The sequence below is a fragment of the Sphingomonas quercus genome (assembly GCF_018863195.1).
Lineage (GTDB): Bacteria > Pseudomonadota > Alphaproteobacteria > Sphingomonadales > Sphingomonadaceae > Solisphingomonas > Solisphingomonas quercus.
In genome coordinates this window covers 115,344-312,414 of record NZ_JAHKRT010000005.1, presented here as the reverse complement: position 1 = coordinate 312,414, position 197,071 = coordinate 115,344, and the positions used below count along the sequence as shown (strand labels likewise).

General features: G+C 68.7%; 218 protein-coding genes and 1 other RNA gene (1 of these 219 running past the window's edge). 145 read left to right on the top strand and 74 right to left on the bottom strand.

Going from position 1 to position 197,071, the window contains the following annotated elements; translation table 11 throughout:
- Window positions 1-235: 235 nt before the first annotated feature.
- The 6 genes from KOF26_RS11670 to KOF26_RS11645 form a co-directional block, all read right to left on the bottom strand.
- The gene (locus tag KOF26_RS11670; protein WP_363182235.1) at window positions 236-730 is read right to left on the bottom strand and encodes an Lrp/AsnC family transcriptional regulator; all 495 of its coding nucleotides are present in this window, start codon (window positions 728-730) and stop codon (window positions 236-238) included.
- A gap of 150 nt (window positions 731-880) precedes the next feature.
- Window positions 881-2,335, bottom strand: coding sequence for an efflux transporter outer membrane subunit (locus KOF26_RS11665; RefSeq protein WP_216324877.1), 1,455 nt, complete (start codon window positions 2,333-2,335; stop codon window positions 881-883).
- Window positions 2,336-2,349: 14 nt separating this feature from the next.
- Window positions 2,350-5,523: an efflux RND transporter permease subunit gene (locus KOF26_RS11660; RefSeq protein WP_216324876.1), complete on the bottom strand. Its 3,174-nt coding sequence runs from the start codon at window positions 5,521-5,523 to the stop codon at window positions 2,350-2,352.
- Window positions 5,524-5,550: 27 nt separating this feature from the next.
- Complete coding sequence (locus KOF26_RS11655) at window positions 5,551-6,834, bottom strand: efflux RND transporter periplasmic adaptor subunit (protein WP_216324874.1); 1,284 nt, start codon at window positions 6,832-6,834, stop codon at window positions 5,551-5,553.
- Entirely contained in the window at window positions 6,831-7,241 is a 411-nt protein-coding gene (locus KOF26_RS11650; RefSeq protein ID WP_253201357.1) for a hypothetical protein, read from the bottom strand. Before KOF26_RS11650 ends, KOF26_RS11655 begins: the two co-directional genes overlap by 4 nt.
- Window positions 7,242-7,567: 326 nt before the next feature.
- Window positions 7,568-8,179, bottom strand: a complete 612-nt coding sequence (locus KOF26_RS11645) for a TetR/AcrR family transcriptional regulator (RefSeq protein ID WP_216324872.1) — start codon at window positions 8,177-8,179, stop codon at window positions 7,568-7,570.
- Between the two features lie 142 nt (window positions 8,180-8,321).
- Here KOF26_RS11645 and KOF26_RS11640 point away from each other — a divergent pair, with 142 nt between their 5' ends.
- From KOF26_RS11640 to KOF26_RS11600, 9 genes are all read left to right on the top strand, one after another.
- Window positions 8,322-8,846 (top strand): DUF1993 domain-containing protein, encoded by a 525-nt coding sequence (locus KOF26_RS11640; RefSeq protein WP_216324870.1) that lies wholly within the window; start codon window positions 8,322-8,324, stop codon window positions 8,844-8,846.
- 185 nt (window positions 8,847-9,031) lie between these two features.
- Entirely contained in the window at window positions 9,032-10,225 is a 1,194-nt protein-coding gene (locus KOF26_RS11635; protein WP_253201356.1) for an efflux RND transporter periplasmic adaptor subunit, read from the top strand.
- A 4-nt stretch (window positions 10,226-10,229) separates the two neighbouring features.
- Entirely contained in the window at window positions 10,230-13,352 is a 3,123-nt protein-coding gene (locus KOF26_RS11630) for an efflux RND transporter permease subunit (protein ID WP_216324867.1), read from the top strand.
- Window positions 13,353-13,434: 82 nt separating this feature from the next.
- Window positions 13,435-14,925, top strand: coding sequence for an efflux transporter outer membrane subunit (locus KOF26_RS11625; protein WP_216324864.1), 1,491 nt, complete (start codon window positions 13,435-13,437; stop codon window positions 14,923-14,925).
- Window positions 14,922-16,349: an efflux RND transporter periplasmic adaptor subunit gene (locus KOF26_RS11620; protein ID WP_216324862.1), complete on the top strand. Its 1,428-nt coding sequence runs from the start codon at window positions 14,922-14,924 to the stop codon at window positions 16,347-16,349. The genes KOF26_RS11625 and KOF26_RS11620 overlap by 4 nt, the downstream gene beginning before the upstream one ends.
- Window positions 16,346-17,065 carry an ABC transporter ATP-binding protein gene (locus KOF26_RS11615; protein ID WP_216324860.1) on the top strand — a complete coding sequence of 240 codons (720 nt, stop codon included), beginning with the start codon at window positions 16,346-16,348 and terminating at the stop codon, window positions 17,063-17,065. The genes KOF26_RS11620 and KOF26_RS11615 overlap by 4 nt, the downstream gene beginning before the upstream one ends.
- Window positions 17,065-18,273 carry an ABC transporter permease gene (locus KOF26_RS11610; protein ID WP_216324858.1) on the top strand — a complete coding sequence of 403 codons (1,209 nt, stop codon included), beginning with the start codon at window positions 17,065-17,067 and terminating at the stop codon, window positions 18,271-18,273. Before KOF26_RS11615 ends, KOF26_RS11610 begins: the two co-directional genes overlap by 1 nt.
- Window positions 18,270-18,971 (top strand): response regulator, encoded by a 702-nt coding sequence (locus KOF26_RS11605; protein ID WP_216324856.1) that lies wholly within the window; start codon window positions 18,270-18,272, stop codon window positions 18,969-18,971. Before KOF26_RS11610 ends, KOF26_RS11605 begins: the two co-directional genes overlap by 4 nt.
- The gene (locus tag KOF26_RS11600; RefSeq protein ID WP_253201355.1) at window positions 18,971-20,326 is read left to right on the top strand and encodes a sensor histidine kinase; all 1,356 of its coding nucleotides are present in this window, start codon (window positions 18,971-18,973) and stop codon (window positions 20,324-20,326) included. Before KOF26_RS11605 ends, KOF26_RS11600 begins: the two co-directional genes overlap by 1 nt.
- Here the strand turns inward: KOF26_RS11600 and KOF26_RS11595 are convergent.
- On the bottom strand, window positions 20,321-21,229 hold the full coding sequence (locus KOF26_RS11595) for a LysR family transcriptional regulator (RefSeq protein ID WP_216324853.1): 909 nt from the start codon (window positions 21,227-21,229) through the stop codon (window positions 20,321-20,323). The genes KOF26_RS11600 and KOF26_RS11595 overlap by 6 nt on opposite strands.
- 83 nt (window positions 21,230-21,312) lie before the next feature.
- Here KOF26_RS11595 and KOF26_RS11590 point away from each other — a divergent pair, with 83 nt between their 5' ends.
- The 6 genes from KOF26_RS11590 (at window position 21,313) to KOF26_RS11565 (ending at window position 27,372) form a co-directional block, all read left to right on the top strand.
- The gene (locus tag KOF26_RS11590; protein ID WP_253201377.1) at window positions 21,313-22,812 is read left to right on the top strand and encodes a CoA-acylating methylmalonate-semialdehyde dehydrogenase; all 1,500 of its coding nucleotides are present in this window, start codon (window positions 21,313-21,315) and stop codon (window positions 22,810-22,812) included.
- Window positions 22,813-22,819: 7 nt separating this feature from the next.
- Window positions 22,820-23,965, top strand: a complete 1,146-nt coding sequence (locus tag KOF26_RS11585) for an acyl-CoA dehydrogenase family protein (RefSeq protein ID WP_216324848.1) — start codon at window positions 22,820-22,822, stop codon at window positions 23,963-23,965.
- Window positions 23,962-25,005, top strand: coding sequence for an enoyl-CoA hydratase/isomerase family protein (locus tag KOF26_RS11580; protein ID WP_216324845.1), 1,044 nt, complete (start codon window positions 23,962-23,964; stop codon window positions 25,003-25,005). The genes KOF26_RS11585 and KOF26_RS11580 overlap by 4 nt, the downstream gene beginning before the upstream one ends.
- A gap of 20 nt (window positions 25,006-25,025) precedes the next feature.
- The gene (locus tag KOF26_RS11575) at window positions 25,026-25,802 is read left to right on the top strand and encodes an enoyl-CoA hydratase (RefSeq protein ID WP_216324842.1); all 777 of its coding nucleotides are present in this window, start codon (window positions 25,026-25,028) and stop codon (window positions 25,800-25,802) included.
- Window positions 25,803-25,864: 62 nt separating this feature from the next.
- The gene (gene mmsB / locus KOF26_RS11570; protein WP_216324935.1) at window positions 25,865-26,758 is read left to right on the top strand and encodes a 3-hydroxyisobutyrate dehydrogenase; all 894 of its coding nucleotides are present in this window, start codon (window positions 25,865-25,867) and stop codon (window positions 26,756-26,758) included.
- A 71-nt stretch (window positions 26,759-26,829) separates the two neighbouring features.
- Complete coding sequence (locus KOF26_RS11565) at window positions 26,830-27,372, top strand: DsrE family protein (protein ID WP_216324838.1); 543 nt, start codon at window positions 26,830-26,832, stop codon at window positions 27,370-27,372.
- A 48-nt stretch (window positions 27,373-27,420) separates the two neighbouring features.
- Here KOF26_RS11565 and KOF26_RS11560 read toward each other — a convergent pair whose 3' ends face one another.
- The 9 genes from KOF26_RS11560 to KOF26_RS11520 all read right to left on the bottom strand — a co-directional run bounded on the left by KOF26_RS11560 (window position 27,421) and on the right by KOF26_RS11520 (window position 34,913).
- The gene (locus tag KOF26_RS11560) at window positions 27,421-27,891 is read right to left on the bottom strand and encodes a GNAT family N-acetyltransferase (RefSeq protein ID WP_216324835.1); all 471 of its coding nucleotides are present in this window, start codon (window positions 27,889-27,891) and stop codon (window positions 27,421-27,423) included.
- A 170-nt stretch (window positions 27,892-28,061) separates the two neighbouring features.
- A complete protein-coding gene (locus KOF26_RS11555) occupies window positions 28,062-28,592 on the bottom strand; it encodes a demethoxyubiquinone hydroxylase family protein (RefSeq protein WP_216324832.1) in 531 nt (176 codons plus the stop codon).
- Window positions 28,589-29,071, bottom strand: a complete 483-nt coding sequence (locus tag KOF26_RS11550; RefSeq protein WP_216324829.1) for a disulfide bond formation protein B — start codon at window positions 29,069-29,071, stop codon at window positions 28,589-28,591. Before KOF26_RS11550 ends, KOF26_RS11555 begins: the two co-directional genes overlap by 4 nt.
- Window positions 29,072-29,088: 17 nt before the next feature.
- Window positions 29,089-30,456, bottom strand: coding sequence for a S41 family peptidase (locus KOF26_RS11545; protein WP_216324825.1), 1,368 nt, complete (start codon window positions 30,454-30,456; stop codon window positions 29,089-29,091).
- 38 nt (window positions 30,457-30,494) lie between these two features.
- A complete protein-coding gene (locus KOF26_RS11540) occupies window positions 30,495-31,637 on the bottom strand; it encodes a murein hydrolase activator EnvC family protein (protein WP_216324823.1) in 1,143 nt (380 codons plus the stop codon).
- Between the two features lie 274 nt (window positions 31,638-31,911).
- Window positions 31,912-32,334 carry a 23S rRNA (pseudouridine(1915)-N(3))-methyltransferase RlmH gene (locus KOF26_RS11535; protein WP_216324820.1) on the bottom strand — a complete coding sequence of 141 codons (423 nt, stop codon included), beginning with the start codon at window positions 32,332-32,334 and terminating at the stop codon, window positions 31,912-31,914.
- A gap of 3 nt (window positions 32,335-32,337) precedes the next feature.
- A complete protein-coding gene (rsfS, locus tag KOF26_RS17490; RefSeq protein ID WP_216324817.1) occupies window positions 32,338-32,844 on the bottom strand; it encodes a ribosome silencing factor in 507 nt (168 codons plus the stop codon).
- A gap of 12 nt (window positions 32,845-32,856) precedes the next feature.
- Window positions 32,857-33,501: a nicotinate-nucleotide adenylyltransferase gene (locus KOF26_RS11525; RefSeq protein ID WP_216324813.1), complete on the bottom strand. Its 645-nt coding sequence runs from the start codon at window positions 33,499-33,501 to the stop codon at window positions 32,857-32,859.
- A gap of 164 nt (window positions 33,502-33,665) precedes the next feature.
- On the bottom strand, window positions 33,666-34,913 hold the full coding sequence (locus KOF26_RS11520) for a glutamate-5-semialdehyde dehydrogenase (RefSeq protein ID WP_216324809.1): 1,248 nt from the start codon (window positions 34,911-34,913) through the stop codon (window positions 33,666-33,668).
- 84 nt (window positions 34,914-34,997) lie between these two features.
- Between KOF26_RS11520 and KOF26_RS11515 the strand changes: the two genes are divergently transcribed.
- Window positions 34,998-36,554, top strand: a complete 1,557-nt coding sequence (locus tag KOF26_RS11515; protein ID WP_216324807.1) for a peptide chain release factor 3 — start codon at window positions 34,998-35,000, stop codon at window positions 36,552-36,554.
- A 1-nt stretch (window position 36,555) separates the two neighbouring features.
- Entirely contained in the window at window positions 36,556-37,359 is an 804-nt protein-coding gene (locus KOF26_RS11510) for an aspartyl/asparaginyl beta-hydroxylase domain-containing protein (protein WP_216324804.1), read from the top strand.
- Between the two features lie 1,505 nt (window positions 37,360-38,864).
- On the opposite strand, the gene KOF26_RS11505 is transcribed toward KOF26_RS11510, so the two are convergent.
- The 5 genes from KOF26_RS11505 to KOF26_RS11485 all read right to left on the bottom strand — a co-directional run bounded on the left by KOF26_RS11505 (window position 38,865) and on the right by KOF26_RS11485 (window position 42,235).
- The gene (locus tag KOF26_RS11505; RefSeq protein ID WP_216324801.1) at window positions 38,865-39,485 is read right to left on the bottom strand and encodes a glycoside hydrolase family 19 protein; all 621 of its coding nucleotides are present in this window, start codon (window positions 39,483-39,485) and stop codon (window positions 38,865-38,867) included.
- A 216-nt stretch (window positions 39,486-39,701) separates the two neighbouring features.
- Window positions 39,702-40,274: a 30S ribosomal protein S9 gene (gene rpsI / locus KOF26_RS11500; protein WP_253201354.1), complete on the bottom strand. Its 573-nt coding sequence runs from the start codon at window positions 40,272-40,274 to the stop codon at window positions 39,702-39,704.
- A 1-nt stretch (window position 40,275) separates the two neighbouring features.
- Window positions 40,276-40,755 (bottom strand): 50S ribosomal protein L13, encoded by a 480-nt coding sequence (gene rplM / locus KOF26_RS11495; protein WP_216324798.1) that lies wholly within the window; start codon window positions 40,753-40,755, stop codon window positions 40,276-40,278.
- A 128-nt stretch (window positions 40,756-40,883) separates the two neighbouring features.
- Entirely contained in the window at window positions 40,884-41,213 is a 330-nt protein-coding gene (gene cutA / locus KOF26_RS11490; protein ID WP_216324795.1) for a divalent-cation tolerance protein CutA, read from the bottom strand.
- The gene (locus KOF26_RS11485; RefSeq protein WP_216324793.1) at window positions 41,210-42,235 is read right to left on the bottom strand and encodes a COX15/CtaA family protein; all 1,026 of its coding nucleotides are present in this window, start codon (window positions 42,233-42,235) and stop codon (window positions 41,210-41,212) included. The genes cutA and KOF26_RS11485 overlap by 4 nt, the downstream gene beginning before the upstream one ends.
- Before the next feature lie 100 nt (window positions 42,236-42,335).
- On the opposite strand from KOF26_RS11485, the gene KOF26_RS11480 reads away from it, so the two are divergent.
- Together KOF26_RS11480 and KOF26_RS11475 are read left to right on the top strand one after the other, a co-directional pair.
- On the top strand, window positions 42,336-42,749 hold the full coding sequence (locus KOF26_RS11480) for a MerC domain-containing protein (protein WP_216324790.1): 414 nt from the start codon (window positions 42,336-42,338) through the stop codon (window positions 42,747-42,749).
- A 42-nt stretch (window positions 42,750-42,791) separates the two neighbouring features.
- The gene (locus KOF26_RS11475; RefSeq protein WP_216324787.1) at window positions 42,792-43,295 is read left to right on the top strand and encodes a Fur family transcriptional regulator; all 504 of its coding nucleotides are present in this window, start codon (window positions 42,792-42,794) and stop codon (window positions 43,293-43,295) included.
- Between the two features lie 35 nt (window positions 43,296-43,330).
- Here the strand turns inward: KOF26_RS11475 and KOF26_RS11470 are convergent, their stop codons facing one another.
- On the bottom strand, window positions 43,331-43,894 hold the full coding sequence (locus tag KOF26_RS11470; protein ID WP_216324784.1) for a helix-turn-helix domain-containing protein: 564 nt from the start codon (window positions 43,892-43,894) through the stop codon (window positions 43,331-43,333).
- A 97-nt stretch (window positions 43,895-43,991) separates the two neighbouring features.
- Here KOF26_RS11470 and KOF26_RS11465 point away from each other — a divergent pair, with 97 nt between their 5' ends.
- Window positions 43,992-44,507 carry a DUF6456 domain-containing protein gene (locus KOF26_RS11465; protein ID WP_253201353.1) on the top strand — a complete coding sequence of 172 codons (516 nt, stop codon included), beginning with the start codon at window positions 43,992-43,994 and terminating at the stop codon, window positions 44,505-44,507.
- 205 nt (window positions 44,508-44,712) lie between these two features.
- Window positions 44,713-46,170, top strand: coding sequence for an AMP nucleosidase (locus tag KOF26_RS11460; RefSeq protein WP_216324930.1), 1,458 nt, complete (start codon window positions 44,713-44,715; stop codon window positions 46,168-46,170).
- Window positions 46,171-46,213: 43 nt separating this feature from the next.
- On the opposite strand, the gene KOF26_RS11455 is transcribed toward KOF26_RS11460, so the two are convergent.
- Both KOF26_RS11455 and KOF26_RS11450 read right to left on the bottom strand, forming a co-directional pair.
- Window positions 46,214-46,729 carry an FxDxF family PEP-CTERM protein gene (locus KOF26_RS11455; protein ID WP_216324781.1) on the bottom strand — a complete coding sequence of 172 codons (516 nt, stop codon included), beginning with the start codon at window positions 46,727-46,729 and terminating at the stop codon, window positions 46,214-46,216.
- A 159-nt stretch (window positions 46,730-46,888) separates the two neighbouring features.
- Window positions 46,889-47,143 (bottom strand): hypothetical protein, encoded by a 255-nt coding sequence (locus tag KOF26_RS11450; protein WP_216324777.1) that lies wholly within the window; start codon window positions 47,141-47,143, stop codon window positions 46,889-46,891.
- Between the two features lie 56 nt (window positions 47,144-47,199).
- Between KOF26_RS11450 and KOF26_RS11445 the strand changes: the two genes are divergently transcribed.
- Both KOF26_RS11445 and KOF26_RS11440 read left to right on the top strand, forming a co-directional pair.
- On the top strand, window positions 47,200-49,065 hold the full coding sequence (locus KOF26_RS11445) for an ABC-F family ATP-binding cassette domain-containing protein (RefSeq protein ID WP_216324775.1): 1,866 nt from the start codon (window positions 47,200-47,202) through the stop codon (window positions 49,063-49,065).
- Window positions 49,065-49,589 carry a GNAT family N-acetyltransferase gene (locus KOF26_RS11440; RefSeq protein WP_216324772.1) on the top strand — a complete coding sequence of 175 codons (525 nt, stop codon included), beginning with the start codon at window positions 49,065-49,067 and terminating at the stop codon, window positions 49,587-49,589. The genes KOF26_RS11445 and KOF26_RS11440 overlap by 1 nt, the downstream gene beginning before the upstream one ends.
- On the opposite strand, the gene KOF26_RS11435 is transcribed toward KOF26_RS11440, so the two are convergent.
- Complete coding sequence (locus KOF26_RS11435; RefSeq protein ID WP_216324769.1) at window positions 49,586-50,206, bottom strand: DJ-1/PfpI family protein; 621 nt, start codon at window positions 50,204-50,206, stop codon at window positions 49,586-49,588. The genes KOF26_RS11440 and KOF26_RS11435 overlap by 4 nt on opposite strands.
- 218 nt (window positions 50,207-50,424) lie before the next feature.
- Here KOF26_RS11435 and KOF26_RS11430 point away from each other — a divergent pair, with 218 nt between their 5' ends.
- From KOF26_RS11430 to tatC, 34 genes are all read left to right on the top strand, one after another.
- A complete protein-coding gene (locus tag KOF26_RS11430; RefSeq protein ID WP_216324766.1) occupies window positions 50,425-50,877 on the top strand; it encodes a hypothetical protein in 453 nt (150 codons plus the stop codon).
- Window positions 50,878-50,909: 32 nt separating this feature from the next.
- Complete coding sequence (locus KOF26_RS11425; protein WP_435876853.1) at window positions 50,910-52,187, top strand: DNA-packaging protein; 1,278 nt, start codon at window positions 50,910-50,912, stop codon at window positions 52,185-52,187.
- Between the two features lie 122 nt (window positions 52,188-52,309).
- Window positions 52,310-52,645, top strand: a complete 336-nt coding sequence (locus KOF26_RS11420; RefSeq protein ID WP_216324760.1) for a hypothetical protein — start codon at window positions 52,310-52,312, stop codon at window positions 52,643-52,645.
- 1 nt (window position 52,646) lies between these two features.
- Window positions 52,647-52,850, top strand: a complete 204-nt coding sequence (locus KOF26_RS11415) for a hypothetical protein (protein ID WP_216324757.1) — start codon at window positions 52,647-52,649, stop codon at window positions 52,848-52,850.
- Window positions 52,851-52,862: 12 nt separating this feature from the next.
- Window positions 52,863-53,096, top strand: a complete 234-nt coding sequence (locus tag KOF26_RS17480; RefSeq protein ID WP_435876851.1) for a hypothetical protein — start codon at window positions 52,863-52,865, stop codon at window positions 53,094-53,096.
- Window positions 53,027-53,983, top strand: a complete 957-nt coding sequence (locus KOF26_RS11410) for a phage portal protein (RefSeq protein WP_435876850.1) — start codon at window positions 53,027-53,029, stop codon at window positions 53,981-53,983. Before KOF26_RS17480 ends, KOF26_RS11410 begins: the two co-directional genes overlap by 70 nt.
- The gene (locus KOF26_RS11405) at window positions 53,973-54,287 is read left to right on the top strand and encodes a DUF6127 family protein (protein ID WP_216324754.1); all 315 of its coding nucleotides are present in this window, start codon (window positions 53,973-53,975) and stop codon (window positions 54,285-54,287) included. The genes KOF26_RS11410 and KOF26_RS11405 overlap by 11 nt, the downstream gene beginning before the upstream one ends.
- Window positions 54,284-54,700 carry an HK97 family phage prohead protease gene (locus KOF26_RS11400; RefSeq protein ID WP_216324751.1) on the top strand — a complete coding sequence of 139 codons (417 nt, stop codon included), beginning with the start codon at window positions 54,284-54,286 and terminating at the stop codon, window positions 54,698-54,700. Before KOF26_RS11405 ends, KOF26_RS11400 begins: the two co-directional genes overlap by 4 nt.
- The gene (locus KOF26_RS11395) at window positions 54,701-55,837 is read left to right on the top strand and encodes a phage major capsid protein (protein WP_435876849.1); all 1,137 of its coding nucleotides are present in this window, start codon (window positions 54,701-54,703) and stop codon (window positions 55,835-55,837) included.
- Between the two features lie 75 nt (window positions 55,838-55,912).
- Window positions 55,913-56,179: a spike base protein, RCAP_Rcc01079 family gene (locus tag KOF26_RS11390; RefSeq protein ID WP_216324748.1), complete on the top strand. Its 267-nt coding sequence runs from the start codon at window positions 55,913-55,915 to the stop codon at window positions 56,177-56,179.
- Between the two features lie 15 nt (window positions 56,180-56,194).
- Entirely contained in the window at window positions 56,195-57,988 is a 1,794-nt protein-coding gene (locus KOF26_RS11385; protein ID WP_216324745.1) for a sialate O-acetylesterase, read from the top strand.
- 96 nt (window positions 57,989-58,084) lie between these two features.
- On the top strand, window positions 58,085-58,600 hold the full coding sequence (locus tag KOF26_RS11380) for a head-tail connector protein (protein ID WP_216324742.1): 516 nt from the start codon (window positions 58,085-58,087) through the stop codon (window positions 58,598-58,600).
- Window positions 58,597-58,923, top strand: a complete 327-nt coding sequence (locus tag KOF26_RS11375) for a phage head completion protein (RefSeq protein ID WP_216324739.1) — start codon at window positions 58,597-58,599, stop codon at window positions 58,921-58,923. Before KOF26_RS11380 ends, KOF26_RS11375 begins: the two co-directional genes overlap by 4 nt.
- Window positions 58,923-59,144, top strand: coding sequence for a hypothetical protein (locus KOF26_RS11370; RefSeq protein WP_216324736.1), 222 nt, complete (start codon window positions 58,923-58,925; stop codon window positions 59,142-59,144). Before KOF26_RS11375 ends, KOF26_RS11370 begins: the two co-directional genes overlap by 1 nt.
- Entirely contained in the window at window positions 59,141-59,557 is a 417-nt protein-coding gene (locus tag KOF26_RS11365) for a DUF3168 domain-containing protein (protein WP_216324733.1), read from the top strand. The genes KOF26_RS11370 and KOF26_RS11365 overlap by 4 nt, the downstream gene beginning before the upstream one ends.
- 130 nt (window positions 59,558-59,687) lie before the next feature.
- Window positions 59,688-60,095: a phage tail tube protein gene (locus KOF26_RS11360; RefSeq protein WP_216324730.1), complete on the top strand. Its 408-nt coding sequence runs from the start codon at window positions 59,688-59,690 to the stop codon at window positions 60,093-60,095.
- Window positions 60,092-60,394 carry a gene transfer agent family protein gene (locus KOF26_RS11355; protein WP_216324727.1) on the top strand — a complete coding sequence of 101 codons (303 nt, stop codon included), beginning with the start codon at window positions 60,092-60,094 and terminating at the stop codon, window positions 60,392-60,394. Before KOF26_RS11360 ends, KOF26_RS11355 begins: the two co-directional genes overlap by 4 nt.
- The gene (locus tag KOF26_RS11350) at window positions 60,391-60,591 is read left to right on the top strand and encodes a phage tail assembly chaperone (RefSeq protein WP_216324723.1); all 201 of its coding nucleotides are present in this window, start codon (window positions 60,391-60,393) and stop codon (window positions 60,589-60,591) included. Before KOF26_RS11355 ends, KOF26_RS11350 begins: the two co-directional genes overlap by 4 nt.
- Window positions 60,584-61,147, top strand: coding sequence for a tail tape measure protein (locus KOF26_RS11345; RefSeq protein WP_216324721.1), 564 nt, complete (start codon window positions 60,584-60,586; stop codon window positions 61,145-61,147). The genes KOF26_RS11350 and KOF26_RS11345 overlap by 8 nt, the downstream gene beginning before the upstream one ends.
- A gap of 1 nt (window position 61,148) precedes the next feature.
- Entirely contained in the window at window positions 61,149-63,455 is a 2,307-nt protein-coding gene (locus KOF26_RS11340) for a DUF2460 domain-containing protein (RefSeq protein WP_216324719.1), read from the top strand.
- On the top strand, window positions 63,452-64,267 hold the full coding sequence (locus KOF26_RS11335; RefSeq protein WP_216324717.1) for a phage/gene transfer agent baseplate hub protein: 816 nt from the start codon (window positions 63,452-63,454) through the stop codon (window positions 64,265-64,267). The genes KOF26_RS11340 and KOF26_RS11335 overlap by 4 nt, the downstream gene beginning before the upstream one ends.
- A 47-nt stretch (window positions 64,268-64,314) precedes the next feature.
- Window positions 64,315-64,710, top strand: a complete 396-nt coding sequence (locus KOF26_RS11330) for a peptidoglycan endopeptidase (RefSeq protein WP_216324716.1) — start codon at window positions 64,315-64,317, stop codon at window positions 64,708-64,710.
- Window positions 64,710-66,878, top strand: a complete 2,169-nt coding sequence (locus KOF26_RS11325; protein ID WP_216324714.1) for a phage tail protein — start codon at window positions 64,710-64,712, stop codon at window positions 66,876-66,878. The genes KOF26_RS11330 and KOF26_RS11325 overlap by 1 nt, the downstream gene beginning before the upstream one ends.
- 10 nt (window positions 66,879-66,888) lie before the next feature.
- Entirely contained in the window at window positions 66,889-67,389 is a 501-nt protein-coding gene (locus KOF26_RS11320; RefSeq protein WP_216324712.1) for a DUF2793 domain-containing protein, read from the top strand.
- A gap of 198 nt (window positions 67,390-67,587) precedes the next feature.
- Window positions 67,588-68,700, top strand: a complete 1,113-nt coding sequence (locus KOF26_RS11315) for an OmpA family protein (RefSeq protein WP_216324710.1) — start codon at window positions 67,588-67,590, stop codon at window positions 68,698-68,700.
- Window positions 68,701-68,858: 158 nt separating this feature from the next.
- Entirely contained in the window at window positions 68,859-69,386 is a 528-nt protein-coding gene (locus KOF26_RS11310) for a superoxide dismutase family protein (protein ID WP_216324707.1), read from the top strand.
- Between the two features lie 119 nt (window positions 69,387-69,505).
- Window positions 69,506-71,233: an arginine--tRNA ligase gene (argS, locus tag KOF26_RS11305; protein WP_216324705.1), complete on the top strand. Its 1,728-nt coding sequence runs from the start codon at window positions 69,506-69,508 to the stop codon at window positions 71,231-71,233.
- Complete coding sequence (locus KOF26_RS11300; protein WP_216324702.1) at window positions 71,233-71,910, top strand: SPOR domain-containing protein; 678 nt, start codon at window positions 71,233-71,235, stop codon at window positions 71,908-71,910. The genes argS and KOF26_RS11300 overlap by 1 nt, the downstream gene beginning before the upstream one ends.
- Window positions 71,907-72,914 carry a beta-N-acetylhexosaminidase gene (nagZ, locus tag KOF26_RS11295; protein ID WP_216324698.1) on the top strand — a complete coding sequence of 336 codons (1,008 nt, stop codon included), beginning with the start codon at window positions 71,907-71,909 and terminating at the stop codon, window positions 72,912-72,914. Before KOF26_RS11300 ends, nagZ begins: the two co-directional genes overlap by 4 nt.
- Window positions 72,915-72,920: 6 nt before the next feature.
- Window positions 72,921-73,646: a segregation and condensation protein A gene (locus tag KOF26_RS11290; protein WP_216324695.1), complete on the top strand. Its 726-nt coding sequence runs from the start codon at window positions 72,921-72,923 to the stop codon at window positions 73,644-73,646.
- A complete protein-coding gene (gene scpB, locus KOF26_RS11285) occupies window positions 73,643-74,224 on the top strand; it encodes an SMC-Scp complex subunit ScpB (protein ID WP_216324692.1) in 582 nt (193 codons plus the stop codon). Before KOF26_RS11290 ends, scpB begins: the two co-directional genes overlap by 4 nt.
- A gap of 68 nt (window positions 74,225-74,292) precedes the next feature.
- Window positions 74,293-74,526: a twin-arginine translocase TatA/TatE family subunit gene (locus KOF26_RS11280; protein ID WP_216324690.1), complete on the top strand. Its 234-nt coding sequence runs from the start codon at window positions 74,293-74,295 to the stop codon at window positions 74,524-74,526.
- Window positions 74,527-74,553: 27 nt separating this feature from the next.
- Complete coding sequence (gene tatB / locus KOF26_RS11275; protein ID WP_216324686.1) at window positions 74,554-74,955, top strand: Sec-independent protein translocase protein TatB; 402 nt, start codon at window positions 74,554-74,556, stop codon at window positions 74,953-74,955.
- Window positions 74,952-75,725, top strand: coding sequence for a twin-arginine translocase subunit TatC (tatC, locus tag KOF26_RS11270; RefSeq protein WP_216324683.1), 774 nt, complete (start codon window positions 74,952-74,954; stop codon window positions 75,723-75,725). Before tatB ends, tatC begins: the two co-directional genes overlap by 4 nt.
- Window positions 75,726-75,750: 25 nt before the next feature.
- Here tatC and KOF26_RS11265 read toward each other — a convergent pair whose 3' ends face one another.
- Window positions 75,751-75,903, bottom strand: a complete 153-nt coding sequence (locus KOF26_RS11265; protein WP_435876848.1) for an entericidin A/B family lipoprotein — start codon at window positions 75,901-75,903, stop codon at window positions 75,751-75,753.
- A 473-nt stretch (window positions 75,904-76,376) separates the two neighbouring features.
- Here KOF26_RS11265 and KOF26_RS11260 point away from each other — a divergent pair, with 473 nt between their 5' ends.
- Window positions 76,377-78,455: a protein-disulfide reductase DsbD family protein gene (locus KOF26_RS11260; protein WP_216324680.1), complete on the top strand. Its 2,079-nt coding sequence runs from the start codon at window positions 76,377-76,379 to the stop codon at window positions 78,453-78,455.
- A 94-nt stretch (window positions 78,456-78,549) separates the two neighbouring features.
- Here the strand turns inward: KOF26_RS11260 and KOF26_RS11255 are convergent, their stop codons facing one another.
- From KOF26_RS11255 to KOF26_RS11245, 3 genes are read right to left on the bottom strand one after another with little or no spacing between them, the layout of a single operon-like run.
- The gene (locus KOF26_RS11255) at window positions 78,550-80,208 is read right to left on the bottom strand and encodes an amidohydrolase (protein ID WP_216324676.1); all 1,659 of its coding nucleotides are present in this window, start codon (window positions 80,206-80,208) and stop codon (window positions 78,550-78,552) included.
- Entirely contained in the window at window positions 80,205-81,074 is an 870-nt protein-coding gene (locus KOF26_RS11250; RefSeq protein WP_216324673.1) for an NAD(P)-dependent oxidoreductase, read from the bottom strand. The genes KOF26_RS11255 and KOF26_RS11250 overlap by 4 nt, the downstream gene beginning before the upstream one ends.
- A gap of 48 nt (window positions 81,075-81,122) precedes the next feature.
- On the bottom strand, window positions 81,123-82,100 hold the full coding sequence (locus tag KOF26_RS11245; protein WP_216324670.1) for a L,D-transpeptidase: 978 nt from the start codon (window positions 82,098-82,100) through the stop codon (window positions 81,123-81,125).
- A gap of 121 nt (window positions 82,101-82,221) precedes the next feature.
- Between KOF26_RS11245 and KOF26_RS11240 the strand changes: the two genes are divergently transcribed.
- Window positions 82,222-83,463, top strand: a complete 1,242-nt coding sequence (locus KOF26_RS11240; protein WP_216324667.1) for a threonine ammonia-lyase — start codon at window positions 82,222-82,224, stop codon at window positions 83,461-83,463.
- Between the two features lie 111 nt (window positions 83,464-83,574).
- Window positions 83,575-84,330 (top strand): arginyltransferase, encoded by a 756-nt coding sequence (locus tag KOF26_RS11235; protein ID WP_216324664.1) that lies wholly within the window; start codon window positions 83,575-83,577, stop codon window positions 84,328-84,330.
- A gap of 52 nt (window positions 84,331-84,382) precedes the next feature.
- Here the strand turns inward: KOF26_RS11235 and KOF26_RS11230 are convergent, their stop codons facing one another.
- From KOF26_RS11230 to ctrA, 5 genes are all read right to left on the bottom strand, one after another.
- Window positions 84,383-85,144 carry a proteasome-type protease gene (locus KOF26_RS11230; RefSeq protein WP_216324661.1) on the bottom strand — a complete coding sequence of 254 codons (762 nt, stop codon included), beginning with the start codon at window positions 85,142-85,144 and terminating at the stop codon, window positions 84,383-84,385.
- Window positions 85,141-85,962: a transglutaminase family protein gene (locus tag KOF26_RS11225; RefSeq protein ID WP_216324658.1), complete on the bottom strand. Its 822-nt coding sequence runs from the start codon at window positions 85,960-85,962 to the stop codon at window positions 85,141-85,143. The genes KOF26_RS11230 and KOF26_RS11225 overlap by 4 nt, the downstream gene beginning before the upstream one ends.
- Window positions 85,962-86,897 carry an alpha-E domain-containing protein gene (locus KOF26_RS11220; RefSeq protein ID WP_216324655.1) on the bottom strand — a complete coding sequence of 312 codons (936 nt, stop codon included), beginning with the start codon at window positions 86,895-86,897 and terminating at the stop codon, window positions 85,962-85,964. The genes KOF26_RS11225 and KOF26_RS11220 overlap by 1 nt, the downstream gene beginning before the upstream one ends.
- Window positions 86,897-88,375, bottom strand: a complete 1,479-nt coding sequence (locus KOF26_RS11215; protein WP_216324653.1) for a circularly permuted type 2 ATP-grasp protein — start codon at window positions 88,373-88,375, stop codon at window positions 86,897-86,899. Before KOF26_RS11215 ends, KOF26_RS11220 begins: the two co-directional genes overlap by 1 nt.
- Before the next feature lie 107 nt (window positions 88,376-88,482).
- Window positions 88,483-89,178, bottom strand: coding sequence for a response regulator transcription factor CtrA (ctrA, locus tag KOF26_RS11210; protein ID WP_216324651.1), 696 nt, complete (start codon window positions 89,176-89,178; stop codon window positions 88,483-88,485).
- 129 nt (window positions 89,179-89,307) lie between these two features.
- Here ctrA and KOF26_RS11205 point away from each other — a divergent pair, with 129 nt between their 5' ends.
- Genes KOF26_RS11205 through KOF26_RS11195 form a run of 3 tightly spaced genes read left to right on the top strand, consistent with a single transcriptional unit; the run spans window position 89,308 to window position 90,843 of the window.
- Window positions 89,308-89,961, top strand: coding sequence for an RluA family pseudouridine synthase (locus KOF26_RS11205; protein ID WP_216324649.1), 654 nt, complete (start codon window positions 89,308-89,310; stop codon window positions 89,959-89,961).
- Window positions 89,948-90,361 carry an alternative ribosome rescue aminoacyl-tRNA hydrolase ArfB gene (arfB, locus tag KOF26_RS11200; RefSeq protein WP_216324648.1) on the top strand — a complete coding sequence of 138 codons (414 nt, stop codon included), beginning with the start codon at window positions 89,948-89,950 and terminating at the stop codon, window positions 90,359-90,361. Before KOF26_RS11205 ends, arfB begins: the two co-directional genes overlap by 14 nt.
- Window positions 90,362-90,363: 2 nt before the next feature.
- Window positions 90,364-90,843 carry a GAF domain-containing protein gene (locus KOF26_RS11195; protein ID WP_216324646.1) on the top strand — a complete coding sequence of 160 codons (480 nt, stop codon included), beginning with the start codon at window positions 90,364-90,366 and terminating at the stop codon, window positions 90,841-90,843.
- A gap of 129 nt (window positions 90,844-90,972) precedes the next feature.
- On the opposite strand, the gene KOF26_RS11190 is transcribed toward KOF26_RS11195, so the two are convergent.
- Window positions 90,973-91,425, bottom strand: a complete 453-nt coding sequence (locus tag KOF26_RS11190) for a universal stress protein (protein WP_216324644.1) — start codon at window positions 91,423-91,425, stop codon at window positions 90,973-90,975.
- Between the two features lie 133 nt (window positions 91,426-91,558).
- Here KOF26_RS11190 and KOF26_RS11185 point away from each other — a divergent pair, with 133 nt between their 5' ends.
- The 34 genes from KOF26_RS11185 to KOF26_RS11020 all read left to right on the top strand — a co-directional run bounded on the left by KOF26_RS11185 (window position 91,559) and on the right by KOF26_RS11020 (window position 115,125).
- A complete protein-coding gene (locus KOF26_RS11185; protein WP_216324642.1) occupies window positions 91,559-92,848 on the top strand; it encodes a pyruvate dehydrogenase complex dihydrolipoamide acetyltransferase in 1,290 nt (429 codons plus the stop codon).
- 1 nt (window position 92,849) lies between these two features.
- Complete coding sequence (locus tag KOF26_RS11180) at window positions 92,850-93,254, top strand: acyl-CoA thioesterase (RefSeq protein ID WP_216324639.1); 405 nt, start codon at window positions 92,850-92,852, stop codon at window positions 93,252-93,254.
- A 30-nt stretch (window positions 93,255-93,284) separates the two neighbouring features.
- The gene (gene lpdA / locus KOF26_RS11175; RefSeq protein ID WP_216324636.1) at window positions 93,285-94,682 is read left to right on the top strand and encodes a dihydrolipoyl dehydrogenase; all 1,398 of its coding nucleotides are present in this window, start codon (window positions 93,285-93,287) and stop codon (window positions 94,680-94,682) included.
- 149 nt (window positions 94,683-94,831) lie between these two features.
- Entirely contained in the window at window positions 94,832-95,482 is a 651-nt protein-coding gene (locus KOF26_RS11170) for a phosphatase PAP2 family protein (RefSeq protein ID WP_216324633.1), read from the top strand.
- Window positions 95,482-96,462, top strand: coding sequence for a cation diffusion facilitator family transporter (locus tag KOF26_RS11165; protein ID WP_216324630.1), 981 nt, complete (start codon window positions 95,482-95,484; stop codon window positions 96,460-96,462). The genes KOF26_RS11170 and KOF26_RS11165 overlap by 1 nt, the downstream gene beginning before the upstream one ends.
- 218 nt (window positions 96,463-96,680) lie before the next feature.
- On the top strand, window positions 96,681-97,052 hold the full coding sequence (gene rpsL, locus KOF26_RS11160) for a 30S ribosomal protein S12 (RefSeq protein ID WP_216324627.1): 372 nt from the start codon (window positions 96,681-96,683) through the stop codon (window positions 97,050-97,052).
- Between the two features lie 47 nt (window positions 97,053-97,099).
- Window positions 97,100-97,570, top strand: coding sequence for a 30S ribosomal protein S7 (gene rpsG, locus KOF26_RS11155; protein ID WP_216324623.1), 471 nt, complete (start codon window positions 97,100-97,102; stop codon window positions 97,568-97,570).
- Window positions 97,571-97,662: 92 nt separating this feature from the next.
- Complete coding sequence (gene fusA / locus KOF26_RS11150; protein ID WP_216324620.1) at window positions 97,663-99,756, top strand: elongation factor G; 2,094 nt, start codon at window positions 97,663-97,665, stop codon at window positions 99,754-99,756.
- Window positions 99,757-99,835: 79 nt separating this feature from the next.
- On the top strand, window positions 99,836-101,026 hold the full coding sequence (gene tuf, locus KOF26_RS11145) for an elongation factor Tu (RefSeq protein ID WP_216324617.1): 1,191 nt from the start codon (window positions 99,836-99,838) through the stop codon (window positions 101,024-101,026).
- 96 nt (window positions 101,027-101,122) lie between these two features.
- Complete coding sequence (gene rpsJ / locus KOF26_RS11140) at window positions 101,123-101,431, top strand: 30S ribosomal protein S10 (protein ID WP_216324614.1); 309 nt, start codon at window positions 101,123-101,125, stop codon at window positions 101,429-101,431.
- Between the two features lie 266 nt (window positions 101,432-101,697).
- The gene (rplC, locus tag KOF26_RS11135; RefSeq protein WP_216324611.1) at window positions 101,698-102,441 is read left to right on the top strand and encodes a 50S ribosomal protein L3; all 744 of its coding nucleotides are present in this window, start codon (window positions 101,698-101,700) and stop codon (window positions 102,439-102,441) included.
- Window positions 102,442-102,443: 2 nt separating this feature from the next.
- Window positions 102,444-103,070, top strand: a complete 627-nt coding sequence (gene rplD, locus KOF26_RS11130; RefSeq protein WP_216324608.1) for a 50S ribosomal protein L4 — start codon at window positions 102,444-102,446, stop codon at window positions 103,068-103,070.
- Window positions 103,063-103,377 carry a 50S ribosomal protein L23 gene (locus KOF26_RS11125; RefSeq protein ID WP_216324605.1) on the top strand — a complete coding sequence of 105 codons (315 nt, stop codon included), beginning with the start codon at window positions 103,063-103,065 and terminating at the stop codon, window positions 103,375-103,377. Before rplD ends, KOF26_RS11125 begins: the two co-directional genes overlap by 8 nt.
- A 4-nt stretch (window positions 103,378-103,381) precedes the next feature.
- On the top strand, window positions 103,382-104,218 hold the full coding sequence (gene rplB / locus KOF26_RS11120) for a 50S ribosomal protein L2 (RefSeq protein WP_216324602.1): 837 nt from the start codon (window positions 103,382-103,384) through the stop codon (window positions 104,216-104,218).
- Window positions 104,219-104,221: 3 nt separating this feature from the next.
- Window positions 104,222-104,497 carry a 30S ribosomal protein S19 gene (gene rpsS / locus KOF26_RS11115; protein WP_216324599.1) on the top strand — a complete coding sequence of 92 codons (276 nt, stop codon included), beginning with the start codon at window positions 104,222-104,224 and terminating at the stop codon, window positions 104,495-104,497.
- Window positions 104,497-104,877 (top strand): 50S ribosomal protein L22, encoded by a 381-nt coding sequence (gene rplV / locus KOF26_RS11110; RefSeq protein WP_216324596.1) that lies wholly within the window; start codon window positions 104,497-104,499, stop codon window positions 104,875-104,877. Before rpsS ends, rplV begins: the two co-directional genes overlap by 1 nt.
- A 2-nt stretch (window positions 104,878-104,879) precedes the next feature.
- Window positions 104,880-105,575 carry a 30S ribosomal protein S3 gene (rpsC, locus tag KOF26_RS11105; protein WP_216324593.1) on the top strand — a complete coding sequence of 232 codons (696 nt, stop codon included), beginning with the start codon at window positions 104,880-104,882 and terminating at the stop codon, window positions 105,573-105,575.
- Window positions 105,576-105,591: 16 nt separating this feature from the next.
- Window positions 105,592-106,026, top strand: a complete 435-nt coding sequence (rplP, locus tag KOF26_RS11100) for a 50S ribosomal protein L16 (RefSeq protein WP_216324590.1) — start codon at window positions 105,592-105,594, stop codon at window positions 106,024-106,026.
- Between the two features lie 5 nt (window positions 106,027-106,031).
- Window positions 106,032-106,238 carry a 50S ribosomal protein L29 gene (rpmC, locus tag KOF26_RS11095; protein ID WP_216324587.1) on the top strand — a complete coding sequence of 69 codons (207 nt, stop codon included), beginning with the start codon at window positions 106,032-106,034 and terminating at the stop codon, window positions 106,236-106,238.
- A 12-nt stretch (window positions 106,239-106,250) separates the two neighbouring features.
- Window positions 106,251-106,520, top strand: coding sequence for a 30S ribosomal protein S17 (rpsQ, locus tag KOF26_RS11090; RefSeq protein ID WP_216324583.1), 270 nt, complete (start codon window positions 106,251-106,253; stop codon window positions 106,518-106,520).
- A gap of 16 nt (window positions 106,521-106,536) precedes the next feature.
- Entirely contained in the window at window positions 106,537-106,905 is a 369-nt protein-coding gene (gene rplN / locus KOF26_RS11085) for a 50S ribosomal protein L14 (protein ID WP_216324581.1), read from the top strand.
- Window positions 106,905-107,222 carry a 50S ribosomal protein L24 gene (gene rplX / locus KOF26_RS11080; RefSeq protein WP_216324579.1) on the top strand — a complete coding sequence of 106 codons (318 nt, stop codon included), beginning with the start codon at window positions 106,905-106,907 and terminating at the stop codon, window positions 107,220-107,222. Before rplN ends, rplX begins: the two co-directional genes overlap by 1 nt.
- Window positions 107,215-107,793, top strand: coding sequence for a 50S ribosomal protein L5 (rplE, locus tag KOF26_RS11075; RefSeq protein ID WP_216324577.1), 579 nt, complete (start codon window positions 107,215-107,217; stop codon window positions 107,791-107,793). The genes rplX and rplE overlap by 8 nt, the downstream gene beginning before the upstream one ends.
- Window positions 107,794-107,817: 24 nt before the next feature.
- Window positions 107,818-108,123 carry a 30S ribosomal protein S14 gene (gene rpsN / locus KOF26_RS11070; RefSeq protein WP_216324575.1) on the top strand — a complete coding sequence of 102 codons (306 nt, stop codon included), beginning with the start codon at window positions 107,818-107,820 and terminating at the stop codon, window positions 108,121-108,123.
- A gap of 10 nt (window positions 108,124-108,133) precedes the next feature.
- The gene (gene rpsH, locus KOF26_RS11065) at window positions 108,134-108,526 is read left to right on the top strand and encodes a 30S ribosomal protein S8 (RefSeq protein WP_216324573.1); all 393 of its coding nucleotides are present in this window, start codon (window positions 108,134-108,136) and stop codon (window positions 108,524-108,526) included.
- Entirely contained in the window at window positions 108,526-109,059 is a 534-nt protein-coding gene (rplF, locus tag KOF26_RS11060; protein WP_216324571.1) for a 50S ribosomal protein L6, read from the top strand. Before rpsH ends, rplF begins: the two co-directional genes overlap by 1 nt.
- 1 nt (window position 109,060) lies before the next feature.
- Window positions 109,061-109,417 carry a 50S ribosomal protein L18 gene (gene rplR, locus KOF26_RS11055; RefSeq protein ID WP_216324569.1) on the top strand — a complete coding sequence of 119 codons (357 nt, stop codon included), beginning with the start codon at window positions 109,061-109,063 and terminating at the stop codon, window positions 109,415-109,417.
- 3 nt (window positions 109,418-109,420) lie between these two features.
- On the top strand, window positions 109,421-110,143 hold the full coding sequence (rpsE, locus tag KOF26_RS11050) for a 30S ribosomal protein S5 (RefSeq protein ID WP_253201351.1): 723 nt from the start codon (window positions 109,421-109,423) through the stop codon (window positions 110,141-110,143).
- A 6-nt stretch (window positions 110,144-110,149) separates the two neighbouring features.
- Window positions 110,150-110,326: a 50S ribosomal protein L30 gene (rpmD, locus tag KOF26_RS11045; protein WP_216324566.1), complete on the top strand. Its 177-nt coding sequence runs from the start codon at window positions 110,150-110,152 to the stop codon at window positions 110,324-110,326.
- A gap of 175 nt (window positions 110,327-110,501) precedes the next feature.
- Complete coding sequence (gene rplO, locus KOF26_RS11040; protein ID WP_216324563.1) at window positions 110,502-111,026, top strand: 50S ribosomal protein L15; 525 nt, start codon at window positions 110,502-110,504, stop codon at window positions 111,024-111,026.
- A 119-nt stretch (window positions 111,027-111,145) separates the two neighbouring features.
- Complete coding sequence (secY, locus tag KOF26_RS11035; protein ID WP_216324560.1) at window positions 111,146-112,516, top strand: preprotein translocase subunit SecY; 1,371 nt, start codon at window positions 111,146-111,148, stop codon at window positions 112,514-112,516.
- A 45-nt stretch (window positions 112,517-112,561) separates the two neighbouring features.
- Window positions 112,562-113,206 (top strand): adenylate kinase, encoded by a 645-nt coding sequence (locus tag KOF26_RS11030; protein WP_216324557.1) that lies wholly within the window; start codon window positions 112,562-112,564, stop codon window positions 113,204-113,206.
- Between the two features lie 56 nt (window positions 113,207-113,262).
- Window positions 113,263-113,871: an acyltransferase gene (locus KOF26_RS17315; RefSeq protein ID WP_216324554.1), complete on the top strand. Its 609-nt coding sequence runs from the start codon at window positions 113,263-113,265 to the stop codon at window positions 113,869-113,871.
- Window positions 113,872-113,910: 39 nt separating this feature from the next.
- Window positions 113,911-115,125 carry a glycosyltransferase family 4 protein gene (locus tag KOF26_RS11020; protein WP_216324551.1) on the top strand — a complete coding sequence of 405 codons (1,215 nt, stop codon included), beginning with the start codon at window positions 113,911-113,913 and terminating at the stop codon, window positions 115,123-115,125.
- Here KOF26_RS11020 and KOF26_RS11015 read toward each other — a convergent pair.
- From KOF26_RS11015 to KOF26_RS11005, 3 genes are all read right to left on the bottom strand, one after another.
- Window positions 115,098-115,304, bottom strand: a complete 207-nt coding sequence (locus tag KOF26_RS11015; RefSeq protein WP_216324549.1) for a hypothetical protein — start codon at window positions 115,302-115,304, stop codon at window positions 115,098-115,100. The two genes, KOF26_RS11020 and KOF26_RS11015, sit on opposite strands and share 28 nt — an antisense overlap.
- Window positions 115,305-115,556: 252 nt before the next feature.
- Window positions 115,557-116,462, bottom strand: coding sequence for an RNA polymerase sigma factor RpoH (gene rpoH, locus KOF26_RS11010; RefSeq protein WP_216324546.1), 906 nt, complete (start codon window positions 116,460-116,462; stop codon window positions 115,557-115,559).
- 114 nt (window positions 116,463-116,576) lie between these two features.
- Complete coding sequence (locus tag KOF26_RS11005; protein ID WP_216324543.1) at window positions 116,577-117,533, bottom strand: RluA family pseudouridine synthase; 957 nt, start codon at window positions 117,531-117,533, stop codon at window positions 116,577-116,579.
- A gap of 18 nt (window positions 117,534-117,551) precedes the next feature.
- Here KOF26_RS11005 and KOF26_RS11000 point away from each other — a divergent pair, with 18 nt between their 5' ends.
- The 12 genes from KOF26_RS11000 (at window position 117,552) to KOF26_RS10945 (ending at window position 126,881) form a co-directional block, all read left to right on the top strand.
- Window positions 117,552-117,971 carry a M67 family metallopeptidase gene (locus KOF26_RS11000; RefSeq protein ID WP_216324540.1) on the top strand — a complete coding sequence of 140 codons (420 nt, stop codon included), beginning with the start codon at window positions 117,552-117,554 and terminating at the stop codon, window positions 117,969-117,971.
- Between the two features lie 63 nt (window positions 117,972-118,034).
- Window positions 118,035-118,670, top strand: coding sequence for a histidine phosphotransferase family protein (locus KOF26_RS10995; protein WP_216324537.1), 636 nt, complete (start codon window positions 118,035-118,037; stop codon window positions 118,668-118,670).
- 100 nt (window positions 118,671-118,770) lie between these two features.
- Window positions 118,771-121,122, top strand: a complete 2,352-nt coding sequence (locus tag KOF26_RS10990; RefSeq protein ID WP_216324535.1) for a chemotaxis protein CheA — start codon at window positions 118,771-118,773, stop codon at window positions 121,120-121,122.
- Window positions 121,119-121,571, top strand: a complete 453-nt coding sequence (locus KOF26_RS10985; RefSeq protein WP_253201350.1) for a chemotaxis protein CheW — start codon at window positions 121,119-121,121, stop codon at window positions 121,569-121,571. Before KOF26_RS10990 ends, KOF26_RS10985 begins: the two co-directional genes overlap by 4 nt.
- A 65-nt stretch (window positions 121,572-121,636) precedes the next feature.
- Window positions 121,637-122,002, top strand: a complete 366-nt coding sequence (locus KOF26_RS10980; RefSeq protein WP_216324533.1) for a response regulator — start codon at window positions 121,637-121,639, stop codon at window positions 122,000-122,002.
- A gap of 17 nt (window positions 122,003-122,019) precedes the next feature.
- Window positions 122,020-123,168, top strand: coding sequence for a chemotaxis protein CheB (locus tag KOF26_RS10975; protein WP_253201349.1), 1,149 nt, complete (start codon window positions 122,020-122,022; stop codon window positions 123,166-123,168).
- The gene (locus KOF26_RS10970; RefSeq protein WP_216324949.1) at window positions 123,165-124,001 is read left to right on the top strand and encodes a CheR family methyltransferase; all 837 of its coding nucleotides are present in this window, start codon (window positions 123,165-123,167) and stop codon (window positions 123,999-124,001) included. The genes KOF26_RS10975 and KOF26_RS10970 overlap by 4 nt, the downstream gene beginning before the upstream one ends.
- A gap of 164 nt (window positions 124,002-124,165) precedes the next feature.
- Window positions 124,166-124,801, top strand: coding sequence for an N-acetylmuramoyl-L-alanine amidase (locus KOF26_RS10965; protein WP_216324917.1), 636 nt, complete (start codon window positions 124,166-124,168; stop codon window positions 124,799-124,801).
- Between the two features lie 11 nt (window positions 124,802-124,812).
- An RNA gene (gene rnpB / locus KOF26_RS10960) (RNase P RNA component class A) lies at window positions 124,813-125,178 on the top strand.
- A 238-nt stretch (window positions 125,179-125,416) separates the two neighbouring features.
- Complete coding sequence (locus KOF26_RS10955; protein ID WP_216324531.1) at window positions 125,417-126,037, top strand: YoaK family protein; 621 nt, start codon at window positions 125,417-125,419, stop codon at window positions 126,035-126,037.
- A gap of 17 nt (window positions 126,038-126,054) precedes the next feature.
- Entirely contained in the window at window positions 126,055-126,567 is a 513-nt protein-coding gene (locus KOF26_RS10950; protein WP_253201347.1) for a J domain-containing protein, read from the top strand.
- Complete coding sequence (locus KOF26_RS10945; protein WP_216324526.1) at window positions 126,564-126,881, top strand: hypothetical protein; 318 nt, start codon at window positions 126,564-126,566, stop codon at window positions 126,879-126,881. The genes KOF26_RS10950 and KOF26_RS10945 overlap by 4 nt, the downstream gene beginning before the upstream one ends.
- Here KOF26_RS10945 and KOF26_RS10940 read toward each other — a convergent pair.
- The 8 genes from KOF26_RS10940 to KOF26_RS10905 all read right to left on the bottom strand — a co-directional run bounded on the left by KOF26_RS10940 (window position 126,878) and on the right by KOF26_RS10905 (window position 130,555).
- The gene (locus KOF26_RS10940; protein WP_216324523.1) at window positions 126,878-127,294 is read right to left on the bottom strand and encodes a SufE family protein; all 417 of its coding nucleotides are present in this window, start codon (window positions 127,292-127,294) and stop codon (window positions 126,878-126,880) included. The genes KOF26_RS10945 and KOF26_RS10940 overlap by 4 nt on opposite strands.
- 31 nt (window positions 127,295-127,325) lie before the next feature.
- Complete coding sequence (locus KOF26_RS10935; RefSeq protein ID WP_216324520.1) at window positions 127,326-127,568, bottom strand: hypothetical protein; 243 nt, start codon at window positions 127,566-127,568, stop codon at window positions 127,326-127,328.
- A gap of 27 nt (window positions 127,569-127,595) precedes the next feature.
- The gene (locus KOF26_RS10930; protein ID WP_216324915.1) at window positions 127,596-127,847 is read right to left on the bottom strand and encodes a hypothetical protein; all 252 of its coding nucleotides are present in this window, start codon (window positions 127,845-127,847) and stop codon (window positions 127,596-127,598) included.
- 42 nt (window positions 127,848-127,889) lie between these two features.
- Window positions 127,890-128,186: a hypothetical protein gene (locus KOF26_RS10925; RefSeq protein WP_216324514.1), complete on the bottom strand. Its 297-nt coding sequence runs from the start codon at window positions 128,184-128,186 to the stop codon at window positions 127,890-127,892.
- A 31-nt stretch (window positions 128,187-128,217) separates the two neighbouring features.
- Entirely contained in the window at window positions 128,218-128,598 is a 381-nt protein-coding gene (gene pspC, locus KOF26_RS10920; RefSeq protein ID WP_216324511.1) for an envelope stress response membrane protein PspC, read from the bottom strand.
- 25 nt (window positions 128,599-128,623) lie between these two features.
- Window positions 128,624-128,974 carry an envelope stress response membrane protein PspB gene (pspB, locus tag KOF26_RS10915; RefSeq protein WP_216324508.1) on the bottom strand — a complete coding sequence of 117 codons (351 nt, stop codon included), beginning with the start codon at window positions 128,972-128,974 and terminating at the stop codon, window positions 128,624-128,626.
- A 3-nt stretch (window positions 128,975-128,977) separates the two neighbouring features.
- The gene (gene pspA / locus KOF26_RS10910) at window positions 128,978-129,664 is read right to left on the bottom strand and encodes a phage shock protein PspA (RefSeq protein ID WP_216324505.1); all 687 of its coding nucleotides are present in this window, start codon (window positions 129,662-129,664) and stop codon (window positions 128,978-128,980) included.
- 381 nt (window positions 129,665-130,045) lie between these two features.
- A complete protein-coding gene (locus KOF26_RS10905; RefSeq protein ID WP_216324502.1) occupies window positions 130,046-130,555 on the bottom strand; it encodes an energy transducer TonB family protein in 510 nt (169 codons plus the stop codon).
- A gap of 177 nt (window positions 130,556-130,732) precedes the next feature.
- On the opposite strand from KOF26_RS10905, the gene pspF reads away from it, so the two are divergent.
- Both pspF and KOF26_RS10895 read left to right on the top strand, forming a co-directional pair.
- Window positions 130,733-131,782, top strand: a complete 1,050-nt coding sequence (gene pspF, locus KOF26_RS10900) for a phage shock protein operon transcriptional activator (RefSeq protein WP_216324499.1) — start codon at window positions 130,733-130,735, stop codon at window positions 131,780-131,782.
- Window positions 131,783-131,872: 90 nt separating this feature from the next.
- Complete coding sequence (locus KOF26_RS10895) at window positions 131,873-132,499, top strand: superoxide dismutase (protein ID WP_216324496.1); 627 nt, start codon at window positions 131,873-131,875, stop codon at window positions 132,497-132,499.
- Between the two features lie 118 nt (window positions 132,500-132,617).
- On the opposite strand, the gene KOF26_RS10890 is transcribed toward KOF26_RS10895, so the two are convergent.
- The 4 genes from KOF26_RS10890 to dapF all read right to left on the bottom strand — a co-directional run bounded on the left by KOF26_RS10890 (window position 132,618) and on the right by dapF (window position 136,386).
- Window positions 132,618-133,238: a septation protein A gene (locus tag KOF26_RS10890; RefSeq protein ID WP_216324494.1), complete on the bottom strand. Its 621-nt coding sequence runs from the start codon at window positions 133,236-133,238 to the stop codon at window positions 132,618-132,620.
- Complete coding sequence (gene ftsY / locus KOF26_RS10885; protein ID WP_216324492.1) at window positions 133,235-134,170, bottom strand: signal recognition particle-docking protein FtsY; 936 nt, start codon at window positions 134,168-134,170, stop codon at window positions 133,235-133,237. Before ftsY ends, KOF26_RS10890 begins: the two co-directional genes overlap by 4 nt.
- Before the next feature lie 171 nt (window positions 134,171-134,341).
- Window positions 134,342-135,580, bottom strand: a complete 1,239-nt coding sequence (gene mtaB, locus KOF26_RS10880) for a tRNA (N(6)-L-threonylcarbamoyladenosine(37)-C(2))-methylthiotransferase MtaB (protein ID WP_216324490.1) — start codon at window positions 135,578-135,580, stop codon at window positions 134,342-134,344.
- Entirely contained in the window at window positions 135,577-136,386 is an 810-nt protein-coding gene (gene dapF / locus KOF26_RS10875; protein WP_216324488.1) for a diaminopimelate epimerase, read from the bottom strand. The genes mtaB and dapF overlap by 4 nt, the downstream gene beginning before the upstream one ends.
- On the opposite strand from dapF, the gene KOF26_RS10870 reads away from it, so the two are divergent.
- Window positions 136,385-136,948, top strand: a complete 564-nt coding sequence (locus tag KOF26_RS10870; RefSeq protein ID WP_216324486.1) for a DUF924 family protein — start codon at window positions 136,385-136,387, stop codon at window positions 136,946-136,948. The two genes, dapF and KOF26_RS10870, sit on opposite strands and share 2 nt — an antisense overlap.
- A 27-nt stretch (window positions 136,949-136,975) precedes the next feature.
- Here KOF26_RS10870 and KOF26_RS10865 read toward each other — a convergent pair whose 3' ends face one another.
- The 7 genes from KOF26_RS10865 to KOF26_RS10840 form a co-directional block, all read right to left on the bottom strand.
- Complete coding sequence (locus KOF26_RS10865) at window positions 136,976-137,377, bottom strand: hypothetical protein (RefSeq protein ID WP_216324484.1); 402 nt, start codon at window positions 137,375-137,377, stop codon at window positions 136,976-136,978.
- Between the two features lie 49 nt (window positions 137,378-137,426).
- Window positions 137,427-137,828, bottom strand: a complete 402-nt coding sequence (locus KOF26_RS10860) for a hypothetical protein (RefSeq protein WP_216324481.1) — start codon at window positions 137,826-137,828, stop codon at window positions 137,427-137,429.
- Window positions 137,829-137,893: 65 nt separating this feature from the next.
- Entirely contained in the window at window positions 137,894-138,295 is a 402-nt protein-coding gene (locus KOF26_RS10855) for a hypothetical protein (RefSeq protein ID WP_216324478.1), read from the bottom strand.
- A 65-nt stretch (window positions 138,296-138,360) separates the two neighbouring features.
- A complete protein-coding gene (locus KOF26_RS10850; RefSeq protein WP_216324475.1) occupies window positions 138,361-138,762 on the bottom strand; it encodes a hypothetical protein in 402 nt (133 codons plus the stop codon).
- The gene (locus tag KOF26_RS17155) at window positions 138,759-138,995 is read right to left on the bottom strand and encodes a hypothetical protein (RefSeq protein ID WP_253201346.1); all 237 of its coding nucleotides are present in this window, start codon (window positions 138,993-138,995) and stop codon (window positions 138,759-138,761) included. The genes KOF26_RS10850 and KOF26_RS17155 overlap by 4 nt, the downstream gene beginning before the upstream one ends.
- The gene (locus KOF26_RS17150) at window positions 138,983-139,342 is read right to left on the bottom strand and encodes a hypothetical protein (protein WP_253201345.1); all 360 of its coding nucleotides are present in this window, start codon (window positions 139,340-139,342) and stop codon (window positions 138,983-138,985) included. Before KOF26_RS17150 ends, KOF26_RS17155 begins: the two co-directional genes overlap by 13 nt.
- Window positions 139,343-139,362: 20 nt before the next feature.
- Window positions 139,363-139,533 (bottom strand): hypothetical protein, encoded by a 171-nt coding sequence (locus KOF26_RS10840; RefSeq protein ID WP_216324472.1) that lies wholly within the window; start codon window positions 139,531-139,533, stop codon window positions 139,363-139,365.
- Between the two features lie 247 nt (window positions 139,534-139,780).
- Between KOF26_RS10840 and ffh the strand changes: the two genes are divergently transcribed.
- The 7 genes from ffh to KOF26_RS10805 all read left to right on the top strand — a co-directional run bounded on the left by ffh (window position 139,781) and on the right by KOF26_RS10805 (window position 145,041).
- The gene (gene ffh, locus KOF26_RS10835) at window positions 139,781-141,265 is read left to right on the top strand and encodes a signal recognition particle protein (RefSeq protein ID WP_216324469.1); all 1,485 of its coding nucleotides are present in this window, start codon (window positions 139,781-139,783) and stop codon (window positions 141,263-141,265) included.
- Between the two features lie 34 nt (window positions 141,266-141,299).
- Window positions 141,300-141,734 carry a 30S ribosomal protein S16 gene (gene rpsP / locus KOF26_RS10830; RefSeq protein ID WP_216324466.1) on the top strand — a complete coding sequence of 145 codons (435 nt, stop codon included), beginning with the start codon at window positions 141,300-141,302 and terminating at the stop codon, window positions 141,732-141,734.
- 289 nt (window positions 141,735-142,023) lie between these two features.
- Entirely contained in the window at window positions 142,024-142,224 is a 201-nt protein-coding gene (locus KOF26_RS10825) for a DUF2809 domain-containing protein (RefSeq protein ID WP_216324463.1), read from the top strand.
- Window positions 142,221-142,709, top strand: a complete 489-nt coding sequence (gene rimM, locus KOF26_RS10820) for a ribosome maturation factor RimM (RefSeq protein ID WP_216324460.1) — start codon at window positions 142,221-142,223, stop codon at window positions 142,707-142,709. The genes KOF26_RS10825 and rimM overlap by 4 nt, the downstream gene beginning before the upstream one ends.
- A gap of 91 nt (window positions 142,710-142,800) precedes the next feature.
- Entirely contained in the window at window positions 142,801-143,532 is a 732-nt protein-coding gene (gene trmD, locus KOF26_RS10815; protein ID WP_216324457.1) for a tRNA (guanosine(37)-N1)-methyltransferase TrmD, read from the top strand.
- Window positions 143,533-143,538: 6 nt separating this feature from the next.
- Entirely contained in the window at window positions 143,539-143,916 is a 378-nt protein-coding gene (gene rplS, locus KOF26_RS10810) for a 50S ribosomal protein L19 (protein ID WP_216324454.1), read from the top strand.
- A 96-nt stretch (window positions 143,917-144,012) separates the two neighbouring features.
- Complete coding sequence (locus tag KOF26_RS10805) at window positions 144,013-145,041, top strand: aspartate-semialdehyde dehydrogenase (RefSeq protein ID WP_216324450.1); 1,029 nt, start codon at window positions 144,013-144,015, stop codon at window positions 145,039-145,041.
- A 114-nt stretch (window positions 145,042-145,155) separates the two neighbouring features.
- Here KOF26_RS10805 and KOF26_RS10800 read toward each other — a convergent pair whose 3' ends face one another.
- Window positions 145,156-145,779, bottom strand: a complete 624-nt coding sequence (locus KOF26_RS10800) for a DUF4142 domain-containing protein (protein WP_216324448.1) — start codon at window positions 145,777-145,779, stop codon at window positions 145,156-145,158.
- An 86-nt stretch (window positions 145,780-145,865) separates the two neighbouring features.
- Between KOF26_RS10800 and KOF26_RS10795 the strand changes: the two genes are divergently transcribed.
- From KOF26_RS10795 to KOF26_RS10780, 4 genes are all read left to right on the top strand, one after another.
- Complete coding sequence (locus KOF26_RS10795) at window positions 145,866-146,315, top strand: GFA family protein (protein ID WP_216324445.1); 450 nt, start codon at window positions 145,866-145,868, stop codon at window positions 146,313-146,315.
- The gene (locus KOF26_RS10790; protein WP_216324442.1) at window positions 146,296-147,072 is read left to right on the top strand and encodes an alpha/beta fold hydrolase; all 777 of its coding nucleotides are present in this window, start codon (window positions 146,296-146,298) and stop codon (window positions 147,070-147,072) included. The genes KOF26_RS10795 and KOF26_RS10790 overlap by 20 nt, the downstream gene beginning before the upstream one ends.
- A gap of 66 nt (window positions 147,073-147,138) precedes the next feature.
- Window positions 147,139-148,965: a M2 family metallopeptidase gene (locus KOF26_RS10785; protein ID WP_435876852.1), complete on the top strand. Its 1,827-nt coding sequence runs from the start codon at window positions 147,139-147,141 to the stop codon at window positions 148,963-148,965.
- Between the two features lie 159 nt (window positions 148,966-149,124).
- A complete protein-coding gene (locus tag KOF26_RS10780; protein ID WP_216324436.1) occupies window positions 149,125-150,348 on the top strand; it encodes a GGDEF domain-containing protein in 1,224 nt (407 codons plus the stop codon).
- 156 nt (window positions 150,349-150,504) lie between these two features.
- Here the strand turns inward: KOF26_RS10780 and KOF26_RS10775 are convergent, their stop codons facing one another.
- Window positions 150,505-150,984, bottom strand: coding sequence for a peroxiredoxin (locus tag KOF26_RS10775; protein WP_216324432.1), 480 nt, complete (start codon window positions 150,982-150,984; stop codon window positions 150,505-150,507).
- 109 nt (window positions 150,985-151,093) lie between these two features.
- On the opposite strand from KOF26_RS10775, the gene KOF26_RS10770 reads away from it, so the two are divergent.
- From KOF26_RS10770 to KOF26_RS10740, 7 genes are all read left to right on the top strand, one after another.
- Window positions 151,094-151,654: a YqgE/AlgH family protein gene (locus KOF26_RS10770; RefSeq protein ID WP_216324429.1), complete on the top strand. Its 561-nt coding sequence runs from the start codon at window positions 151,094-151,096 to the stop codon at window positions 151,652-151,654.
- 111 nt (window positions 151,655-151,765) lie between these two features.
- Window positions 151,766-153,178, top strand: a complete 1,413-nt coding sequence (gene ahcY / locus KOF26_RS10765) for an adenosylhomocysteinase (protein ID WP_216324425.1) — start codon at window positions 151,766-151,768, stop codon at window positions 153,176-153,178.
- 304 nt (window positions 153,179-153,482) lie between these two features.
- On the top strand, window positions 153,483-155,831 hold the full coding sequence (locus tag KOF26_RS10760) for a PAS domain-containing sensor histidine kinase (RefSeq protein WP_216324422.1): 2,349 nt from the start codon (window positions 153,483-153,485) through the stop codon (window positions 155,829-155,831).
- Window positions 155,831-156,292 (top strand): tRNA (adenosine(37)-N6)-threonylcarbamoyltransferase complex ATPase subunit type 1 TsaE, encoded by a 462-nt coding sequence (gene tsaE / locus KOF26_RS10755; RefSeq protein WP_216324909.1) that lies wholly within the window; start codon window positions 155,831-155,833, stop codon window positions 156,290-156,292. Before KOF26_RS10760 ends, tsaE begins: the two co-directional genes overlap by 1 nt.
- Window positions 156,289-157,239 carry an aminoglycoside phosphotransferase family protein gene (locus tag KOF26_RS10750; RefSeq protein WP_216324912.1) on the top strand — a complete coding sequence of 317 codons (951 nt, stop codon included), beginning with the start codon at window positions 156,289-156,291 and terminating at the stop codon, window positions 157,237-157,239. The genes tsaE and KOF26_RS10750 overlap by 4 nt, the downstream gene beginning before the upstream one ends.
- On the top strand, window positions 157,236-157,994 hold the full coding sequence (locus tag KOF26_RS10745; protein WP_253201344.1) for a nucleotidyltransferase family protein: 759 nt from the start codon (window positions 157,236-157,238) through the stop codon (window positions 157,992-157,994). The genes KOF26_RS10750 and KOF26_RS10745 overlap by 4 nt, the downstream gene beginning before the upstream one ends.
- Window positions 157,987-160,911, top strand: a complete 2,925-nt coding sequence (locus tag KOF26_RS10740) for a PD-(D/E)XK nuclease family protein (RefSeq protein ID WP_216324419.1) — start codon at window positions 157,987-157,989, stop codon at window positions 160,909-160,911. Before KOF26_RS10745 ends, KOF26_RS10740 begins: the two co-directional genes overlap by 8 nt.
- Window positions 160,912-161,403: 492 nt before the next feature.
- Here the strand turns inward: KOF26_RS10740 and KOF26_RS10735 are convergent, their stop codons facing one another.
- Complete coding sequence (locus tag KOF26_RS10735; protein ID WP_253201343.1) at window positions 161,404-162,156, bottom strand: SDR family oxidoreductase; 753 nt, start codon at window positions 162,154-162,156, stop codon at window positions 161,404-161,406.
- Window positions 162,135-164,876 (bottom strand): preprotein translocase subunit SecA, encoded by a 2,742-nt coding sequence (secA, locus tag KOF26_RS10730; protein ID WP_216324412.1) that lies wholly within the window; start codon window positions 164,874-164,876, stop codon window positions 162,135-162,137. The genes KOF26_RS10735 and secA overlap by 22 nt, the downstream gene beginning before the upstream one ends.
- Window positions 164,877-165,104: 228 nt before the next feature.
- Between secA and argJ the strand changes: the two genes are divergently transcribed.
- Both argJ and KOF26_RS10720 read left to right on the top strand, forming a co-directional pair.
- On the top strand, window positions 165,105-166,319 hold the full coding sequence (argJ, locus tag KOF26_RS10725) for a bifunctional glutamate N-acetyltransferase/amino-acid acetyltransferase ArgJ (protein ID WP_253201342.1): 1,215 nt from the start codon (window positions 165,105-165,107) through the stop codon (window positions 166,317-166,319).
- Between the two features lie 4 nt (window positions 166,320-166,323).
- Window positions 166,324-167,118, top strand: coding sequence for an inositol monophosphatase family protein (locus KOF26_RS10720; protein WP_216324408.1), 795 nt, complete (start codon window positions 166,324-166,326; stop codon window positions 167,116-167,118).
- 7 nt (window positions 167,119-167,125) lie between these two features.
- Here the strand turns inward: KOF26_RS10720 and KOF26_RS10715 are convergent, their stop codons facing one another.
- Window positions 167,126-167,392, bottom strand: a complete 267-nt coding sequence (locus KOF26_RS10715) for a PepSY domain-containing protein (protein WP_216324406.1) — start codon at window positions 167,390-167,392, stop codon at window positions 167,126-167,128.
- A gap of 2 nt (window positions 167,393-167,394) precedes the next feature.
- On the opposite strand from KOF26_RS10715, the gene KOF26_RS10710 reads away from it, so the two are divergent.
- A complete protein-coding gene (locus tag KOF26_RS10710) occupies window positions 167,395-167,673 on the top strand; it encodes a hypothetical protein (protein ID WP_216324404.1) in 279 nt (92 codons plus the stop codon).
- Window positions 167,674-167,832: 159 nt separating this feature from the next.
- On the opposite strand, the gene trxA is transcribed toward KOF26_RS10710, so the two are convergent.
- Window positions 167,833-168,153 carry a thioredoxin TrxA gene (gene trxA, locus KOF26_RS10705; protein WP_216324402.1) on the bottom strand — a complete coding sequence of 107 codons (321 nt, stop codon included), beginning with the start codon at window positions 168,151-168,153 and terminating at the stop codon, window positions 167,833-167,835.
- Between the two features lie 54 nt (window positions 168,154-168,207).
- On the bottom strand, window positions 168,208-171,624 hold the full coding sequence (gene addA, locus KOF26_RS10700; RefSeq protein WP_216324400.1) for a double-strand break repair helicase AddA: 3,417 nt from the start codon (window positions 171,622-171,624) through the stop codon (window positions 168,208-168,210).
- 90 nt (window positions 171,625-171,714) lie between these two features.
- Here addA and KOF26_RS10695 point away from each other — a divergent pair, with 90 nt between their 5' ends.
- The 5 genes from KOF26_RS10695 (at window position 171,715) to KOF26_RS10675 (ending at window position 178,509) form a co-directional block, all read left to right on the top strand.
- The gene (locus KOF26_RS10695) at window positions 171,715-172,389 is read left to right on the top strand and encodes a hemerythrin domain-containing protein (RefSeq protein WP_216324397.1); all 675 of its coding nucleotides are present in this window, start codon (window positions 171,715-171,717) and stop codon (window positions 172,387-172,389) included.
- A 236-nt stretch (window positions 172,390-172,625) separates the two neighbouring features.
- Window positions 172,626-173,960: a methyl-accepting chemotaxis protein gene (locus tag KOF26_RS10690; protein ID WP_216324394.1), complete on the top strand. Its 1,335-nt coding sequence runs from the start codon at window positions 172,626-172,628 to the stop codon at window positions 173,958-173,960.
- A 365-nt stretch (window positions 173,961-174,325) separates the two neighbouring features.
- The gene (locus KOF26_RS10685; protein WP_216324903.1) at window positions 174,326-175,339 is read left to right on the top strand and encodes an adenosine deaminase; all 1,014 of its coding nucleotides are present in this window, start codon (window positions 174,326-174,328) and stop codon (window positions 175,337-175,339) included.
- Window positions 175,336-175,866: a phosphoribosyltransferase gene (locus tag KOF26_RS10680; RefSeq protein ID WP_363182231.1), complete on the top strand. Its 531-nt coding sequence runs from the start codon at window positions 175,336-175,338 to the stop codon at window positions 175,864-175,866. Before KOF26_RS10685 ends, KOF26_RS10680 begins: the two co-directional genes overlap by 4 nt.
- 156 nt (window positions 175,867-176,022) lie before the next feature.
- Window positions 176,023-178,509 carry a sensor domain-containing protein gene (locus KOF26_RS10675; RefSeq protein ID WP_216324391.1) on the top strand — a complete coding sequence of 829 codons (2,487 nt, stop codon included), beginning with the start codon at window positions 176,023-176,025 and terminating at the stop codon, window positions 178,507-178,509.
- A gap of 31 nt (window positions 178,510-178,540) precedes the next feature.
- Here the strand turns inward: KOF26_RS10675 and eda are convergent, their stop codons facing one another.
- Genes eda through edd form a run of 3 tightly spaced genes read right to left on the bottom strand, consistent with a single transcriptional unit; the run spans window position 178,541 to window position 181,953 of the window.
- The gene (gene eda, locus KOF26_RS10670; RefSeq protein WP_216324389.1) at window positions 178,541-179,155 is read right to left on the bottom strand and encodes a bifunctional 4-hydroxy-2-oxoglutarate aldolase/2-dehydro-3-deoxy-phosphogluconate aldolase; all 615 of its coding nucleotides are present in this window, start codon (window positions 179,153-179,155) and stop codon (window positions 178,541-178,543) included.
- The gene (glk, locus tag KOF26_RS10665) at window positions 179,152-180,123 is read right to left on the bottom strand and encodes a glucokinase (protein WP_216324387.1); all 972 of its coding nucleotides are present in this window, start codon (window positions 180,121-180,123) and stop codon (window positions 179,152-179,154) included. The genes eda and glk overlap by 4 nt, the downstream gene beginning before the upstream one ends.
- Window positions 180,124-180,126: 3 nt before the next feature.
- Window positions 180,127-181,953 carry a phosphogluconate dehydratase gene (gene edd / locus KOF26_RS10660; protein WP_216324383.1) on the bottom strand — a complete coding sequence of 609 codons (1,827 nt, stop codon included), beginning with the start codon at window positions 181,951-181,953 and terminating at the stop codon, window positions 180,127-180,129.
- A gap of 109 nt (window positions 181,954-182,062) precedes the next feature.
- Here edd and KOF26_RS10655 point away from each other — a divergent pair, with 109 nt between their 5' ends.
- Both KOF26_RS10655 and KOF26_RS10650 read left to right on the top strand, forming a co-directional pair.
- Window positions 182,063-183,064, top strand: a complete 1,002-nt coding sequence (locus KOF26_RS10655) for a threonine aldolase family protein (protein ID WP_216324380.1) — start codon at window positions 182,063-182,065, stop codon at window positions 183,062-183,064.
- A 148-nt stretch (window positions 183,065-183,212) separates the two neighbouring features.
- Window positions 183,213-184,124: a DMT family transporter gene (locus KOF26_RS10650; RefSeq protein WP_216324377.1), complete on the top strand. Its 912-nt coding sequence runs from the start codon at window positions 183,213-183,215 to the stop codon at window positions 184,122-184,124.
- Here the strand turns inward: KOF26_RS10650 and KOF26_RS10645 are convergent.
- The gene (locus tag KOF26_RS10645; protein ID WP_216324374.1) at window positions 184,096-184,881 is read right to left on the bottom strand and encodes a Rossmann-fold NAD(P)-binding domain-containing protein; all 786 of its coding nucleotides are present in this window, start codon (window positions 184,879-184,881) and stop codon (window positions 184,096-184,098) included. The two genes, KOF26_RS10650 and KOF26_RS10645, sit on opposite strands and share 29 nt — an antisense overlap.
- A gap of 231 nt (window positions 184,882-185,112) precedes the next feature.
- Between KOF26_RS10645 and pepN the strand changes: the two genes are divergently transcribed.
- A complete protein-coding gene (gene pepN, locus KOF26_RS10640; protein ID WP_216324371.1) occupies window positions 185,113-187,704 on the top strand; it encodes an aminopeptidase N in 2,592 nt (863 codons plus the stop codon).
- Between the two features lie 60 nt (window positions 187,705-187,764).
- Here the strand turns inward: pepN and KOF26_RS10635 are convergent, their stop codons facing one another.
- The 5 genes from KOF26_RS10635 to KOF26_RS10615 form a co-directional block, all read right to left on the bottom strand.
- On the bottom strand, window positions 187,765-188,340 hold the full coding sequence (locus KOF26_RS10635) for a PEPxxWA-CTERM sorting domain-containing protein (protein ID WP_216324368.1): 576 nt from the start codon (window positions 188,338-188,340) through the stop codon (window positions 187,765-187,767).
- 86 nt (window positions 188,341-188,426) lie between these two features.
- The gene (locus tag KOF26_RS10630) at window positions 188,427-189,014 is read right to left on the bottom strand and encodes an ABC-type transport auxiliary lipoprotein family protein (RefSeq protein ID WP_253201340.1); all 588 of its coding nucleotides are present in this window, start codon (window positions 189,012-189,014) and stop codon (window positions 188,427-188,429) included.
- Between the two features lie 8 nt (window positions 189,015-189,022).
- Window positions 189,023-189,970, bottom strand: a complete 948-nt coding sequence (locus KOF26_RS10625) for an MlaD family protein (RefSeq protein WP_216324363.1) — start codon at window positions 189,968-189,970, stop codon at window positions 189,023-189,025.
- 7 nt (window positions 189,971-189,977) lie between these two features.
- On the bottom strand, window positions 189,978-190,781 hold the full coding sequence (locus tag KOF26_RS10620; protein WP_216324361.1) for an ABC transporter ATP-binding protein: 804 nt from the start codon (window positions 190,779-190,781) through the stop codon (window positions 189,978-189,980).
- The gene (locus KOF26_RS10615) at window positions 190,781-191,878 is read right to left on the bottom strand and encodes an ABC transporter permease (RefSeq protein WP_216324359.1); all 1,098 of its coding nucleotides are present in this window, start codon (window positions 191,876-191,878) and stop codon (window positions 190,781-190,783) included. Before KOF26_RS10615 ends, KOF26_RS10620 begins: the two co-directional genes overlap by 1 nt.
- Before the next feature lie 82 nt (window positions 191,879-191,960).
- On the opposite strand from KOF26_RS10615, the gene KOF26_RS10610 reads away from it, so the two are divergent.
- From KOF26_RS10610 to KOF26_RS10600, 3 genes are read left to right on the top strand one after another with little or no spacing between them, the layout of a single operon-like run.
- A complete protein-coding gene (locus tag KOF26_RS10610) occupies window positions 191,961-193,058 on the top strand; it encodes a CDP-alcohol phosphatidyltransferase family protein (RefSeq protein WP_216324356.1) in 1,098 nt (365 codons plus the stop codon).
- Window positions 193,058-193,804, top strand: coding sequence for a nucleotidyltransferase family protein (locus KOF26_RS10605; protein ID WP_216324353.1), 747 nt, complete (start codon window positions 193,058-193,060; stop codon window positions 193,802-193,804). The genes KOF26_RS10610 and KOF26_RS10605 overlap by 1 nt, the downstream gene beginning before the upstream one ends.
- Window positions 193,801-194,475 (top strand): HAD family hydrolase, encoded by a 675-nt coding sequence (locus KOF26_RS10600; RefSeq protein WP_216324351.1) that lies wholly within the window; start codon window positions 193,801-193,803, stop codon window positions 194,473-194,475. The genes KOF26_RS10605 and KOF26_RS10600 overlap by 4 nt, the downstream gene beginning before the upstream one ends.
- A gap of 138 nt (window positions 194,476-194,613) precedes the next feature.
- On the opposite strand, the gene KOF26_RS10595 is transcribed toward KOF26_RS10600, so the two are convergent.
- Window positions 194,614-196,788 carry a primosomal protein N' gene (locus KOF26_RS10595; RefSeq protein WP_216324349.1) on the bottom strand — a complete coding sequence of 725 codons (2,175 nt, stop codon included), beginning with the start codon at window positions 196,786-196,788 and terminating at the stop codon, window positions 194,614-194,616.
- Between the two features lie 131 nt (window positions 196,789-196,919).
- Between KOF26_RS10595 and KOF26_RS10590 the strand changes: the two genes are divergently transcribed.
- Window positions 196,920-197,071, top strand: the start of a protein-coding gene (locus KOF26_RS10590; protein WP_216324347.1) for a DUF4197 domain-containing protein. The gene runs 517 nt beyond the window's last position; only the first 152 of its 669 coding nucleotides appear in the window; it begins with the start codon at window positions 196,920-196,922; the stop codon falls past the right edge of the window.

Sequence of the window (197,071 nt, the reverse complement as noted above, 5' to 3'; positions counted from 1 at the left end):
CATGCGCATCGACATTGGCCATCGCCTCCGTCTTCAGCGGCGACAGCCTCCCCGGCCCCGCCGCCGCCCCCGCCATACCCGGCATCAGCATCGCGCCTGTCATCAGCGCCGTCATCAACGTGCGGGCAGCGTTCATCTCGTCCCCCCTGGTTGCGCGCCGCCGTGACCGTCGGCCGCGTCGCGTGAACCTGCCCGGCGGCACCGCGATTATCAACAGGCCGCCGCCGCCCCGCGATCAGCCCTTGGTCTGGAAAAGGATCGGCGGCACCGTGCGATGGGTGACCTCGCGCATCACGAAGCTGCTGCGGATCTTGGCGACATGGGGGAGCGTCGACAGCTCGCTGCGATAGACCCGGTCATAATCCTCGAACGAGCGGACATGGACGATCATGATGAAGTCCGTGTCGCCCGATACGAAGGCGCAATAGGACATTGACGGGCATTTGACCGCCGCCGCCTCGAATTCGAGCAGCGCCTGCTCGGCCTGGGTCATCAGCTCGATCGCGACCATCACCGTGATCCCGAAGCCGAGTCGGCCCATGTCGAGATTGGCGGTATAGCCGGTGACGGCGCCGCGCTCCTCCAGGATCTTGCGGCGGCGCGCGGCCGCGGTGCTGGACAGATGGACGCGCTCGCCAAGCGCGACATCGGACGCGCGCCCATCGCGGGTGAGTTCGCGAAGGATGCGATAGTCGGTGGAATCAATAATGGTCAGGCCGGAATCGTCCACGAACGGAACCTCGCTTGATTGAAAGCAACAGACGGAATGCGAAACCTGTCGAGAAATGACACGCAAGGCAATGCCGTAGATGCTTTTCGTTACAAGCAGGCAATGATCGGGAGCGGCGCCGCCATCGAGGCCGGCGCCGCTCCCGCAGACTCAGCCGAGAGGATGGGTGGGATTCGACCTCTCGGCGGTCTGACCGGATTGCGCCTGCCAGCCGCCGCCCAGCGCCCGGAACAGGTCGATCTGCGCGGAGGTGATGCGGGCATCGGCGGCGGCGAGATCGGCTTGCGTGTCGGCGAAGGTGCGCTCGGCATCCAGCACGTCGAGGAAGTCGACGGTGCCTTCGCGCTGACGGGCGCGGACGATGCGGACGGAGGTCGCCGCTTCGTCGCGAGCCGAGGTCAGCGCCGCCTGCCGGTCGATCGCGCGGGCGTAGGCGGAGAGCGCCGTCTCCGTCTCCTGCAAGGCGCGCAGCACGGTGCCGTCGAAACTGGCGAGCGCGCCGCGGGTATCGGCCTCCGCCGCGGCGATGCGGGCGCGGGCGACTTCCTGATTGGGGAAATTCCAGCTGATCAGCGGGCCGAGCAGCCAGCGCAACGGGCCGCCGCCCAGGAAATCGCCGAAACCGGCGCCGGTCGAGCCGATCGATCCGCCCAGAGAGATGCGCGGATAGAGGGCGGCGGTGGCGACGCCAATGCGCGCCGTGTTCGCGGCCAGCCGCCGCTCGGCGGCGCGCACGTCCGGCCGGCGGGCGAGGAGCGCGGCGCCGTCGCCGACCGGGATCGGCTGGGCGACGAGGGGGATGGTCGTGCGGGCGGAGGCGGTGGCCGGCAGATCCTGCGGGGCGCGGCCGGTCAGCGTGGCGAGGCGGAACAGCGCCGCCTGGCGATCGGCCTGAAGCGGCGGGATCGCGGCGCGACGCTGGTCGCGCAGCGCCGCGATGCGGGTGACGTCGAGTCGGGTGGCGCGGCCGGCCTCGAAGCGTTTGCCGGTGAGCGTGACGGACTGATCGAGCAGATCGACGACATTTTGCGCCACCTCCAGCCGCTCGGCGGCGGACGCCGCGTCGGCATAGGCCCGCGTCGTCTCGGCGACGACCGCGACGCGCACCGCATCGGTATCGGCCTGGGTGGCGGCGAGATCGCCGCGCGCCGCCTCGATATTGCGGCGGACGCGGCCGAACAGATCGACCTCATAGGCCACGCTGAGGCCGGCATCGACCTGCCAGTCCTCGACATCGGCGCCGGGCTGGCGCTGCTGCTGGGGCAGGCGGCCATAATTGGTGCTGGCGCCGACACTGGTGCTCGGCAGCCGATCCGAGCGCACCTCGCGCAATGCGGCGCGGGCGCGGTCCAGCCGGGCGATGGCCACGCGCAGGTCGGTATTGGCGGCGAGCGCGTCCTGAACGAGCCCGTCCAGCACCGGGTCATTGTAGAGCCGCCACCATTGCTCGGCGGCGGGCGAGGCGGCATCGGCGACGGCGGGCTCGGCCGAGACGAAGGGCGCGGCCGCCCGCGCGCTCGGCGTGGAGGCGACATAGTCGGGACCGGCGGCGCACGCGGCAAGCGCCAGCGCCGACACGGTGGGGAAGAGCAGGGCGAGCTTCATGGCCGGCCTCTCCTTTATTCTGCGGGTTGCAGGGCGGCCGGGGCGGCGCGGCCTCTGCGGCGGGAAAGCCGCAGGGCGAGCGCCCGGCAGACGACGTAGAAGGTCGGGGTGAAGATCAGGCCGAAGCCGGTCACCCCGATCATGCCGAAGAACACCGCCGTGCCCAGCGCCTGACGAAGCTCGGCGCCCGCGCCCTGCGCGATCACCAGCGGCACCGCGCCGAGGATGAAGGCGAAGCTGGTCATCAGGATCGGGCGCAGGCGGGTGCGTGCGGCCTGCACCGCGGCCTCCACCGGGCTCAGCCCCTCCTGCTCCTCGGCCTGCTTGGCGAACTCGACCACCAGAATGGCGTTCTTGGCGGCGAGCGCGATCAGCACGACGAGGCCGATCTGGGTCAGCACGTTGTTGTCCATCCCGCGCAGATTGACCCCGGCCATGGCGGCCAGCAGGCACATCGGCACGATCAGGATGATCGCGAGCGGCAAGGTCAGGCTCTCATACTGGGCGGCCAGCACGAGGAACACGAACACCACGGCCATCACGAAAACGAGGGCGGCGGTGCTGCCGGCGGCCTTCTGCTGGAAGGCGATGCCGGTCCATTCATGGCCATAGCCGCGCGGCAGCTCGTCGGCGAGCTTCTCCATCGCGACCAGCGACTGGCCGGAGGAATAGCCCGGCGCGGTGTCGCCATCGACCTCCACGGCGGGGAACAGGTTGTAACGCACCACGCGATACGGACCCGTCTTGTCCTGGAAGGTGGAGACCGACCCGATCGGCACCATCGCCCCCGAATTGGAGCGGGTCTTGAGGTTGGCGATGTCGGCGGTGGTGTTGCGGAACGGCGCGTCGGCCTGCGCTGTCACCCGGTAGGTTCGGCCGAGCAGGTTGAAATCATTGACGAAGACCGAGCCGAGATAGACCTGCAGCGCCTCGAACACGCGCTCCGGCGGCACGCCGAGCAGATTGGCTTTCTTGCGATCGACGTCGGCGAAGATGCGCGGCGTGGCGGTGTCGAAGAAGGTATAGACCTGAGCGAGGCCCTTGGTCTGGTTGGCCTTGCCGATCAGGCCGTAGCTCTCCTTGCCGAGCGCGTTATAGCCATTGCCGCTCTGGTCCTGGACCATCAGGCGATAGCCGCCGGCCGAACCGATGCCCTGGATGAGCGGCGGCGGCACGATCATCAGCCGCGCCTCGTTGATGTCGGCGGTGGCCTTGCGCGCCTCGTCCATGATTTGGGCGAAGCTGACGCCGAGCTTCTCGCGCTCCTCGAAGGATTTGAGCGGGAAATAGGCGGCGGCGGCGTTGGGTGCGAGCGTCTGGGACGGGCCGTCGAAGCCGGCCAGCATCACCGAGCCCTTGATGCCGGCGATCGGCAGGATGCGCTGGGCGACCTTGCGCATCACCGCGTCGGTGCGCTCCACCGAGGAGCCCGGCGGCAGCTGGATGACGGTGAGGAAATAGCCCTGGTCCTGCGCCGGGATGAAGCCGGTCGGCGTCACCCAGAACACCGCGCCGGTGAGCGCGATGAGGCCGGCATAGACCGCCATCATCCGCCGCGGCATCGTTACCAGCCGGCGGGTGAGACGGGCATAGGCGTTGCCCATCCGGTCGAACCCGCGATTGAAGCGGTCGCCGGCAGCACGCACCGCGCGGGTGAGCCGCGAGGCATTGCTGACGTCCTCGTGGCGACGCAGCAGCATCGCCGCCAGCGCCGGAGAGAGGGTGAGCGACAGGATCAGAGAGATGATCGTCGCGGTCGAGATCGTCACCGCAAACTGCTTGTAGAAGGCGCCCGACATGCCGGTCAGGAACAGGGTCGGCACGAACACCGCGCAGAGCACCAGCACGATCGCCACCAGCGCCGCCGACACTTCGTCCATCGACGTCCGGGCGGCTTCGAGCGGCGACAGGCCATGCTCGAGATTGCGTTCGACATTCTCGACGACGACGATCGCGTCGTCGACGACGATGCCGATCGCCAGCACCATGCCGAACAGCGACAGGTTGTTGAGCGAATAGCCCAGCGCCGCCAGCATCGTGAAGGTGCCGATCAGCGACACCGGGATCGCCACCACCGGGATGATCGCCGCCCGCCACTTCTGCAGGAAGACAATGATCACCAGCACCACCAGGATCACCGCCTCGAAAAGGGTGTGCTTCACCGCATCGATGGACTGGCTGATGAACTCGGTGGGGTTGTAGATGACCTTGTATTCCAGCCCCTTGGGGAACTTGGCGGACATCGCCTTCATCTCGGTCTGGACGCCCTCGGCGGCGGCGAGCGCGTTGGAGCCGGGCCGCTGGAAGACGGCTACGATCACCGTCGGCTTGCCGCTGAGATAGGTGTTGGAGCCGTAATCCTGGGCGCCCAGTTCGACGCGCGCCACGTCCGATACCTTGACCTGGCGGCCGTCGGGGTCGGAGCGGATCACCACGTCGGCGAACTGCTTGGGATCGACGAGGCGCCCCTGCGTCTCGACGTTGAGCTGGAAGGCGTTGCCCTGCGCATAGGGGGGCTGGCCGAGCGTGCCGGCGGCGACCTGCACATTCTGGGCACGCAGCGCCGCGACGACGTCGCCCGCGGTCAGGTTGAGCGCGGCGGCGCGGCCCGGATCGATCCACACCCGCATCGAATAATCGCGCGAGCCGAACAGCTGGACATCGCCGACGCCGTCGATGCGCGACAGCCGGTCACGCACCTGGGTCAGCGCGTAGTTGGAGATGTAACCGCGATCGAGCGAGTTGTCGGGCGAGACGAGATTGACGACCAACAGGAAGTCCGGCGACGTCTTGCGCGTCACCACGCCGAAACGCTGCACTTCCTGCGGCAGGCGGGGCAGCGCCACGGCGACGCGGTTCTGCACCAGCACCTGCGCGGCATCGAGATCGGTGCCGATCTTGAAGGTGACGGTGATCGTCAGCTTGCCGTCGCCGGTCGACTGGGACGACTGGTAGAGCATGTTATCGACGCCGTTGATCTCCTGTTCGATCGGGGCGGCGACCGTTTCGGCCACCGTCTCCGCCGAAGCGCCGGGATATTGGGCGGACACCGTGACCGTCGGCGGCACGATGTCGGGATATTGCGAGACGGGCAGGCCGAGATAGGCCAACGCGCCGACGATCGTGATGACGACCGCGATCACCCCGGCGAAGATCGGCCGGGTGATGAAGAAACGGGACAGGCGCATGGAGAACGTCCTGCTGGAGAAATGGGATCAGCGCTGGGCGAGCGTCGCCTCGCTGGAGATCGGCACGGAGAGATCGCCGCCGGACGCCGCCGTCGACGCCGGGGCGTCAGGCGTGATGCGGCCGGGCTGGGGGGTGACGGGGCTGCCGGGCATCGCCATCTGCGTGCCGGTGATGACCACGCGGTCCTGCGGCGAAATGCCGGAGCGGATGACGCGCAGGCCGTCGACGACCGGGCCGAGCTCGACGGGCTTGGCCGAGACCACGCCCTTGCCGTCGACGACGAGCAGGGTCTTGCGCGCCTGGTCGGTCTGGATCGCGGCATCCGGCACGAGCAGCGCCTTCACCGTGCCGGCATTGCCCAGCCGCATGTTACCGAACATGCCCGGCGTCAGGAAATAATCGGCGTTGCGCAGGATCGCCCGGCCGCGGATCGTGCCGGAGCGCGGATCGAGGCCGTTGTCGGTGAAGTCGAGCTTGCCCTTCCAGCGATGGCTGGTCTCGTCCTGAAGCTGGATCTCGACCGGGGTCTCGGCGCCGCCATCGGCGCGACGGTTGCGCTGCGCCTTGAGGAACAGCGCCTCCGAGCCGTCGAAGGTGAAATAGATCGGATCGAGCGCGTTGATCGTGGTGAGCAGCGAGCCGCTGGTGCCCTCGCCCCCGGCCACCTGATTGCCGGGATCGACGCGGCGATCGGAGATGCGACCGGCGATCGGCGCGCGCACCTGGGTGAATTCGACATCCAGTGCCCGCGAGCGAACCCGCGCCTCGGCTGCCGCCAGCGCTGCCTCGGCAGCCTGGACGCGGGCTCGCAGCGCGTCGACCTCCCCGGCGGACACCGCCTCGTCGTCGATCAGGCGGGTGGCGCGGCCGAGATCGGCGCGCGCCAGCGCCAGCGCCGAGCGGGCGGAGGCGGCATTCGCCTTGGCCTCGGCCAGCGCGGCGTTGAACGGGCGCTGGTCGATGGTGAAGAGGAGCTGGCCCTGCTTGACGATCTCGCCGTCGCGGAAATGCACCGCCGTCACCTCGCCGGACACGCGCGGCCGGATCTCGACCGTGCGGCTGGGGGCGAAGCGGCCGATATAATCGTCCCATTCATTGACTTCGCGGACCAGCGGGTTGGCGACGGTGACGCTCGGCGGCGGCGGAGCGGCCACCGCCGCCTGCGGCCGATCGGCGAAGTGGACGGCGACGCCGGCGATCACCGCCAGCGGTACGATGGCCAGGCCACCGCGCTGCCAGCGGGGAAGCGCGGAGACCTGTTGGCCGAGCGAGCGCTTGTCGCCGGTTTCGATCGGGCTGATCATGTTCATGCGAGGCGCTCCCGGCGGGGGGCGGTGCGGGTGGCGCGCGCGGTGCCCACGCTCGCCAGCAGCGTCTCCGCCTGTGCGATGGTGAAGCCCTCGGCCTTGAAGGCCTCAAGCTCGGAAACCGGCAGGGCATAGCCCTTGTGCCAGGCGTGGACGGCGAGGCGGCGCACCGCCTCCAGCTTCGGATCGGCGAGGCGCGAGCTGGTGCCGAGGCCGAACACGCTGCCCAACGCGCGGGAGAGCGGCCCCGGCTCGGCGAGGCTGCTCAGCCGATCGCGATGGGCGAGCGCGATCACCTTCCATTCGAGCGGCGAGAAGCCGGTGCGCTCCAGCACCTCCTCCGCCTGCGGCGCCGGGGCGACCAGCGCGGGTGCGGCATAGGCCGCGTTGAAATCCATATAGGCCATCATGTCGTCCCCTTCTCTTTGTCGCGGACGCGGGGAGCCCGTCGCGGGCGTCGGCTCGCGTCCGCACCCGCCTGGCAGGCGGGTGCAAAACCCCATGGCCGAGGAGCGCATCGGCGCTCGCCGCCAGGGCGTCGAATGTGGTTGAGGCAGCCGAGCGAGGTCGGCCGCACGGCTTCAGATCAGCTGGTCGCCATCTTCATGGAGGCGGTCTCCTCGACGCGGGGCCCCGTGGAGCCCACCGCCCCTTTGGGTCCAATCAATACCGAGCGGTATATAACTCGATGCCGCAGCGCGTCAACAGCTTTCTATACCGGCAGGTATCTTTTTGTCTAGCGCCCCGGCCAGAGGCTGATCGTGGTATCGACAAGCTTGCCGAGATCGGCGCAGCACACGCCGGCGCCGGCCTGGACCGACAACCCCTGCAGGATTGCGGTGAGATAGCGGGCAAGGGCGGCCGGATCGGTCGACCCGGGGAGGTCGCCCTCCGCCTTGGCCCGTTCGAAGCGCGCGATCAGCGCCGCTTCGGACGACGCGCGCCGGGCAATGACGTCGGCCTTGATCGACTCGGCCTCCGGCCCGCACGCGACCGAGCTGATCACGCCGAGACACCCCTTGGGATCGCAGCTGCTCGTCTGCATCGCCAGCGCGCCGCGCAACAGCCGCTCGGCGACGCCGCGCGAGGTCGGCGCATCGAGCGCCGTCTTCATGTAGCTGAGCTTCTCGCGCTCATAGAGGTCGAGCGCCTTGCGGAACAGCGCCTCCTTGTTGCCGAAGGCGGCGTAAAGGCTGGGCTTGGTGATGCCCATGGCCCCGGTCAGTTCGGTGAGCGAGGCGCCCTCATAGCCATGGCGCCAGAAGACACGGAGCGCGGCGGTCAACGCCTCGTCAATGTCGAATTCGCGCGGACGGCCTTTCTGGGCAGAACAGGCAAGAGTTTCCATAACGAGCGGTATATAAGGTAATGGGCGACGGCCGTCCACCCGTGCCAAGTTTCTTTTTTCACGGCGCTTTCGTGCTCGCGCGACCCGCTTATGTGGCGCCGGTCACAGTCGCCCGACGGGCCAGTCAGAGGAGTCGATCCGCATGTCCCTGTCCCTCTATGAAGTCAGCGTCCCGGTGTTCATCCGCGCGCTGGAGAATCTCTCCGCCCAGCTCGAAAAGGGCCGCGCTTTCGCCGACGAGCGGGGCATCGCCCATGGCGAGCTGCTCGACGCCCGGCTCTACGAGGACATGGCGCCGCTCACCGCCCAGATCCAGCGCGCCAGCGACACCTCCAAGGGCATGGCGGTCCGCATCGGGCAGCTCGACAATGTGGCGATGGCGGACGACGAGGACAGCTTCGACGCCCTTCAGCAGCGCATCGCCAGGACCATCGCGTTCCTGCGCGCGGTGCCGGCAGAGGCGCTGAACGGCCGCGAGGATGCCGAGGTGCCGCTCACCGTGCGCGGCACCATGCTCAACTTCACCGGGCGCAGCTACGTGCTGAGTTTTGCGCTGCCGAACTTCTTCTTCCATGTCACCACGGCCTATGCGCTGCTGCGCCACAAGGGCGTGCCGATCGGCAAGCTGGATTTCCTCGGCGGCTACGCCAGCGCGCCGGCGGAGTGATCGCCGGCGCCGCTTCGCGCCCTTTCCGTCACTGCCGTTACCGAATTGTCATCGAAGGGAGGCCGGGTCGCCGCGCATCCGGCGCGTAATGGCGGCGGCAATGTTTCAGGATCGACACGCGGCGCGCCGTCCTGCATGTTACGCCAAGCATTGAGGCACGACCGTCAAAATGACGGCAAGATCTCATGGGGGGGGCAAGTGATCGCGACGTGGATATCCGCCGCCATGGCTTTGGGCGGGCGCTGACCATGCACTGGGGTGTTCCTGATCGGCGCCGGTCTCGCCGGCTGACCTTGCTGGGCGCAGGGCTCTGCATCGCGCTGTCGCTCGCCGCGTGCAGCAAGAAGGAGGGCGGCGGGCCGAAGCGCGAGCCGCCCCTGGTCGATGTCGCAACGCCCAAGGCGCATCTGTTCGTCGACCGTATCGAGGCGGTGGGCACGGCCCGCGCCAATGAGCAGGTAACCCTCGCGTCGCCGGTGACGGAACGGATCGAGCGGCTCAATTTCGACGATGGCGATTTCGTCCAGCGGGGGCGGGTGCTGGCGGTGCTGGCGCAGGGGCAGGAGCAGGCCGCGCTGAACGGCGCGCGCGCCGCCGAGGATCAGGCCAACGCCCAGCTCCGTCGCATCCAGGAGCTGGCCCAGCGCGGCTTCGCCACCAATACCCTGCTCGACCAGCAGGTCGCCGCCGCCCAGCGCGCCCGCGCCGAGGCCGAGGATGCCCGCGCCCAGATCGGCGACCGGGTGATCCGCGCGCCTTTCTCGGGCCATGTCTCGCTTCGCACCATTTCGGAAGGCGCCGTGGTCAATGCCGGCGCGGTGATCGCGACGGTCAGCGACCTGTCGCGCATCAAGCTCGATTTCACCGTGCCCGAGACGATGCTGAGCGCGCTGCGCCCCGGCCAGCCGATCGTGGCGCGGGCGGCGGCCTATCCGGACACGCCGTTTCGCGGCACCATCGCCTCGATCGACCCGGTGATCGATCCGGCGACGCGCGCGGTGATGGTGCGCGCGGTGCTGCCCAACCCGGGCAACCGGCTGAAGCCGGGCATGCTGCTCAGCGTCGGCATCGAATCGGCGTCGCGCAGCGGCATGGCCGTGCCGGAGCTTGCGGTGATCGGGGAGGGGGCCAACCGCTATGTCTATCTCGTCGGCGCCGACAACAAGGCGGTGCGCACGAAGGTGACGACCGGCCTGCGCGACGGCGGCCTGATCGAGGTGAGCGGCCTCCGGCCCGACGCGCGCGTGATCAGCGAGGGCGTGGTCAAGGTCGCCGAGGGCACGCGGGTGCGCCTGCGCGGCAGTGACGGCACGCGCACCGCCCAGCGCGACGCCGCCGGCCCGCCACCCAAGGCCCAGGCCGGCGCGAAGAAGGACTAGGCCGATGATGATCTCCGATCTCTCGGTGAGGCGGCCGGTGGTGGCGGCGGTGGGCGCGATCATGCTGACGATCATCGGCATCGTCGGCTTTCTCAGCCTGTCGGTGCGCGAATATCCGGACACCGACCCGCCGGTCGTCTCGGTGCAGACGACCTATACCGGCGCCGCCGCCAGCGTCGTCGAGAACCGCATCACCCAGCCGCTCGAGGAAAGGCTGGCCGGCGTCGAGGGCATCGAGACGATCATCTCGCGCTCGTCGGACGGCCGCTCCGACATCACCATCGAGTTCCGCGCCGGCCGCGACATCGACGGCGCCGCCAACGACGTGCGTGACCGCGTGTCGGGCGCCGCCGACGACTTGCCCGAGGAGGCGCTGGCACCGGAGGTGCGCAAGATCGACGCCGATGCCGCCGCCGTGATGTACCTCAACGTCCGCGCCGAGGGCTGGTCCAAGCTGAAGCTGACCGACTATATCAATCGCGTCCTCGCCGACCGTTTCTCGACCATCGACGGCGTCGCGCAGGTGCAGCTCGTCGGCGCCGCCCAGCCGTCGATGCGGGTCTGGCTGAACACCGCGCGTCTCGCCGCCTTTCGCCTGACGCCGCGCGACGTCGAGACGGCGCTGCGCACCCAGAATGTCGAGCTGCCGGCCGGTCGTGTCGAAACGACCAGCCAGAATGTGTCGCTGCGCGTCAATCGCGGCTTCACCACGCCGGAGGAGTTCCGCACCCTCGTCGTCGGGCGCGGCGCGGACGGCTATCTGGTGCGGCTGGGCGATGTTGCCCGCGTCGAGCCAGGCCCCGAGAATCCCTACAGCACCTATCATTTCAACGGCCAGACCGGCGTCGGCATGGGCATCATCCGCCAGTCGGGCGCGAACACGCTGGCGGTGGTGCAGGCGGCCAAGGACCTCGCCGCCGAACTGGCGCCCGATCTGCCCGCCGGCATGACGCTGACCGTCGGCGCCGACACCTCGCTGTTCATCGATCGCGCCATCAAGGGCGTGTGGCATACGCTGGGCGAGGCGGCGGTGCTGGTCGTGCTCGTCATCTTCCTGTTCCTCGGCAGCTGGCGCGCGACGCTGATCCCCGCCGTCACCGTGCCGATCTGCCTGCTGTCCAGTTTCGCGGTGCTGTGGATCTTCGGCTATTCGATCAACCTGCTCACCCTGCTGGCCCTGGTGCTGGCGATCGGCCTCGTCGTCGACGACGCGATCGTCGTCCTCGAGAATATCTATCATCGCATCGAACAGGGCGAGCCGCCGCTCGTCGCCGCCTATCTCGGCACGCGGCAGGTCGGCTTCGCGGTGGTCTCGACGACGCTGGTGGTGTGCGCGGTGTTCGTGCCGGTGATGTTCATTTCCGGCCAGACCGGGCTGTTGTTCCGCGAGCTGGCGGTGGCGATGATCGGCGCCATCGCCTTTTCCGGCTTCCTCGCGCTCAGCCTCGCGCCGATGCTCTGCTCCAAGCTGCTGCGCCACGAGAATCGCGGCTGGCTGGCCCGGCATATCGACGCCGGGCTCGGCGGTCTGGAACGCGCCTTCGGTCGCGCGCTCAACCACACGCTGCGCCGGCCGCTGCTGCCGATCCTCGTCACCCTCGCTCTGCTCGCTTCGGCGGGCTGGCTGTTCACGACGCTCGACAGCGAGCTGGCGCCGCAGGAGGATACCGGCCAGGTCCAGATCCGTCTCAACGCGCCCGAAGGCACCGGCTTCGACGCGCTCAGCCGCTATGGCCAGGAAGCCGAGGCGAAGCTGCTGCCGATGATCGGGCCGGACAATCTGCGCGGCGTCATCACCCGCGTGCCCGGGCAGTTCGGCAGCGACGATTTCAACAATGTCGGCTTCACCGTCTATCTCGTCGACTGGGAGAGGCGCACGCGCACGACCAGCGACGCGCTGCGTGACATCAACCGCTCGCTCGGGACGCTGACGGCGATGCGCGGCAATGCCTCGGCGCCGTCCTCACTCGGGCGCGGCCGCGGCCAGCCGATCAATTTCGTCATTGCCGGACTCAATTACGAGGATCTGGCCCGCGCCCGCGATCGTATCCTCGCGGCCGCCAAGGAAAATCCGGGCATCGTCAATCTCGACGCCGATTATGTCGAATCCAAGCCGCAGATGCTGATCGACGTCGACACCCAGCGCGCCGGCGACCTCGGCGTGTCGGTGGACGATGTCAGCCAGGCGTTGCAGACCCTGATGGGGTCGCGCCGGGTGTCGACCTATGTCGAGAATGGCGAGGAATATCGCGTCATGGTGCAGGCCGAGGCCGAAGGGCGCGACAATACGACGCGGCTCGGCAGCGTCTATGTCCGCTCGCGGACCGGCGCGCTGGTGCCGCTCGCCAATCTCGTCAGGACGCGCGAGGCAGCCTCCGCGCGCGAGCTCGGCCGCTTCAACAAGATGCGCGCGATCACGCTCCAGGGTGGCCTCGCGCCCGGCTATCCGCTGGGCCGCGCGCTGGCCTTCCTCGAGGATCAGGCACGCCAGTCGCCGGAGGTGGTCGCGGTCGGCTATCGCGGCGAAAGCCAGGCGCTGCGCCAGACCGGCAGCTCGATCTGGCTGGTGTTCGGGCTGACGATCATCGTCGTCTACCTGCTGCTCGCCGCCCAGTTCGAAAGCTTCATCCATCCCGCCGTGATCATCACCACCGTGCCGTTGGCGGTGGCCGGCGGGGTCATCGGGCTTGCCGTGACGGGCACGACGCTCAACCTGTTCAGCCAGATCGGCATCGTCATGCTGGTCGGCCTCGCCGCCAAGAACGGCATCCTCATCGTCGAGTTCGCCAACCAGCTGCGCGACGAGGGGCAGGGCGTGCGCGAGGCGATCGTCCAGGCCGCGCAGCGCCGCCTGCGGCCGATCCTGATGACCTCGATCGCCACCGTGATGGGCGCGGTGCCGCTGGCGCTGAGCACGGGCGCCGGGGCCGGATCGCGCTCGGCGATCGGCGTGGTGATCGTGTTCGGCGTGTCGATCGCCACCGTCATCACCCTGTTCCTGATCCCGCTGCTCTACAGCCGATTCGCCGCGCGCACCGGTTCGCCGCAGGCAGTGACGCGGCGGCTGGAGGCGGCTCTGGCGCGGCTGTCGCGAGGCCGCGGAAGCGATCCGGCTGCGGCCGAATGAGCCCTTGTCGCGTCCTCACGGGCTAGCCGCGGATGTTGCACCCGTGACATATGCCGGCAAGATGAGAGTCGGAACGGGGGCCATGACCAAGATTCTGCCGGTGCGTCTGGCCGCCTTAGCGCTGCTGGCGCCGCTGGCCGCCTGCGCCGTCGGGCCGGACTATCGATCGCCGTCCGCCGCCACGCTGAAGGTGCCGGAGGCCTTTCCCTCGCAGCCGGCCGATGCGCCGGCTGCCGCGGACCTTTCCACCTGGTGGCGCAATTTCGACGATCCGGTGCTGTCCGGGCTGGTCGGGCGGGCGCTCGCCAATAATCTCGACGTCGCCACGGCGGGCGCGCGGCTCGCGCAGGCGCGCGCCAATCTTCGCGCCGCCCAGGGTGCGCAATTGCCGACCGCCGCGGTTTCCGGCTCGATCTCGCGCAGCGTCGGGCGTGACAGCAACAGCTTCGTCGATCCCTCCAACGGCGTCGTCATCAGCTCCGGCGGCGACACCACCGTGTTCCAGGGCACCGCCAACGTCGCGTGGGAGGCGGATGTGTTCGGCCGCCTGCGCCGCGGCGTCGAGGCGGCGCGCGCCACGCTGGAGCAGGCCGGCGAGAACCTTCATTTCGCGCAGCTTTCGGTCGCCGCGGAGGTCGGCTCCTCCTATCTCGACGCGCGGCAGGCGCAGCAGCGGCTGATCATCGCCCGCAACAACCTCGCCAGCCAGGACGAGACGGTGCAGATCGTCGGCTGGCGCGTCCAGGCGGGTCTCGTCTCCTCGCTCGACCTCGAACAGGCGCGCCAGCTTCGCGCCCAGACGGCGGCCGGCGTCGGCACTCAGGAATCCGCCTATACCAATGCGATCAACCGGCTTGCCGTGCTGATCGGCGAGGCGCCCGGCGCGGTGAACACGCTGATGGCCGACAATGCGCCTATCCCGGTGCCCGGCGATGCCGCGCCCGCCGCCATTCCCGCCGACACCATCGAGCGGCGGCCGGACGTCCGCGCCGCCGAGCGCGGGCTTGCCGCCGAAGTGGCGCGCATCGGCGTGGCGACGGCCGATCTTTACCCGGCGCTCCGGCTCACCGGCTCCTTCACCGGATCGGGCACGACGCTCAGCGACGCCGCTTCGCAGGCATTCGGCAATCTCGTCGGCGCGATCAGCGCGCCGATCTTTCAAGGCGGGCAGATCCGCGCCCGGATCAACGCCCAGCGCGCCGTCGCCGACACCGCCTTCGCCACCTATCGCTCGACGGTGCTGACCGCCATCGAGGAGGTGGACGACGCCTATGCCGCGCTCGCCGCCTCGGAGAAGCGCGAGACGGCGCTCGCCCAGGCCGACGAGGCGGCCCGCAACGCCACGCTTTACGCGCGCAGCCAGTATCGCGCCGGCCTGATCGACTTCCAGAGCCTGCTCGAATCGGAGCGGAGCCTGCTCAGCAGCCAGGATGGCCGCGCCACCGCCCGGGCGGATCGGGCGCGCGCCTATGTACAGCTTTATCGCGCCCTTGGCGGCGGTTGGCAGTCCGCGCCCGCGCCCGCGCCGGCCGGCCCCTATATCGTCACGCCCCTAATCGAGACGGCCCAATGAACGACATGGCAACCACCCAGACCGACGTCGGGCTCGACGAGTTCCTTGGCCGCTCGCCGCCTTCGCCGGTGGCGCGCCTGCTGAAATGGGGCAGTATCGCGGTCGGCGTGGTGATCCTGCTGCTGCTGCTGTCGCGCTGCGTGTTCGGTGGCGAAGGCCCGGTGCGTTATGCCACCGAGGCGGTGGAGCGGGGCGACCTGCGCGTTACCGTGTCGGCGACCGGCAATCTCCAGCCGACCAATCAGGTGGATGTCGGCTCCGAACAATCGGGCCTGATCGAGCAGGTGTTCGTCCAGAACAACGATCGGGTGAACCAGGGCGCGATCCTCGCCCGGCTCGACACCTCGCGGCTCACCGATACCCTGGTGCAGAGCCAGGCGCAGCTCGCTTCCGCCGAGGCGCAGGTGGCGCAGGCCCAGGCGACGGCGCAGCAGAGCCGCGCCACGCTCAACCGGCAGGAGGAGGTCTACAAGCTTTCCGGCGGCAAGGTGCCTTCCGAGACGGAGCTGGATACGGCGCGCGCCGATTATGCCCGCGCCCAGGCCAATGTCCGCGCCGCCCAGGCCTCGGTTGAGCAGGCCAAGGCGCTGGTCTCCTCCAACCAGACCAATCTTTCCAAGGCGTCGATCAAGTCGCCGGTGACCGGCGTCGTGTTGTCGCGGCAGGTCGAGCCGGGCCAGACGGTTGCCGCCTCGTTCAATACGCCGGTGCTGTTTACCATCGCCGAGGACCTCTCCAAGATGGAGCTGCAGGTTAAGGTCGACGAGGCGGATGTCGGCCAGGTCAAGGAGGGCCAGCGCGCCACCTTCGCCGTCGATGCCTATCCCGGCCGCAGCTTCCCGGCGCGCATCATCCGCGTCGACGTCGGCGCCAACGCCACCAAGGCCGCGACCTCGACCAGCTCCAGCGGGAGCAGCGGCACCTCGGCGGCGGCGACGAGCACCGTCATCGCCTATACCGCGGTGCTGTCGGTCGACAATCCGGAGCTGACCTTGCGCCCCGGCATGACCGCGACCGCCGACATCATCACTGCCGAAAAGAAGAATGTGCTGCTCGTCCCCAACGCGGCGCTGCGCTTCGCCCCGGCGCAGCAGGGCGCGTCCGGCGGCGTGACGAGCGTGCTCATCCCGCGCGGCCCCCGCCGTGGCGGCGCCGGTGCCGGCAAGGAGGCGACCATCGGGCGCGGCAGCGTGCGCGCCATCTATGTCGTCGGTGCCGACGGCAAGCCGCAGCGCATGGAGGTGACGGTCGGCGACACCGACGGCGCCCAGACCGAGGTGAGCGGCGCCGAGCTGCGCCCCGGCATGCAGGTGATCACCGGCCAGCTCGCCGCCGGCGCCGAGCAGGGCGCGCGCCGCCAGCGCAATCCCGGCAGCGGCCAACAGGGCGGCAATGGCGGCGGCGGCGAGGGGAGGCGCCCATGACGGCCGACGCGCCGATCATCCAGCTCCGCAACGTCACCAAGACCTTCGGCTCCGGCCCTGCCGCCTTTCAGGCGTTGAAGGGCGTCGACCTCGACATCGCCGCCGGAGACTTCGTGGCGGTGATGGGCCCGTCGGGCTCGGGCAAGTCGACGACGATGAACATCCTCGGCTGCCTGGACGTGCCGACGAGCGGCGCCTTCCTGTTCAAAGGGGTGCATGTCGAACGACTGGACCGGGATCAACGCGCGCTCCTGCGCCGCAAATATTTCGGCTTCGTCTTCCAGGGCTTCAACCTGCTGCCGCGCACCTCGGCACTGGAGAATGTCGAGCTGCCCCTGCTCTATCGCGGCGAGGAGAAGCACAAGCGCCGCGAGGTCGCGATGCAGGCGCTCGACAAGGTCGGGCTCAAGGACTGGTGGGATCATACCCCCGGCGAGCTTTCCGGCGGTCAGCAGCAGCGCGTCGCCATCGCGCGCGCCATCGTCACCCAGCCGGACGTGCTGCTCGCCGATGAGCCGACCGGCAATCTCGATACCGCCCGCTCGCTGGAGATCATGGAACTGCTGAGCGAGTTCAACGCCACCGGCATCACCGTGCTGATGGTCACGCACGAGCCGGACATGGCGGCCTATGCCCGCACCGTCGTCCATTTCCGCGACGGGCTGGTCGAGCGCGTCGACCAGCATCATCATCAGGGCCAGGCGGTCGGCAGCTGATGTTCGGCACGACCATCATCCTCGCCTTTCGCGCCATCCGCCGGCACATGCTGCGGTCTTTCCTGACTATCCTCGGTATCGTCATCGGCGTCGCGGCGGTGGTGACGATGGTGACCCTCGGCAATGGCGCGACGGCCGCGGTGCAGGAGCAGATTTCCTCACTCGGTTCGAACATCCTGCAGGTTCGGCCGGGCCAGGGCTTCGGGCGCGGCGGCGGCGGCCCGCAGCCGCCCGATTTCAAGCCCGAGGACGTCGACGCGATCCGCAATCAGGTGGCGGGCGTCACCGCCGTCGCGCCGATGGCGCAATCGACCGGCACCGCCGTGCGCGAAGGCGCCAACTGGTCGACCACGATCAATGGCACCACCTCCGATTATTTCATTGCCCAGCAATGGCCGATGGCGGCCGGGCGGACCTTTTCCAGCGCGGAGGAGCAGGCCGGCAAGGCGGTATGCATCCTCGGCAATACAGTGCGCACCAACCTCTTCCGGCAGGAAGACCCGATCGGCCAGCGCTTCCGCATCAAGGACATCACCTGCACCGTGATCGGCGTGCTCCAGACGCGCGGGCAGGGCGGGTTCGGCAACGATCAGGACGATGTCGTGCTGATGCCGATCAAGACGGTGCAGCGCCGCTTCGCCGGCACCCGCGACATCCGCGTGATCATGGTCGCGGTCGATCCCGCCTATGAGACGGGCTCGGTGCAGGAATCGCTGTCCGCCCTGCTGCGCGAGCGGCGCGGCATCATCGGCGGCAAGGAAGATGATTTCAACATCTTCGACACCAAGCAGATCGCCGACACGCTGTCCGGCACCACCCAGATATTGACGGCTTTGCTCGGCGCGGTGGCGGCGGTGTCGCTGCTCGTCGGTGGCATCGGCATCATGAACATCATGCTCGTCTCGGTGACCGAGCGCACTCGCGAGATCGGCATCCGCCTCGCCATCGGCGCGGTCGCGCGCGAGGTGATGATGCAGTTCCTTGTCGAGGCGGTGGCGCTGGCCTGCCTCGGCGGGGTCATCGGCATCGTCATCGCGCTGGCCGCCAGCCTGGCGCTGGCGCCGGTGCTGCGCGTACCCTTCTCCTTCGACGTGCAGATCAACCTGCTGGCCTTCGTCTTTTCGGCCGCGATCGGGGTGATCTTCGGCTATTTCCCCGCCCGCCGTGCCGCCTCGCTCAACCCCATCGACGCGCTGAGGCACGAATGACCGACCAGCCACGCCTGCTTGTCGTCGACGACGACGCCGACCTGCGCGACCTGATCGCCGGCTTCCTCATCGATCAGGGCTTGCAGGTGGAGACCGCCGCCGACGCCGCGGAGATGGACGCGGCCCTCGCCCGCCAGCCGGTCGACCTGATCGTGCTTGACCTGATGATGCCGGGCGAGGACGGGCTGTCGATCGTCCGCCGGCTGCGCGGGCCGCGCCGGCCGGGCGTGATCATGCTGTCGGCGATGGGCGAGGACCTCGACCGGATTATCGGGCTCGAGGTCGGCGCCGACGATTATCTGCCAAAGCCCTGCAACCCGCGGGAACTGCTCGCCCGCATCCGCGCCGTGCTCCGCCGCCGCAGCGAGAGCGAGACGCAGGTGACGGGCGGCCCGCGCCGCCGCTTCGGCAACTGGACGCTCGACCTGATCAGCCGCACGCTGACCCGCCCCGGCCAGCCGGACGCGCAGCTCACCGATGCCGAATTCCGCGTGCTGACCGTGTTCCTCGATCGTCCGCAGCGCGTGCTGTCGCGTGACCAGCTGCTCGACGCCGCCAAGGGACAGGATGCCGACATATTCGATCGCGCCATCGACGTGACGGTGAGCCGCCTGCGCCGCAAGCTCGGCCCGGGCGACCCGATCCGCACCATCCGCAACGAGGGCTATATGTTCGCCGAGCGGGCCGAGGACGCATGATGAGCGGCTGGCTGCGCAGGCTCCCGATCTTCTGGCAGACGCTGCTGCTGGTGCTCGCCTGCCTCCTGGTCGCGCAGGCGATGAGCATCGCCATGTTCGTGTCGGTGCGGCCGCCGCGTCCGCAAGTCTATCCGATGGGGGACATTGCCGAGGCGCTCGGCGCGCCGCGCCATGGCCGCGACGACGACGACACGCCCCGCCTCGCCACCCAGCTCACCCGCTCGGCGCCGACCGCCGACACCGAGGGGATGGTAACCGACAGTTCCATGGTCAGCCGGCTGGCGGAGCGGCTCGGCGTACCCGTCTCGTGCGTGCGGCTGTTCTACGAGGCGGACCAGTCGGCGACCTATCCGTTCCGCTTCAAGAAGGTCGATAGCGGGGTGCCGATCCGCCACGGCGAACCGATGTTCTTCAACACCGTGCTGGCCGGCGTGCAGAAGGACGGCGTGTGGCGCGTCGTGCGCACGCCCGACAAGCCGTGGATCAGCCCGTGGCAGCAGCGTACCGTGCTGTGGTTCGTGTTGTCGGCGCTGATGGTGCTGCCGCTGGCCTTCCTGTTCGCGCGCCAGCTGGCGTCGCCGATCCGCCGCTTCGCTGCCGCTGCCGACCGTGTTGGTCATGATCCGCGCGCGCCGGCAGTGCCGGTGGGCGGGCCGGCCGAGGTGCGCCTCGCCGCCCAGGCGCTGACGGCGATGCAGCTGCGGTTGAGCGAGACGCTCGCCGAGCGTACCGCGATGATCGCCGCCATCGCGCATGACCTGCGCACGCCGCTCGCCCGCATCGCCTTCCGCATCGAGACCGCGCCCGACGCGCTGCGCAAGCCCGTCCAGTCCGACGTCGAGCAGATGCGGGCGATGATCGCGGCGACGATCGGCTTCGTGCGCGGCGTGCATGTCGGCGAGAAGAAAGGGCTCGATCTGCTCGCGCTCGTGCAGCGCATCGCCAGCCATTGCCATGAGATGGGCAGCAAGGTGTCGGTGGCGGGCAGCCCGGCCTGGGTGGAAGGCGATTCGGTCGCGCTGGAGCGATTGTTCCAGAACATCATCGACAATGCGCTGGCCTATGCCGGATCGGCGGAGATCACCGTCATCGCCGACGAAGGGCGCGCATGCGTGAAGGTCGCGGATCGCGGGCCCGGCCTGCCCGAGCCGATGCTCGACGACGCCTTCCGCCCGTTCAATCGCGGCGATCCGTCGCGCAGCCGCCAGACCGGCGGCATCGGTCTCGGTCTGGCCATCGCGCGCTCGATCGCCGCGGAGCATGGCGGCACCGTCACCGCTGCCAATCGCGACGGCGGCGGCCTCGTCGTCACCACCGAATTCCCGGCCGCGCCGCACCTCGCACCGGCATCATAACGGCTCGCCGGTAAGCAGCGCGCGCGCCGCAGCCGTTTCCGCCACCATCCAGTCGGCGAAGGCGCGCACCCGCGGCGCGTCGCGCATGTCGCTGTGGGTGACGAGCCAGAAGGTGCGCATGATCGTCCGCCCGGGCAGCACCCGCACCAGATCGGCATTGGTCTCGGCCATGAACCGCGGCAGCACGGCGATGCCGGCGCCGGCCGCGGTCAGTTGCGCCTGGGCGACGATGCTCGACGAGCGCAGCGCCGGTTCCAGCCCCGGAATGATCTCGTCCAGATAACGTAGTTCCGGCGAATAGATCAGGTCCGGGATATAGCCGATCAGCATGTGACGCCCCAGCGCCGCGGCATCGCCCGGCCGGCCATGGCGGGCGAGATAATCGCGCGTCGCGTACAGGCCGAGCGCATAATCGGTGAGCTTGCGGGTGATCAGCGGCCCACGTCGCGGCCGGCTGATCAGGATCGCGACGTCGGTCTCGCGCCGCGACGGATTGAGAAAGCCCGAACTGGCCGCGAGATCGACGGCGAGCCGCGGGTAGGCGCTGGCGAAGCCGGCCAGGCGCGGCGCCACGAAGGCGTTGCCGAAGCCTTCCGACACGCTGACCCGCAGGCGGCCGGCGACCTGACCACCCGCGCTCGCCTCGTGCACCGAGCCGGCGATACGCTCCATCTCCTCGGCCTTGGCGAGCAGCGCCTCGCCGGCCCCGGTCAGGCTCTGTCCGTCGCGGCCCTGTTCGAGCAGGCGCGCGCCCATCTCCGTCTCCAGCCGGCGCACCCGCCGGGCGACGGTGGTGGCGTCGACGCGCAGCAATCTGGCCGCCCGGCCATGCTGGCCGGTGCGCGCGATGGCGAGGAAATATTGCAGGTCATCCCAGTGCATCGCCTGCAAATATGCAGGCATGACCTGCAAAGTCCATGGTTGCGGGGCGGTTGGCGGCGGGTGCAGGCTCCGCATGACAAACGGAGGATGCCATGACCGAAGGGCTGCGCGCGATTCACCACTTCATCGACGGCGCCAGCCATGCCGGCGACGATGGCCGGCAGGGCGATGTGTTCGATCCCAATATCGGCGCGGTGCAGGCCCGCGTCGGCCTCGGCGCGCAGGCCCAGCTGGATCGCGCGGTGGCCGGCGCGCTTGCCGCCCAGCCGGCCTGGGCGGCGACCAATCCCCAGCGCCGCGCCCGCGTGATGTTCGCGTTCAAGGCGTTGGTCGAGAAGAATATGGAGGAGCTGGCCCGGCTGCTTTCCTCCGAGCATGGCAAGGTCATCGCCGATTCGAAGGGCGACATCCAGCGCGGCCTCGAGGTGATCGAGTTCGCCTGCGGCATCCCGCACATGCTGAAGGGCGAATATACGCAAGGCGCCGGGCCCGGCATCGACGTCTATTCGCTGCGCCAGCCGTTGGGCGTGGTGGCGGGCATCACCCCGTTCAACTTCCCGGCGATGATCCCGATGTGGATGTTCGGCCCGGCCATCGCCTGCGGCAACGCCTTCATCCTCAAGCCCTCCGAGCGCGACCCCTCGGTGCCGGTGCGCCTCGCCGAACTGGCCAAGGAGGCGGGGCTGCCCGATGGCATCTTGCAGGTCGTGCATGGCGACAAGGCGATGGTGGACGCGATCCTCGATCATCCGGAGATCAGGGCGGTGAGCTTCGTGGGCTCCTCCGACATCGCCCATTATGTCTACCAGCGCGGCGCGGTCGCCGGAAAGCGCGTACAGGCGATGGGCGGGGCCAAGAATCACGGCATCATCATGCCGGACGCCGACCTCGACCAGGCGGTGAGCGACATCATGGGCGCGGCCTATGGCTCGGCGGGCGAGCGCTGCATGGCGCTGCCCGTGGTGGTGCCGGTCGGCGAGAAGACGGCGGGCGCGTTGCGTGAGCGGCTGCTGACGGCGATTGCCGGCCTCAAGATCGGCGTGTCGACCGATGCGGACGCGCATTACGGCCCGGTCGTCACCGCCCAGCACAAGGCGAAGATCGAGAACTACATCCAGATGGGCGTGGACGAGGGCGCGGAGCTGGTCGTCGACGGGCGCGGCTTCAGCCTGCAGGGGCATGAGGACGGCTATTTCGTCGGCCCGACGCTGTTCGACCGGGTGACGCCCGAGATGCGCACCTACAAGGAAGAGATTTTCGGCCCCGTCCTCCAGATGGTCCGCGCGCAGAGCTTCGAGGAGGCGTTGGCGCTGCCGTCGAAGCACAGCTACGGCAACGGCGTTGCCCTCTTCACCCGCGACGGCCACGCCGCCCGCGAGTTCGTCGGGCGGGTCAATGTGGGCATGGTCGGCATCAACGTGCCGATCCCGGTGCCGGTGGCCTATCACAGCTTCGGTGGCTGGAAGCGCTCCGGCTTCGGCGACATCAACCAGTACGGCATGGAAGGCGTGCGCTTCTACACCAAGACCAAGGTGGTGACGCAGCGCTGGCCGGAGGGCGCCGCCTCCGGCGATTCCGCCTTCATCATCCCAACCATGGGCTGAGGCAGCCATGACCAGCCAGTTCGACCTCACCGACGACCAGCGCGCCATCCAGGAGATGGCGCAGCGCTTCACCGCCGACGCGATCACTCCGTTCGCGGGCGAATGGGACGAGCAGCATCATTTTCCGCGCGACGTGATCAAGGCCGCGGCCGAACTCGGCTTCGGGTCGATCTACGTGTCCGAGGCGTCTGGCGGCATCGGGCTCGGCCGGCTGGAGGCGGCGCTGATCATGGAGGCGATGGCCTATGGCTGCCCCTCCACCTCGGCGTTCATCTCGATCCACAACATGGCGTCGTGGATGATCGACACCTTTGGGTCGGACGAGCTGAAGGGCCGTTATCTGCCCGACCTGATCGGCTGCGACCGCATCGCCAGCTATTGCCTGACCGAGCCTTCCTCCGGTTCGGATGCCGCGGCGCTACGCACGCGGGCGGTGCGCGACGGCGACGATTATGTCGTGTCCGGCTCCAAGGCGTTCATCTCCGGCGCCGGGGCGAACGATGTCTATGTGGTGATGGCCCGCACCGGCGACGAAGGGCCCAAGGGGATTTCGGCGCTGGTCATCGACAGGGACATGCCCGGCGTCTCCTTCGGCGCCAATGAGCGAAAGCTCGGCTGGCGATCCCAGCCGACCGCCCAGGTCAATTTCGACAATGTCCGCGTGCCGGTGGCCAACCGCATCGGCAAGGAAGGCGAGGGATTCCGCTTCGCCATGGCCGGGCTCGACGGCGGGCGGCTCAACATCGGCGCCTGCTCGCTCGGCGGCGCGCAGCGCTGCCTCGACGAGGCGCTGCGCTACACGGCCGAGCGCAAGCAGTTCGGCCAGCGCATCCTCGATTTCCAGAACACCCAGTTCCAGCTCGCGGATATGGAGACGGAGTTGCAGGCGGCCCGCATGCTGCTCTACGCCGCCGCCGCCCGGGTGACCGATGGCGCGCCGGACAAGACCAAGTTCGCCGCAATGGCCAAGCGCCTCGCCACCGACACCGGCATGACCGTGGTCGATCGCGCGCTGCAGCTGCATGGCGGCTATGGCTATTTGCAGGATTACCCGATCGAGCGCTTCTTCCGGGACCTGCGCGTCCACCGCATCCTCGAGGGCACGAACGAGATCATGCGGGTGATCATCGCCCGCGAGATGACCCGGCAATGAGCGAGCTGCCCGTCCACGCGGATGTGATCTGCGAGGCCGACGGCGCCGTCGCCCGCATTCGCCTCAACCGGCCCAAGGCGCTGCACGCGCTGACCACGGCCATGTGCCGGACGATGCTCGACGCGCTGGTCGGCTGGCAGGCGGATGAGGCGATCCGCCTGATCCTGCTCGATCACGCGCAGGGCCGCGGCTTCTGCGCGGGTGGGGACGTGCGCGCGATCGCTGCCGACCCGTCGCTCGGCCCGGATTTCTTCGGCACCGAATATCGGCTCAACCATCGGCTGTTCACCAGCATGACGCCGATCGTCTCCTTCCTCGACGGGGTGACGATGGGCGGCGGCGTCGGCATCGGCCTGCCCTGCCGCTGGCGGGTGGCGACGGAGCGGACCGTGCTCGCCATGCCGGAGACGACGATCGGCCTGTTCCCGGATGTCGGCGGCGGCTGGTATCTGTCGCGGCTGCCGGGGCGGATCGGGCAATATCTGGCGCTGACCGGCACGCGGCTGGATGGCGCGGAATGTTTCGCGCTCGGGCTCGCCACCCATTATGTGCCGTCCGATAATCTCGACGACCTGAAGCTTCGTCTCGCCGCCCAACCCGATCGTGCCGAGGCGATATTGGAGGAGTTCTCCGCGCCCGCGCCCGACGCCGCCATCCTCGGCCAGCGAGAGGCGATCGACCGGCTGTTCGCGTCCGACAATTATGAGGAGATTCTCGCCGCGCTGGATGCGGACGGGTCGGACTGGGCCAAGGCGCAGCTGGCGACGCTCGCCCCCAAGAGCCCGCAAAGCTGCAAAGTGTCGCTGGAGCTGCTCCGCCGTAGCGCCGGCCTGGGCGATTTCGCCGACGAAATGGCAATGGAATATGGCCTCGCCGTCCATGTCTGCGCGCGGCCGGATTTCGCCGAGGGCGTGCGCGCGCTGCTCGTCGACAAGGATAACAGCCCGCGCTGGGACCCGCCGACGCCGGCGGGGGTCACCCCGGCCCTGCTTGACGCGCTGTTCGCGCCGCCCGAGGGCGGACAATGGGCCCCCGCCTGAACCTCTCAAGGAAACCGGACATGGCCGATTACGAAACCATCCTCGTCGAGCGCCGCGACGCCGTCACGCTCGTCCGCCTCAACCGGCCCCAGGCCCTGAACGCGCTGAACAGCCAGGTGCTGGGCGAGCTGATCCGCGCGTTCGCCGCCTATGATGCCGATCCCGCCCAGCGCTGCCTGGTGCTGACCGGCAGCGAGAAGGCGTTCGCCGCCGGCGCCGACATCAAGGAGATGGAGGCCAAGGTGTTCGCCGACATGTATGGCGAGAATTACTTCAAGGGCTGGGAGCAGGTGACGGCAACGCGCAAGCCCTGGATCGCGGCGGTGGCCGGCTATGCGCTCGGCGGCGGCTGCGAAGTGGCGATGATGGCTGATTTCATCCTCGCCGCCGACACCGCCAGGTTCGGCCAGCCGGAGATCAAGCTCGGCGTCATGCCGGGCATGGGCGGCTCGCAGCGCCTCGCCGCCGCCGTCGGCAAGGCCAAGGCGATGGAGATGTGCCTCACCGGGCGGATGATCGGCGCCGAGGAGGCGGAGCGGGCCGGGCTGGTCGCGCGTGTCGTGCCGGCGGCGGCGCTCGTCGACGAGGCATTGAAGACGGCCGCCGCCATCGCCGCCATGCCGCCGCTCGCGGCGATCGCCAACAAGGAGGCGGTCAACGCCGCCTTCGAGCTGCCGCTTGCCCCCGGCATCAATTTCGAGCGCCGCCTGTTCCACGGCCTGTTCGGCACCGAGGACCAGAAGGAAGGCATGGCCGCCTTCGTTGAGAAGCGCGCGGGGAATTTCACGGGGCGGTGAGCGACGACCCTCTCGAAGCGATCGGTGCAGGGGCCTCGGGCTAAATGAATGAGGAGAGCGCAATGGCGGTGATCGGCTTTATCGGCGTCGGCAATATGGGCGGCGGCATGGCCGCCAACCTCGCCGCCAGGGGCCATGAGGTGCGTGCCTTCGATCTCTCTGCCGACGCGCTGGCGCGGGTGGCGGACAAGGGCTGCATCGCGGCCGGCTCGGCGGGCGAGGCGGTGGCGGGCGCCGACGCGGTGGTGACGATGCTTCCCGCCGGCCGGCATGTCGCCAGCCTGTATCGCGAAACGATCCTCGGCACGGCGCGCCCCGACACGCTGCTCATCGATTGCTCGACGATCGACGTCGACACCGCCCGCGCAGTGGCGGCGGATGCCGCCGGGGCGGGCTTCACGATGCTCGACGCGCCGGTCTCGGGCGGCACCGCGGCGGCTGATGCCGGCACGCTCACCTTCATGGTCGGCGGCAGCGAAGCGGGTTTCGCGCGAGCCGAGCCGATCCTGTCGGCGATGGGCAAGGCGGTGATCCATGCCGGCGAGGCGGGCTCGGGGCAGGCGGCGAAGATCTGCAACAACATGATCCTCGGCGCGACGATGATTGCCACCTGCGAGGCGTTCGTGCTGGCCGAAAAGCTTGGCCTCGACCCGGAGAAGTTCTTCGCCATCTCGTCCAGGGCTTCGGGCCAGAGCTGGTCGATGACAAGCTATTGCCCCGTTCCCGGGCCGGTGCCGGCGGCGCCCTCCAATCGTGATTTCGAGGGCGGCTTCCAGGCGGCGCTGATGCTGAAGGACCTCAAGCTCGCGCTCGACGCTGCCAAATCGGCCAATGCCAGCGTACCGATGGGCGCGCAGGCCGAGGCGCTCTACCAGATGTTCGCCGGGCTCGGCGGCGGCGGCAAGGATTTCTCGGCGATCATCCGCCTGCTCAGCGGGGAATGGCGGCCCGCCTAGGGGCTTGCCATCGACGCCCATAACGGCGACCTTCCGGCCGACAACGACAAGCGTCAGCCAGGGGGATAGAGATGCGCTTTGCAATCGGCACGACGATGATTCTGGTTGCCGCGACGCCGGCGATGGCGGCGAACTGGCCGGCGCCGACGCCCGGGCCGATCACCGGCACGTCCGGCTACGTCCAGATTCCGGACGTCGCGGTGCCGCGCGATCCGCGCCATGTCTACAAGGCGCTCTTCGACGTCACCAAGGGCCCGGCCGACAAGGCCAAGCCGCTCGGCCGGCTGGTCGGCATCGCCGGCCAGTATAACGGCCTCGCGCTCGGCAAGGTGCCGGTGGCCAACATGCAGTTCGCGGCGATCTTCCACGGTCCGTCGGTGGACGCGATCCTCACCGACGAGGCCTATCGCGCCAAGCATGGCGTCGCCAATCCCAACCTGCCGCTGATCGCGCAGCTGGTGAAGATGGGGCTGAAAATCTACGTCTGCGGCCAGTTCATGGCGGCGACCGACCTGCCGCGCTCGGCCCTGATCAAGGACGCGCAGGTTGCCGAAGGCGCCACGCTCGTCATGATCCGCATGGTCAATGACGGCTACGCGCTGATTGGGGACTGAAGCCGTATCGCCGGAGCGGGCATCGGCCCGCTCCGGCGACCATGCGACTCAGCCCGTCGGGCGGCGCCAGCAGATCAACGGGCCGTCCTCCTCGTCGAGCCGATTGCCGACCGCGACGAAGCCGTTGCGGGTCAGCACCGCCTGCGAAGCGAAGTTGGCGGTGCTGGTTTCCGCGGTGATCGCCGCGACCCGCCGATCATCCGTCGCCCAGGCCGCGATCGCACCGACGGCACGCGAGGCGATGCCGCGCCCCCTGTGGCTCGGCGCGATGCCATAGCCAATGTCGATCACGCCGTCCTGCGGCGGGCGGGTGACGGAACAGAGGCCGACCAGCATGTGATCCTCGACGATCAGCCAGGCTGCGGGCGAGAATTGCTCCGAAACCCGGGCGGCGAGGTCCGCGAGCATGGCCAGCACCTCGGGCGGGGCGATGGTAGTGGCGGTAAGCGTCAGCTCTCTCGGCGCGCGGCCGAGCAGCAGTGAGGTGAAATCCTCACCAGTCATTTCCAGGATCATCATATCTCTCGATTGAAGGGCGGCGCCACGCGTGGCGCCAGCATCGCTTCAGGCGGCGAGCGCGGCGCACGCCGACGCTCGGCCGCGGAAGCGGTCGGGAGCGTTCGGCGTGAGCAAAGGCGATCTCCTGTCGAGTGTGGCCGACCATGCCGCCGGCAAGCGACGCTGTAAACCTAGATCCGCTTGGACAGGCCGATGGCGACGCGGCAGCCCAGGCGGATCGCGGCGGAGAGCAGCGGATAGGCAGGCGCCCGTTCCGCCCCGGCGGCGAGCGCGGTGTCGCGATGCTCGACCTCTTCGGCCTGGAACTCAGCGATGGCCTCGGAAAGCTCCGGATCGCTGTCGCCAAGCTCGGCGAGCTGCTGGCCGTAATGGCGATCAATTTCCGTCTCGATCGCGGCGGTGCAGGCCATCGCCGCCTCCGGCCCGATCAGCGCCGTTACCGCGCCGAGCGCGTGGCCGGCGCGATCCCACAACGGCTGGAGCAGCGTCGGCCGCACGCCCCGCCGCGCCATCATCGCGTCGAAATGCGCGCGGTGGCGCTCCTCCTGATCGGCCATGCGCGCGATCATCCGCGTCATCGGCGAGCGATCGCCCATTACCGACAGCTGGCCGGCATAGATGCGGGTGGCGCCATATTCGCCGGCCTGATCGACGCGCAGCATGGCGGCGCGGGCGCGGGCGTCGGCAGCGGGCTTGCTCATCGGCCGACCTTTCGCAGCAGGGTGAAAATGCCGAGCGCGGCGGCGATCGAGATGATCGCGTTGAAGCCGGCGAGCGAGACGCCGAACAAGGTCCACTGCGCCGCATCGCAGCGGATCAGCGGCGTCGACATGATGTCCTTGAGGATATCCGCGCTGGAGCCACCGACAGCGCTGACGCTGCACTGGGTGAAGCCTTGCCACCAATGATATTCGACACCGGCGTGGAACACGCCGATCAGGCCCGAGGCGAGGATCAGCAGCGCCGCCAGCGCCACCGGTCCACGCGAATGACGCAGTGGCGCCAGGAAGCCGAAGCCGGCGACGACCAGCGCGGCATAATGCGGCCACCGCTGCCAGTGGCACATTTCGCAAGGATAGAGGCCGCCGATCAGCTGCGAACCCCACGCGCCGGCAAGCAATGCCGCCGGCACGAGAAAGGCGAGCAGGCGCGCGGCGGCGAGGGTGCGTGAACGGGCCATGGCGGCGGGCGAGCCGCTCAGCGCGAGCGCGGGCGCGGCGCTGCGCTGGCCGTCGCCACCGGCGCGGCTGCCGGGCCGGCGAGGCGGGCAATCGTCTGGCGGGCGTACCAGAGCTGATAGTCCTCGACGCCCTTCTTCTTCAGATCGTCGGCGGTGGCGGCAAAGCGGGGGTCCGTCTTGCCGTCATCCTCCAGCACGCTGTCGTCGACCTTCGCCTCGTTGATCAGGTGACGGCGCAGATCGGCTTCGCGGAAGCGAGGCTTGTCCTTGTAGTCCGCGTCGGTGAGCTGCGGCACGGCGATGTCGGGCGTGATGCCGCCCTCCTGCACGGAGCGCCCCGACGGCGTATAGTAGCGCGCAGTGGTGAGGCGCAGCGCGGTGTCGTCGGTGAGCGGCAGCAGCGTCTGCACCGATCCCTTGCCGAAGCTGCGCTCGCCCATCACGATGGCGCGATGCTGGTCCTGCAGCGCGCCGGCGACGATTTCGGCGGCCGACGCCGAGCCCGAATCGACAAGCACGATGATCGGCAAGCCGTGGGACATGTCGCCCGCGCGGGCATAATAACGCTCGATATCGCCCTTCTCGCGGCCGCGCTGGGAGACGATCTCGCCACGCTCGAGGAAGGCGTCCGACACCTCGATCGCCTGATCGAGCAGTCCGCCCGGGTTGGAGCGCAGATCGATGACATAGCCGAGCGGCTGCTGCCCGCCCAACGCCTTGTCGATGCCGACCAGCGCCGCGCGGGTATCGGCACCGGTGTTTTTGGAAAAGGCGTTGATGTTGATGATGCCGACGCGGTCCTTCACCTCCCACTTCACGGGGCGCAGCGAGATCACCTCGCGCTTCAGGGAGACGTCGAACGGCTTGTCGCGGCCGGGGCGGACGATCGTCAGCTTGACGGCGGTGCCGGGACGGCCACGCATCTGATCCACCGCCTCGTCAAGCTTGCCGCCATAGATCAGCTTGCCGTCGAGATGGGTGATATAGTCGCCGGACTTGATGCCGGCGCGGAAGGCGGGCGTATCCTCGCTGGCGGTGACGACCTTCACCGCGCCATCCTCCATCTGCACGGTAAGGCCGAGGCCGCCATAAGCGCCGTCGGTCGTCGTCTTCATGTTCTGGAAGTCGCGCGCGTCGAGATAGGAGCTGTGCGGATCGAGGCTGGCGAGCATGCCGTCGATGGCGCCTTTGATCAGCGTCTTGTCGTCGACCTTGTCGACATAATCGGCGCGCACCTTCTCGAACACGTTCATGAACTGATCGAGTTCGTTGTAGGTGCTGGCGTCCACCGCCGCCGTCACCTGCGAGGCGATCGGGATCAGGGCGGTGGGCACCGCCGCGCCGGCAAGAAGGAGGCCGAGGGTGCGGTAGATAGGCTTGGCCATGGGACTCGACAGGCTCCGGGTACGATATCGGACCCTGCTTACAGCATTGGCCGGAAAGGCGGAAGCGGCGTGCGCCAGCCGCCTTGGGCGGCCAGCGCGGCGACATCCACCGGCACGCCGCCGCTGCGCACCTCGATCATGATCCGCGCCCCGGCGGTGCCCAGCCGCGCGCCGGCGGCGGCGGACCCGCCCTGCGCGACGTCGATATCGGCGAGGCCGGCGATGAGCGTCGTCCAGCCGCCCGGGTGATTGAGGATGACGACGCGGCCATAATCCCTGAAGGCGCCGGCGAAGGCGACGCTGCCCACCGCCGGCGCGCGCACCACCGCGCCGCGCGTGGCCGCTAGAACGATGCCGCGGCTGCGCGCGCCGCCGTCGAGGGCGCCGAAGCCGGTGACCAGCCGGCCGGCGACCGGCAAGGCCCAGCCGCTGCCACGCGGCGCCGTTGCCTCGTCGAGCGGAGCGGGGGCGGGGAGCATGGCGAGGGCGCGGGCTTCGGCATTGGCCATTGCCGCCTGCGCGCGATCCTCCCGGGCCTGACCGGCATCGGCACTGAGCGCCAGCGCGCGATCGGATTCGCGCAGCGCCGCGTCGACGAGCCCGGCGGCCTCGGTGCGCTGGGCCTCGGCGAAGCGGAGCAGGGCCGTCCGATCCCGGGAGAGTTGGGCGACGGCGTCGTCCCGCGCGGCGACGGCCCGTGTCGCGGCCCCGCGCAGCCGCTCACCCGCGGCGATCTCGGCGCGTAGAGCGGCGGTCCGCGCAGCGATTGCCGGGCGGGCGGCGTCGAGCGCTAATTTGGTGTGGACGATATCGGCGGCCGAGCCGGGGCTGACGAACAAGAGCGGCTCTGGCCGCCGCGCCATCACCTCCAGCGCCGCGCCGAGGCGCGCGATCGGCGCCTGACGCGCGGCGAGACGGGCGCGCTGGGCGGCGCGCAGCCGGTCCAGCCGCTCGACCTCGGCACGCGCGGCATCGGCATGGGCCTGTGCCGTGGAGACCTGGGCGGCGAGGCGGCCGGCCTCGTCAAGGGCGCGGTCGGCCTCGGCATGGACGCGCGCGGCGTCTGCCTCGATCCTCCCGGCCTGCGCCTCGGCGGCGGCCGCCTGCCGGTTCAGCGTGGCGGGATCGTCCTGCGCGAGCGCGGCGGTCGAGAGGAGGAGAAGGGGGAGGAGTGCGCGCATCGGGTCGCCTCCAGCTTAGATCGCGCGATTCACGCCGTCATGCTGAACTTGATGAGTGATCATGCCGCCACAGCCGCCTGAGATCGCGGCCGCGTGGACCCCGGAACAGGTCCGGGGTGACGAGGGGGATGGGGCGGGCGTGTGCCCGACCTACCCGTCATGCTGAACTCGGTTCAGCATCCATCTCTCCACGGACGCGGGAGGCGCGGCTGGCGCCTGAGCTCCTCGATCCTTCGACCGGGGTAACGGCGCCGTCGGTTCGGAAAGCTCCGCCTCATCCCTCGCGGTGATAGGGGTGTCCGGCCAATATGCTCGTCGCCCGCCAGAGCTGCTCGGCGAGCATGGCGCGCGCCAGCAGGTGCGGCCAGGTGGCGGCACCATAGGCGAGGAGCAGGTCGGCCTCGGCGCGCAAGGCCGCGCCATGGCCGTCGGCGGCGCCGATCAGGAAGCGGCACTCCCGCACGCCGTCGTCCCGCCACCGGCCGAGTCGCTCGGCGAACCCGAGCGAGGCGAGCTGGGCGCCCTTTTCATCGAGCGCGACGAGGATCGTGCCGGGCGCGCGCGGCGGCATGCGACCGCCGGTGTCGGGCAGCTCCGTCACGCGCGTCGGCCAGGTGATGCGCTTCAGATAGCGATCGACCAGCTCCGCCTCAGGCCCTCGCCCGATCCGGCCGCGCGCGACGATGTGGAGCAGCAAGCGTCAGCCAGCCGCGTCTTCATCCGGGTCCGGCGCGTCCGGATCATAGGCGGGATCGGCAACCGCCTCGGGATCGTCGCCGAGGTCCGGACCGCCGGGCGCCTCGGGCGAGGGGGCTTCGGCGACGGGGGCGTTGCCCTCGTCGAACGCCCACATCCGCTCGAGATTATAGAAGCTGCGCACTTCCGGGCGGAACAGGTGGACGATGACGTCGCCGGCATCGAGCAGCACCCAGTCGGCCGTCGGCAACCCCTCGACCCGCGGAGAGCGGCCCGTCTCGGCCTTGATCTTCTCGGCGAGCTTGCTGGCCATCGAGGCCACCTGCCGCGTCGAGCGACCGCTGGCGATCACCATGTGATCCGCGATGCTGGATTTGCCCGCCAGCGGGATGGAGACGGTTTCCACCGCCTGATCATCATCGAGCGACTGCAGCACCGTGCGGTGGAGCGCCTCGACGGCGTCTGAGGGAGAGCGGGCCCGGTTGGGGGCAGCGGCGAGGGGAGCGGGCAAGGAACCTCCGGTTCAGAGTGGCGGGGGGATGACGCGTCTTCGCGTGACGACGTCGTGGAAGATGGGGGTGGGGGCGTGGAGATGCCAGTCAGGATCGGTGGCGCGCAGCTGCGTCGCGGAACTCCGATCAAGGGGCAAGCGCAACAGCACGAGCGCCGGCAAACTCCACTGCGTCCAGTTCTTCGCACGGTCCGGCGGGCGGACGAAACGCCTGAACCAGCCCGTCGCAGGCGCGAAGCGGGCCGCCCCTTCATACCCCGGACGGGCGATCACGGCAATCGGCATCGTCCGGGCAATGCGCCGCCAGTGCTGCCAGCGGTGGAACTGGGCAAGATTGTCCGCCCCCATCAGCCAGATGAACGCCTCGCGCGGGAAAAGACGGCGGAGTGCTGTGAGCGTGTCGGCGGTGTAGCGCGTGCCCAGGCGGGACTCGATGGCCGTCACCCGGATCGGGGCTCTCGCCGCCACCCGCCGGGCCGAGGCGAGTCGGGCGGAAAGCGGCGCCATCCCCTTGTCCGGCTTCAGCGGATTGCCGGGCGACACCAGCCACCACACTTCGTCCAGGCCGAGCGCGTCGAGGGCGAGCAGGCTGATATGGCGGTGGCCACGATGGGCAGGATTGAACGAGCCGCCGAGCAGGCCGATGCGGCGGGGCATCAGAAGAGGACCCTCGCACGCTTATCCGCTCGCCCCGGGCAGAGGCCGGGCCTGTCGGAGCTTCGTCTCGAAGGGCCGGTCCGGCCGGACCCTTCGCTGCGGCATTTCGACAAGCTCAACGCCTGCTCGGGGCGAACGGGGGTTTCACGGTCGGCCCTCGCCGGTCAGGGTCGGGTCTGGCCGGTGCCGACGACCTGCCACTTATAGGTGGTGAGCCCTTCCAGCGCGACCGGGCCGCGCGCGTGCAGGCGGCCGGTGGAGATACCAATCTCCGCGCCGAGCCCGAATTCTCCGCCATCGGCGAACTGGGTCGACGCGTTCCACATCACGATCGCCGAATCGACCTCGGCGAGGAAGCGCCGCGCGGTCGGCTCGTCGGCGGTGATGATGGCATCGGTGTGATGCGAGCCGTGGGCGGCGATATGGGCCATCGCGCCCTCGACGCCGTCGACCACGGCTACGGCGCAGATCGCGTCGAGATATTCGGTGTCCCAGTCGAGATCGCTGGCGGCGACGATGCGCGGATCGAGCGCGCGGGCGGCGGCGTCGCCGCGCAGCTCGCAGCCCGCCGCGATCAGCGCATCGGCGACGCGCGCGCCCTCGCCGAAGCGCCGGTCGATCAGCAGCGTCTCGGTGGCGCCGCAGACGCCGGTGCGGCGCATCTTGGCGTTGACCGCCAGCGTCGCCGCCATCGCCGGATCGGCGGCGGCGTCAACGTAGAGGTGGTTGATGCCGTCGAGATGAGCGAGCACCGGCACGCGTGCCTCGTCCTGCACGCGCGCCACCAGCGACTTGCCGCCGCGCGGCACGACGAGGTCGATAAGGCCATGGGCGGCGAGCAGCGCGCCGACCGCTGCGCGGTCGGTCGTCGGCACCAGCTGCACGGCATCGGCAGGCAGGCCGGCGCCCTCCAGCCCCTCGACCAGGGCGGCATGGATCGCAGCGTTGCTGGACCGCGCCTCCGAGCCGCCGCGCAGGATGACGGCGTTGCCGGACATCATCGCCAGCGCGCCGGCATCGGCCGTCACATTGGGGCGGCTCTCGTAGATGATCGCGATCACGCCGATCGGCACGCGTACCCGCGACAGCCGCAGGCCGTTCGGCCGCTCGGCGCTGTCGATCACCACGCCCACCGGATCGGGCAGGCGGGCGACGTCCTCCAGAGCGGCGGCGACGCCCTCCAGGCGCCTCTCGTCCAGTTTGAGGCGGTCGCGCATCGCCGGGGAAAGATGGGCGGCGCGGGCCATATCCTCGGCATTGGCGGCGAGCACGCCGGCCGCATCCCGGCGGAGCGCGGCGGCGGCGATGCGCAGCGCCTCCGCCTTGCTCGCCGTCGGCGCGTTGGCGAGGACATGGCCCGCCTGTCGTGCGCGCGTGGCCATGTCGGCGATAAGAGCGGTTGCATCGGTCATAATGGGCGGCCGGTAGCATGGCGGCGCGTCACGGCACAATCGCGCGGCCTTTCGCGCGAGCAAAACACCCTCTATCTGCGCCCCATGACCGATCCCGTTTCCGATCGCCGCACCTTCGCGATCATCTCCCACCCCGACGCCGGCAAGACGACGCTCACCGAGAAGCTGCTGCTCTCCGGCGGCGCGATCCATCTCGCCGGCGAGGTGAAGGCGCGCGGCGCCAATCGCCGGGCGCGTTCGGACTGGATGAAGATTGAGCAGCAGCGCGGCATCTCCGTCACCTCCTCGGTGATGACCTTCGAGCGCAAGGGGTTGACGTTCAATCTGCTCGACACGCCCGGCCACGAGGATTTCAGCGAGGACACCTATCGCACGCTCACCGCCGTCGATTCCGCGGTGATGGTGATCGACGCGGCGCGCGGCATCGAGGCGCAGACCCGCAAGCTGTTCGAGGTCTGCCGCCTGCGCGACGTGCCGATCATCACTTTCGTCAACAAGGTCGACCGCGAAGGCCGCGACCCCTTCGCCACCCTCGACGAGATCGCCGACACGCTGGCGCTCGACGTGGTGCCGATGAACTGGCCGGTCGGCCTGGGCGGCCAGCATGAAGGACTGTGGGATTTCCGCGAGCAAAGCCTGACCAGGCCCGACGGCAGCCTGCATCGTCTTGCCGGGCTGGATGATCCCGCTCTGGAGGGATTATTGTCTGCCGAACGGCTCGAGGCGCTGCGGGAGGAGACGGAGCTGGCCGCGATCGGCTACCCGGAATTCGACGTCGCCGAATATCGCGCGGGCAGCCAGACGCCGGTGTTCTTCGGCTCGGCGCTGCGCGAATATGGCGTCGAGGCGCTGATCGAGGCGCTGGCGAGTTTCGCGCCGCCGCCGCGCCCGCAGCCGGCCACCCCGCGCGCGGTGGCGCCGGAGGAGCCCAATGTCGCCGGCTTCGTGTTCAAGGTGCAGGCCAACATGAACCCGCAGCACCGCGACCGCATCGCCTTCATGCGCATCTGCTCGGGCACGTTCCGCCGCGGCATGAAGCTGAAACAGGTGCAGACCGGCAAGGCGATCGCGATCAACTCGCCGATCTTCTTCTTCGCCCAGGATCGCGAGATCGCCGACACCGCATTTCCGGGCGACATCATCGGCATTCCCAATCATGGCGTGCTGCGCGTCGGCGATACGCTGACCGAGGGGGAGGCGATCACCTTCACCGGCATTCCGAATTTCGCGCCGGAAATCCTGCGCCGCGTGCGCCTGCTCGATCCGACCAAGACCAAGCAGCTGCGTACCGCGCTCAACGACATGGCCGAAGAGGGCGTGACCCAGTTGTTCAAGCCGATGATCGGCTCGCAATGGATCGTCGGCGTCGTCGGGCAGTTGCAGCTGGAGGTGCTGATCTCGCGCCTTCAGGCGGAATATAATGTCGCCGCAGAGTTCGAGCCGGCGCCGTATGAGACGGCGCGCTGGATTTCCGCCGACGATCCGGCCACGCTGAAGGCGTTCATGGAGGGAAAGAAAGCGGCCATGGCGGAAGATCGGGACGGCTCCCCCGTCTATCTGGCGCGCGACGCCTGGGAATTGAACTACACCGCGGAGCGGACACCCGCGGTCCGCTTCACGGCGACGCGCGAGCGATCCTGACATGGCCGAGGCCGAGCATTTCGCCGCCGGCGTCGACCGGCTGCGCCAGGACGAGGCGGCGCCGAAGCCTGCCAAGACGATGATCCCGAAGCTGTCGCTGTTCATGCGCTTCGGCAAATGGGCGCAGCCGCGCGTCAACGATGCGGTGGCGCGGTCTTCGCGCGTCGGCAATCCGGCCTTTTTCGACAAGGCGCTGTTCCCATGGGTGGCCGAGCTGGAGGCCAACTGGGAGTCGATCCGCGACGAGGCGGCGGTGGTGCTGCAGGATCTCGACAAGGTGCCGCCGCTCGCCGCCATCTCGCCCGATCACCGGCGGATCGCGCCGGCGGGGCGGTGGCGCTCCTTCTTCCTGCACGGCTATGGCTATGAGCTGCCGGAGAATCTGACGCGCTGCCCGAAGACGGCGGCGCTGCTGCGCAAGGTGCCGGGCCTGAACACCGCGCTCTTTTCGGTGCTGGTGCCGGGTACGCACATTCCGGCCCATACCGGCGTCACCAAGGCGATCCTCGTCTGCCATCTCGGCCTGCAGGTGCCCAAGGCGGCGGAGCGCTGCCAGATCCGCGTCGGCGACCAGTATCGCGGCTGGGAGGAAGGCAAGGCCTTCGTGTTCGACGACATGTACAATCACGAAGTTCTGAACGACACGGACGAGACCCGCATCGTGCTGCTCATCCAGTTCAGGCGGCCGGTGGGGCCGATCGGCTGGCTGCTCGGCCGGGCGTTCCTGTCGGGCGTGCGGCATTCCCGCTTCGTGCAGGATGCCCGACGCGGCGTACGCCAATGGGCCGACGGCAAAGGCGTCTGAGCGACGCCCCGGGCAGGGCCAGCAGCACGAAGAGAGCGAGAGCGGCAAGGCTGATCGCCGCGCCCCAGCGTTCCTGCCACAACGCGACGCGCACGACGCGGTAGACGCCCGGCGTGGCGTCGAAGCGGATCAGCGGGCCGGTCGACGGCACCGCCGTGCCCTCGCGCATCACCTGCCAGATCGGGAAGGCGGCGCGACCGATCGTCACCGGGCCGGTCCGGGTGACGCGGATCGTGTCGCCGCGCGGCAGGCTACGCCACGCATCGGCATCGAGGCGGCGATGGACGAGCGCGTCCCGTCGGACGCGCTTGGTGTCGAAGCCCGCCGGCAGATATTCGACGGCATCGGGGCCGATGCGATCAATCGTCGCATAGTCGATCGGCGCGCGCATATAGGCGGCGGCGGTGAAGGCAGTGGCGAGATAGGGGAAAATCAGCAGGGTCCGCCCCGGCGCCGTCAGCAGCGGGCGCGCGCGGTGGCGGACCATCGCGGTGACGGCGGCGAACTCCGCGATGCAGAACAGCCGCCACGGGAACTGCACCTTGTCGAGGATCGCGATCTCCCACAGCAGCGGGATCAGCCCGAGCGCGGCGATCGCCGTCACCGCGACGATGCCGCCCCACAGCGAGCGCACCGGCCGGGCCAGCAGGATGAGAGCGACGCTGAGGCTCGGGAAGAGAGCGGGGTGGACGCTCCAGATCGACCAGGTCGAGGCCTGGTCCGTGGTCCACAGCATCGCGATCGAGACATGGTCCTGGAGGGTGAGGACCGGGAGCAGGTAGAAGGCGGCGGCCGCCGCCGACAGCAGCCCCGCCCCGGCGGCCGGCAGCAGGATCGCGGCGTCGCGGCGGCAGCGGGCGACGAGCAGCGGCGCGACCAGGAACAGGCCCGTCAGCATCGCCATCGGCAAATGGGTGATCAACAGGCCGGCAAAGCTCGCCGCCAGCAGCAGCGTGCCGCGCCGCGTCGGCAGCCGGTCGATGGCCAGCGCGATCAGCGGCAGCCAGATGAAGGCGGCGAATTCCGCGAGCGCGCCTCGCACGTAGAAGTCATAAAGATGATAGGGCGCGACCATGTAGCAGATGGCGCCGCCCAGCGCAGATGCCGGCGGGGCACGCTCGGCCAGCCACCTGTGCATGGCCAGCCCCGAGGCGACCAGCAGCGCCAGCGCGCCGAGGTTGATGGCCTGCGGGACCGGCACGCCGAGCGCGACGATGGCGCCGGTGACCCAATAAGCGAGCGGCGGATAGAAATAGAAGCTCGGGCTGCCCAGCCCCTCGAAACTGTGCGGCAGCCAGCGTTCGTAAACGTGTCCCGCCGCCATCTGCTCGCCGAAATGCTGCGTCCACAGATAGGCGTATTGATAGTCATGGGTCTTGCCCGGCCCCCACAGGAAACTCGGCAGCAGCGCCGCGAAGCCGACAAGGGCGAGGGTCAACAAGGTGCGCCGGGTCATCCGCCCGTCGCATAATCAAACAGGGTTAACCGCCCGTAACGACCTGCCTTCAGCCGAGCACCCGCTCGACCTTGGCCAGCCAGTTGCGACGGTCCTCGAGGCCGATCACCCCGCCGTTGATGCGGCGGGTGACGGCGGCGAAGTCGCCCTTGTCGCTCAGCGCGTTGAGGCCATGGCCCTGCCAGAAGGCGCAGGCGACGGCGAGCGCGCCGTCCGGCGCGGCGGCGCGATCAGGATCGGCGATGAGGTCGATGCCCGTGGGCGCGCAGAGCGCCTGATAATTGGCGCGGCCGGTGATCTGCAGATAGCCGCGGCCGCGATAACGCCAGCCGTCGCCGCTTTCGACCGGGCCATTGCCCATGCGGCCTGCATAGACCAGGGCAGCGAGCTTCTCCGGTTGGCCGGCGCAAGCCCGGGCGGCGGCGAGCGTCGGGAAGCGCCCCGGCCACACCGCCATCAGCCGCTCGGCCGAATAGCTGAGCCTTTCCTCGGTGCAGGTGAGGCCGGCGGATTCATGGGCGATCTGGGCGAGGAAATAGGGAATGCGGTGCGCACCGCCGGTCAGGCCGAAGCGCGGGAAGAGGTCCGGCGCCTGCGCGGCGAAGGCGGTAAGACCGGCCTGCGGCGCGCGCGGAAAGAGCGTCTGAAGCTGCTTCAATGTGACGAACATATGCCCCTCCGATCATGACGAGGGGAAGCCAGGGATAGTAGGCTATCCTACAAGTCAAGAAAAGGGGGGTGCCCCCTTTCCGACTTTCTTCGTCATAGTGGAAACGGATTGGCATGACCGGGGGTGAGGCCAGTCGCCTGATAGCTGCCCAAATAAAGAAAGGGCGGCCCCGGCATGCCGGGACCGCCCTTTCTGCAAGCCTGTTCGGCGAGGCGCTTAGCGCTTCGAGAACTGGAAGCTGCGACGCGCCTTGGCGCGGCCATACTTCTTGCGCTCCACCGCGCGGCTGTCGCGGGTGAGGAAGCCGGCGCGCTTCACCGGCGTGCGCAGGATCGGCTCGTAGCGGGTCAGCGCCTGGGCGATGCCGTGCTTCACGGCACCGGCCTGACCGGAGAGGCCGCCGCCCTTCACGGTGCAGACCACGTCATACTGGCCCTCACGCTCGGCGACGCCGAACGGCTGGTTGATGACGAGACGCAGCGTCGGACGCGCGAAATAGACTTCCTGGTCACGACCGTTGATCGTGATCTTGCCGGTGCCCGGCTTCAGCCAGACGCGGGCGACGGCGTCCTTGCGGCGGCCGGTGGCATAGGAGCGGCCCAGCGCATCGACGATACGCTCGCGCAGCGGGGCGGGCGGCGCCTCGGGTGCGATCGGCGCGGCAGGCGCTTCGTCCGACGCCGGAGCGGTGACGGGCGACTGCACGGCCTGCGGAGCGGCGGGAGCGGCCTGGCCGGTCAGCGCCGCGAGGTCCGCCAGCGACTGGCGGTTGTCAGAAGTGTCGGTCATATCAGGCGCCAACCTTGTTCTTGCGGTTCATCGACGCGACGTCGAGGACGGTCGGGTTCTGGGCGGCGTGGTCATGCTCCGGACCCTTGAAGACGCGCAGGTTGCGCATCTGCTGGCGGCCCAGCGGACCGCGCGGGATCATCCGCTCGACGGCCTTTTCCAGCACGCGCTCGGGGAAGCGGCCCTCCAGCACCTTGTCGGCGCGGGTTTCCTTGATGCCGCCGGCATAGCCGGTGTGGCGATAATAGATCTTCTGCGACGCCTTCTTGCCGGTGAAGCGCACCTTCTCCGCATTGATGACGATGACATTGTCACCGCAATCAATGTGGGGCGTGAAGCTCGGCTTATGCTTGCCGCGCAGGATGTTGGCGATGATCGAGGCCACGCGGCCGACCACCAGGCCTTCGGCATCGATGAGATGCCACTTCTTCTCGACGGTCGACGGGGTCGCCGACTTCGTCGTCTTCATGAGCGCCTTCATGGGGCCACTACCTCTTCAAACGATAAGCGCCGCCCCTTGCCGGAGCGGCGTCTGCGAGCGGGCTCATGCAAGAATGGGCCGATTCGGTCAAGCAAATCCGGGGTTTTGACGAGAGGTATCTGGATACCTCAGGCTTTTCGGCCGGTTTCGGCGGCGATCCACGCGGCATAGGCAGGGTCGGCGTCGGCGATGTCCCAGCGAACGACCGCCGGCACCTCATAGCTGTGCAGGGCGGCGATGGCGGCGATCAGCGGCGCGGCGAGATCAGCGCAGGTCTTGAACAGGGCCGGGATTTCCTCGGCCGCCTCCACCGCGCCCTGCCAGCGATAGATGGAGCGGCAGGGGGCGAGGATGTTGGCGCAGGCGGCGAGCCGCGCCTCCACCATCTGCCGGGCGATGCGCTCGGCCTCGGCGCGGTCGGCGAAAACGGCGTAGACGGTGACCGCGGCGTCGGTCACCGCGCCCCGCGGCCGATGCGGTGGGCGGCATAGACCATCGTCGCCAGCAACAGGGCCGCCACCGCCTGGTGGGCAACGGCGATGACGATGTCGACGCCGGTGAGCAGGGTGGCGATGCCGAGGGCGATCTGAACGGCGACGATCGTCGCCAGCGCATGGGCCGCGCCCTTCGCCCGGCGGCGGCTGGCGCGCACCGCCATCGTCACCACCGCGGCGGCGGCGATCCAGGCAAACCAGCGATGGATGAACTGCACGACCACCGGATTATCGACGGCATTGGCGAGCAGCGACCAGCCCTGATGCCAGCCGCCCTCGGGGAACCAGCTATCGCCCATCTTCGGCCAGCTGGCATAAGCGTAGCCCGCATCGAGCCCGGCGGTGAACGCGCCGAGCATGATCTGCACGGCGAGGACCAGGATCAGCGCCAGCGATCGGAGGCCGAGCCGGGCGGGGCGGCCGCTGCCGCGAAGGTCGAGCGCCGTCCAGATCGTGCAGGCGAAGATGAACAGCGCCATCAGCAAATGGGTGGCGAGACGGAGATGGCTGACGTCCGGCCTGTCGATCAGCCCGGAGGCGACCATCCACCAGCCGATCACCCCTTGCAGTCCGCCGAGCGCGAGCAGGCCGACGAGCCGCCCGCCATAGCCGGACGGAATGTTCCGCCGCCACCAGAACCACAGCAAGGGCAGGGCGAACACGATCCCGATCGTCCGCGCGATCAGCCGATGCAGATATTCCCAGAAGAAGATGCGCTTGAACCCGGCCAGATCCATGCCACGGTTGATCTTCTGATATTCGGGCGTCGCCTGATAGGAGGCGAACTCGGCCGCCCAGGCCTTGTCGGTGAGCGGCGGAATGGTGCCGGACACCGGCTCCCACCGCGTCATCGACAAACCCGATTCGGTGAGACGGGTGATCCCGCCCACCACCACCATCAGGAAAACCATCGCCGCCACGATCAGCAGCCAGCGGGCAATCGCGCGGGGCGCGGGCGAGGAGGCGTGCGGACGCTTGAGCAGCATGGACGCGCGCTATGCGCCGCCCTCGGCGCCTGTGCAACAGCCGCACAAAATCCATCAATGATATGTTGTAACGTCCGCTGGTTCGTGGCACAGGGGCGACATGGCTGGACATGATCACCACCACCATTCGGGCGAGGGCTTCTGGCATTCGGGCAAGGGCTTCTGGCTGGACCGGGCGGCGATCCTGCTGTCCGGCCTGTGCCTGGTGCATTGCGCGGGAAGCGCCGCGCTGGTCGCGTTGCTCGCCAGCACCGGCGGGGCGATGTTCGGCCATGGCGTGCATGAAGTGGGCCTCGCCCTCGCCCTCGCGATCGGCGCGGTGGCGCTGGGAACCGGCCTGTGCCGGCACGGCGCGCTGCTGCCGGCGCTGGTCGGCGCGGTCGGGCTGGTGCTGATGGGGGTGGCGCTGATGCTGCCCCACGGCACGCCGGAGATGATCGCGACGATGATCGGCGTGTCCGTCCTCGCCTTCGGCCACCACCTCAATCGCAAGGCGTCGCTGGCCCTGTCCTGAGCCGCGCTTGCGGAGCGGCCCCCCAGGAATTAGCTATTGGGCATGGCCCGCAACGCCCATGACCATGTGCATGAGATGCACCGCGGCGCCTCGCTGGAGCATGCCGCGCGCGAGTCGCTGGAGAAAGCCGGCGAGCAGTGGACCGAGATGCGCGCCGCGGTGTTCACGGCGCTGGCCGGCTTCTCGCGGCCGGCGTCCGCCTACGACATCGCCGAAGCGGTCGGCGCGGCGCGCGGGCGGCGGGTGGCGGCGAACAGCATCTACCGCATTCTCGACCTGTTCGTGGCCAGCAACCTCGCGCTCCGGGTGGAGAGCGCCAACGCCTATGTCGCGAACACGCATCCGGGCTGCCGGCACGACTGCATCTTCCTGGTCTGCGACAGTTGCGGGCAGGTCACCCATATCGACGACGAGCATTTGTCGAACGGCGTGCGCGCCGCGGCCGAGAAGGCCCGTTTCGCGCCGGTACGGCCGGTGATCGAGGTGCGCGGCCGCTGCGCGAACTGCGTGGCAAAGGGCGAACAGTCGCCCCCGCCTCAGGCCTGATCCGGCGTCACCTCGAACCTGATCGGGTCAGCAGGCTAGAATTCGCGCACCAGCGTCCGCACCACGCCGAGCCAGGTCGGGCCGGTGACGACCTGCTGGCGGCTGCCGGCGCCGGGCGGCAGCAGGTGGAGCTTGTCGGCGTCGCGCTGGAGCAGGCGGCCGAAGGCGAAGCGGCCGCCCGGGCGGGGCACCAGCACATCGCAATTCAGCGCCGCGCCAAACGCCTCGGGCGCCATCCGTTCCAGCCAGAGCGTGTCGCCGGCGCGATAATCGCCGATGCTCGCCTCGACCTTCATCGCCACGAAGCCGGCGGCGGGGCGCGGCGCGACGGCGACCTGCGCGCGGCCGGGCGCAACGGCGCCGGTCGGGCCGAGCGTGGCGGCGACGGGCACGTCCTCGCGATCCGGCAGGGTGACGAGATCCGCCGCGGCGACGCCCAGGGCGGTGGCGATGCGGTTCAGCCAGCCGACCGAGACGGTGCGCGTGCCAGTCTCCAGCCGCCCGATGGTCTGCGCCGTGGTGGGCGGGGCGCAGCGGTCCGCAACCTCCTGGAGCGTCAGCCCCTTGGCGCGACGCACCTCGCGTATGGCGGTGATCATCGAGCGCCCTCCATTGAACCGTATAGGTAAAAACACTTTCCTACAAATAGGCGATCGTGGCAAGGGCCGCGCCGGGCCGGAACAAAAGGAGATCTTGATGACGATCGACGTTCGCGGCCCGACCTCTGCCGACCTGCCCAATCGCCTCCTTGCGGAGCGTGCCCTCGACGAGCGCCGGGCGCCCGGCCGGGCGGGGCGGCCGGCGCGCAGCGTGACCGTAAACCTCGCCGAATCGCCGCTCGGCTGGCTGAAATCACGCGGGCTCGTCAGCCCGCGCCAGTTCGAGGCGGGCGAGCGGCTGCGTGCGGACTGGACGATCGCCGGCCTCGGGCCGCGGGTGACGATGCGCTGGGACGCGGCGCCGCGCGGCTCCGTGCCACGCGGCCCGGACGCGCCGCTCGACCCGACGCTGGCGCAAATCGCGGCGAAGCGCCGCTGCGACGCGGCGATGGCGGCGGTGGGGCCGGGCCTGGCCGACGTGCTGTGGCGCGTGGTGTGCGACGGGCAGGGGATGGAGACGGCGGAAAAGGCGCTGGGCTGGCCGGCGCGGGCGGGCCGCGTGGTGCTGACGCTGGCGCTGGATCGGCTGGCCGATTTCTACGGGCTCGGTTGAGCTGCCTGCATTGTGTCACCAAATGCTGTTATGAGGGCGCGTCATCGCCGGGGCGATCCCGACCCGTCACGCTGAACCTGCTCAGCATCCACGCATCCATGAGCCCGGGAGCCGGCGGCGGGGTGGATGGTGAAACAGGCTCGGCCTGACGAAGACGGAAGAAGATCGCGGCGAGGACGGGCATAAGAGAATAAGGAGACCAACCCTGCCCACCACCGTCAATGAGATCCCCGCGATCCTCGACGCCTTGTGCGACGCCTATGACCGTGCGGTCGGCAATCTGCGCGCGGCGCTGGCGCGCTACATGGCCGGCGGCGCGCCGCCGAGCGCCGAGGAGCGCGCGGCGGGCGCCTTCGCCTATCCGCAGCTGCGCGTCGTCTATGAGCTGGAATATCCGCGCTCGCCGTCGATGCGCGCCTTTGCGCGGCTGAACCGATCCGGCATCTATGCGACCAGCGTGACGCGGCCGCGCATGTTCCGGGATTATCTGGCCGAGCAGCTGCGGCTGATGGCGACCGATTACGCCGTGGAGATTTCGGTCGCCCTCTCCGATCAGGAAATCCCCTATCCCTATGTGCTGGACGGCGCCGATGGGCTCGACCTCGACAGCGTCCAGCCGGGCGATCTCGCCCGCTGGTTCCCCTCCGCCCGCCTCGCCCATATCGGCGACGAGATCGCGGACGGGGTTTGGCGGCCGGGGGGCGACCACACGCTGCCGCTGGCGCTGTTCGAAGGGCCGCGGGTGGATTTCAGCCTCGCGCGCCTCCGCCACTATACCGGCACGCCCGCCGAGCATGTGCAGCCCTATATCCTGTTCACCAACTATATCCGCTATGTCGACGAGTTCGTCGGCTGGGCGCTGGCCGAGCTGCGGCGGGCGGATAGCCCTTATGAGGCGCTGTCGGTGGCGGGGCAGGTCGTCGTCACCCGCGACACGCAGGACGCAGAGCGGCTGGTGCAGGAGGCCGGATGGCGCAAGGTGCAGATGCCGGCCTATCATCTCATCGCCAGGGACGGCAGAGGCGTGACCCTCGTCAATATCGGCGTCGGCCCATCCAACGCCAAGACGATCTGCGACCATCTGGCGGTGCTGAGGCCCGAGGCGTGGCTGATGATCGGCCATTGCGGAGGGCTGCGGCCCAGCCAGTCGATCGGCGACTATGTGCTGGCCCATGCCTATCTGCGCGACGATCACGTCATGGACGACGTGCTTCCGGTGGAGGTGCCGATCCCGGCAATCGCCGAGGTACAGGTGGCGCTGTTCGAGGCGGCGGAGGCGGTGACCGGGGAGGAGCGCGACACGCTCAAGCGGCGGCTGCGCACCGGCACGGTGGTGACGACGGACGATCGCAACTGGGAATTGCGCTACACGCTGTCGGCGCGGCGCTTCAACCAGTCCCGCGCGGTGGCGATCGACATGGAAAGCGCGACGATCGCGGCACAGGGCTATCGCTTCCGCGTGCCCTACGGGACCTTGCTGTGCGTGTCGGACAAGCCGCTGCACGGCGAGATCAAGCTGCCCGGTCAGGCGAACCGCTTTTACGAGCGCGCGATCAGCCAGCATCTGCGCATCGGGCTGGAGACCGTGGACCTGCTGCGCCGCGAAGGGCCGAAGCTGCACAGCCGTAAGCTGCGCAGCTTTGATGAGCCGCCCTTCCGGTAAGCGGCCCGGCCGCCGGCCTTGCCGCCGACGGCCGATCAGCCTCTCACGCAGTGACCTGCGCGGCGTTGCGCCGGCGGCCGCGCGCGCCGGCGCCGACCAGGCCGAAGCCGAGCAGCATCATCGCCCAGGTGGCCGGTTCCGGCACGGCGTTCTCGATCTGGATATCGCCGCCATAGCTGCTGGCGCCGCCGAACGACGTGCCCTTGATGACCAGCGTCTGCTCGCCCGACTGGAAGAAGACGTTGTCGAACGTCGCGCGGGAGGTGCCGCCCGGGAGATTTTCGATGAGGCCGGATACGCCGTTCAGCATGATGCTGATGAAATCGATGTTCCGGCCGCCGATGATGTTGTTGGTGAAGGAGCCGCTCGCCCAGCCGTTGAAATCATAGAAGAAGGTGAAGGTGTCGGTGAATTCGCCCTCGGTCACGGTGTTGCTGACGCCGGTGGTGGCGCCGCTGCCGGTGGAGACCAGCGTCAGGTTGAAATCAGTGGCGGAGGCGGGGGCTGCCATCGCGGCGGTGGCAGCAAGCGCGGACGCAACATACAGGAAAGTCTTCATGCCAAGCTCTCATGTCCAACCCCCCGGCTTGGCGCATGAATGACATTGCAAACTCCGTGCCAGACGCGAAGAATGGGCGGAATCGCGGTTAACGAGGTAGGGGATTGTAAAGGATAGCGACAGGTCAGAGTTCGCTATCCTAATGAATATCCTTAAAAATTATTGATGTTCGCATTCCCGGACGGCGGCGAGGATCATGCGTTCCCACATCGCGACGTCGCCGACCGCGGCCATCGCGGCATCGGGCTCGCGAAGCGTGCGCAGAACGGCGGCGGCGTCCGCGAGATGATCGCGCCAGTGGGCATCCACCGCCGCCGCCGCCGAGGCCATGGAGCCACCGGCATTGGCCGAGATGCGCTGGCCCGCCAACACCCGGGCGATGCGTTCGCAAACATTCACGGTCGATACGTCCATGGTGGCACTCTCCCTGGTTTTCCCGACACGCTAACGCATGGTAGGGGCCGCACGCCATGCTGAATCTTCGTGAAATCACTGTCCGCCTCGGCGGCCGCGTCATCCTCGACCGGGCGAGCGCCAGCCTGCCGCCGAGAGGCCGTATCGGCCTGATCGGCCGCAACGGCGCCGGCAAGTCCACGCTGATGCGGGTCATCGCCGGCCAGATGGAGCCGGACGAGGGCGCCGCCGAGATGCCGAAGGACGCGCGGCTCGGCTATGTCGCGCAGGAGGCACCGGCGGGCAAGGCGACGCCTTTCGAGACCGTGCTGGCCGCCGACACGGAGCGGGCGGCGCTGCTGATCGAAGCGGAGACGTGTGAGGACATCCATCGCATCGGCGAGATCCAGGAGCGGCTGAACGCCATCGACGCCCATGCCGCGCCCGCACGGGCGGCGAAGATCCTGATCGGCCTCGGCTTCGACGAGGCGATGCAGCACCGGCCGCTCGACAGCTTCTCCGGCGGCTGGCGGATGCGCGTGGCGCTGGCGGCGCTGCTGTTCTCCGGGCCGGACCTGCTGTTGCTCGATGAGCCTTCCAACCATCTCGATCTCGAAGCGACCTTGTGGCTGGAGAATTTCCTGCGCTCCTATCGGGCGACGATCCTGATCGTCAGTCACGAGCGCGATCTGCTCAACAATGTCGTCGATCATATCCTGCACCTCGAGCGCGGCGGGTTGACGCTCTACCCGGGCGGCTATGACGCCTTCGAGCGGCAGCGCGCCGAGCGGCAGGCCCAGCTTTCCGCCGCGCGCGACAAGCAGGTCGCGGAGCGCCAGAAATTGCAGGCGTTCGTCGATCGCTGGCGCGCCAAGGCGAGCAAGGCCAAGCAGGCGCAGAGCCGGGTCAAGGCGCTTCAGAAAATGGCGCCGATCGCCGAGCTGGTCGACGATCCCAGCCTGTCCTTCCATTTCCCGAGCCCGGACGAATTGCGCCCGCCGCTGATCGTGCTGGATCAGGCGGCGGTCGGCTATGACGGCAAGCCGATCCTGCAACGGCTCAACTTCCGGCTCGATCCGGATGACCGCGTGGCCCTGCTCGGCCGCAACGGCAATGGCAAGACCACGCTGGCCCGCCTGCTCGCCGGCCAGCTCAAGCCGATGGACGGGGAGATGACCGCGTCGGGCAAGATGAAGGTCGGCTATTTCACCCAATATCAGGTGGAGGAGCTGGACACGGACGATACGCCGGTCGAGCATATGGCGCGGCTGATGAAGGGGGCGACGCCGGCGGCGGTGCGCGCGCAGCTCGGGCGGTTCGGCTTTTCGGGCGACAAGGCGACGACCAAGGTCGGGCGGCTGTCCGGCGGTGAGCGGGCGCGGCTCGCGCTGGCGCTGATCACCCGCGAGGCCCCGCACATGCTGATCCTCGACGAGCCGACCAACCATCTCGACGTCGATGCGCGCGAGGCGCTGGTGCAGGCGCTGGCCGAATATGCCGGCGCGGTGGTGGTGGTAAGCCATGACCGGCACATGCTGGAGCTGACCGCCGACCGGCTGGTGCTGGTCGATGGCGGGACGGCGAAGGAGTTTGACGGGACGCTGGACGATTACACCAACTTCGTCCTGTCCGGCGGCAACGAGGCGGCGCGGGGCGAGGCGCCCAAGGCCAACCGCAAGGACGAGCGGCGGGCGGCGGCCGAGGCGCGGGAGAAGAATCAGGCGCTGCGCAAGCAGGCGAAGGACGCCGAGGCGGCGATAGCCCGGTGGGAAGCCCGTCGCAGCGAGATCGACCGGGCGATGTTCGACCCGGCCAACGCCGCGCCGCAGGACAAGACCAAGACGATGACGGTGTTGATGAAGGAGCGCGCCGAAGTCGAGGAGAAGCTGGAGGCGGCCGAGGTGGCGTGGATCGCGGCGAGCGAGGCGCTGGAAGCAGCGTGATGATCAGGATCGCGACGCCCGAGGACCTGCCGGCGCTGCGCGCGCTGATGGACAGGGCGATTGCGGAGCTGCAGCGCGATTTCCTTTCGGACGCGGAGATCGTCGCCAGCCGCACGGTGATGGGGCTGGACACCCAGCTCATCGCCGACGGAACCTATGTCGTCGCCGAGCTGGATGGCGGCATCGCCGGCTGCGGCGGGTGGAGCCGGCGGGCGACGCTCTATGGCGGCGATCATAGCGTCGCGCTGCGCGATGCGGCTTTGCTCGATCCCGGGCGGGACGCCGCGCGCATCCGGGCGATGTACACCGACCCCGCCTACACGCGGCGTGGCGTGGGCCGGGCGATCCTCGCCCATTGCGAGGCGGCGGCGCGGGCCGAGGGCTTCACCCGCGCCGAGATGATGGCGACGCTGGCCGGCGTGCCACTTTACGCGGCGTGCGGCTATGCGGTGATCGAGCGGACGGCGTCGGCGCCGGCGGGCGGCGTGGCGGTGCCCCTGGTGAGGATGGGCAAGCCGCTCTAGGCGGCTTGTGCGACGGCGCCGTCGAGGAACGGGGCGAGCACGGCCATGGCACGCTCGACATAAGCCTGCTTCTCGCCAACCGGAGCGACATAGTGGAGTGCGGCCTCCGCGTCCGCGATGGAGGCGCCGCGGGCGATGATCCACGCGGCGAGATAATGCGCCGCGAGGCAGCCGCCGGCGGTGGCGACGTTGCCATGCGCGACGAAAGGCGCGTCGATCACCTCGACGCCCGCCTCGATCACCCAGGGCCGGCTGGTGAGATCGGTGCAGGCGGGGAGCGCGCCGATCAGGCCGAGCCTGGCCAGCAACAGCGTGCCGGAGCATTGCGCGGCGATCAGCTGGCGGGAGGGATCGAGGGGCAGGCGGGCCAGGAAGGCAGGGTCTGCGGCATAATCGCGGGTGCGCATGCCGCTGCCGAGAATGACGGCATCGGCCTCGGCGACGAAGTCGAGCGGCCGCTGGCGGCGCACGGTGACGCCGTTCATCGAGGTGACTTCCTCTGTCGGGGAGGTGATGTGCGCCGCCCAGCCAGCCCCGCGCAGCCGATTGAGGATGCCGGCGGCGATGAACGAGTCGAGCTCGTTGAAACCTTCGAGGGTGAGGACGGCGATCTGCATGGTTGGCGGGTACCGCAAGAGGGAAGGTCTGTCACTTGCGAAGGCGGGAATGCTGAAACAGGTTCGGCGCGACGAAAGAGGCGAGAGAACCAGATAGGTGATTTTCTGCTTGACAGCGTGACGCTGATATGGCACATAGCGTGAACGCTGAGAAATTGCGTCGAGGGCCGGAGCGGTGATCAACCGCTGACCGGCCCTTCGCTTTTCCGGGAGATCACATGGTCCAGAAACGTGCGAAGGCCCGGCGCCCCGTATTCGGCGCCAGGAAGCAGAAGGACTTTCTGGCGGCGCTGGCGATGACCTCCAATGTCGCGGCCTCGGCGCGGGCGGTGAAGGTCCAGGAATCGACGATCTACAAATTGCGCCAGCGCAATCCGGCATTCCGCCGGGCGTGGGCGACGGCGCTCGCCGAAGGCTATGCGCGGCTGGAACTTTCCATGCTGGAACGCGCGATCAACGGCCTCGCCGGCGTGGAAGAGCCCGCGGCGGGCCGCGTCTCCGACCGGATGGCGATGGCGTTGCTCACGCTGCATGCCAAATCGGTCGCGGACGAGCGGGCGCGGGCAGCGGCGGAGGCCAAGGCGGGCGACGAGGTCGCCGTCGGTGATGATCCGGTGGCGGCGCTGCTCGGCAAGCTCGACGAGATGGCCGAGCGGATGCGCGAGGCATGAGCGCCGCTCTGTCGGCGGCGGAATTGCTGGCGATGAGCCCGAAGGAGGAACGGGATGCGCTGATCCGGCGGCTGGGCGAGCAGGCGGCGCGGGCCTATCTCGCCGACTGGCGGAAATGGCGGCGGCCGGGGCAGACGACCCCCGAAGGCGAGTGGCGAACCTGGCTGGTGATGGCAGGTCGCGGCTTCGGCAAGACGCGGATGGGGGCGGAGTGGGTCCGCGCCCTTGCCGAGCGGCGCGGACGGCTGCGCATCGCGCTGGTCGGCGCGACGCTGGCCGAGGCGCGGGCGGTGATGGTGGAGGGCGAAAGCGGGCTGCTCGCCATTGCGCCGGCGGGACAGCGGCCGGATTGGGAGCCATCGCTGCGGCGGCTGCGCTGGCCGGGCGGGGCCACCGCCTATCTTTATTCGGCGGCCGAGCCCGACACGCTGCGCGGGCCGCAGCATCATTTCGCCTGGGGCGACGAGATCGCCAAATGGCCGCAGGGACAGGCCGCGTGGGACAATCTGACGATGGGGCTGAGGCTGGGCAGCCAGCCGCGGGCGATGGCGACGACGACGCCGCGCCCGGTGCCGCTGCTGCGCGCGTTGATGGCGCGCGGCGACACGGTGATCACCCGGGGGCGGACAGCGGACAACCGCGCCCATCTCGCGGCGGATTTCGTGCGCAGCATGACGCAGACCCATGGCGGCACCCGGCTCGGCCGGCAGGAGCTGGATGGCGAACTGATCGAGGATGTCGAAGGCGCGCTGTGGTCGCGCGGGCTGATCGAGCGCTGCCGGGTGCGGGCGATGGCGGAGCGGCGGCGGCTGGTGATCGGCGTCGATCCGCCGGCGGGCATCGGCGCCGATGCGTGCGGCATCGTGGTCGCGGCGCTGGGCGCGGACGGGCGGGCCTATGTGATCGAGGATGCGAGCGTCGCGGGGCTCGGGCCGGAGGGCTGGGCGCGCGCCGTGGCCTCGGCAGCGCGGCGGCACGAGGCGGACCGGGTCATCGCCGAGGCGAATAATGGCGGGGCGATGGTGGAAAGCGTGTTGCGCGCGGCGGAGGCGGCGCTGCCGGTGACCCTGGTGCATGCTTCGCAGGGCAAAGCGGCGCGGGCCGAGCCGGTGGCGGCGCTCTACGAAACGGGGCGGGTGGCGCATGTCGGCGCCTTTCCGGCGCTGGAGGATGAGATGTGCGGGCTGGCGATCGGCGGCGATTATCGCGGGCCGGGACGCTCGCCGGATCGGGCCGATGCGCTGGTGTGGGCGCTGACCGCGCTGATGCTCGGGCGCAGGGGCGAACCGGCAATGCGGCTGGTCGGGTGAGTGCCGCGAAAGATCAGATGTTCGCTCCGGGACGATGAGTGGATGCTGAATAGATTTCAGCATGACGATCACCTTTGACGAGGAGATTATTTATGAGACTTGGTCTTGTACTTGCCGCGTGCGTGGGCTTGATCGCGTGCACCACGCCGGAGACACCGGCGCAGGGGATGTACGAGGCGTTCGGCGCCTATTCGGCGGCGGTGGCGGCGGCGGCCGATTATGCCGAAGGGCCGACCGCCGATCCGGTGATCGTGCGGTCGCTGAACGCGGTCAATCAGGCGGATGCGGTGGTGGCGGCGCGGACCTTCGGGCGGGCCTATGTGCTGTGCGGGGGCAGCAACAGCGCGACGGTGGCGGGCATTGATTGCGCGGCCTTTGCCTTCACCCCGACATCGGTGAGCGCGCAGGCCGGCGCCCTGCGCTCGGCAACGCTGCAGCTCGTGCAGGGGAGGCGCTGAGATGGGCGCTGCCGAGATCGTGCTGAAGCTGCTCGACCTGCTCGTGGCGGGATCGATCGCGTGGGAGCGGATGGCCGCGATCCGCGACCGGGTGGCGGCGATGAAGGCGGAAGGGCGCGATCCCACGCCAGAGGAATGGACCGCTCTGCTCGACGAGATCGGGACGGATAGCGCCCGGCTCGATCGTGCTGCGCGGAGCCTGTGACGGGAGAAAGCGATGTGGCTGTTCGGGAAGAAAGCGCGGGCCGGGGTACGGCCTGCGCTGGGGCGGGCGGCGCTGCCGTTGATCGGGAGCTGGCCCGGTCATTACGACCAGCAGCTGCGCGAGGCGATGGCCACCAATCCGGTGGCGCAGCGGGCGGTGCGGCTGGTCGTCGAGGGATGCGCGCGGCCCCGCTCTATGGCGAGGGCGCCGAGGCCGAGGCGATCGTGGCGCTGGCGCGGCCGGTGATCGAGGCGGCCGCAGCGCACCTGCTGCTGCACGGCAATAGTTTTATCCAGATCGGCACGGACGCCGACGGGTCGCCGGCGGCGCTGTGGGCGCTGAGGCCGGAGCGGGTGACGGTGGAGCCCGGCGCCAATGGCTGGCCGGTGGCCTATCGCTATCGGGCGGGGGAGACGCTGACGCGGATCGCCGCCGAGGACGGCACAGGGCGGCCCGGGATCATCCATGTGCGCGCACTGGGACCCGGCGACGATCATTATGGGCTGGGCTGTCTCGGGCCGGCGATGGGGGCCGTGGCGATCCACAATGCGGCGACGCGCTGGAACAAGGCGCTGCTCGACAATGCGGCGCGGCCCTCCGGCGCGCTGGTCTATGATCCGGGGGAGCCGGGTGCAGCCTTGTCGCCCGAACAGTTCGACAGGCTGAAGAGCGAGATGGAGGCGAGCTTCGGCGGCGCAGCCAATGCCGGACGGCCGATGCTGCTCGAAGGCGGGTTGAAATGGCAGGCGCTGAGCCTGTCGCCGGCGGACATGGATTTCATCGCGCTCAAGGCGGCGGCGGCGCGGGATATCGCGCTGGCCTTCGGGGTGCCGCCGATGATGCTTGGCCTGCCGGGGGACAATACTTACGCCAATTACGCCGAGGCCAACCGGGCGCTGTGGCGGCAGGCGATCCTGCCGATGGCCGGCAAGCTGATCGATGCGATCAGCGAGGGCTTGCGCGCCTGGTGGCCGGACACGCGGCTGATGATCGACCTCGACGGGGTGACGGCGCTCCACGCCGATCGCGAGGCGCTGTGGCGGCAGGTGGGCGCGGCCGATTTCCTGACGGTGGACGAGAAGCGCGAGATGCTGGGGTTCGGACCGATGGAGGCAGGACAGGATGCGGGATGATGTGGAGACGCTGACGCGGCTGATCGCGCAGGCGGACGGCAAGGGATGCGACCTGCTGATGCTGCGCGCCATCGCCGAGGAGGCGAGCGAGCTGGGCGCGGCGCGCGCGATGGAGCGGCTCGGCCTCGCCGACCCCGACGCGCACGGCGATATCGGGGAATTGCGCGAGCTGCTCGGCGCGTGGCGGGCGGCGAAGCGATCTGCGCGCGGGGCGGCGATTGCCTGGGTCGTGCGCTCGCTGCTGGCGATGCTGCTTGTCGCGATCGCGGTGAAGCTCGGCTTTTCCGGGCGGTTCTTCCGATGAAGGGGCTGCGCTTCGCGGGCTATGCAGCGATCTTCGACGCAGTGGACCGCGGCGGCGATGTGGTGCGCGCCGGCGCCTTCGCCGATGCGGTCGCGAAGGGCGCCGAGGCGGTGCCTCTGCTGTGGCAGCACGAGCCGGGCAAGCCGATCGGCAGGATCGAGACGATCGCCGAGGACCAGCGCGGGCTGCGCGTGGTCGGCCGGCTGTCGACCCGCTCGGCGGCGGGGCGGGAAGCGGCGACGCTGCTGCGCGACGGCGCCGTCGGCGGCCTCTCCTTCGGCTACCGCGTAAGGGGGGAGAGGCGGGGAACAAATCGTGAACTCACCGACCTGGACCTCGTCGAGGTCTCGCTGGTGACCTTCCCGATGCAGCCGGCGGCGCGGGTCATCGCGATCGCCGAGGAGGAGGATTGAATGAGCGAGGAGACGGGCATGTACGAGACCAAGACCGACAAGCTGGAGCAGGCGTTCGACGCCGAGGCGGTGGCGGCGCTGAAGACCGAGATGGCGGCGCTGAAGGCGCGCATGGACGCGGCGGCAGTGGCCGCCGGCCGCCCGGCGCTGGATGGAGCCAAGGCCGCCGATCCGGCGAGCGGCGCATTCATGCGCTATCTGCGCTACGGCATCGAGGCGGGCGTGGAGCTGAAGAGCGTCGAGGGGACGAGCGGGGCGGCGGGCGGCTTCGCCGTGCCGCGCGAGATTGATGCGGTGATCGACACGACGCTGAAGTCGATCAGCCCGATCCGCCAGATCGCCAACGTCGTGAAGGTCGGGTCGGCGGGCTACCGCAAGCTGGTGACCACCGGCGGAACGCCGTCGGGCTGGGCGGGGGAGACCGAGGCGCGGCCGGAAACGGCGACACCGACCTTCCGCGAGATCGTGCCGGCGATGGGCGAGCTTTACGCCAATCCCGCCGCCTCCCAGGCGATGATCGACGATGCCGGCTTCGAGTTCGAGGCGTGGCTGGCCGGCGAGATCGCCACCGAGTTCGCGAAGGCGGAGGGCGCGGCCTTCGTCAATGGCAACGGCACCAATCGTCCCAAGGGGTTTCTCACCTATACGGCGACGAGTGAGGGGGACAACACGCGCGCCTTCGGTTCGCTGCAATATGTCGCCTCGGGCGCGGCGGGCGGCTTCGCGGCGGCCAACCCGCAGGACCGGCTGGTCGACCTCGTCCAGGCGCTGCGCGCGCCGTATCGGCAGGGCGCGGTGTTCGTGATGAATGCCTCGACGCTGGCGGCGGTGCGCAAGTTCAAGACCGCCGACGGGGCCTTCCTCTGGCAGCCGGGCCTGGTCGAGGGCCAGCCGGACCGGCTGCTCGGCTATCCGGTGATCGAGAGCGAGGACATGCCGGACATCGCCGCCAACAGCCTGTCGATCGCGTTCGGCAATTTCGCCGCCGGCTATCTCATCGCCGAGCGCAGCGAGACCGCGATCCTGCGCGACCCCTACAGCCACAAGCCGTTCGTGCATTTCTACTCGACCAAGCGCGTCGGCGGCAGCGTGAGCAATTCCGAGGCGATCAAACTCATGAAGTTTGCTGCAAGCTGACGCGCCTCGAGCCGGCCGGCGTGACCGAGCGCGCCGGCCGGCAAGATTTCTCCACCTTTCTGACGGAGCCCTGACATGGCCGACACTTTCACGTCCTTCGTGGATACGCCCGCCGCGCCCGCGACACGGGCGGCGGCGGTGACCCCGCACGACACCAATGCCCTGGCCGACCTGCCCAAGGGGCTTTACATCGGCGGCGCCGGCAACATCACCATGCGCGGCGTCAACGACGCCGCCGACCGGGTGTGGGCGGGCGTGCCGGCGGGCACGGTGCTGCCGTTCCGCGCCCAATATGTGCGCGCCACCGGCACCAGCGCCACCTTCATCCTGGCGCTGTACTGAGCGATGGCGAGCGCGATGGCATTTGGCTGGCGGCGCGTGCCGTCCGCCGGCGGCGCGGTGCCGCCTCCCCCCGTGGTGAACCCCGGCTATGACGTGATCGTGCTCGCCGGCGAGAGCAACATCGTCGGCTATTTCGGCCCGATCGATCCGGTGCTCGACGCGCCCGATACGCGGATCGTGCAGTGGAGCTCCGCCGCGCAGGCGGTGGTGCCGGCGGTCGACCCGCTGGATCACCCGGACCAGGCGGAGCATCCTGAGCACATAAGCACGGTCGGCCCGGGGCTGAGCCTCGCGAAAGCCTATATCGCTGCCGGACGGCTCGATGCCGGGCGGCAGATCCTGCTCGTCCCGCTCGGCATGGGCAGCACCGGGTTCGGCGGCGCCGGTTATTGGGCGGCAGGCGGCGCGGGCGACCTCCACGCCATCGCCAACGTCAACCGCGCGATGGCGGCGGGTGGCGGGGCCAACCGGCTGGCGTGCATCGCCTATAGCGGCGGCGGCCTGGACCGGGCGATGACGGCGAGCCTGTTCGCCAGCCATCTCGACGCGCTCGTCGCCCGGTGGCGGGGGAGCATGGCGGGAGCGGCGGCAAACACGCCGTTCCTCGCCGCGGGGCGTCTCGCCGGCGGCGCCAACACCTCGCAGCCGATCATCGACGCGCTGGAGACCTTGCCCAACCGGGTAGCATATACCGCCCATGTCTCCGCCGCGGGGCTGGTGAGCGGGGGCGACAATATTCATTTGAACGCCGCATCCCAGCGCACGATGGGCAGCCGCTTCATCGACGACGGGCTGCCCGCGGCGATCGGCAATGCGCTGGCGCCGGCACTGCCGTCGGCGCCGCGCGGGCTGGCGGCGGTGCCCGCCACCGGGCAGGTCGCGCTGAGCTGGCGCTGGCCGGCCGCGGGAGTGCCGATGCCGGCCGATTACATCGTGCAATATCGGCCGGGCGGCGACAGCAACTGGGTGACGTTCGCGGACGGTGTTTCCGACGACACCGGGGCGTTGGTGACGGGGCTGGCCGGCGGCCTCGCTTACGAATTCCGGGTGGCGGCCAGGAACGACAGCGGTCAGGGCGACTGGTCGTCCGTGGTCAGCGCGACCCCCGGCATCGTCGAGGAGATTGCCGAGGCGGATGCGCTCCGCCATTGGCTGTACGGCGAGGACAATCCGGGCTTCGTCGACCTGATCGGTGGCGAAACGATGACCGCCGCCTCCACCGTACCGACGCTGCATGCCGGCTTCATGACGACGGCCGGCCGGAACGGCGGCATGTGTGCGGAGGTCACCGCCGATGCCTCGGCGATGACGATCATCGTCGTCGGCCGGCCGACGGCGGCGGCCCTGTCCGGTCTCGGCGCAGCCTATGCGGTCAACACGCGGCTGAGCCTGGCCCAGGGCACCGCGCTCGGCATGCGCGGCGCGGCGATCGCGGATCCGAACAAGTTCACCTTCTTGCCAAAGCCCAACGCGGCGCACCGTGTCGCCGTCGACGCAGCGAAGCTGGCGAGCTGGTGCTTCATGGCGCTGTCGATCGCGGCCGAGGTCAGGCGGATCGACTATATCGGCGATGCGGCGGGTGCGATCGTGTCCGACGACGTCAATGATGGGCTGACCAGGGATTATGCGCCTACGGCCAACCGGATCAGCGCCGGTGACGGCTATTGGAACGACAGCTCCGCCTTCACCGACCCGGCCGATATCGCCGAGCTGATCGTGTGGCACCGGGCGCTCGACCGGAGCGAGCTGGATGCGGTCTATGCGCGCTCCGTGGCGCGGCTGGCGGCGCGCGGCATCGCGCTGAGCTGATCGTCGGGGCGGGGCGCCCCAATCACACCCCGGGGCCGTGACGATGGGGCGCCGCCGGCGCGCGGACGCACGCGCCCGCAATCTGGAGAGAGTGTTATGGAGCAAGCGGCGGTGGAGCAGGCCAAGGCCTATCTGCGGATCGCCGACCCCGGCGAGGATGCGGTGATCGAAGGGCTCGTGGCGAGCGCGCTCGGCCTGTGCGAGGCGTTTCTCGGCCAGGTGCCGATTGCGCGCACCGTGACCGAGACGCTGCCGGTGAGAAGCACCTGGCAACCGCTGATGACGACGCCGGTACGCGCGATCGTCACGGTCGAGGGGGTCGGCGCGGGCGGGGGCGCCGCGGCGCTGCCGGTCGATGCCTATGCCATCGATCTCGACGCGCAGGGGCGCGGCTGGCTGCGCGTCGGCGACGCCGGCAGCGCGACCGCCATCCGCGTCACCGCGGAGGTGGGGCTGGCCGGCGATTGGGCGTCGTTGCCGGAGGCGATCCGGCAGGGCGTGGTGCGGCTGGCGGCGCATTTCTTCACGCGCCGCGACGCGGCCGGCGAGGACGCGCCGCCGGCGGTGGTCGCGGCGCTGTGGCGGCCATGGCGGCGGATGCGCCTGTCATGAGCGCCGAACTGGCGGGGACGATGCGCGAGCGGGTGACGATCCTGCGGCGCGCGCCGGGCCGCGACTCGCTCGGCGGCGCCGCGGGAGAGTGGCTCGAGATCGGCGCGGCCTGGGCGGCGATCGCGCCCGGCGAGGGCGGGGCGGTGGTCGCCGGCAACGCCGTGGCGGCGATGCCGCTGTGGCGGGCCACACTACGTCTGCCGACGCCGGCGACGGTCGACGATCGCCTGTTGTGGCGCGGGCGGCGGCTGACCGTCCGGCGGATGACGGCCGACCCGCGATCACCCGACAGGATCGAATTTCTGGCAGAGGAGGAGCGATAATGGACAGGCTGATGGCGCAGGTCGCGCGGATCGCCGCGGATCGCGCGACGCGGATCGCGGACAGGCTGGAAGAGGCCGCGCGCGCCGAACTGCCGGCGGACGTGACCGTGCGCAAGGACGGCGAGGCGCTCATCATCGAGGGCAAGGCGCTGGCGCGACGCGCGCTGACCGTGGCGGCGTTGCGCGGCCTGACCGTGCTCGCGCGGGCGATGCTGAAATGAGCGCGGCCGCGGCTGTGGTGCAGGCGGCGCTGGTCGCGGCGCTCGCCGCCGATAGCCGGATCGCGGCGGCGGTGTCCGGCGTGCATGACGGGCCGCCGGCGCGCGCCGCCTTTCCCTATGTGGCGATCGACGGCGGCACGACCAGCGACTGGAGCGTCAAGGATGCCAGCGGGCGCGAGCATCGCATCGCCATCACCATCTGGGACGACGGCCGCAGCCCGGCGCGGCTGCACGGCCTGATGGCCGCCGCCGAGGAGGCGATCGAGGCGATGGACGAGGATCTGGACGGGCATCGCATCGCCAGCATCCTGTTCGTGCGTGGCCGGGTGGTGCGCGACGCGGCCGGACCCTGGGCGGGGATGATCGAATATCGGGTGCGCACGCTGGCGACGGAACGCGCTGCGTCCACCTGAACCCGGTTCAGGGTCCGCCCCGGCCAATTGCCCCGGAGACGGCGCGCAGGGGGTGCTGAAACAGTTTCGGCATGGCGGGAGGCAGTGGGGGCCGGATGCCCCCAGGCCAATCGTAAATCAGGAGACGAGCATGGCAGTGGAGAAAGGGTCCGCGTTCCTCTTGAAGGTGGGTGATGGAGCGGCGACGCCGGTTTATGCGACGGTGGCCGGGCTGCGGACGACGCAGCTTTCGGTGAGTGGCGAGGCGGTGGTGGTCACCACCAAGGCCTCCGGCGGGTGGCGCGAGCTGCTGTCGGGGGCGGGCGTCCGCGCGGTATCGGTGTCGGCGGCGGGTGTGTTCACCGGATCGGCGGCCGAGACCCGGATCAAGGCCAATGCGCTCAATGGCACGCTCGACGATTACGAGCTGAGCTTCGAGAGCGGCGAGCGGATGCGGGGCAAGTTCCTCGTCACCCGGCTGGATTATGCCGGCGATTTCAACGGCGAGCGTTCCTACACCCTGTCGCTGGAAAGCTCTGGCCAGGTGGTGACGGCGTGAACCCGGCGCGCGGCGAGACGGCGATCGCCGTCGGCGGGCAGGACATCACGCTGCGGCCGAGCTTCGCGGCGCTGGTCGCGGCCGAACAGGAGCTGGGTTCGCTGTTCGCGCTGGTTGAGCGGGCGGCCGAGGGGCGGCTGATGCTGCACGAGATGGTGGCGCTGTTCTGGCATTGCGCCGTGCCGGCCGAGGGCGAGCTGAGCCGCGAGCGGCTGGGTGAGGCGGTGACCGAAGTCGGGCTGGTCGGCGCGGCGCCGGTGCTGAAGGCGCTGATCGGCGAGATATTGAAGGGGCGATGAGCGGCTTCACCAATGCGGCGGCGCGGCTGGCGGGGCTGGCCGGGGCGCTGGCCGGCTGGCGGCCGGACGAGTTCTGGCGGGCGACACCCGCGGAGCTGGCGGCGGTGATCGCTGCGATCGCCGGCGGGGAGGGGGCGGCCCCTCCCGCCAATACCAGCGACCTCGCCCGATTGCAGGAGATGTTTCCGGATGGATGAGGAACTTGAGCGGATGGTGGTGAGGGTCAATGCCGACCTCGCCCCCTTTCAGCGCGACTGTGACGAGATGAAACGCATGCTGGACAGTGGCGTCGGCAAGGCCGGGCAGGCGGCCGGGCGGCTCATCGAGGCGGCGTTGGGTCAGGCGATCCGCACCGGCAAGTTCGGCTTCGAGGATTTGAAGCGGATCGCGCTCGCCGCGATGTCCGATGTCGCCAGGGCCGCGATATCGAACGGGCTGGGCAGCGTGCTGAACGATGGCGGCCTCGTTTCGACGGGCACAAGGCTGATCGGCGCGGCGCTCGGCCTCCCCGGCCGGGCGACGGGCGGGCCAGTGACGCAGGGCCGCGCCTATATGGTCGGGGAGCGGGGGCCTGAGCTGTTCGTGCCGACGAGCAGCGGCCGGGTCGAGGGGGCCGCAGGCGGGGCCACGCGATCGGTGAATGTCGCGATCAGCATCGGCGTGCCGGCGGGCAGCGCACCGGATGCGCTGGCGCGATCGGGGCGGCAGGTGGCGCGCGCGGTGCGGCGCGCGCTCGACGCGGCGGAGCGCTGAGATGGGCTGGTGGCTGGCGAAGAAGGGCGACGGGCAGAGTAGCGGCTGGATCCGGCGGTTCGACCCGCGCTTCTGGACGGTGAACTTTCCGCGGCCGATGAACGCCTCGGTGGTGACGACCGGCGCCGACGGGCTGCGCGCGGATGCCGTCTTCTACCGGGCGGACGATCTTGCCGGGCTGATCTGGGAGGCGGAGGATCATTGGGATCATCCGCTGCTCGGCTATGAGACGGCGCGGGATTTCCGCGGTCTCAGGCTCGGCTTCCGCTGGAGGTCTGGCGGGCTGATGCCGCTCGACGCGATCAACGGGCCGACCCTGACGATCGAGGGGCGGGACAAGTCGGGCAATCCGCGCGCCTGGTATGTCAGGCTGTGGAATTATGCCGATGGCACGCCGGAAGATGCCGCGATCGCGCTCGATTTCGACGCGATGGAGGGCGGCTTCGACCTGCCGGAGGAGGCCGACCCGGTGTGGCCCGGCGATGTCGACCGGCTGTTCATCAGCCTCATCCCGCCCGATTATACCGGGGAAGATACACCGCTGACCGCGCCGGCCGAGGCGTGGGTGGAGTTGAGCGGCATCGTCTGTGACGGCGTGGGCACGATGCTGCCGATCGGCGACGTGCTGGTGCCGCCGCATGGCATGCGCATCGCGACGGGCTATGACGACCTCTACAATGTCACGCCGGCCCGGATGCTGCGCAATATCCTGCACCTCGGCTATCGCGGCGCGATCAACCATTATGTCGGCATGAGCCATTATTACCGGATGGGGGTGGACCTGCGCGCCATCGCCGAGGGAGGGGCGCTGAACGCGCCGTGCCTGTCGTGGCATCGGGATTTCGTGGCGCGCGCCAAGGCGCTCGGCCAGGATATCATCCTGTCGCTGAGCTATGAGTTGCTCGACGAGAATTGCCCGGAGGCCTGGAAGCAGCGCGCCAGCGACGGGACAGCGGCGCTGACCGGGTGGGATCCGCCGTCGACCCTGTTGTCGCCGGCGAATGCGCAGGCGATGGCGTACCTCCAGACGGTGGCGCGGGCGTTTGCCGGCATCGCCGCCGAGGGCGGGATCAAGGTGCGCTTCCAGATCGGCGAGCCGTGGTGGTGGATCATGCCGGATCGGCGCATCTGCCTCTACGACGATGCGTCGCGAAGCGCCCTCAGCGGCAATCCGCCCGTCATCGACGATGTCCGCGCAGCGATGAGCGCGGCGCAGACCGCATTGCTCGATCAGGCCGGCGCGCTGCTCGCGGCGTCGACTGCGGCGCTGAGAGACGCGGTGCTGGCCGATCATCCCGGCGCCGAGACGCTGATCCTGGTCTATCTGCCGACCGTGCTGGATCAGGCATCGCCGGAGGTGAAGCGGGCGAACGTGCCGGCCGGCTGGGCGAGCCCGGCCTTCGATGTGCTGCAGCTCGAGGATTACGACTGGACGACCGCCGATGATGCCGGCGCCACCGCGCGGGGCGCAGCGGCGATGCAGGCGCGGCTCGGCTATCCGGTGGAGCGGCAACATTATTTCGCAGGCTTTGTGCTGCGGGGCGAGCAGCGCGCGCAATGGCGGCAGATCGACGGCGCTGCCGAGGCGGCGCGGCGGCGCGGCGTGGCGGACACGTTCCTGTGGGCGCTGCCCCAGGTGATCCGCGACGGCTTCGTGCATTTCGAGACAGGCGGGGAGGCGGACGTGCAGGCTTTTGACGATATCCTCTTTCCGCTCGCCCTTGGGCTGGAGGCGAGCGTGGCGCCGGCCTTTTCGACGGCGGTGGTGACGACGGCGGCGGGCGTCGAGCAGCGCAACGCCGATTGGGCGGACGCGCGGATGCGCTTCGATGTCGGATCGGGCGTGCGATCCGAGGCGGACATGCAGACGCTGATCGCCTTCTTCCGGGCGCGGCGCGGGGCCGCGCGGGGCTTTCGTTTCCGTGACGCCTATGACGACAGCTCAGCCGGCATGACGGGCGCGCCGACGCCGCTGGACCAGCCTCTCGGGGCTGGCGACGGCGTGGCGACGGGCTTTCCATTGCGCAAGCTCTATGGCGAGCAGGAACGGCGGATCACCCGGCCGGTGACGGGCAGTGTGCGCGTCGCGGTGGACGGCAGCGAGCGGTTGACCGGCTGGATGCTGGAGGCGGGCGGAATGGTCCGCTTCGAGGTGCCGGTGGCGGCGGGCGCGGTGGTGACGGCGGGGTTCCGCTTCGACGTGCCGGTGCGCTTTGCCGAGGATCGGCTCGACGTGCAGGGGGAGACCTTCCGGGCGGGCGGGGCGCCGTCGGTGCCGCTGATCGAAATCCGGGAGGCGCTGGCGTGACGGCGTGGCTCGACGAGACGCTGACCACCCTCGCCTTCTGCTGGCGGCTGGAGCGGCGCGACGGTGTGACGCTCGGCTTCACCAGCCATGACCGTGATCTGGTGATGGACGGGCTCGTTTATCGCGCGGCCCCCGGCATGGCGCCGTCGGCGATCACCCGCAGCGCCGGGCTGGAGGTGTCGACGCTGGACGTCGGCGGGGCGCTCACCGCCGATGCGATCACCGAGGCGGACCTCGCCGCCGGCCGGTGGGACGGGGCGCGGCTGAGGCTGTGGGCGGTGGACTGGACGGCGCCGGACGAGGCGCCGCTGTTGCTGGCGCGCGGGGAGATTGGCGATGTCGGCGTGGCGGGCACCGGCTTCACCGCCGAGCTGCGGGGGCCGGCGGCGCTGCTGGAGCGGCCGGTGGTCGAGGCGACGTCGCCGGAATGCCGGGCGAGCCTCGGTGACCGGCGGTGTCGCGTCGATCTCGGCGCGCGCACGGCGATCGTGGCGGTGGTCGAGGCGGACGGGCTTGCCCTGCGCATCGATCGGGCGGAGCCGGCGCCGAACGGCTATGGATATGGCCGGCTGCGCTGGCTGGACGGGCCGAATGGCGGACTGGCGGCGGACGTCGCCGCCTCGGCGGGCGACGTGCTGACCTTGCGCGAGGCGCCGGCTTTCGCGGTGACGGCGGGCGAGCGGGTGATGCTGGAGGAAGGCTGCGACAGGCGGCTGGAGACCTGCGCGGCGCGCTTTGCCAACGCGGTGAACTTCAGGGGCGAGCCGCATCTGCCGGGCAATGACCTGCTGACCCGCTATCCGGGGGCGTGAAGTTCGAGGATGCGCCTTCCGGCGCCTGGCCAACAAAGGATCAAATGATGCGAATGGGCGAAGCGGCAGCGCGGGCGGCGCTGGCGTGCGTCGGCGCGCGCTTTCGGCCGCAGGGGCGCGATGTCGACTACGGGCTGGATTGCGTCGGCGTAGCGGCCGCCGCCTATGGGGTGGCCGTGCCCGGCGATTATGCGTTGCGCGGCGGTGACCCCGCGGTGGTGGGGATGCGGATCGAGGCGGCGGGACTTCGACGGCTTGATGGCAAGGACGCGCAGGCGGGGGACCTGATGCTGATCCAGGCGGGGCCGGCGCAGCTCCACCTCGGCGTCTGGACGTGGGACGGCTTCGTCCACGCCCATGCCGGGCTGCGGCGGGTCGTGGAGACCCCGGGGTGGCCGGAGGCGCCGGTGCTGGCAATGTTCCGCATGATGGAGGCGCGCTGATGGCGACCCTGGTGCTCACCACCGTCGGGACGATGATCGGCGGGCCGATCGGGGGTGCCGTCGGCGCGGTGTTCGGATCGCTGATCGACACCAAGCTGCTTGCGCCGAAGGGCCGGCAGGGGGCGCGGCTCAGCCAGCTCGCGGTGCAGACCTCCTCCTATGGCTCGGCAATTCCCAGGCTGTTCGGAACGCTGCGGGTCGCGGGGACGGTGATCTGGGCGACCGACCTCAGGGAAGCGCAGCACCGATCCGGCGGTGGCAAGGGCGCGCCGAAGACCACCAGCTACAGCTATTCGGCGTCGTTCGCGGTGGCGCTGTCAGGGCGGCCGATCCGCGGCGTGAAGCGCATCTGGGCGGACGGCAAGCTGCTGCGCGGCGAGGCGGGCGACTGGAAGAGCCAGACCGGCTATCGCCTCCATACCGGCGGCGAGGACCAGCCGGTCGACCCGCTGATCGCGTCCGCCGAGGGGGTGAGCCATACGCCCGCCTATCGCGGCATGGCTTATGCCGTGTTCGAGGACTTCCAGCTCGCCGATTATGGCAACCATATCCCGTCGCTGACATTCGAGGTCGAGGCGGACGCCGGGCCGGTATCGCTCGGCATGATCGCGCACACGCTGAGCGACGGCGATGCCGGCGGCGCGGTGCAGGCGACGCTCGGCGGCTTCGCGGCGGCAGGCGACAGCATCCGTGGCGTCTTGCAGGACCTTGCCGAGGCGGTGCCGCTCGTCATCGCCGATGACGGGGAGCGGCTGATATTGAGCGACGGCGAGGCCGAGGCGCTGGCGATCGGCGGACTGGTCGGCGGCGAGGAGCGCCCGCGCATCGAGCGCCGCGCCGCCGGCACGCTGCCCGACGAGATCGCGCTCGGCTATTTCGAGCCGGCGCGCGATTATCAGGCGGGCCTGCAGCGCGCGCGGCGGGCAGGGCCGGGGCGGCGCGCCGAAGGGATCGACATCGCCGCCGCGCTCGATGCCTCTGCCGCCAAGGCGCTGGCCGAGGCGCGGCTGGCGCGGGACTGGGCGGAACGGACGACCGCTGAGGTGAGCCTGTCCTGGCGGGCGCTGGCGCTCAGGCCGGGCGAGGCGGTGACCCTGCCGGGGCGCGGCGAGCGCTGGCGCATCGTCGAGACGACGCTGGAGGCGATGAGGCTGCGCCTGTCGCTGGTGGCGAGCATGCCGGCCTCCGGCCTGCTGCCGCCGGCGAGCGCCGGCCGGCCGGTGGCCGATGCCGACCTGGTCCATGGGGCGACCCAGCTGGTGCCGTTCGAATTGCCCTCGGTGGAGGATGCGCTGCCGGCCGGACCGAGGTTGTGGATCGCCGCGGCGGGCACCTCCCCCGGCTGGCGGCGGGCCGAGCTGATGGTGAGCCTGGACGGTGGCACGAGCTGGCAGGCGATCGGCGCCACGGCCGCGCCGGCGGTGACCGGTAGCGCGACGAGCGTCCTGACCGCCGGGCAGGCGGCGCTCAGGGACGATGCCAGCCGCCTCGACGTCACCCTTCTCCACGACGGCATGGAACTGGTCGGGCGGCAGGATATCGCGCGGGCGGCGGAGGCCAATCTCGCGCTGGTCGGCGACGAGCTCATCCAGTTCGCGCAGGCGGTGCGGATCCGGCCCGGGCAGTGGCGCCTGCGCGGGTTGCTGCGTGGGCGACGCGGCACCGAATGGGCGATGGCCGGCCACCAGCCGGGCGAGCGCTTCGTGCTGATCGACCGGCCGGCATTGACCAGCTGGGATCCGCCGGCGAGCGCGTTGGGGGCGATGTTGCGCGTGCAGGCCGCGGGCGTCGGCGACGCGGTGCCGGCGATCGCCGAGCTGGGCCTGCGCGGCGCGGCGATCGAGCCGCCCGCGCCGGTGCATCTGCGGGCCCGGCGGCGGGCCGATGGCGGGGTCGGCATCGTGTGGACCCGACGGAGTCGCGCGGGCTGGACGTGGATCGACGGCGACGACGTCGCGCTCGGCGAGACGGCGGAGCGTTATCGGCTGACGGTGTCGGCGCCGGGGGGCCGCGGACGCAGCGTCGAGCTGGCCGCGCCGGCCTTCGACTATGATGCGGCGGCGCAGACGGCGGACGGCATCGCGTCGGGCGCCGTGCTCAGCTTCGTCATACGCCAGCAGGGCAGCCTCGGCGTCCTTTCGGCGCCGGCAACGACCATCGTCAACTGAGGAGAGCGGAATGAGCGATGCGAGTGCGCGCTTCGCCCTGCCCTGGCTTGAGCCGGGACAGGCACAGAAGGAAGCCTTTCACAACGAGGCGCTGGCGATCCTCGACGCCGCGCTGCATCCCACGATCGAGATGGCCGGCGCGGTGAGCCCGCCGGCGGCGCCGTCCCCGGGCCAATGCTGGGCGCTCGGGGCCGAGCCGACCGGGGACTGGGCCGGGCAGGGCCATCGCATCGCTGCCTGGACGGAGGGCGGATGGCGATTTGTCGGACCTGTTGCCGGAATGACGCTATGGTCCATGACGGATGGTGTTTTTGTCCGCTGGACCGGCAATGACTGGGCGATTGGCCGGTTGCCAGTGACAACCATCGAGGTGAATGGAGAGCAGGTCCTGGGTTCGCGCCAGCCTGCCGTCGCTGACCCGGCGGGGGGGTCGATGGTGGACGCACAGGCTCGGCTGGCTGTGTCACAGATCTTGGATGTCCTGCGTGCTCACGGACTGATTTCCGGATAAATTTTTTCGTCGTTACGAAACCGGATCGACGAAGCGGCGTTTACCGGCCGTGGTCAGGAGCTGCAGGTCGTTCGGCTTACGCAACGAGTGTAGTTTTTTGGCAACAGCTAGGGAATAACCCCGCTTGCGCGGATACTCAACTTGGGTTTAGGGATTTTCCCAGTTCCTCCCAGGGAACCTGTTAGAAAGGGGACTGATATGCGGAAGCTCGCCGTATTCGTGGCGCTTGCATCCACCGCGCTGGCCTCGCCAGTGCTCGCCAAGGATGGCGCTTGGTACGTCGGCGTTGAGGGCGGTGGCCTGCTCGTTGAGGATATCAAGACGGACATCGGCGCGGTCAACAATGCCGTGAACACCGACAGCCGCTATGGCTTCGATGTCGACGGCGTCGTCGGCTATGATTTCGGCATGCTGCGTGTCGAAGGCGAAGTCGGTTACAAGACCGCCGAGAACGACAGCTTCACCACCAGCACGCTGATCGGCACCCAGCCGGCCGGCTTTTATGGCAATGCCGGTGGTCACAACAGCGCGCTGTCCTTCATGGTCAACGCCCTGCTCGACTTCGGTGACGAGGACAGCTTCCAGGGTTATGTCGGCGGTGGTGCCGGTGTCGCCCGCGTGAAGTTTGCCGATTACCATATCGGTCCGCAGCCGGTGTTCCTCGATGACAGCGACTCCCGCTTTGCGTGGCAGGCGATCGCCGGCATCCGTTACCCGGTCACGACCAACATCGATCTCGGCCTGAAGTATCGCTACTTCCGCGCCGACAATGTCCGCGGTGTCGCCAACGACGGCCGTGAGTTCGAGGGCAATTTCCGCTCGCACAGCCTGTTGGCGAGCCTCGTGTACAACTTCGGTGAGCCGGCTGCTCCGCCGCCGCCTCCGCCGCCCCCGCCTCCGCCGCCTCCGCCGCCGCCGCCTCCGCCCCCGCCGCCCCCGCCGCCGCCTCCGCCGCCGCCGGTGACTCCGGGTCCGTTCATCGTGTTCTTCGACTGGGATAAGTCGAACATCACGCCGGAAGCGGCTTCGATCCTGGACAACGCCGCTGCGCAGTATGCGCAGACCGGTCAGGCCTCGATCACGCTGGCGGGCTACACCGATACGTCGGGTGCCGCTCAGTATAATATGGGCCTGTCCCAGCGTCGTGCGGATGCCGTGAAGGCCTATCTGGCCGGCAAGGGCATTCCGGACTCGGCTCTGTCGACCGAGGCCTTCGGCGAAACCCGTCTGCTGGTGCAGACCGCGGACGGTGTCCGCGAGCCGCAGAACCGGCGCGTGGAGATCACCTTTGGTCCGGGTTCGGGCCAGTAAGGTCGGTCAACGCCACTTCGGTGACGAAAAGGAGGGGAGCCGGGCAACCGGCTCCCCTTTCCTTTTTGCGTTTCGCTCGCAATATTCGGCCTGCCGCCCCTTGCGGTGAAACGGCTGACGCCGTCGAGGCGTTGGGGATCGGGACCAGGGAGACGGACATGCGCGCACACTTCATCCTCATGGGTACGATCGGCCTCGCGCTGCTAGGCCAGGCAACGGCAATGGCGCAGGGCAAGCCGGGCGCGACCGCCGTGCTCAAGGATGCGTCGGGGGCCAGCAAGGGCACCGCCACCTTCACCGAGACGCCGGCGGGCCTGACCGTGACGGTCGCCGCTGCCGGCCTGCCGGCTGGCGCCAAGGGCTTTCACATCCATATGGTCGGCAAATGCGAGGGGCCGGAATTCACCACCGCCGGCGGGCACTGGAACCCGACCAGCCATCAGCACGGCAAGGATAATCCAGCCGGCGCCCACATGGGCGACATGGCGAACCTTACCGTCGCCGCCAATGGCGCTGGCCGCATGACGGCCACGATCCCCGGCGGCAAGCTCAGCTCGGGCGCGTCGCCGCTGCTCGACGCCGATGGCGCCTCGATCATGATCCACGCCGATCCGGACGATTATAAGACCGACCCCTCGGGCAATAGCGGCAAGCGCATCGCCTGCGGCGTGATCACCGCGTCCTGATTTCACGCCGGTCGACGCGGCCTGCCCCGTTCGGGGGGCGTCGCGTCGTCCGGCTTGGTTTGATCCCTCGCGGTGCGCGCGCTAAGGCCCATTGTCTTGCCTCGCCATTCGGACCGCTGATGACGCTTTACGCCCGCTTTGCCCGCGAAATCGGGCTCATCCTCGACGAACTCGTAACCACCGGCGCGATCCCGGCCGGGCTGGATCGCCGCGCCGTGACGGTCGAGCCGCCGCGCGACAGCAGTCATGGCGATCTCGCCACCAACGCGGCGATGGTGCTCGCCAAGCCGGCCGGCACCAATCCTCGTGCGCTTGCCGCGCTGCTGGCCCCGCGGCTGGAGGCAGTTTCCGGCGTCGAGGCGGTGACGGTCGCCGGCCCTGGCTTCATCAATCTCACCCTGTCGCCTGAGCTGTGGCGCGAGGAGCTGGCGACGATCCTCGGCGAGGGTGCCAATTATGGCCGTTCGGACCTCGGCGCCGAGCGCACCGTCAACGTCGAATATGTCTCGGCCAACCCGACCGGCCCGATGCATATGGGCCACTGCCGCGGCGCGGTGGTCGGCGATGCGCTGGCCAATCTTCTCGCCTTTGCCGGCTTCGGCGTGATCCGCGAATATTATGTCAATGACGCCGGGGCGCAGGTGCAGACGCTCGGCCGCTCGGCGCATTTGCGCTACCGTGAAGCGCTGGGCGAGGCGATCGAGATCCCGGAGGGCTTTTATCCCGGCGACTATCTGAAGCCGGTCGGTGCGATGCTCGCCGCTGAATATGGCGATCTTTATGTCGGCAAGCCCGAGGCCGAGTGGCTCGATCTGTTCCGCGAGCGGGCGGTCGCGGCGATGATGGACATGATCCGTGCCGACCTGGCGCTGCTCGGCATCCATCATGACGTGTTCTCCTCGGAAGCGGCGGTGCAGAAGGCCGGCCGCGTGACGGCGGCGCTGGAGCGGTTGCGTGGGGAGGGGCTGGTCTACGAAGGCACTCTCGACGCGCCCAAGGGGGAAGTGCCGGAGGACTGGACGCCGGAGCGGATGACCCTGTTTCGTGCCACCGCCTTCGGCGACGACAGCGACCGGCCGGTGATGAAGGCCGATGGCGGCCTCACCTATTTCGGCACCGACCTCGCCTATCACGCGCAGAAGGCGGAGACCGCCGACCAGCTGATCGACATCTGGGGCGCCGACCATGCCGGCACGGTGAAGCGCATCCAGGCCGCGGTGCAGGCGCTGACCGGCGGCAAGGTGCCGCTCGACGTCAAGCTGGTGCAGATGGTGCGCCTGCTGCGCGCCGGCGAGCCGGTGAAGATGTCGAAGCGCTCGGGCTCTTTCGTGACGCTGGCCGACGTGGTGCGCGAAGTCGGGCGCGACGTGGTCCGCTTTTCGATGCTGACCCGCAAGGCCGATGCGCAGATGGATTTCGATTTCGCGAAGGTGGTCGAGGCGTCGAAGGATAATCCGGTCTTCTACGTGCAATATGCGCATGCGCGGGGCCGCTCGCTGCATCGCCGGGCCGCCGAGGCGGGGCTGGCGCTGGACGGGGCCGCCGACCTCGCGCTCCTCGACAACGAGGAGTTGGCGCTGGTCAAGCTCGCCGCACAGTTCCCACGCGTGGTGGAAGGCGCGGCGACGACGCATGAGCCGCATCGCGTCGCCTTCTATCTCTACGATCTCGCCGCTGCGTTTCACGCGCTGTGGAATCGCGGGAACGACGATCCCGCCCGCCGCTTCCTGGTCGCCGATGACGCCGCGCTCAGCGCGGCGAGGCTGGCCCTGTCGGATGCGATCGGGCAGATCATCCGCAACGGCCTGTCGATCATGGGAGTGGCCGCGGCCGAGGAGTTGAACTGATGGCGCCGCCCGGGCCTGGCAGAGGATACCCCGACGAGGACCGACTGCCCTGGCTGCAGGAGGCGCCCGACGAGACGCGCACCTACAACCTGCCGCTAGTGCCGATCATCGCCGCGGTTATCGCAATCGCCATTGTGCTCGGCCTCGGCACGGTGGCGTGGCGCTGGTGGCGAGACCAGCCCGCTGCAGACGGCTCGGCTGGTCTGATCAAGGCGCCACCCGGTCCCTACAAGGTGAAGCCGGACGATCCCGGAGGCATGGAGGTGGAGGGGGAGGGCTTCGCGAGCTATCAGGCGAGCGAGGGCGCCGATCCCCGCGCGGTGCTGGACCTGTCCGCCCTCCCGGAGGCGCCGATGGCCAAGCCGCACGCGCAGCCTGAACATGCCGAGACCGAGCCGCCGGCGGCGCCCGCCTCGTCGCCGCCGGCTCCGGCCCAGGTCACGTCGAACGGTAGCATCCAGCTCGGCGCCTTCTCTACCGAGGGCAAGGCCAATGCGGCGTGGAAGGCGCTCTCGGCGCGCTTCCGCTTCCTCGCGGAGTTCACCCCCGTCGTGCTGCCCGCGCGGGCGGGTGCCGGTACCGTCTATCGCCTGCGCGCCAATGTCGGCCCGCAGGCTTCCGATTTCTGCGGACGGCTCAAGGTGGCCGGGGAGACTTGCATGGTGGTGGGCGGATGATCCCGGCCTTTTTCGGGCTGGCCGGCGCGACGCTCGATCCCGCCGAACGCGCCTTCTTCGCTGAGGTGGAGCCGGCCGGCTACATCCTGTTCCGCCGCAACGTCGTCGACCGGGCGCAGCTTCGCGCGCTCACCGATGCCTTGCGCGCGTTGTCGGGGCGGGATGATGTACCGATCCTCATCGATCAGGAAGGCGGGCGGGTGGCGCGGCTGCAGCCGCCCGAATGGCCGCTCTTCCCGCCCGCAGAGCGGTTCGCCCAGCTCTACCAGGCGGCGCCGTCGAGCGCGATGGAGGCGATCCGCCTGAACTCGCTGGCGATCGCGCTGACGTTGCGTGAGGTCGGCATCAACGTCGATTGCCTGCCATTGCTCGACGTGCGCCAGCCCGGCGCGCACGACATTATCGGCGATCGAGCGCTGGGCGGCGAGCCGATGCAGGTCTCGGCGCTTGGTCGAGCAACGTTGCAGGGGCTGCGCGAGGGCGGCGTCGTCGGCGTCGTCAAGCATATTCCAGGCCATGGCCGGGCGATGGCCGACAGCCACCTCGAACTGCCGGTGGTCGACGCCGACGAGGCCGCGCTCAATATCGACATCGCCCCGTTCATGACGCTGGCGGCGGCACCGATGGCGATGACCGCGCACGTCGTTTACACCGCGTGGGATGCCGAGCGCTGTGCGACGCTGTCCCCGGTGGTGATCGCGCGGATCATCCGCGGCGTGATCGGCTTTGACGGGCTGTTGATGTCCGACGATCTCGGCATGAAGGCGCTGGCCGGCGAATTTGGCGTGCGCGCCGCCGGGGCGATCTGCGCGGGGTGCGACATCGCGCTCCACTGCTCCGGTGATCTGGCGGAGATGCAGGCGGTGGTCGCCGGCCTCACCGAGATCGAGCCCGCCGCCCGCGCGCGCCTCGACCGGGCGATGGCGACGATCGCCGGTTCCGCCGCCGCCATCGAGCTGGCCGAGGCGATGGCGGCGCGCGACCGGCTGCTCGCCCTCGTCTGAGCCGCCATGGACGAAGAGCCCGCCCTCACCATCGACATTGACGGGTGGGAAGGGCCGCTCGACCTGCTGCTGGCGCTCGCCCGCACCCAGAAGGTAGACCTGCGCGAGCTTTCGATCCTGGCGCTGGTCGAGCAATATCTTGCCTATGTCGAGCAGGCGCGCAGCCTCCGGCTGGAGCTGGCGGCCGACTATCTGGTGATGGCGGCATGGCTGGCGCTGCTCAAGTCCGCCCTGCTGCTGCCCAAGGATCCGGAGGCGGACCCCGATCCCGAATTGCTCGCCGCGCGTCTTCATCTCCGCCTGCAACGGCTGGATGCGATGCGGGACGCCGGCGCGCGGCTGATGGCGCGCGACCGCATTGGCCGCGACGTCTTCGTGCGCGGTGATCCGGAAGGGCTGGAGGTGGTCCGCCGCGCCGCGTGGCAGGCCGACCTCTATGAGCTGCTCGCCGCCTATGGCCGCGTTCGCGCGCGCACCGCGCCGGTGCTGCACGTGGTGGCGCGCCGGCCGGTAATGACTCTGGAGGAAGCGCTGCGCCGGATGGAGCGGATGCTCGGACGGCTGAGCGGCTGGCAGGCGCTGGACCGTTTCCTGCCGAGCACCCGCGATCCGGACATGGCCGTCTCGGCACGGGCCTCGAGCTTCCTCGCCGCACTGGAACTCGCGAAACGCGGGCAGGTGGAGCTGGCCCAGGACGGAGCCTTTGCCCCGTTGATGATCCGCGCGGCATGAGCGGCGCGCGCGACGAGGCGCTGCGCATCGCCGAGGCGGCGCTATTCGCGGCCGAGGCGCCGATCGGCCTCGCCCAACTTGCCGAGCTGCTCGGGGACTATGGCCCGCCGCGCCCGGTGCTGGAGCGGCTGCGCGCCGATTATGAGGGCCACGGGATTCAGCTCGTCGAGCGGGGCGGGCTCTGGCATTTCGAGACGGCCGCCGATCTCGCCCATATCCTGCGCCGCGAGCGGGAAGAGCCGCGCCGGCTGAGCCGGGCGGCGATCGAGACGCTGGCGATCATCGCCTATCACGAGCCCGCCAGCCGCGCCGAGATCGAGGCGATCCGCGGCGTCCAGATTTCCCGCGGCACCATCGACGTGCTGATGGAAGCCGGGTGGGTTCGCCCGGCCGGGCGGCGCGAGGCGCCGGGACGGCCGCTGCTCTACGCCACCACCCAGGGGTTCCTCGATCATTTCGGACTCGCCTCGCGGCGGGACCTGCCCGGTATCGACGAACTGCGCGCCTCCGGCCTGCTCGATCCGCTGGAAGACATGCCCGCATCCAGCGACGGCCGGGAGGACGGGGAACCGGATTAAGATATCAAAGGTTCAAATCCGTTCGCCAATGGTTTATCTGGACGCAGATTGCGTTTCAGGAGATTCTCATGGGTGGTTTCAGCCTCATTCACTGGCTCGTGCTGGGGCTGGTCGTGCTCCTGCTGTTCGGGCGGGGCCGCTTCTCCGACATGATGGGCGACGTCGCCAAGGGCCTGAAGAGCTTCAAGAAGGGCATGGCCGAGGATGACGAGCCCGCGCCGCGCCTCCAGGCGCAGCCGCCCCTCGAAGCAAATCGCGACCGCGAGTTGCAGCCGATGAAGGACGATCGTCCGGCCGCCTGATCAATTTAATCGGGCCAAGGCCACATAATGCTGGATATTGCACCCACCGAGCTGCTGCTCGTGGCGGTCGTGGCGCTTCTCGTCATCGGCCCGAAGGATCTGCCGCGCGTGATGCGGCACGTCGGCCGCTGGGTGGGCAAGGCCCGCGGCGTCGCCCGCCATTTCCGCTCCGGCTTCGACCAGATGGTCCGCGAGGCGGAGTTGGAGGAGATGGAGAAGAGGTGGAAATCGGAGAATGACCGCATCATGCGCGAGCATCCGATGGACGGGTCCGCGCCTGCGCCAGCCATTCCCGGGCCGACGTCCGAATTCGACTATGGCGCCCCGCCGGAAGCGACTGCCGAAACGGGGCCTGCCGCGCCTGCCGCGCCTGCTGAAAGCGAAGCCCAGCCTGTCACGCCGTCGCGCTCCGGTCCGCCGCTGCCGTGAGGGACATTGACGACACCCGCGCGCCGCTGCTCGAGCATCTCATCGAGCTCCGGCGCAGGCTCCTCTGGGCCGTCGCGGCGCTTGGCCTCGCCTTCGCCATCTGCCTCTATTTCGCCAAGCCGATCTTCGCCTTCTTAGTGCAGCCGCTGCTGCGGGCCGGTCAGGGCAAGCTCATCTACACCAATATCTTCGAAGCGTTCTTCGTCGAAGTGAAGGTGGCGTTCTTCGCCGCGATCATGATCTCTTTCCCGGTGATCGCCAGCCAGATCTGGCAGTTCGTGGCCCCCGGCCTCTATGCCAAGGAGAAACGGGCATTCCTGCCGTTCCTGGTGATGACGCCGGTGCTGTTCCTGATGGGGGCCGCGCTCGCCTATTACGTCGCGATGCCACTCGCGCTGCGCTTCCTGCTCAGCTATCAGGGCAATGTCGGCGGTGTCGACCAGCAGGCGTTGCCGGGCGTCGGCAATTATCTGGATTTCGTGACGAAGTTCCTGTTCGGCTTCGGCGTCGCATTCCTGCTGCCGGTGCTGCTGATGCTGCTCGAACAGGCGGGCATCGTCACCCGCAACCAGCTCAAGGCCGGACGGCGTTACGCGATCGTCGGCGCTTTCGCGGTGGCGGCGGTGCTGACCCCGCCGGACGTGGTATCCCAGCTGATGCTCGCCGTCCCGCTGGTGGCGCTCTACGAGTTCGCGCTGATCGCGATCCTGTTCACGGAGCGGCGGCGTTCACGGGAGCGCGGCACCGACGACAGCGAGACTGCCGCCTGATACCGCGCCCCCGCGCGCGATCGGCTTATTTGGACTTATCGGCCGCCTTCGACACGGCATTGCCGGCCGAGGACACGTCCTTGCCGGCACCCGACACCGTATTGCACGCGGTGATCAGCAGCGCGGCTGCCGTCATCGTCAGCATCGCGAACCCACGCATACCAGCCTTGCGAACCATGTCTTCCTCCAGACTACGACAGCTCAGGCTGCCCTTGCGGAAAAGAATGTTTCGGTGCGCGGCAGGTTCCCGAAGGCGGTGAATCGAACGGCCCCAAACGAGTTGGACCCGGAGTGGCTGCCGGGGGGAGGTCAGCCAGTCCGGGTCCTTATTTCGGACAGCGAGAGCGGGGGGGCAAAAGGTCGCTATCCGAAGTAGAGAACGCCCTTCGACGGGGCGGGTTCCGCGCCTGCCGGCTTTTTTACTTCGCAGCCCGGGACGGGCGTGCGCCGATGCCTGGCGGCCGAACATGGCGGGAGTGTCCGCCAGCGTCTTGCTTTCCGTCACCGCTAGTCTGATCAGTGCGACGTTCCGCTCCGTGCCGAAGTCGTGGCCGCCCGTGCAAAATACTGCGTCATACCCATATGGCGGTCAGATCATGCAGCGGGCCGTGCGCGATGCTATGGCGGCGGCGGGTGTTTGCGGGAGCGGTGATGGATCGTCTTCGTGTCGGACTTGTTGCGGTCCTCTATCTCATTCTCGGCGCGGTGCCGGCCCTTGCCCAATTGGGCGGCGGCCAGCCGCATATCCGCGCCCAGCTCGTCGCCGAGAGCATGGCACCGGCGGCCGGCGCGACGACGACCCTCGCCATTCGCTGGACGCCGCAGCCGGGCTGGCACGGCTATTGGAAGAACCCGGGCAATAGCGGCCTCGAAACCGAGGCGCACTGGACGCTGCCCAAAGGCGTCAGCGCCGGGCCGCTCGCCTATCCGGTGCCGACGACGTTGATGATCGCCGGCCTCATGAACCATGTCTACGAGGCGCCCTACGCCCATCTCGTGCGGCTGACCGTGCCGAAGGGGCTGGCCAGGGGCAGCGCGCTGCCGGTCCGTGTCAAACTCGACTGGCTGGAATGCACCGAGCAGATTTGCGTGCCGGCCACCACCAGCCTCGCCATCGACCTAAAGGTTGGCGACGGCACTCCCGACGCCTCCGCCCGCGCCGCGTTCGACGGCTGGCGCGCGGCGATGCCTCGGCCGCTCGACCAGCAGGTGCGCTATGCCGTGGCGGGCGGCAATTTCCGGATGGCCGTGCCCCTGCCTGCGTCGATGCGCGTCGCCACGCCGCATTTCTTCGCGTTGACCGACGGCGCGGTCGACTATGCCGCGCCGCAGAGGATCACCCGCAACGGCGACATGCTGGTCATCGCCACCAAGGCGGCCGGCGCGGTCAATGGCCCGGTCGAGGGCGTGCTGCGCATCGGCAACGGACAGGGTCTGCAATTCCGCGCGGTCCCCGGGGCGGTGCCTGCCGATGGCACGCCCGTCGCCGCCAACGGCGCATCGGATGAGCAGGGTGGCAGCGGCCCCGGCGGCGGCACCTTTCTCCTCGCGCTCGGCGGCGCACTGCTCGGCGGGCTGCTGCTCAACATCATGCCCTGCGTCTTCCCGATCCTCAGCCTCAAGGCGCTGAGCCTGGCGCGTGCCGGCGATGACAGCCATGCCCCGCGCAGGGAAGCGGTCGCCTATACCGCCGGCGTCGTGCTGGTCTGCCTGGCGCTCGGCGGCGTGCTGCTTGGCCTGCGCGCCGCGGGATCGGCGGCGGGTTGGGCGTTCCAGCTCCAGGATCCGCGCGTCATCCTGTTCCTGCTGGTGCTGGTGACGGCGATCGCGCTCAATCTTGCCGGCCTGTTCGAGCTGGCGGTGATCGCCGGCGGTGACAGCCTCGCCGCGCAGGGCGGGACCAAGGGCGCCTTCTGGACCGGCGCGCTCGCCGCCTTCGTGGCGACGCCGTGCACCGGCCCGTTCATGGCCGGCGCGCTCGGCGCCGCGCTGGTGCTGCCGCCGGCAGCCGCGCTCGCGGTGTTCGGCGGCCTTGGCCTCGGCCTTGCGCTGCCCTTCCTGCTGCTCGGCTTCGTGCCGGCATTCCGGCGGATGCTGCCCCGGCCCGGGGCGTGGATGGATCGTTTCCGCCACATCCTCGCCATCCCGATGTTCCTCACCGCGCTCGGCCTCGCGTGGATCCTCGGGCGGCAGGCCGGTGTCGACGGGATGGTGATCGGGCTGGCCGCCGCACTCGCCATCGGGCTCGGCCTGTGGGCTTATGGCCGGCGGCAGGCGACGGGACGCGGGCGCGGCTGGCTGGCGCTGGCCCCCGCGGCGATCGTCGCGGCGGCCGCGATCGGTTTCGTCCCGCAATCAGTGCTGCCCGCGCAAGCTGCCGCCGCCACGGACGCGCTGGCATCCGAACCGTTCAGCGAGAACCGCCTCGCCGCGTTGCAGGCGGAGGGCCGGCCGGTGTTCGTCTATTTCACCGCCGACTGGTGCCTCACCTGCAAGGTCAACGAGAAGGCCGCGATCGAGCGTGCCGAGACCGCCGAAGCCTTCCACAAGGGCAAGGTGGCGGTGCTGGTTGGCGACTGGACGCGCGGCGATGCGGCGATTGGCCGCTTCATCGAGGCACAGGGCCGCTCCGGCGTGCCGCTCTATTTGTGGTACGCGCCGGGCAAGCCTGCCGAGATCCTGCCACAGGTGCTGACTTCCGGCCTGCTGGCGGCACGCGCGAGTTCCTGACCTTACTCCCGTCCGCGCGCTTCGCACCTGTCGAGACGCAGCCATCGCCGCGGCGGCCGGCTTTCGGCAGGCTCGAGCCGGACGGGGAAGCCGCCTATTTCCGGACCCACGCCCGCCGGCCGCCGATCCAGGTTTCCAGCACCTTGGTCTCGCGCAACTCCTTGGCCGGCACGACCATGACATCGCGGTCGACGAGCAGGAAGTCGGCCATGTGGCCCGGCTCGAGGCTGCCCAGCCGGTCCTCGGCGAAGCCGGCATGGGCGGCCATGGTGGTGAAGCCCGCCAGCGCCTGCGCGATCGTCACCTTCTCCTGCGGGCGCCAGCCGCCGGCAGGCTCACCCTTCTCGTCCTCGCGGGAGATGGCGGCGGCGAGGCCGGGGAACGGGTTGGGGCTTTCCACCGGGAAATCCGACCCGAAGGCGAGGGGTGAACCCAGCTTGAGCATCGTCGCCCAGGCATAGGCGCCCTCCAGCCGGGCCGGGCCCAGCCGCGCCTCGGCCATGCGCCAGTCCGATGTCTCGTGCGTCGGCTGCATCGAGGCGATGACGCCGTTCCTGCCGAAGCGCGGCAGGTCCGCCACGTCGACGATCTGCGCATGCTCGATCCGCCAGCGCCGGTCGCCCTTGTAGGTCTCGGCGAGCTGGTCGATGGCGTCGAGCACCTGCGCATTGGCGGCATCGCCGATCGCGTGCACCGCCACCTGAAAGCCGTCCATCGCCGCCCGGCTCATCAGGTTCTTGAGCTGCGCGTCACTGTTGAAGCCGAGGCCGCGCTCGCCCGGCGCGTCGGCATAAGGGGCCTTGAGGTAGGCCCCCCGCGAACCCAGCGCGCCGTCGGCATAGAGCTTGACGCCGACCATCTTCAGCCGGCCGTCATAAAGCCACGGCGTCGGCCCGGTGCCGGCCACCGCCAGCGCCGTCTCCACGCCCGAGCCATAGGACAGGATGCGCACGTCCAGCCGGCCGGCGTCGCCGGCGCGGCGCATGACCTGCCAGTCGGCGAGGGTGGTGCCCATGTCGGCGACGGCAGTGAGGCCGCTCGACAACAGGATTTCCTGCGCCTTGGCGAAGGCGCGGTCGAGCTCGACGGGTGTCGGCTCGGGCACCGCCTTGTTGAGCAGCGCCTGCGCGGCGTCGACGAACACGCCGGTCGGATTTCCCTTGGCATCGCGGATGATGCGGCCGCCGGGCGGATCCTTGGTCGCGGCGGTGATGCCGGCCGCGGCGATGGCGGCGCTGTTCGCCCACAGAGCATGGCCGTCCACCCGGCCGAGCACCACCGGCCGATCCTTCACCACCTGATCGAGGTCGGCGGCGGTCGGGAATCGGCCCAGCCCCCAGCGCTCCTGGTTCCAGCCGCCGCCCTGCACCCAGATCGGGCGGGGATGCTCGGCGGCATAGGCGGCGAGCCGGCCCTGCGCCTCGGCCAGCGAATTGGTGTCGAACAGCTGGAGGCGGAGGGCGAAGAACCCCAGTTCCATGAAATGGCCATGCGCGTCGATCAGGCCGGGGATGAGGTGCTGCCCCTTGCCGTCGAGCCGGAAATCGAGCTCGTCCGGACGTTTGTCGCCCTTGTCGAGCAGCTTGGCGACGCGGCCCTCGGGGGTGATGACGATGCCGCTGAAACGCCTGACAATGCCATTGCCGTCCAGCGTCACGCCGTCGACATTGTCGATCAGCCCGTCGGCGAAGGCGGGGGGCGCCAAAGTCAGCAGCAGCGCGGCGGCGAGCGTGCCGCCCATCCTCAGTCTCATTTGCGATCGAACCTGCGCAGAAGGGCGGTGTTGTCGTCATGGCCATAGCCCATGGCCTGCACGTCGCCATAGAATTGATCGACCAGCGCGGCGACGGGCAGGGTGGCGCCGGCCACCCGCGCCTCGTCGATCGCCAGCGCCAGCTCCTTGCGCATCAGATCGACGGCCATGCCGAAATCATAGTCGCCGCGTGTCATCGTCTCCCAGCGATTCTCCAGGAACCAGCTCGACGCGGCTCCGCCCGACATCGCCTCGAACACCCGGTCGAGATCGAGGTCGGCGGCGCGCGCGAGCGCGATCGCCTCGGCGAGCCCCTGGATGATGCCGGCGGTGGCGACGCGGTCGATGCGCTTGGCCTGCTGGCCGGCGCCGGGGCGGCCGATATGGACGATGCGCGCGGCATAGGCGCGCATGATCGGCTCGGCCGCGGCGAACGCGGCCTTGGTGCCGCCGCACATCAGGGACAGCTGCCCCTTCACCGCGCCGGCCTGCCCGCCCGACATCGGCGCATCGACCACCCGAACCCCGCGGTCGCGCCCCTCAACCGCAAGCTGTCGGGCGAGGCGGGCGGAAACCGCGCTGTGATCGATGAACAGGGCGTCGCGCACCATGCTGCGGAACGCGCCGGATGCGCCCATCGTCGCGTCCTGCAGGTCGAAATCGTCGCCGACGCAGGTGATGATCACCTCCGCGCCCGCCGCTGCCTCGGCCGGCGAGCCGGCCTGCTGTCCGCCGAACGCCGCCACCCACGCTTCGGCCTTCGCGGCCGTGCGGTTGTGCACGGTCAGCTGATGGCCGGCGCGGGCGAGATGGCCGGCGATCGGCGCGCCCATCACGCCCAGCCCAATGAATGCGATGCGAGCCATGTCCGCGATGGATAGGCAGTGCGCGTGCCCAAGTCGAGCGTGCGCGTCCTATTGCTCGGCGATCACCGTGATCGGCTTGCCGGTGCTGCCCGCGCGCAGCGTGTCGGGGGTGACGACGACGGTGGCGCCCGGCTCGAGGATGGCGAGCAGCTTCAGCCGGAAATCCTCGGGGAGGGCGAGCTTGGCGCGCTCTTCGGGCGTCACCGTGCGCGAGGCCGCCGCCTTGTCCCAGGGCAGGCTCATCGTCAGCCAGTGCGCGCCGTCGGCGTCGACATTCTTCAGCACATAGGCGGCGGGCAGCGCCACCGGCTCGGAGAAACTGACCGGCGTCGAGCCGATCTCAATCCCGTTGCGCAGCACGATCAGGCGATGATCCGCGCCGCTGATGATGATCGAGAGCGGGCCGGTCGGCGCCTTTTCGGGCGTCCAGCGGACCAGTGCCTGGCCTGGCTGAGCGGGGGCGGCCGCGGGCGCGGCGCCGGTCAGCGCCGCCGGCGTCGGCGTCAGCCGCGGGATCGGGGCGTCGTTGGTGATCACCACGGTGAGGCCGAAACTGGTCTCGGCATAAAGCAGTTTCGCGAAGGCCAGCGGCAGGCGGATGCAGCCATGCGAGGCGGGATAGCCGGGAAGGTTGCCGGCATGCATGGCGATGCCGTCCCAGGTCAGCCGCTGCATATAGGGCATCGGCGCATCGTTATAGAGGTTCGACTTGTGATCGACCTTTTTCTGCAGGATGGTGAACACGCCGGTCGGCGTCGCCTTGCCCGCCTTGCCGGACGAGATCGTGCTCACCCCGATGATCACGCCGTTGCGGTAGATATAGGCGCGCTGCTTGGCGAGGCTGACGACGATCATCATCGGCCCGGCCGGCGCCAGCTGCGGCGCCCACAGATATTGCCCCGGTTTCAGCGCATTGATCACCGCCTCGATCGTCACCGGCTGGGCCGGCGTCAGCGTCTGGGGCTGGGCGGCGAGCGGCTGGGCGGCGAGGCCGAGGATGAGCAACAAGGGCAAAGGCAGGCGCATCCGGCTCCCCGCGAAGCGACGTTACACACGCCCCTATATCCGATCGATTGCCCCCTGCGCCACTGACCGGCGGGGCGGGCCGGTTTCCGTGGGAGCCCCGATCCGCTATGGCCGCGCCACTATGGCCACCGCGACTCCGCTCACCCCCCCGCCCCCGATCGTGACCTTCGACGATGTGCGCGCCGCCCACGGCCGCATCGCCGACGCGATCGTGCGCACGCCGACGCTCAAGTCCAAGACCCTGTCGGACATGATCGGTGCCGAGGTCTGGCTGAAGTTCGAGAACCTCCAGTTCACGGCGTCCTACAAGGAGCGCGGCGCGCTCAACCGGCTGTCGCTGCTCGATGCCGGCCAGCGCGCGCGGGGCGTCATCGCCGCTTCGGCCGGCAATCATGCTCAGGGCGTCGCTTATCATGGCGCGCGGCTCGGCATGCCGGTGACGATCGTCATGCCGCTCAGCACGCCGATGGTGAAGGTGCAGCAGACCGAGGGGCATGGCGCGCGCGTCATCCTCAACGGCGAGACGTTCGACGACGCCTATGGCCATGCGCTCACCGTCGCCGAGGCGGAGGGGCTCGTCTTCGTCCATCCGTTCGACGATCCGGCGGTGATCGCCGGGCAGGGCACGGTTGCCGTCGAGATGCTCGCCGACGTGCCGGAGATCGACACGCTGCTGATCCCGGTCGGCGGCGGCGGCCTCATCTCCGGCTGCGCGACCGTCGCCAGGGCCCATGGCGGCATCGAGGTGTTCGGCGTGCAGGCCGAACTCTATCCCTCGATGTACAATCGCGTGCGCGGCACCCACCTCGCCACCCAGGGCGATACGCTGGCCGAGGGCATCGCGGTGAAGGAGCCCGGCGCGCTCACCGCGCGCATCGTCGAGACGCTGGTCGACGACATGCTGCTCGTCTCGGAGCGCGACCTGGAGGAATCCGTCGCACTCCTCCTCCAGATCGAGAAGACGGTAGTGGAAGGCGCCGGCGCCGCCGGCCTCGCCGCGTTGCGCGCTTTCCCGGAGCGTTTCGCCGGCCGCAAGGTCGGCATCGTGCTCACCGGCGGCAATATCGACACGCGGCTGCTGGCCAACGTGCTGCTGCGCGATCTCGCCCGCTCCGGCCGGCTGGCCCGCCTGCGCATCAAGCTGACGGACCGGCCCGGCGCGCTCTACAATGTCGCGCGCATCTTCGATCAGGAGCGCGTCAACATCATCGAGGTCTATCACCAGCGCGTCTTCTCGACGCTGCCGGCCAAGGGCCTAATCACCGACATCGAGTGCGAGACCCGCGATGCCGCCCATCTCGATCGGCTGATGCAGGCGCTGACCGCCGGCGGATATGAGGCGAGCAAGGTCGAGCTCGCCTGATCCGGTCGAGCGCAACGCCGTCTTAACCCTCTTTGCTTGGGCTGACCCTTTCCGTTTCGGAAGCTTTTCCGCTATAAGCCACCAATCCTGTCCAGCGGAGATTGCCTGCCGGTGACTGCGCCGTTCCGTTTCCCGCGCTTCTTCGTGACGACGCCCGCGCCATGCCCCTATCTGCCGGGCAAGACGGAGCGGAAGGTGTTCACGGAGCTGAGCGGCGCCCATGCGACGGACTTGAACGATGCGCTCGGCCGTATCGGTTTCCGGCGCTCGCAGTCGGTTGCCTACCGGCCGAGCTGCCTGGATTGCCAGGCCTGTGTCTCGGTGCGCGTCGTCACCGACGAATTTCGCCCCAACGGAACCCAGCGCCGGCTGATTCGCCGCCACGGCGATCTGGTGGTGACGGCGTGCAAGCCGTGGACCACCGAGGAGCAGTTCGCCCTGCTCCGCCGCTATCTCGCGGCGCGTCACCCCGGCGGCGGCATGGCCGAGATGGACGATGTCGATTTCGCCGACATGGTCGAGCAGACCCCGGTCAAGACCTACATCATCGAATATCGCGAGCCTTCGGATGAGGATGGCCGGCCCGGCCGGCTGGTCGGCGCCTGCCTGACGGATCAGCAGTCTGACGGGCTGTCGATGATCTACAGCTTCTTCGATCCGGACACCGATACGCCGGGCGCCCGGCCCGGCCTCGGCACCTACATCATCATGGATCACATCCTGCGCGCGTCGCGCGCACGGCTGCCCTATGTCTATCTCGGCTATTGGGTCGAGGGCAGCGCCCGCATGGCCTACAAGACCCGCTTCCGCCCGATCGAGCGCCTTAGCCCTGAAGGCTGGCGCCGCTTCGAACCCGCACGGGGCTGAAGGCGGCCTCCGGAGGAGAGCGAACGAGCGCACGGCGCTCCGTTCGCCGCCCTTACTCCCCCGCCAGCCAGCCGGCCATGAATGGCGGATCCGGGATGATGTCGCGCGCTTCCTGCAGCAGCATCGACCAGCGCGCCGAGAGGTCATCGAAATAGGCGTCGTTGGTGGCGATGCGCCGCTGGAGATGACGGCGCGCCGGATCGGCGGGCACCACGATCAGGTCCAGCGGCCGACCGACCGCGAGGTTGGAGCGGATCGTCGAGTCGAACGAGATCAGTCCAACCTTCACCGCCTCTTCCAGCGGCGTGTCATAGGTCAACGCCCGGTCCAGGATCGGCTTGCCATATTTGGTCTCGCCGATCTGCACGAACGGCTGGTCGGGCAGGCATTCCACGAAATTGCCGGCGGAATAGATGTTGAACAACTTGAGCGGCTCCCGCCCGATCCGGCCGCCGAGCAGCAGCGATGCGGTGGACGGCACCTTGTCCGCCTCCAGCCCTTCCTTCATCTGGCCGCGTGTGATGGCCAGCGCCCGGCCGACGAGCTGGGCGACGCGGAACATGCTCGGCATCTCGGACACGCGGCGCGGCGTCGGATCGTCCGGGTCGATCGCCACGCCCTCCGCCAGCAGGCCGAGCGTAGTCTGGGTGATGGAAAGGTTGCCGGCCGTCGCCACCGCGACCAGCCGGTCCTCATCGTCCGCCAGCATGTGCAGCTTGCGATAGGAGGAAATGTTGTCGACGCCGGCATTGGTGCGCGTGTCCGCGATCATCACCAGCCCCTGCGCGAGCAGCATGCCGACGCAATAGGTCATGCCGTCACCTCGGGCGCGGTGACGCTTACCGACACTTCCAGATATTCCGACCCGCCGCCCGTGCGCGCGCCGAGCAGCGGCGCCGCCTCGCCATGATCGAGGCCGGTGGCGACGCGGACATAGTTGGCGTCCGGGCAATGATCATTGACCGCGTCGAATCCGATCCAGCCATAATCCGGCACATGCACTTCGGCCCAGCCATGCCCGGCGCGGCGCGGCCCGTCGTCGTTCGAGCGGAACAGATAGCCCGACACGAAGCGCGTCGGCAGGCCCAGCGATCGCGCCGCCGCGATCATCACATGGGCATGATCGAGATAGCTGCCCTTGTCCGCGGCAAACGCCTCGGCGGCGGTGCGCACCCGGTTCGCCGGTGGCGCCTGATCGAAGGCGATGCGGCGGTGGATCCCGGCCATCAGCGCGTGCATCGCGCCCAGCGGATCGCCGGCATCCGCCAGCGCCGCCGCCGCGAACTCGGCGATGGCCCGATCCGGCGCGGCATAGGGCGAGGGGCGGGTGTAGAGAATCGGCGGCAGCGGCTCCGGCGATCCGCCGACCATGCCGGCCTTGTCGTCGGTCAGCACCTCGCCGGCAACCGCTACCCGGATGCGGCGGATCGGCCCGTTGACGTAGAGCATCGTGGTCTCATTGCCGTGGCCGTCGCGGCCGGCCTTGAGGCGCGCGTCACAATCGACGTCGATCTGCCAGTCGACGACGTTCTGGCCGGCGTAGCTCGACGGTGTGACGCGGAGCAGCTGCACCAGCCGGGATTGCGGCTCGGCGAAGCTGTAGATGGTGGCGTGCTGGATGATGAGGCGCATCAGGCGAACCGGAACTGGGCGGCGATGGCGGTGTCGAGCCGGGCGTTGTCGGCGATGAAGGCGGACAGCCACTCATGCAGCCCGCTCTGGATGATGCCGGTCAGGGTCGCGCGATTGAGCGCAGCCTGACGCAGCCGCGCCAGCCGGTCGGCCTCGCCCTGCAGGCCCGTCCGCTTGCCGATCAGGTTGAGCAGGCTGACCACCTCCTCCGCCGAGGCGGCGAGCGACCGCGGCATCTCCTTGCGGAGCACCAGCATGTCGACCACCAGTCGTGGGCGCAGGCCTTCGCGATACAGCCAGCGATAGGAAGTGACCGCGGATACCGTCTGCAGGATCGTCGTCCACTGGTCGCGGTCGATCGGCCCGCCGACCTTCTCGCCTTCCGGCAGCAGCAGGTGATATTTGACGTCGATCAGCCGTGCAGTGTTGTCCGCCCGCTCCATCGTCGCGCCCAGCCGCACGAAGAAGCTCGCCTCGTTGCGCAGCATGCGGTGCAGCGCCCCCTCGAAGCCGCGGGCCTCGGCCTTGAGCTGATCGAGCAGCGCCAGCGTGCCCGGCCCGCCGGATGTGTTGTGGGTGTTGCGCAGGCCCAGCCACGCGCGGTTGATCGCCTCCCACGCCTCGCGGGAAAGGGCGGTGCGCACCGCGCGGGCGTTGGAGCGCGCGTGATCCAGGCAGGAGCGGATCGAATTGGGGTTGGTGGTGTCCAGCGTCATGTACCGGCTGACCGGGGCCGGACCCTGCTCGGCGCCCGTCGCCGCGAAGCTCCATTCCGCGCCAACCACCGCCAGCGCGCTCTCCCAGGCGCCCTTGCCGGCGGGCGTATGGGCGAGGGAGTCGAGCCGGATCGTCGCCTCGATCAGCCGCGCGGTGAATTCGGCCCGCTCCACATAGCGGCCGATCCAGTAGAGATGGGCGGCGGTGCGGCTCAGCATCAGCCGCGCCCCTGGAACTGGAATTGGGATTGCGCCTGTCGTTCGCGCGGCGGCGCGAGCACCAGGCTGTCCTTGGTGCCACCGCCCTGCGACGAGTTCACCACCAGCGATCCCTCGCGCAGCGCGACGCGGGTGAGGCCGCCCGGCACGATCTTAACGCCGCCGGTGCCGGTAAGGCAGAAGGGGCGGAAATCGACATGGCGCGGCGCCACGCCCTGTTCGACGAGGGTCGGCACCGTCGACAGGGCCAGCGTCGGCTGGGCGATGTAGCGATGCGGCTCGGCGATCAGCGCGGCGCGGAAATCCTCGATCTGCGCCGCGGTCGCGGTCGGCCCGACGAGCATGCCATAACCGCCCGATCCGTCGACCAGCTTGACGACCAGCTTGTCGAGATTGTCGAGCGTGTAGCGCAGCGCCTCCGGCTCACGGCAGCGCCAGGTCTCGACGTTCGGCAGCCTGGCCTCGCCGCCGGAGTAGAATTTCACGATCTCGGGCATGTAGCTGTAGATCGCCTTATCGTCGGCGATGCCGGTGCCGGGCGCGTTGGCCAGTGCGACATTGCCGGCGAGATAGGCCGAGATCAGCCCGGGTATGCCAAGCATGCTGTCCGGCCGGAACCACAGCGGATCGATATAATCGTCGTCGATGCGCCGGTAGATCACGTCGACCTTCACCCGGCCCTCGATCGTGCGCATCCACACGAAATCGTCGTCGACCTCCAGGTCGGCGGCCTCGACCAGCTCGATGCCGAGATTGTCGGCAAGGAAGCTGTGCTCGTAGAAGGCGGAGTTGAAATGGCCGGGCGTGAGCAGCACGCACACCGGCTCATTGCCGCCATGGCCGGGCGCCACCGAACGCAGCGTCTCGAGCAGCGTGTCGGGATAGGTATCGACCGGGCGCACCGCGAACATCTCGAACAGCTCGGGACATAGCCGGATCATCGCCTCGCGATTCTCCAGCATGTAGGAGACGCCGGACGGCGTGCGGGCGTTATCCTCCAGCACGAAGAAATCCTGCGGCCCGGTGCGCACCAGATCGATGCCGCAGATATGGGCGTAGATGCCGTGCGGCGGCCGCGCACCGGCCACCTGCGTGCGGAACTGCGGATTGGCGAGGATCAGCTCCGCGGGCACGACCCCTTCGCTGAGGATACGCCGCTCGCCATAGACGTCGTCGAGAAAGGCGTTGATCGCCAGCACGCGCTGTTCAAGCCCGGCCTGCAACCCGTCCCATTCGCCGGCGGTGAAGACGCGCGGCACGATGTCGAACGGAATGATCCGTTCGGACGCTTCCTCCTCGCCATAGACGGCGAAGGTGATGCCGAGCGTGCGGAACGCCGCCTCGGCGGCGGCCTGCCGGCGTTGCAGTTCGCCGAGCGGCGTCTCCCTGATCCAGCGCGCGAGGGCCGCGAATTCGGGGCGTCCATCCGCCTCGTCGCCCTGGCCCATGATCTCGTCGAATGCGCGCCGCTCGGTCATGCCGCCCCTGTGTTGCCGGCGGGCAGAGTGCAACGCAATTTTGCGCCGCACAAGAGCAGTAGTGTCGGGTTTTCCGCGCTTTTGTCAAAAGCAGGCCGTGCCGGGGGTCAGGCGACCTTCGTCGCTTCCTCGCCATCGCGCAGCACATAGCCGCGGCCCCACACCGTCTCGATGTAATTGTCGCCGCCGCAGGCCAGGCTGAGCTTCTTGCGCAGCTTGCAGATGAACACGTCGATGATCTTCAGCTCGGGCTCGTCCATGCCGCCGTAAAGGTGGTTCAGGAACATTTCCTTGGTCAGCGTCGTGCCCTTGCGGAGCGCGAGCAGCTCCAGCATCGCATATTCCTTGCCGGTCAGATGGACTCGCGCGCCATCGACCTCGACCGTCTTCGCGTCGAGATTCACGGCCAGCTTGCCGATGCGGATCACCGACTGGCTGTGTCCCTTGGAGCGGCGCACGACGGCATGAATGCGCGCGATCAGCTCCTCGCGATGAAACGGCTTGGTGATATAATCGTCGGCGCCAAAGCCGAGCGCGCGGACCTTCGAATCCATCTCGCCGATTCCGGACAGGATCATCACCGGGGTCTGCACCTTGGCCACCCGCAGCTTCTTCAGCACGTCATAGCCGTGCATGTCGGGCAGGTTCAGGTCCAGGCAGATGATGTCGTAATCATACAGCTTGCCGAGATCGAGGCCTTCTTCGCCCAGATCGGTGGTGTAGACGTTGAAGCCCTCGGCCGACAGCATCAGCTCAATGCTCTTGGCAGTGGTCGGCTCATCCTCGATCAGCAGCACGCGCATTGTGAAATCCTATCCCTGTTCACGCCCCATATACCCCTATGAAGCAGAAAGGTTAACGGCTGATAAAGAGGTTAACGATTCGGCCCTTCGGCGGTTGCCTCGCTGAGGGTCGACGGGCATGACGAACCCATGCTCGCCGACCGCATCCTGTTCATCGACGCCGAGGCGATCATCCTCGACAAGCCCGCGGGCTTGCCGGTCACGCCGGTCCGCGACGGTACGCTCAGCCTTGAAAATCACCTGGATTCGCTGCGCTTCGGCTATCGGCGCTGGCCGACCGCGGTGCATCGGCTGGATCGCGACACCTCCGGCTGCCTGCTGCTGGCGCGCAACCCGCGCGCCCACAAGCGCTTCGCCGCCGCCTTTGAGGCCGGCCGTGTCGTTAAGGAATATCTTGCCGTGGTGGATGGCGTGCCGGAGGGCGGGGAGGGGCGAATCGACCTGCCGCTCGCCAAGATATCCAGCCGCGAGGACGGCTGGCGGATCGTGCCGCGGGCCGACGGCAAACCCGCCGTGACGCTGTGGCAGGTGCTGACGGCCAGGGAAGGCCGCGCACTCGTCGCCTTCCGCCCGGAGACCGGCCGCACCCACCAGATCCGCGTCCACGCCGCCGAGGGGCTGGGCGCGGCGATCGTCGGCGACCCCGTTTATGGCCGGTCCGCGGCGGGCGGCATGCTGCTCCACGCCTGGCGACTCGGCGTCCCGCGTGACTCCCATCCGGCAATCGCGGCGGAAGCGCCGGTGCCGGCGCGCTTCGGGGTGTTCGCCGATGCCGGCGGCTGAGGTCTGGCCGATTCCGGAGGAGGCGCTGGAGGAGAAGTTTCTCGCCGCCACCGGCCCGGGCGGGCAGAATGTCAACAAGGTGGCGACCGCCGTGCAGCTGCGCCTCGACGTGTTCGCGCTCGGCCTCGCCCCCGACGTCTATCGCCGGCTCAAGACGCTGGCCGGCACGCGCATGACCGGCGCCGGCGAGATCGTCATCGTCGCGCGCACCCACCGCACCCGCGAGGCGAACCGCGCCGAGGCGCGCGAGAGGCTTGGCGTGCTCCTTGCCAAGGCCCATGTGCGGGAGGCGAAGCGGGTCAAGACCCGGCCGACGCGCGCCTCCCAGGCGCGGCGCGTCGAGGCGAAGGCGGCCCGCGGCGCGATCAAGAAGGGCCGGGGCCGGCCCTCCATGGAGTGAGCATGTATCATTTCGACATCGCCGCCGGCAGCAAGGCCGAGCTTTACCGCGAACTGGCCAGCGCCCTCGACGCGCTCACCGCCGACGAGCCGGACGGCATCGCCAACATGGCCAATGTCGCCGCGCTGATCTGGCAATATCTGCCGGACCTGAACTGGGCCGGCTTCTATCGCGCGATCGGCGGGGAGCTGGTGCTCGGCCCTTTCCAGGGCAAGGCCGCCTGCATCCGCATCCCGATCGGCAAGGGCGTGTGCGGCACCGCTGCGGCCACCGCTGAAACGCAGCTCGTCGCCGATGTCCACGCCTTTCCCGGGCATATCGCCTGCGATGCGGATTCTGCCGCCGAGCTGGTCGTGCCGATCGTTCGCGACGGCAAGGTCATCGCCGTGCTCGACCTCGACAGCCCGGTAACCGGTCGTTTCGACGTTGAGGACGCGGCCGGCTGCGAGGCGCTGATGCGGGTGCTGGCGGCGCGGATCTAGGCCGGGCGGCCTTCACGCAAATCGCCGCCCTGACCTTGTTGTCAGGATCCCGCTGCTGCGACAACTCCTCACTGTGTGGAGGGGGCGGATCCTGAAACGCATTCAGCACGACGGGGCAGACGCAGGGGCCTAGCTCAGCCGGTCCAGCGCCTCATCGGCAAGGGTGCCGGGGATCAGCATCAGCGGGCAGGGCATGGAGCTTACCCGTGTCGAGAAGTGGGTGACGAGCGGCCCCGGCGAGGCGCCCGCGCCCGCGCCGAGCACCAGCGCGGCGATGTCCGGACGCTCTCCGATCACTGCCAGGATGGTCGGTGCCGGCTCGCCCTCGCGCACGATCAGCGTCGGGTGGAGGCCGAGTTCCTCGACCAGCTCGCCCGCCGCCTGCGCCACCAGCGCCTCGGCGCGCAGCCTCGCCTCCTCCTCCATCGCCGCCTGCACGCCGCCCCACTGGACGAACTCCTGGCGCGGCACGACGGCGAGGATGTCGACGCCGCCGCCCGTCTTGGCCGCGCGCCGCGCCGCGAAGCGCAACGCCATGCGCGCCTCCGCCGTCTCGTCGATCACCACCAGATAGGTGCGCATGGCCGCCGACTCTCCTTTTGCCGGGGCGACGGTGGTACATTGTTACAATCACCGCAAGCGTCGGCCTTGACCTTGGCGGGCAGGATCGCGAAGGACAGGAACACATCGTCCTTCCATGCCGAGGCCAAACTCGATGCCCATCGAACTGAAGATGCCAGCTCTGTCGCCGACCATGGAGGAAGGGACCCTCGCCAAATGGCTCGTGAAGGAAGGGGACACGGTCAAGTCGGGCGATCTCCTTGCCGAGATCGAGACGGACAAGGCGACGATGGAGTTCGAAGCCGTCGATGAAGGCACGATCGCCAAGATCGTCGTGCCCGAGGGTACGGACGGCGTGAAGGTTGGCGCGGTGATCGCGCTCATCGCCGGCGAGGGCGAGGATGCCTCCGCGCCGGCCCCCGCCGCGAAACCGGAAGCCCCCAGGGCCGAGACGCCCAGCCCTGCGCCTGCGCCGGCCGCGGCACCCGCGTCCGCGCCGAAGCCGGCCGCGGCGCAGGCAGCCGCCAGCACCAGCGGCGGCGATCGCGTGAAGGCCAGCCCGCTCGCCCGCCGCCTCGCCGGACAGCAGGGCATCGATCTTTCCGGCGTGTCCGGTTCCGGCCCGAATGGCCGCATCGTCAAGGCCGACCTTGAGGGCGGCAAGCCCGGCGCGGCGCCTGCCGCCGCTCCGCAGGCCGCACCGGCCCCAGCGCCGCAGGCGGCCGCGCCGGCACCCCAGCCGACCGACAGCGCGATCCCGCACGAGGTGGTCAAGCTCTCCAACATGCGCAAGACGATCGCGCGCCGGCTCACCGAGTCCAAGCAGACCGTCCCGCACATCTATCTCACGGTGGACATCAACCTCGAGAAGCTGCTCAAGCTGCGCACCGATCTCAACGCCGGGCTGGAGAGCCGCGGCGTCAAGCTGTCGGTCAACGACATGCTGATCAAGGCGCTGGCCGTCGCGCTCGAGGCCGAGCCGAAGTGCAACGTCCAGTTCACCGGCGATCAGCTGCTGATGTTCAAGCGCGCCGACATCTCGGTCGCAGTGTCGATCCCGGGCGGGCTGATCACCCCGATCATCGTCGACGCCGGCGCCAAGAGCCTGTCGAAGATCTCCACCGAGATGAAGGACCTCGCGGCCCGCGCCAAGGAAGGCAAGCTCGACCCCTCCGAATATCAGGGGGGCACCGCCAGCCTGTCCAACATGGGCATGTTCGGCATCAAGCAGTTCGAGGCGGTGATCAACCCGCCGCAGGCGATGATCATGGCGATCGGCGCCGGCGAGAAGCGCCCCTATATCGTCGGCGGGGAGCTCGGCGTGGCGACGGTGATGAGCGCCACGGGCAGCTTCGATCACCGTGCCATCGACGGAGCGGACGGCGCCCAGCTGATGAAGGTGTTCAAGGAGCTGGTCGAAAATCCGCTCGGGATGATCGCCTGACATGGATGATGCGCGGCCGCCAGAGGGCGCGCCGGCCATCCGCGTTACCGCGATGCCGGCGGACACCAACCCATATGGCGACATCTTCGGCGGCTGGCTGATGAGCCAGATGGATCTGGCGGGATCGTCCGTCGCGTCGCGCCATTCGCGCGGGCGCGCCGTGACGATCGCGGTGGATGCGATGACCTTTCACAAGCCGGTGTCGGTCGGCGACGAGGTGTCTGTCTTCGCCGCGCTGGTCGGCGTGGGGCGCACTTCGATGCGCGTCCATGTCGAGGCGTGGCGCCGTGCCCGCAACGACGAACATACCCAGAAAGTGACCGAGGCGACCTACACCTTCGTCGCCATCGGAGAAGACCGCCAGAAGCGCACCGTGCCGCCCATGCCGGGCGACGGCGGGCAGTGACGCCGGCATCATATCATCAGGAGTGGCGCAATGGCTGAATCGTTCGACCTCATCGTCCTCGGCTCCGGGCCCGGCGGCTATGTTGCCGCCATCCGCGCGAGCCAGCTCGGCCTCAAGACCGCGATCGTGGAGCGAGAGCTGCTTGGCGGCATCTGCCTCAACTGGGGCTGCATCCCGACCAAGGCGCTGCTGCGCTCGTCGGAAATCTATCATTACATGCAGCACGCCAAGGACTACGGCCTGATCGCCGACAAGATCAGCGCCGATCTCGGCGCCGTGGTGCAGCGCTCCCGCGGAGTCGCCAAGCAGCTCAATCAGGGCGTCACGCACCTGATGAAGAAGAACAAGATCGCCGTGTTCATGGGCACCGGCAAGCTGACCGGGAAGGGCAAGCTCAGCGTCACCGCCGCCGACGGCAAGACGACCGAGCTTTCCGCCAAGAACATCATCGTCGCCACCGGCGCACGGGCGCGCGAACTCCCCTTCGCCAAATCCGACGGCAAGCGCATCTGGACCTATCGCCACGCACTCACGCCGAGCGAGATGCCGAGCAAGCTGCTGGTCATCGGCTCGGGCGCGATCGGCATCGAATTCGCCAGCTTCTACAAGGACATGGGCGCCGACGTCACGGTCGTCGAGATGCTCGACCGGCTGGTGCCGGTGGAAGACGCGGACGTCTCCGCCTTCCTCGAGAAGCAGCTCAAGAAGCAGGGCATGACGATCATCACCGGCGCCGGCGTCGACAAGCTCGATGTCAAGGCGAACGGCGTCACCGCGGCGATCAAGGGCAAGGACGGCAAGATCATCTCAGCCGAGTTCAGCCACGTCATCGTCGCCATCGGCATCGTCCCCAACACCGAATCGATCGGCCTGGAAGAGCTGGGCGTGAAGACGGAGCGCGGGCATATCGTCACCGACGGTGCCTGCCGCACCAATGTCGAGGGGCTGTGGGCAATCGGCGACGTCACCGCGCCGCCGTGGCTCGCCCACAAGGCCAGCCATGAGGGCGTCATCGCCGTCGAGGCGATCACCGGCGGCCATCCGCACGCGATGGACCCGAAGAACATCCCGGGCTGCACCTATTGCCGGCCGCAGATTGCCAGCGTCGGGCTCACCGAGGCCAAGGCCAGGGAGGCCGGCTACGAGGTGAAGGTCGGTCAATTCCCGTTCATCGGCAACGGCAAGGCGATCGCGCTGGGTGAGGCCGAGGGCTTCATCAAGACCGTGTTCGACGCCAAGACCGGCGAGCTGCTCGGCGCGCACATGATCGGCGCCGAGGTCACCGAGCTGATCCAGGGCTATACGGTCGGCAAGACCGGGGAGCTGACCGAGGCCGAACTGATGGAGACGGTGTTCCCGCACCCGACGCTGTCGGAGATGATGCACGAGAGCGTGCTCGCCGCCTACGGCCGGGCGCTGCACATCTGACGGTGGGAGGTGGCGACGGTGCCCCGCCGCCACCTGCACTGCCCGTCAGCTGACCCCCGGTTCCGGGGCAGTTTCGCGGACAGAGCCCGTCACCCGGGCCTGACCCGGGCTCCATCCATCCGTACGCTCAGGCGGTCGGGGAGACATGAATGCTGAAGCCGGTTCGGCGTGGCGAGCCGGGAGGGGCGGTCGCTCGCGCCATTGGCGGCGGGGTGCTGCTTCTGCTCGGAGCGGTCCTCATCGGCCTCGCCATTGCCGCCGGTTGGACCGACGGGCTCGACCGCGCGGGGCTTTCCGCGCTTTCCAACGGCCCCGCCGGCTTCTGGCTGATCTGGACCCGCCTTGCCGACAGCCATGTTCGCATCCCCGTCGCCATCCTCGCCGTGGCGCTGCTTGTCGCGCGCCGCGACCGGTTCGCTGCGGCGGGGCTGCTCGTCACGGTCGGCGGGGCGCTCGGCCTCAATGCGCTTGCCAAGGACCTCGTCGCCCGACCGCGTCCGACGTTGTTCCCGCACGGCGACCCCGTCGATGGTTTCAGCTTTCCGAGCGGCCATTCCGAGGGGGCGGCGGCCCTCGCCCTCGGCCTCGCGCTCTATCTGGCGCCGCCGCGCTGGCGGGGCTGGGCGGTGGCCGCCGCGCTCCTGTTCATGACCCTCGTCGGCCTCTCGCGCGTCGCGCTCGGCGTCCACTGGCCCAGCGATGTGCTGGCCGGCTGGTGCGAGGGGGCGGGCTTCGCGCTGATCGTCCGGGCAACCCTATCCGTCATCACCCGTTGGGCTCGCCTGAGGAGAGCGGGCTGATGGCGGAGAACGGGAAGGACGGCGGCAATCTTGTTCTCTACGCGGCGCTCGTCGCCAATCTCGGCATCGCCGTCGCCAAGTTCATCGCGGCGGGGATCACCGGCTCCTCCGCGATGCTCACCGAGGGGTTTCACTCGGTCGTCGATTCCACCAACCAGCTGCTCCTCCTCTACGGCAAGAAGCGCTCCCGCCGCCCGCCGGACGAGATCCATCCGCTCGGCTATGGCCGCGAGCTCTATTTCTGGAGCTTCGTCGTCGCCATCATGATCTTCGCGGTCGGCGCCGGTTTTTCCATCTACGAGGGCGTGCTCCACATCATCGAGCCGGAGCCGATGACGGATGCCACCGTCAACTACGTCGTGCTCGGCATCGCCTTCGTCATGGAGGGCACGTCCTGGGTGCTGGCGATCCGCGAATTCGCCCAGACCCGCGGCCAGCAGGGCTGGTGGGAGGCGATCCGTCGCTCCAAGGATCCGCCGACGTTCATCGTGCTGTTCGAGGATTCGGCGGCGCTGGCCGGCCTCGTCATCGCCGCGATCGGCGTGTGGCTCGCGCATTTCACCGGTAACCCGCTGTGGGACGGCGCCGCCTCGATCCTGATCGGACTCATTCTCGGTGTCGTTGCCGTGCTGCTGGCCCGGGAATCCAAGGATCTGCTGATCGGCGAACGGGCGTCGCCGCGGCTGATCAGGGCGATCCACGACGTCGTCGATGCGCACCCCGAGGTGGTCGGCGTGCTGGAGGTGGCGACGATCCATCTCGCGCCCGACTCCGTGTTCGTGGCGATGAGCGTCGACTTCGAGGATGCCGTCTCGGCCGGCCACGTCGAGGCGCTGATCGCGGACGTGGAAAGCCAGCTGCGCCGGGATTGGCCTGAGATCGCGCGCGTCTATATCAAGCCGCAATCGCGTGCCGTGCATGACGCCGGCATCCGAGCGGCCGACGAGGCCGCTGCCAAGGCTCTCCGCGACTCCGGTTGACCGGCGGCCCCCCTCACTCTATAGGCGCCCGCTGCCCCGATGGCTGGAGGCCCGGCATTTCCGATGCCTGGCCGCGATCGGGACACACGCTTGAACATTGCCGTTGCGTGAGGCTCGGGCGGGCCCATCAGGGTCGCCAGGGCTTTCGTGCTTTCCGCTCCCATGGGGCGGGGAACATTCGTGGCGCAACGTCAAAGTAACTTAGGTGAAGGGTTTCAATGCCGACGATCAACCAGCTGGTCCGCAAGGGCCGCGAACCGCAGATCACCAAGTCCAAGGTGCCTGCGATGGAAAAGAACCCGCAGAAGCGGGGTGTGTGCACGCGCGTCTACACCACGACGCCGAAGAAGCCGAACTCGGCGCTTCGCAAGGTTGCCAAGGTCCGCCTGACCAACAGCCGCGAAGTCATCAGCTACATCCCGGGCGAGGGCCACAACCTCCAGGAGCACTCCGTGGTGCTGATCCGCGGCGGTCGCGTTCGCGATCTTCCGGGTGTCCGCTACCACGTGCTGCGCGGCGTGCTCGACACCCAGGGTGTCAAGGACCGCAAGCAGTCCCGCTCCAAGTACGGCGCCAAGCGTCCGAAGTAAGCCGGCCGCGCATGCGGCCAACCGGCTGAAGTCAGAAGGAATCGAATATGTCCCGTCGTCGTCGCCCCGAGAAGCGCGAGATCCTGCCGGACCCGAAGTTCGGCGATGTCGTGCTCTCCAAGTTCATGAATTCCGTGATGCTGGACGGCAAGAAGGCCGTCGCCGAGAACATCGTCTATTCGGCGCTCGACACCGTCGAGACGCGCGCCAAGCGCGACCCGCTGCAGGTGTTCCACGATGCGCTGAACAATGTCCGTCCGGGCATCGAGGTGCGCTCGCGCCGTGTCGGCGGCGCCACCTATCAGGTGCCGGTCGAGGTGCGGGCGGAGCGCAGCCAGGCGCTCGCCATCCGCTGGCTGATCGGCGCCGCCCGGGCGCGCAGCGAGAACACCATGTCGGCCCGCCTGTCCGGCGAGCTGATGGATGCGGCGAACAATCGCGGCAATGCCGTGAAGAAGCGCGAGGACACGCATCGCATGGCCGAAGCGAACCGCGCCTTCAGCCACTACCGCTGGTAACACCCAAGACTCGAAAGAGTCACGGATCATACCCATATCGTCGGGGAAAGGGCGGCCGGCAGGTCGCCCTCCCCGACATCGGAGACTAGATCATGGCCCGCAGCCATCCGCTCGACCGCTATCGCAACATCGGCATCATGGCGCACATCGACGCCGGCAAGACGACGACGACCGAGCGCATCCTCTATTACACCGGCAAGTCCTACAAGATCGGCGAGGTCCATGAGGGCACCGCGACGATGGACTGGATGGAGCAGGAGCAGGAGCGCGGGATCACGATCACCTCGGCTGCGACGACCTGCTTCTGGCGGGCCGAGGACGGCCAGGGCGAAGAGCATCGCATCAACATCATCGACACCCCGGGCCACGTCGACTTCACCATCGAGGTGGAGCGCTCATTGCGCGTGCTCGACGGCGCGGTCGCCTGCTTCGACGGCGTCGCCGGCGTGGAGCCCCAGTCCGAGACGGTGTGGCGCCAGGCCGAGAAGTACAAGGTGCCGCGCATGTGCTTCGTCAACAAGCTGGACCGCACGGGCGCCAGCTTCGAGCGCTGCGTCAGCATGATCAAGGACCGCCTCGGCGCGCGTCCGCTCGTTCTCTATCTCCCGATCGGCATCGAGGGCGGCTTCAAGGGCCTGGTCGATCTCGTCAACAATCGCGCCATCATCTGGCTCGAGGAGACGCTCGGCGCGAAGTTCGAATATCAGGACATCCCCGATGACCTGAAGGACGCCGCCGAGATGGCCCGCGCGGAGCTGATCGAGGCCGCCGTCGAGCAGGACGACGCGGTGATGGAGAAGTTCTTCGAGGGCGAAGAGCCCGACGTCGCGACGCTGAAGCGCCTGATCCGCAAGGGCACGCTGAACTTCTCGTTCGTGCCGGTGCTGTGCGGCTCGGCGTTCAAGAACAAGGGCGTGCAGGCGCTGCTCGACGCGGTCGTCGATTATCTGCCGAGCCCGCTCGACATTCCGCCGGTGCAGGGCCTCAAGCTCGACGGCACGACGCCGGACGAGCGTCCCGCCGAGGACGCCGCGCCGATGTCGGCGCTGGCCTTCAAGATCATGAACGATCCCTTCGTGGGCTCGCTCACCTTCGCGCGCATCTACTCCGGCAAGCTGGAGAAGGGCACGGTCCTGAACTCGGTGAAGGACAAGCGCGAGAAGATCGGCCGCATGCTGCTGATGCACGCCAACAGCCGCGAGGACATCGACGAGGCTTATGCCGGCGACATCGTCGCGCTGGCCGGGCTCAAGGAGACCACCACCGGCGACACGCTCTGCGCGCAGAACGCGCCGATCATCCTGGAGCGCATGGAGTTCCCGGAGCCGGTGATCGAGCTTTCCGTGGAGCCGAAGACCAAGGCCGACCAGGAGAAGATGGGCATCGCCCTCAATCGCCTGGCCGCCGAGGATCCCTCGTTCCGCGTCTCGACCGATCACGAATCGGGCCAGACGATCATCAAGGGGATGGGCGAGCTCCACCTCGAGATCCTCGTCGATCGCATGAAGCGCGAGTTCAAGGTCGAGGCCAATGTCGGCGCCCCGCAGGTGGCCTATCGCGAATATCTCGCGAAGAAGGTCGACGTGGATTACACCCACAAGAAGCAGTCGGGCGGCTCCGGCCAGTTCGGCCGCGTGAAGGTGACGGTGGTCCCCGGCGAGCGCGGTTCGGGTTTCCAGTTCATCGACGAGGTCAAGGGCGGCAACATCCCGCGCGAGTATATCCCGTCGGTGGAGAAGGGCTTCCGCGAGACTGCCGAGACCGGCTCGCTGATCGGCTTCCCGATCATCGACTTCGCGGTGCATCTGACGGACGGCGCCTATCACGACGTCGACTCGTCGGCGCTGGCGTTTGAAATCTGCGCCCGCGGCGCGATGCGTGAAGTGGCCCAGAAGGCCGGCATCAAGCTGCTCGAGCCGATCATGAAGGTCGAGGTCGTCACCCCGGAGGATTATCTGGGCGACGTCATCGGTGACATGAACAGCCGTCGTGGCCAGATCCAGGGCACCGATAGCCGGGGCAACGCCCAGGTCGTCGAGGCGATGGTGCCGCTGGCCAACATGTTCGGCTACGTGAACCAGCTCCGGTCCTTCACCCAGGGCCGCGCGCAGTACACGATGCAGTTCTCGCACTATGACGAAGTGCCGCAGAACGTCGCCGACGAGGTGAAGGCCAAGCTGGCATAAGCCGAAAAAACTGCTATGGGCGCTGCCTCCGACGCGGCCGCAGCCCGTGAAGACAATCGCTAGAGCAAGGTAGGAAGAAATGGCGAAAGCTAAGTTCGAGCGGAACAAGCCGCACTGCAACATCGGCACCATCGGTCACGTCGATCACGGCAAGACGTCGCTGACGGCTGCCATCACCAAGGTGCTGGCCGAGACCGGCGGCGCGACGTTCGTCGACTATGCCAACATCGACAAGGCTCCCGAGGAGCGCGAGCGCGGCATCACCATCTCGACCGCGCACGTCGAGTATGAGACCGCCGACCGCCACTATGCGCACGTCGATTGCCCGGGCCACGCCGATTATGTGAAGAACATGATCACCGGCGCCGCGCAGATGGACGGCGCGATCCTCGTCGTGTCCGCCACCGACGGCCCCATGCCGCAGACCCGCGAGCACATCCTGCTCGCCCGTCAGGTCGGCGTGCCGCAGCTCGTCGTGTTCATGAACAAGGTCGATCTGGTCGACGATCCCGAGATCCTCGAGCTCGTCGAGCTGGAGATCCGCGAGCTGCTGTCCAAGTATGACTTCGACGGCGACAACATTCCGATCGTCAAGGGCTCGGCCGTCGCCGCGCTCGAGGGCAAGGATGGGGTCATCGGTCATGACGCCGTGCTCGAACTGATGCGCGCCGTCGACACCTGGATCCCGCAGCCGGAGCGTCCGCTCGACAAGGCGTTCCTGATGCCGATCGAGGACGTGTTCTCGATCTCGGGCCGTGGCACGGTCGTGACCGGCCGCGTCGAGACCGGCATCGTGAAGGTGGGCGAGGAGCTCGAGATCGTCGGCATCCGCGACACCCGCAAGACGGTGTGCACGGGCGTCGAGATGTTCCGCAAGCTGCTCGACCAGGGCCAGGCCGGCGACAATATCGGCGCGCTGCTCCGCGGCGTCGGCCGTGAAGAGGTGGAGCGTGGCCAGGTTCTGGCCAAGCCCGGCTCGATCACGCCGCACACCGAGTTCAAGGCCGAGGTCTACGTGCTGTCGAAGGACGAGGGTGGCCGTCACACGCCATTCTTCGCCAACTATCGTCCGCAGTTCTACTTCCGCACCACGGACGTGACCGGCACCGTTGAGCTGCCCGAGGGCACCGAGATGGTCATGCCCGGCGACAACGTGTCGATCGGCGTGAAGCTGATCGCCCCGATCGCCATGGACCAGGGCCTGCGCTTCGCCATTCGCGAGGGCGGCCGTACGGTCGGCGCCGGCGTCGTCGGCACGATCACCAAGTAATCTGCTTGTAACGGGCGGCCGGCTCCGGTAAGGGGCCGGCCGCTTGTTTTATTTTGCCCTCGTGATGAGGGCTGGCTCTTTCGCATCGGTAGGGACATGGACACGAACATCCGCATTCGCCTGAAGGCGTTCGATCATCGCGTGCTCGATCAGGCGACCGGCGACATCGCCGACACGGCCCGACGTACCGGCGCGCTCATTCGCGGTCCGATTCCGCTGCCGACGCACATCGACAAGTTCACGGTCAACCGTGGGCCGCACATCGACAAGAAATCGCGCGAGCAGTTCGAGGTCCGCACCTACAAGCGCCTCCTCGATATCGTCCAGCCGACCCCGCAGACCGTCGACGCTCTGATGAAGCTCGATCTCGCCGCGGGTGTTGATGTTGAGATCAAGCTGGCGTAAGAGGCCAGCATACCCGATCGGGCGAATCGCCTGATCGGTTTTTCGTTTCCCCCATCCGGCGCAATTCGGCGGGGTCGAGACGGGAGTGACAGGGATACCGACCAGTTTCGTGCTGGTGCCCGAGTCCCCGCCATTCGCAGCGATGCGGATAACCAAGCCCAGGCGGGGGCTGTCATATTCATTGGGCTGGAGGCTTCGGGAGACCGGGGCCTTTTTCGTTGGCACGCTCCCGCGGTCTGCGGGAGCCTCTGTTAGAGGAGTTGGCGATGCGCACAGGCGTGATCGCGAAGAAGATGGGGATGACCCGGCTGTTTCAGGACGACGGGCGCCATGTGCCCGTAACCGTCCTGCAGCTCGACAATGTTCAGGTTGTGGCGCGCAAGGAAGTGGCGAACGACGGTTACGTCGCCGTCCAGCTCGGCGCGGGCACTGCCAAGGCGAAGAACATCGCCAAGCCGCAGCGCGGCCATTTCGGCAAGGCCGAGGTGGAGCCCAAGGCCTATGTCGCCGAATTCCGCGTCAGCGAGGATAATCTCCTCGATGTCGGCGCCGAGATTTCGGCCGATCATTTCGTGCCGGGCCAGCTCGTCGATATCTCGGGCCATACCCAGGGCAAGGGCTTCGCCGGCGCCATGAAGCGTTGGGGCTTCGGCGGTCTGCGCGCCACCCACGGCGTGTCCGTGTCGCACCGCTCGCATGGTTCGACCGGCAACCGCCAGGATCCGGGCCGCGTCTTCAAGAACAAGAAGATGGCCGGCCACATGGGCGACCGCCAGCGCACCCAGCAGAATCTCGAGATCGTGCGCACCGACGCCGATCGCGGCCTGCTGTTCGTGAAGGGCTCGGTCCCCGGCCACAAGGGCACCTGGCTGCTCGTCAAGGACGCGGTGAAGGTCGCGCTCCATGCCGATGCGCCGAAGCCGGCCGGCCTGCGCGTTGCCGCTTCCACCAACACCGCGGCGACCGAGGCTCCGGCCGAGGCGCCCGCGACCGACGGCCAGGAGGGCTGATCATGAAGGTTCAGGTCAAGAACCTCGACGCCAGCTCCGCCGGCGACATCGAGCTCAACGACGAGGTGTTCGGCATCGAGCCGCGCGCCGACATCCTGCACCGTGTCGTCACGTGGCAGCTCGAGAAGCGCCGCGGCACCGCTCGCGGTACCCGCGAGCGTTCCGATGTCGCGCGCTCGGGCAAGAAGCTCGGCCGCCAGAAGGGCGGCGGCGTGGCCCGTCACGGCGATCGCCGCGCCCCCGTCTTCGTCGGCGGTGGTAAGGCCCACGGCGCCCGCGTCCGCGATTTCAACCCGTCGCTGAACAAGAAGGTTCGCGCGCTGGGTCTGAAGATGGCGCTCTCGGCGAAGGCCAAGGACGGCAGCCTGATCGTGCTTTCCGCGCTCGACGTGGAAGCCGGCAAGACCAAGGCGCTGGCCGAGCGGTTCGCCGGTCTCGGCATTGGCGGCAAGGCACTGGTGATCGACGGCGACGCGCTGAACGTCAGCTTCGCGCTGGCCAGCGGCAACCTGCCGGGGGTCAACCTCATGCCTGCGGTCGGCGCCAATGTGTACGACATCCTGAAGCATGACACGCTGGTGCTGACGCGCGCCGCGATCGAGAAGCTGGAGGCGCGCTTCAATGGCTAAGAAGCAGAGCGGTGCCGCCGACATCCGTCATTACGACGTGGTGCTGGCCCCGCACATCACCGAGAAGTCGACGATGGTGTCCGAGCATAACGCGGTCGTGTTCCGCGTCGCCAAGGATGCTTCGAAGCCGGAGATCAAGGCGGCGGTCGAAGCGCTGTTCAACGTCACGGTGACGGGCGTGAACACCATCGTGCAGAAGGGCAAGACCAAGCGCTGGAAGGGTGCCCCCTATCAGCGTTCGGACTTCAAGAAGGCGGTCGTGACGCTGGCGGACGGCCAGTCCATCGACGTGACGACGGGAATCTGACGCCATGGCGCTCAAGCATTATAACCCGACGAGCCCGGCCCGCCGCGGCCTGATCCTCGTCGACAAGTCGTCGCTCTGGAAGGGCAAGCCGGTCAAGGCGCTGGTCGAAGGCAAGCGCAAGTCCGGTGGCCGCAACAACCAGGGCCACGCCACCGCTCGCGGCATCGCCGGCGGCCACAAGCAGAAGTACCGCTTCGTCGACTTCAAGCGTCGCAAGTGGGACATGCCGGCCACCGTCGAGCGTCTCGAATATGATCCCAATCGCTCCGCCTTCATCGCGCTGGTGAAGTATGAGGATGGCGAGCTGGCCTATATCCTGGCGCCGCAGCGGCTTGCCGCCGGCGACCAGATCGTGGCCGCCAAGCGCACGGACACCAAGCCGGGCAACGCCATGGAGATCGGCCAGGCCCCGGTCGGCACCATCGTCCACAATGTGGAGATGAAGCCGGGCAAGGGCGGCCAGATCGCTCGGGCGGCGGGCACCTATGTGCAGATCGTCGGCCGCGACAAGGGCATGGTGATGGTTCGCCTGAACTCGGGCGAGCAGCGTTACATCCGCTCGGATTGCATGTGCACCGTCGGTGCCGTGTCCAACCCGGACAACGCCAACCAGAACCTGGCGAAGGCCGGCCGCAATCGCTGGCTGGGCCATCGTCCGCTGACCCGCGGCGTCGCCAAGAACCCGGTCGATCACCCGCACGGCGGTGGTGAAGGCCGGACCTCGGGCGGCCGTCATCCGGTCACCCCGTGGGGCAAGCCGACGAAGGGTGCGCGCACCCGTCACAACAAGGCGACGGACAAGATGATCATCCGTTCGCGTCACGCGAAGAAGAAGAGGTAAGCGATGGCCCGGTCCGTCTGGAAAGGTCCGTTCGTGGAGCTGAGCCTGCTCCGCAAGGCGGAGACCGCACAGGATGGCGGAGCGCGTGCTCCGATCAAGACCTGGTCGCGTCGCTCCACGATCCTGCCGCAGTTCGTCGGCCTGACGTTCAACGTCTACAACGGCCGCAAGTTCGTGCCGGTGTCGGTCAACGAGGATATGGTCGGCCACAAGCTGGGTGAATTTGCGCCGACGCGCACCTTCCCCGGCCACGCCGCCGACAAGAAGGGCAAGCGCTGATGTCCAAGCCTGCATCCCCCCGCAAGGTGGGCGACAAGGAAGCCCTTGCGCTCGCCACCTCGGTGCGCGGTTCGCCCTACAAGCTGAACCTCGTCGCCGGCCTCATCCGCAACAAGAAGGCGGGCGAGGCGATGAACATCCTCTCCTTCTCGACGAAGGCGATGGCCGTCGACGTGCGCAAGTGCCTGGCGTCGGCGATCGCGAACGCCGAGAACAACCACAATCTCGATGTGGATGCGCTCGTCGTGAAGGAAGCGTCGGTCGGCAAGGGTCTGGTGATGAAGCGTTTCGCTTCCCGCGCCCGTGGCCGTTCCAGCCGTATCGTGAAGCCGTTCAGCCGCCTGCGCATCGTCGTGCGCGAGGTCGAGGCGGGAGAGTAATCATGGGTCAGAAATCCAATCCCATCGGCATGCGGCTCCAGATCAACCGGACCTGGGACAGCCGCTGGTACGCCGACGGCGCCGATTACGGCCGCCTGCTTCTTGAGGATCTGAAGATCCGCAAGCACATCATGAAGTCGCTGCCGCAGGCGGCGATCTCCAAGGTGGTGATCGAGCGTCCGGCCAAGCTGTGCCGCATCTCCATCTATGCCGCGCGCCCCGGCGTGATCATCGGCAAGAAGGGCGCGGACATCGAGAAGCTGCGCAAGGTCCTCGGCGCGATGACCTCGTCCGACGTGTCGCTGAACATCGTCGAGATCCGCAAGCCGGAGATCGACTCGCGCCTCGTCGCCCAGTCGGTCGCCGATCAGCTCGAGCGCCGCGTGGCCTTCCGCCGCGCGATGAAGCGCGCCGTGCAGTCGGCGCTGCGTCTCGGCGCCGAGGGCATCCGCATCACCTGCGCCGGCCGTCTCGGCGGCGCGGAGATCGCGCGCACCGAATGGTATCGCGAGGGCCGGGTGCCGCTGCACACGCTGCGCGCCAACGTCGATTATGCCGAGGCCGAGGCACACACCGCCTATGGCGTGTGCGGCGTGAAGGTGTGGATCTTCAAGGGTGAGATCCTGGGTCACGACCCGCTCGCCCAGGACCGGCTGATGCTCGAGGCGCAGACCTCGGGCGTTCGCCCGGCGCGCTGAGGGATAGGGTAGGACAATGCTGCAACCGAAGCGCACCAAGTTCCGCAAGGCCTTCAAGGGCCGCATCCATGGCGATGCCAAGGGTGGCACCACGCTCAACCAGGGTTCCTATGGCCTGAAGGCCATGGAGCCGGAGCGGATCACCGCCCGCCAGATCGAGGCGGCCCGCCGCGCGATCACCCGTCACATCAAGCGCCAGGGCCGCCTGCACATCCGCATTTTCCCGGACGTGCCGGTCTCCTCCAAGCCCGCCGAAGTCCGCATGGGCTCGGGCAAGGGCGCGCCGGAGTTCTGGGTGGCCCGCGTGAAGCCCGGCCGCATCATCTTCGAGCTGGAAGGCGTCGCCGGCCCGCTCGCCGCGGAGGCGTTCAGCCGCGCGGCCGAGAAGCTGCCGATCAAGACCAAGGTCGTCGCCCGTCTCGGCGACACCAGCCACCTCGGTGGGGAATAAGTAAGATGGCGAAGATCGCGGACCTGACCGGTCAGACCGACGACCAGCTCCAATCCCAGCTCGGCGAGCTGAAGCGGGAGCAGTTCAACCTGCGCTTCCAGGCGGCCACCAACCAGCTCGAAAAGCCGAGCCGGGTGCGTGAGGTCCGTCGCACCATCGCGCAGATCAAGACGCTCCAGACGCAGCGCGCCCGTGCTGCTTCTGGCCAGTAAGGAGGACCAGCCATGCCGAAGCGCGTGCTGACGGGAACGGTGGTCTCCGACAAGACCGACAAGACCGTAGTGGTCTCCGTGGAGCGGCGGGTGAAGCACCCGCTCTACGGCAAGATCATCAAGCGGTCGAAGAAGTATCACGCCCATGATGAGGCCAATGCCTATCACACGGGCGAGACCGTTCGGATCGAGGAATGCGCCCCGATTTCGAAGCTGAAGACGTGGCGCGTGATCGATCGCGTGGGGGCCGCTCCGGTGGCCGCCGCCGAGAGCATCGCCTGAAGAGGAGGACTGAACCATGATCCAGATGCAGTCCAACCTCGAGGTTGCCGATAACTCGGGCGCCAAGCGCGTCCAGTGCATCAAGGTGCTCGGCGGCTCGAAGCGTCGTTTCGCGACGGTCGGCGACATCATCGTCGTGTCGATCAAGGAAGCGGCGCCGCGCGGCAAGGTGAAGAAGGGTGACGTGCATCGCGCCGTCATCGTCCGCACCGCCAAGGACATCCATCGCGCCGATGGTTCGACCATCCGCTTCGATGGCAACGCCGCCGTCCTCGTCAACAAGAACGAGGAGCCGATCGGCACCCGTATCTTCGGCCCGGTGGTCCGCGAGCTGCGCGGCAAGGGCCATATGAAGATCATCTCGCTCGCCCCTGAGGTGCTGTGATGAGCGCGTTGAAGATCAAGAAGGGTGACCGCGTCGTCGTCCTGTCCGGCAAGGACAAGGGCAAGACGGGCGAAGTCACCCAGGCCCTTCCCAAGGAGGGCAAGGTGGTCGTGGCCGGCGTGAACATCGCCACCCGTCACCGCAAGCCGACCCAGGTCAACCCGCAGGGTGGCCTGGAGCGCCGCGAGGCGCCGATGCATGTCTCCAAGGTCGCCATCGCGACCAAGGACGGCAAGCCGTCGCGCGTCCGCTTCGAGACCCAGGACGGCAAGAAAGTCCGTGTCGCCGTCAAGACCGGGGAGAAGATCGATGGCTGATTACAAGCCTCGTCTCCAGAAGCAGTATGAAGACACGATCATCAAGGCGATGACCGAGAAGTTCGGCTACACGCACGCGCTGCAGGTGCCGAAGATCGACAAGATCGTGCTCAACATGGGTGTCGGCGACGCCACCCAGGACAAGAAGCGCGTCGATCAGGCGGCCGCCGAGATGGAGCTGATCGCCGGTCAGAAGCCAGTGATCACCAAGGCGAAGAAGTCGATCGCGCAGTTCAAGCTGCGCGAGGGCATGCCGATCGGCTGCAAGGTCACGCTGCGCCGCGAGCGGATGTACGAGTTCCTCGACCGTTTCGTGACGATCGCGCTGCCGCGTGTCCGCGACTTCCGTGGCCTCTCCGACAAGTCGTTCGACGGCCGCGGCAATTATGCCACCGGCCTCAAGGAGCAGCTGATCTTCCCGGAGATCAGCTATGACAAGGTCGACCGCATTCGCGGCATGGACGTCATCGTCACCACCACCGCCAACACGGACGAGGAGGCTCGCGAGCTTCTCCGCCTGTTCGGTTTCCCGTTCCCGCAGCCCCAGGCTGACCAGAAGCAGGCCGCGTGAGGCAAGGAAAGAGAGCTTAAGTCCATGGCGAAACTGAGTTCGATCAACAAGAACGAGCGCCGCAAGAAGCTGGTGAAGCAATATGCGGGCAAGTACGCGAAGCTGAAGGCCCAGGCGGCCGATCAGAGCCTCGACGAGACGGAGCGCCTGATCGCCCGCCTCAAGATGGCCGAGCTGCCGCGTAACGCAAACCCGACCCGCATTCGCAATCGCTGCGAAGTGACGGGCCGTCCGCGCGGCTATTACCGCAAGTTCCGTCTCGCCCGCGTGATGCTGCGCGATCTTGCCAACAAGGGCATGATCCCCGGCGTCACCAAGTCGAGCTGGTAAGGGCTGACAGATGATCAACGACCCCATCGGTGACATGCTCACCCGCATCCGCAACGGCCAGCGCGCGCGCAAGGACTCGGTCCTGTCGCCGGCGTCGAAGCTGCGCGTCCGCGTGCTCGACGTGCTCCAGCGCGAGGGCTATATCCGCGGCTATTCCGAAGAGGCGCTGGGTGACCATCCCGGCATCCGCATCGAGCTGAAGTATTTCGAGGGCCAGCCCGCGATCCAGCACGTCGCGCGCGTCTCCAAGCCGGGCCGCCGCGTCTATTCCGCGTCGAAGGACCTGCCGCGCGTGCGCAACGGCCTCGGCATCACCATCGTCTCCACGCCCCGTGGTGTTCTGTCCGACGCGGAAGCGCGCGACCAGAATGTCGGCGGCGAGGTTCTCGCGGAGGTCTTCTGATGAGCCGCATCGGCAAGAAACCGGTCGCCATTCCGGCCGGCGTCACGGCGAACATCGCCGACGGCACGCTGTCGGTGAAGGGGCCCAAGGGCACCCTGTCCATGCCCCTCGCCGACGAGGTGAGCTATTCGGTCGAGGACGGCAGCATCACGGTGCAGCCGGCCAACGAGACCAAGCGCGCACGCTCCTTCTGGGGCATGCAGCGCACGCTGGTGCAGAACCTGATGACCGGCGTGACCGAGGGCTTTTCCAAGACCCTCCAGATCACCGGCGTCGGCTACCGCGCCGCCGTGCAGGGCAAGAACCTGAAGCTGCAGCTCGGCTACAGCCACGACGTCGATTTCACGATCCCCGAGGGGATCACGATCGCGACGCCGGATCAGGTGACGATCCAGATTTCCGGGTCGGATCGCCAGAAGGTCGGCCAGGTCGCCGCCGAGATCCGCCGCTGGCGCAAGCCGGAGCCCTATAAGGGCAAGGGCATCAAGTATGCGGGCGAGTTCATCTTCCGCAAGGAAGGGAAGAAGAAGTAAGATGGCCAAGCATCTCTCCCTCTTCGACAAGCGCCGCCGCCGCGTGCGGACCGCGCTGCGCGCCCGTGCGGGCGGTCGTCCGCGCCTGTCGGTGCATCGCTCCGGCCGGCACATCTACGCCCAGATCATCGACGATGCGGCGGGCCGTACCGTCGCCTCCGCCTCCTCGCTGGAGAAGGATGCGCGTAGCGTGAGCGGCGCCAACCTCGATGCCGCGAGCGGCGTCGGCAAGCGTCTCGCCGAGCGCGCCGTCGCTGCCGGCGTGAGCGCCGTCGTGTTCGATCGCGGTGGCTTCCTGTTCCATGGTCGCGTCAAGGCGCTGGCCGATGCCGCCCGCGAGGGCGGGCTGGAGTTCTAAAGCATGGCTGACGAAATCGAGAACCAGGCGGCCGTCGCCAGCACCGAGAGCGCGCCCGAGGCCCCCCGCGAGGGTGGTCGTGGTCGTGGCGGCCGTGGCCGTGGCGGCCCCGGCGGCGATCGCGGTGGCCGTGATGGTCGCCGTGACGGCCGTGGCCGTCGCGACGATCGCCGCAACGAGGATGCCGGCGAGGAGCTGGTCGAAAAGCTCGTCCACATCAATCGCGTCTCCAAGACGGTGAAGGGCGGCAAGCGCTTCGGCTTCGCGGCGCTGGTCGTCGTGGGCGACGGCAAGGGCCGCGTCGGCTTCGGCCATGGCAAGGCGCGTGAGGTGCCGGAGGCGATCTCCAAGGCCACCGCGTCCGCCAAGAAGGCGATGGTGCGCGTGCCGCTGAAGGAAGGCCGTACGCTGCATCATGACGGCATGGGCCATTTCGGCGCGGGCCGCGTCTATATGCGCTCGGCCCCGGCCGGTACCGGCATCATCGCGGGTGGCCCGATGCGCGCCATCTTCGAGAGCCTGGGCGTGCATGACGTGGTGACCAAGTCGGTCGGCACCAACAACCCCTACAACATGATCCGCGCCACCTTCGCCGCGCTCACCGACCAGACTTCGCCGAAGTCGGTCGCCCAGCGTCGCGGCAAGAAGATCGCGGATCTGCTCGGCAATGCCGGCCACGCCTCCCGCGCGGAAGCGGCGGCCGAAGCCGAAGCGATCACGGAGTAATTCGCCATGGCGAAGATCAAGCTGACCCAGACCGGCTCGCCGATCCGGCGGACCAAGGACCAGCGTGCGACGCTGATCGGTCTCGGCCTCAACAAGATGCACCGCAGCCGTGAGCTCGAGGATAGCCCCGAGGTTCGCGGCATGATCCGCAAGGTGCAGCATATGGTGAAGGTCGAGGGCTGAGCCCTTCCCCCTTCTGTGCCTACTCCGTTCGCCCTGAGTAGGCATCGAGCTTGTCGACAGGAAACTGAGACAGGCCCGGCCTCTCCTTCAGGGCGGACGGAATTGGGCTGGGGCGGCGCGGTCTGTTGATCGCTACACCCCATCCAGCGCGACAAAAGCGAAAGCGAGTGCAGACATGAAGCTCAACGAAATCACCGACAACAAGGGCGCCCGCAAGGATCGCGTCCGCGTCGGCCGCGGCATCGGCTCCGGCCTGGGCAAGACTGCCGGCCGAGGCCAGAAGGGCCAGAAGAGCCGCGAAGGCGTGTCCATCAAGGGCTTCGAGGGCGGTCAGATGCCGCTCCACATGCGGCTGCCGAAGCGTGGCTTCAACAACCCCTTCGCCAAGGATTATGCCGAGGTGAATCTGGGCCAGCTGCAGAAGCTGATCGAGGCCGGCACGCTCGCGACCGATGGCGTCGTCGATCATGCCGCGCTGAAGGCGGCGGGCGTCGCCCGCGGCGGCAAGCATGGCGTGCGCCTGCTCGCCAAGGGCGCGATCTCGTCGAAGCTGTCGCTGCGCGTGGCCGGTGCCAGCGCCGCTGCCAGGGCGGCGATCGAGGCCGCTGGCGGCTCGGTCGAGGTCATCGAGGTGGTTCCTGCCGCCGAGAAGGCCGCTGCCAAGAAGAACAGCAAGCGCGACGCGAAGAAGGCCGGTTGAGGCCTTTCCCGTCGCTTGGCCGCATCACGCCTTAGACAAGCGGGATTGGCAGACTATATGAAGCGGCGGGGGGCCAACGGGCGCTCCGCCGTTTTCGCTTTTCGGGACTGACACGCATCATGGCATCCGCCGCCGACCAGATGGCCGCCAATCTCAGCTTTGCGAAGTTTTCGCAGGCGACCGACCTCAAGAAACGGCTGTGGTTCACGCTCGGCGCGCTGATCGTGTTCCGGCTGCTCAGCTTCGTGCCGCTGCCGGGCATCGACCCGCGCGCCATGGCCACGCTTTTCGCCACCACCCAGGGTGGCGTGCTCGATTTCTTCAACACCTTCTCTGGCGGCAGCCTGGAGCGGATGAGCCTCATCGCGCTCGGCGTGATGCCCTACATCACCGCCTCGATCGTGGTGCAGCTGGCGAGCTCGCTGAGCCCGCAGCTCGCCGCCATCAAGAAGGAAGGTGAGAGCGGCCGCAAGAAGCTGAACCAATACACCCGCTACGGCACGGTGCTGCTGACGGCGATCCAGGGATGGTTCATCGCCGTCGGCCTCGAGAGCTGGGGCGCGGCGCAGGGCATGTCGGCGGTGGTCGAGCCGGGTCTCGTGTTCCGCGTCACCACCGTGATCACGCTGATCGGCGGCACCATGTTCCTGATGTGGCTGGGCGAGCAGATCACCAGCCGCGGCATCGGCAACGGCGTGTCGCTGATCATCATGGCCGGCATCGTCGCCCATCTGCCGGTGGCGCTTGCCAACCTGTTCGAGGGCGGGCGCACCGGGTCGATGTCGCCGGTGGCGATCATCGGCATGGTGGTACTGGTGCTCGGCCTGATCGGCTTCATCTGCTTCATGGAGCGCGCGCAGCGGCGCGTGCTGATCCAATATCCCAAGCGCCAGACGGCGCGGGGTTTGATGCAGGCGGACAAGAGCCATCTGCCGCTGAAGATCAACACCGCCGGCGTGATTCCGCCGATCTTCGCCTCGTCGCTGCTGCTGATGCCGCTTACGCTGGTGCAATTCGCCGGCCAGCGCGTCGCCGGCGAGAGCCGCTGGGGTGATTTCATCATCACCGTGACGACTTTGCTCCAGCACGGCTCGCCGCTCTACATGGCGCTCTATGCCGGCGGCATCATCTTCTTCTGCTTCTTCTACACCGCCGTGATCTTCAATCCGGAGGAGACGGCGGAGAATCTGAAGAAATATGGCGGCTTCATCCCGGGCATCCGGCCGGGCAAGAACACCGAGACCTATCTCGATTATGTGCTGACCCGCATCACAGTGCTCGGCGCCGCCTATCTGACGGTGATCTGCCTGGTGCCGGAATTCCTGATCTCGCGCCTCGGCATCCCCTTCTATCTGGGTGGCACCAGCCTGCTGATCGTGGTCAACGTGACGATGGATACGGTCACCCAGATCCAGAGCCACTTGCTCGCCCATCAATATGGCGATCTCATCAAGAAGGCGAAGCTGAAGGGCGGCGCGATCCGGCGCTAAGGGCAGCGCCGGCTCGCGATTGGGACAAACAGGGGGAGAACAACCTTGGACATCATCCTGCTCGGACCGCCGGGCGCCGGCAAGGGGACCCAGGCGGCGCGGCTGGAAAAGGCCCGCGGCATGATCCAGCTGTCCACCGGCGACATGCTGCGTGCGGCGGTGAAGGCGGAGACGCCGGTCGGGCTCAAGGTGAAGGCCGTGATGGAGGCGGGAGAGCTCGTCTCCGATGCGATCGTCTCGGCGCTGATCGGCGAGCGGCTGGATCAGGACGCCAGCGGCGGTGCCACGTTCGACGGCTATCCCCGCACCCAGGCCCAGGCCGAAGCGCTCGATCTGCTGCTCGCCGAGCGCGGGCGGAAGCTGGATCACGTCATCGAGCTTGACGTGGACGAGGACGCGCTGGTCGAGCGCATCGTCGGTCGCTTCACCTGCGCCGCATGCGGCACCGGCTATCATGATCGTTTCCACCTGCCGAAGGTCGAGGGCAGGTGCGACGTCTGCGGCAGCCACGAGTTCAAGCGCCGGCCGGACGACAACGCCGAGACGGTGCGCACCCGTATGGCCGAGTACCGCGCCAAGACGGCGCCGATCCTTCCCTATTACGAGGCCCGCGGCCTCGTCTCGCGGGTCGACGGCATGGCCGATATGGATGCAGTGACGGCGGCGATCGCGGCCATTCTGGACGGCTGAGCGCTTCGCTTCTATCTGCCGATCGGGCCGTCGGAGGATGGACAGGGGGTTAGGCGATGATCGGTCTGGTGCGCAGGTTCATCGCCCGGCGAGCGATGCGGACGGGCAAGGGGCGGGGCCTGTGGGTTCGGCTCTGCCGTCCGTCACCGCGTGACTATGCCGAGTATCTGCGCCGGCACGGCGGCTTCCAGTCGATCGGCGAACGTTGCAGCATCCTCAACACCACCGCCTTTCTCGATCCCGCTTATGTGCGGATCGGCAACAACGTCCATTTCGCCGCGTGCACGCTGATCGGCCATGACGGCTCCGTCGGCATGATGGAGGCAGCCTATGGCGTGCGCATCGATGCCGTCGGGAAGATCGACATCCGCGACAATGTCTTCATCGGCCATCAGGCGATCATCATGCCGGGCGTGACGATCGGCCCGGACGCAGTCGTCGCCGCCGGCGCGGTGGTGACGCGTGACGTGCCGCCCGACAGCATCGTCGCCGGCGTCCCGGCACGGCCGATCGGCACCGTCTCCGATCTTCTCGCCCGGCGGCAGGCGGAGGCCGGCGATCTGCCTTGGGCCGCTCTGCTCGCCGAGCGCGGCGACCGCTTCGATCCGGCATTGGAGCGCCGGCTCGTTGCCGCCCGCCGCCGTCATTTCTACCCGGAGGGCTGACGCCTTCTTTGTTTCTCAGGCTTGGGCTAGAAATCCGCCATGGCAACGCAAAGCAAGTCGATCGCCGGTGCGCCCGAGCGGCTCTATCCGTGGCAGCGGCCGGAGCCTGGCGTCACCACGATCGGCATGATCAATCCGTGCTACGGCTCCAGCCACGTCATCTACGGCCTGGATACGCAGCGTTATCGCCACCGCCGGCTCGCCAGCCTGCCGTTGCGGCGGCTGGATCGCGACGGCAGCACCTATCATCGCTTCACGCCGTTCATCCTCGATGCGTCGGTGCCGCTGGTCCACACCTGGAACGCGGTGCCGCTCAATCGCGACTTCGTGGTCTCCTTCGAGCTGGAACTGCCGCGCTATCTCGGCAATCCGAGCGAGGCGCAGATGCGCCGCGGCCTCGGCATTCTGGAGAGCAAGCGCTGCAAGCGGATCCTCGCCCTGAGCGAGTTTGCCCGCGGTTTCGCCGCCCGCACCTTCGAGAAGCATGGCTTCGGCCATCTCACCGACAAGATGGACGTGTTTCGCGGCGCCATTCCCGACGTCTACGCTCCTGGCACGAGCCGCCAGCCGGGTGGGATTCGCACCCCCTTCGCGGAAAAGCCGCTGAGCGCGGTCGTGCTCGGTACCCAATTGTTCCACAAGGGCGCGATGCACGCCATCCGCGCGTTCGATCGGCTGCGCGCGCAGGGCATGAACCTGACGTTGACGCTGATCGGTGATTTCGAGACCAGCAGCCACACTTTCGCCAATGCGCTTCCCGATGCCGGGATTTGGCGCGCCGAGGCCCGCAAGCGCGACTGGATCCGCTTCACCGGGCCGATCCCTTACGCGCAGGTGTTCCCGGAACTGCTCGCCCACGACATCACCATCTACACCTCGCTTGACGAGAGTCTCGGCTGGCTGCCGATCGAGGCGGCGATGCTCGGCGTGCCGGTGCTCGGCACGCGGCTATGCGCGCTGCCGGAGCTGATCGCCCATCGGGAGACGGGCTGGCTCGTCGACCTGCCGCTCCGCGCCGATGGCCGCTGGGCCGGCATGGAGCAGCCCGGCGCCGCCCGTGTCGCCGCCGTCGAGGATGCCAATGCCCGCATCGAGGCCGGCATCGCCGACTGCATAACCGCGATCTACGACGACCCCTCCCTGCTCGAGCGCTGGGGTGCGGAGGGGCATCGGCGGATGACCGCGCTCTATGGCATGGCCCAGGCGTCGCAGGCGCTGGAGCGCATCTACGATCGCGCGCTCGGGCTGGCCTGATCGGGACGTCCGCCGAACAGGCCCGACGGATACCAGCTGCGCGTCGCCAGCGTCCGCATGATCGAGATGCCGCAATAACGGCAGATGCCGCGCGTCACGCCGCTGGCGTCGGCTGGCGGCCGTCCGCGCGGCTTGTGCCGCCCCGCCGCGCAATCGCTGGGAATGATGTCGACGCCCATCGCGCAACCCTTTCCGCCCCCAAGTCGGGGCGGCGGTGCGCCCGGCTTGTAACCGCTGGATTACGATTTGTTGCAAAGGCGAAAAGAGCGCGCATTTCGTCGCTTTTCTGTGGGCGTCGGGCGACGAGGCCCCCCCACGTTAATCCGCTCCCGGACACGAAATTCCCGCCGGGCGGGCACGGGGCGTCGGATACAAAAAAAGGCCGGCCCGCTCCTTTGGGAACGGGCCGGCCTGTCAACCTGTCAGGCGCTTCAGGCCGGTTGCGGCAGCAGCCCCTTGCCGCCGGCGAGCTTCATCATCGCCTTTTGCAGCTTGTCGAACGCCCGCACCTCGATCTGACGGACGCGTTCGCGGCTGACGCCATAGACCTGGGAAAGTTCTTCCAGCGTCTTCGGGTCGTCCGTCAGGCGCCGCTCGGTGAGGATATGCTTCTCGCGGTCGTTGAGCGCGTCCATGCCCTCGACGAGAAGGCCGTGCCGGACATGGCGCTCCTCGGTCTCGGCGAGACGCTCGTCCTGCAGCGGGTCCTCGTCGACCAGCCAGTCCTGCCACTGGGCCTCGCCGTCCTCGCGCACGGCCGAGTTGAGCGACGTGTCGCCGCCATGGCCCATGCGCCGGTTCATCGAGGTCACCTCATCCTCGGTGACGCCGAGATCCTTCGCGATCTTGGCGACATGCTCCGGCCGGAGATCGCCTTCCTCGAAGGCGTCCAGCTTGGATTTCATGCGGCGGAGGTTGAAGAACAGCTTCTTCTGTGCGGCGGTGGTGCCCATCTTCACCAGGCTCCACGAGCGCAGGATATATTCCTGGATCGAGGCGCGAATCCACCACATCGCATAGGTCGCCAGCCTGAAGCCGCGATCGGCCTCGAACTTCTTCACGCCCTGCATCAGGCCGATATTGCCCTCGGAGATCAGCTCCGACACGGGCAGGCCATAGCCGCGATAGCCCATCGCGATCTTCGCCACGAGGCGCAGATGCGAGGTGACGAGGCGGGCTGCCGCGTCCGGATCGCCATGATCCTGGAAACGCTTGGCCAGCATATATTCCTCCTCCGGCTGGAGGAGGGGGAATTTGCGGATCTCGGCGAGGTAGCGGTTGAGGCTCTGCTCGCCGCCGAGTGCGGGGATCGTCGCCGGGACGTTGCCGCTTGCCATGATCTTTTGCTCCCTCATGCTCTGGCCGGTCCTTTGCCACCGGCCATGTCCGTTGCGCCAACGCATTGCTTCGTTGGCTCTGATCGAAAGTCTCGCGACGAGTCTGCCCGCCGCTTATAGACGAAGCGCTCCGATCACGCCCTGCATGTCCGCAGGAATAACGCTTTCAAAGGCCAAAGTTGCACTTGTCACCGGATGTACGAAGCCGAGATGTGCCGCGTGCAAGGCCTGCCGGGCAAAGCCCAGCCGGGCCAGCGTGGCGGTGATCGGAGGACGCAGTCTTCCATAGGTCGGATCCCCTAATAGGGGATGGCCGATTGACGTCATATGAACGCGAACCTGATGGGTCCGCCCGGTCTCCAGCCGGCACTCGACCAGCGACGCGCCGGCCAGCGGCTCGACCAGCCGATAATGGGTCACGGCGCGCCGGCCGCGGTCGGCGGAGACGATCGCGATCTTTTGCCGGTTGGTCGCCGATCGGGCGAGCGCGGCGTCGACCGTGCCCGAGGTCGGGTTGGGCAGGCCTGCGACGATCGCCCGGTAGCGCCGGTCGATCGAGTGGCGCTTGAACTGGGCGGCAAGGCCCTCATGCGCCTTGTCGTGCTTGGCCGCGACGATCAGCCCCGAGGTGTCCTTGTCGATGCGGTGGACGATGCCGGGCCGCTCCACCCCGCCGATTCCGGACAAGGTGCCGCGGCAATGGTGAAGCAGCGCATTGACCAGCGTCCCGTCGAAATTGCCGGCCGCCGGATGGACCACGAGGCCGGCCGGCTTGTCGACGACGATCAGATGCTCGTCCTCGAACACGATCGCGAGCGGGATGTCCTGCGCCACATTATGCGCCGGCTTCGGCGCCGGCACCGCCACCGCGAAGGTGGCGCCGGCGATGGTCTTCTCCGCGGGGTCGCGGCGCGGAACGCCGGCCGCGTCGCTGACATGGCCGGCCGAGATCAACGTCTTCAACCGCTCGCGCGAGAGTGCAGGGAGCGCATGGGCCAGCGCGCGATCGAGCCGCCAGCCGGACGCCTCCCCGGAAATCGTCACCGATTCGATCGACACCCCCGTGTTCATCGCCTACGCGATGTGGGGATGGGGACGGCGATTTCAAGGTCGCTCGCAGGAGCGTTGATGGCCCGTGCGGCGGCCTCTCCGGGACGCGAGGTCTGCGGCCTGCTGCTCGGAGGGCCGGGGCGGATCGTCTCCACCATGCCCGCTGCCAACCTCGCGGCCGATCCGGCCGACAGTTTCGAACTCGACCCCGCCGTCCACATCGCCGCGATCCGCGCGGCGCGGGCCGGGGGACCGGCGGTAATCGGCCATTATCACTCCCATCCGAATGGCGTCGCCCGCCCGTCGCCGCGCGATGCGGCGCTGGCATTCGACCCGCTCGCGCTGTGGATGATCGTTACGGATGCAGATATAACGCTGTGGCGGATCCGGCGCGGCGCTGGTTTTGTGCCCGAAACGCTGCGGATCGAGGACGGTGGCGGTTGCGAAATTGATGCATAATCGTCACAAGGGCCGCCCTGACCCGGGTCGCGCGCAAAGGGAGCGGGACGCGAAGGAGTGCCGATGACCCAAGACGCCGTCGATTTCGCCAGCCTTCTTTGTTCGCGTCTCTGCCATGATCTGCTGTCGCCGGTCGGCGCGCTCAACAACGGGCTGGAGCTGCTTGCGGACGAGAATGATCCCGAGATGCGCGCCCGCGTGCTGGAGCTGCTCGGCGAGAGCGCGCGCGCGTCCGCGGCCAAGCTGAAATTCTTCCGCCTCGCCTTCGGCGCCGCTGGCGGCTTCGGCGATCTCGTCGATGCGCGCGAGGCTAAGGCCGCAATCGAGGGCTTGCTTGGCGACAACAAGCGCATCGAGCTCGGCTGGATGGTCGGCGAGCCGGCGCTGCCCAAGGGCGCCCTGAAGATCCTGCTCAATCTCGCCCTGATCGCCTGCGACGCGCTGGTCCGCGGCGGCCGCCTCGATATCGGCGCGGAAGGGCCGGAGATCGTCGTTCGCGCCGAAGGGCCGCGTCTGGTCCTCGACCCGGAGCTGCGCGAGGCGCTGCTCGGCAATACCGACCGCGCTTCGCTCACCCCGCGCGCCGCGGCGGCATGGCTCACCCATGCACTTGCCGGCCAGCAGGGCGGCCGCATCCTGGTGTCGGAGCCCGATGAGGGGGTGCTGATGTTCGGCGCCTCGATTCCCCGCATCTCCTGAGCTTCTCTTCCCCCGCGGCGTGCCGGGGGAGAAATGCTCCTAACCTTAAATTTACCCTGGCCGTCGATACCGGGCCCGTCACAGCGGGGGCCGGCTGCCAATGGACGAATTGCTGGGCGAGTTCATCGCCGAGACCCGCGAGACGCTCGGGCCGCTCGTTGGCGAGGTCGTGGCATGGGAGGCCGCACCGGGCGATCGCGCCCGGCTCGATGCGATCTTCCGCTTCGTACATACCGTCAAGGGAAGCTGCGGCTTCCTCGATCTGCCCCGCCTCGAACGGCTGAGCCACGCCGCCGAGGGCGCGCTGGCGGAGGTTCGCGAGGGCCGGCGCACGCCTGACGGGGTGCTCGTCTCGGCGGTGCTCGCGATTATCGATCGCATCGGCGAGATGGTGGAGGCGCTCGATGCCGGCGAAGCCTTTCCGGAAGGCGGCGACGATGCGCTGATCCTCGCCCTGGAGCCGGGGCAGGATCACCCCGTGTCCACCGCCCACGCCCACGCCCACGCCCCCGCGCCGGCCGCCGCGCCGGCGCCGGCCGTCGCGCGCGCCGCCGCGCGCAGCATCCGCCTGCCGGTCGATCTGCTTGATCGCATGATGGGCGGCGTTTCCGATCTCGTCCTCGCCCGCAACGAGCTGTCGCGCCGGCTGCGCGACGCCGGCCACGCCGGTCATGTCGATGCCGCGTTCGAGCGGCTGTCCGGCTGCATCGCCGAAATGCGCGAGGCGATCACCCGCACGCGCATGCAGCGCATCGAGAATCTGTTCAGCGCGCTGCCGCGGATGGTCCGCGATCTCGGCCACGAGCTGGGCAAGCCCGTCTCGCTCCTCGTCGAAGGCGAGGATGTCGAACTGGACCGCGAGATGATCGAGATGATCCGCGATCCGCTCACCCACATCGTCCGCAACGCCGTCGACCACGGGCTGGAAAGCGCCGAGGAGCGGGCGCGGGCGGGCAAGCCGGCCACCGGCGCGCTGCGCGTCACCGCGCGGCAGGCCGGCAACCAGATCCTCATCGACATCGCCGATGACGGGCGCGGCGTCGACAGCGACCGGCTGGTCGCCAAGGCGGTCGCTGCCGGCATCCTCACCGTCGCCGAGGCGCAGGCGCTGCCCGAGGCGCGCAAGCTTTCCCTGATGTTCGAGCCGGGCCTGTCCACCGCCAGCGCCGTCACTGCCATATCCGGGCGCGGGGTTGGCATGGATATCGTACGCGCCAATATCGAGCGGATCGGGGGCGTCGTCGAACTCGCCAGCCGGCCGCGCGTCGGCACCCGCCTGACGCTGCGCGTGCCGCTGACGCTAACCATCATCCCCGCGCTCACCATCACCGCCGGCGGCCAGGATTTCGCGCTGCCGCGCGCTGCCATCGACGAGATCGTCCGCGTCTCTCCCAAGGGCGCGCGGCTGGAGCATGTCGGCGACGCCACGGTTGCGGTGATCCGCGATCGTCGCCTGCCGGTGCTGGCGCTGGGCGAGGTGCTCGGGCTCGGCGGCGGCGACGGCGGTCATCCCTCGACGCTGGTGGTGCTGCGGCCGTCCGGCGGCCAGCCCTTCGCGCTCGGCGTCGACATGGTCCATGATCATGAGGAGCTGGTGATCAAGCCCGCCGCACCGGCGGTGATGGCCACCGGCCTCTATGCCGGCACGACCTTGCCGGACAGCGGCCGGCCGATGCTGCTGCTCGATCCGGGCGGCATCGCCGCGGTCGGCGGCGTCGCGCTGGATATCGGCGCGGTTGCCGCGCCGGTCGCCGAGGGCCCGGTGGAGGAGACCATCCGCACCCTGTTGTTCCGCGATCTCGACGGCGCCGACCGCGCCGTCCGCCTCGGCATGGTCGAGCGGATCGAGGATGTGCCGGGTGACGCCGTGCGCCTGTCGGGCGGCCGCGTCCGCCTCGCCCATAAGGGCCGCATCATCCCGGTGCTCGGCCGCGACGTGCCGACCGACGGCCGCAAGCTGCGCGTGCTGATGATGAGCGATGGCGCCGCCGAGCTGGCCTATGCGATCGCCGAGGTTACCGACATCGTCCATCTCGGCCGCGACATCGTGCCGACGGCGCTGCCCGGTCCGGTGGCCGGCGTGGTGCTGGTCGATGGGCGGCAGGTGGAGCTGCTCGATCCGCATTGGCTGTTCGCGACCGTCCTCGATGCGCGCGCGCCTGCCGAGCGGCCGCTGTGCCTGCTGCTCGACGGCGCCGATCGCTGGACGCGCGAGGTGCTGCGCCCGCTCGTCGAGAGCGCCGGCTATCGCGTCGCGCTGGAAGGGGAGGCCGATCCGGCCGAGGCGCGCGTAATCATCGCCGGCAGCGAGCGCGCCGCCCCCGATGGTCTGCCCGCCCCGGTGGTGCGCTTGCGCGAGCATCCCGAGCGCCACGGTGCCGATGATCGCACCATCTACCGCTATGACCGGGAAGGGTTGATGGCGGCGCTGCGCGCGGGGACAGGCGCATGATCGAGACGATGGACCAGCTTTACCTGATCGCGCGGGTCGCCGGCCAGCGCGTCGCCTTCCCTTCCGCCGAGATCGATTCGGTGGTCGAGATCGAGGCGATCACCCCGGTGCCGCGCGGGCCTCGCCATATCGCGGGCCTCGCCGCGCTGCGCAGCCGGGTGCTGACGGTGATCTCAGCGGAGGCCGCGCTCGGCCTCGATGCGCCGCCGCCCGATCCCGCCACCGTGCATCACGCCGCAGTCGTCACCTGCGAGGGCCATCTCTACGGCGTGATCGTCGAGGAGGTGGAAGATGTCGTCACCATCTCCGGCGCGGTGCAGCCGCTGCGGTCCGGCTTCGGCTCGGGCTGGGCGCGGGTCGCCCTCGGCATGATGGAGTATGAGGGCGAGGCGCTGCTGCTGCTCGGCACGGCGGCGCTGGTCGCGGGGCCGCTCGCCAGTGCCGCGTGACATTAACATCGTCGTTACATCGTGAGGCTAAGGCACGGGTTGCGTGCAATCGGGGAAGCATTGGGATGAAGACCTGTCTGGTGGTGGACGACTCCAAGGTGATCCGGAAGGTCGCCCGCCATATCCTCGAGACACTGGACTTCTCGGTCGCCGAGGCCGGCGACGGCAAGGAAGCACTGGTCTATTGCGAGGCGACGCCGCCCGACGTGGTGCTGCTCGACTGGAACATGCCGGTGATGAGCGGCATGGAATTCCTCCGTGCGCTGGGCGAGGCGGAGCTGTCGCGGCGCCCGAAAGTGGTGTTCTGCACGACCGAGAACGGCATCGGCCATATCCGCGCCGCGATCGAGGCGGGGGCTGACGAATATGTCATGAAGCCGTTCGACCGCGAGACGCTGTACAGCAAGCTCCAGATCGTCGGCCTGGCCTGACAGCGGCAGCCCCCGGCATGACGGCCCAGCCCGCTCCATCTGGCTTCAGCGCCGCCACCGGCCCGGCGCCCCGACCGATCCGGTTGATGCTGGTCGACGATTCGGTCGTCGCCCGCTCGATCTTCCAGCGCATGCTGGAGCCGCATGCCGCCTTCGAGGTGGTTGCCGTCGCCCATACGGCCGACCAGGCGCTCGAGAAGCTGGCGACGATCGGCGTCGACATCATCCTGCTCGACGTTGACATGCCCGGAACCGACGGCCTCACCGCGCTGCCCCGCCTGATCGAGGCGAGCGGCGCGCGTGTGCTCGTCATCTCCTCCTCCTGCGATGTCGGCGGCGCCGCGGCGGTGCGGGCGATGACGCTCGGCGCGGCCGATACCTTGCCCAAGCCCGGCGCGGGCAGTTTCGGCGGGCGCTTCGCCGATGTGCTGGCCGAGACGCTGCTGCGCATCGGCCACGCGCCCAATCCGGCGCTGCCCGATACGGTTGCCATCCGTGTCGAGCCACTGGCCCCGGTCCAGCGGCCGCTGCCCTTGCGGCCGCCGGTGGCCGGCCCGATCGGCTGCATCGCCATCGGCGCCTCGACCGGCGGCCTCCACGCGCTGTCCGCCTTCTTCCGCGCGCTGCCGCTGGAAGTGGCGGTGCCGATCCTCATCACCCAGCATCTGCCGGCGTCGTTCATGCCCTATTTCGCCACGCAGATCGCGGACATCGCCGGCCGCCCGGCGCGCGTCGCCGCCGACGGTGATCGGCTGGATGGGGGGATGATGCTGATCGCGCCCGGCGACGCCCATCTCGGCCTGATGCGCAGCGGCGTGGTCGTGCGTGTCGTCCTCGATCGCGCGCCGGCGGCGTCCGGTTGCCTGCCGTCGGTCGATCCGATGTTCGACGCGGTCGCCGCCACCTATGGCCCCGGCGGGGTCGGCGTGGTGCTGAGCGGCATGGGCCGTGACGGCGCGCTCGCCGCCCCGCGGCTGTGCGAGGCAGGCGGCGAGGTGCTGGCGCAGGACATGGCGACATCGGCGGTATGGGGCATGCCCGGTGCCGTCGCTGTCGCCGGAGACACCGCCGGCGTGATGGAGCCGGCGGCGATCGCGCGGCGCATCGCCCGCCGCCATGCCGCGGCTCATCGCGTGCCGCTGCGGGACGCCGTCCAGTGGAGGTGAGCGACGGCGCCACCCGCGTGCTCGCCGGCCTGCTCGAAGCGCGCACCGGCCAACAGCTGCAGGTCGGGCGACGCTGGCGGCTGGAGACGGGCCTGGCGCCGCTGTTGCGCAGCCACGGCTATGCCTCTGCCGATGCGCTGGTGTCCCACATCCAGGCCGGCCATGATCACGCGCTTGCCGATGCGGTGGTCGACGCGCTGCTCAACAACGAGACTTCCTTCTATCGCGATCAGGCGTCCTTCGCCCTGCTCAAGGACAAGGGGCTCGCCCGGTTGCAGCGCGAGCGCGGGGCGGGCCGCCGCCTCGCCATCTGGTGTGCCGGCTGCTCCACCGGGCAGGAAGCCTATACGCTGGCGATGATGTTCGCTGACGAGCCGGCGCGGTGGGAGGGGTGGACGATCGACATCGTCGCCACCGATGTGTCGCGCGGCGCCATCGAGGCGGCGCGCGCCGGGCGCTACAGCCATTTCGAGATCCAGCGCGGGCTGCCCATGGCCAAGATGGTGCGCTGGTTCGACAAGGAGGAGGATGTCTGGGTGGCCGCGCCGGCGCTGCGCCAGGCGGTCCGCTTCCAGCAGCGCAGCCTGCTCGACGCCGCACCCCATCCGGGCCGCTTCGACGCGATCCTGTGCCGCAACGTGCTGCTCTATTTCTCGTCGTCGCTCAGGCGGCAGGTGTTCGGCCGGCTGGCCAGCGTGATCGCGCCGGACGGCGTGCTGATGCTCGGCGCCGGCGAGACCGTCATCGGCAACACCGAGGTGTTCGTCTCCGACTTCGAATGCCGCGGCCTCTACCGGCCGATCCTTCCCGAGGATGCGTGGCGCGCGGCGTGACCGGCGGACCGGCCCGGCCGATCGATTTTGCCTCGCTTGCCGCAAGCGCGTAGGAGGGGCGCCGCCGGGCCTTCACCGCCCCGGCTCGAGGGGGAGCTGCCCGCGTGATCGACGCGATCGAATGTCCGTCGCCCAATTTCAACGAGCGCGAGCTGCCGGTGTCGATGCTGGTGCTCCACTATACGGGGATGGAGGACGCCGCGTCGGCCATTACCCGGCTCACCGATCCGGAGGCGCAGGTGTCGTGCCACTGGCTGGTCGCCGAGGATGGGCAGGTAGTGCGCATGGTCGACGAGGCGAAGCGCGCCTGGCATGCCGGCAAGGCGCGGTGGCGCGGCATCACCGACGTCAACTCGGCCTCGGTCGGCATCGAGATCGTCAATCCCGGGCATGAATGGGGCTATCGGCCGTTTCCCGAGGCGCAGATGTCGGCGCTGATCCCGCTCGTCGCCGAAATCGTCGCGCGGCATCATATCAGGCCGGCCAATGTCGTCGGCCATTCCGATGTCGCCCCGGCGCGCAAGCTCGATCCGGGCGAGCTGTTCGACTGGGAGGCGCTGGCCCGGCTGAAGCTCGCCTTGCCGCGGCCCGCGCGCAGCCTCTCCGATCCGCACTGGACGGACCCGGGCTTCCTGCTCGCTCTGGAACGCTTCGGCTATGACGTGTCGGACGGGCCGGCGGCGGTGCGGGCGTTTCAGCGCCGCTTCCGCCCCGATCGCATCGACGGGGTGATCGACGGCCAGACCCGCGCCATCCTGCTGTCGCTGCTGCTTGACCCGTTGTGCACTGCTGCCGCATAGGGCGGCCCGCGCCAGAGGATCGGGCGGCCGCGGCCCCGGCAACGGGGGCGAGGAAAGTCCGGGCTCCACGGAAGCACGGTGCCGGGTAACGCCCGGCGGGGGCGACCCCAGGGACAGTGCCACAGAAAACAGACCGCCTGGCCTTCGGGCCGGCAAGGGCGAAACGGTGCGGTAAGAGCGCACCGCGGACCCGGTAACGGGAACGGCACGGCAAACCCCACCGGGAGCAAGACCGAATAGGGATGGCATATGGCCCGTTTCCGGCCCGCCGTCCGGGTTGGTTGCATGAGGCGGCGCGCGAGCGTCGCCCTAGAGGAATGGTCGCCCATCCGGCTTCGGCCGGTGGACAGAACCCGGCTTACAGATCCTCTGGCGCGTTGATCCACGTGGCGGCCGGCAACCCCGGCGCGCCCGGGGCTCCTCATCCTGAACTCCGTTGATCGGCTGCCCCCGCCACGGGCTCCGGGCAGGTGCCTGGTGAAGCTCAACCGAGTTCAGCAAGCCGACTGAATGGCATGGCGAAAGGGGGAGGGGCGGGGCGGCCGATCCCTTTTCCGCGCTGCGCCTTTCCGCAAAGGCTCGACTTCCGCCGTCGCGATCCTTACTTCGCACGCCGTGGATAAAGGTCGCGATCATCCCGCCGCCGCCGTCTTGCTGGCCGCTGTCGCCGGTTGCGCGGATGCCATCGGCTTTCTCAGCCTCGACGGGCTGTTCCTGTCGTTCATGACCGGTAACGTCACCCGCGCCGGCATCGCCGCGCAGGCGCATTACTGGAACGTGGCGGGGCTCGCGATCGGCATCGTCTTCCTGTTCGTCGGCGGCGTCGCCGCCGGCACGCTGGTCGGCCTGCGCATGCGGCGTGGCCGGGCGGGGCTGCTGTTGCTGATGGCCGCCGTGCTGATCGCGGCTTCGGCCTGGCTGGCGATGCGCACCGACCGCATCGGCGTGCCGACGCTGGTGATGGCCGTCGGCCTGCTCAACACCGTGTTTCCCGGCGTCGGCGTCACCTATCTTACCGGCACGCTGGTGCGTGTCGGCGAGGCGATCGGCGGCGATCCGATGCGGCGCGGCGGCGTCGGGCCTGAGATCGCGCTGTGCGTCGCCTTCGCCTGCGGGGTGCTGGCCGGCGCGATGTGGTGGCCGGTTTATGGCGCGCTGTTGCTGTGGGCGCTGGCGGGCGTGCTGGCGCTGGCCGCGCTCGCCCATCTCCTCGTGCCCGGCTTGCGATCTTCATGAGGCGCAGCGGCCGATCGATGGACTGGGGTTTCCCGCGCTGGCGCGGCTATGGCAGCGAGCGCGGCGCGACCCGCGTGCGGCTGTGCGATCGCGAGGGTTGTGACGCGCCCGGCGATCGCCCGGCGCCGAAATCGCCCAACAGCCCGGAACGCTGGTGGTTCTGCGAGGAGCATGCCGCCGAATATAACCGCAACTGGAATTACTTCGAAGGCCTGTCCGCGGAGGAGGCCGCCCAGCGCGAGGGCGAGGAGCGGCGCTCCGCCTCCGGCTATGCGGAGGCCTCGCATTACAGCTGGGGGGGGCCGGGCGATGGTCGCCGCAGCCGCGACGAGATGCGCGCACTGGAGGAGCTGGAATTGGAGGCGGACGCCGATTTCGAGGCGATCCGCGCCGCCTGGCGCCGCCTTGCCAAGGTCAACCACCCGGATGTGAGGCCCGGCGATCCGGTCGCCGCCGATCGCTTCCGCCGCATCCAGGCGGCGTGGGACGTGCTGCGCTCTGCCGAGGAACGGCGCGGCAGCGTGGCATGAGCCGCGATCACGTCACCGCCAATTGGTCGACGGCGGTGATGGTCTGCGGCAAATGCTCGAAGCGGCAGGGCGGCGGCTTCGGCCCCAAGGGCAAGACCGGCCTGTTGAAGGCGCTTCGCCGCCTGGTGCCGAAGGCGCGCGGCCGCAAGGCGGCGTTCGGCCTGATCGAGATGCGCTGCCAGAAGATTTGCCCGAGACACGCCGTGCTGGTCGTCGACGGCCGCCGCCCGGCCGACTGGCTGCTCGTCCGCCCGGGCACGCCGGTGGCGGAGGTGGCGGCGCGGCTGGGCCTGACGACGGAGCGCCCAGACTAGCCTGCCAGCCGCCCGGCCGTGGCGCGGATCAGCGCAATCATGTTGGGAATGCCCTGGGTGCGATTCGAGCTGAGCTGGTTGCGCAGGTCGAACGGGGCCAGCGCGCCCTCGATATCAGTGGCGGCAATCTGCGCGGGGGTGCGATCCTGCACGGTCATCAGGACCAGCGCGATGATCCCCTTGGTGATCGCGGCGTTCGAGTCGGCGAGGAAATGGAGCCGCCCGTCCTCGCGCCTCGTCGGATAGACCCACACCGCCGCCGAGCAGCCGCGCACCAGCGTGGCGTCGGTCTTGAGCGGGTCGGGCATGGGCTCCAGCGCGCGGCCGAGGTCGATCAGCAGGCGGTAGCGATCGTCGGCGTCGAGCAGCGCATAATCGTCATGAAGGTCGTCGAGATTGGTGGGCGTCGTCATGGGCCGGCGCCGTACTGCGCGTGAGCCGGTTTTACAAATCAACTCCCGCCGCGATCGCCTCCAGCTTGCGCACACGCTCGCGCAAATCGGCAAGCTCGATGCGCGTGACGGAGGAGCGATCGTCCTCCATCCCGCCGGCGCGCTGGTCGCCGGAGAGGGCGAGGCGCTGCACCTCCAGCCACGCGCGCCACCCGCGCAGCATCGCGAAGCAGAGGATCGAAATGCCGGCCAGCGTGGACAGCGCGAGCATGGCGACGATGATCGGGTCGGTCATATCCCTCATCCCATCTGTTGGCGTGCCCTAGCGACGTTCGATGCCGTCGCGATCGCGCAGCGCCTCGATCTGTCGGTCGAGCGACGAGCTGTTGTCGGTGGCGATGCGCTCGAGCACGGCCAGCCGGTCTTTCAGCAGCCGCACTTCCGCCCGCAGGCTTTCCGCCTCAGGATCACGGCCGCGCGCCGCGCGCTGTTCCTCGATGTTCAGCTTGTGGCGCTGCAAACGGGTGAACATCACAATCGCGACGATCGCCACGATCATCAGGGCCGGCCCAATGCCTTCCATCCTGTCTCTCTCCTGTGTTTGGAACGAACCGGCTCAACGCAGCCGCTCGATCTCGGCCGACAGCCGGTTCGGCGCGTCGGTGGCGATGCGTTCGAGGACGGCGATGCGCTCCTCCAGCCGGCAGATCATGCCCTTCAGCTTGTCATTCTCATTGGCGAGCAGCGCCATCGCGCGATCATCCTGGTGGCCGCCGCGATGGGCGGCGCGGCCATGTCCGTGATGGTCGTCCAGCGGATAGCCGTGGCGGGCGCGGATCAGCGTCCTGGCGATGCCCGCCAGCGACACGATCGCGATGATCCCGAGCACGAAGAACGGCGAACCAAAGCCCATTGCTAAATCTCCCCTTCGTCCCGGCCGCGGATCAGCGCAGGCTGTCGATCTCGGCGGCCAGCGCGGTGTTCTGGCTGGTATAGTGAAGCTCGATATCGGCGAGCCGGCGATCGATCTCCCGGAAGCGGGAGCGCACGTCGCGGATCGAGTTGGCCGGCTTGGCGCGCACGCCCTGCCAGAAACGCGCCGTCTCGCGATCGGCATAATCGAGTTCGCTCGGCCGATCATCGGCGATCATGCCGATGACGATATAGGCGAGCAGCGGAAACCCCGATCCGACGAACGTGCCGAGCACGAAGCCGATGCGGATCAGCGTGACGTCGATGCCGGTGAAGTCGGCGACGCCGGCGCACACGCCCATGATCTTGCCGTGGCGCTTGTCCTTGTAGAACTTGGTCTGGCGGGCAGGCATGTCCTATTCCCCTCGTGTCGATGGCTCAGCGCTGGCGGAAACGGGCGCCGGCATCCTTGTCGCGAGTGTCGCGATCGCTCAGCAACTCGTCCTCGCGCTGGATGCGGCGCTCGTTGGCGAGCGCGGCGGTGAAGCTCTCCTCGGGCCGCGCGGCGCCGGGGCGAAAGCCGGGGTTATCGGCGGCGACGATCCGCTCGATAGTGTCGAGCCGCTCGGACAGCCGGCGGGCGAGATCGTGCATCTCGTCGAGCAGCCGCTCGTCCTCGATGGTCAGCGCGCCGCCCTTCTTCCACTGGGTGACATAGTGGAAGATCAGCCACGGCAGCCCGATGAACAGGAACCCGCAGATCGCGATTGGGACCACGACGTCCTCCATGGCTTATTCCTCGGTCTTCTTTTCGATGGGACGACGGAATCGCGCCTTCAGTGCCTCAAGCTCGGCGTCGACCTTTTCGGATGCCTTCAGCTCCGCGATCTCCTCCTCGAGGCTCTTTACCGGCCCGCCCAGCGACAGCGCGTCGGCGCGACCCTCGGCGAAATCGGCACGGCGCTCGAGCACGTCGAAGCGGCTGAACGCCTCCTCCACCTTGGAGCCGGCATACATTTCCCGCATCCGCTCCCGGTTATGGGCGCTCTCGATCCGGGTCATGATCGCGTTCTGCTTGGCGCGCGCCTCGCGCAGCTTGTTCTGAAGCTTGGTGATGTCGCCCTCGGCGGCGCGCAGCGCGTCGTCGAGCACGTTGATCTCGGCGCCGAGCTGCTCGGCCATGTCGGCCGCCTTCTGCTTCTCGACGAGCGCCGCCTTGGCGAGGTCCTCGCGATCCTTGCTCAGCGCCAGCTCGGCCTTCTCGGTCCAGCTCGCCTGGAGCCGTTCGAGCTTGGCGACGTGGCGGCGCATCTCCTTCTGGTCGGCGATCGTCCGGGCGGCCGATGCGCGCACCTCGACCAGCGTCTCCTCCATCTCGAGGATGATCATGCGGATCATCTTCGCCGGATCCTCAGACCGATCCAGCAGATCCGCCATGTTGGCGGCGATGATGTCACGGGTGCGGGAAAAAATTCCCATCGGTCACTCCTTATGTCCGTTCGAGCGCCGGGGCGAGGCGCGCTCCACCCCGGCATCATAGCAGTCGGCCGGGCGGATCACATCCCGGCCTTCCCGGCCTGCCGGACGGCGGCGACATGGCGGAGTTGGGAGCTGGCGATATCGAACATGGCCTTCTTCCTTTTCTTCCCGTCCGGTCGCCGGATGTCCGACCTATGCGAAAGCTACTGCAGGAGCCGTGCCAAACGGGAAATCATCTGAAATCAATGTCTTGCCTGGGAAGTGCCATGCCGGCCGGGCGCCTGATTTCGCGAACAGTTGGGAAATATCGCCAACTCCTCGTATGAACCGGGAGCCCTGGCCGCTGCCGAGGTTCGTCGGTCAGCGGCCCGGCCGGACGGATCACATCCCGGCCCTGGGCGCCGGCTGGCCAGCGGAATTCGACGAACCGTCGACGGATTTCGACGCATAGGCTGCCGGACGGGCAAGCTCGGCCCGGGCGCGCGCGATGGCGGCCTCGCTGCGGCCGAAGATCAGGTTCATCTGGACATGGACGGCCTTGCCCGAGGGCGTCGCCGGGAAATCGACGGTGCGGGCGCGGCGCAGCGCCTGCTTGTCGAGCCCGGCCGAGCCGGACGAGCGCAGCATCTGTACGTCGGTAACGCGGCCGGTGCCGTCGACGTCGACCAGCACCGTGGCGATGGCATGGCGATCGAGGCCGGCCGAGTGGCGCACGGTGACGAGATTGTCGGTCAGCCGGCTCTCGACCGTCGCCTTCCAGGCGTCGGTGGTGGCCGGCGCCGCGGCGCGGGCCGGGCCGACCGCGGCGACCAGCGCGGCAGTGGAGAAGATGGCGGCGCCAACCAGCGCGGTGGCGGTGCGGCGGAATTCAGTCTTGGTGATGTCGAACATGGCGGCTTTCCTCTGAAAAATCGTTGATCCCCATCCCGGTCGTGCCGGTTGTCCAGGGCATTGCAGGAGCCGTGCCAAATTGAAGATAGGCGGAATTTCAGTCGCTTATTGAAAGCGCCCCATGGCGCCGAGATTCTGCGCTTGCGAAACATTGGCGAATTGCACCAACATCTCGGCATGGATCGCGATAATCAGTTCATCGGCCAGTCCATGGCCTTTCTCGACTCGGTCGAACGGGTCAGCCGCGCCGCCGCGCTCAACCGCCCGGTGCTGGTCATCGGCGAGCGCGGCACCGGCAAGGAGCTGGTCGCCGAGCGCCTGCATCGCCTGTCGCCGCGCTGGTCCGGCCCGCTCGTCACCATGAACTGCGCCGCCTTGCCGGAGACGCTGATCGAAGCGGAGCTGTTCGGCCATGAGGCGGGCGCCTTCACCGGCGCCACCCGCGCCCGCGCCGGCCGTTTCGAGGAGGCCGATGGCGGCACCCTGTTCCTCGATGAGCTGGCCACCCTTTCGGCCGGCGCCCAGGAGCGGCTGCTGCGCGCCGTCGAATATGGCGAGGTCACCCGCATCGGCTCCTCCCGCCCGAGCCGGGTCGACGTGCGCATCGTCGCCGCGACCAACGAGCATCTGCCCGCGCTGGTCGATCAAGGCCGCTTCCGCCCCGATCTGCTCGATCGCCTGTCCTTCGAGGTGGTGACGTTGCCGCCGCTTCGCGCCCGCGAGGGGGACGTGCAGGTGCTTGCCGAGCATTTCGGCAGACGCATGGCCGCCGAGCTGGAATGGCCGCGCTGGCCGGGCTTCTCGCGGGAGGCCGGCGCCGCGCTGATCGCGCATGACTGGCCCGGCAATGTCCGCGAGCTGCGCAACGTCGTCGAGCGCGCCGTCTATCGCTGGGATGATCCGGCGCAGCCTATCGCCGAGATCATCTTCGATCCGTTCCTGTCGCCATGGCGGCCGGCATCCGCATCCGCGTCAGTACCGGCCGAGGCGGGGGCGGGGCGGGCGGCTCCCGCGTCGCTCCAGCCCAGCTATGACTGCGACGATTTCCGCGCCGCCGTCGCCGCCCACGAGCGTCGCCTGCTCGAAACGGCTTTGGTCCGCTGTCGCCATAACCAGCGCGCCACCGCGCTGGCGCTGCGTCTCACCTATGATCAGCTCCGCCACGCGCTGCGCCGGCACAATCTCCTCGAGCGCACCGGAGAGGGGGAGGGGGCGGCCGCCAGCTAAGAACGTCTCGCAACAACGATTAAGGGGTGCACAATGGCGCCGGGGACGCGGTAGGGAGCGCCAGAACGTCCCTCTACAGGAGTCGTCCCCATGGCTTTCATCCTCCCGCCCCTGCCGTTCGAGAAGACCGCGCTGGACCCCGTAATGTCCGCCGAGACCTTCGATTATCACCACGGCAAGCATCACAAGGCCTATGTCGACAAGGTCAATGGCTGGGAGGCGGAAAAGGGCCTTGCCGGCAAGACGCTGGTCGAGGTGATCAAGCTCGCCAAGGACAAGGGCGACAAGGGCCTGTTCAACAACGCCGCGCAGGTGTGGAACCACAGCTTCTTCTGGCAGTGCCTCGCGCCGGCCGGCGCCACCCAGCCTTCGGGCAAGCTCGCCCAGCTGATCGACGCGTTCGGCGGCCAGGACGCGCTGCTCGCCAAGCTGAAGGAGGAGGCCGTCGGCCACTTCGCCAGCGGCTGGGCGTGGCTGGTGCTGGACGGCGACGCGCTGAAGGTCACCTCGCTGCACGACGCCGACACGCCGGTCGTCTATGAGGGCATGAAGCCGCTGCTCACCCTCGATGTGTGGGAGCATGCCTATTACATCGATTACCGCAACGCCCGGCCCGACTTCGCTGAGAAGGTGCTGAAGAACGTCATCAACTGGGACTTCGTCGCCCAGAACCTCGACGGCGCCGGCATCAGCCGCGCGGACCAGCAGCCGGCCTGACCCGGACTGGCATGAACAGGAAAAGGCCCGCCCCGGGGACGCCGGGGCGGGCCTTTTCGTCTGGAGTTCCTTCGCCGATAAGGCGCCACGACCGGCTATCGGCTGTGCGGCCCCCGTCTCACCCCACCGGCGGGGTATGCTCCGCCTCGTCCTTCGCCGCGTCGGGGTTCATGCCGTGGCGCATCAGCATCGGCATGTTGGCCAGCGCGAAGATGAACGTCGCCGGCATCGCCCCCCATAATTTATAGCCGATCCAGAAGCTGGTCGACGTCGAGCGCCACACCATCTCATTGGCCACCGCCATCACCAGGAAGAACAGCGCCCAGTTGCGCGACAACAGGCTCCAGCCGCGTGCCGTCAGCCCCGGCAGCGCGGAATCAAGCACCACCTGCAGCGTCGGGCGCCCGCTCCACAGGCCGAACAGCAGGATGCCGGCGACCATCAGATAATAGATGGTCGGCTTCATCTTGATGAAGGTGTCGTCCTGCAGCCACAGCGTCAGCCCGCCGAAGGCCAGCACCATCACGCCGGAGAACAGCAGCATCTTCGAGATGCCGCCGCCCATCACCCGTGATATGATCATGGCCAGCGCGGTGGCGGCCATGAACGCGCCGGTCGCCACGAACACCTTCTGGTGCGCGGCCACCGGTGCCGCCCAATTGGCGATGAAGAAGACGAGCAGCGGTCCGAAATCGAGACCGAGGCGGATGCCGGCAGGGAGGGGGCGCGGCGTGCTCATGCGCGGACGCCGGCGATGGCGCGGCCGAGTTCGTCGGCGTCGAACGGACGCAGGTCGTCGATCCCCTCGCCGATGCCGATAGCGTGGATGGGCATGCCGAATTTCTCCGCAGCGGCGACCAGCACGCCGCCGCGCGCGGTGCCGTCCAGCTTGGTCATGACGAGGCCGGTCACACCCGCCTCGCGGCCGAAAATCTCGATCTGGGAAAGCGCATTCTGCCCGGTCGTCGCGTCGAGGACGAGCAGCACATTATGCGGCGCCGCCGGGTTGAGCCGGCCGAGCACGCGCCGGATCTTGGCCAGCTCGTCCATCAGGCCGGCCTTGTTCTGCAGCCGGCCGGCGGTGTCGACGATCAGCACGTCGATGCCCTTCTCGGTTCCCTGCCTGACGCCTTCGAACACCAGGCTGGCGGCATCGCCGCCCTCCGCGCCCGAAATGATCGGCACGCCGATCCGCTCCGCCCAGACCTTGAGCTGGCCGATCGCGGCCGCGCGGAACGTGTCGCCGGCGACCAGCATCACGCCGTAATCCTGCTCGGTCAGCCAATGGGCGAGCTTCGCGATCGTCGTGGTCTTCCCCGATCCGTTGACGCCGATGACGAGGATCACCTGCGGTCGGGGAAAGGCGTCGATCTCCAGCGGTTTCGCGACCGGCGCCAGCACCGCGGCGATCTCGCGCGCGATCACCTCGCGCAGCGCATGCTCGTTGAGGCCGAGCGGGAATCGCTCCGCCGCCAGCCGCTCGCGGATGCGCGCGGCAGTCGCCGGGCCGAGGTCGGAGGCGATCAGCGCCTCCTCGATCTCGTCGAGCGTCGCCGCATCAAGCTGGGCCTTCCCGAACAGCCCGCCGAGATTGTCGCCAAGCCGGCTCGACGTCTTGGAAAAGCCCCCGAACAGCCGCTCGTGCCAGCCCTTCCTCGGATCACTCGCCATTCACAAATCCCGTTTGCATCGCACTTCTCAGAGGGCGGTCCATTTGCCCGCCCACATCGTCAGCCGGGACCTGTGTCAGGTTCCATCCGGCCACGAACGTCGAAACTCGCGGAGCAGCGGATGCTGAAACAAGTCCGGCATGACGGCGTGATTTCGTCATCGGCGCGCCGCTCACAAGGGTTCGCCGATCAGCATGTCGTCAGAAACGGCGGTGATCCGCGCCGGCACGATCCGGCCGACCGGCTGGCCGGCCGGCAGCCGTACCTCGGCGAAGCTCTCGCCATGGCCGCGACCGTCTGCGCGCTCGACGAGCACGCGCTGCTCGCTGCCGACCAGGGTCGCCAGCCACGCCGCCCGCCGTCGCGCCGCCGCCTGGCGGAGCGCCCGCGCGCGCGCCTTGATCGCGTCGCCCCTGACCTGCGGCATGCGCGACGCCGGCGTGCCGGCGCGGGGCGAGTAGGGGAAGATATGCCCCATCACGATGTCGCACTCGTCGATCAGCGCCAGGCTGTTGGCCGCCATCATCTCCGTCTCGGTCGGGAAGCCGGCGATGAGGTCGGCGCCGATGGCGATCTCCGGCCGCTTCGCCTTCAGCCGCGCGACCGTCGCCACTGCCTGCGCCCGGCTGTGCCGCCGCTTCATCCGCTTGAGGACCATGTCGTCGCCCGCCTGAAGCGACAGATGCAGATGCGGCATCACCCGCGCCTCGCCAGTGACGAGGTCGAACAGCCGCTCGTCGATCTCCACCGAATCGAGCGACGACAGCCTGAGCCGCGGCAGCGCCGGCACATGGCGCAGGATGCGCTCCACCAGCGACCCGAGATTGGTGTTCCCCGGCAGGTCCGGCCCATAGGAGGTGACGTCGACGCCGGTCAGCACCACCTCCTGAAAGCCCTCGTCGACGAGCGCCTTGATGCGGTCGATGACGAGGCCCGCCGGCACGGAGCGGCTGTTCCCGCGGCCATAGGGGATGATGCAGAAGGTGCAGCGATGGTCGCAGCCATTCTGCACCTCGACGAAAGCGCGCGCCCGATCCGAGAAGCCGGCGACAAGATGCGGCGCCGTCTCGCGCACGGCCATGATGTCCGACACCCGCACCCGCTCCGGCGCCGGCAGGAAGCTGGCTGCGTCCGTCTTCTCCGCATTGCCGATGACGCGCGAGACCTCTGCCATCGCGGCGAACGTCTCGGGCTCGGTCTGCGCCGCGCAGCCGGTGACGACGATGCGCGCCTCCGGCCGCCGCCGCGCGATGCGCCGGATCTCCTGCCGCGCCTGGCGCACCGCCTCGGCCGTCACCGCGCAGCTGTTGACGATGACGAGGTCGTCCTGCGCCCCGGCCGCCGCGCGCATCGCCTCGCTTTCGGCGAAGTTCAGCCGGCAGCCGAGCGTGATCAGCTCCGGCCCGCTCATGCGCGGAGCAGCTCCGCGTCAAGCTCGCCGGTGAAGACATGGGTGGCGGGGCCGGTCATCAGGATCGAGCCGCCCGGCGTCCAGTCGATCGCCAGCGGCCCGCCGGGCAGGTGGATCGTCACCGGCCCGTCCGCCAGCCTGCGGGCGATCGCCGCCACCGCCACGGCGCAGGCGCCGGTGCCGCAGGCCCGCGTCAGGCCGACGCCGCGTTCCCATGTGCGGGAGCGGATGGTGCGGCGGTCGATGACCTGCGCGATGTTGACGTTGATGCGCTCGGGGAACAGTGGATCGGTCTCGATCCCCCGGCCCAGCTCGTCCAGCGGCACCGCCTCGACATCGTCGACGAAGAATACGACATGCGGATTGCCGACATTGACCGCGAACGGCGTCTCCAGCGGCCCCCAGCCAACCGGCATCGCGGCGGTGTCCATCGCATAGGCGAGCGGAATTTCGTTCCAGCCGAAGCGCGGCGCGCCCATATCCACCGCCACCCCCTCGCCGGTCAGCGTCGCGCGGAGCAGGCCGCCGGGCGTATCGATCGTGCAATCGCGCCCGACCAGCGCCGCCACGCAGCGCGTCGCATTGCCACACGCCTCGACCTCGGAGCCGTCGGCATTCCAGATGCGCATCGACACATCGGCGCCGGTCGCCGGTCCGACCACGATCAGCTGGTCGCAGCCGACGCCGGTGCGCCGATCGGCGACCGCGCGGGCGCCGGCCGCGTCGAAGGCGAAGCCGTCCTCACGCGCGTCGACGACGACAAAGTCGTTGCCAAGGCCGTGCATCTTGTGAAACCGCCGGTTCATGGGCGCCGATCTAGGGACAGCGGACGGACAAGTCCATGCGCAGGCCGATTCGGTCATCCGCTTCTGGCTGGTCGAGACGCCGGCCGAGCGGCGCTTCGCCCGCGAGGGCGCGCTGGACGCGGCGATCTGCGACCGTTTCGGCGCGCTGCGCGATCAGGTCTGGCAGGCGCGCGCGGCCGGCTGGCGGGCATCGCCCCGCACCCAGCTCGCCGCGATCATCCTGCTCGATCAATTCTCCCGCAACCTGTTCCGCGACGATCCCCGCGCCTATCAGGCCGATCCGCTGGCCCGCGCGCTGGCGCGCGAGGCGCTGGCGAAGGGCTGGGGCGAGGGCATGACAGAGGAGGAGCGCCAGTTCCTCCACATGCCGTTCATGCACAGCGAGCGGATGGAGGATCAGCTCCTCTCGCTCCGGCTGTTCGGCGCCGAGGATCAATGGGCCCACGCGCACGCCGCCCAGATCGCGCGCTTCGGCCGCTTCCCCCAACGCAACGCGGCGCTCGGGCGGGCTTCCACGCCGGCGGAGCTGGCCTTTCTTACGGAGCCGGGGTCGCGTTTCTGATTCGACCAGAGGGCGGGGAGGGGCGCATCAGTCGCCCGTGACCTCGCCTTCGTCGTCCTTCTGCTTCGTCACGACCCGGCGGCGACGGACGGACTGGATGATGTCCTCGATCTCGTGCAGGAGCGGCCGCCCCTGATCGGTCTTGCCATTCGCGTCCTCGGGATCCGCGGCGAAGAGTGCCTTCGCCCTGGCGGCCCGGTCCATCAACGCGGCGTAGTGTTCCTCGCCAACCTTCTCGCGGACCATGCCGAAGCCCTCGGTGAGCTGATGGAATCTGCTGCCTATATTCCGTTCCGGAAAATATCCGGTGTCATCCGTGAAGGTCGGTGCATTCAAAACCATCGAACCCAGGAGGTCGTAGATCTCGCTTAGGGTTTGAGGGATATATGGATCCTCATTTCCATATGAGCTTCCGAAGCGATTGTTCATTTCGGCTCCCCGAGCCCGCGATTCTGATCCAAGGCGCGGGGAGGGGGCATCAGTCGCCCGTGACCTCGCCCTCGTCGTCCTTCTGCTTCGTCACGACCCGGCGGCGACGGACGGACTGGATGATGTCCTCGATCTCGTGCAGGAGCTTGTAGCCCTGATCGGTCTTGCCGTTAGTGTCCTCAGGATCGGCGGCGAACAAGGCCTTCGCCCTGGCGGCGAGGTCCATCAACGCCAGATAGCGTTCCTCTCCCAGCTTCTTATGAACAACGCCAAAAGATTCGGTCAGAATAGCAAACTCGCTATCAATGTTCCGTTCCGGAAATCGTTCCGTTTTGTCAATGAATGTTGGAGCGTGCAGCATCATAGAGCCAAGAAGATCATAAATCTCGCTGAGCGTGGCTGGAATATATATCTCGTTGGTACGGAGTGAGCTTCTGAATTTCTGGGTCATTTCCGCTCTTCGGACGTGTGATTATATAGCTGGCAGCGGTCCGGAAAGGCGCCGGGAGGGGCGCATCAGTCACCCGTGACCTCGCCCTCGTCATCCTTTTGCTTCGTCACGACCCGGCGGCGACGGACGGACTGGATGATGTCCTCGATCTCGTGCAGGAGCTTGTAGCCCTGATCGGTCTTGCCGTTATTGTCCTCGGGATCAGCGGCGAACAAGGCCTTCGCCCTGGCGGCGAGGTCCATCAGCGCCAGATAGCGCTCCTCTCCCAGCTTCTTATGAACAACGCCGAAAGACTCGGTCAGAATGGCAAACTCGCTATCGATGTTCCGCTCGGGAAATTCTCCTGTTTTGTCAATGAATGTTGGGGCGTGCAGCATCATCGAGCCAAGAAGATCATAAATCTCGCTGAGCGTGGCTGGAATATATATCTCGTTGGTACGGAGTGAGCTTCTGAATTTCTGGGTCATTTCCGCTCTTCGGACGTGTGATTATATAGCTGGCAGCGGTCCGGAAAGGCGCCGGGAGGGGCGCATCAGTCACCCGTGACCTCGCCCTCGTCATCCTTTTGCTTCGTCACGACCCGGCGGCGACGGACGGACTGGATGATGTCCTCGATCTCGTGCAGGAGCTTGTAGCCCTGATCGGTCTTGCCGTTATTGTCCTCGGGATCAGCGGCGAACAAGGCCTTCGCCCTGGCGGCGAGGTCCATCAGCGCCAGATAGCGCTCCTCTCCCAGCTTCTTATGAACAACGCCGAAAGACTCGGTCAGAATGGCAAACTCGCTATCGATGTTCCGCTCGGGAAATTCTCCTGTTTTGTCAATGAATGTTGGGGCGTGCAGCATCATCGAGCCAAGAAGATCATAAATCTCACTGAGGGTGGCTGGTATATATATCGCGTTGGTACGAAGGGAGCTTTTGAATTTCTGGGTCATTTTCTCGCCTCCGGACGGCTGATGATATATGTGCTTTCAGTGCCAAGTTGTGTTGGACGAGTAATGATGACATGATCAGGTTTGAAGTCGGCATCAAAGAAGCCGCGAACCTGTGTCGTCGCCAATGTCTTTCGTGTCAGTGTCACGTCGAAGGCGATATTGCCGACCCGTGCATCCGGTCGCCGAAAGGAGCCCTCGCTGACAGAATCTTCCCGCCGGTTCACGCGCACCACGTTGCTTCTCGCCTCATCAATGCCATAGTCGCGTAGGCGGCTCCGCAGTCGCGCCTCACTTCGCGGTCAATGAAATTGCCCAGAGCCTCCTGCTCCGAAAGGCGTACGTTCAGCTTGCCCGCTTGAAGCTGCCTCAAGCCCTCCTTGTAGGCTATGTCGGCACTCTCTTGCATGAAGCGTAATGTCTCGGTTTGCATTGGTTGCAGTTCGCCCTCTTTACGCATCAAGACCACGGCGCGATCGAAGCGCAGGGCGTTGACCTGGTTGATCTGTCCCTGAAGTGTCGTCGGAAAGCCGAGCGACTCAAATCCGTAAGACGGATCGACTGCCCGAATCTGCCCGATCAACGTATTCGTATAAATCCGCGTCAGATCACCGTGCGGAACCACCTCCTTATCGCCGCCGCCCTCTCCACCCGATCTTCCAGCAAGATCTCATCCGGCATGTCCGCGGCCGGCCACCGCCCCGTCCGCAGCCACCACCCGAAGGCCTTGTTCCGCCGCTCTCTGTCCGGTCCGAAGTCCCTGTCGTTGTTCATGCTCCGCTCCCGCTCATGCGGTGAGAACATTTCAGGAACATTTTCCAACAAGGACACTGGCCAATCGGGCAGTCCGCGCCGCGGGCGTCATCCGCATTGCCCCGGCCGTCGGTTTCCCCTATAGGCCCGCCCGTCGTTCCGCACGACCCGAACCGCAGGCGCCCCGAATCGGGGACGTCCCGCCGGCCGACGAGTTTTCGTCCGCCGGCGTGTTTTGCGTTGGGTGGATCGCAATTGGAGTAAGCGCATGTTCGACAGTCTCAGCGATCGGCTAAGCGGCGTTTTCGACCGTCTGCGCGGCCGTGGCGCGCTGACCGAGGAGGATGTGCGCGCGGCCATGCGCGAGGTGCGCATCGCCCTGCTCGAGGCCGACGTGGCGCTGCCCGTCGTCCGCGATTTCATCGACAAGGTCACGGAAAAGGCGGTCGGCCAGTCCGTCCTCAAGTCGATCACGCCGGGCCAGCAGGTCGTCAAGATCGTCCATGACGGGCTGGTCGAGATGCTCGGCGCGGCGGCGTCCGACCTCGAACTCGACGTGGCGCCGCCGGCGGTGATCATGCTCGTCGGCCTTCAGGGCTCGGGCAAGACCACCAGCACCGCCAAGATCGCCCGCCGCCTCAAGGCGAAGTCGGGCAAGAAGGTGATGATGGCGTCGCTCGACGTCTATCGCCCCGCCGCGCAGGAGCAGCTCGCGGTGCTCGGCGGCCAGACCGAGGTGGCGACGCTGCCGATCGTCGCCGGCCAGCAGCCGGTCGATATCGCACGGCGCGCGATGCAGGCCGCGAAGCTGCAGGGCTTCGACGTGCTGATGCTCGACACGGCTGGCCGTCTCCATGTCGATCAGGCGCTGATGGACGAGATGCGCGCCGTCGCCGATGTCGCCAAGCCGCAGGAAATCCTCCTCGTCGTCGATGCGCTGACCGGCCAGGACGCGGTCAACGTCGCGCGCAGCTTCACCGATCAGGTCCCGCTGACCGGCGTCGTGCTGACCCGCATGGACGGCGATGCGCGCGGTGGTGCTGCGCTGTCGATGCGCGCCGTCACCGGCCGTCCGATCAAGTTCGTCGGCACCGGCGAGAAGCTCGACGGGCTGGAGCCGTTCCAGCCGGATCGCGTCGCCGGCCGCATCCTCGGCATGGGCGACGTCGTCAGCCTCGTCGAGCGCGCCGCCGAGACGATCAAGGTCGAGGAGGCGGAGAAGCTCGCCCAGCGCATGGCGAAGGGCCAGTTCGATCTCAACGATCTGCGCGGCCAGCTTGCCCAGATGCAGCGCATGGGCGGCCTGTCCGGCCTGGCCGCGATGCTGCCGGGCGTGAAGCAGGTGAAGAACGCCATGGCCAATGGCCAGGTCGACGATCGCATCCTCGTCCGCATGGACGCGATGATCGGCTCGATGACCCCGAAGGAGCGTGCCCGGCCGGAGCTGCTCAACGCCAAGCGCAAGATCCGCGTCGCCAAGGGCTCCGGCACCACGGTGCAGGAGGTCAACAAGCTCCTCAAGATGCACCAGGACATGGCCGGCGCGATGAAGAAGCTGAAGAAGATGGGCGGCCTCAAGGGGCTGGCCGGGATGTTCGGCGGTGGCGGCGGCGGTGCCGGTGGCGGCGGCATGGGCGGCCTCGGCGGCCTGCTCGGCGGCGGCGGGGGAATGGGGGCGGCTCCGCCCCAGCTTCCCGGCCTGCCCGGGCTCGGCAACCTGCCCCCCGGCTTCGACAAGTTCGGCAAGAAATAACCACGTTATCTGAATTCGTTGGAAAGGAAGAAGAATGTCCGTTTCGATCCGTCTGTCGCGCGGCGGCGCCAAGAAGCGTCCTTATTACCGCATCGTCGTCGCCAATTCCCGTTCGCCCCGCGACGGCGCGTTCATCGAGAAGATCGGCACCTACAATCCGATGCTCGCCAAGGACGATGAGAAGCGCGTCATCGTCGACGCCGAGCGCGCCAGGCATTGGCTGTCCGTCGGCGCCCAGCCGACCGACCGCGTCGCCCGTTTCTTCGACGCCGCCGGCGTGAAGGAGCGCGCTGCGCGCAACAACCCGAACAAGGCCGTCCCGGGCGAGAAGGCCAAGGAGCGCGCCGAGGAGCGCGCCGCCAAGGCCGCCGCGGCCGCCGAGGCCGCCGCTGAGGCAACCGAGGTGAAGCAGGAAGAGGCCGAGGCGGTGATCGCCGAGGCCGTCGAGGAAGCGACCCCCGAGGCCTGAGCGTTCGGAGACGAGAGGGCAGGGTGGCGCGACATCGCGGGCGCCCCCTGCTTCGGTCTTCACCCGGAGCTTGTTTCGAGGTCCCGTCCTCCGCGAACTCCGGACTTTGCGGCTGGGTGGATGCTGAAGCAAGTTCAGCATGACGATGTCCCTTGGGGCGGGGCCGTCTTCTGACGGCGCGCCTCCCCGATGCTCTTGCCGCGCTGGCGCTATTCGGTATCGAAGCGGTGATCGCGCTGTTCGCGCATGACGATTTCGTGCGCCCTGGCTCGGCGACGTGCTGGTGGTGATGCTGGTCCACGCGACGCTCCGCGTGGCAATGGAGTTCGGGCAGGCGATCCATCTCGCGGACCGGCTCGGGCTCGGCAGCTATCGCCTTGCCCGGATCGTCCTGGGCACCAGCTTTTCGCCCGGTGACTTTCTCGCTTATGCCCTGGGCGCGCTGATCGCGCTGGCGGCGGACCATCTGTGGAGCAGGAGACGCGCATGACGAATGCCCCGGATCGCCCCGTCACGCTGGCGGCCGTGATCGGCGCGCACGGCATCGCGGGCGACGTGCGCCTGAAGCTCTTCACCGATGATCTGGCCCCTTATCGCGCGCTCGACGCGAACGGCCGGACACTGACGCTCAAGTCCGTGCGGCCGGGGCCGAACGGCGCCGTCGCGCGCTTCGCCGAGATCACCACCCGCGACGCCGCCGAGGCGCTCCGGGGTACCGCGCTGACGGTAGCGCGCTCGGCGCTGCCGCCGCTGGAGCCGGGCGAATATTACCACGCCGACCTGCTCGGCCTGCCGGCGGTCTCGACCGACGGGGAGGCGCTGGGGGTCGTGGTAGCGGTCGAGAATTTCGGCGCGGGCGACGTGATCGAGATCGAGCGCCCCGGCGGCGGCCGCTTCATGATCCCGATGAACCCCAATGCCGTGCCCGAATGGTCGGCGGAGAAGTTGGTGGTGGAAGCGGCGTTCGCCGCCTGACGGCCGCCGCGTTTTCGTCACGCTGGGGCGTGAGGCGGGGACGGGCAATCCCGCTGTCCCGCGCGGCCACCTTGCGCTAACGCCCTCGGCCATGTTCGCCGCCACCGTCCTTACCCTTTATCCGGAAATGTTCCCGGGCCCGCTTGGGCTCAGCCTCGCGGGGCGGGCGCTCGCCGAGGGGCGGTGGTCGCTCGATACGGTGCAGATCCGCGACTTCGCCACCGACAGGCATCGCTCCGTCGACGATACGCCGGCCGGCGGCGGGGCGGGGATGGTGATGAAGGTCGACGTGCTGGCCAGCGCCGTCGATCACGCGCTCGCCGCGCGTCCGGATTGCCCGGTGCTGGCGATGAGCCCGCGCGGCGCGCCCCTGACGCAGGCTCGCGTCCGCGCGCTCGCCGCCGGCGCCGGGGTGACGATCCTCTGCGGCCGGTTCGAGGGTTTCGACGAGCGCATCTTCGAAGGGCGGCCGGTCGAACCGGTATCGATCGGGGACTATGTGCTGTCCGGCGGGGAAATGGGCGCGCTGGTGCTGCTCGACGCTTGCGTTCGGCTGCTTCCCGGCGTAATGGGCGCGGCCCTTAGTGGGGATGACGAGAGCTTCGAAACGGGGCTGCTCGAATATCCCCATTATACCCGCCCTGTCGAATGGGAGGGGCGCACGATCCCCGAAGTGCTGCGATCGGGGGATCATGCGCGGATCGCGGCCTGGCGAAAGTCGATGGCCGAGAGCGATACACGGCTAAGGCGGCCGGACCTTTGGGAGCGTCATGAGGGCGCTCGGGTCGGCCGCCCTCTGGCGCGCGGCGACGAACGGGACTGAGTTGTTATGAACCTGATCCAGACGCTCGAGGCCGAGGCCATCGCGCAGTTCAAAGAGACCAAGACGATTCCGGATTTCCGCCCGGGCGACACGCTGAAGGTCGGCGTGAAGGTCGTGGAAGGCGAGCGCACCCGCGTGCAGGCCTATGAGGGCGTGTGCATCGCGCGCGCCAACAAGGGCATGGGCTCCAGCTTCACCGTCCGCAAGATCTCCTTCGGCGAGGGCGTCGAGCGCGTCTTCCCGCTCTATTCGCCGAACGTCGATTCGATCGAGGTGGTGCGCAAGGGCGTCGTGCGCCGCGCGAAACTTTACTATCTGCGCGGCCGCCGCGGTAAATCCGCGCGTATTGCCGAGCGTCGCGAAACCACCCAGGCGTCCGCCTGACACCTTTCTAAATCAAAGGTCAGCAAGGGGCGCGGGTGGCGGAAGGCCGCCAGCGCCCCTTTTCTTTTGCCTCCAGAAGATGATTGGAATGAACTGATGGCGTATCGTGTCGTGGTGGCCGGGGCCACCGGCAATGTCGGCCGCGAGATGCTGAACATCCTGGCCGAGCGCGAATTCCCGATCGCGGACATCGCCGCGCTCGCCTCCTCGCGCAGCCAGGGCGACGAGATCGAGTTCGGCGAGACCGGGCGCATGCTCAAGGTCCAGAATATCGAACATTTCGACTGGACGGGCTGGGACATCGCGCTGTTCGCGATCGGCTCCGACGCGACCAAGATCTACGCGCCCCGGGCGGCCGCCGCCGGCTGCACGGTGATCGACAACAGCTCGCTCTACCGCATGGACCCGGACGTGCCGCTGATCGTGCCGGAGGTGAACCCCGAGGCGATCGACGGCTATCGCGTCAGAAACATCATCGCCAACCCGAATTGCTCCACCGCGCAGCTGGTCGTGGCGCTGAAGCCGTTGCACGATGCCGCGACGATCAGGCGCGTCGTCGTCGCCACCTATCAATCGGTGTCCGGCGCCGGCAAGGCCGGCATGGACGAGTTGTTCGAGCAGAGCCGCAACATCTTCGTCGGCGATCCGGCCGAGCCGAAGAAGTTCACCAAGCAGATCGCCTTCAACGTCATCCCGCACATCGACACCTTCCTCGACGACGGCTCGACCAAGGAAGAGTGGAAGATGGTCGTCGAGACCAAGAAGATCCTCGATCCGAAGATCAAGCTGACCGCGACCTGCGTGCGCGTTCCGGTGTTCGTCGGTCATTCCGAAGCCGTCAACATCGAGTTCGAGAACGAGATCTCCGCCGCCGATGCCCAGCGCATCCTGCGCGAGGCGCCGGGTATCATGCTCGTCGATAAGCGCGAGAATGGCGGCTATGTCACGCCGATCGAATGCGTCGGCGAGTTCGCGACCTATGTCAGCCGCGTCCGCGAGGACCCGACCGTCGAGAACGGCCTGTCGCTGTGGTGCGTCTCGGACAATCTGCGCAAGGGCGCCGCGCTCAACGCGGTCCAGATCGCCGAGCTGCTCGGCCGCCGCCACCTCAAGAAGGCGGCGTAGGCGTAACCGCTCCGGAAACCGTTCGCCCTGAGCAGAGGCCGAGAGCCGCTCAGGGCGAGGGGTTTTCGAACGGGAAGGGGGCCCGTTCGTCCGTGGACGAACGGGACATTCCCGTTATTGCGCCGGCTTGGCTGCGGCCTTGTCGTCGGCGCCGCTGCGATCGAGCGAACGGGCCTTGTCGAGGTGCATCTGCACCTTCGGCGCGGTTTCCGTCGCGAACGCCTTGAGGTCGGCATTGTCGCCGCCCGAGGCATAGGACTGGAGCAGCGACAGCGCCTCGCCATGGGCGGTGGTCTGCTGGTCGAGATAGGTCGTGTCGAAGTCCTCGGCCTTGGCGGCCTTGAGGTCGGCCAGCATCTTGGCATGGGCCTCGTCAAGGGCGGCGGGCGGCGGATCGAGCTTGTCCTTGGTGACGATCGACTTCACCTTGGCGCTGGTGGCGGTGTGATCCGTGACCATCATCTGGGCGAAGGACTTCACCTCCGCCGACTTGCTGCGATCGAGGGCCACCTTAGCGGCCTGGATTTCGTACATGTCGCTGATCGCGGCCTTGGTGACGAACTCGGGGGTGGTCACATTGGCGGTGACGCTCGGCGCGGTGGCGTCGGCCATGGCGCTGTTGCCGTCCATGGCGTTGGCGGTCATGCCGTTGTCGGCGGCGACGGTGTTGTTCTGGGCAGGCTGAGAGCCGCAGGCGGCAAGGCCTAGGGCGGCGATCAGCACGAGGGCAGTGCGCATGGGGTCTCTCCAGACAGTATCTCCGCCCCGCAGAACCGGCGGCCTCGGCGCTTGTTCCGTGAACCTTGTGCGGGCATAGCAGCGCCATGACCGAGGCGAGGATCATGCGCGGTGGCTGCCAATGCGGCGCCGCGCGCTATGCGGCGACGATCCGCGACCCCGCCGGCTACCTCTGTCATTGCACGATGTGCCGGCGCGCCACGGGCGGCGTATCCATCGCCTTCACCAACGTCGCGCAGGCCGATCTTCAGTGGGAGAGCGGGCCGGACTGGTATCGCTCCTCGCCGATCGCCGAGCGGCCGTTCTGCGCCCGGTGCGGCACGCCGCTCGGCTTTCGCTATCTCGACAGCGACAGGATCGACCTCACCATCGGCTCGTTCGACGAGCCGCAATTTTTCCACCCCACCCAGCATTTCGCCATGGAGTCCGCCTTGCATGCGTGGCTCGACACCAGCGCGCTGCCGGGCAAGCGCTCGGACGAGCATCAGCCGCTCGTCGACAGATGGATGAACGCCGTTGGCAAGCTCCCCGACTGATCTTCCCGTCAATTTCTTCACCGCGCGTGACGGCACCCGGCTCGCCTGGCGCGAGATGGGGGAGGGGCGCCCGCTGGTTCTGATCCACGGCTATTTCTCGACGGCCTATGTCAACTGGATCAAATATGGCCATGCCGCCGCGATCGCCGCGCGCGGCATCCGGGTGCTGATGCCGGACCTGCGCGGCCATGGCGACAGCGACAAGCCGCATGATCTCGCCGCCTATCCGCCCGACGTGCTGCGCGACGACGGGTTCGACTTCGTCGCCCATCTCGGCCTTGGCGCCGGGGATTATGATCTGGCCGGCTATTCGCTCGGCGGGCGCACCAGCCTGCGCATGCTCGCCTCCGGCGCGCGGCCGGAGCGGGCGGTGCTGTGTGGCATGGGGCTGGACGGGATCGTCAACACCGCCGGGCGCGGGGGCTATTTCCGCCATGTCCTCACCCATCTCGGCAGCTTCCAGCGCGGCACGCCGGAGTGGCTGACCGAGGCATTCCTCAAGACCACCGGCGGGGACCCGGTGGCGCTGCTCAACATCCTTGAGACTTTCGTCGACACCAGTCGCGCGGCGCTGGCCGCGCTCGATCTGCCGTTGCTGGTGGTGACGGGCGAGGATGACGATGACAATGGATCGGCCGAGGCGCTCGCCGAGGCGATCCCGGACGCGCGCTACCAGTCGATCCCCGGCAATCACATGAGCGCGGTGACCCGGCCCGAACTTGGCCGCGCCATCGGCGACTTTCTCGTCCGGGATTGACGGCGGCGCGCGGACGCGCTCCGGTGGCTCATCACCTTGTTTCGTGAGGATGGCCTCCCGATGAAAATGCGTTTCGTCTCTACGCTCGCGCTCGCCGCGGGCCTGTCGCTCGCCGCGTCCGCCACCGCCCAGGGCGAGGCGCGTCCCTCCGGCGCGCCAACCGCCGCCGAAGCCGACGCCTTCGTGGCGCGGACCAGCAAGGAGCTGGCCGACCTCGGCGTCTACGCGGCGCGGATCGCGTGGATCAACAACACCTACATCACCGACGATACCGACGCGGTGAACGCGCGCGTCGGCGGCGAGCTGACCGAGTTGCAGGTCCGCGCCGCCAAGGAGGCCGCGCGCTATGCCACGGCGAAGGGCCTGTCCGCCGATACCCGCCGCCAGCTCGATCTGCTGCGCAACGGCATCACGCTGCCGGCCCCCGCCACCGCCGGCGCCGCGCAGGAGCTGAACGAGCGGGTGACGCGCCTGTCCTCGATCTACGGCAAGGGCAAGGGAATGGTCGGCGGCCAGCCGATCAACGGCTCCGACATCGAGGCCAAGATGGGCACGGACCGCAACCCGGCCGAGCTCAAGGAGATGTGGAAGAGCTGGCACGACAATGTCGGCAAGCCGATGCGTGGCGATTATATGCAGATCGTCCAGATCACCAACAAGGGCGCGCGCGAACTCGGCTTCGCCGACGCGGGGGCGATGTGGCGGTCGGGCTATGATATGCCGCCGGAGGCGTTCGCGAAGCTGATGGACCGGCTCTGGGTCCAGGTCCGTCCGCTTTACGAGCAGCTCCATTGCTACACCCGCGCCAAGCTGAACGAGAAATATGGCGAGGCGGTACAGCCCGCCACCGGACCGATCCGCGCCGATCTGCTCGGCAATATGTGGGCGCAGGAATGGGGCAATATCTACGATATCGTCGCGCCCGCCGGCGCCGGCGATCTCGGCTACGACATCGGCCAGCTGCTCGAGGCCAAGGGCTATGATCCGGTGAGGATGGTGAAGGCGGGGGAGGGCTTCTATTCCTCGCTCGGCTTCGCCCCGCTGCCGGCGAGCTTCTGGGAGCATTCCCAGATCGTCAAGCCGCGCGATCGCGAGGTGGTGTGCCACGCCTCCGCGTGGGACGTCGACAACAAGGATGATCTGCGCATCAAGATGTGCACCAAGGTCAATTCCGACGATTTCGTGACGATCCATCACGAACTCGGCCACAATTATTATCAACGTGCCTACAACCGCCAGCCGTTCCTCTACATGAACGGCGCGAACGACGGCTTTCACGAGGCGATCGGCGATTTCGTCGCCCTGTCGATCACGCCCGACTATCTGGTGAAGATCGGGCTGCTCGATCCCGCAAAGGTGCCCAGCGCCGACAAGGATATCGGCCTGCTGCTGCGCCAGGCGATGGACAAGGTCGCCTTTCTGCCGTTCGGGCTGCTGATGGACAAATGGCGTTGGGGCGTGTTCGACGGCTCGATCAAGCCCGGCGTCTATTCGGCCGCATGGGATTCGCTGCGACTGCAATATCAGGGCGTGACGCCGCCGGTGGAGCGCAGCGAGCAGGATTTCGATCCCGGCGCCAAATATCACATCGCCGCCGGCGTGCCCTATGCGCGCTATTTCCTGGCGCGCATCCTCCAGTTCCAATTCTACCAGGCGGCCTGCGCGCAGGCCGGCTGGACGGGGCCGCTCCACCGTTGCTCCTTCTATGGCGACAAGGCGGTGGGCGAGAAGCTGAACGCGATGCTGGCAATGGGGCAATCCAGACCCTGGCCGGACGCGCTGCAGGCCTTTACCGGCAAGCGCGAGATCGACGGCACCGCGATGATTGCCTATTTTCAGCCATTGCTCGACTGGCTGCGCACGCAGAACAAGGGCCGGCAGTGCGGCTGGTGACTGGCGGATTTCGCGCGCAATATCCTTTAAGAACTTTGCGCATATACCGGTTTGGGTTAGGGCCTGAATATCGGTCGGGCCGCGGGCGACCTCTTGTCGACGGAATCGGCCGGAGGACGGATTGGCGACGCAACACTTGTGAGTCAGGAATGCCCGGCCATGCATCCGGCTGTGTTCGTGTTCTTCTCACTGCTGGTGACCAGCATCGTGCTGGTGGCGGTCCTCGCTGTGGCGTGGACAAGCTTCGGTCGTCCGCGCCACGCGCTGACCTGGGCCGCCGGCTACGGTACCGCCGGCATTGAGTGGCTGCTCTATCTCACGGTGGTGATGGGGTGGGTGGGCTTCTACCCGGCCCGCCCCATCATCCTCACCCTCGGCACGATCTCTGCGACGCTGATCATGGTCGGCTTCCGCCAGCGCGCCGGGCTCGCGCCGCGCGCGCTGGCCATCTGGGCCGTGGCCGCTGCCATCGCCGCCGTCTGCATCGCCGGCAGCCTGCTCGCTCCGGGCGGGCCGATCGATCGCGGCCTGTTTCCCATCTATCTGGCGGCGACCCAGATCGCCGGCGCTTCGACGCTGGTCAGGCTCGGCTGGCGGGCGACGCTGACCGAGCGCTCGGCCTTCGTGATGATGCTCGTGTTCGCCGCTTTCTACGTCGGCGTCGGCGCGCTGGCGTTCGTGCAGGGGTCGAATCCCTCGCCGCAGGCGGTTGCCGCCTATCAATCGCTGCTCCTGCTCGGCACGCCGGCGATCTACTCCTCGTTCGGACTGTTCTCGGTGTTCCTGCTGGCCGCCGACCTTGCCGAGCAGATGCGGCGGCTGGCGATCCTCGATCCGCTGACCAGCATCATGAACCGGCGCGGCCTGACCCAGGCGGTGGAGGCGGCGATCGCCAACACGCGGCGCAACGGCCATCCGCTCAGCCTGGTCGTCGCCGATCTCGATCGCTTCAAGCACATCAACGACAATTTCGGCCACGCCGCGGGTGATCGCGCGCTGCAGCGCTTCGCTGCCTATCTGGAAAGCACGATCCGCAAAGGCGACATCGTCAGCCGCATCGGCGGCGAGGAATTCGCGCTGCTGCTGGTCAACACGCCCGCCTGCACCGCGATGGACGTCGCCGAGCGGCTGCGCGGCGGCCTCGCCACGCTCGACAGCGGCACCGATGGGGTGCGGCTGAGCGCGAGCTTCGGCGTCACCAGCCTGCGCCCGGACGATATCGGGCTCGGCGATCTCTTCGATCGGGCCGATGCCGCCCTTTACCGCTCCAAGCTGGACGGGCGCAATCGCGTCACGCTGGCGGGGGAGCCTTTTTCCGCCCCCTGGCCTGGCGAAGCAGCCGGCCACCAAGGAGCGCAGCTCCCGCAAGGGCAGCGCCCGTAAGCCCGCCGACCAGCGCGGCGGTGACGAGCGGGCGGATGCGCGATTCGATGGCAACCGTGGCGCCCTCCAGCGCCGCCGCCGCCTTGCGCGCCGCGCCCGCCGCCTCGTCCTCGTCCGGCGCCGTTTCGGGGGGCCGTTCCGCCATATGCCCGCGCCTCAGAGCTGGCCGAGCAGATAGTCGGCGGAGCTGACCTCGAATGCGCCCGGCTCCTCGACGTTGAGGATTTTCACCACGCCGTCCTCGACCAGCATCGAGAAGCGCTTGCCGCGCATGCCCAGCCCGAATTTCGAGCCGTCCATCTCCAGCCCCAGCGCGCGCACGAAATCGCCATTGCCGTCGGCGAGCATGGTGATGCCCTCGGCGCCGGCCGCGCGGCTCCAGGCGCCCATCACGAAGGCGTCGTTGACGGCGGTGCAGGCGATGAGGTCGACGCCGGCCGCCTTGAGCGCGCCGGCCTGCTCGATGAAGCCCGGCAGATGGCGCGCCGAGCAGGTCGGCGTGAAGGCGCCGGGCACCGAGAACAGCGCGACGGTGCGCCCCTTGAACAGCGCCTCGGCGGTGCGGGGCTCGGGCCCCGAGTCGCCGGGGATCATGAAGGTCGTCTGCGGAAGCGCGTCGCCAGCCTTGATCGTCATCGCCGAATCCTTCGCCCTGAAAGTGCCTCCGGCGCCCGATAACGCTTCGGCGACGGGGGGCAAGTGCGCGGCGGCTTGCCGCGGGCGCAGCGTGGCATATGCTGGGTGGATGGATTCGGCGTCTTTCCTCGTCGGCCGCTTCCTGCTGGCGATGCCCGGGATCGGCGACCCGCGCTTTGAGCGCGCGGTGATCGCGATGTGCGCGCATGACGGCAATGGCGCGCTGGGCATCGGCATCGGCCGCGTGGCGCCTCGCCTTGGCTTGCACCTGTTGCTCGCCCAGCTTGAGCTGCCCCCCGGCAAGGCGCCGGACGTGCCCGTTCATCTCGGCGGGCCGGTGGAGCCGCAACGCGGCTTCGTGCTGCACGGGCTCGACTGGCGAGGCGAGGGCACGCTCAACGTCGATGGCCGCTGGGCGCTGACCGGCACGCTCGACATCTTGCGTGCCATCTCGGAGGGGCGTGGGCCGGACCAGTTCGTGGTGGCGCTCGGCTATGCCGGGTGGAGCGGCGGCCAGCTGGAGGAGGAGATGACCCGTCACGGCTGGTTCGACGTCGAAGGCGATACCGGCCTTCTTTACGACACCCCCGCCGCCGAGCGCTGGGCCGCCGCGTTCGCCACCACCGGCATCGACGCACGGCTGCTCGCCGCCGATTGCGGGAACGCTTGAACGGCCACGCTCGCCTTTCCACATAATGACATAAAGAAATCTTTATATTTGCCTCACCGCTGCCGCGAGGCTAAGGCCCGTGGCCAATTCCACCCCATATGGGAGCATATCGTGGCCACCCAGTCCGCCTCGACCTTCACCGACTATGTCGTCCGCGACATTGCCCTCGCCGACTATGGCCGCGCCGAAATCCGCATCGCCGAAACGGAGATGCCGGGCCTGATGGCGCTGCGCGAGGAGTTCGGCGCCGCCAAGCCGCTGAAGGGCGCGCGCATCACCGGCTCGCTGCACATGACGATCCAGACGGCGGTGCTGATCGAGACGCTGGTCGAGCTCGGCGCCGAGGTGCGCTGGGCGACGTGCAACATCTTCTCCACCCAGGATCATGCCGCTGCCGCCATCGCCGCGGCCGGCATCCCGGTGTTCGCGATCAAGGGCGAGACCCTCGCCGAATATTGGGATTACGTGCAGAACATCTTCGATTGGGGTGATGGCCAGACGGCCAACATGATCCTCGACGATGGCGGCGATGCCACCATGTTCGCGCTGCTCGGCGCCAAGCTCGAGGCCGGCGGCACGCTCGGCGAGCCGGAAAATGCCGAAGAGGTCGAGTTCCAGCGTTCGCTCAAGGCGTTCATCGCCGCCCGGCCCGGCTATCTCACCGAGACCGTGCGCGCCATCAAGGGCGTGTCGGAAGAGACCACCACGGGCGTCCATCGCCTCTACGCGCTGGCCAAGAAGGGCGAGCTGCCCTTCCCGGCGATCAACGTCAACGACAGCGTCACCAAGTCGAAGTTCGACAATCTCTACGGTTGCAAGGAATCGCTGGTCGACGCCATCCGCCGCGCCACCGACGTGATGCTGGCCGGCAAGGTTGCCTGCGTCGCCGGTTTTGGCGATGTCGGCAAGGGCTCGGCCGCCTCGCTCCGCAACGGCGGCGCGCGCGTGCTCGTCACCGAGATCGACCCGATCTGCGCGCTGCAGGCGGCGATGGAGGGCTATGAAGTGGTGACGATGGAAGAGGCGGTGACCCGCGCCGACATCTTCGTCACCGCCACCGGCAACATGGACGTCATCACCGCCGAGCATATGGCCGGCATGAAGAACATGGCGATCGTCTCCAACATCGGCCATTTCGACAGCGAGATCCAGATTTCCGGCCTGTCCAACTACAAGTGGACGGAAATCAAGCCGCAGGTCGACCTCGTCGAGTTCCCGGACGGCAAGCAGATCATTGTGCTGTCCAAGGGCCGGCTCGTGAACCTCGGCAACGCCACCGGCCATCCGAGCTTCGTCATGTCGTCCAGCTTCACCAACCAGGTGCTGGCGCAGATCGAGCTGTGGACCAAGGGCGACCAGTATGAGAACAAGGTCTACGTGCTTCCGAAGCACCTCGACGAGAAGGTGGCCGCGCTGCATCTCGACAAGTTGGGCGTGAAGCTCAGCAAGCTCAGCGAGAAGCAGGCCGCCTATATCGGCGTCACCCCCGAGGGTCCGTTCAAGCCCGACCATTATCGTTACTGATTGCCTTGCTCGATGTGGGGGAGCCGCCGGTTCCCCCACCAGTTCCGTTCGCCGCGGGTAGCCGCTGCGAAGGGTCCGGTCCCTGCCCGGCTGCGCGGGGACGGAAATCGACATGGCCGGGCGAGCCCGATCCATCGAACATATTCGCTGCGTAACGATAAGTCCGCTTCCATTCCCCGCGAGCGGAAGGATAGAAGCAGGACATGCAAGTGCTGCATTCACCGCGTATTGCCTGGGGGTTCGGGCTCAGGCCTGAGGTCCGACCGCGCGGGGCCGGTCCGGCCGGGCATTGGCGGCGCGCGGCATGATCAACGTCACGCCGATCACGCTGGCGCTCATATCGGCCTTGTTGGCGATCTGGCTCGGCGTGGCGGTGTGGGCCACGATCGCCGGGTTGCGCGCCATCGCCCGCGCACGCGACACCGAAAGCTATAATCTCCGCCTCGCCGGCCTCATCGAGGGCGGCCCGGCCATCCCGCTCGTCATTCATGACGACGGGCGGATCGAGGCGCCGGCCCGCCTCGCGCGCCGGCTGGGGCTGACCGAGCTTCCCGAAACGCTCGACGAATTGCTGCACGCCGAGACGCTGGTGCCCGCCGATCTCGAGGCGTTCGGACGGGATATTGCGGCGGCGCGTACCGCGGGCGCCCGGCTCAATCGCCCGCTGCGGCTGAGGGGCTCCGATCGCATCCTTGTCGCGCGCGGCGGGCCGGCGGCCGGCGATCTGACCCGCGGCGGGGTCGTCGCCTGGGTGTTCGACGTGACGGACGCCCGCCGCGAGATCGACCGCCTGGAGCAGGAGACCAACCTGCTCGGCCGCGCGCTCGACAGCCTGTCGGCGTTGATCGAGGCGGCGCCGGTGCCGATGTGGCATCGCGCCCCCGATCTGCGCATCGACCTCGTCAACACCGCCTATGTCCGCGCCGTCGAGGGCGTCGATGCGGAGGACGTCATCTCGCGCGGGCTGGAGCTGATCGACGGACCGGCGGCGCGCCCTGCGGATGCGGAACCCGGCACGGTGGCGGTGCGCACCTTGCCGGCGACGATCGGCGGCGAGCGGCGCATGCTGCGCGTCGTCGACGTCGCGCTCGGCGAGAATGGCGTGGCCGGTTATGCCGTCGATATCGAGGAGCTGGAGGAGGCACGCGCCGATCTCGATCGCTTCGCCGAGGCGCAGCATCAGTTGCTCGATCAGCTCTCCGCGGGCGTCGCCCAGTTCGCCTCCGATCGGGGTCTCGTCTTCTACAACCAGCCCTTCTGCCGGCTGTTCGCGCTGCAGCCGGAATGGCTGTCCGACCGGCCGGAGTTCGATCGCGTGCTGGAGCGGATGCGCGAGGTCAATCGCCTGCCGGAAAGCCGCGATTTCCCGCGCTGGAAGGAAGAGCGGCGGCGCTGGTTCCTCACCGAAGGGGTCGCGGAGGAGGCGTGGGTGCTGCCCGGCGGCCGCCATCTGCGCGTCGTGCCGCAGCCGATGCCCGACGGCGGCCTGCTGCTGATCTTCGAGGATCGCACCGAGCAGGTGAAGCTGGAAAGCGCCCGCGACGAACTGCTGCGCGTGCGCACCGCGACCTTCAACAACCTGTTCGAGGCGATCGGCGTGTTCGCGTCGGACGGCCGGCTGCAGATGTGGAACGATCGCTTCGGCGACGTCTGGGGCCTGTCCGAGGAGGAGCTGGGCCAGCATCCGCGCATCGACGCGCTGGTCAGCTCCGTCGCCAAGAGGCTGGTCAATCCATCCCGCGCCGGCCTGATCCGCGAACTGGTGCGCATCGCCACCGTCGAGCGGCAGCAGCGTTCCGGCCGGGTGATGCTTGGCGACGGGCGGCATTTCGAGTTCGCCGCCGTGCCCCTGCCGGACGGCAACGCGCTGTTCACGATGATCGACATCACCGACAGCCGCCGCATCGAGCAGGCGCTGCGCGAGCGCAACGAGGCTTTGGAGGAAGGCGACCGGGTGAAGACCGCCTTCGTCGCCAATATGAGCTATGAGCTGCGCACCCCGCTTACTTCGATCGGCGGCTTCGCGGAGATGCTGGCCGAGGGCTATGCCGGGCCGCTCACCGAGCAGCAGAGCGACTATATGCGCGCCATCCTGTCGTCCGTGGCGCGGCTCGGCGCGCTGATCGACGACGTGCTCGATCTTACCCAGACCGGCGCCGGCAATCTGCCGCTGGTCGAGGATATGGTCGACATCGCCACCCTCGTTCGTCAGGCCGCCGCCCAGATCGACGACGCCGCCCGCCATCGCCGCATCCAGCTCGTCGTCGAGCTGGCGGAGCCGCTCGGCACGCTGGTCGGCGATGCGCGGCGGCTGCGGCAGGCGCTGGATCACATCCTGCGCAACGCCGTCGCCTATACGCAAGGTGGCGGCCGCGTGCTGCTGCGCGCCGAGGGCGATGCCGGCGAGATGCGCATCATCGTCGCCGATAACGGCCCCGGCATCCCCCCCAAGGAAAAGGCGCGCGTGTTCGATCGCTTCCACCGCGCCTCGCTCGGGGTGGCCGACGGCAAGCAGGCCTCGCTCGGCCTCGGCCTGCCGCTGTCACGTCAGTTCATCGAGGCGCATGGCGGCGAGGTCGAGCTGATCTCGGAAGAGGGCGAGGGCACCACCGTGATCATCAGCCTGCCGCGCCGCCGGGTGCAGCGGCGGTGATGCTGCTCGCCGATGCCGCCGCGACGGAGGCCGCGGGGGCGAGCATCGCGCCCCTGCTGCGCATCGGCGACGTGGTGGCGCTGGCCGGCGATCTCGGCGCCGGAAAGACCAGCCTGGCGCGCGGCATCCTCGCCGGGCTTGGGCTGGCGGGCAAGGCGGCGAGCCCGACCTTCCCGATTCTCATCCCCTATGCGCCGCCCGCGGTGCGCCTGCCGGTCGCCCATGCCGACCTTTATCGCATCGAGCAGGCGCACGAGCTGGAGGAACTCGGCCTCGACGAACTGCTGGAGGAATCCGCGCTGCTCGTCGAATGGCCGGAGCGGCTCGGCGGCTGGCTGTGGCCGCAGACGCTCCGCCTGTCGCTGGAGCCGGCCCCGGATGGCGGCCGGCGCTTGACTTGGGCCGTGCCGGAGGCTTGGGAACGGCGATGGCCGCCCCCGGGATTCGCAGCAACGCCATGACGCCGCGCGAGGCAGCGTCAGGCTTTCTTCAATCATGCGGATGGGGCGGGGCGACGGTCGCGCCCCTGGCGGGCGACGCCTCGTTCCGCCGCTATTTCCGCATCGCCGACGCCGGCCGCGCCGCCGTGCTGATGGACGCGCCGCCGCCGGAAGAGGATGTCCGCCCGTTCCTTGCGGTTGCCGAGCATCTCCGCCGCCACGGCTTCCACCCGCCCGCAATCCTCGGCGCGGACGAGGATGCCGGCTTCCTGTTGCTCGAGGATTTCGGCGACACGCTGATGCGCGATGCCGTCGCCGCCGATCCGGGTGGCGAGCATGCCGTCTATGCCGCCGCGATCGACCTGCTGAAATCGCTGCATCGCTGCCCGCCGGCCGATCTGCCGCCCTATGACCGCGCCGTCGTCCAGCGCGAGACCGGTCTGTTCACCCAATGGTATGCGCCGGCCGTCGGCCTTGCCGTGGACGAGGCCGGCTATCAGGCCGCCTGGGACGCGGTGTTCGCCGGTCTCGACGCCGTTTCGCCTGTCACCGTGCTGCGCGATTATCACGCCGAGAACATCATGCTGCTCGGTGACGGGGCATTGGGCCTGCTCGATTTCCAGGACGCCCTGGCCGGCCACCCGGCCTATGACCTCGTGTCGCTGCTGCAGGATGCGCGGCGCGATGTGGCGCCTGCGCTGGAGATGGCGATGCTGGCCCGCTATGGCGGCATCGATCGCGCCGCCTATGCCGCCTGGGGCGCGCAGCGCAACGCCAAGATCCTGGGCATCTTCACCCGCCTGTGGAAGCGCGACGGCAAGCCTCGCTATCTCAGCTATCAGCCGCGTGTGTGGCGTTATCTGGAGCATGACCTGATGCATCCCGCGCTGGCGCCGGTGCGCGACTGGTTCGATCGCAACGTGCCCGCCGCCGCGCGCGCGGCGCATTGGCAGGAGCATGCCCGATGAGCCTGTTGCCACCCCTGTCGCTTCGCCCGACGCCTGCGGCACGCATGCCGGAGGTGGCGATGCTGATGGCCGCCGGTCTCGGCAAGCGCATGCGCCCGTTGACCGCCACCCGTCCCAAGCCTCTCGTCGAGGTGGGCGGCAAGGCGCTGCTTGATCACGCGCTGGATCGCGTGCGCGCGGCCGGCGTCAAGCGCGTCGTCGTCAACGTCCATTATCTCGCCGACGCGCTGGAGGCGCATCTCCGCCGCCGGGCCGGCGATCTCGATATCGTCATTTCCGACGAGCGCGACGAGCTTCTCGAGACCGGCGGCGGCCTCGCCCACGCCAGGCCCCTGCTCGGCGATGCGCCGTTCTTCGTGATCAACACCGACAATCTGTGGATCGACGGGCCGATCGACGCGCTGCGCCTGCTCGGCCAGCGCTGGGACGATGCGGCGATGGACGCGCTGCTGCTGGTCGTGCCGCTGGCTCGCGCCAATTGCCACAGGGGCCGAGGCGATTTCCACATGGATTCCGCCGGCCACATCACCCGCCGCCGGCCGGGCCGCGTCGCGCCTTTCGTCTATACCGGCGTCCAGCTGGTCAGCCCGCGCCTGCTCGTCGATCCGCCGGCGGGCCCGTTCTCCACCAACATCTTCTGGGATCGCGCCATCGCCGCCGGCCGTGCCTATGGCGTGGTCCATCAGGGGCTATGGTTCGACGTCGGCACGCCGCAGGCGATCCCCGCCGCCGAGGCGATGCTCGCCGATGGCTGAGGGCGCGCGGGCGGTGAACCTGTTCACCGTGCCGCCGCACCGCAGCTTCGCGGACGCGCTTGCCGGCGGGCTCATCGCCCGGACCGGCGGCGATCGGCTGGCGCTGGCTCGCGCGCTGGTGCTGGTGCCGAACATGCGCGCCCGGCGCACGATCATGGACGCCTTCGTCCGTCGCGCCGAGGCCGGGTTGCTCCTCCCGCGCATCGTCACTTTGGGTGAGGTCGATACGGAGGAGGGGGTCACCGCCGCGCTCGATCCGGCCGGGCTGGAGCCGGTGCCGCCGGCGATCGATCCGCTCGCCCGTCGGATGATCCTGGCCCGCCTCGTTACCGAGACGAGGGCGGCGGCCGGCGATCCGGTCGGCGCGGCTGAGGCGGTGCGGCTCGCCACCGATCTCGCCCGCGTCATCGACCAGATGGCGCTGGAGGAAGTGCCGGCCACGGCGCTGCGCGATCTCGCCCTCGCCGCCGAGCTTTCCGAACATTGGCAGCGCGCGCTCGCCCAGCTGTCGGTGATCTTCGAGCGCTGGCCGGCGGAGCTGGCGCGCCTCGGCCTGATCGACGCCGCCGAACGCCGCAACCGGCTGATCGACCGGCTGGCGCGAAGCTGGGCGGCGGCGCCACCCCCGGGGCTGGTCGTCTCGGCCGGCCTCGCCGTGGTGTCGCCCGCCGCCGCTCGCCTGCTCCGCGTCGTCGCGCGCATGGAGCGTGGGCTTGTCGTGCTGCCGTTCCTCGACCGGGCGATGCCGGACCCGGAATGGCAGGCGCTCGGCCCCCATGATCCCGACCCGGTCACCGGCCGCCGACCGCGCGCGCTGGAAACCCACCCGCAATTCCACCTCAAGCTGCTGCTCGATCGCATGGGTGTCGGGCGGGCGGAGGTGATGACGTGGCGGGGCGCGGGCGGCCCGCGTGCCCCGGCCAGCCGCACGCGCGCCATCGCCAATGCCCTGGCCCCGGCCCGCTTCACCGCGAAGTGGCAGGAACTGCCGCCCGCCGCGCGGGGCCTGCCCGGCGTGCGGGCGCTGGAACTGGCCGGTCCCGCCGAGGAGGCGCAGGCGGTCGCGCTGATGCTGCGCGAGACGCTGGAGACGCCGGGCCGCACCGCGGCGCTGGTCACTCCCGATCGCGGACTTGCCGAGCGCGTCTCCGCCCATCTCCAGCGCTGGGGGGTGGAGGCGGACGATTCCGCCGGCGTGCCGCTGGCACGCAAACCATCCGGGACATTGCTGCTCGCCCTCGCCCAGGCGGCGGCCGAGCGGTTCGCGCCGGTGCAGCTGCTGGCGCTGCTCAAGCATCCGCTCGTCGCGGCTGGTGAGGGCAGGGGGCCGTGGCTGGGGGAGGTCCGCCAGCTCGATCGGGCGCTGCGGGGGCCGCGCCCGCGCCCCGGCCTTGCCGGCATCAGCGAGCGTGCCGCCGATCTCGACTGGTGGCAGGAGACGGCGGCCCGGCTCGCCCCGCTGGAGGCGGCGTTCGCCGCGGAGGAAGCGCCGCCGGTGGTGCTGCTCCGGCTGATCCGCGAACTGGCTGGCACGCTCGCCGGGGACGCCATCTGGTCCGGCCCCGCCGGCCGCGCCGCCGCCACCCTGTTCGAGGCGCTGGAGGACGCGGTGCCGGCCGGCCCGGCGATGATCCGCCCGACGGAAATGCCGGCGCTGCTCGCGCAGCTGCTCGGCGAGGTGGCGGTCCGCCCACCGCAGGGCGGGCATCCGCGCATCGCCATCTGGGGCCTGATCGAAGCGCGGCTCCAGCAAGCGGATCGCGTCATTCTCGCCGGCCTTAACGAAGGGGTGTGGCCGGCCGCGCCGTCGCCCGATCCGTGGCTGTCGCCGCGCATCCGCGCCGAGCTCGGCCTGCCCGGCCTCGATCGGCGCATCGGCATCGAGGGGCACGAGTTCGCGATGGCGCTCGGCGCGCGCGAGGTGATCCTGACGCGCGCCCGCCGTGACGCCCGCGCGCCGACCATCGCCTCGCGCTTCTGGCTGCGGCTGGAGGCGATGACCGGCGGCGTCGCCCGCGTCGGCGCGATCCGCGCGCTCGCCGCCGGGCTCGACAGGCCGGGAGAGTTCCGCCCTGCCGCCCGGCCCGCGCCCGCGCCGCCCGCCGCCGCCCGGCCGAAGCGCATCGCCGTCACCAGCCTCGACAGGCTTCAGGCCGACCCTTACGCTTTCTACGCCAGCGCGATCCTCAAGCTGCCGGTGCTGGATGCGATCGACGCCGATCCGTCCGCGGCGTGGCGCGGCACCCGCGTGCACGAGGTGCTGGAGGCGTGGATGAAGGAGGATGATTGCGCGCCCGACCGGCTGCGCGCCCGCGCCGAGCAGCTGCTGGATGAGGCCGATGCCCATCCCGTGCTGCGCGCGCTCTGGGCGCCGCGCCTGATCGAGGCGATCGACTGGATCGCGGACGAGGTCGCCGCCAATCTCGCCGATGGCCGCCGCCCGATCGCGGGCGAGCTACGCGGCGAGGCGCAGGTGGCCGGCGTCACCATCCACGGCCGCGTCGACCGCATCGACCGCGACGCGGCCGGCGGCCTCGCCATCATCGACTACAAGACCGGCAAGGCGCCGAGCACGCGGGCGGTGGCGGCGGGCTTCGCGATGCAGCTCGGCCTGCTCGGCCTGATCGCGGAACGCGGCGGCTTCGACGGGGTGAAGGGAGAGCCGACGGCGTTCGAATATTGGTCGCTGGCGGCGCGCGGCGGCCAGCTCGGCCATGTCTCCAGCCCCGTCGGCGGCCGCTCGCCGATCGCGGCGGAGGAGTTCACCGACCGCGCGGCCGGCCTGCTGAAGCAGGCGGTCGAACGCTGGCTGACGGGCGACGAGCCCTTCACCGCCAAGCTCCACCCCGAATACGCGCCCTATGGCGATTACGACCAGCTCATGCGGCTGGAGGAATGGTATGGAAGGCAGGAATAGGGCGGCTGTCGGCAGTTGCGGATATAAACGGGCTTCGTTAGGCTCGTGGCATGAAAACTCACATATTAACAACATTGCGATGCATGTTCTGGCTAGCACAGCTTGTGCTCGCGGCATCTTTATTTTGGCGATTTGGATTTTTCTCTGATGGCTTCGGATTTAATTACGATAGCCTACCGCTCCTGGGGATCCCATCTTTCATGATTGGCTTAACGTTGATCCTCGCTCGCCAAGCGAGACGGCAGCCCCTGCCGGGAAGCGTCATTGTGGGTTCGTCTGCGCTAGCGTTTATTGCCACCTTCTTGTGGCTCGGTATCTGGGGCCAAGGAGTATAGTGGACCGGCGGGTAGCTACCCACCCCAAAGCAGTCATCGTCGCTTGTGAGTTACCCCCGTCATGCCGGACTTGATCCGGCATCCATCTAGCCACAAGCTGCGATGTCAAGAGGAGAGGTGGACCCCGGAACAAGTCCGGGGTGGCGGCTGGTTGCCTTTAGAAATGCGCGAGATAGCCGCCGTCGACCGCGATCGTCTGGCCGGTGACATAGGCGGCGGCAGGCGAGGCGAGGAACACCGCCGCGCCCGCGATTTCCGCCGGCTCCCCCCAGCGGCCCAGTGACGTGCGTCGCGCGAGGTGCGCTGTCACCTCGGCATCCTCGACCATCTCGCGATTGGCGTCGGTCGCGAAGAAGCCCGGCGCGATGGCGTTGACGGTGATGCCGCGCGGGCCAAGCTCGGCCGCCAGCGCGCGGGTCAGCGCGTCCAGCCCGCCCTTGGCCGCCGTATAGGCCGCGTCGCCGCCGCGCGCGATCGGGCCGGCGATGGAGGTGACGTTGATGATCCGCCCGCCCGCCGGCATGTGCGGCAGCACGTGCCGGACCAGATCGAAGGGGGCGATCAGGTCGATTTCGATGAGCGCGCGCACCGCCGCGCGGTCCAGCGCCTCCACCGGGCGGCGATCGCGCCCGCCGGCATTGTTGACGAGGATGTCGATGCGCCCGTGCCGCGCCGCCAGCGCCGCGACGGCGGCCCCGGTCGCGGCCTCGTCGGCCAGGTCGGCGACGCAAGTCTCGAAGCGGGCCTCGCCCACCGCCGCGAGCCGCGCGGCATCGCGGCCGTGCAGCGCCACCAATGCGCCCGCTTGCGCCAGCCCGCGCGCGATCTCGAGCCCCAGCCCGCCGCCCGATCCGGTGACGAGCGCAACCTTGCCCGTCAGGTCGAAGATCAGGCCACCCGACCGTGGCAATGCTTGAACTTCTCGCCCGAGCCGCATGGGCAGGGAGAATTGCGGCCGACGCGGCCTTCCCACTGCGCCGGATCCTCGCCCAGCTCGTCCGGCATGCTCGGCTGCGGCATCGCGAATTGCGGCACGCGCGTGGTGATCAGGCCGAGCGAGCCGGCATCCCGGTCGAACGTGTCGTCCTGGCCGAGGAAGGGATCGGTGTGGCTGGTGATGAAGTCCGGCATTTCCGGCAGCGGCGGCGGGGTATAGCCGAACTGGGCCAGCGCGATCGTCCGCGTCACATCCTCGCGCAGCGCGTGCAGCATGCGCTCGAACAGCACGAACGCCTCCTGCTTATATTCGTTGATCGGCGTCTTCTGGGCATATTGGCGCAGGTGGATCACCTGCCGCACGGCGTCGAGCGTCGCCAGATGCTCCTTCCAGTGATGGTCGAGCGATTGGAGAAGAATGCTCTTCTCCACCTGGATCCAGCTTTCCGGCGACAGTTCGGCGGCCTTGGCGGCGATCTCGGCGTCGGCCTGAGCCTGGATGCGCGTCGCCAGCATCTCCGGATCGACGGCTTCCTCGTTCAGCCAGTCCTCGATCGGCGGATCGAAGCCGAACACCGCCTGTACCCGCTCCTTGAGGCCGGCGACGTTCCACTGCTCGGGGTAGGAGCCGACAGGGCAGGCATCCCCGACCAGCCCGGACACCGTCTCGCCGCGCATCTCGGCGACGACATCGTCCACCGTCTCGGCATCCATGATGTCGGCGCGCTGCTCGTAGATCACCTTGCGCTGGTCATTCATCACGTCGTCATATTCGACGACCTGCTTGCGGATGTCGTAGTTGCGCGCCTCGACCTTCTTCTGGGCGGTCTGGATCGCCTTGGCGATCCACGGCGAGACGATCGCCTCACCTTCCTGAAGGTTGGAATTGACCATTTTCGAGAACATCGTCTGCGGCCCGAAGATGCGCAGCAGATCGTCGTCCAGCGAAAGATAGAAGCGGCTCAGGCCCGGGTCGCCCTGACGACCGGAGCGGCCGCGCAGCTGATTGTCGATGCGGCGGCTCTCGTGCCGCTCGGTGCCGAGCACGAACAGGCCGCCGGCGGCGAGCACCTGCTCCTTCTCCACCGCGATCTCGGCGCGGATCTTCTCGGCCTGCGCCTCATATTCCGGGGTGCCGGCCTCAAGCTCGGGATGCTCGTCCAGCATGCGGAATTCAAGGTTGCCGCCGAGCTGGATGTCGGTGCCGCGACCGGCCATGTTGGTCGCGATCGTCACCGCGCGCAGCCGGCCGGCCTGCGCCACGATATGGGCTTCCTGCTCGTGATAGCGGGCATTCAGCACCTTGTGGGTGACGCCCTCCTTCTGCAGGAATTCGCTGAGCATCTCCGATTTCTCGATCGACACCGTGCCGACCAGGATCGGCTGGCCGCTCGCCTGCTTCTCCTTGATCGCCACGGTGATCGCGGCGAACTTGTCGTGCAGGCTCTTGTAGAACTCGTCGACCTCGTCGATGCGGCGCACCGGCACGTTGGTCGGGATGGTGACCACGTTCATCTTGTAGATGTCGAAGAACTCGGCCGCCTCGGTGGCGGCGGTGCCGGTCATGCCGGACAGCTTCGGGTACATGCGGAAATAATTCTGGAAGGTGATCGAGGCGAGCGTCTGGTTCTCCGGCTCGATATTCACGCCTTCCTTCGCCTCGACAGCCTGATGCAGGCCGTCGGACCAGCGGCGACCGTCCATCATGCGGCCGGTGAACTCGTCGATGATGACGACCTTGCCGTCCTTCACGAGGTAATCGACGTCGCGCTTGAAGATCACGTTGGCGCGCAGCGCCTGGTTGACGTGATGCACGACCTGCGTGTTCTCGTAATCATAGAGGTTGCCGCCCTCGATCAGCCCGGCGGCCTCCAGCGCGCGCTCGAGCCGCTCGGTGCCGTCCTCGGTCAGCACGACGGACTTCTGCTTCTCGTCGATCTCGTAATCAGCCGGCGTCATGTCCTTCACGACCAGGTCGATGGCCATGTACAGCTCGGATTTGTCGTCGGTCGGGCCGGAGATGATCAGCGGCGTGCGCGCCTCGTCGATCAGGATCGAATCGACCTCGTCGACGATGGCGTGGTTGAACGGCCGCTGCACCATCTGCGCGCGGTCATATTTCATGTTGTCGCGCAGATAGTCGAAGCCGAGCTCGTTGTTGGTCGCATAGGTGATGTCGGCGTTATAGGCGTCGCGGCGCTGCTGGTCGGTGAGGTTGGGTACGATCGTGCCCACCGTCAGGCCGAGGAAGCGATAAACGCGGCCCATCCACTCGGCATCGCGGCTGGCGAGGTAATCGTTGACGGTGACGACGTGCACGCCCTTGCCGGGCAGCGCATTGAGATAGGTGGCGAGCGTCGCCACCAGCGTCTTGCCCTCGCCGGTGCGCATCTCGGCGATCTCGCCGCGATGAAGCACGATGCCGCCGATCAGCTGCACGTCGTAATGGCGCTGGCCGAGCACGCGCCGGGCCGCCTCGCGCACCGTGGCGAACGCCTCGGGCAGGATCTGGTCGAGCGTTTCGCCGGCGTCGAGACGCTGGCGGAAAAGCACGGTCTGGTTCGCCAGCTCCTCATCGGACATCGCCGAGATGGTCGGCTCGAAGCCGTTGATTCGGTTGACGACCGGCTGCAGCGACTTGACGTAGCGATCGTTGGACGAACCGAATATGGCCTTGGCAATGCCGCCGAACATGCAATTTCCCGTCAATGCTGCGGGCACGCGGAAGCGGCCCGGGAATCCCCTAAATCGGACCGGCGGGAGATAGGAGCGGGACCGGGTGTAGTCAAATACCTGTGGTTACCCGGCGCACCCCCGGGCGCGAAAAGCGCGCGCTCGCCGCCTCACCCGCGCCGTCATGTTCAGGATGTCGGCGATCAAACGGCATTCCGTCGGACCCGCCGCTCGACTATGGACCGCACCATGGAACGCTCGCCCCTCGCCACGCCCTTCCCGGAAATCCCTGCCGTTGCCGGCGTCCGCATCGCCGTCGCGCGTGCGCACTACAAGACGTGGGACCGCTGCGACCTGACCCTCGTCACCGTGCCGGAAGGCACGGCGGTGGCCGGGGTCACCACCCGCTCGCGCTGCCCTTCGCCGGAGGTGGAATGGTGCCGCGCTGCCCTGCCGCTCGGCCGGGCGCGGGCACTGGTCGTCAATGCCGGCAATTCCAACGCCTTCACCGGCAATCGCGGCCGCGCTGCCGTGGAGGCGATTGCCGCCCGCGTCGCCGGACGGCTGGGCTGCGAGCCCTCGGACGTGTTCGTCGCCTCGACCGGCGTGATCGGCGTGCCGCTGCCAATCGACAAGGCCGAGGCCGGCATCGACGCAGCGCTCGATGCGCCCGAGGCGGGCTGGCGCGACATGGCCGACGCCATCTCGACCACCGATACCTTTGCCAAGGGCGCCGTCACCCGCGCCGTGGTGGGGGGGCGCATGGTCAGCCTGACCGGCGTCATCAAGGGCTCGGGGATGATCGCGCCGGATATGGCGACGATGCTCGGCTTCGTCTTCACCGATGCCGCGATCGAGCCGGCCCTGCTGCAGGCGATGCTGGAACGCGCCAATGCGAAGAGCTTTTCGGCGATCACCGTCGACGGCGACACCTCTACCTCCGACACCGTGCTCGCCTTCGCCACCGGCGTGGGCTCGCGCCTCGCCTCGATGGACGATGACGGCGCGGACGCCTTCGAGGCAGCGCTGACCGATCTCTGCCTGCAACTTGCCCATCTCGTCGTCCGCGACGGGGAGGGAGCATCGAAGTTCATCGAGATCAGCGTCACCGGCGCGGAAAGCGACGAGAGCGCGCGCCGCATCGGCCTCAGCATTGCCAATTCGCCGCTGGTGAAGACGGCGATCGCCGGCGAGGACGCCAATTGGGGCCGCGTCGTGATGGCCGTCGGCAAGGCCGGCGAGCCCGCGGAGCGCGACAAGCTCGCCATCCGCTTCGGCGCTACCCAGGTCGCCGAGGGCGGGCTGGCAGTCGCCGGCTATGACGAGGCGCCGGTCGCTGCCCATCTCAAGGGGCAGGATATCGAGATCGGCGTCGATCTCGGCCTCGGCGATGGTCGCGCCACGGTTTGGACCTGTGATCTCACCCACGGCTATATCTCGATCAACGCCGACTATCGGAGCTGAGCGCATGCATCGCCTGTACGAGCCGGTGGCGGCGCTGATGCGCGAGACGGCGCGCGACGTGATCCTGCCGCGCTTTCGCGCGCTCGCCGCCGACGAGATGGAGGAGAAGACGCCCGGCGACTTCGTCACGATCGCCGATCGCGAAAGCGAGGCGCGGCTGTCGGAAGGGCTGGTGGCCATCCTGTCCGGCACCCGCGTGCTCGGCGAGGAAGCGACCGCCGCCGATCCGGCCTTGCTGGAGGGGCTGGGGAGCGGCGCGATCTGGATCGTCGATCCGGTCGACGGCACCAATAATTTCGCGGAGGGCAAGACGCCGTTCGCGGTGATGATCGCACTCGCCGTGGACGGGCTGGTCGAGGCTGGCTGGATCCTCGATCCCGTCACCGGCCGGCTGTGCCACGCGGCGCGAGGGCAGGGCGCTTTCGTCGACGGCGAGCGGATCAGCGCGCGCAGCACTGGCGAAACGCTGCCGCTGGCAGCCATCGCGCTGCATTTCCTGTCCGAAGAGAAGCGGGCGAACCTCGTGCGCCGCGCCGAGGGCCGGCTGAACCTTGTCGCCATTCCGCGCTGCGCGGGCGAGCAATATCCCCGCCTTGCGCTTGGCCAGAACGACGTCGCCCTGTTCGAACGGGCCAACCCGTGGGATCACGCGCCCGGCGGGCTGTTCCTGGAAGAGGCGGGCGGAAGGCTCGCCCGACTGGACGGCTCGGATTATCGCATCGACCGGCCGGGCCCGGGCCTGCTCGGCGCGGCCTCCCCGGAAATGTGGGAGAGGGCCGCCGAGATCCTCGTGCGCTGAGCCGTGCTCAGTCGCCGTCCTTCTTCACGATGCCATAGTCCTTGGGGCTGAGCTGCAGGTCATAGGTCTTGCCGTCGATGGCGCGGGCGTCGTCGACCTTCCAGATCTGGCCGTCCTCGTCATACTGGATCTTGTTCCAGCTTTTGAAGCCGGCCGCGGTGAGGCTGGCGGCGATCGCCTGCGCCTCTCCCTGGCTGGGCCCGCGATCGGCCAGCGCCGGCGCTGCGGCGGCGATCCCGATAAGGCCGAGCATGGCAATTGCTGCGCGGTTCATCGATGTCCTCCGATGTCGTTCACGTCGAAGAATCAACGGGCGGGCAGGGAAAGCCGTTCCGGCAGACTGCCCGACGGCCCAGTCTCTTCAGCCCGCTCGATTGTGCCACACCCCTGCTCGGCGGGGCGGCTCTGCCTGACAGCAGAGCGGCAATCATCCGTCAGAAGGAGGTGAGTAAAACGATATCTAGCCTCATCGACGCTACGATCGGCATTCTCACGCTGATCGTAGCATTCGCTACCTTGGTGTTGAAAATCATCGAGGTGGCCCGCTCGAAGTAGCGGCGGGAGGGGGCGGAACTGACATTCCGTCCCCAAACGAACTAGGCCCCGGCTGCTGACACAACCGGGGCCCTGAAAGTGGTGATCAAACGATAACTACCTCACGCAGCCTTCATACGCCGCGTCCGTAACGAATTCAACACCTCGCCGGCTTCGCCCTTACAGGGAACCCTCGAGCCAGCCCTTGATCTGGCTCTTCGGGGCGGCGCCGACCTTGGTCGCGGCGGGCTCGCCGTCCTTGAACAGGATCATCGTCGGGATGCCGCGCACGCCGTAGCGCGCCGGCGCATCGGGATTGTCGTCGATGTTGAGCTTGGCGATCGTCACCTGTTCGCCCAGCTCCTCGGACAGCTCCTCGAGCGACGGGCCGATCATCTTGCACGGGCCGCACCATTCCGCCCAGAAATCGACGAGCACCGGGCCGGACGCGGAAATGACGTCGCTCTGGAAGCTGGCGTCGGTGATCTTCTTGGTGGCCATGGACAATGCGCTCCTAGTGAATTGCCCGCAATGTAGGGGGCTTGTGTGCGCCACTCAACGGGGCAGGCCCAAGCTTTGATCCTGATCCTGCAAGCCAGGCTTTCGCGCGGCGAGCAGCGCGGCCGGGAGCGTGATCAGCCGAGGCCCGGCGGTATAAAGCAGCGCCGCCTCGATCGCGCGATCGGGAAAGATTGCGGCAAGAGCGGCGGCATAGGCGGCCATCTGGTCGAGATGGTAGTCGGGCACGGTATCGGCATCGGCCGGCACCCGCCGCCCGGTCTTGAAATCGACGATGAGGACGCGATCCGGCGTCACCAGCAACCGGTCGACCGTGCCCGCGATCACCCGCCCGCCGACCACCGCCGCGATCGGCGCCTCTGCCAGCGCGTCGGCGGCGAACACCGCAGCGAAGCGCGGATCGGCGAGGATCGCGCAGGCATCCTTCACCAGCCCATCGCGCAACGCCGCATCGGTGACGCCGGCGCTGCCTTCCAGCCAGCGCGCCGCCGCCGCCGGGCGATCAGCCGGCGGCAAGGGGGGCAGCCGCTCGAACAGCGCGTGGAGCAGTCGCCCGCGCTCGGCGGCAGCGCGCATCGTCGGGCCGGGGGGCGGATCGGCGACTTCGTCCTGACCGATCGCCGATGGTGCCAGCGGCCGGGGTGGCTGGCTCTCCCTGGGGGCCGGGCGGCGCAGCCAGCCGGGCTCGGCGATGGCCGGCGTCGCGGCACGTCGGCGCGGCGGCGCAGCAACGCGGGCGGTGCCGGTCTCGTGATGCCGCGCGCGGCCCCACAGCGGGTCGTCCGTCCAGCCGACACCCATATCGTCGAGGGCGCGCTCCACCGCGCTGTACCAGCTCGACGCCGGTGGCGCGCCGCGCATGCCCGGGGTCAGCGCGCCGGCGACGATCAGCCGTTCCTCGGCGCGGGTGAGGGCGACATAGAGCAGCCGCCAATGCTCCTCCCGCTCCCGCGACTCGGCGGTGGCGAGCAGGCCGGCGAAGGGGTCATGCCGCTCCTCCTTGCGAGGCCGGAAGATCGGCGCATCCTCCCAGCGCAGGCTCCGCGCGAGGCTGTCGTCCGGGTCGGCGGTGGCGTCGGCGAGGATGACGAGCGGCGCCTGCAGGCCCTTGGCGCCGTGCACGGTCATCACCCGCACCGCGTCGAGGGGGGCGGACGGGTCGCGCTTGATCTCCACCTCGCCGCGATCGAACCAGTCGAGGAACAATTGCAGCGAGGCCGGCCCGCGCGTCTCGAAATCGAGCGCGGCGGACAGCAGCTCCTCGATCGGATCGGCCGCCTCATGGCCGAGCCGGCCGAGCAGCCGGGCACGCGCCCCGATCGGGCCGGACAGCAACCGTTCCAGGAAGCGATAGGGGGTGACGAGGTCGGCCGTCTCGCGCAGCTGGTCGAGGATCGCCTGCGCGTCGGGAAAGCCGCCATTCGCGCGCAGCGCCTGGAACAGCGAGCCCCGCCGCCCGAAGGCGACGCGGAACAGCTCGTCCTGCGTCAGCCCGACGATCGGCGAGACGAGCAGGGCGGCGAGGTTAAGATCGTCTTCCGGCTGCAGCACGAAGCGGATCGTGGCCAGCAGATCGCGTACCGCCAGCGGCGCGTTCAGCCGCAGCCGGTCGACGCCCGCCACCGGCACTCCTTCGGCATGAAGCCGCGCGACGAGCAGCGCGGCCAGCTCGCTGCGCCGCCGGACGAGGATCAGCACATCTTCCGGGCGGAGCGGCCTCCCGGCGGCGCGCAGCGGCAACGGCGCATCCAGCCACTCGCGTATCTGGCGGGCCAATCTGGTGGCGTAGGCGCGCACGGCATCGTCGAACCAGCCTTCCTCGCCCTCCTCATCCTCGCCGGTGCGCGACTGGAAAGGGCGCCACAGCGTCACCGAACCCGGCTGATCGCGCCGCGCGGAATGATGGGTGGGGCTCGCCTCGATCAGGCCGAGCGCCTCGGCGCCGAGATTGTCGAGCAGCCGGTCGACCACTTCCAGCACCGGCGGCGTCGAGCGGAAGGAGCGGTCAAGCGACAGCTGCTCGAATTGGCGTTCGGCCTGCTCGGCATGGGCGCCGAACGCGCGGCGCGCAGCCTCGAAGGCCATCGGGTCGGTGCCCTGGAAGCCGAAGATCGCCTGCTTGAAGTCGCCGACCGTGAAGATCGTCCGCAGCGGCAGCCGTCCGTCGCCACGCGCGCCTTCTCCGGCAAAGAACTCGCCGGCCAGCTTGGCGACGATCTCCCACTGGTCGGCATTGGTGTCCTGCGCCTCGTCGACGAGGATGTGGTCGGTTGCCTGATCGAGCTTGTAGCGCACCCAGTCGCCCATGCCCGGCGTGCGCAACAGCGCGACCGTCGCCCGGATCAGATCGTCGAAATCGACCGTGCCCGTCGCCCGCTTGGCCTCCGCATAGGCGCGCGCATAGGCCTGCCCCGCGCGCAATCCCGCCGCCAGCACCGCCGCGAACGCCGCCTTGGCGCGCAGCGCGAGCAGCGCCGTGCAGGCTCCGTGGAGGCGGCCGACATGGCCCGAATAATCGGGATCGGCCTTTTCCTGTCCCTTGCTGACCGCGCGCAGCTCGCCGTCTTTCTTTGCCCAGATCTCGTGCAGGCCGGCGAGGCCGGCGGCCCGCTCGGCCGGCGAGAGCGCGCGCCAGCGGGCGATGGCGTCGGCATGGCCGAGGCCGGTCGGCGTGCCCCAGGCCGCGTTCGCCGCTGCCACCGCGCCGAGCGACCCGCAATCGAATGCCTGATCGGCGCAGGCATCGGCGAGCGACGCCTCGATATCGCCGTCCGGCACCTCCATCGCCCGGCGCAGCTTCGCCTCGATGCCGCTGCCCAGCGCCGCCATGGCGTCGGGTGCCCGTCCGCAGGCGAGCAGGAACGCCTCCGCCGGTCCCTCGCCGAGCCGGCGGGACAGCGTCTGCACGTCGCGGATCAGCGGCAGGTCGCCGCCGCGCTCGGCGGCGACGAGCAGCTCGGCCAGCGTGGCGCGGGCGAGCTGCGCCTCCTCGCGCCCCTCCAGTGGACGGAAACCGGGGGTGAGCCCGGCCTCGGCCGGGAAGCCGGCGAGCAGCGTCTGGCAAAAGGCGTGGATGGTGAGGATGCGCAAGCCTCCCGCAGCGTCCAGCACCGTCGCGAACAGGGTGCGGGCGAAGGCGAGGGCGGCGGGATCGTGAGGATCCTCGCCCAGCGCGAACAGCTCCTTCTTCAGCTCCCTCTCGGGCAGGCGCACCCAGTAAGCGAGCCGCGCATGGATGCGCTCGGCCATCTCCGCGGCGCCGGCCTTGGTGAAGGTCAGGCACAGGATCGTCTCCGGCGCGACGCCGGCGAGCAGCAGCCGCAGCACGCGCGCCGTCAGCACATGGGTCTTGCCGGTGCCGGCGGACGCCGACAGCCATACCAGCCGGCGCGGATCGGACGCGCGTTCCTGCGCGCCTTCGAGCAGATCGAGCTTCTTCATGCGGGCGGCCATAGCGCCCAAGCTCTAGCGCCCGGGCCGGCGCGCGCAACCGATACGGAGCCGAAGGGTTTAATCCCCGACACACCGAAATTGGAGGAAGTCATGGCCACCACTGCCGCCGACCGTCCCAAGACCAGCCGCTCCCGCGCGGCGAGCACCCGCGCCGGCAACGACAAGCCGAACGAGGCCAAGGGCAGCAACAGCAACGCCAAGTCGGGCTCGTCCCGCGGCGGCCTCGGCCAGCCGGGCCTCGCCGTCGGCGCGGCGGCCGCCGGCCTCGTCGCCGGCCTCGCCGCCAATTTCGTGCGCAAGGCGATCGTGCAGGCGCCGTCGGCGCTGGCCGGCCAGTGGGACGAGGCACTCAAGGCCGAGCATCAGGCCGTGCGCCTGATCTTTGACAAGATCGAAAAGACCGACGAGCACAACACCACCAAGCGCGCCACCTTGCTCATGCAGCTCAAGCACGCGCTCGCCAAGCATGCCGTCGAGGAAGAGAATGCCGTCTATGCCTGTCTGCGCGATCATGCGCAGAAGACCGAGGCGGACAAGCTCAATCACGAGCATGGCTATGTGAAGCAGTATCTCTATGATCTCAGCATGATGGATCGCCGCTCGCCGAAGTGGATCGCCAAGCTCCGCGAGTTCCGCTCGATGGTCGAGGATCACATGCGCGAGGAGGAAGAGAGCGTCTTCCCGCAACTGCGCGCCAGCCTCACCGAGGAAGAGAACAAGCAGCTGACGATGGCGATGAACAAGGAAGGCCTCAAGGTCGCCTGATTCATCTGCAATTTGCGTAGTTCGGTGGCGAAGCGCGAGTCTACGGGACGAGGTATCGGACCGTACGTCACGCTTCGCCGCCGTTTTTCCAGCCGCAAATCACGTATAAGTGAGCATCCGCGGTCAGGCTCGCGTTAACCAGACGCTCAACCATCTAGATTAATGACCTTTTTCCTGCGCGGTCCGGGTCCCCAGAAAGGGAGGTGGCACGGCCGGCCCGGAAGAAGGATCCAACAATGCTGTCGTGGTTCGAGAAGAGAGCCCCCATCCGCGTCAAGTTCAAGGCGATTCTGGCAGCCTGTGCGGCGTGGGGTCTTCTCGCCCTCGCCGGCACCGCCCTGAGCGCGGCGGGCCACGTCGTGATCGGCGGCAGCCTGGCCGCGGTTGCGGTTGCGCTGGTCCTGCTCACCATCGTGGTCAGCGGCCGGCTGATCTGCACGCCCTATGTCGATACCGTGGTGCGCATGGAGGCGATGGCCGCGGGCGATCTTCAGGCGCCGGTCCGCTACACCGATCACACCGACTGCGTCGGCCGGCTGACCAAGGCGATGGAGGTGTTTCGCCTTCAGGCGATGGAGGCCGCCGACAAGGAGACGGTGGCCCGCGTCGCGCGGCAGATCGGCGAGGGGCTGGAGGCGTTGGCCGATGGCGACATGACCTATCGCATCACGAATGCCTTCCCCGGCGAATATGAGACGGTGCGCACCGGCTTCAACCAGACTGTCGCCGCGCTTGAGGACAGCCTGCGCCAGGTGTCCGGCACGGCGCGCTCGGTGAACAGCAGCTCTTCCGAGATCCTGTCCGCTTCCGAAGACCTTGCCCGCCGCACCGAACAACAGGCCGCGGCGCTGGAGGAGACGTCCGCCGCGATCAGCCAGGCCAGCCATCTCGTGGCGGGCACGGCGCGCGGCGCCGCCGAGGTCAACGCCGCCGTCACCGACGCCCGCAACGACACGGCCGAGGGCAGCCGGGTGGTCGGACGCGCCGTCGACGCGATGGGCATCATCGAAAAGAGTTCGGCCGAGATCAGCCAGATCATCAGTGTCATCGACGGCATCGCCTTCCAGACCAATCTTCTCGCGCTCAATGCCGGCGTCGAGGCAGCGCGGGCAGGCGATGCCGGCAAGGGCTTCGCGGTCGTCGCCTCGGAGGTGCGCGCACTGGCCCAGCGTGCCGCCGACGCCGCCAAGGACGTCAAGGCGCTGATCACCGGCAGCCAGGCGCAGGTTTCGCAGGGCGTCGCTCTGGTGAGCGAGACCGGCGGCGTGCTGGAGCGGATTTCGACGCGGATCGAGCGGGTCAGCAAGCTCGTCACCGAAATCGCCGCGAGCACCGACACCCAGGCGTCGAGCCTGCACGAGATCAACACCGCCGTGCAGGACATGGACAATGTCACCCAGCAGAACGCCGCCATGGTCGAACAGAGCACCGCGGCGTCCCAGAGCCTCGCCGGCCAGTCGAACGAGCTGGAGGCGCTGGTGGCCCGCTTCCGCCTCACCGGCGACAACAGCGTCCGGGGATTGCAGGCACGCGCGGCGGCGGCTTCCTACGGCCGTCGCAGCTACGGCTGACCGCCGATTTCAGGACGATAGGGCGTTGGGGGCGCCGGCTTCACGGCGACGCGCGGATTGCGCTGGCGGCCACGCCGGCCACCGTCGTCATGCTGAACTTGGTTCAGCATCCACTTCCCCCCGGAATTCGGGCGCTCGCGGAGGGGTGGACCCTGAATCAAGTTCAGGGTGACGGCGGGACTTGCGGCGACGGCCACCCCGGCCACCCCGGCCACCCGGCCATCGGACTTGCGGCGGGCGCCACCCGGCCACTGTCGTCATGCCGAACCCCCCGAAAAACTCGGGACCAGCCCGGGGCAGGCGTTCGGCGGCGAGGCGAGCGCCCCTTGCCGGTGGCGGCGCCGCGTGCGACCTATGGCGTCATCATGACGACGCCGCACGACGCCTTCATCGCCGGCCTGCCCAAGGCCGAGCTGCATCTCCATATCGAAGGCTCGCTGGAGCCGGGGCAGATGTTCGCCTTCGCGCGCCGCAACCGCGTCGACATCCCCTTCGCCGATGTCGAGGCCGTGCGCGCGGCCTATGATTTCTCGAACCTCCAGGATTTCCTCGACATCTATTATGCCGGCGCCGAGGTGCTGCGCACCGAGGAGGATTTCCGCGATCTCACCACCGCCTATTTCGATCGCGCCGCCGCCGACAATGTCCGCCACGCCGAGATTTTCTTCGATCCGCAGACCCATACCGATCGCGGCATCCCGTTCGGCGTGGTCGTCGAGGGCCTGCTCGCCGGCATGGCCGAGGCCGAGGCGCGACACGGCGTCACCGCCAGGCTGATCCTCTGCTTCCTGCGCCACCTCGACGAGGCGGCCGCCTTCGCGACGCTGGCCGAGGCCGAGCCCTGGTATCATCGCATCGCTGCCGTCGGCCTCGATTCCTCCGAGGTCGGCCATCCGCCGGCCAAGTTCGCGCGCGTGTTCCAGGCGGCCTCCGTCCACGGGCTGAAGCGCGTTGCCCATGCCGGCGAGGAGGGGCCGCCGGATTATGTGCGCGAGGCGCTGGACCTGCTCCACATCGACCGGCTCGACCACGGCAACCGCGCACTGGAGGACAAGACGCTCGTCACCCGTCTGGCGCGACAGGCGATGACGCTCACCGTCTGTCCGCTCAGCAACCACAAGCTGTGCGTCGTCGACGATCTGGCGCGGCATCCGATCCGCGCGATGCTCGACCACGGGCTGCGCGCGACGATCAATTCGGACGATCCGGCCTATTTCGGCGGTTATGTGAACGACAATTTCCGTGCCGTCGCGCCGCTCCTCGATCGCGCCCAGCTGGTCACGCTGGCGCGGAACAGCTTCCTCGGCTCCTTCCTCGACGATGCGGCGGTGACGCGGCACCTCGAGGCGATCGATGCCTATGCGGCGGGTGCGGCGTGAGCGGGGCGCCCAATCTCGCCTATGTCGGCCATGACGAGTTCGTCGCCGATGTCGAGGCGATCGCCCGCCGCGTCGAGGCGGACGGGTGGATGCCCGGCTTCATCGTCGGCGTCGGGCGGGGCGGGCTCGCCCCTGGGGTCTATCTGTCGCATCGGCTCGACGTGCCGATGCTCTCGGTGGATCATTCCAGCCGGGTGTTCGGGTTCGCCGATGCGCTGCTCATCAACCTCGCCCGGCGCAGCGCGGCCGGCGAGCAATTGCTGTTCATCGACGACATCAACGATTCCGGCGGCACCATCCATTATCTGCGCGAGGCGCTGGCCCGCGAGGGCGCCGCCGCCGGCGCGGTGCGCTTCGCCACGCTGATCGACAACAGCCGATCCAGCGAGCGGGTGGACTATGCCTCGCGGGTCATCGACCGTGCCGAGAACCGGGACTGGTTCGTCTTCCCATGGGAAGCCATGGCGTCGCGCGCGACGCTCGTCGAGGAGGCCGAGTCGGTGCCGGAACGGCTCGGTCGCGAATAACCCGCGCCGCAATTGCGGTTGCTTAATCAGGCGTTTAGAACTCGACTTTAACGCGGACTGTGGTCGAGCCGGGGCGGTCGGTCACGATAAGGCGATCGGCGTGGGTGGCCCTCGCGCCGTGTCTCCTTGTCGCGACAGGGATGAGACCGTTGCGCCATGCCTCGGAAAATTGTCGGCACTTTGTTCGATGGTCCGTGGGACCAGGTGGCGCTGCGGCTGTTCGACAGGACGCCCGCCACCATTTGCCATGCCAGCGGCGCGATCCTCTTCGCTAGCAAAGCCTTCCGCCGCATCGCCGGCCGTGAGGATGTGATCGGCCTCGATTACGCGGCCCTCGCGCCGGCAAGCTGCCCGCCGCCCTTCTTCGAGGAGGTCCGCGCAGCGATCGCGGATGCGGGCACCTGGGAAGGCGAAATCGAGATGCAGGCGCCGGGCGGCTCCCTGCACTGGCTGGACACCGCGATCAGCGACCTGCCCGGAAGGCCGGGCCTCTATCTGGTCGTGCATGTCGACATGACGGCGGCCCGGCGGCTCCGCGACAGCGAGGATTTCCACCACAATATCGGGCGCATCTCGCCGGACGGGTTCTTCGTCAACGACGGCGAGAAGACGATTTCGGTCAACGCGGCCGGCGTGCGCATGCTCCGCGGGCAAGGGCCGGAGGACATCATCGGACTGACCCCGGCGCAGATTTTCCGCGCCGATTGCCTGCCCGCCGTCGAATCCCAGATCGAGCGGCAGATGCGCGAGCCGGGCTTGCTGACGCCCATGATCGAGGCGACGATGATCGCCGTCGACGGTGGCGAGGTGCCGGTGGAGGTGCGCGCCATCTCCTATCCGCTCGACGGGCGGCTCGTCACCTTCGCCGCTTGCCGCGATCTCACCGCGTACAAGGAGAGCGAGCGGCGGCTGCGCGACGAACTCGCCTGGCGGACCCGCGCCGAGGACGAGCTGCGCGAGAAGACCGCAGTGCTCGAGGCCGCCTTCGAAAGCTCGATCGACGGCATCATCATGACCGACCTCGAGGGTGGCCGGCTGCTCAGCAACCGGCGCCTCGCCGAAATCCTCAGGATGCCGCCCGAGCTCGTCGCCGATCCGTCGCAGCAGCTTCCCTATCTCGCCTCGCTGACCGCCAATCCCCAGGCGCTGCTGGATCATGTCTACTGGCTCTATGACCATCCGGACCTGACCAGCCGCGAGGAGATCGAGCTGAACGACGGCACCATCCTCGACCGCGTCTCGACGCCGGTCCGCGATGCGGCCGGCCGCAATTACGGCCGGGTATGGATGTTCCGCGACATCACCGAGGGGCGGCGCGCGCAGGACCGCATCAGCCATCTCGCCCGTTTCGATTCCCTCACCGGCCTCGCCAACCGCTATAATCTGCAGGAGCATATGGAAAGGCTGCTGCATCGGCCCGATGGCGGCTTCGCCCTGTTGTCGATGGACCTCGACGGCTTCAAGCACATCAACGACACCAAGGGCCACAGCGTCGGCGACGCGCTGCTCCGCCGCGTCGCGGATCGCCTGCGTGCGGCGTGCGACCGGCCCGGCATGTTCATCGCGCGCCCGGGCGGCGACGAATTCATCTGCCTTGTGCCCGGCGCCGACGCTGCCGATGCGCTGGCGCTCGCCCAGTCGCTCGTCCGTACGCTCGCCGAGCCCTACCAGCTCGACGCGAATCGCTGGTTCATGTCCGGCGCCTCGATCGGCGTCGTCATCGCCCCGGAGCATGGATCGAGCGTCGAGGAGCTGTTGTCGCGCGCCGACATCGCGCTTTATTCCGCCAAGGGCGCGGGCAAGGGCATCGCCTGCCTGTTCGAGCATGAGATGGAAAGCCGCGTCCAGGCGCATGTCGATCTGGAGGCCGATCTGCGCGCCGCCATGGACGGCGACGAGGGTCTGTTCGTCTTCTATCAGCCGATCGTCGATGCCGCCTCGGAGCAGGTCACCGCGCGCGAGGCGCTGGTGCGCTGGCACCATGGCACGCGCGGCTGGGTGTCACCTGCCGAGTTCGTACCGGTCGCCGAGGCGAGCGGCCTGATCGACCGGCTCGGGGCCTTCGTGCTCGATCGCGCCTGCCGCGATGCCGTGCAATGGGCGGATCAGGCGCGCGTCGCCGTCAACGTCTCGGCGGTGCAGCTCGGCAAGGGGCTGCTGGCGCCGGCGATCCGGACTGCGCTCGCCGCCTCCGGCCTCGCCCCGAACCGGCTGGAGATCGAGGTGACCGAAACCGCGCTGCTCGGCGAGGAGGGCGCCGTGATCCATGATCTGCGCGAGGCGCGCGACATCGGCGCTCGGGTGGTGCTGGACGATTTCGGCACCGGCTATTCGTCGCTCTCCCACCTGCGCATCTTCCCGTTCGACAAGATCAAGATCGACGGGTCGTTCGTGCGCGACGCGGTCAAGCGGCCGGATTGCGCGGCGGTGGTCCGCGCGGTGGCGGACCTCGGCCGCCGGCTGGGCGTCACCACGGTCGCGGAGGGCGTGGAAACGCCCGCCCAGCTCGAATGCATCCGCGCCGTCGGCTGCACGGAAATCCAGGGCTATGTCTATGCGCGGCCCGCGCCGACGGCGGGGGATGCGGCCCGCGTCGCCGCGCTGAATGATGAACCGGTGCCGATGCCCGAACCGTCACGCTGAACCCGTCGACCGGGTCAGCATGGCGGGGCGTTCACGCCCCCAGTCGTGCCGCCTCTTCGGCCAGCGCCTGGATCCTCGCCACGTCCGGCGCGCCGGCCGGCACCACCCAGCTACCGCCGACGCACAGCACCGAGGGATGTGCCAGCCAGTTCGGCGCGGTCGCCGCGCTGATCCCACCGGTGGGGCAGAAGCGCACCTGTCCGAACGGCGCCGCCAGCGCCTTCAGCGCCGCGATTCCGCCGGCGGCCTCGGCCGGGAAGAACTTCACATGGGTGAGGCCGAGGTCCAGCGCGCGCATGATGTCGCCGGCATTGGCCGTTCCCGGCAGATAAGGCACCCTGGCCTTCTCGGCGGCCCTGGCTAGCGGCTTGGTGAGGCCCGGCGAGACGATGAACCGCGCGCCTGCGTCCACCGCCGCGTCGAGCTGATCGCCGTTCAGCACCGTGCCGGCCCCGACCACGGCGCCGTCCACCTTCGCCATCTCGCGGATCACGTCGAGCGCAGCGGGGGTGCGCAGCGTCACCTCCAGAGCCCGCAGCCCGCCCGCGACCAGCGCCTCGGCAATCGGCCGGGCGTGGGCGGCGTCCTCGATGACCAGCACCGGGATGACGGGCGCGAGGGTCATGATCTTGGCGATATCGGTCATCGGGCGTGCTCCTGGGCGAAGGCGGCGGCGGCCCCGTAGAGGCCGGGCTGGGGATGGGTAATCAGCTTGACCGGGATGCGCGACATCATCGCCTCGAACCGGCCCTTGGCGGTGAAGCGCTGGGCGAAGCCGGAGCCGGGCAGGCGATCGGCGATGCGCTGGCCGAGCCCGCCGGCCACCACCACGCCCGTCGCGCCCTGCGCCAGCGCGAGGTCGCCGGCGACGGAGCCGAGCGCCTGGCAGAAGCGATCGAAGGCGGCGGCGGCGAGGCTGTCGGAGCCGTCCAGCGCCACGGTCCACAGCGCCTTGTCGTCGCGCGGCGGCGTGAACGGCCGGCCCTCCAGCGTCGCCAGCGCGGTGTAGATCGCGACAAGGCCGGGTCCCGAGACGATCCGCTCCGTCGACACGCGCCGATGCAGCGTGCGCAAGTGGGCGAGGATGGCATCCTCGGTGCGGTCGAGCGGCGCATAGTCGACATGCCCGCCCTCCGTCTCGGTGACGTGGTAGCGCCCGGCGCGGCGCAGCACATGGGCGACGCCGAGCCCGGTGCCCGGCCCGACGACGGTGATCACGCCCTCATCCGGGAAGGGCGTGTCGGGGCCGCACAGGTGCCGCAGATGCGCCGCGTCCGCCTGCGCCACGGAATGGCCGACCGCGCCGAAATCATTGACCAGCGTATAGGCGTCGACGTGCAGCTTCTCGGGGATCAGCGCCGGGCGGATCACCCAGGGATTGTTGGTCAGCTTCAGCACCTCGCCCTGTACCGGGCCGGCGATGGCGATGCCCGCGGCGCGGGGGAGGGGGCGGCCGAGATGCTCGGCAAACGCCTCCCAGGCGAGCTGGAAGCTGGCATTCTCCGCGGTTTTCAGCGTCACCTCGGGCGCGAGATGGACGACGCGGCCTGCCTCCACCTCGGCGAGGGCGAACCGCGCGTGCGTGCCGCCGATATCGACCGCGACGATCTCCATTCCCTAGAACCCTTCCATATGCGCCAGCATCGCCGACGCCCCTTCCTCGGCATGGGAGGCGCCGTGGCGCATGAACGCGAACAGCTCGCGCCCCGTGCCGGTGGCGGGCGGCGGCATCCGCGCCGGCTCGCGCGCCGCCCATTCAGCGGCGTCGACCAGCGCCTCCAGCCGCCCCTCATCGGCCGACAGGCGGACGAGGTCGCCGTCGCGCAGCTTCGCTACCGGCCCGTCGGCGAGCGCCTCGGGCGAAAGGTGGATGGCGGCCGGCACCTTGCCGGATGCGCCGGACATGCGCCCGTCCGTGACCAGTGCCACCTTGAAGCCGCGATCCTGCAACACGCCGAGCGGCGGCGTCAGCTTGTGCAGCTCGGGCATGCCGTTGGCGCGCGGCCCCTGGAAGCGGACGACGACGACGACGTCGCGCTCCAGCTCGCCGGCCTTGAACGCGGCGAGCACCTGATCCTGTTCGGAGAACACCCGCGCCGGCGCCTCGATCGTCCAGCGCGACGGGTCGACGGCGGAAGTCTTGAAGGTGGCGCGGCCGAGATTGCCCTGCACCAGCCGCATGCCGCCGTCCGGCTGGAAGGCGTTGGCCGGCGGTCGCAGGATGCTGTCGTCGAGCGGCGCTGCCGGGCTGTCGCGCCACACCAGCCGATCGCCGTCCAGCGCCGGCTCCTTCGCATAATCGCCGAGGTCGGCGCCCGACACGGTCATGATGTCGCGATGCAGATGCCCGCTGTCGATGAGCGCGCCGATCACATAGCCCATGCCGCCGGCGGCGTGGAAATGGTTCACGTCCGCCTGACCGTTCGGATAGACGCGCGCGATCAGCGGGGTCGCCGCCGACAGGCGGTCGATATCCTCCCAGTCGATGATGATGCCGGCCGCCCGCGCGATCGCCGGCAGGTGGATGGCGTGGTTGGTCGAGCCGCCGGTCGCCAGCAGGCCGACGATGGCGTTGACGATGGCCTTCTCGTCGATGCAGCGGCCGAACGGGCGATAATCATTGCCGTCCCGGCCGATCTGGGCGACGCGATGGGTAGCCGCCGCGGTCAGCGCGTCGCGCAGCCTGGTGCCGGGATTGACGAAGGCGGCGCCCGGCACGTGCAGGCCCATCACCTCCATCATCATCTGGTTGGAATTGGCCGTGCCGTAGAAAGTGCAGGTGCCCGGTCCGTGATAGGACGCGCTCTCGCTCTCCAGCAGCTCCTCGCGGCCGACCTTGCCCTCGGCATAGAGCTGGCGGATGCGCTGCTTCTCCTTGTTGGGCAGACCCGAGGGCATCGGGCCGGCGGGGACGAGGATCGTCGGCAGATGGCCGAAGCGAAGCGCGCCGATCAGCAGGCCCGGCACGATCTTGTCGCAGATGCCGAGCAGCAGCGCGCCTTCGAACATGCCGTGGCTGAGCGCGATCGCGGTCGACAGCGCGATGGTGTCGCGGGAGAAGAGCGACATCTCCATGCCCGGCTGGCCCTGCGTAACGCCGTCGCACATCGCCGGCACGCCGCCCGCCACCTGCGCGGTGGCGCCCACCTCGCGCGCGGCGATCTTGATGCGCTCGGGATAGCGCGCATAGGGCTGATGGGCCGAAAGCATATCGTTATAGGCGGTGACGATGCCGATGTTCATCGACCTGGCCGAGCGGATCGCCGGCTTGTCCTCGCCGGACGCGGCGAAGCCATGGGCGAGATTGCCGCACGCCAGCCGCGGGCGATCGACGCCGGTGTCGCGCTGCCGGTCGATCAGGTCGAGATAGCGGGCGCGGCTCTCCGCCGACCGCGCGACGATCCTGGCGGTGACGGCGGCGACTTCGGGATGCAGGTCGGTCATGGCTGGCTCCGGGGCTGGGAGCGCTATCTAGTTCGCTCACCCGCAATGTCGAGCATGCGCGCGCGTCGGGCGGGTTGAATGGCGCGATGGGCAATGCCAAGGAACCGCCATGCGCTTCTTCTCCGACAACACCGCCACCGTCCATCCTGCCGTGATGCGCGCTATCGCGGAGGCGGATCATGTCGATTCCGGCTATGACGGCGACAGCTGGTCGCGACGGCTGGACGCGGCCTTCTCCGCACTGTTCGGCACCGATTGCGCGGCCCTGTGGGTGGCGACGGGGACAGCGGCCAATTCGCTCGCCCTGGCGGCGCTCTGCCCGCCGCATGGCGGCACGATCTGCCACCGCGACGCGCACGTCCAGAATGACGAATGCGGCGCGCCGGAATTCTTCACCCACGGCGCCAAGCTGCTGCTCGCCGAAGGGGCGGGCGCCAAGGTGACCCCGGAGAGCGTGCGCGCCACCGCCGACGCCATCGCCGACGATGTCCACCGCGTCCAGCCGCACGCGCTGACCATCACCAACGCCACCGAATACGGCCTCGTCTATTCCCCCGCCGAAGTGGCGGCGCTGGGCGCGCTGGCCCGGGCGCGCGGCTGGGGCTTCCACATGGACGGCGCCCGCTTCGCGAACGCCATCGTCCATGCCGGCTGCACGCCCGCCGAGATGACGGTCGCGGCCGGGGTGGACGCGCTGTCGTTCGGCTTCGTCAAGAATGGCGGCATGTCGGCGGAGGTGCTGGTGTTCTTCCGCCCCGACCTCGCCGACGCCACCCGCTATCGGCGCAAGCGGGCGGGGCACCTTCTCTCCAAGGGCCGCTATCTTGCCGCCCAGGCGCTGGCGATGCTGGAAAATGATATCTGGCTCGACAACGCCCGCGCCGCTAACGCCGCCGCCACGCGCCTTGCCGAGGCTGCCGCCGGCCGGCTGATCCATCCGGTCGAGGCCAACGAACTGTTCCTCCGCGCCACCGCCGCCGAGGCCGCGGCGCTGCGCGCGCAGGGCTTCGGCTTCTATGATTGGGCGGACGGCGAAATCCGCCTCGTCACCTCCTGGAACCAGCCCGCCGCCGAGGTCGAAGCGCTCGCCAGCGCGCTGACCTCGTTGTGACACGTCGCGCCTGCCCCACTCATCGTGCTGAACTTGCTTCAGCATCCACTTCGCCACAGGCCGCGGCGTCTGTGGCTGGCTGGGCCCTGAGACCCGTTCAGGGTGATGATGATGCGGCCGGCGCCGGCTCGCCCGATCCGAGGCCCGAATGACCGAGCCGCCGCTCGCGCCGGCCACCCGCGCGCGCGTCGCGGTCCCGTTCATCCTGGTGACGCTGATCTGGGGCGGAACATGGCTCGTCATCCGCGACCAGATCTCCGTCGTCCCGATCGGCTGGTCGGTCACCTGGCGGTTCGTCTCCGGCGCGGCGGCGATGCTGCTCTATGCGCGGGTGACGGGCGTGCCGCTGCGCCTGAGCGCGCCCCAGCAGGGGCTGGCGGTGCTGATCGGGTTCGCCCAGTTCGTGCTCAACTTCAACTTCGTCTACCGCGCCGAGACCTTCGTCACCTCCGGGCTGGTGGCGGTGGTCTATGCGCTGCTGGTGGTGCCGAACGCGATCCTCGGGCGCATCTTCCTCGGCGCCCAGGTATCGCGCGCCTTCCTCGCCGGATCGGCGGTGGCGTTTCTCGGCATCGCGCTCCTGTTCAGACACGAGATGGCTGTTGCCGCCGCCGGACCGCATGCGGTGGCAGTCGGCATCGTCATCGCCATGGCCGGCGTGCTGTCCGCATCGGCCGCCAACATATTGCAGGCGACGAAGCGGGCGCGCGAGGTGCCGATCCTGGCGCTGCTCGGCTGGGTGATGCTATGGGGCGCGCTGATCGACGCGGCCTTCGCCTGGGCGACGGTCGGCCCGCCGGTCATCGATACCAGCTGGCGCTATCTCGCCGGCACCGCCTATCTCGGCGTGCTCGGCTCGGCGGTCGCCTTTCCCCTCTATTTCGGGGTGATCCGGATCATCGGCCCGGCGCGCGCGGCCTATACCAGCGTGCTGATCCCGGTCATCGCCATGGCGCTGTCGACGTTGTTCGAGGGCTATGTCTGGTCGCTCGAGGCGGCGGCGGGCGGCGCGCTGGTGCTGGTCGGCCTCGTCATCGCGCTGGCGGCACGGCGCCGATAGCGGCGAGCCCGGCCCGCCAGTCAGGATAGAGCGGGGTCCAGCCGAGCAGCCGCTTCGCCCGCCCGTTCGCCACCCGCCGTCGCTCCGCGTAAAAGGCCCGCGCCGGCCCCGACAGCCGGGCTTCGTCGGGCGCCAGCAACGGGGGCAGGGGCCGGCCGAGCATTGCCGCCGCCGTCTCCACCAGCGCATTTTGCGGCGCCGGCCGGTCGTCGGCGAGGTTGTAGGCGCCTGCCGGCCCGCGCGTGAAGCTGGCGACGACGCCGCCGGCGATGTCGTCGACATGCACCCGGCTGAATATCTGCCCGGGCAGGTCGACGCGATGGGCGGTTCCCGCCGCCACCCGGTCGAGCGCCGACCGCCCCGGCCCGTAAATCCCCGGCAGCCGGAACACCCGCGCCCCCAGCGCCAGCCAGGCGAGGTCTGCCGCGATCCGCCCGGGGCGCCGGCCGAGGAGCGGCGCGCTCTCGTCGACCCACGCCCCGCCGGTGTCGCCATAGACGCCCGAGGAGGAGAGATAACCGATCCACGCCGCCTGTCCGAAGGTGGCGCCATAGCGCGCCAGTACCGGATCGGAGCCGTCCTCGGCCGGCGGCACGGAGGAGAGGATATGCGTCGCGCCCGCAATCAGCGCGGCGACATGCGTGGTGTCGTCGATATCGCCCCGCCCGACCGTATCGACATGCCAGCCGTCGCGCGCCAGCCGCGCGGCAAGGCGGGCGGCCGTATAGCCCGGGCCGAAGATCAGGATGCGCGACATCGCCGCTTGTTAGCCCGCCAGCCTCTCTTGCCCAACCGTCATGATGAGGTGGCGTAGCGGGCAAGGTCCGCGGCGCCCGCATTCACGGCCTGTCTCCCCGGACGATGAATGGCGTTCCGTCGAGCGCGCCATCGTCCGGGTAACGGCAAAATCCGACGGTCCCGCCCCGGCCATCTCGCGGCGAGACGATCACACTGGAAAGCCGCCGGCCGCGCGCCTACCCTCTGCGTCATGCTCGACGCCCAGACCGCCCCCGCCGCCCCGCACGTGACCCGCCGTGAGGATTATGCCCCGCCGGTGTGGCTGGTGCCCACGATCGACCTCGTGTTCGACCTCGATCCGGCGCGCACTTCGGTCTCGGCGACGATGCAGGTCGAGCTGAAGGAGGGCGCCGGCGGGCCGCTGCGCCTCGATGGCGGCGGCGGACTGCGGCCGCTCACCGTGGCGGTCGACGGCCAGCCGGCCGAATGGCGCATGGAGGGCGACCAGCTCGTGCTTGATCTCGCCGGCCGCGCGCATGAGGTGGCGATCGCCGTCGAGATCGCGCCCGAGGCCAACACCCAGCTGATGGGCCTCTATGCCTCGGGCGGCCTGCTTTGCACCCAATGCGAGGCGGAAGGCTTCCGCCGCATCATGTTCTTCCCCGATCGCCCGGACGTGCTCAGCCGCTACACGGTGCGGATGACGGCGGACAAGGCGCGCTTTCCGGTCCTCCTCGCCAATGGCGATCATGTCGGCGGCGGCGATCTCGACGACGGGCGGCATTGGGCGCAATGGCGCGATCCCTTCCCCAAGCCGTGCTACCTGTTCGCGCTGGTCGCGGGCGATCTCGCCTGCCGCGCCGATCAGTTCATCACCCGCTCGGGCCGCACCGTCGCGCTCGGCATCTACACCGCGCAGTCCGATCTGCCGAAGACGGAGCACGCCATGGCCGCGCTCAAGGCGTCGATGGCGTGGGACGAGCAGGTCTATGGCCGCGAGTATGACCTCGCCGTGTTCAACATCGTGGCGGTCGGCGATTTCAACTTCGGCGCGATGGAGAATAAGGGCCTCAACATCTTCAACTCGCGCTACATTCTCGCCGATCCGGATACGGCGACAGACGCGGATTACGATGCGGTGGCCGGCGTCGTGGCGCACGAATATTTCCATAACTGGTCCGGCAACCGCGTCACCTGCCGCGACTGGTTCCAGTTGTCGCTGAAGGAAGGCTTCACGGTCTTTCGCGACCAGCAATTCTCCGCCGATCAGGGCAGCCACGCCGTCAAGCGCATCGAGGACGTCCGGGCGTTGCGCGCCGCTCAGTTCCCCGAGGACGCCGGCCCGCTCGCCCACCCGATCCGCCCAGAATCCTATCTGGAGATCGGCAATTTCTACACCGCGACCGTCTACAACAAGGGCGCCGAGGTGATCCGGATGCTCCACACGCTGCTCGGCGCGGAGCGGTTCCGGAAGGGCACCGATCTCTATTTCACCCGTCATGACGGCACCGCCACGACCTGCGACGCCTTCGTCGACGCGATGGAGGATGCCTCGGGCGAGGATCTGTCGCGCTTCCGGCTATGGTATTCGCAGGCGGGCACGCCGCGCGTGAAGGCGTCCCTCGTCCACGAGACCGGCGGCGGCCGCGCTCGCCTTACGCTGGAGCAGTCCGTTCCGGCCACCCCCGGCCAGCGGGACAAGCAGCCGATGGTGTTGCCGCTGCGGCTCGCCCTGTTCAGCGCCGAGACCGGCAAGCGCCTCGCCGCGCAGATGGTGGTGATGCAGGACGCGCGCGAGGAAATCGTCTTCGAAGGCGTATCCGAGCGGCCGATCCTGTCGATCAACCGCGACTTCTCGGCGCCGGTGATCGTCGAGACCGATCGTTCGCCCGCCGATCTTGCCTTCCTCTCGGCCCATGATGACGATCCGTTCGCCCGTTATGAAGCGGTGCAGCAGCTCATGCTCGACACGCTGGTCGCCGGTGCCGCGAGAGGGGAGGCGGATCATCGCCCGGTGATCGCGGCGGTGCGCGACACGCTGGCCGACGCCCATCTCGATCCCGCCTTCGTCGCCGAGACGATGCTGATCCCGACCGAGAGCTTTGTCGGCGATCAGATGCTCGTCGTCGATCCCGAGGCGATCCGCCGGACCCGTGACGCGCTGCGCCGCGATCTCGGCCGCGAGCTGCTCGAGCAATGGCGCGCCATCTACGCCGCCAACCACAGCAATCGCTTCGAATATAATCCGACCGCCAAGGGCATGCGGCGGCTCAAGACGATTGCACTCGGCTTTCTCGCCGTCGGCGGTGCGGAGGATGCTGCCGCCCTCGCATTCGGCCAGTTTAACGATGCCGACAATATGACCGACCGGCAGGGTGCGCTCGGCGTGCTCGCCAACGGCACTGCGCCCGAGCGCGAGACGGCGCTCGCTGCCTTCTATGATCGCTACCGGGGAGATTCGCTGGTGCTGGACAAATGGTTCACCACCCAGGCGCTGTCGATGCGCGCGGACACGCCGGAGCAGGTCGAGCGTCTGGCCAGGCATCCGGATTTCACGCTGACCAACCCGAACCGGCTGCGTTCGCTGGTCGGCGCCTTCACCGCCAACCAATATGCGTTCCACGATCCTTCGGGACGCGGCTACCGCTTCCTCGCCGACATGGTGCTGGCGGCGGATCGCCTCAATCCGCAGACCGCGGCCAAGCTGATCCCCCCGCTCGGCCGCTGGCGCCGGCTGGAACCGACGCGGGCCGCGCTGATGAAGGCGGAGCTCGAACGCATGCTGGCGACGCCCGGTCTCAGCAAGGACGTATTCGAGCAGGTGTCAAAAAGTCTGGCGTAAGGGGGAGGGGGCCGCAGCACCGCCCCCTCCATGCCATTCCAGCCCCATCGGGGTCGAGTGTCAGGCGGCCAGAGCCGCCCCATGCCCCCGACGCCCGCGCAGCGCCGCGCCCGCCACGCCGAAGCCGACGATCATCAGCGCCCAGCTCGCCGGCTCGGGTACCGAGCCGGGAGCGCCGCTGACGGACGCCGTCAGGTCGCCGGCCAGATCCTGCGTGCCGAACGAGGTCAGGCTGCCTTCGACATTGCCCGCGCCCAGCCCGGTCACGGTGAACTCGAAATTGCCTTCGAAGGGGAAGCCGAAATCCCAGATCGCCGGTCCGCTCACGCTGAACGACAGGTCGGTCAGCGCGCCGCCGCTCAGCGCCCCGTTCACATCCAGCAGGTTGCTGAGATCGAAGCTGTAATCTGTCTGGGTGATGACGAGGAAGCCCGTGCCCGTCATCGAGAAGGCGGTGACGTCGCCGAGGCCGAACGTGCCATCATCGACACTTGTCTCGAACGAGCCGGTGCCCTCGGCCCCGGCAAGGCCGATCCCGTCGGAAAGGGCGTAGCTGAAATTGATCACAGCCGCTGGCGCCGCAGTGGCAGCGCCCAGCAGCGCGGCGGCGGACAGGGCGACGAACGACTTGCGCATATTGGATAAACCCCCCTGGCGAAATCCCCGCCGAGAAGTGAATCATCCTTACCAAATTGTAAAGAAGCTTGCGGCCGGCCGAGTCCTCAGCCGGCGCCCACCCAGTCGGCGACCTCCGCGGCGATCTGGTTCGACGCCTGGCTGAGCGCCGCCGCCACGCCCGGCGCATCCTGGGTCGCGGCCTGCGCCTTGGCCTGGAAGCGGCGGCTTTCCAGGGTCGCGCCTTCCTTGCGGACGAGCATGGCGTCGTAGGTCGCAGTCACCTGTCCCGTGCCGGCGTCCATCCCGAAATCGACCAGCCGGCCGGACAGGCGCGCGCCCGGGGCCAGCACATATTGACGCGGATCGAGCGCCACGCGGCCGGTCTTGGCGGTGATCGTCTCGGCGAGCAGGTTGCGGAACAGGCGGGTCGGGGCGTCGCCCCACTGCGCGTCCTTCAGATAGGCGACCGCGTTCGGCCCCGCCTTCACCGGCACGCGCAGGCCACCCAATTCGGGCGGCGCGGAGGGCACGTAGATGGTGATGCTGGTGCCTTCCCTGGCCGTTACCGACTGGCCGGGCGCGAGCGGGCTGGCGTTGCTCAGCGTCATCAGCGTCGGCGGCGGCTTGGCCCCGAAGCTGATGCACGCGGCGAGCGGCAGGGCGAGGGCGGCGGCGAGAAGGGGTGAGCGCATCGTCGGCCTCATTTCTTCGGCTTATAGTCTGGCAGGCGCCGGCCGCCCAGCACGCCGCCGGCCCCGCCCGCATCGAGCCGGGAGGCGACGTTGGTCAGCGCCTCGGCCATCGTCGACAGGTCGCGGACGAGCTGGTTGACCTCGGGCAGCGTCTGGCTGGACAGCGAGCGGATGCCCGGTCGCGCCTCGCCGATCGTCTGGTCCAGCGTCTCCATCGAATGCTGGGCCGAGGCGACCGCCTTGCGCAGGTCGCCGATCAGCGGGCGGCCGTCCTTGTCGAGCAGCTCGTTGGTGGTGCCGGCAAGCTTGCCGATCTGCTCGGCCGCGGCGCCCGCCTGCTGCACGGCGATGCGGGTGTCGGCCAGCGTCGCGGCGATCTCCGGCCCGCGATCGGCGAGCGACCCGGTGAGCCGGTTCACATTGGCGAGGATGCCGGCGAACTGCTTCTGGTTCTCGTCGGAAAGCAGCGTCGTCAATCGCTCGGTGAGCGTGGTGAGCCGCTCGAGCAGCTGCGGCGCGGAGTTGAGCAGCTCGCCCAGCGCGCCCGGCTTGGTCGGGATCACCGGCACGCCGAACGGGCCCGGTTCGGTGATCGGGGCGGCGCCCTTCACGGCGCCGTCGAGGTTGATCTGGCTGACCCCGGTGAAGCCGACGCCGGCGATGGTCGCGGTGGTGCCCTGCAGGATCGGCGTGTCTTCGTTGACGCTGATGCGGACGCGCACGAATTCCGGGCTGTCCGGCATCAGCTTGATCTCCTGCACCTGGCCCGAAGGCACGCCGGAGAAGGTCACGGTCGAGCCTTTGGCGAGGCCGTCCACCGATGTCTTGAAGAAAATGTCGAAGCGCTGGTCGCGCCCGCCCGACACGTTCATGATCCAGATGATGAACGCCAGCGTGACGACCAGCAGGCCGAGCACCACGCTGCCGACGAGCACGTTGTTCGAGCGTGTTTCCATCAGCGCGTCATGCCCCCGGCTGCCCTGCGTCCTCGCGTTCCGCCGCGCCGGCGGCGGCGCGGCCGCGCGGGCCGTTGAAATATTCGCGGATCCACGGATGGTCCAACGCCAATAATTCCGGGATCGTTCCGACCGCCACCACCTTGCGATCCGCCAGCACGGCGACGCGGTCGCAGATCGCATAGAGCGTGTCGAGATCGTGGGTGATCAGGAACACCGTCAACCCCAGCGTTTCCTTGAGGCTGCGGATCAGCGCATCGAAGGCGGCCGCGCCGATCGGGTCGAGGCCGGCGGTCGGCTCGTCGAGGAACAACAGCTCCGGGTCGAGCGCCAGCGAACGGGCCAGACCGGCCCGTTTCTTCATGCCGCCGGACAGCTCGGACGGGAATTTCGGCGCGGCATCGCGCGGCAGCCCGGCCATGACGATCTTGTACGAGGCGATCTCGTCGAGCAGCGTCTCGCCCAGCGCCGGATAATATTCGCGCAGCGGCACCTCGACATTCTCCGCCACCGTCAGCGTCGAGAACAGCGCGCCACCCTGGAACAGCACGCCCCAGCGCCGGCGCACATCCACCGTCTCGGCATCGGTGCGGCCGATCATCGGTTCGCCGAACACTTCGATCGATCCGGTATCGGGTGTCTGCAGGCCGATGATCGAGCGCATCAGCACGGACTTGCCGGTGCCCGATCCGCCGACCACGCCAAGGATCTCGCCGCGCCGGACGTCGAGGTCGAGCCCTTCATGAACCACCTGCTCGCCAAAGGCGTTGCGCACGCCCCGCACGGAAATGATCACATCCTCGCCGGCCATCACACCCAGCCGATCGCGGAATAGAAGACGGCGAAGAAGGCATCGAGCACGATCACAAGGAAGATCGACTGCACCACCGCCGCGGTGGTGCGCAGCCCCACCTGTTCGGCATTGCCCTCGACCTGCATGCCCTGGAAGCAGCCGGCCATGGCGATGATCACCCCGAACACCGGCGCCTTGAGCAACCCGACCCACAGATCGGTGATCGGCACCACCTCGCGGATCCTGCTGACGAAGGTGATCGGCGGGATATCGAGCGACAGCCAGGAGAACAGCCCGCCGCCGACGATCGCGATGAGCGAGGAATAGAAACCGAGCAACGGCATCAGGATGACGGTGGCGATGACGCGCGGCATCACCAGCGCCTCCATCGGCGACACGCCGATGGTGCGCATCGCGTCCACTTCCTCGGCGAGCTTCATCGAGCCGATCTGCGCGGCGAAGGCCGAGCCCGATCGGCCGGCGACCATGATCGCGGTCATCAGCACGCCAAGCTCGCGCAAGGTGATGCGGCCGATGAGGTTGATCGCGAACACCTCTGCGCCGAACTGGCGGAGCTGCACCGCGCCCTGCTGGGCGATGACGACGCCGATCAGGAAGCTCATCAGCCCGATGATGCCGAGCGCCTCGACGCCGACCACCTCGAACTGGCGCGAGATCGCTCGCCAGCGAATGCGCTCGGGATGGGTGAGCATGCCGAAGGTGGAGATGACGATGTCGCCGAAAAAGCCGAGCAGGCCGTGCAGCGTGCGCCCGGCCTGGACGGCGGCGGCGCCAATCTGGCCGGTGACGCGGAAGAAGGACGGCGTTGCCTCGGGGCGCATCTGCAACGGCGAATCGAGCTTGCCGACCTGTTCGAGCAGGCGCTGCGCGTCCTTGCTGGCGCCCTCGACCCGGACGTCGTGATCGCGCACCAGCCGATGGATCATCCAGGCGCCGACCGTGTCCATCCGCTCCACACCCGACAGATCGACGGCGCGCGGCGCCTCGACGATCCTATCCAGGCGAGTGGGCAGATCGCCGATGCGGGCCAGGGTCATCGCGCCCGAGAAGCGCAGCGTGCCGTCATCGACGGTGAAGGCGGCAGGGGCATTCATGCGGGCGTAACGATGCGACGTAAGCCGTCGCCGCGCAAGCGGCGGGGCTGGCATTCGGCCGGAAAGCTGGCAGAGGGAAAAAATGAACGATGCATCGGCAGGGGTGAAAACCGCCTTCGTCACCGAAGGTGCCAATCAAGTGACGATCTACGGGTTGAGCCCGGTCGAGCGCATGCGCCGCTTCGCGGTGAAGGCGGGGCTGGCGCCTGTGGAGCGCATGCCCGCGACGGGGCCAGCGATCGTCGCCGATCTCGGCTTTGCCTGGGATCCGGCGTGGCTCGCCTGGGTGAAGAAGGCGCCGGGGCGGGCGATGGCTTATGGCGGTCGCGTCGTGCTCGCCCATTATCCGGATGCCGCCGGCCGCACCGGCCTCGACGACATCCGCGACGGCGAGCGCGACGCCTCGCTCTACAATGAGACGCTGCGCAAGCGGGAGGATGCCTATGTCCTGCCGCTCACCGAGGAGAATCGCCGCCGCATCGAGAAGGCGAGCTATGACGGCGCCTATAAGGGCGTGACCGACCTGCTCACTCTCTATCTGTGGCGCGGCGCCGCCTTCCACCTCACCCGGCTGGCGGCGATGCTGCGCCTGTCGCCGAACATGGTGTCGCTGATCGGCATCGCGCTCTGCGTGTGGGCGTTCTTCCTGTTCCGCGACGGACGTTATTGGGAAGGGCTGGCGGCCGGCCTCGTCTTCATGGTGCTCGATACGGTGGACGGGAAGCTCGCCCGCTGCACCGGCACCTCCTCGTCGATCGGCAACATCATCGACCATGGCGTCGACCTCGTCCACCCGCCCTTCTGGTATTGGGCGTGGGGCGCGGGGCTCGGCGCGTGGGGCCAGGCGATGAGCCCGGCGGAACTATGGTCGGTGGTGGCGATCCTCGTCGCCGGCTACGCCGTGCAGCGGCTGGTGGAAGGGGCGTTCATCGCCAGCTTCCGCGGCATCCACATCCATGTCTGGGAACGGATCGACAGTCGCTTCCGCCTGATCACGGCGCGACGCAATCCGAACATGGTGATACTGTTCGCGAGCCTGCTCGCCGGCGAGCCGCGGCTCGGCCTGCTCGGCGTGGTGTGGTGGACTGTGATCTCCTGCGTGTTCCATGTCGTGCGCCTCATCCAGGCCTATGTCCGCCGCGCTTCCGGCCACCCGGTCACCTCGTGGCTGGCGGACTGATGCGCCGCACCGCGATCCTCATGGCGGGCCAGCGGCCGGGGCTCGATCGGCTCGCCGGCACCGGCCTCAAGGCGCTGCTGCCGGTCGCTGGCCGGCCAATGGTGGCGCGTGTCGTCGACACGCTGCTCGCCTGCCCCGATATCGGCGACATAGTCGTGCTCGCCCAGGATACCGATCCGATCCGCGCCGTGCTGCCTGACGATCCGCGCATCGGCTATGCCCGGTCCGGGGTCGGCATCGCCCATTCGGTGGCCGGCGTGGCGGCGGATCGGTGGCCACTGTTCGTGACCACCGCCGATCACCCGCTGCTGCGGCCCGAGACGATCTCCGCGTTCCTCGCCGGTGCCGATGATTGCGACGTCGCGGTCGGGCTGGTCGAGGAGCGGGTGGTGCGCCGCCGCTTCCCGGATAATCGCCGCACCTGGCTCAGCTTCGCGCGGGGCCGCTGGACCGGCGCCAACCTCTTCGCCCTCAACGGCGCCGGCGCGCTCAAGGCGCTCAACCTGTGGGCGAGCGTCGAGCAAGATCGCAAGAAGGGCTGGAAGCTGATCGCCCGCTTCGGCCCGTGGCTGCTGCTCCGCGCCGCCACCCGCACCATCACCATCGACGACGCGATCGCGGCCGGCGGTCGCCGCTTCGGCTTCGCCGCGAAGGCGGTCCCGCTCGACGATCCGCTCGCCGCCGTCGATGTCGACAAGCCCGAAGATCACGTCCTCGCCGAAGCGGTGCTGGAGGGCCGCGCATGACCGAGCTCGCCATCTACGACATGGATCGCACGATCACCCGCACCGGCACCTACACGCCGTTCCTGATCCATGCCGCGCTGCGCATCGCGCCGTGGCGGCTGGTGTTCGTGCCGGCGGTGCTGGTCGTGATGCTCCTCTACGTGCTGAAGCGGATGACGCGGGCGCGCCTGAAGGAGATCAACCAGCGTCTGATGCTCGGCCCCCACATCCTGCCCGCCGACCTCAAGCGCGTGCGGGCGAGTTTCGCCGAGCTGGTGTGGAACACGAACATCCTGCCCGGCGCCCTCCGCCAGATCGAGGAGGATCGCGCCGCCGGCCGCCGGCTGGTGCTGGCGACGGCCTCCTACCGCCTCTACGTCGAGGCGATCGCCGAGCGGCTCGGTTTCGACGATGTCATCGCCACCAACTCGATCCTCGGCCTCGACGCCCGCGTGACCGCGAAGATCGACGGCGAGAATTGCTACGGCCCGGCCAAGCTCCGCATGATCGAGGCGTGGCTGGCGCATGAGGGCATCGCGCGGAGCGAGGCGCGGGTGCGCTTCTATTCCGATCACGCCTCCGATGCCCCGGTGATGGAATGGGCGGACGAGCCCTTCGCCGCCAACCCGTCGAAGAAGATGCGGCGGCTGGCCGAGGCGCGCGGCTGGCCGATCGTCGACTGGGCGAGGTAAGCGCCGCTTCCGCTGCTCAACCGTCACCCCGGACTTGAGCCGGGGCCCCTCTCGCCACAAGCATCGGCGCTGGTGGTGGCATGGATGCCGGATCAAGTCCGGCCTGACGAAAAAAGGACCGGCGACGACGCTACGCCCTCACAGGAAGCTGTACGGGTCCACATCCACCGCCACGCGCACGCCGCGCGGCCATTCCAGCGCGCCCAGCCACTCGCGGATCACCGCCTGCACGTCCAGCGCCCGCCGGGCATGCACCAGCAGCCTTTGCCGATGCCGCCCGCGCAGCATCGCGAGCGGGGCGGGGGCCGGCCCGAACACCATCATCCCCTCAACCTGTGGCGCGGCGCGACCGATCATTCGCGCCGTCTCCACCGTCTCGGCGAGGTTCTCCGACGAGATGATGATGCCGGCGAAGCGCCCGAACGGCGGCGCGCCCGCCTCGCGGCGTGAATCCGTCTCGGCGGCGTAGAAGCCGTCGACGTCGCCCGAGACCAGCGCATGGATCACCGGCGCCGATGGATCGTGCGTCTGCACCAGCACGCGCCCCGGCTTGTCGCCGCGGCCGGCGCGGCCGGCGACCTGGGCGATCTGCTGGAAGCTCCGCTCGGCCGCGCGCAGGTCGCCGCCGGACAGGCCGAGGTCCGCGTCGACCACGCCGACCAACGTCAGGTTGGGGAAGTGATAGCCCTTGGTGACGAGCTGGGTGCCGATGACGATGTCGATGTCGCGCGCCTCCATCCGCCCGACGAACTCGGCGGCGCGGGCCGGGGACCATAGGGTATCGGATGTGACGATCGCCGTGCGCGCCTCCGGGAACAGCGCCGTCACCTCGTCGGCGATCCGTTCCACGCCCGGTCCGCAGGCGACCAGCGCATCCTCTTCCTTGCACTCCGGGCAGGCGCGCGGCGGCGGCATGATGTGGCCGCAATGATGGCATTGCAGCCGCTGCGTCAGGCGATGCTCGACCATCCAGGCCGTGCAGTTCGGACATTGAAAGCGGTGCCCGCAATGTCGGCAAAGCGTCAGCGGTGCATAGCCGCGCCGGTTCAGGAACAGCAGCGCCTGCTCGCCGCGCGCCATCGTCTCGCCCAGCGCCTCGACCAGCTTCGGCGCCAGCCAGCGCCCGCGCGGCGGCGGATCGGCGACGAGATCGAGCGCGGCGATATCCGGCATCTGCGCCCCACCGAAGCGGGCGGGGAGCTTCAGCTCCGCATAGCGGCCCTGCTCGACCTGATGGCGGGTCTCGATCGCCGGCGTCGCGGAGGCGAGGATCACCGGCAGTTGCTCGAAATGGCCGCGCATCACCGCCACGTCGCGGGCATGGTACATCACCCCCTCCTCCTGCTTGAAGGAGGATTCATGGGCCTCGTCGACGACGATCAGCCCGAGTTCGCGATAGGGCAGGAACAGCGCCGATCGCGCGCCCACGACTACCTTCGCCTCGCCGCTGGCGATCGCCCGCCAGGCCCGGCGGCGCTGGGATTGGCGCAGGTCCGAATGCCACGCCACCGGCGCGACCCCGAAGCGAGCGGTGAAGCGCTTCAGGAACGGCTCGGTCAGCGCGATCTCGGGCAGCAGGACGAGCGTCTGCCGCCCGTCGCGCAGCGCCGCCGCGATGGCCTCGAAATAGACCTCGGTCTTGCCCGAGCCGGTGACGCCGTCGAGCAGCACCGGATGGAAGGTCCGCGCCAGCACCGCGTCGGCCAGCGCGCCCGCTGCCGCCTGCTGCTCCGCCGAGAGGTCGGGCGGGTCGTGATCCGGGTCCGGCTCGGGGTAGGGATCGTCCACCGCCACCGTCACCGGCTCGATCGCGCCGACCTTGCACAGGCCGCGGATCACCCCTTCCGAGACATCGGCGATCGTCGCCAGCTCGCGCACCAGACCCTGCCGTTCGCCGATCCGCTCCAGCGCTTGCGCGCGCTGCGGGGTGAGGCGATCGGGGAGGTGCCCGGTGGCGCGATATTCGACGATGGTCGGCCCCCCGTCGAGCGCGGAGGCCGACGCCAGCGCCATGCGCAGCACGGCGGCCGGCGGCGCCAGATAATAGTCGGCCGTCCACTCGATCAGCCGGCGGAGCGAATCCTTGAGCGGCGGCAGGTCGTAGACGGCGACGAGATTGCGCAGCCGGTTGTCGCCGACCTCGGCGTCCGAGGCCATGCGTTCCGGCTCCCACACCACGCCGGCCAATTGGCGCGGCCCGAGCGGCGCCAGCACGATCGCGCCGGGCTCGGCCGTCATGCCCTGCGGCACGCGATAATCGAGCGGCCCCAGCGCCGGGTTGAGGAGGAGCACACGGGCCCGGTTGCGGTTCATCGCCGCTGAGTTAGGGGCAAGCCGGCCGGGAAGAAAGGACCAGCGCCATGCGCCGGCCCCCTTTTTGGCCGTTGGCGTTGCCGGCTGGAGACCCTAAGTGGCTGGGCGGCCGGATGTTAAGGACAAGCCCCATGCTGAACAGGCGCGCGCTTCTTTCCATGATCATGCTGGCCCCGCTGGGCGCCTGCGTGACCGGTCCGGGCTATCGCGTGGAAGACGGCTTCGAGCGCCTGCTGACCTTGTCCACCCAGCGTGCCTTCGCCCGGCTGTTCGCGCCGGACGG

What these genes read in the sequence shown, in the direction of transcription:
- KOF26_RS11665 (WP_216324877.1), bottom strand. Translation starts at nt 2,335, where the DNA reads ATGAAGCTCGCCCTGCTCTTCCCCACCGTGTCGGCGCTGGCGCTTGCC.
- KOF26_RS11660 (WP_216324876.1), bottom strand. Translation starts at nt 5,523, where the DNA reads ATGCGCCTGTCCCGTTTCTTCATCACCCGGCCGATCTTCGCCGGGGTG.
- KOF26_RS11655 (WP_216324874.1), bottom strand. Translation starts at nt 6,834, where the DNA reads ATGAACATGATCAGCCCGATCGAAACCGGCGACAAGCGCTCGCTCGGC.
- KOF26_RS11650 (WP_253201357.1), bottom strand. Translation starts at nt 7,241, where the DNA reads ATGATGGCCTATATGGATTTCAACGCGGCCTATGCCGCACCCGCGCTG.
- KOF26_RS11645 (WP_216324872.1), bottom strand. Translation starts at nt 8,179, where the DNA reads ATGGAAACTCTTGCCTGTTCTGCCCAGAAAGGCCGTCCGCGCGAATTC.
- KOF26_RS11640 (WP_216324870.1), top strand. Translation starts at nt 8,322, where the DNA reads ATGTCCCTGTCCCTCTATGAAGTCAGCGTCCCGGTGTTCATCCGCGCG.
- KOF26_RS11635 (WP_253201356.1), top strand. Translation starts at nt 9,032, where the DNA reads ATGGGGGGGGCAAGTGATCGCGACGTGGATATCCGCCGCCATGGCTTT.
- KOF26_RS11630 (WP_216324867.1), top strand. Translation starts at nt 10,230, where the DNA reads ATGATGATCTCCGATCTCTCGGTGAGGCGGCCGGTGGTGGCGGCGGTG.
- KOF26_RS11625 (WP_216324864.1), top strand. Translation starts at nt 13,435, where the DNA reads ATGACCAAGATTCTGCCGGTGCGTCTGGCCGCCTTAGCGCTGCTGGCG.
- KOF26_RS11620 (WP_216324862.1), top strand. Translation starts at nt 14,922, where the DNA reads ATGAACGACATGGCAACCACCCAGACCGACGTCGGGCTCGACGAGTTC.
- KOF26_RS11615 (WP_216324860.1), top strand. Translation starts at nt 16,346, where the DNA reads ATGACGGCCGACGCGCCGATCATCCAGCTCCGCAACGTCACCAAGACC.
- KOF26_RS11610 (WP_216324858.1), top strand. Translation starts at nt 17,065, where the DNA reads ATGTTCGGCACGACCATCATCCTCGCCTTTCGCGCCATCCGCCGGCAC.
- KOF26_RS11605 (WP_216324856.1), top strand. Translation starts at nt 18,270, where the DNA reads ATGACCGACCAGCCACGCCTGCTTGTCGTCGACGACGACGCCGACCTG.
- KOF26_RS11600 (WP_253201355.1), top strand. Translation starts at nt 18,971, where the DNA reads ATGAGCGGCTGGCTGCGCAGGCTCCCGATCTTCTGGCAGACGCTGCTG.
- KOF26_RS11595 (WP_216324853.1), bottom strand. Translation starts at nt 21,229, where the DNA reads ATGCCTGCATATTTGCAGGCGATGCACTGGGATGACCTGCAATATTTC.
- KOF26_RS11585 (WP_216324848.1), top strand. Translation starts at nt 22,820, where the DNA reads ATGACCAGCCAGTTCGACCTCACCGACGACCAGCGCGCCATCCAGGAG.
- KOF26_RS11580 (WP_216324845.1), top strand. Translation starts at nt 23,962, where the DNA reads ATGAGCGAGCTGCCCGTCCACGCGGATGTGATCTGCGAGGCCGACGGC.
- KOF26_RS11575 (WP_216324842.1), top strand. Translation starts at nt 25,026, where the DNA reads ATGGCCGATTACGAAACCATCCTCGTCGAGCGCCGCGACGCCGTCACG.
- mmsB (WP_216324935.1), top strand. Translation starts at nt 25,865, where the DNA reads ATGGCGGTGATCGGCTTTATCGGCGTCGGCAATATGGGCGGCGGCATG.
- KOF26_RS11565 (WP_216324838.1), top strand. Translation starts at nt 26,830, where the DNA reads ATGCGCTTTGCAATCGGCACGACGATGATTCTGGTTGCCGCGACGCCG.
- KOF26_RS11560 (WP_216324835.1), bottom strand. Translation starts at nt 27,891, where the DNA reads ATGATGATCCTGGAAATGACTGGTGAGGATTTCACCTCACTGCTGCTC.
- KOF26_RS11555 (WP_216324832.1), bottom strand. Translation starts at nt 28,592, where the DNA reads ATGAGCAAGCCCGCTGCCGACGCCCGCGCCCGCGCCGCCATGCTGCGC.
- KOF26_RS11550 (WP_216324829.1), bottom strand. Translation starts at nt 29,071, where the DNA reads ATGGCCCGTTCACGCACCCTCGCCGCCGCGCGCCTGCTCGCCTTTCTC.
- KOF26_RS11545 (WP_216324825.1), bottom strand. Translation starts at nt 30,456, where the DNA reads ATGGCCAAGCCTATCTACCGCACCCTCGGCCTCCTTCTTGCCGGCGCG.
- KOF26_RS11540 (WP_216324823.1), bottom strand. Translation starts at nt 31,637, where the DNA reads ATGCGCGCACTCCTCCCCCTTCTCCTCCTCTCGACCGCCGCGCTCGCG.
- KOF26_RS11525 (WP_216324813.1), bottom strand. Translation starts at nt 33,501, where the DNA reads ATGCCCCGCCGCATCGGCCTGCTCGGCGGCTCGTTCAATCCTGCCCAT.
- KOF26_RS11520 (WP_216324809.1), bottom strand. Translation starts at nt 34,913, where the DNA reads ATGACCGATGCAACCGCTCTTATCGCCGACATGGCCACGCGCGCACGA.
- KOF26_RS11515 (WP_216324807.1), top strand. Translation starts at nt 34,998, where the DNA reads ATGACCGATCCCGTTTCCGATCGCCGCACCTTCGCGATCATCTCCCAC.
- KOF26_RS11510 (WP_216324804.1), top strand. Translation starts at nt 36,556, where the DNA reads ATGGCCGAGGCCGAGCATTTCGCCGCCGGCGTCGACCGGCTGCGCCAG.
- KOF26_RS11505 (WP_216324801.1), bottom strand. Translation starts at nt 39,485, where the DNA reads ATGTTCGTCACATTGAAGCAGCTTCAGACGCTCTTTCCGCGCGCGCCG.
- rpsI (WP_253201354.1), bottom strand. Translation starts at nt 40,274, where the DNA reads ATGACCGACACTTCTGACAACCGCCAGTCGCTGGCGGACCTCGCGGCG.
- rplM (WP_216324798.1), bottom strand. Translation starts at nt 40,755, where the DNA reads ATGAAGGCGCTCATGAAGACGACGAAGTCGGCGACCCCGTCGACCGTC.
- KOF26_RS11485 (WP_216324793.1), bottom strand. Translation starts at nt 42,235, where the DNA reads ATGCTGCTCAAGCGTCCGCACGCCTCCTCGCCCGCGCCCCGCGCGATT.
- KOF26_RS11480 (WP_216324790.1), top strand. Translation starts at nt 42,336, where the DNA reads ATGGCTGGACATGATCACCACCACCATTCGGGCGAGGGCTTCTGGCAT.
- KOF26_RS11475 (WP_216324787.1), top strand. Translation starts at nt 42,792, where the DNA reads ATGGCCCGCAACGCCCATGACCATGTGCATGAGATGCACCGCGGCGCC.
- KOF26_RS11470 (WP_216324784.1), bottom strand. Translation starts at nt 43,894, where the DNA reads ATGATCACCGCCATACGCGAGGTGCGTCGCGCCAAGGGGCTGACGCTC.
- KOF26_RS11465 (WP_253201353.1), top strand. Translation starts at nt 43,992, where the DNA reads ATGACGATCGACGTTCGCGGCCCGACCTCTGCCGACCTGCCCAATCGC.
- KOF26_RS11455 (WP_216324781.1), bottom strand. Translation starts at nt 46,729, where the DNA reads ATGAAGACTTTCCTGTATGTTGCGTCCGCGCTTGCTGCCACCGCCGCG.
- KOF26_RS11450 (WP_216324777.1), bottom strand. Translation starts at nt 47,143, where the DNA reads ATGGACGTATCGACCGTGAATGTTTGCGAACGCATCGCCCGGGTGTTG.
- KOF26_RS11445 (WP_216324775.1), top strand. Translation starts at nt 47,200, where the DNA reads ATGCTGAATCTTCGTGAAATCACTGTCCGCCTCGGCGGCCGCGTCATC.
- KOF26_RS11440 (WP_216324772.1), top strand. Translation starts at nt 49,065, where the DNA reads ATGATCAGGATCGCGACGCCCGAGGACCTGCCGGCGCTGCGCGCGCTG.
- KOF26_RS11435 (WP_216324769.1), bottom strand. Translation starts at nt 50,206, where the DNA reads ATGCAGATCGCCGTCCTCACCCTCGAAGGTTTCAACGAGCTCGACTCG.
- KOF26_RS11430 (WP_216324766.1), top strand. Translation starts at nt 50,425, where the DNA reads ATGGTCCAGAAACGTGCGAAGGCCCGGCGCCCCGTATTCGGCGCCAGG.
- KOF26_RS11425 (WP_435876853.1), top strand. Translation starts at nt 50,910, where the DNA reads ATGAGCCCGAAGGAGGAACGGGATGCGCTGATCCGGCGGCTGGGCGAG.
- KOF26_RS11415 (WP_216324757.1), top strand. Translation starts at nt 52,647, where the DNA reads ATGGGCGCTGCCGAGATCGTGCTGAAGCTGCTCGACCTGCTCGTGGCG.
- KOF26_RS17480 (WP_435876851.1), top strand. Translation starts at nt 52,863, where the DNA reads ATGTGGCTGTTCGGGAAGAAAGCGCGGGCCGGGGTACGGCCTGCGCTG.
- KOF26_RS11410 (WP_435876850.1), top strand. Translation starts at nt 53,027, where the DNA reads ATGCGCGCGGCCCCGCTCTATGGCGAGGGCGCCGAGGCCGAGGCGATC.
- KOF26_RS11405 (WP_216324754.1), top strand. Translation starts at nt 53,973, where the DNA reads ATGCGGGATGATGTGGAGACGCTGACGCGGCTGATCGCGCAGGCGGAC.
- KOF26_RS11400 (WP_216324751.1), top strand. Translation starts at nt 54,284, where the DNA reads ATGAAGGGGCTGCGCTTCGCGGGCTATGCAGCGATCTTCGACGCAGTG.
- KOF26_RS11395 (WP_435876849.1), top strand. Translation starts at nt 54,701, where the DNA reads ATGAGCGAGGAGACGGGCATGTACGAGACCAAGACCGACAAGCTGGAG.
- KOF26_RS11390 (WP_216324748.1), top strand. Translation starts at nt 55,913, where the DNA reads ATGGCCGACACTTTCACGTCCTTCGTGGATACGCCCGCCGCGCCCGCG.
- KOF26_RS11385 (WP_216324745.1), top strand. Translation starts at nt 56,195, where the DNA reads ATGGCATTTGGCTGGCGGCGCGTGCCGTCCGCCGGCGGCGCGGTGCCG.
- KOF26_RS11380 (WP_216324742.1), top strand. Translation starts at nt 58,085, where the DNA reads ATGGAGCAAGCGGCGGTGGAGCAGGCCAAGGCCTATCTGCGGATCGCC.
- KOF26_RS11375 (WP_216324739.1), top strand. Translation starts at nt 58,597, where the DNA reads ATGAGCGCCGAACTGGCGGGGACGATGCGCGAGCGGGTGACGATCCTG.
- KOF26_RS11370 (WP_216324736.1), top strand. Translation starts at nt 58,923, where the DNA reads ATGGACAGGCTGATGGCGCAGGTCGCGCGGATCGCCGCGGATCGCGCG.
- KOF26_RS11365 (WP_216324733.1), top strand. Translation starts at nt 59,141, where the DNA reads ATGAGCGCGGCCGCGGCTGTGGTGCAGGCGGCGCTGGTCGCGGCGCTC.
- KOF26_RS11360 (WP_216324730.1), top strand. Translation starts at nt 59,688, where the DNA reads ATGGCAGTGGAGAAAGGGTCCGCGTTCCTCTTGAAGGTGGGTGATGGA.
- KOF26_RS11350 (WP_216324723.1), top strand. Translation starts at nt 60,391, where the DNA reads ATGAGCGGCTTCACCAATGCGGCGGCGCGGCTGGCGGGGCTGGCCGGG.
- KOF26_RS11345 (WP_216324721.1), top strand. Translation starts at nt 60,584, where the DNA reads ATGGATGAGGAACTTGAGCGGATGGTGGTGAGGGTCAATGCCGACCTC.
- KOF26_RS11340 (WP_216324719.1), top strand. Translation starts at nt 61,149, where the DNA reads ATGGGCTGGTGGCTGGCGAAGAAGGGCGACGGGCAGAGTAGCGGCTGG.
- KOF26_RS11330 (WP_216324716.1), top strand. Translation starts at nt 64,315, where the DNA reads ATGCGAATGGGCGAAGCGGCAGCGCGGGCGGCGCTGGCGTGCGTCGGC.
- KOF26_RS11325 (WP_216324714.1), top strand. Translation starts at nt 64,710, where the DNA reads ATGGCGACCCTGGTGCTCACCACCGTCGGGACGATGATCGGCGGGCCG.
- KOF26_RS11320 (WP_216324712.1), top strand. Translation starts at nt 66,889, where the DNA reads ATGAGCGATGCGAGTGCGCGCTTCGCCCTGCCCTGGCTTGAGCCGGGA.
- KOF26_RS11315 (WP_216324710.1), top strand. Translation starts at nt 67,588, where the DNA reads ATGCGGAAGCTCGCCGTATTCGTGGCGCTTGCATCCACCGCGCTGGCC.
- KOF26_RS11310 (WP_216324707.1), top strand. Translation starts at nt 68,859, where the DNA reads ATGCGCGCACACTTCATCCTCATGGGTACGATCGGCCTCGCGCTGCTA.
- argS (WP_216324705.1), top strand. Translation starts at nt 69,506, where the DNA reads ATGACGCTTTACGCCCGCTTTGCCCGCGAAATCGGGCTCATCCTCGAC.
- KOF26_RS11300 (WP_216324702.1), top strand. Translation starts at nt 71,233, where the DNA reads ATGGCGCCGCCCGGGCCTGGCAGAGGATACCCCGACGAGGACCGACTG.
- nagZ (WP_216324698.1), top strand. Translation starts at nt 71,907, where the DNA reads ATGATCCCGGCCTTTTTCGGGCTGGCCGGCGCGACGCTCGATCCCGCC.
- KOF26_RS11290 (WP_216324695.1), top strand. Translation starts at nt 72,921, where the DNA reads ATGGACGAAGAGCCCGCCCTCACCATCGACATTGACGGGTGGGAAGGG.
- scpB (WP_216324692.1), top strand. Translation starts at nt 73,643, where the DNA reads ATGAGCGGCGCGCGCGACGAGGCGCTGCGCATCGCCGAGGCGGCGCTA.
- KOF26_RS11280 (WP_216324690.1), top strand. Translation starts at nt 74,293, where the DNA reads ATGGGTGGTTTCAGCCTCATTCACTGGCTCGTGCTGGGGCTGGTCGTG.
- tatB (WP_216324686.1), top strand. Translation starts at nt 74,554, where the DNA reads ATGCTGGATATTGCACCCACCGAGCTGCTGCTCGTGGCGGTCGTGGCG.
- KOF26_RS11265 (WP_435876848.1), bottom strand. Translation starts at nt 75,903, where the DNA reads ATGGTTCGCAAGGCTGGTATGCGTGGGTTCGCGATGCTGACGATGACG.
- KOF26_RS11260 (WP_216324680.1), top strand. Translation starts at nt 76,377, where the DNA reads ATGGATCGTCTTCGTGTCGGACTTGTTGCGGTCCTCTATCTCATTCTC.
- KOF26_RS11255 (WP_216324676.1), bottom strand. Translation starts at nt 80,208, where the DNA reads ATGAGACTGAGGATGGGCGGCACGCTCGCCGCCGCGCTGCTGCTGACT.
- KOF26_RS11250 (WP_216324673.1), bottom strand. Translation starts at nt 81,074, where the DNA reads ATGGCTCGCATCGCATTCATTGGGCTGGGCGTGATGGGCGCGCCGATC.
- KOF26_RS11245 (WP_216324670.1), bottom strand. Translation starts at nt 82,100, where the DNA reads ATGCGCCTGCCTTTGCCCTTGTTGCTCATCCTCGGCCTCGCCGCCCAG.
- KOF26_RS11240 (WP_216324667.1), top strand. Translation starts at nt 82,222, where the DNA reads ATGGCCACCGCGACTCCGCTCACCCCCCCGCCCCCGATCGTGACCTTC.
- KOF26_RS11230 (WP_216324661.1), bottom strand. Translation starts at nt 85,144, where the DNA reads ATGACCTATTGCGTCGGCATGCTGCTCGCGCAGGGGCTGGTGATGATC.
- KOF26_RS11225 (WP_216324658.1), bottom strand. Translation starts at nt 85,962, where the DNA reads ATGCGCCTCATCATCCAGCACGCCACCATCTACAGCTTCGCCGAGCCG.
- KOF26_RS11220 (WP_216324655.1), bottom strand. Translation starts at nt 86,897, where the DNA reads ATGCTGAGCCGCACCGCCGCCCATCTCTACTGGATCGGCCGCTATGTG.
- KOF26_RS11215 (WP_216324653.1), bottom strand. Translation starts at nt 88,375, where the DNA reads ATGACCGAGCGGCGCGCATTCGACGAGATCATGGGCCAGGGCGACGAG.
- ctrA (WP_216324651.1), bottom strand. Translation starts at nt 89,178, where the DNA reads ATGCGCGTGCTGCTGATCGAGGATGAGCCGACCACTGCCAAGAGCATT.
- KOF26_RS11205 (WP_216324649.1), top strand. Translation starts at nt 89,308, where the DNA reads ATGCTCGCCGACCGCATCCTGTTCATCGACGCCGAGGCGATCATCCTC.
- arfB (WP_216324648.1), top strand. Translation starts at nt 89,948, where the DNA reads ATGCCGGCGGCTGAGGTCTGGCCGATTCCGGAGGAGGCGCTGGAGGAG.
- KOF26_RS11195 (WP_216324646.1), top strand. Translation starts at nt 90,364, where the DNA reads ATGTATCATTTCGACATCGCCGCCGGCAGCAAGGCCGAGCTTTACCGC.
- KOF26_RS11190 (WP_216324644.1), bottom strand. Translation starts at nt 91,425, where the DNA reads ATGCGCACCTATCTGGTGGTGATCGACGAGACGGCGGAGGCGCGCATG.
- KOF26_RS11185 (WP_216324642.1), top strand. Translation starts at nt 91,559, where the DNA reads ATGCCCATCGAACTGAAGATGCCAGCTCTGTCGCCGACCATGGAGGAA.
- KOF26_RS11180 (WP_216324639.1), top strand. Translation starts at nt 92,850, where the DNA reads ATGGATGATGCGCGGCCGCCAGAGGGCGCGCCGGCCATCCGCGTTACC.
- lpdA (WP_216324636.1), top strand. Translation starts at nt 93,285, where the DNA reads ATGGCTGAATCGTTCGACCTCATCGTCCTCGGCTCCGGGCCCGGCGGC.
- KOF26_RS11170 (WP_216324633.1), top strand. Translation starts at nt 94,832, where the DNA reads ATGCTGAAGCCGGTTCGGCGTGGCGAGCCGGGAGGGGCGGTCGCTCGC.
- KOF26_RS11165 (WP_216324630.1), top strand. Translation starts at nt 95,482, where the DNA reads ATGGCGGAGAACGGGAAGGACGGCGGCAATCTTGTTCTCTACGCGGCG.
- rpsL (WP_216324627.1), top strand. Translation starts at nt 96,681, where the DNA reads ATGCCGACGATCAACCAGCTGGTCCGCAAGGGCCGCGAACCGCAGATC.
- rpsG (WP_216324623.1), top strand. Translation starts at nt 97,100, where the DNA reads ATGTCCCGTCGTCGTCGCCCCGAGAAGCGCGAGATCCTGCCGGACCCG.
- fusA (WP_216324620.1), top strand. Translation starts at nt 97,663, where the DNA reads ATGGCCCGCAGCCATCCGCTCGACCGCTATCGCAACATCGGCATCATG.
- tuf (WP_216324617.1), top strand. Translation starts at nt 99,836, where the DNA reads ATGGCGAAAGCTAAGTTCGAGCGGAACAAGCCGCACTGCAACATCGGC.
- rpsJ (WP_216324614.1), top strand. Translation starts at nt 101,123, where the DNA reads ATGGACACGAACATCCGCATTCGCCTGAAGGCGTTCGATCATCGCGTG.
- rplC (WP_216324611.1), top strand. Translation starts at nt 101,698, where the DNA reads ATGCGCACAGGCGTGATCGCGAAGAAGATGGGGATGACCCGGCTGTTT.
- rplD (WP_216324608.1), top strand. Translation starts at nt 102,444, where the DNA reads ATGAAGGTTCAGGTCAAGAACCTCGACGCCAGCTCCGCCGGCGACATC.
- KOF26_RS11125 (WP_216324605.1), top strand. Translation starts at nt 103,063, where the DNA reads ATGGCTAAGAAGCAGAGCGGTGCCGCCGACATCCGTCATTACGACGTG.
- rplB (WP_216324602.1), top strand. Translation starts at nt 103,382, where the DNA reads ATGGCGCTCAAGCATTATAACCCGACGAGCCCGGCCCGCCGCGGCCTG.
- rpsS (WP_216324599.1), top strand. Translation starts at nt 104,222, where the DNA reads ATGGCCCGGTCCGTCTGGAAAGGTCCGTTCGTGGAGCTGAGCCTGCTC.
- rplV (WP_216324596.1), top strand. Translation starts at nt 104,497, where the DNA reads ATGTCCAAGCCTGCATCCCCCCGCAAGGTGGGCGACAAGGAAGCCCTT.
- rpsC (WP_216324593.1), top strand. Translation starts at nt 104,880, where the DNA reads ATGGGTCAGAAATCCAATCCCATCGGCATGCGGCTCCAGATCAACCGG.
- rplP (WP_216324590.1), top strand. Translation starts at nt 105,592, where the DNA reads ATGCTGCAACCGAAGCGCACCAAGTTCCGCAAGGCCTTCAAGGGCCGC.
- rpmC (WP_216324587.1), top strand. Translation starts at nt 106,032, where the DNA reads ATGGCGAAGATCGCGGACCTGACCGGTCAGACCGACGACCAGCTCCAA.
- rpsQ (WP_216324583.1), top strand. Translation starts at nt 106,251, where the DNA reads ATGCCGAAGCGCGTGCTGACGGGAACGGTGGTCTCCGACAAGACCGAC.
- rplN (WP_216324581.1), top strand. Translation starts at nt 106,537, where the DNA reads ATGATCCAGATGCAGTCCAACCTCGAGGTTGCCGATAACTCGGGCGCC.
- rplX (WP_216324579.1), top strand. Translation starts at nt 106,905, where the DNA reads ATGAGCGCGTTGAAGATCAAGAAGGGTGACCGCGTCGTCGTCCTGTCC.
- rplE (WP_216324577.1), top strand. Translation starts at nt 107,215, where the DNA reads ATGGCTGATTACAAGCCTCGTCTCCAGAAGCAGTATGAAGACACGATC.
- rpsN (WP_216324575.1), top strand. Translation starts at nt 107,818, where the DNA reads ATGGCGAAACTGAGTTCGATCAACAAGAACGAGCGCCGCAAGAAGCTG.
- rpsH (WP_216324573.1), top strand. Translation starts at nt 108,134, where the DNA reads ATGATCAACGACCCCATCGGTGACATGCTCACCCGCATCCGCAACGGC.
- rplF (WP_216324571.1), top strand. Translation starts at nt 108,526, where the DNA reads ATGAGCCGCATCGGCAAGAAACCGGTCGCCATTCCGGCCGGCGTCACG.
- rplR (WP_216324569.1), top strand. Translation starts at nt 109,061, where the DNA reads ATGGCCAAGCATCTCTCCCTCTTCGACAAGCGCCGCCGCCGCGTGCGG.
- rpsE (WP_253201351.1), top strand. Translation starts at nt 109,421, where the DNA reads ATGGCTGACGAAATCGAGAACCAGGCGGCCGTCGCCAGCACCGAGAGC.
- rpmD (WP_216324566.1), top strand. Translation starts at nt 110,150, where the DNA reads ATGGCGAAGATCAAGCTGACCCAGACCGGCTCGCCGATCCGGCGGACC.
- rplO (WP_216324563.1), top strand. Translation starts at nt 110,502, where the DNA reads ATGAAGCTCAACGAAATCACCGACAACAAGGGCGCCCGCAAGGATCGC.
- secY (WP_216324560.1), top strand. Translation starts at nt 111,146, where the DNA reads ATGGCATCCGCCGCCGACCAGATGGCCGCCAATCTCAGCTTTGCGAAG.
- KOF26_RS17315 (WP_216324554.1), top strand. Translation starts at nt 113,263, where the DNA reads ATGATCGGTCTGGTGCGCAGGTTCATCGCCCGGCGAGCGATGCGGACG.
- KOF26_RS11020 (WP_216324551.1), top strand. Translation starts at nt 113,911, where the DNA reads ATGGCAACGCAAAGCAAGTCGATCGCCGGTGCGCCCGAGCGGCTCTAT.
- KOF26_RS11015 (WP_216324549.1), bottom strand. Translation starts at nt 115,304, where the DNA reads ATGGGCGTCGACATCATTCCCAGCGATTGCGCGGCGGGGCGGCACAAG.
- rpoH (WP_216324546.1), bottom strand. Translation starts at nt 116,462, where the DNA reads ATGGCAAGCGGCAACGTCCCGGCGACGATCCCCGCACTCGGCGGCGAG.
- KOF26_RS11005 (WP_216324543.1), bottom strand. Translation starts at nt 117,533, where the DNA reads ATGAACACGGGGGTGTCGATCGAATCGGTGACGATTTCCGGGGAGGCG.
- KOF26_RS11000 (WP_216324540.1), top strand. Translation starts at nt 117,552, where the DNA reads ATGGGGACGGCGATTTCAAGGTCGCTCGCAGGAGCGTTGATGGCCCGT.
- KOF26_RS10995 (WP_216324537.1), top strand. Translation starts at nt 118,035, where the DNA reads ATGACCCAAGACGCCGTCGATTTCGCCAGCCTTCTTTGTTCGCGTCTC.
- KOF26_RS10990 (WP_216324535.1), top strand. Translation starts at nt 118,771, where the DNA reads ATGGACGAATTGCTGGGCGAGTTCATCGCCGAGACCCGCGAGACGCTC.
- KOF26_RS10985 (WP_253201350.1), top strand. Translation starts at nt 121,119, where the DNA reads ATGATCGAGACGATGGACCAGCTTTACCTGATCGCGCGGGTCGCCGGC.
- KOF26_RS10980 (WP_216324533.1), top strand. Translation starts at nt 121,637, where the DNA reads ATGAAGACCTGTCTGGTGGTGGACGACTCCAAGGTGATCCGGAAGGTC.
- KOF26_RS10975 (WP_253201349.1), top strand. Translation starts at nt 122,020, where the DNA reads ATGACGGCCCAGCCCGCTCCATCTGGCTTCAGCGCCGCCACCGGCCCG.
- KOF26_RS10965 (WP_216324917.1), top strand. Translation starts at nt 124,166, where the DNA reads ATGCTGGTGCTCCACTATACGGGGATGGAGGACGCCGCGTCGGCCATT.
- KOF26_RS10950 (WP_253201347.1), top strand. Translation starts at nt 126,055, where the DNA reads ATGGACTGGGGTTTCCCGCGCTGGCGCGGCTATGGCAGCGAGCGCGGC.
- KOF26_RS10945 (WP_216324526.1), top strand. Translation starts at nt 126,564, where the DNA reads ATGAGCCGCGATCACGTCACCGCCAATTGGTCGACGGCGGTGATGGTC.
- KOF26_RS10940 (WP_216324523.1), bottom strand. Translation starts at nt 127,294, where the DNA reads ATGACGACGCCCACCAATCTCGACGACCTTCATGACGATTATGCGCTG.
- KOF26_RS10935 (WP_216324520.1), bottom strand. Translation starts at nt 127,568, where the DNA reads ATGACCGACCCGATCATCGTCGCCATGCTCGCGCTGTCCACGCTGGCC.
- KOF26_RS10925 (WP_216324514.1), bottom strand. Translation starts at nt 128,186, where the DNA reads ATGGGCTTTGGTTCGCCGTTCTTCGTGCTCGGGATCATCGCGATCGTG.
- pspC (WP_216324511.1), bottom strand. Translation starts at nt 128,598, where the DNA reads ATGCCTGCCCGCCAGACCAAGTTCTACAAGGACAAGCGCCACGGCAAG.
- pspB (WP_216324508.1), bottom strand. Translation starts at nt 128,974, where the DNA reads ATGGAGGACGTCGTGGTCCCAATCGCGATCTGCGGGTTCCTGTTCATC.
- pspA (WP_216324505.1), bottom strand. Translation starts at nt 129,664, where the DNA reads ATGGGAATTTTTTCCCGCACCCGTGACATCATCGCCGCCAACATGGCG.
- KOF26_RS10905 (WP_216324502.1), bottom strand. Translation starts at nt 130,555, where the DNA reads ATGTTCGACATCACCAAGACTGAATTCCGCCGCACCGCCACCGCGCTG.
- pspF (WP_216324499.1), top strand. Translation starts at nt 130,733, where the DNA reads ATGGATCGCGATAATCAGTTCATCGGCCAGTCCATGGCCTTTCTCGAC.
- KOF26_RS10895 (WP_216324496.1), top strand. Translation starts at nt 131,873, where the DNA reads ATGGCTTTCATCCTCCCGCCCCTGCCGTTCGAGAAGACCGCGCTGGAC.
- KOF26_RS10890 (WP_216324494.1), bottom strand. Translation starts at nt 133,238, where the DNA reads ATGAGCACGCCGCGCCCCCTCCCTGCCGGCATCCGCCTCGGTCTCGAT.
- ftsY (WP_216324492.1), bottom strand. Translation starts at nt 134,170, where the DNA reads ATGGCGAGTGATCCGAGGAAGGGCTGGCACGAGCGGCTGTTCGGGGGC.
- mtaB (WP_216324490.1), bottom strand. Translation starts at nt 135,580, where the DNA reads ATGAGCGGGCCGGAGCTGATCACGCTCGGCTGCCGGCTGAACTTCGCC.
- KOF26_RS10870 (WP_216324486.1), top strand. Translation starts at nt 136,385, where the DNA reads ATGGGCGCCGATCTAGGGACAGCGGACGGACAAGTCCATGCGCAGGCC.
- dapF (WP_216324488.1), bottom strand. Translation starts at nt 136,386, where the DNA reads ATGAACCGGCGGTTTCACAAGATGCACGGCCTTGGCAACGACTTTGTC.
- KOF26_RS10865 (WP_216324484.1), bottom strand. Translation starts at nt 137,377, where the DNA reads ATGAACAATCGCTTCGGAAGCTCATATGGAAATGAGGATCCATATATC.
- KOF26_RS10860 (WP_216324481.1), bottom strand. Translation starts at nt 137,828, where the DNA reads ATGACCCAGAAATTCAGAAGCTCACTCCGTACCAACGAGATATATATT.
- KOF26_RS10855 (WP_216324478.1), bottom strand. Translation starts at nt 138,295, where the DNA reads ATGACCCAGAAATTCAGAAGCTCACTCCGTACCAACGAGATATATATT.
- KOF26_RS10850 (WP_216324475.1), bottom strand. Translation starts at nt 138,762, where the DNA reads ATGACCCAGAAATTCAAAAGCTCCCTTCGTACCAACGCGATATATATA.
- KOF26_RS10840 (WP_216324472.1), bottom strand. Translation starts at nt 139,533, where the DNA reads ATGAACAACGACAGGGACTTCGGACCGGACAGAGAGCGGCGGAACAAG.
- ffh (WP_216324469.1), top strand. Translation starts at nt 139,781, where the DNA reads ATGTTCGACAGTCTCAGCGATCGGCTAAGCGGCGTTTTCGACCGTCTG.
- rpsP (WP_216324466.1), top strand. Translation starts at nt 141,300, where the DNA reads ATGTCCGTTTCGATCCGTCTGTCGCGCGGCGGCGCCAAGAAGCGTCCT.
- KOF26_RS10825 (WP_216324463.1), top strand. Translation starts at nt 142,024, where the DNA reads ATGCTGGTCCACGCGACGCTCCGCGTGGCAATGGAGTTCGGGCAGGCG.
- rimM (WP_216324460.1), top strand. Translation starts at nt 142,221, where the DNA reads ATGACGAATGCCCCGGATCGCCCCGTCACGCTGGCGGCCGTGATCGGC.
- trmD (WP_216324457.1), top strand. Translation starts at nt 142,801, where the DNA reads ATGTTCGCCGCCACCGTCCTTACCCTTTATCCGGAAATGTTCCCGGGC.
- rplS (WP_216324454.1), top strand. Translation starts at nt 143,539, where the DNA reads ATGAACCTGATCCAGACGCTCGAGGCCGAGGCCATCGCGCAGTTCAAA.
- KOF26_RS10805 (WP_216324450.1), top strand. Translation starts at nt 144,013, where the DNA reads ATGGCGTATCGTGTCGTGGTGGCCGGGGCCACCGGCAATGTCGGCCGC.
- KOF26_RS10800 (WP_216324448.1), bottom strand. Translation starts at nt 145,779, where the DNA reads ATGCGCACTGCCCTCGTGCTGATCGCCGCCCTAGGCCTTGCCGCCTGC.
- KOF26_RS10795 (WP_216324445.1), top strand. Translation starts at nt 145,866, where the DNA reads ATGACCGAGGCGAGGATCATGCGCGGTGGCTGCCAATGCGGCGCCGCG.
- KOF26_RS10785 (WP_435876852.1), top strand. Translation starts at nt 147,139, where the DNA reads ATGCGTTTCGTCTCTACGCTCGCGCTCGCCGCGGGCCTGTCGCTCGCC.
- KOF26_RS10780 (WP_216324436.1), top strand. Translation starts at nt 149,125, where the DNA reads ATGCATCCGGCTGTGTTCGTGTTCTTCTCACTGCTGGTGACCAGCATC.
- KOF26_RS10775 (WP_216324432.1), bottom strand. Translation starts at nt 150,984, where the DNA reads ATGACGATCAAGGCTGGCGACGCGCTTCCGCAGACGACCTTCATGATC.
- KOF26_RS10770 (WP_216324429.1), top strand. Translation starts at nt 151,094, where the DNA reads ATGGATTCGGCGTCTTTCCTCGTCGGCCGCTTCCTGCTGGCGATGCCC.
- KOF26_RS10760 (WP_216324422.1), top strand. Translation starts at nt 153,483, where the DNA reads ATGATCAACGTCACGCCGATCACGCTGGCGCTCATATCGGCCTTGTTG.
- tsaE (WP_216324909.1), top strand. Translation starts at nt 155,831, where the DNA reads ATGCTGCTCGCCGATGCCGCCGCGACGGAGGCCGCGGGGGCGAGCATC.
- KOF26_RS10750 (WP_216324912.1), top strand. Translation starts at nt 156,289, where the DNA reads ATGACGCCGCGCGAGGCAGCGTCAGGCTTTCTTCAATCATGCGGATGG.
- KOF26_RS10745 (WP_253201344.1), top strand. Translation starts at nt 157,236, where the DNA reads ATGAGCCTGTTGCCACCCCTGTCGCTTCGCCCGACGCCTGCGGCACGC.
- KOF26_RS10740 (WP_216324419.1), top strand. Translation starts at nt 157,987, where the DNA reads ATGGCTGAGGGCGCGCGGGCGGTGAACCTGTTCACCGTGCCGCCGCAC.
- secA (WP_216324412.1), bottom strand. Translation starts at nt 164,876, where the DNA reads ATGTTCGGCGGCATTGCCAAGGCCATATTCGGTTCGTCCAACGATCGC.
- argJ (WP_253201342.1), top strand. Translation starts at nt 165,105, where the DNA reads ATGGAACGCTCGCCCCTCGCCACGCCCTTCCCGGAAATCCCTGCCGTT.
- KOF26_RS10720 (WP_216324408.1), top strand. Translation starts at nt 166,324, where the DNA reads ATGCATCGCCTGTACGAGCCGGTGGCGGCGCTGATGCGCGAGACGGCG.
- KOF26_RS10715 (WP_216324406.1), bottom strand. Translation starts at nt 167,392, where the DNA reads ATGAACCGCGCAGCAATTGCCATGCTCGGCCTTATCGGGATCGCCGCC.
- KOF26_RS10710 (WP_216324404.1), top strand. Translation starts at nt 167,395, where the DNA reads ATGTCCTCCGATGTCGTTCACGTCGAAGAATCAACGGGCGGGCAGGGA.
- trxA (WP_216324402.1), bottom strand. Translation starts at nt 168,153, where the DNA reads ATGGCCACCAAGAAGATCACCGACGCCAGCTTCCAGAGCGACGTCATT.
- addA (WP_216324400.1), bottom strand. Translation starts at nt 171,624, where the DNA reads ATGGCCGCCCGCATGAAGAAGCTCGATCTGCTCGAAGGCGCGCAGGAA.
- KOF26_RS10695 (WP_216324397.1), top strand. Translation starts at nt 171,715, where the DNA reads ATGGCCACCACTGCCGCCGACCGTCCCAAGACCAGCCGCTCCCGCGCG.
- KOF26_RS10690 (WP_216324394.1), top strand. Translation starts at nt 172,626, where the DNA reads ATGCTGTCGTGGTTCGAGAAGAGAGCCCCCATCCGCGTCAAGTTCAAG.
- KOF26_RS10685 (WP_216324903.1), top strand. Translation starts at nt 174,326, where the DNA reads ATGACGACGCCGCACGACGCCTTCATCGCCGGCCTGCCCAAGGCCGAG.
- KOF26_RS10675 (WP_216324391.1), top strand. Translation starts at nt 176,023, where the DNA reads ATGCCTCGGAAAATTGTCGGCACTTTGTTCGATGGTCCGTGGGACCAG.
- eda (WP_216324389.1), bottom strand. Translation starts at nt 179,155, where the DNA reads ATGACCGATATCGCCAAGATCATGACCCTCGCGCCCGTCATCCCGGTG.
- glk (WP_216324387.1), bottom strand. Translation starts at nt 180,123, where the DNA reads ATGGAGATCGTCGCGGTCGATATCGGCGGCACGCACGCGCGGTTCGCC.
- edd (WP_216324383.1), bottom strand. Translation starts at nt 181,953, where the DNA reads ATGACCGACCTGCATCCCGAAGTCGCCGCCGTCACCGCCAGGATCGTC.
- KOF26_RS10655 (WP_216324380.1), top strand. Translation starts at nt 182,063, where the DNA reads ATGCGCTTCTTCTCCGACAACACCGCCACCGTCCATCCTGCCGTGATG.
- KOF26_RS10650 (WP_216324377.1), top strand. Translation starts at nt 183,213, where the DNA reads ATGACCGAGCCGCCGCTCGCGCCGGCCACCCGCGCGCGCGTCGCGGTC.
- KOF26_RS10645 (WP_216324374.1), bottom strand. Translation starts at nt 184,881, where the DNA reads ATGTCGCGCATCCTGATCTTCGGCCCGGGCTATACGGCCGCCCGCCTT.
- pepN (WP_216324371.1), top strand. Translation starts at nt 185,113, where the DNA reads ATGCTCGACGCCCAGACCGCCCCCGCCGCCCCGCACGTGACCCGCCGT.
- KOF26_RS10635 (WP_216324368.1), bottom strand. Translation starts at nt 188,340, where the DNA reads ATGCGCAAGTCGTTCGTCGCCCTGTCCGCCGCCGCGCTGCTGGGCGCT.
- KOF26_RS10630 (WP_253201340.1), bottom strand. Translation starts at nt 189,014, where the DNA reads ATGCGCTCACCCCTTCTCGCCGCCGCCCTCGCCCTGCCGCTCGCCGCG.
- KOF26_RS10625 (WP_216324363.1), bottom strand. Translation starts at nt 189,970, where the DNA reads ATGGAAACACGCTCGAACAACGTGCTCGTCGGCAGCGTGGTGCTCGGC.
- KOF26_RS10620 (WP_216324361.1), bottom strand. Translation starts at nt 190,781, where the DNA reads ATGGCCGGCGAGGATGTGATCATTTCCGTGCGGGGCGTGCGCAACGCC.
- KOF26_RS10615 (WP_216324359.1), bottom strand. Translation starts at nt 191,878, where the DNA reads ATGAATGCCCCTGCCGCCTTCACCGTCGATGACGGCACGCTGCGCTTC.
- KOF26_RS10610 (WP_216324356.1), top strand. Translation starts at nt 191,961, where the DNA reads ATGAACGATGCATCGGCAGGGGTGAAAACCGCCTTCGTCACCGAAGGT.
- KOF26_RS10605 (WP_216324353.1), top strand. Translation starts at nt 193,058, where the DNA reads ATGCGCCGCACCGCGATCCTCATGGCGGGCCAGCGGCCGGGGCTCGAT.
- KOF26_RS10600 (WP_216324351.1), top strand. Translation starts at nt 193,801, where the DNA reads ATGACCGAGCTCGCCATCTACGACATGGATCGCACGATCACCCGCACC.
- KOF26_RS10595 (WP_216324349.1), bottom strand. Translation starts at nt 196,788, where the DNA reads ATGAACCGCAACCGGGCCCGTGTGCTCCTCCTCAACCCGGCGCTGGGG.